The following is a 225,840-nucleotide window of genomic DNA, read 5'->3' as shown; positions in this document are numbered from 1 at the left end:
TTCGTGTCCTCGAGCGAGAACTCCCACGCCGGCACGGTCGCCATCCCCCGCGTGGTCGACACCCGCATCGTCGTCAGCCGTGCCCCCGTCACCGGGTGCCGCACACACTCCGGGCAGTCGTCGTCCACGGCCAGCAGGCGCAACGCCTCCCGCGCAGGCAGGAGTGGAAGCGACAGCCGCCGACCGCCGGACCACACCGCCTCACCCCGCCGGCGTGGTGTCGCGGGCAGCTCGCCGGCCGCCTCGAGCCGTCCCGCGCCGATCGCGGTCTTGAGATGCTCGTTCAGCGGCTCCAGCGCCCCGGAGACCGTGGTTTCCTGGCCCCACACCACGACCAGCTCCCTGTTCCCCACGGCCCTCTGGTAGTTCGCCAGCACCACCCCGGCCCGCTCCCGCAACCGTTGCCGTACGTCCGCCTGCGGTGTCTCCCCCGGCCCCACCGGCCCGGGCGCCGGCGCACCCGCACACCCGGCCAGCATCGCCACCGCCGCCACCCACCACAGTCGTCGTCCCACATCTCCCCCTCGCGCCGCCGCCCTCTGACGCCGCCACGATCCTTCCGGTTCCCGGCCCGACGCACCATCGCGCCTCCACGCCGGTCCCGGCGCTCAGGGACAGTCCCGTCGAAGCCGAGGTCGTAAGGTGCCGTCCATGGGTGTCGCTTACGGACACACGTCCGTCGGCCTGCCCCCACGTGATCGGCGAAGCGGAAGGAAACCCGGCATGAGCAGCCCTCGCGAAACGTTCCTCCGGCTGGTGAACGGCGTCTGCGACGGACCGTACGACGAGCTGGCCGACCTGTACGCCGAACAGACTCACGTCACGCATCCCTTCCACCCGCTCGCCCCACCGCCGTTGCTCAGCCGAAGCGAGCTGAACGAACACTTCACCGCGCCGCCGCCGGTCGCCCGGACGCTGAACCGTAAGCCGGTCGACGTGACGGTTCATGAAACGACCGACCCGGAGGTGATCGTCGCCGAGTTCGCCTATCAGGGAAGGGTCGAGGAGACAGGTGAGACGTTCAGGGTGCCCTGCGTCTTCGTGATGCGTATCCGCGACGGACTCATCATCGAGTCGCGGGACTACATCGACCACGTCGCCAGCGCGCGGGCCTGGGGTCAGCTCGACAGCCTGCTGAACGCCCTTCGACCGCAACCAGCCGATCAAGCTCCGAGGGAGCCCGGCTGATACCAGAGGTACGGGCGCTTCTCGATGTCGAGGCGCAGTGCCACCTGACGGAGACTCAGCCTCTCGAGAGCGCGGCGGGAACCAAGCTCGGCAGGCAGACATCGGAAGAGGTACGTCTCCAGCGGCCACGCCGTCGTCAGCCACGCGTCGACCGCTTCCGCCACCGCGTCGGTCAGCCCGGTGTCCTGCTGATCCTGACGAAGCCAGAAAGTGACCATGGCGCAGTTCACCGGGAATCTGGCCAGCGTCTTCCCATCGGCGCCGGCACGCTGGAGGAAGGCCCGGAGCGGGTTCAGATACAGACAGCCCAACGATGCGTCACGGTCGGGCGTCAACAGAGTGAAAGTGAACGCCCGGCGTGCCTCGTGGTCGGCCTGATGCCGGGCCACCTGCTCGCGGTCGTCCTCCAGCGTGAATCCGGCGACCGGCCACCGGCCGTCGCTGTGCACCCGGATCACATCCGGGCTCGCCATGTAGGCCGCGTAGTCCAGGGGTGCCGTGTCCACAGTCAGCGGTGTCGCCACGAACGTTTCATCAAGGAGCTCGGCGGGGATCGTCGCGTTCGGATCGAGCATCGATGCCTCCGGCCGGCTGCCATGTCATCAGAAACCACGCGGAGCGGTGTCGGTGGTGAGCGAGGCCGTCAGGCGCAGTTTCTCGGCGTTGTCGCCGATTTCGTCAGCGTAGTGGAGCACCAGCAGCAGACCGTCGACCGGCGAAGGCCGTCGGTGGTGACGCCATTCCCGGGCCTCACGATGGCCCGTGATCTGAGAGTCGGCTCAGCCGCGCCCGCACGTCGGTCGCGGTCCGGACGTCGATCGCGTCGAAGATGCGTAACGCCTCCTGCCAGGCACGTCGGGCGGCGGCCGGGTCGCCCGCGGCGACGTGGGTCTCGCCCAGCCGGATCAGCAGTTGCCCCTGGAGGTTGCGCTCGCCGTTCTCGTCGCACAGGGCGACCCCCTGCCGGTAGAGCTCGACGGCGATGGCGTGGTGGCCCAGATGCTGTTCGGCGTAGCCGAGGCTCTCCAAGGCGTGCGCTTCGCCGTGCCGATCGCCCGCCGCCCGGAACCGGCGCAGACCCTCGCGGCAGAACTCGATCGCGGCCCGGTGGTCGCCCAGCAAGGCGTGATACCACCCGACCGCGTTCGTCATGCTGGCCACTCGCCGGCCACCCAGCCGCCGACTGATCTCCAGGCCCCGTTCGACGTGCCGCAGCGCCTCGGCGTACCGGCCCTCGCGCTCCTCCATCCAGGCAAGATTGCCGTGGGTGCTCACCACCGAGGCCCGGTCGCCGGTCCGCTCGAACAGCGCCAGGGCCAGCCCGAGGTGCCGGCGGGCGACGTCGTACCGCCGGAGCCGGGTCGAGGCGTTGGCCAGGTCGCGATGGCACCAGGCCTCGGCGGAGCGGTCACCGAGCCGACGCGCCGCGGCCAGACCTCGCCGCTGGGTGCGGGCCCAGTCGTGCCAGTGACCGCTGCGGTTGAGGAACGTCGTCAGGGCCCAGGCCAGCTTCCAGGCGTGCTGATGTTCCCCCGCGCCGAAGGCCCGGTCGACGGCCTCGATCAGGACAGACCGTTCCGCGCGCATCCAGCTCGTGGCCGCGGCGGCGTCGGTGAAGCTCTCGGCGACCACGCCCGGGGCCGGCTCGTCCAAGGTGATCGCGTCGCGGGTGGGGTAGATGAGGCGTTCGGCGGCGTTGGCACTGTGCAGGTAGTAGTCCAACAACCTTCGCTCGGCGGCCCGGGCGTCGTCATCGTCGCCGGTGAGCTCGGCCGCGTAGGCCCGCAGCAGATCGTGGCTGGTGCAGTGCACACCGTCGGCGGTGAGCAGGGAGGCGTCGGCGAGCTCGGACAGCAGCCGCTCGGTCGCGGCCCGGCCGGCACCGATCAATGCGGCGACCGCACCGGTCGTCATCCGGTCGCCGATGCGCAGGTGGAGCAGCCGGAACACGCGCGCCGCCGGCGGGCTGAGCCGGCGGTAGGACACGGAGAGAACCGTCCGCAGGTCGCTGGCCCGGTCGGCGACCTCGGCGAACGCGTCGAGCGGGCGACCGTCCCGTTCCAGTTGGGCCGCGAGGTCGGCCAAGGCCGAGCCGGAGGAGCTGACCGCCGCGCGGGCAGCCGCGACGGCCAGGGCCAGCGGCAGACCGCTGCACCGACGGACGATCGCGGCGGCGGCGGCGGGCGCGGCGGCCAGCTGCGGCCTGCCGACGCGCACGGCGAGCATCTCGTGAGCGTCGTCGGCCGACATCAGCTCGACCGTCAGGTGCTCGGCGCTGCCGGTCACGGCCAGCCCGGTCAGCGGGGCACGGCTGGTGACGAGCACCAGGGAGCCGGCCGTGCCCGGCAGCAGCGGCCGGACCTGGTCGGCGTCGCGCGCGTCGTCCAGCACGATCAGCATCCGCCGCCCGGCCAGCAGGCTACGGAAGAGACCAGCCTGGGCCTGCACGCCGGTGGGCACCTTCTCGGGCGGCACCCGCAGCGCCTCGAGAAAGCCACGCAGCGCCGCCCCGGGCGTCAGGACCTGGCCCGACGGCGCGTAGCCCCGTAGTCCGACATGGAGTTGCCCGTCGGGAAAGCGCGCGGCCGCGAGGTGACCCCAGTGCACCGCCAAGGCCGACTTGCCGACACCGGCCGGACCGGTGATGACGACACAGGATGGTCCGGGACGGCCGCCCGCCCCGAAAGCGTCGAGAGCGCGCAGGTGATGGCGCCGGTCGACGAACGGGATGTCGGCCGGGAGCTGCGCCGGGACAAGCTCTCCCAGGTCAGGGCCCGGCTCCTCCTTGAGCAGCTCCTCGAGCGTGCCGGCCAGCTCGGCGCCGGGCTCGATGCCCAGGTCGGACACCAGCCGGGCCCGGACGCGGCGGTAGGCCTCGAGCGCGGCCGCCCGGTGTCCGGTGGCAGCCAGCGCGCGCATGTGCAGTGCGGCCAGCCGTTCCCGATACGGGTGGTCACGGGTCAGGACCGGCAGGTCGCGGGCGGCCGGCTCGACCCGGCCGGCGGCCAGCTCCCAGCCCAGGCAGGTCTCCCACGCCTGCAGCCGGGACTCCTCGAGCGCCTCGGCCGCGGCTCGCAGCGGACCGGTGTCGACACCGGACAGAGGCGGGCCGTGCCACAGTCCCAAAGCGGCCCGCAACACGTCGGCCGCCTCGGCGACGTCGTCGAGCTTCCGCGCCCGCTCGGCCTCGACACTGAAGAGCGCCAGATCGTATGGGACAGGGCCCGGCCGCAGCCGATAGCCGGGCGCTTGGCGCTCGATCAGGGCGGCGCCCAGCCCGGCCCGACGCAGCTGGGTCCGCAGAGTGGACACGCGGTTCTGCACCTGGATGCGGGCCCCGGCCGGCGGGTCGTCACCCCACACGGCGTCGACCAGCTGATCGACGCTCACGACGCGGTCCGCGTCGAGCAGAAGACAGGCCAGCAGATTGCGAGCGCGGGGACCCCCGAGCGCGATCGGACCGTCACCGTTCCGCACCTCGACCGGGCCCAGGATCCAGAAGCCGTGGCCTCGGTGGCCCCCGCCCCCGATCACGCTCGCGACTGTATCGGGTTCGCTCCAGACGTCGCAGCCCGCAGCCGTCCGCCGGGCCTGTGAAAAACCTGTGTCGATGTCTGCGACCTTGCTTTCCGGGGCCCGCGTCCCGTGGGTCGCCGACCGAGGGAGGAAGTCCATGAGTTCGCATCTGGCCCTGCGCCACCTACGGGCGAGGACCTGGTTCGTCGCTCTCGCCGCCTTGATCACCCTCATCCCCCTCGCCTGGGCGTCGCCCGCCTCGGCAGCGGTGTGTCACACACCGGGATGTGGCGGCACGGTCCGGGTGCAGAGCAGCGCGGGCAACAGCATCGCGATCACCAACTGCTGGAGCAGCGGCTCCTATTCGTACGGTGACAGCCACTCGTGCATGACGAACGGCTGGAACAACAACGCCTGGAACGCCGGTAAGTACCTGGCGCCCGGGCAGACCTCGCGCAGCTACAACCACTACTACGACGTGGACGGCTTCCGGGTGTTCCGCGGCTGCACGGTCAACGGCATGTGGGAAGGCGGCAGCGCCTTCACGTTCTACCGCAGCCCGTCGCAGTCGAGCATGTGGGTCCGCATCGTCGGCACCAACACGGCGGTCATCACGGCCGTCCGCTGCTGACCGTCTGTGCGGTGGACGGCACGGCCGATCAATGATTTGACAAAAGCCATTTATTCGGGGGAAAAATGTCTTTGACCAAGAAATCAATCAGCGTGGCCGTGGCCACTCTCCTCACCACATCATTGTCTCTTGTGGTGGCCGCGTCGCCCGCAGCCGCAACCACGACCGCCTGCCGTAGTCCCAAGTACGTCACCAGTTCTTGGAATGTGGACATCTGCGTCACCAACAGCGGATTGGACAGCACGGGAACCTATGAGACCGTAGCTGGATACGCAACGGTCACCAAACGCCCTAGCAGCTGTAAGACGTTCCGTATCGTTCTCGTCGACTCGAACAACGAGGCGCAATTCGCAACCGGTCCCCGATGGTGCAGCGAGACCAACCCCCCGCGCGTTGTGGTGTGGGACGGCGCATTCGGCGAGGGCACCGTGAAGGCCCGTTTCGTCGCCTACAGCAACGACGCCGCCACCGACGCCATGCTGACTCGTGACTCGCCGTACATCAACGCTCTCGACTGAGCGCAACGCCACGGGCCCGGATCGCTCGACACAGAGCGGTCCGGGCTCGAGTCAGCTCCGCCGGCCAGCGGTTCTCTCCGCGTCACGGGACAGGGCATCGGGGCGTGGTCGCCTTCACGACGCGGCGAGCGAGGCCAGCAGGCGCAGTTTTTCGGCGTTGTCGCCGGTCTCGTCAGCGTAGTAGAGCACCAGCAGCAGCCCGTCGACCGGCAGCTTGTCGCGGTGCAGGGTGAGCTCGCCGACCACCGGGTGCCGGACGGTGGTCGTGCCGCCCTGCAGCCGGCGCACGTCGTGGCGGGCCCACAGGGAGCGGAACCGGGCGCTGGCCAGCGACAGCTCACCGACCAGCTCGACGACCCGGGCGTCGTCGGGCGCGTCGCCGATGGTCTGGCGGAAGGCCGCGACGAAGGCGGCCGTCGAGCGTTCCCAGTCGACGTGGAACTCGCGTTCCTCGGGGTCGAGCAGCATCGAGCGCAGCCGGTTCTGGCCCGGGCGCAGCCGGGGCGACAGGGCCGTGGCCAGGGCGTTGGCCGCCAGGACGTCGAAGGCCCGGCCCTCGACGAAGGCCGGCACCCCCACCGCGGCCAGCAGGTGACGCAGCCGCTCGGGCACGTGTTCGGGCCGGCGGCGGGGGCGGGCGCGAGGCCGGGGCGCGGTGAGCTCGAGCAGGTAGCGGCTTTCGACGTCGTCCAGGTGCAGGACCCGGGCCAGCGCCTCGAGCACCTGCGGCGACGGGTTCTGGTCGCGGCCGCGTTCGAGCCGCAGGTAGTAGTCGGCGCTGATCCCGGCGAGCAGCGCCACCTCCTCGCGGCGCAGCCCCTTGACCTTGCGGCGGCTGCCGGGCTGGAGGCCGGCCTGCTCGGGCGTGACCAGCTCGCGCCGAGCGCGCAGATAGTCGCCCAGCCGGTTGGTGCCCTCGTCGCCGCTCATGAGGCCGAGGTTAGTACCGGCGTGGGCTCGGACAGGGGGTCCTGCCACTACCCGGATTCGCAAAGCACTTCCTGAGCCGTGACGATGCTGCGACCTTGGGTTTCATGGACATCACGAACCGCACGGTCTTCATCGCCGGAGCCACCTCCGGCATCGGCCTGGGCCTGGCCCGTCGCTTCGCCGCCGCCGGCGGCACCGTCGTCGTCGGCGGGCGCCGGGCCGCCTCCCTCGACGGGCTGAGCGTCGTCGAGCTCGACGTCACCGACGCCGGCTCGGTGCGGCGCGCCCGCGACCGCGTCCTGGAGAGCCACCCCGGCCTGGACGTCGTCATCACCATGTCCGGGGTGCAGCTGACCGAGGACCTGCGCGACCCCGGGCACTTCGCCACCGCCGAGACGACCGTCGAGACCAACCTGCTGGGCACCATCCGGGTCCTCGACGCGTTCACCCCGCACCTGCTCGCCCGGGGCGCCGGCACCTTCGTCACGGTCAGCTCGGGCATCGGCTTCCTGCCGTTCCCGCTGATGGCCACGTACGCCGCCACGAAGGCGGGCGTGCACGCGTACACCGAGGCGTTGCGAGCCCAGCTCGCCGGCACCGGCGTGGAGGTCACCGAGCTGGTGCCGCCGGCGGTGGCGACCACCCCGGAGCACAAGCGGCTGAACCCCCGCGCACAGGACCTCGACGACTACCTCGACGAGGTGCTGGGTCTGCTCGGCCAGAACCCCACCCCGGACGAGATCCTGGTACGCGGTGTGCTGCAACACCGCTGGGCCGAGCGCGACGGCACGTACGCCGATCTGGTGGCGCAACGCTCGCAGGCGCTCACGACCCTGCCGGGCCGCTGAGCGTCAGTTGCCGGTCAGCCGGATCACCTGCACCGCGCCGCCCAGGGTGAGCGGGCCGGCCGCGTGCGGGACGAGCAGGGTGTCGCCCCGGCGGATCGGCAGGTTGTCGGTCTCGCCGGTCAGCGTGCCCTCGCCGGCCACCGCGACCAGGACGCTGAAGCCGCGGGCCACGCTGTCACCCCCGTACAGCCGCTCGGCCCGGAAGAAGCCGTCGGCGGACTCGGGCAGCAGGCGGTGGGCGGCGCCGCGCAGGGTGTCGATCCGGGCCGGTGACCACGCGCTGCGGTCCACGCATCGCAGCGCCAGGTCGTAGCCCAGGCCGAGGTGGCCGTCGGACAGGCCGAAGTCCTCGTACTCGAGCAGGACCGAGAAGTCGGTGGGCTCCTGGACCTCGACCAGCAGGATGCCGTCGCCGATCGCGTGCGGCACACCGGCCGGGCAGAGGATCGCGTCGCCGGCCGCCACGGGAACGCGGTTGGTCGCGGCGAGCATGTCGCCGGTCTTCTGGTCAGCCACCCAGCCGGCCAGCTCTTCGGGCTCGACGTCGCGGGCGAAACCCAGATGCACGTACGCGTCGGGGCGTGCCGACACGATCACCCAGGCCTCGGTCTTTCCGTACGGGGACGCGAGGTGGGCGTCGGCGAACGTCCGGTCGGGGTGCACGTGCAGGGGCAGCCGCTGACCGGCGTCGAGCAGCTTCACCAGCACGCCGGTGTCGGCCCGGTCCGGCCCCAGCCAGTGGCGCGGCTCGGCGGCGATCGCCTCGGCCAGCACCCGGCCGTCGGGCAGCGTGGACAGCCCGGACGGGGCCAGGCCGAACCGCGTGGTCACCGAGCCGACCCAGTCCTCGGGGCGGTCGGGCAGCGCCGGCAGGGTGCGGAACTCGGCGATCCGGCCCGCCCCGCGATAGAACGTCTCGGGCTGATTCGCGGGGAGCGGGACGACGGCCATCGATGGTCCTCCGGTGACGAAACGGCGAGCGCGGTCAGGAAGCCGCCCCGGAAGTGTCCCCCAACCGCACCGGCCAAGCCCGATAAGGGCCTGTTACGGACCGGTTGCTGTATGCGGTCTCCCGGCGGTACGCGGGCTAGCCTCCCGGCATGACCCGGCGTGGCGACCTGCCGCCGGCCGGTCCGCGCCGTTCGCGCGACCCGGCCGGGGCGGTGCTGCGCGCCGTTCTCGACCACGGCCCGATCGCCCGCAGCACGGTGGCCCGGGCGACCCGGCTGTCCGCGGCCTCGGTCAGCGGTGTCGTCACCTCGCTGCTCGACCGGGGCCTGGTCCGGGAGGTGCCCGAGGCGGCCGGACCCCCGGGCCTGGGCCGGCCGCACGTGCCGCTGGACCTCGAGCCCGACCGGGTCGCGGTGCTCGGCGCGCACATCGCGGTCCAGCACACCACGGTGGCCCTGCTCGACCTGCGCGGCCGGATCCTGGCCCGGCACCGCGACCCGCACGACGGCCGCGACCCGGCGACGGTCCTCGCGGCGCTCACCGCACGCATCGCCGGGCTGGGCCGCACGCGCCGGCGGATCCTGGGGCTCGGCGTGGCCACCGGCGGCTGGGTCGACAGCGTCACCGGCACCGTCGTCGACCACCCCCTGCTGGGCTGGCGCGACGTACCGGTGGGCGACCTGCTCGGCCGGGCCGGCGGTTTGCCCGTACGGGTCGACAGCACCGCACGGGCGCTGCTGCGGGCCGAGCAGCTCGTCGGCGCCGCGGCCGGACGGGCCCGGGAGAGCGCGGTGCTGCTGTTCGTGGGCAACGTCGTCGAGGTCGCCTTCGCGGCCGGCGGCGGGATCCACCACGGCCCCCGGTCGGCCGCGGGCGCCGTCGCGCATCTGCCGGTCGAGGGGCACCCGGAGGTGTGCCCCTGCGGGCGTACGGGATGCCTGCAGGCCGCCGTGTCGGAGCACGCCCTGGTGCGCCGGGCGCTCGCCGACGGCCTGATCGACCGGCCCGAGCTGAGCGCCCTGGTCGACGCCGCGAGCAGCGGCCGGCCCGCGTCCGTGGCCCTGTTCACCGAGCGCGCCCGGCTCGTCGGGCGGGCCGCCGCCCTGCTGCTCGATCTCTTCGATCCCGAGGTGCTCGTCGTCGCCGAGGCCGGCGTCAACCGGCTGCCCGGCTGCCTGACGACGCTACGCGCCGAGGTCGCGCAGTGGTCGTCCGGGCGCGCCGACGTGGCGGCGACGGTCCGCGCGAGCAGCTTCGGCGGCGACGTGCTCGCCGTGGCCGGTGGCGCTGTCGCCCTCGATCACGTCTTCGCCGCGCCCCTGGGGACGACTTAATTCAGCACGACGCATAGTTGCCTTCTAATCCTAGCGGCATAGTATGAATTAAGACCGGCGGCGAAGAAGCCACCGGCCACCCCCACCAGCGCAGAGGCCCGGCTCGCACCGGGTCCGGCGCTGCCTGCCCGCAGCAGAAACCGCGGAGGAACCATCGATGAGAAAACCTCCCCTGCGCCTCGCCGGCGCCCTGGCCGTCGCCCTGTTCGGCCTGTCGGCCTGCGGCGGTGACGCCGGCGCCCGGCTGGAGCTGACGGCCGCCCTGCCCGACCGGGTCGCCGGCGGCACCGAGATCCGCATCGGCGACCCGGCGATCCAGGCCGTCGTGCGGGCGTCCGGCCTGGACAAGGAGTTGGCCGACGCCGGTGTCGAGGTCCGCTGGGCCAACATCAGCGGCGGCCCGCAGAGCATCCAGGCTTTCCGGGCCGACAAGCTCGACTGCAGCGCGGTGGCCGACATCCCCTCGCTCTTCGCCGCCTGGACCGGCACCTCCACCAAAATCGTCTTCCAGTCGGTCGTCGTCGACCCGGTCAACCACCCGATCTACCAACTGGGAGTGGCCCCGGGGGTGACCGTCGCCTCCCTGGCCGACCTGCGCGGCAAGAAGATCGCCTACAGCGCGGGGCAGGCCCAGGGCGCGCTCGTGCTCCGGGTGCTGCAGAAGGCCGGCCTGACCCGGGACGACGTGACCCTGGTCGAACTGACCAGCACGGGTGACTCGTACGTGACCGCCCTGGGCAGCAAGGCCGTGGACGTGGCGCCGATCGGGGCGGCCAACGTCAAGATCTACAAGGCGAAGTACCCCGGTGGCGGGGCCATCCTCACCGGCATCCGCGACGACGCGTCGACGCTCTACTGCCTCACCAGCTCGGTGCAGGACGCGGAGAAGGCAGCCGCGCTCAAGGTCTATGTCGGCGTGCGCGCCAAGGCGCTGCTCTGGCAGAATGCCAACCCCGACGGGTACGCCAAGGCCTACCTGCAGGAGACTCAGGGCCTCAGCGAGGCCGACGCCAAGGACGTGGTCGCCACCGAGGGCGCCAAGGGCATCCCGGCGACCTGGGACAACGCCCTGACCCGGCTGCAGCAGACGGCCGACCTGCTCGCCGAGCAGCAGAACCGCGACAAGCTCGACGTGACCACCCTGGTCGACCGGCGCTTCGAGCCGGTCGAGGCCGAGGCGGCCGGCGCCGACGTGGTCACCGGTGACGCCGCATGACCATCCTCGAGACCCGTCCGCGAGTCGCCCGGCCCGACGTCCGCGTCGTGCGGCGCCGGCTCGGACCGGGACACCGGATCCCGTACGCGTTCTGGATCGGCCCGATCCTGCTGCTGGCCGTGTGGTCGGCGGGCTCGGCGACCGGGCTGATCAGCCCGGCCATCCTCACCGCGCCGTGGGACGTCGTGGTGGCCTTCGGTGAGCAGTGGACCGACCACGACCTGCTCGGCAACATCCTCTCGTCGCTGCACCGGGCGGCGCTGGGCCTGGGCTTCGGGATCGCCGCCGGCGGCGTGCTGGCCGTCGTGTCGGGGCTGTCACGGCTCGGGGAGTCGCTGATCGACGGCCCGATCCAGATCAAGCGGTCGGTGCCCACGCTGGCGCTGATCCCGCTGTTCATCGCCTGGTTCGGCATCGGCCAGGAGATGAAGATCGTGACCATCGCGCTGATCAGCCTGGTCCCCATCTACATCCACACCCACAACGGGCTGCGCGGCATCGACGGCCGCTACGCCGAACTGGCCGAGACGATCGGCATCGGGCGCGGCGAGTTCGTACGGCACATCGTGCTGCCCGGAGCGCTGCCCGGCTTCTTGCTCGGCATGCGGTTCGCAGTCACCTCTTCGCTGCTCGGGCTGGTGGTCGTCGAGCAGTACAACGCGACCGCCGGCATCGGCCACATGATCACGCTCGCCGAGCAGTACGGCCAGACCGACGTCATCGTGGTCGGCCTCGTCATCTACGGAGTCTTCGGCTACTGCGCGGACAGCGCCGTACGCCTGGTCGGAAGGAAGGTGCTGGCATGGCGACGGACCCTGGAGGACTGATCACGCGGCCGGCCGTGCGCGTCCGCGACCTGCACCGCCGGTTCAGCGCGAACGGCGGGGTGCTCAACGGCCTCGACCTGGACATCGCGCCGGGCGAGTTCGTGGCGCTGATCGGGCGCTCCGGCACCGGCAAGAGCACGCTGCTGCGGGCCCTGGCCGGGCTGGACCGCGACATCGCGGGGCACGGCGAGATCGAGGTTCCCGAGGCCGTCTCGGTGGTCTTCCAGGACTCCCGGCTGCTGCCCTGGAAACGGATCCTCGACAACGTCGTCCTGGGGCTGCGCGAGCCGGACGCGGCCCAACGCGGCCGGACGGCGCTGGACGAGGTGGGTCTGGCCGGCCGCGAACGGTCCTGGCCGTTCCAGCTCTCCGGCGGTGAGCAACAGCGGGCCTCGCTCGCCCGCTCGCTCGTCCGGGAACCGCAGTTGCTCCTGGCCGACGAGCCGTTCGGAGCCCTGGACGCGCTGACCCGGATCCGGATGCACAAGCTGCTGCGCAAGCTGTGCGAGGCCCACCAGCCGGCCGTCCTGCTGGTCACCCATGACGTCGACGAGGCGATCGCGCTGGCCGACCGGGTGATCGTGCTCGACGCCGGGGTGGTGCGGGCCGACGTCCCGGTCGACCCGGCCGGCCGGTCCCGGACCGAGCTGCGCACGTTTCTGCTCGAGGAGCTCGGCGTCGAGAAGGAGAACCGATGAGCCGTCAGCTGCACTTCAACCTGTTCCTGCACGACACCGGCCACCACGAGGCGTCCTGGCGGCTGCCCACCTCGGACCCGCACTCCAACCTGTCGCTGGCCGCCCACCAGCACCTCGCCCGCGTCGCCGAGGAGGCCCGGTTCGATTCGGTGTTCCTGGCCGACAGCCCGGTGCTCTGGAGCGACCCGGGGCGGCGGCCGGCCGGCAAGCTGGAGCCGACGCTGCTGCTGGCCGCGCTGGCCACGAGCACGAGCCGGATCGGGCTCATCGCGACCGCGTCCACGTCGTACAACGAGCCCTTCAACCTGGCCCGCCGCTTCGCCTCGCTCGATCACCTCTCGGGCGGCCGGGCCGGCTGGAACATCGTGACCACCGCGGGCGACGCGGCGGCCCGCAACTTCGGCCTCCAGCACCAGCCCCTGCACCGTACGCGGTACGAGCGCGCCGACGAGTTCCTCGAGGTGTCCACGAAACTGTGGGACAGCTGGGCCGACGACGCGATCGTGGCCGACAGGGACGCCGGGGTGCACGCGCTGTCCGAGCGGGTGCACGCCATCGAGCACCACGGCGAGCACTTCCGGGTCGACGGCCCGCTCAACGTGCCGCGCTCCCCGCAGGCGTACCCGTTGCTCGTGCAGGCCGGATCGTCCGAGGACGGCAAGGACTTCGCGGCGAAGTGGGCCGAGGCCGTCTTCACCGCACAGCCGACGCTCGCCGAGAGCCAGGCCTTCTACGCCGACCTCAACCGCCGGGCGGCCGCGGCCGGGCGCGACCCCGGCCACGTCGTCGTCCTGCCCGGCATCGTGCCGGTCATCGGGGACACCGAGTCGCAGGCGCGCGAGCTCGAGGCCGAGCTCGACCGGCTCATCGCGCCGCAGTACGCGGTGGCCACGCTCGCGCACACCCTGCGGGTCCCGGCCGACCGGCTGCGACTGGACGAGCCGCTGCCCGACGACCTGCCCGGCGAGGACGAGATCGAGGGAGCCAAGAGCCGCCGCACCCTCATCGTCGACTGGGCCCGCCGCGACAACCTGACCGTCCGCCAGCTGATCGGCAGACTCGGCGGCGGTCGCGGCCACCGCACCTTCACCGGCACCCCGGTGCAGGTCGCCGACACGATCCAGCACTACTTCGAGAACGGCGCGGCCGACGGCTTCAACATCATGCCGGCGGTGCTGCCCTCGGGCATCGAGGCGTTCACCGGTCAGGTCGTGCCCATCCTGCAGGAACGCGGCCTCTTCCGTACGGAGTACACGGGCACGACCCTGCGCGAGCACTACGGCCTCCCCCGCCCGGCCAACCGCTTCGCCCTGCAGGGAGCGCTCCGATGAGCCCGACCCACCTCTGGTACATCCCCAACACGGTCGAGCCGGGCCACCGCGGCGACGACGCCGTCGCCGGCTACGGCACCCTCGAGCACAGCGTCGACCTGGCCCGCACGGCCGAGCGGCACGGCTGGGAGGGCGCGCTCATCGGCACCGGGTGGGGCCGCCCCGACACGTTCACCGTCGCCACCGCGATCGCCGCCCGGACCACCACCTTCCGGTCCCTGGCGGCGATCCGGCCGGGCTACTGGCAGCCGGCCCACTTCGCCTCGTCGGCGGCCACGCTCGACCACCTCAGCGGTGGCCGGCTGCTCGTCAACATCGTCAGCGGGAAGGACAACCTGGCTGCGTACGGCGACACCGAGGGCGAGCAGGCCCAGCGGTACGCCCGTACGAAGGAGTTCATGCGGATCGTCCGCCGGCTCTGGACCGAGGACGACGTCACCCACCACGGCGCGCACTTCGGCGTGACCGGCTCGACCCTGCCGCTGCGCCCGGCCCGGCCGCCGCGCCTGTACTTCGGCGGGGCCTCCGGGGCCGCGGAACGGGTCGCGGCCACCGAAGCCGACGTGCAGCTGTTCTGGGGCGAGCCGCTCGACGGCATCGCCGAACGGGTCGACCGGCTGCGCCGCCTCAGCGCCGACCTCGACCGTGATCTGGCGCCGCTGGAGTTCGGCCTGCGCGTCACCACGCTGATCCGGGACACCCGCGAGGAGGCCTGGCGCGACGCGGAGGCCCGGGTCGCCGACCTGGCGCGGCGATCGCTGAACCCGAACGAGCAGCTGCGCGGGCCCGCCGTCGGTCAGCAGCGGCTGCTCGACCTGGGCGCGCGCGGCGACGTGCTGGACAGCTGCCTCTACACCGCTCCCGGGCGGTACGGCGGCGGGGGCGCCGGGACGACGTGGCTGGTCGGATCGGCCGGCGACGTGGCTGCGGCGCTCCGGGCGTACGCCTCGCTGGGGATCAGCCATTTCGTGCTCTCGGACACCCCGTACAAGCACGAGACGGCGCGGGTCGGGGACGCGCTTCTCTCCACCGCCGCCGTCGCGGGCTGAGCACCGGGGTGGTGCTCAGCCCGTACGGTCCCGCGGGCCTCAGTTCACGAAGTCCTGGGTCACCCAGACCCGGCCGTCGCTGCCGCGGGTGACGGCCAGGCCGATCCGCTTGAAGCCCGGGTTGAGCAGGTTCCGGCGGTGGCCGTCGTTCGGCGGCACCTCGGCCAGCATCAGGTCGGTCAGCCCGTTGGCGGCGGCGACGATCGACGCCGTGTTGGCGGCGGCGTTGCCCTGCCCGATGTTCTCGCCGGCCGAGTTCCACGAGACGCCCGCCGCGGTGAACCGGTCACCCAGCCCCGCCTCGCCCGGGCACTGGTGCGACAGGCCACAGCCGCCCACCATGAGGGCGTTGTGGGCGGCCGCCGCCTTCGACAGGTTCGCGTTCAGGACGTACGGGGTGAGCCCGTTCGCGGTCCGCGCGGCGTTGATGTGGGCCAGCACCTGGTCGATGACGGTGTCGGCGGGCGGGGTCGTCACCGGGGCGCTCGTGGGCGGCGTCGCCGGCGGAACCGTGGTCGGCGCGGCCGTGGTGGGCGCCGCCGTGGTCGGCACGGCGGTCGTCGGCACGGCAGTCGTCGGCACAGCTGTCGTGGGCGCCGGGGCGGTCGTCGTCGGCGCGGCGGTGCTCGGCGCCGGCGCGGGCTTCGTGGCCGTCCGCGTGGTCGTGGGGCGGGGCCGGGGCCGCTGCGGCCGGCGCTCCCGGGCGGCGTCGCTCACCCGGGTCGCCGCCCCCAGCCGCGGGGCCGCGTCGGCGCGGGCGGTGGCGGACGGGCGGTGCCCGCCGGTCTGCGCCGAGGCGATGCCGGCAGCTCCGGCGCCCAGCACTCCCAGCACACAGGTGGCCAGCACGAGGGAACGGGTCCGGCGGGGCCGGCGGTGACGCGTACGCACAGAGATCCTCAATCGGTCGCCGAATGTCGGACCGACTCTGCGGCCCGGCGCCGCCGGACGCACGTCCGTTGAAGAAAACTTAAAGATCGATGCCCTTCCGTACCGCCGTCCGTCTTTCGGGAGATGATCCCAACCTCGCACCTCGACGCGTCCGCGCCGCTACGCTGACGGGGTGCACCTGATCGTCGAGGTGGGTAGCCGGCTTGATCCGGACGTCAGCTGGCCGGAAGGCGCTGCCCTCACCATGTTTGCCGGCGAGCCGGTGCAGCTGATGATTTTCCTCAGCCGCCCGCACGAGCTGGAAGTCCAGGCCGTCACGGCGGCGCCCACCCGATTCGCCTGGGTCGACAGCGAACACGCCGGCATCCTGGCGTACCGCCTCGGGCCGATCCTGTCGTGGTCGGAGGCGCCGTACAACCCGCACCTGTTCGGTCCCGAGGACGGCCTGCCCGGCGTCGACGCCGACGGCATCGTCCAGATCGTGCTGGTCGACCGTGACACCAACATCGTCAAGGCCCTGCACCGGGTCCAGTGGCCGGCCGACTTCGCCGCCGCCGTCCGCGCCTCGGTCACCCGGATGCGCGAGACGCCGTTCAGCCGCCCGGCCTACGAGCATGCCCTGGCCGCCCTGCACCGGCGTTGCCCCACGCCCGACGACCTGGTCATCGACCGGGCCGACGCCCTGTGCACGGCCACCCCGGTGCCCCGCGAAGACCATTGACACCCTGATCTGCGCTTTGCGTCGTTGTTCGGACAGGTTCCGGTCGTTCTCCTGACCGCGGCCTGCCCGCGCCGGCCGCACACTGCGTCGAAGGCCCGACGAGCCCTCGTCCTCTGCTTCCCGGACGCCGGTCGTGGCGGGGCCCGAGACGAGGGCGGCGGGGACGATGACGCGGAACGTGAACCAGGGCCGGGCGGGCTGGACCGAACTGCGCGTGCACGGGGTGTCCGGCACCCCGCCCGAGCAGATGTTGCAGCACTCGCAGGTGGAGACGGTCGCGGGCGACACCGACGCGGCGTTCTTCCGGCGGCGCTTCGAGTCGCCGGCCGCGTCGGCCGACACCGACCGGGCCCGCGTGGAGGCGTACTCCTGGGGGGCCATGACCGCCGGCGCCGGACAGCGGGCGCTCTGGCTCCTGCTCACGCCGTTCATGCTGGTCAACGTCGCTTACTTCACGTTGCCGGCGCCACCCTCCGAGGACGGGCTGCGACCGGCGCCGCCCCGGCGGACGAAGCCCGAACCGGGGTCGTCCGAGGCGACCGGGCCGACCCGAGCACAAGGACCCACCGCGGCGACCGGGGCGCAAGGGCCCACCGCGGCGACCGGCGAGACTGCCAAGCCGCTATCGCCGGTCGAGCGGCGGGCCGCCGTCACGCGGACGCTGGCCGAGGCCGTCATGCGTCTGTTCGCCCTGACCATCACGGTGACGTTCGTGCTGGTCGCCGTCCAGGTCGCGATGGACCTGATCGGCTGGCAGTGCGTGCGGCCGGACGGGCGGGACTGCACCGCGGACGCCACCTGGCTGCATTTCCTGACCTGGTCGTGGCTCGACGAGCCGGGACGGCGGCTGGCGGTCACCGCGCTCCTGCCGCTCGCCGCGGTCGCGCTGCTGGGCTGGCTCGGCCGGACCACCTGGCTACGCCTCGAACGTACCGGGATGCCGGAAGCCGATCCGGGAGTCGACCGGCAGACGCCGCTGGAGAACCGGCAGATGTGGAACGGTGAAGACCCGGTCCGCCGGCTCCGCGCCGTACATCTGACCGCCGCTCTGGCTGTTGTCGGGGTCTTCCTGTCGGCGCCGTTGAGCACCCCCGCCGCGACCGTCGTCCTCGTGCTCCTCGTGACCCTGCTCGGCCTGACAGTCGTCCTGGTGTGCCGGCCCCGCACCGTCGAGCGGCCGCCGCCGGCCGGCCCGCTACGGCCGCCGATCCGGCTCGACGCGTACGCCGTCCTGGAATGGGTCGCCGGCGCCCTGGTCGCCGCCGCGATCACCTTGGCCTTCCTCACCGGGGAGAACCGGCTCCGCCCGGGCCAGTCCCTGCCGGCGCTCCTGCCGATGATCCCGTGGCTGGTCACCGTGCAGCTGGCCCTGCTGCTGCTTCTGGCCGTGCTGCTCGTCCGGCTCAACCGGGCGGCCGGCGCTCGCCCGCAGGTGTGGCACGGCCTGACCGCCGCCGGCCTGATGACGCTCGCGTTCGTGCTGATCGGCGGTTTCGCGGCGGGCATCGGCATTCGGGTGGCCGACCTGCTCGGCACGCCGGCCGTCGAACCGGTCAGCCCGATCGCCTTCATCGTGCCCGACGGCTACTTCCTGGCCGCCGCGGCGACCCCGGTGCTGGCCGCCGTCCTCATCATCCTGGCTGTCATCGGCTGGCGCGTGCTCGACCGCGCGGCCGTGAAGGTCGCCCCGGAACTGGACGCCTACTACCCCGAACTCGCCGCAGAAGGAACCAGGCACCACCAGCGCCGCGACCGGATCGCCCGGATCTGGGCCCGGGCCGAGGTCGGCGACGTCGGGCAACGCCTGATCGGATGGTTCCTAGTGATCACCGCGGCCGCCCTCGTCACCGGACTGGTGCTGTCCTGGGTCAACGGGACGTGGCTGCTGGACCACGCCCGCTGGCTGGTCAACGTGGGCACGTTCCTGATCGGCGGTTTCGTGCTGGCGTTGCTGTTCGTCGGCCGGCAGGCGTACCGGAACCCCCGCTTCCGCCGTACGGTCGGCGTGCTCTGGGACATCGGCACGTTCTGGCCCCGGGCCGCCCATCCGCTGGCCCCGCCCTGCTACACCGAACGCGCCGTCCCCGACCTGATCACCCGCATCCGCCACCTCGGCGAGAAGGGCCGGGTCCTGCTGTCCTGCCATTCGCAGGGCGCCGTGATCGGCACGGCAGTGCTCATGCAACTGCGGTACGAGGAAAGCGCCTCGGTGGCGCTGCTGACCTACGGCAGCCCGGTGCACCGCCTGTACGGCCGCTTCTTCCCGGAGTACTTCGGCCCCACCGCCCTGCACCGAGCCGGCTCCTCCCTGCTCGGAACCACCGACGCCCCCCGCGAGACCTGGCCGTGGCGCAACCTCTACCGGCGCAGCGACCCCATCGGCGGCGAGATCTTCCAGCGCCACCCGGCCCAGGCGCTCGCCCCCGACGCGCCCCCCTCCGAGGTACGAGCCGGCGACACCAACGACGTCGACCGCGAACTGATCGACCCCGGCTTCACCCGCGTACCCGGCGACACCTGCGACCCGGCGTCGTGCGGCCACTCCAACTACTACGCGGACCCCGCCTTCGACGCCGCCGCCGAAAAGGTGAGGGACCTGCGAGGCGACGCCCCCGGCGACTCGAACCCGATCCCCGTCCAGCGCCCTTCCCGCCGCATCTCAAAGCGGGTCTGGCCCATACACAAAGGCGACGCGCTGACCTCAGCCGCCCGGCCGAAGCTCCGCTGACCCACCACCCAGCCGCGACGCGCTGACCTCAACCGCTCGGCCGAAGTTCCGCTGACCCACCACCCAGCCGCGACGTGCTGACCGCAACCGGCACGGTCCTGCTCCCGCAACCCACCACCCAGGCCCGCCCGCCCCAGCCGACGCGCCGTCCGGCGACCACAGCGCGGCAGCCAGACCACCTCGCCGCCAGGTGACCGCCGCCCCAGCCACGCACCCACCGCCCGGTGACCGATCCCCTCGCCGCCACGGGCCCCCCCGCATGGTGGGGGCCGCGGGTGACCAAGCTCAGACATAGATGCTTTACCGTCCGAGCTTGGTCACCCTCGGCCCCAACCGTCAACCGCAAGAAAGCCGCCGAGATCGCCGCCGATCACGCGGCCTCCGCGGTCACCCACACGGGTGGCCCGGACCTTCCGCCAATTCGTTGTCGACCACTCGGCGGCCTTCGCATGACGAGAAAGGATCCTGGGTGAGGCGGCCCGGTCTACAGCCATGGTCAACGCTGCAACCCCTGCCCAGCCAGGGCCACTGGCGGTCCACCGCGCCGACTTGCCAGGGCCCAAGAGGCGACGGATGACGCTCTGTCCGTACGGATCCGGGCGGCGCGAGGCGTTCATGCCGCCCGGAGGCTTGCTCCTCAGCCGCAAGTCGGTCTCCGTCCGGCCTGTTCAGCACTGTGCACTCAGCCGGCTGAGGTCATTTGGAGCCGGTCACTGCCTATGAGGGCCGGCCGTTGACCTGGTGGTACGAGGGGATCGAGGCCAGGGCTGCGAACGTGGCATCGGTCAGGGCGTCGAGATCGTCGCGTCCGTTGTCATTGACCCAGCTGTCGAAAGCAACCATCAGGCAGCCCAGCGCCGCCATGACGCGTGTGCGCAGGGCCAGCGGTGACACGGCGCCGTCGCCGGAACGTTCGGCCAGGCGGTCGGCCAGTGCGGGCCGCCAGCTCGCTTGCTTCTCATGGAGTCGCCCCCACAGCGCCGGCGTGGTCCACACCAGCCGCAGCAGCGTCAAACCATCGTCCGGCTCCCGGGTGAGCAGCGCAACGGCCGGGTCGACAGCCCGCCGCAGCGCCGTCCATTCATCTTCCGCGGCGGGGCGGGATGCCAGGGCCGCGGACATAGCGTCGCCCAGCGGGTCGAAAGCGAACAGGACGACATCCTCCTTGGTCCCGAAGTACCGCAGGAAGGTACTCCGAGAGACGCCGGCCGCGGTCGCCAAGTCGTCGAAGGTGACGTTGTCGAACCCCGCCTCGAAGAACCGGGGCAGAGCGATACTCGCCAGTTCGCCCCGTACCGCGGCGCGCCCGATGGCGCGAGTACTCAGACCTGTCATGCACCCAGGATACGGAGACGAAGCCCACTTGCAGGTATGAAGCTCAGAATCTAGCCTGACACTCAGTTTCACACATGCGAAGGAGCGTCACCATGACGTACGAACTACCCGGCCTCCACGTCGCCGTTGCTGATGGCGTCGCCACGGTGACCCTCGACAACCCGCCGCTGAACCTGTCCGACGGCACGTTGCTGCCGTCGCTGCGCCGCTTCGTCGCTCAGGTGCGCGACGATGCCGATGTGCGGGTGATCGTGTTCGACAGCGCCGACCCGGACTTCTTCATCACCCACGGCGACATGCGCTTCGTCACCGACCCGGATGTGCTGGCCGCCGCGGGCGCCGCCACCATGGCGGCCAACCCCGGCGCCGAGTTCCCGCCGCAGCTGAACCTCATGCAGGTGGTGCACGAGGAGGTGCGCTCACTTCCCCAGATCACGATCGGCAAGCTGACCGGTCTGGCCCGGGGTGGCGGCAACGAGTTCCTGATGGCCCTCGACATGCGCTTCGCCGCGATCGGCAAAGCGGGTCAGGCACAGCCCGAGGTGCTGCTGGGCATCATGGCCGGTGGTGGCGGCACCCAGTACATGACCTCGCTGATCGGACGCGCCCGAGCCCTGGAACTGCTTCTCGGCGCGCAGCTCGTCGACGCCGAGCTCGCCGAACGGTATGGATTGGTCAACCGCGCTCTGCCGACGGACGAGATCGGCGGCTTCGTCGACTCCCTGGCCCGACGTATCGGCGCGCTGCGCCCGGAGATCATCGCCGCGGTCAAAACCTCCGTCAACGCCGCGGCCACCCCGATCACCCGCGACGGGCTCGCCGTCGAGAACGCGATGCTCACCCCGCTCTTCAGCGCGGACGCCGCCGCGCTCGCACACAAGCTGCTCGCCGCCGGCATGCAGACCCGCGACGGCGAACGCAACCTCGAAGCCCTCCTCGCCCAATTCTGACCCGGCCGGGGTCGCGGCCCACCGCCGCGGCCCGATTCGCGTGATTTGCGCCCCCCGTCCTTGGCCGGGCCCAAGATCGTCGGCTATTCTGCGCGACGAGGGGAGTACCTCACAAAGAGCGTTGCGGTCATCACGGGCATCCCGGTATGCCTCCGTGCGTTCGCCCGTCCTGCGGCGGGTGAGGGAGACCTCGGACGATGGCGCACATCTCCGAGGAGGTTCCCCGATGGCGCATAGTCTCACCCTGGCCGCTCCGCTCGAATCGGTCGCTTCACCCCAGCTCTGGGTGATCAGCATCGTGGTTCTCGTCGGGCTTCTGGTGGCCGATTTCGTGGTCACCCGCAAGCCCCACGACGTGCCGATGCGCGAGGCGGTCGGCTGGTCGGTCTTCTACATGATGCTGCCGGCCGTGTTCGGGCTGGTGCTCTGGTGGGCGTACGGGAGCCGGCCGGCAATCGAGTTCTACACCGGTTTCGTGGTGGAGAAGTCCCTGTCGGTCGACAACCTGTTCGTCTTCATGCTGCTGCTCGGCGCCTTCGCGGTGCCGTCCGCGCTGGCCCAGCGGGTGCTGCTCTACGGCATCGCGGGCGCCCTGGTGCTCCGCGGCGTCTTCATCGCCGCGGGCGCGGCCGTGCTGCAGGCCGGCACGTGGGCGTTCCTGCTCTTCGGCGGCATCCTGCTGGTCACCGCGGTGAAGGTGCTGCGGGACGCGAGGCGCGGCGACAACCACACGGTCGACATCGATCAGATGCGCAGCGTCCGGCTCCTGCGCCGGTTCTTTCCGGTGACCAAGGAGTATCACGGCAGCAAGATGGTCATCCGCCAGGCCGGCCGGCGCGTGCTGACGCCGCTGGCCGTCGTGGTGGTCGCGGTGTTCATGACCGACATCGTGTTCGCCGTCGACTCGGTCCCGGCCGTGTACGGGGTGACCGAGGACCCGTACCTGGTGTTCGCGACCAACGCCTTCGCTCTGATGGGTCTGCGGGCGCTGTACTTCGTGCTGCGCAACGTCCTCGACAAGCTGCGCCACCTCGACTACGGCCTCGCCATCATCCTGGCCTTCATCGGGGTGAAGCTGGTGCTGCACTGGGCCCACGGCGTGTGGCCGTCGCTGCCCGAGGTGCCGACGCTGGCCTCGCTGGGCGTCATCGCCGCCACCCTGATCACCGTGACGATCACCAGCATGCTGGCCAACCGCCGCGACGCCGCCGCCGCGGCAGCCGAACGCGGCGCCGCACCGGCCGACCCGGTTACGGCCGGACGGGCCCCGACCGACCGATAGCCGGCGTCAGGGCCGCCACCACGGCCGGCGGCGGCGAACCCGCAGCAGGTCGCACACATCACGGACGCCGTCGACCGACCAGGCCCGGTCGACGGCGGCGGCCCGGGCCGAAGCGGACGGCACCCGGCCGTCGAGGATGGCGACGCCGCTCTGCACCCGCAGGTCGAGGTCGCCGCCGTCGACGGCCGGATCGTGCAACAGCGCCAGGGCGAGCCGGACGGCGACCGCCCGGTCGGTCTCGGCCCAGTGGTCGGTGATCGCCCGCCGCACCCGGGCCGCATCGGGCTGCTCCGGGGTGTCCGGGAACCAGGGCGACTCCCCCGGCATGTGGAACCAGAAGTACACGGTGGCCTCCAGGAGGGGTCCGGCCCTCCAGCCTCCGATCTGCACTTCGCAACCGCCCGGCGGTCACATGACGGTTCCATGACGGTCCCGGTCGTCAGCAGACGCACGCCTAATAGACGAACGGCCAGCCCGCCGCGTCGTAGCCGAGGAGGTTGATGCCGAGCCGGGAGGCGCCGTTGTCGGCGTAGTAGTGGTAGACGAGGACGTCGGCGTCGGTGTCGGCCAGGACGGCCTGGTGGCCCGGGCCGTGGATGCTGCCGTGGCCGGCCAGCACCTGGGTGCCGCCGCCGGCGGTCATGGCGACGCCGTTGCGGTCGGTGAACGGGCCGTTCGGGCTGGTCGAGCGGCCGACCATGATCCGGTACGTGCTGGCCGCGCCCTGGCAGCAGCGGTCGAACGACACCCACTGGTAGTAGTAGGCGCCGTGCTTGAACAGGAACGGCGCCTCGATCGCGCCGCCGTTGCGGCCGGCGATGCTCCGGACGGTGGCGCCGGAGCGCTTGCCCGTCGACGGGTCGAGGGCCACCTGCTTGATGCCGGACCAGAACGACCCGAAGCTCAGCCACCACCGGCCCGCGTCGTCGACGAGCAGGTTCGGGTCGATCGCGTTGAAGGTGTCCGACGTCCGTGACTCGATCACCAGACCCTGGTTCGCCCAGCTGCCGGACGCGCCGGTCGGGCTGGTGGCCAGGAAGATCGCCGAGCGGTTGGAGCCGAACGTCGAGGCCGAGTAGTACAGGTAGTAGCGGCCGTTGCGGTACGAGATGTCGGGCGCCCACAGGTTGCGGCTTCCGCCCGTGTACGCCGTGGTCCACGGGGCACCGCCGGGGAACACCGAGCCCGCGGCCCGGAACGCCGTGCGGTCGGCCGAGGTCGTCAGCGGGAGGTTGTCACCGGTCTGCGCGACGAGGTAGCCGCCCGACGGGGTCTTGACCATCGCCGGGTCGTGCGTGCCGGTCGCGCCCGTGACGACGCCGGGGCCGGGGTACGAGGGCGGCGGCACGGTCGGCGTGGCGAGCGCGACGGGCGACGTTGTCGTCGCTCCCTGAGCCTGGATCGTGGTGGCGCCGACCGCGATCAGGACGGTCACCGCCGCGCCGGCCAGAAAAGTGCTGGACATGGTGCTCCTTGGGGCCAGAGGTCTGCTGTCAGCCGGCTCCCCCACGCGTCGCCGCCATAGTTATATGTCGATGTTAACGTTCACGGCATCGCTGTCAACCGCTGCCGATCCGGCCCACGACCGCTAACGTCATCGGAATGTCGGTATCGATCACGCGTGAGGACTGGGGCTCGACGGCGGACGGCCCCGTCGACCGCTATGTGCTGGACAGCGGAAACGGGCGCGCCGCGATCCTCACCCACGGCGGCGTCCTGCAGAGCCTCGAAGTCCCCGACCGGAGCGGCGCCCGGGCCAACGTCGTGCTCGGCTTCGACCGGCTCCAGGGCTATCTCGACAACCCGGATCCCTACTTCGGAGCCGTGATCGGCCGCTACGCCAACCGGATCGCGCGCGGCAGCTTCCCGCTCGACGGCGCGACGTACCAGGCGCCGATCAACAACGGCCCCAACAGCATGCACGGCGGCAAGACCGGCTTCGACAAGCGACTGTGGTCGGCCACGCCGGTCGACGGGGCCCTCGAGCTGCGGCTGGTCAGCCCGGACGGCGATCAGGGCTACCCCGGCACGCTGAGCGTCACCGTGCGGTACACCTTCACGCCGGACAACGAGCTGCGGATCGACTACGAGGCCACCACCGACGCGCCGACCGTGGTCAACCTGACCAACCACAGCTACTTCAACCTGGCCGGCGAGGGCAGCGGCGACATCTACGGCCACCTCGTCCGCATCGACGCCACCCATTTCACCCCGGTCGACGTCGATCTGATCCCCACCGGCGACCTGAGCCCGGTGGCCGGCACGCCGATGGATTTCCGCGAGCCGGTCGCCGTGGGCGAGCGCATCCGCACCGGCGATCCCCAGCTGGGCTTCACGGGCGGCTACGACCACAACTGGATCCTCGACCGGGCCGGTGACGGACTCGCGCCGGCCGCTCAGGTGACCGAGCCGATCGGCGGGCGGACGCTGAGCGTGTCCACAACCGAGCCCGGGCTGCAGTTCTACTCGGGCAACTTCCTCGACGGCACGGTCACCGGCACCAGCGGGCGGCTGTATCGGCAGGGCGACGGGCTGGCGCTGGAGACCCAGCACTTCCCCGACTCCCCCAACCACGCCGCCTTCCCGTCGACCGTGCTGCGCCCCGGCGAGACGTACCGGTCCACCACGGTGTTCCGGTTCGGTGTCACGGACGAGGCTTGAGCAGCGTGATGCGGGACGCGCCCAGCTCGGTGACGTAGAGGTAGCCGGACGCGACATCCTGGGTGACGTCCAGCGGTTGGCTGAACCCGGTGAATCCGGCGATCCCGGTGGTCCGGTTGGAGAGCGTGCCGGACGGGGCGACGTCGAACGTCTCGATGTCCTGCCCGGCCGAGTATCGAACCACCAGCAGCTTGCCGTCGAGGACGCCGCCACGGAACTCGATCGCTCCGTTGGCCGAGGCGTGCAGGCCGGCGTCGTACGTCCCGGCCAGGTCGAAGTTCGGGTCCGGCGCGGTGCCGGCCGGGTAGGCGGGCACCTGGAAGGGATCGGCTCCGGCGGTCGGGTTGCCCCCGGCCAGCACCCATTCGCAGCGCACCGGGTTGGGATGGCCGTAGTACCGGCCGGCCCGCACGTCGAAGACGTAGTCGGTCTCCGCGGTGGGCACGTTGGTCAGGGCCGGCACCGCGGGCCCGGTGTAGCCGCGACGGGCGCAGGCCGGCGGCAGGGTCGCCGGGGTGGCCGGCGTGTTCCCGCCCGCCGCCGAGCCGTTGGTCGGCGCATAGAGATGACCGTTGCGGTGCCAGACCAGATCGAAGGCATTCCGTACGCCGGTGGCGTACAAGGTCAACGGCGCCCCGGCCGCGTACGGGTCGTAGGCGCCGCCCTCCTCGGTGCGCACGTCGAGCGGCCCGGTGGCCGGCAGCCGGGCCGGGTCGAGGCGCAGGACGGCCGCGCTGAGCAGCCGTTCCGGCCGGTTGCCCCAGGTCGAGTCGGCCGCGCCCATCGCGTTGTTGGCGCCCTGCGACACATAGACCGCGCCGTCCGGGCCGAAGGCCAGCGAGTTGGTCTCGTGGTCCTTCACCGACCGGGGCAGATTCACCACCACCGGGGTGTAGGTGCCGAGGTCGGCGCCGCTGAGCCGGCCGATCCGCCCGGACCAGTCGGGCACGTTGAGCGGGCCGACGTACTGGTAGTTGTCGGTCACCCAGAGCACCGGCGCGGTGGCCGTCGACGCCGGGTCGAACGCCATGCCGATGACGGTCCGGGCCGGCGCGCCGGGCAGCCCCCGGGCGGCGGCGTCGTCCCGTACGGTGGTGATGATCGTCGGGGCGCCGAGGGTGCCACCCGGGTTGATCGGGAAGCGGAAGACGCGCCCGTCGAGCGTGCCGGCGTAGAGGCGGCCGTCCGGGCCCTTCACGACCGTGGTGAACGAGGCCCCGGTGGCCACGCCGACGGTCTTGTCGAAGGCGATCGGACCCCCGGTGGTGGTGCCGCTGCCGGTCGTGAAGACGATCGAGTACGGCGCGAACGGCTTGCCGGTCACGTCGGTGACGGCGCTGGTGACGCTGAACCGGTACGTCGTCAGCGGGGCGAGCGGCGCGCTGGGCGAGAGGTTCACGACGTCGCCGCCGCCGCTGGTGATCGTGGTGGACGCGACCGGGGCGCCGTCGCCGAGCCGGGTCAGCGTCACCGACGAGCCGGTCAGCGAGGCGGCCTTCACCCCGCCGTTGGGCAGCACCAGATCCTCGACCACGCTGGTCGTCACCGGCACTCCGGTCGCGCCGTTGGCCGGGGTGCTCGTGCGGACGGCGGGAATCGTGGCGCCGCCGGGGACCTCGGCGATGTCGGCGTACGCGAACTTGGTGTTGACTCCCCCGGCCGGGCTGATCGTCAGCTTGCCGTCGGTGACCCGCACCGTCCGGGTGGCGGTCGCGAACCTGGTCGTGGCCGTCGCGGTGAAGGCGGCTATCGCGTTCTGGTCCTCGATGGCCACCCAGTGCGTGCTGTTGACAGCGGTCCCGGCGTCGCCGACCGCGACCGTCACCGTGTAGAGGCCGGACGGGACGGCGGCCTCCCAGGCGCCCGGGGTGGTCACGCCGGCCGACCCGGCCGGGAGCTGGGCGTGGACGAAGGTGGCGAGCCGGGCGTCGGGCTGCCCGGCGGCCGGGTTGCGGTTGCGTCCGTTGCCGGTGAGGTCGACCGGCGTCCGCTCGCCCAGGTCGACCCAGCCGTAACCGCGCGCGGCGGTGAAGGCGCCGCCCGAGTCCCGCATGTAGCCCGCGGCCGGGGCGGTCGCCGCGTCGGAGAAGTCAACCTTGAGGGGCGCGACGTCGGCGGTGACCCGGCTCAGGTCGACGTAGTTCAGCTTCGTGTTGGCGCCGCCGGCCGCGTCCACGGTGAGCCGGCCGTCGGTCACCGCCACGGTCACGGTCGCCGGCCGGTACTCGGCCGCGGCGGTGGACACGAATCCGTCGACGGCCACGACACCCTCGACGCGCACGGTGTGCCGGCTGTCGTACGAGGGCTGATCACCGGCGGACACCGTGACCTGATAGGTGCCGTCGGCCACCGCGTACTCCCAGGCGCCCTCGGTGAGCACCCCGCTGGTGCCGCCGACGTCGCCGTACTGCATGTGGATGACGGTGTCGAGCCGATCGTCGACGCCGGACCGGGTGCGGTCCCGGGTGTTGCGGGTCAGATCGAGCGGCTCACCGGTGCCGCGCCGGACCCAGCCGGACCCGCGCGTGGTGTCGAAGGCCGCACCGGTGTCGGCCCGGTACCCGGCGGGGACGGCGGACGCGGCGGGCTGGAAGTTCACCCGGGCGACCGGCGTGACGGCGGCGGCGGCCGGCGTGGCCGGAGCCACCGAACCGGCGAGGACGAGAGCGGCGACAACTGTCCAGCAACGACGGCCCATGAACGACAACGTCGCACATCGACGGACGGCCCGGAGAGTCGGAAATCCGCTGCCCAGCACGTTTCCGGGCCCGCGGGAATAGCGACAGCTCCCGCCTTAGCGCCTTTTCAGCGGCGGGGTCGGTGCAAAGAGCCGCGCCGCCCCGGGCACGTGTCCCGGGGCGGCGCCTGCGCTCAGGACGTCAGCGTCCCGCGCAACAGGCTGCGTCCCGAATGGGTCGCGTCGCCGTCGTGCGGCTCGTCGCTGACGTCGACCAGGCGGTAGCGGTTGAGGTCGGTGCCGGGCGGCACCGGCAACAGCACGTCCGGCTGGTCGGCCAGGTTGCCGAGGGCGACCATCTTGCTGAGGTCGTCCGGATCGATCAGCCACACCTCGTGGAAGCCGGTGGTCAGCGGCAGGTTGCGGACGTCGATCTGCATCCGGCCGCCGGAGAGCACCCGGACGCTGCCGCTCGCGTCGGCCGGCACCGTGGCCAGCGGGGTGAGCGTCGCGCGGGCCTCGACCTGCTCCACCGGGGCCCGGCCGGCGATCCGGTCGACCGCGACCGTGCCGGCCACCGCGACCACCGCCGCGGCCGCCGCCGCCAGCAGCGGGGTCAGCCAGCGGGGCCTCGGCCGCCGGGGCCGGGCCCGGTGCCCGGCGAGCTCGGTGACTCCGGCGGGCGCCGCGGCCCGCGCCACGTCGGGCGCGATCTCGGCCTCGATGGCCTGCCAGACGTGCTCCGGCGGCGTGGGCAGGCCCCGCAGGTCCTGTCCCTCGGCGCCCAGGTCGGCGACATCGCGCAGCGTCGCGAGGTCGCCGCGGCAGCCGGGGCAGTCGTCCAGGTGATCCGACTCGCTCGGCCCGGGCTCCTCAGAGAGCGCGAGTACGACCAGCCGATCGGGATCCAAATGTTGCACCGTCCACCTCCCAACGACGTCGCAGGTTGGCCATACCCCGGCGGATATGGCTTTTCACCGTGCCGAGCGGCAATCCGGTCACGGCGGCTATCTGGGGATGCGTGAGGTCGTCGAAGAACGCCAGCTCGAGGGTGCGCCGTTGCTCCTCGGGCAGCCGGTCCATCTCGTCGGCCACGACCAGCCGGTCGACGACCCGTTCCGGGGTCTCCCGCTCGTCGGGCGGCGCAAGCTGGGCTCGTACCGTCTCGGCCACCCGCTCGTCGCGCGCCGCCGTGCGCATCCGGTCGACGGCCTTACGCCGCGCTATCCCGAGCAGCCAGCCCAGCATCGTGCCCCGTTGCGGGTCATAGCTGTCCCGGCCGGTCCACGCGGCCACGAACGTCACCTGCGTGACGTCCTCGGCATCGGCCCGATTGCCCAGCAAGCGCTGAGCCAGGTAGAGAACGGCGGCGCCGTGCCGGTCATAGACCATGCGTAACGCCTTGTCGTCGCCGTCGCGCAAGCGTTCGGCGAGCTCGTCGTCGGAATTCATCGACCTCCCTCCCGCACACCTGTCCACCCGTTCCTTCGCTCGCCGGCGCCCCCGTGGATGCACCGGATTCTTTTCCGCCGGACCCGCATCCATCCGCCGCCGTGCCGGCGAAGGACAGGCGTAACGATCCATGACGCAGTCCTGTGAGGGAGTCCCGATGAGCATCATCCCCGTCCGGCGCGCGGCCACGGTAGGCGCGGTCGCCCTGATCGCGCTGGGCACCGCCGGCGCGTTCGCGTCCGGTCCCGCCTACGCCAAGGCGAACGCCAGCGTGACGGTCGTGCACGGCATTCCCGGTCAGCCGGTGGACGTCTACGTCAACGGCGAGAAGACCGTGCCCGGGTTCCAGCCCGGCAAGGTCGCCGGCCCGCTCAGCCTGCCGGCCGGGCAGTACGACATCGCGCTGACCAAGCCCGGTGACGCCATCGGCAGCGCCCTGCTGACCGTCAACGACGCCGAGGTGCCGGCCGACGCCAACATCAGCCTGGTCGCGCACCTGGACGCGGGAGGCAAGCCGGCCCTGACGCCGTTCGTCAACGACACCGCCAAGCTCGCGGCGGGCAAGACGCGGCTCATCGTGCGGCACGCCGCGGCGGCGCCCGCCGTCGACATCCGGGCCGGGGGCGAGCCCGTCTTCGAGGGTGTGACCAACGGCAAGGAGGGCAAGGCCGACCTCGACGCGGGCACCGTCTCGGCCGACGTCGTGCTGGCCGGCACCGACACCCGGGTGCTCGGCCCGGCCGATCTCGACCTGGCCGAGGGCGCCGCGACCATCGTGTACGCGGTCGGCTCGGCCGAGGACGAGACGCTCGACCTGGTCACGCAGAGCATCACCGGTCTGCACTCGGCGCCGGGCGGCGTGCCGTCGGGCAACGGCGGCCAGGCCGACCGTGGCCTGTCGCTGCCCTGGTACGGCGTGGGCGCGGCCGGCATCCTGCTGGCCCTGGCCGGTCTGACCCGCCTCGCCGTCGGACGCCGCCGGTGAGTCGCGGACCGGGGCGGGCCGTGCTGATGGTGGCGCTGGGCGTCAGCCTGGTCGCCGTCAGCGGAGTGGTCGCGTGCCAGTCCCAGCCGGCGGCGGACTTCGCCACGCCGGTGGCTGTCGCGCCGTCCTCGGCGCCCGCCCCGGTCCGGGTACCGGTCTCGGACGGTTCGCCGCCCACGACCGGCGCCGACGCCCCCGTCCGGCTGAGCATCCCGGCCCTGCGCCTGGACGCGAAGGTCGCGGCGGTCGGAATCGACGAGCGGACCGGTGACTTCGCCGTTCCCCCGAGCGTCGACCGGGTGGGCTGGTACCGGTTCGGTCCGGGCTTCTCGGCGCCGGCCGGGTCCATCGTCGTCGCCGGGCACGTGGACAGCGCGGCCGAGGGCAAGGGCGCGTTCTTCCGGCTCGGCTCGCTCGAGGCGGGCGACGTCGTGACGCTGACCGGGCCGGGCGGCAAGGACCGGGCGTTCGAGGTGACCGCGCGCGAGCGGTACCGCAAGACGGCGATCCCGCTGGAGAAGTACTTCGCCCGCGACGGCGAGGTACGGCTGACGCTCATCACGTGCGGCGGCCCGTTCGACGCCGCGACCAAGCACTATCGCGACAACGTGGTGGTCACCGCCGTCCCCCGGGCGTAGCCGGACGCGCACTACGGTGACAGTCATGAAGATCGTGGTGCTGGACGACTATCAGCGGGTGGCCCGCAAGTACGGGACGTTCGACACCCTGCCCGACACCCGGGTCGAGGTGCTGCACGAGCACGTCGCCGGCCAGGAGCTCATCGACGCCCTGGCCGGCGCCGAGGTCGTGGTGGCGATGCGCGAGCGGACCGCGTTCCCGGCCGAGCTGTTCGAACGGCTGCCGGCGCTGCGCCTGCTGGTCACCACCGGCATGTCCAACGCGGCCATCGACCTGACGGCGGCCGCGGCGCACGGCGTCACGGTCAGCGGAACGGTCATGTACGGCGCCACGAAGAGCTCGAACGCCGCGGAGCTCGCCTGGGCCCTCATCCTGGCCTGCCGGCGGCACGTCGTGGCCGAGGACCGGGCCCTGCGCGACGGCCGCTGGCAGACCACCATGGGCGCCGACCTGGCCGGCAGCACCCTGGGCGTGCTCGGGCTCGGCCGGCTGGGCACCCAGGTGGCGCGGATCGGCCAGGCCTTCGACATGCGGGTGATCGCCTGGAGCGAGCACCTCACCGCGGAGCGGGCCGCCGAGGCCGGCGCGACCCTGGTGTCCCGCGACGAGCTGTTCGCGGCCGCCGACGTGCTGACCATCCATCTCAAGCTCAGCGAGCGGACGACCGGTCTGATCGGCGCGGCCGAGCTCGCCGCCATGAAACCGTCCGCGGTCCTGATCAACACGTCCCGCGGCCCGATCGTCGACGAGGCCGCGCTGGTCGCCGCCCTGACCGCCGGCACGATCGCGGGCGCCGGCCTGGACGTCTACGACGTCGAGCCGCTCCCCCTCGGCAACCCGTTGCGCGGCGCGCCCCACACCGTGCTGCTGCCCCACCTGGGTTACGTCACCGAGAACAGCTACCGCGGCATGTACGAGCAGGCCGTCGAGGACATCACCGCCTGGCGGGCCGGCGAGCCGGTGCGGGTGCTCACGCCGTGAGTTCGCCAGGCCGCTGACCCTGGCTCGCCCGGCTCCCCCGAACGTACCGCCCACGACGACGAAAGTTCGAAGTTCTCCGATCGCCGCCACCTCGTCGCCGCACCCCCGTTATCCGGTGCACGGGTGTTCCGGCGGAAGGGGAGCAAGGGTGGACGACGAAGACCACGATCCATATCCCGTGCTGGCCTCCGTGCCGATCGCCGCGCCCGGGCCACGGGTCCGCCGCTGGTTCGCGCCGGTCGTTGCCGACGTGCCGGCGCCGCGGCCGGGGTCGTGCCTGGTCGCGCAGTCCGGCGGCGGCTACCGCAAGATCGAGTACGGGCTCCGGCGCGGCGACCCCGGTTTGCGGGACGCCATCGCGCTGCACGTCGTGTCGATCGCGCCGCGCATGGTCAGCGCGGCCACGTCGCTGCCGTCGTGCGAGCCGGGACTGGAGGTACGGATCGGCGCCCGGTTCCGGTGCCGGGTCGACGACCCGGTCCAGCTTCTCGCCGAGGGCGTCACCGACCTGGAACCGCTGCTCATCCACTACCTGCTGGCATATCCGCAGATCCGGATGACGTCGCTGGTGATGCCGCTGCGCCGGCCGGCCGAATGGTCCGCGTTCAAGCGCCGGATGATCGCGATGTTCACGGCCTACGCGGAGTTGCAACCTCTGATGATCTCCGGGATGGACGCCGCCCTGGTCGACGTCGAGGTCGGGGCCGCGACGACGGATGCAGTGCCGGCCGCGCCGGCTCCCGCCGGTGGCGAGAGTGAGAACTACTGGTGGCCCGAGCCGTGACCGAACAAGAACGCGGCGGGAAGGTCGCACTGCTGCTGCGCCGGGCGACCGGCGTGGACGAGGACATCCTCGACGGGATCGCCACCGAGCGCACGCGCTACACCGCGATGGGCGGCGTCGTGATCGGTACGGCGCTGATCGCCATGTTCTCCATGTCGGTCGCGCTCGCGTTCGTGTTCGACGGATTTCCTCCGTACGCGACGGTCTTCGTCCTGCTGTGGGGCGCCTTCGTCTTCAGCGTCGACCGGTGGCTGATGGCCTCGGCGGCCGGCGTACGGGCCGGTGAACGGATTGTCCGGTTGCTGCCCCGCCTGGTGCTGGCCGCCGCGGTCGGTGTGGTCGTCGCCGAACCGCTGGTCCTGGTCGCGTTCGACGCGACGGTGGTCGAACGCGCCGCCGAGGATCGCAAGAACGTCCTGCTGACGCTGGAAAGCGACCTGCTGGCCTGCAATCCGGTGCCGGGCACCGCGGCGACCCCGGCCGGACCGCGATGCGAAGGCCGGAGGCTGGCCGTGGCCGAGGCGTCGGCCGAGGGCAAGCAGGGCGAGATCGCCGGGTTGACAGCGCAGATCGCCTCGGTGAGGGCCACCGTGCAGCGCGACAGCAAAGCACTGGCCGATCTCGAGGCGGAGGCGGCCAAGGAGTGCAACGGCACCGACGGTCCGGGCCTGTCCGGCCGGTTCGGCGTCGGGCCGAGCTGCCGGCGACTGCGGGACACAGCCGAGCAGTACCGTACCGACCACCGCATCAAGGAGAACATCGACGAGCTGGCCGCTCTGGAGAGCCGGATCGGCGCGCTGACCGGCACGATCGGCAAGGACGCGGACACCTTTGTCGCCGCCCGCAAGACGATGATCGCGCGTGAAGTGGCCGAGGCCCGGGACCGTCAGCGTGACCTCGGCCTGCTCGAGCGGATGCGCACCCTCGGTCTCATCACTGCCGACAACGGGTACGCCCGGGCCGGCGAATGGGCTCTGCGCATCTTCCTCATCCTGATCGACTCCCTGCCGGTGCTGGTCAAGATGCTCGGCGGCGTCACCACGTACGACCAGATCGTCGCCGACCGGCTGAGCCGTCAGAAACGGAGCCAGTTCGAGGTGAACCAGGCGCTCGCCGAGCGCGACTCGTACGGTGCCAAGCTGTTGCACGAGAGCTACCTCATGCAGTTCCGCGCGGGCCGTGAGCGGGTCCGATGGGAAGCCATGCGCGAACGCCGGGCGATGGACACCGCGATGCACGACGAGGTCGAGCGCCGCACCCTGCAGATCATCGGGGAGGCGCCCACGCTGAGCATGCAGATCACCGCGCCGCCGGAGACCGTCGCCGAGCCACCGCCGGTGCCGCACCAGGCGCCTGCGGCCGAGGCCGAGCAGACCTGGCAGGACAGGCCCAGCACCGTCACCTGGGGCGACCGGTGAGGCTCGACGACGCCGCGGACACCCGGCGCACGGTCCTGCGCAAGTATCCGATCTATCTGCTGCTGGACGTCTCGGAGTCGATGCGGCGTCCCGACCGGCACGGCCGGAGCTCGCTCGACGCCTTCGGGCCGATGATCAATGAGTTGGTCCTCGGCCTGCAGGGCGCCGCCTGGGCCAAGCCGACCGTCTGGATCAAGGTGCTGGCGTTCAGCGAGCGGGTGCAGGTGCTGCGGGAGATGACACCGCTGAGCCTGGTGAAATCCTTCCCCGATCTGGAGCCGGGACACGACACCGACTACGCGGAGGCGCTGCGCTACCTCGCCGACACGCATCCCGAAGACTTCCAGCGCATCAACCTGAGCGCGAACCGCCTCGGCCACCAGGCTCAGATCCGGCCGCCGCTGGTCTTCATCATCACCGACGGCGCGCCCTACGTGGACGGCCGGAACCAGCCGCAGTCGTCCTGGCAACGCCAGCGGGAGCGGCTGGTCGACGGCCCGATGCAGGCCTGGATCGCCGCGATCAGCGTGCGGCCCGAGCATCAGGGCACCCTGTGGGAACTCGCCACCGGCGCCGCACACGGCGATCGCCGCAACGCCTTCCTGGCCAAGCCGGGAACGTCGGCCGCGGGCCTGGCGACCAGCATCCACCAGTGCATCACGGCGAGCATCAAGCGATCGGTACGCGCGGGTGATCGGCTCATGACCACACCGGACGGCATGGAGAGGGCGGCCCGCGATGCACCCCGCTGAGTTCAACCGTCTGCTCGCGTTGTTCATGCTGACCATGCTGTCGCTGCTGATAGCCGTCCTGATGGTGGCCGCGTTGATGTCGCGGAAACCCCGGCGGCCGCGTCAGCGCTGGTGGCAGCGGTGGCGCCCGCGGTTGACCTTCCGCCGCCCGGCCGAGCCGGCCGCGGCAGCCGTCACCGTCGCGCCCGGCCTCGCCGCGCCACCGACGACGATGCCGGTGGTGCAGCCGCCGCCCTTCCGACCGGCGTCCCCCGCACCGGCGCCACGGGTCCCGCCCGCCGCACGGGGAAAGGAACCGCCGCTGCCGCCGACAACGATCGTCGACTGCCGGTCGCATGCGGCCCTGTTCCACGGCTGGTGTGCGCCGCCGGGGTCGGACCACCGGATGCACGTCCGGGGGGCCGCCTGGCGCGGCGGAATGCACTGTGCGGACGGCAGCGACGGTCAGGACGCGGTCGGCGCCGCCTGGGACCCGGCGACCGGCGCGCTGTTCGTCGCCGTCGCCGACGGCCTCGGCTCGCTGCCCGCCTCGGGACCGCTGGCCCGCGAGGCTGTCCGGGCCTCGCTCAAGCTCTGTCTCAATCGGCCCGGAAGCCGGTCGTTCGCGCAACTGGGTCCGCAGTTGTTCACAGCGGTGGCCGACGGGCTGCTCCGTCACTTCGGCCCCGCGGTGTCCGTGGACGCCGGCACCACGCTGGTCGTCGCCGAGCTCGTCCCGGCCGGCGCCGGAGTCCGGCTCACCGTGCACGGCGTCGGCGATTCCGAGGGCTGGGTCCTGCACGACGGCCGATGGTCGGCCGTCCACGTCGAGCGGGGCGCGGCCGGGGACGGCCCGGTCAGTTCGGCCACCCGTGATCTGCCGACCGACCCCTCCCCCCGCACCGGGCAGCGCGACCTGGCCCGCGGCGACATGCTGCTGCTGGCGACCGACGGCTTCGCCGAGCCGATCGGCCGCCCCGGAGGGTGGACGGAGCGGATGGCCGCCGAGTTGCGCGCTGCGCCGGCGCCGCTGGAGTTCCTCCGGGTGGTCGCCCAGGACGAGGACGACGAGTCGGACGATCGGGGCGTCGTCGCCGTGTGGGTGGGCTGACCGTGGCGCCGGATGTCCGCCTCGACGAGCTGACCCCGGCCACCACGGCCGAGCCGCTCGATCTGGAAGAGGGTGGCACGGCGAAGGTCAGCCAGGTGACGTACGCCGGACGGCCGTACCTCTTCAAGCGGTACCACGACGAGCTGCGGGACGCGGTACGCCCGCAGCCGCTGCGGAAGATGCTCGACTGGCGTCGCGAACGCTCCGCCGACGAGCGGGCCTGGCTGCACAACGGGGCGGCCTGGGTGCGTCACCTGGTGTGGGAGGGCGACCGCCTGACCGGACTGCTGGTGCCGCAGGCGCCTCCCGACTTCATCGCCGGGCGGCAACCGCGCACGTTGGACACTCTGGCGCATGACCGGCCGACGCCGGTGAAGCTGAACGCGTTCGGCCATCTGATCGCCGCGGTGGCGTGGTTCCACCGGCGCGGGGTGGTGATCAACGACCTGCACGCCTACAACGTCCTGGTGCGGGCGACCGGCGCCGGCGTCTACCTGGTCGACTGCGACTCGATGACCGGCGAGCACTGGGAGCCCGTGCTGCCGGCCAACCTTGCTCCCGACCAGATGCGCGACGTGATCCCCGATGTCGACCGGCCGCGACCCGAGGTGGACTACGCCCGGCTGGCTCAGATCATCGTCACCACGACGCTCGACCTGGACGTCGCCGAGATCGCTACCCTCGACGAGGACGCCACCTTCGGTTCCCTGTGCCGTGAACTGACCGAGCCCGTGGCCCTGTTCCTCTGTGCGGCCCGCACCTGCGAGAGTGGCCCGGGAGCGGTCGAGGAGTGGGCCCGGCTGGGTGACCTGTGGCGGCAGCCGGCCCGCGCCTGGGTCCGCATGCCGGACCGTCGGCCGGCCTGCGAAGGCTGGAACCCCGTCGGGGGTCCGCTGCTGCCACGCACCGGGTTGCCCCGCCTCCCCCTGCCCGAGCCACCGCGCCTCGGCGGCCCGGACGTCGTGGCCGCGTCGCCGGTCCGGCGCTTCCCCGCCGCGGAGATCCGCTCCCGGTCGTGGACGCCGCCGGCCGGCTCCGCGCGGACGCGACAACTGGTGGCGGCGATCGGAGTGGCCGCGCTCTGTCTGATCACCCTGCTGGTCAGCGTGGTCGTCTGAGATGAGCGAACTGATCGTCGAGGCCGGCGAGTCCCGTCTCCGGCTGCGCGACGGACAGGTGGGGTACATCCAGACGGTCGCCGGCGGACTGGCCCTGAGCGGTGATCCACGGGGACCGGGCCGGGCCGGCTTCATCGTCCGGTTGATCGGTGGCTGGTATCTCTACACCGACGACCCGGCCACGACCGGCCTGGAGATCGACGGCGCCCGGGTCTGCGTCCAGGCGACGCCGCTGACCGGCCGCCACGTGCGGATGGCGAGCTCACCGCGGTCGCACCGCGCCCGCGACGACCGGATGACGCTGGCCCAGGCATTGCGCGAGAGCTGTCCGACCTACGGCGACCTCGAGCAGATGCTGGCCGCCCGATGCAGTGTCGAGCTGCGCGATCTGGGCGGCCCGCGGGCGATGGACAAGGTGGCCGCCCGAGTGGTCGCGTACGCCGAGCAGTTCTGCTGGTTGCCCGAGCTGGCGCAGGCGGTCGGATGGAACCGGCCGGAGGTCCCGGACGACGAAAGACCAGATCCCGCGCCGGTGCTCGACGAGAGCATCGTCGACCTCGCGGCCGGCTTCCAGGATCCCGACGACTTCGGGCGCAAGCTGCAAGAGAACAGCCGGCGGATCTGCCGGATCGAGGTGGACGCACCCCGGCGCAAGGTGCACGGCACCGGATTCCTGGTCGGCCCCGACCTGGTGCTGACCAACTATCACGTGCTGGCCGACGTGCTGACCGGGCAGTCGCCGCCCTCCGCCGTACGCTTCCGGTTCGGCTACCGGGTCGTCGGCGACCACGTGGATCGGGGACGCGAGGCCGGCCTGGCCCGCCGCTGGAACGTCGCGAGCAGCCCGCCCGACCGCCAGCAACACCGGAGGACGGGAGGCGAGCGGCTCGACTACGCCCTCGTGCGCCTGAACGCGCCGGTCGGCCGGGACCGGGACGACTCGGCGTCCGGCGGCGTCCGGGGCTGGCTACGGCTCTCACCCGGCACCGGTATCCGGCCCGCCCGGTCACAGCTGCTGATCCTGCAGCACCCGAACGGTGGTCCGCTCAAGATGGCGATGGCGCCCGACGGGCTGGTGGACGTGCGCGGCAACCGCCTGATCCACCGCGTCAACACGCTGGGCGGCTCCTCCGGCGCCCCCTGCCTCGATTTCGATTTCACCCTGCTCGGGCTGCACCGCTCGGGCTGCGACGACCGCCGCAACGAGGCGGTCCCGATCGAGGTGATCGCCCGCCACCTCCGCGCCCAGGGCCATGACCGACTGCTGAACACCTGACCCGGGAGACACCCCATGTCGTTCATCTGTGTTGACCGCATCCCCGGCCTGCTCGACCTCCCCGACCCCGGGACCGAGTTCGGCGAGGAGGCGTGCGGCGACGCCGCGTACTACTGGCCGACGGGCACGGCGCTCACCGTCCGGTTCCTGGACGGCCCCCCGGACCTGCGAGCCCGTGTGATGGCGGCCGCCGGGGCGTGGACCGAGCACGCCAACCTGAGTCTCACGGTGGTCGACACCGGCCCGGCGGACCTGCGGATCACCTTCCGCGGCGCCGGCAACTGGTCGGCGCTGGGCACGACCAGCCGCAACCCCCGGTCGTACCCCGCCGACCACCCCACCATGTGCCTCGCGGAGGCCGGCACAGCCGGACCGTCGCGGCTGGCCCGGATCGCCCGCCACGAGTTCGGCCACGCGATCGGCCTGGTGCACGAACACTCGTCGCCGGCCGCCGGCATCGCCTGGAACCGGCCGGTGGTGCTGAACACGCTGGCCGGTCCGCCCAACTTCTGGTCGATGGCCGACGTCGCCGTCAACGTCTTCGACCGCTACCACACCACGCGGACCCAGTACACGGCCTTCGATCCCCACTCGATCATGCTTTACGCTTTCCCTCCTGAGTGGACGCTGGACGGACGGACCTTCCCCGAGAATGTCGAACTTTCCGCCACCGATCGGGCTTTCGCCGCGCAGATCTATCCGTAGGTCCGTCCGGAACACGACGTCCGGAGGCTGTGCGGGGAACCGATGAGGCGGTGGGGGGGTCGAACGAGCATGGGACTGGGTCGCCGGACACTGATCGTCGCCGCCATGGGCGCTGTTCTCCCGGTGGGGGCCTGCGCGGCGCGGGAACACCGTGGGCCGGGCCGGGCGGGGTGGCGGGAGGTGCCCGGCGGGCCGCTCGGGCCGCGCGAGCAGACCCTGGCCCTGTGGACCGGCCGGGAGGTGCTGCTGGTCGGGGGGAGCGACGCGCCGCCGTGCCCGCCCAACGCCGACTGCCCGGACGACCCGACGCCGCTCGCCGACGGGGCCGCCCTCGAACCGGTCACCGGGCGCTGGCGGACGATCGCCGCCTCTCCGGTGCCGCTGAAGGGTGGACAGGGAGTGGTCCTCGGCTCGAAGGCGTACGTCCTGCCGCATCGGGCCGAGCGGGAGCTGCTCGTCCACGACGTCGAACGGGACAGCTGGTCCCGGCTCCGGGCGCCGTTCGACCCGCAGGCCGGCTACCAGCTCGTGGCGGCCGGGGAACGGCTGGTGGCCTACCGGGGCAGCGACGAGGACGGCGCGGCCCCGGACTTCCTTCTCGACCCGGCGACGGCACGCTGGTCCGCGCTGCCGGACGACCCGCTGGGCGCAGCCTTTGACCGGGCGATGGCCTGGACCGGGCGGGAATTGCTGCTCTTCGACCATGAGCTGATCCCGAACCCCGGCGTGGACGGGCCCCCGCTCGTCCGGGCCGCCACTCTGGACGTGGACAAAGGCTCGTGGCGGCGGCTGCCCGAACTCCCCATGCTGTCGACCGGGCCGTGGATCGTGGCCGGCGATTCGCTGGTCAACCCCGCGCTCGGCGGCGCCGACGGTGGGCGGGTGGGCAACTGGGGGCGGACCTATCCGTACGGGGGCCGGGTCGAGATCGCCACCGGCGCCTGGTCGCCGCTGCCGGATCCGCCGGCCGGCGAGGCCCTCGGCTCGGGCGCCCGGGCCGGCGGCACCGCCCTCTATCCGAGCCTGGCCGAATGGGTGCTCGACACCGGCAGCGGTACGTGGCAACGGGTTCCGCCGCCACCCGGCGACGACCTCAGCGGTTACGCCGTGGTCGCCGCCGGTGCGGACCTGGTGATCTTCGGTGGCGCGAGCCCGTCCGGAACGCTGGTCGGCGTCACCCGGGTCTGGACGCCTTAGATCAGCGCTCGGACTCGAGCTCGGCGGGCTTGCCGTTCGTGGCCGGAGTCGCGTTCGCGCCCAGCTTGCCGAGCAGAGCGGTCAGGTCGATGCCGGTCAGGTCGGTGCCCAGTTGCAGGCCCTGGGCGACGTTGTTGGCCACCGACTTGGTCAGCGACGACGCGCCGTCGGTCGAGATGACGGTCATCTTGTCGATCGAGCCCATCGGCGCGGCGGCCGCCTCGACGACCTGGGGCAGCACCCGGACCAGCAGGTCGAGCACGGCCGCCTCGCCGTACGCGGCGAACGCCTCGGCCTTGCGGGCCATCGCCTCGGCCTCCGCCCCACCCTTGGCCAGGATGGCCGCCGCCTCGGCGGTGCCCTCCCGCTCGATCGCCTCGGCGATCGCGGTGCGCCGGCGCTGCTCGGCCTCACCCTCCTTGGCGCCCTCGATGGCGTTGGCCTCGGCCAGCGCGGCCCGGCGGGCCCGCTCACCCTCACCGGTCAGGCGGGCCTGCTCGGCCGACGCCTGCGCGGCCGCGATGACGGCCTGGCGCTGCGCGTCCGCACCCAGCACGGCGGCGGCGCGGGCGGCCTCGGCCTCCTGCTCGACCTTGTAACGCTGGGCGTCGGCCGGCTTGCGCACCTCGGTGTCGAGCTGACGCTGCTTGAGCTCGGCGTTGCGCTCGGCCACCTTCTGCTGCTCGGCCAGGATGATCTGCTCGCGCTCGGCCTGAGCCAGCGGGCCCGCCGCGGCCGATTTCGCCTTGGCCGCGTCGATCTCGGCCTGGATGCCGGCCTGCTTGAGCGACAGGTTGCGCTGCGCCTCGGCGATCGCCTCCTCGGCCAGCAGGCGCTCCTGCTCGGCCTGCTGCCGGGCGCGGGCCTCGGCGATGGCCGCGTCCTTGAGCACGCGGGCCGCCTCGGGACGACCCAGATCCTGCAGGTACGACCCCTCGGCCACGATGTCCTGCAGCTGGAACGCGTCGAGCACCAGACCCTGGTTGGTCATCGAGTGCTCGGCCTCCTCGGCCACCGCGCTGGCGAACGCGGCCCGGTCGCGGATGATCTCCTCGATGGTGAGCCGGCCGACGATCGACCGCAGCGCGCCGGCCAGCACCTCGCGGGTGAACTCCTCTATCTCGGCCTGCTGGTGCAGGAAGCGCTGGGCGGCGGCGCGGATGGCGCCCTCGTTCCCCCCGACCTTGACGATGGCCACGCCGTGCAGCTCGGCCCGGATGCCCTGTTTGGACACCGCGCCGCGGATGCTGACATCGATGCGGCGGCTGGACAGGTCGAGCGACTGCAGTTTCTGGACGACCGGCAGGACGAACACCGAGGCGCCCATGACGACCTTCTGCCCGGACATGTCGGTGCTGCTGGTGCCGTCGGCCGACTGCGTCGTGCGGCCCTTGCGGCCGGTGATGATGAAAGCCTCGTTGGGCCCCGCCACCTTGATGCGGGAGAGCACGAACAGGATGAGCAGGATGACAAGGAGTACGGCACCGCCGACGGCGATGAGCAGAGGTGACATCTACGCTCCAGGGTGGAGGGTCTCATCGACCCGAAGGGTTTCCTCGACGACGACACTGGTGTCGGACGGCGCCTCGATGACGAAGACGTGGGCGCCGGCCGGGATGGGGTGGTGGGCGCGGGCGTACAGCTTGACCGGCTGCCCGCCGAGCCGGATGCGGACCTCGCCGTAACCTGTCCCGGCCGGCACGGCGGTGACGACCACCCCGAGCGAGCCGACCAGATCCTGGCGGCGGGGAGTGGCGTCGGTGTGCATGGTGCGGGCCGCCCACGACAGGCGCAGGGCCAGCCAGGCGGTCGGGGCCGCGGCGACCAGGCCGATGGCCGCCGACGCGGCGATCGGCCCCGGCGTGCCGGCGTTCAGCACCTCGGCCGCGATCGCCCCGGCGAAGCCGAACGCGCCCAGGAAACCGGCGACCACCTCGAGCGACACCGGCCCCTCACCGAAGTGCAGGACGCTGAGCAGCTCGCCGCCGAGCAGGGCCAGCGCGAGAGCCACCACACCGGCCCCGCCGAGCACCAGGAAAACCAAGGTCGCCGTCGCCATCGGCCCGCCCTCCCCCGCCCGAACGCCGAGGTCAGGGTAGTTCATCGACGCCAGCGCGGACCGGCCGGATGCGCCGCTGCGGCGGCCGGACTTTCTGGCTGGCGCGCGGACAACAGGCCTTCGGAGTCGCGGCAGGCCGGCCCGAGCGGCAGCAGGACGATCCGGTACTCCCGCTACGCCGCGGCCAGGGCGATCGCGGCGATATCATCGGCCGCATGCCCGAGCTGATCAGACCGACGACCCGGCTGCACGCCGGCTGGCTGGAGTGCCGGGACGACTTCGGCCGCGGCGTTCATCAGGACGGCGCCGGGTTGCGGCCCGCCGACGAGGTCGACTCCGGGCCCGGCTTCGCGGCCTGGGTCGACAAGCTGACCGGCGAGGAGGACCCGGCGGTGGTCCCCGCGGAGGGCTGGGTGCACTGCACCTATCGGTGGGTGGTCGAGGACGACCGGGTGCTCGGGTCGATCGCGCTACGGCACGAGCTGAACGCGCTGCTGCTGGACGCCGGTGGGCACATCGGCTACAGCGTCCGGCCGTCGGCCCGCCGGCGCGGGCTGGCCTCGTGGGCGCTCGGCGAGATGCTGAGCGAGGCGCGCCGGCTCGGGCTGGACCGGGTGCTGGTCACCTGCAAGGTGGGCAACGTGGCGTCGGCGCGCACGATCGAGCGCCGGGGCGGGGTGCTGGAGGACGTCCGCGACACCGAGCTGGGCACGATGAAGCGTTACTGGATCGCCCTTTCCCAGGGCCGCGACGGGTCAGACCGGCTCGGCGTAGACGACGACGTTGTGGCTGTAGACGCCGTTGTGGAACGTTCCGCCGCACGTGACCAGAGCTAGACGCGGCGCGGTGCCGGGCGCGAAGAGATCGGCGGGCAGTCGCTGCTTGGCGTAGCTGCGTCGCGCCACCGCCCGGTACGCGACGACGCGGTCGCCGGCCCGGACCTCGATCGTCGCCCCCAGCGGCAGCGTCTCCAGCCGGAACAGGGCGCCGGGGCCGTCCTCGGCGGTGTCCACGTGACCGGCGATCACGACCGTCCCGCGCGGCGAGCCGGGCGTCGCCGACCCGATCCACCAGCCCAGCCGGGAGGGGTCGTCGGGCACGGCGAGCGAGCGGTCGGGCCGCACCCCGACGGCCTGGACCGGGGCGTCGACCTTGAGCTTGCCGATCGTCACGCCGGCCGGGGCGGCCCATGCCGGAGCAGCCGGCACCGACGCCGCCGGGCTGCGCCGGGCGGCGGGCGCCGAGGACACCGGCGCCGGCGCGGGCGCGGCGCTGACGGCGGCCGCGGCGGGCACCGCGCCGGCGTCGTCGACCTGCCGTCCCGAGTGGACGGCCAGGGCCACGCCGGCGACCGACGCCGACAGGCCGGCGGCGAGAGCCGCCCAGCCCGCCGCGCGCCGGCCGCCGGCTACGGCGTGGGTCACGCCTGGACCGGGCGGCGCCGCCGGAGCAGCACCGCCGCGGCCACCATCAGCAGGACGCCCAGGGAGAGCAGCGCCACGACCGGAGTCGTGAAGGTGCGGTCCGCGGCCTGGCCGCCGGTCCCCGTGCCGATGCTGGCGGGCACGCCGAGCTCCCGCGCGGCGTTGTCGAGCAGCTCGTGGTGCGAAGCGATGACCGGGGCGGCATCCCGCGCGTTCTTCTTGGCCGCGGCGTCGTTGCCCCGGGCGATCTCCCTCTGGCCGTTGGCCATGGCCGCCATGTGGGCGTCCATCTGCGTCGACACGAACAGCGCGTCGAAGTCGTCGCCGGACGTGGCCTGGTAGCGCGCGGCCAGCGCCTGCTGCTTCTCGTTGGGGGCCGAGGGCAGGTCGACGTCGAGCTGGGAAGCCGTCTGCCGCACGGCGGCGTCCAGCTTGGTGTGGTCGGCGACGAACCGGGCGCCGAGGTCCTTGACCTCCTCGCTCGCGCCCTTCTGCTGAGCCAGCTTGCCACCGGCGATCTCGGCCAGGTTCGACTGGTGCGCCGCCCGCAGGTAGGCGGCGTCCTGGTCGGAGGGTGCCGCCTGGGCCGCGGTCGCGGGAACCAGGAACATCCCGGCCAGGCCGAGGGCCAGCGCGACTCGTTTGATCATCATTCGTCCGTTCCTCTCGTTGGGAGCGAGAGGCGGATACCCGGCGATCCGGGGAGCATGCGCCGACCGACGCAAAAATCGACGCAACTTCTGAGACGTGCTCTCACCAGCGTAAACGCTCGTCTCGGCGGGGTACGGACAGGCGAACGGCCCCGTCGCTGAGCGACGGGGCCGATCGTGAGGACTGGCCGACCAAGGATGCGAGGCTCCTTGACCCCCGTGGCCAGTGTCGCTCGTCGTTGAGCAGGCTCGGCACCGAGTCTCGGCGTCGCGACCCCGGCGCGGGCGAAGTCTGGACGAATTTGGACGGTGATCGATACAGGCCCTAGCCTCGGTCGTCCGAGCCGTCGATACCTGGAGTGAGCGATGCCGTCGCAGGAACCGGTACCGACCGCGGACACGTTCGCCACGCTGCCCGACCCGGACGGGGCGACCACGCTCGACGACCTGGTCGAGCGGCTGCGGCTGCTCAAGGTGTGGGCGGGCGACCCCTCGTACGAGATGATCAAGGACCGGGTGAACGCGGTCTGGACCGCGGCGGGACGACCGGAGAGCGAACTGACCCGCCGGTCGACCGTGGCGAGCATCTTCACGCCCGGCCGGCGACGCCTCAATCCCGATCTCGTCATCGCGGTGGTCGAGGCCCTGCACTCCGACGTGGGGTACGTGACCCAATGGCGCCAGGCCCTGCGGGTGATCGACGGGGAGACCGAGGCGGTGGCCCAGGTCCGCGTCCAGGACACCCTGCCGGGGGACCTCGACGGGTTCACCGGGCGGTCCGTCGAGCTCGACCGGCTGCGCCGGGCCCTGCGCGACGGCGGCGCGGTCGTGATCTCGGCGATCGAGGGGATGGCCGGCGTGGGCAAGACCCAGCTTGCCGTCCACGCCGGGCATCAGCTGATCCGCGACGGCGCGGTCGATCGGGTGCTGTTCGTCAACCTGCGGGGCTTCCACCCGGACAGCTCGCAGCCGCCGGCCGATCCGCACGCCGTGCTCGACGGGTTCCTCCGCCTGCTCGGCGTGCCCGGCCAGGAGATCCCGCACGACCCGCCGGCCCGGGTCGCCGCCTACCGCGAGCGGCTCACCGGCAGCCGGACGCTGGTGGTGCTCGACAACGCGTCCACCGCCGACCAGGTGCGCCCGCTGCTGCCGGGCGTCGCGGGCTGCCGCACGCTGGTCACCAGCCGGCGCAGCCTGGCCGAGCTCGAGCCGGCCACCCGGCTCACCGTCGACGCGTTCACCCCGGCCGAGGCGCTGGCCTTCCTCGCCGGCACGCTGCCGGGGGTTCCCGTCGGCACGGATCCGGAGGCACCGGCCCGGATCACCCGGCGAGCCGGTCACCTGCCGCTGGCGTTGAGCCTGATCGCCGGTCACATCCTCGGTACGCCGGGGTGGACGCTGACCGACCACGCCGACCGGCTCGACGAACGCCACCGCGACCGGCGCCTCGACAGCGGCGTCGAGCTGGCCCTGGACCTGTCGTACCAGGGTCTCCCGCACGACCAGCAGCGGCTCTTCCGGCTGGCCGCCCTGCACCCCGGTCAGGACTTCGACGTGTACGCGGCGGCGGCGCTCGCGGGCATCGAACTGCCGGCCGCACGGGCGGGCCTGGACAGCCTCGGCCGCGATCACCTGCTGCAGCCGGCCGGCCCGGGCCGGCACACGTTCCACGACCTCGTCCGCGCCTACGCCGGCACGCGTGCGCGCGACCAGGATGCTCCCCCGGTGCGCCGCGAGGCGATGACCCGGCTCTTCGACCACTACCTGGCCGGCGCCGCGGCCGCCATGAACACGCTGCACCCGGCCGAGGCCCACCGCCGGCCGGACATCACGCCGACCCGCACGCCGGCTCCCGATCTGTCCGCTCCGGACAAGGCTTCGGCCTGGCTCGACCTCGAACGTCCCACGCTGGTCGCCGTGGCCGCGCACACGGCCGCGCACGGCTGGCCCGGGCACACCACCCGGCTCGCCCGCACCCTCTACCGCTACCTGCAGGGCACCGACAACACCGACGCGCTCACCGTGCACGGCCACGCCCTCGACGCGAGCCGGGACAGCGACGACCTGGCCGGGCAGGGGCACGCCCTGACCGGCATCGCCATCGTGCACCTGCGGATGGGACAGACCGAGCACGGCGCCGACCTGCTGCGCTCCGCCCTCGAGGTGTTCCGGCAGGTCGGCGATCCGGTCGGCCAGGCCGTCGCCCGGCACAACCTGGGCATGCTGGCCGACCGGTCGGGCGACTACGGGACCGCCATCGAGCACTGGCAGGAGGCCCTGGCCCTGTTCCGCCGGACCGCCGACCAGGTGGGGGAAGCGCTGACGCTCAACGTCCTGGGCATGGCCATGGACCGGGCCGGGCGCATCCCCGAGGCGATCGGCTACTGCGAGGACGCCCTGACGCTGGCCCGGCAGAGCGGCGACCGGCACGGCGCCGCCTTCGTGCTCAACACGCTGGGCGCCGTGGAGCTCACCTCGGGGCGGTACGAGGCGGCGGGCGAGCACCTGCGCGAAGGGCTCGACCTGTTCCGCCAGGTGCGCAGCCGGGCCGGCGAAGCCACCGTGCTGGACAGTCTCGGCATGCTGCACACCCGGCTCGACCAGCCCGGCCAGGCCCTCGATCACCACCGGCAGGCGCTGGTCATCGTCCGGGAGCTGGGCGACCAGGACGGGGAGACCCACGTGCTCAACGGCCTCGGCGCGGCCGCGCTCGCGGCCGGACAACCCGGTGCCGCCCTGGTCCACCACACCGCCGCCCTCACGCTGGCCGACAAGCTCGGCGTACGCGCCCCGCAGGCGCAGGCCCACGCGGGGCTCGCCGAGGCTCACCGGACGCTGGGCTCCCCCGGCGAGGCCCGCGGGCACTACGAGCGGGCTCTGGCCACGTACGCCGAGTTCGACCCGGTGGAAGCCGACCGGATCCGGGCCCGGATCGCCGAGCTCGACTGACAGCATTCCCTCGGCGCGCACGGCCCGGCTGGTCGTCATTGTGCTGGGAGCGCTCCCATGTAACGATGACAGTCAATACCGGAGGTGCCCATGAAACTGCGCGCCGCGTTGGCCGCCCTCGTCCTCGGTCTGGTCTGGCTGGTTGCCCCGCCCAGCGCGGCCGCGGCACCCGCCTACAGCTACGGGGAGGCGCTGCAGAAGTCGTTGTTCTTCTACGAGGCGCAGGTCGCGGGCAAGAAGCCGGCGTGGAACCGGGTGTCCTGGCGGGGCGACTCGGCGATGCGCGACGGCTCCGACGTCGGGCTCGACCTGACCGGCGGCTGGTTCGACGCCGGCGACCACGTCAAGTTCGGGCTGCCGATGGCGTTCACCACCACGATGCTGGCCTGGGGCGCGGTCGAGAACAGGGATGCCTACGCGAGCTCCGGCCAGCTGACCCACCTGCTGAACAACCTCCGGGTGCCCAACGACTACTTCATCAAGGCCCACCCGTCGGCCAATGTGCTCTATGGACAGGTGGGCAAGGGCGACGACGACCACAAGTGGTGGGGTCCGGCCGAGGTGATGCCGATGGCCCGTCCGGCGTACAAGATCGACGCAAGCTGTGGCGGCACCGAGCTGGCGGCCGAGACGGCGGCCGCGATGGCCGCCAGCTCCCTGGTCTTCCGGCCCACCGACGCCGCGTACGCGGACACCCTGCTCACCCACGCGAAGCAGCTCTACACGTTCGCCGACACCGTCCGGAAGAGCTATCACGAGTGCATCACCGACGTGACCTCGTTCTACCGCTCGTGGAGCGGCTACGCCGACGAGCTCGTGTGGGGCGCGATCTGGCTGCACCGGGCCACCGGCGACGCGACGTACCTGGCCAAGGCCGAAGCCGGCTACGACGCGCAGGGCAACGAGAACCAGACGAGCACCAAGATGTACAAGTGGACGATCTCCTGGGACAACAAGCAGTACGGCAACTACGTGCTGCTCGCCCGGCTGACCGGCAAGCAGAAGTACGCGGACGACGCCAACCGCTGGCTGGACTGGTTCACCGTGGGCGTCAACGGGGAGAAGGTCCGCACCTCCCCCGGCGGCATGGTCGTCGTGGACACGTGGGGAGCGTTGCGCTACGCCGCCAACACCGCGTTCGTCGCGCTGGTGCACAGCGACTCGCTGAGCGACGCGGCCCGGAAACAGCGCTATCACGACTTCGCGGTCAAGCAGATCGACTACGCGCTGGGGGCCAACCCGCGCAACGCCAGCTACGTCATCGGGTTCGGCGCCGGCTCGCCCCGGAACCCCCACCACCGTACGGCGCACGGCTCCTGGTGGGACAGCCAGCAGGTGCCGGAACAGACGCGGCACGTCCTGTACGGAGCCCTGGTCGGCGGACCGTCGGCGCCGGACGACAAATACACCGACAGCCGCGGCGACTACGTGATGAACGAGGTGGCGACCGACTACAACGCCGGGTTCACCTCGGCGCTGGCCCGGCTCTACGGCGAGTACGGCGGCGCGCCCGCCGCGGGCTTCCCCGTCGCCGAGAGGCCGGACCTTCCCGAGCTGTCGGTCGAGACCACGATCACGCAGAACGAGACCCGGTCGACCGGGATCAAGGCGGTCGTCTACAACAAGTCGGCGTTCCCGGCCCGCGCCCTGACCGCCGGCAAGTTCCGCTACTACTTCACCCGCGACGGCGACGCGGCGCTGACGGTGTCGTCGCCGTACACCCAGGGCTGCCCCGGGCCGACCGGCGCCAAGCAGTACGCGGGCGACGTCTGGTACGTCGAGGTCGACTGCACGGGCCACACCATCGCGCCGGCCGGCCAGTCGGCCCACCGCATGGAGGTGCAGCTCAAGATCGGCGTCGTCGAGGGCGGAACGTGGGATCCCACCGACGACCCGTCCTACCAGGCGGCGGCCGGCGCCAACCCGGGCGTGACCCTGTACGACGGCGCGACCCGGGTGTGGGGCTCGGAGCCCGGCCCGGCCGGCCCGACCCCGACGCCGCCCCTGCCGTCCGACTCGCCGTCGCCGTCCCCCACCCCGACGCCGACCCCGACCCCCACCCCACCGGCGGGTTGCCGGGTGGCCTACTCGACGACCGACTGGAGCAACGGCTTCACCGCGACGGTCACGCTCACCAACGGCCCGGCCGCGGTCGGCGCGTGGGCTCTCACCTTCCCGTACGCGGCCGGGCAGCGCGTCGCCCAGGCCTGGTCGGCGACGGTGACCCAGTCGGGCACCCAGGTCACCGCGGCGAACACGACCTGGAACGGCAGCCTGGCCCCGGGCGCGACGGTGAGCTTCGGCTTCAACGGCACACACACCGGCAGCAACCCCCGGCCGGCGTCGTTCGCCCTCAACGGCACGGCGTGCACGTCGGCCTGAGGCACGCCTGCGAAGTAGCCGCCGGCCACGCCGCGGCCCTGCTCCGCCTCTCGAACACGCCGCTGTTCGAAGTCGGGGCCGGGCGTGGCTGCACCCGTCCAACCCGGCCGTCGGCCGCTGTCCGAAGTCGTGGCCGGGTCACGGGGTGGCTCCACCCGTCCAACCCGACCGTTTGTTGCTGCCCGGGCTGGGCCACGGCGTAGCTGCACCCGCCCTACCCTTCGGCCGCTGTTCGAAGTGGGGCCGGGGCATGGCGTGGCTGCACCCGTCCAACCCGGTGCTCAGCTGCCGCCAAAGTCGGAGTCAGGGCGTGGCTCCCGGCCACAAGGCGACTTGGGCTGGACTTGCCGGCCTACCGTGCCAGCCGGCCGCGACACGGTAGGCCGGTCACGGCCGGCTACGGCGGACCGGACAGACGCAACCGGCTTGACCGAGTGGGTTCTTATGCAGCTTGCCACTGCTTTTTGCGGCCTGACACTGTGCGCCTCGGGCGGACGTCTACGGGTTGAAATTGTCGAGGCCCAGCTTCGATCTCCACGATGGTGGGCCTGCGGCGGGCCGCGTCCAGTAACGCGCCCTGTCGCGGAGCACGGCGAACAAGACTTCACAGCGACGGCAAGCCCGGCAAATCAGAGCGGCTTCTGAAGTTTTGCCGGGACGCGACTGCCGTCGTGGCAAGCGCGGCTGACAGGGCGAGCGCGGCTGACAGGGCGAGCGCGGCTGACAGGGTGAGCGCGGCTGACAGGGTGAGCGCGGCTGACAGGGTTGGCCACGGCGGCAGACTCTGGCGCAGCGCCCGAGCAGTCCCCGGTCGGGTCGACCAGATACGCGACGGCCAAGTAGGGACGAGCCAGGCAGGCGGGCCGGGTCCTCGCCGGGCTGTCCGACGGGCGGCGGCGCTTCGGTCAATTTCCGGGCCTGCTTGGTTGTCTGGTCTTCACGGGACAACCAAGCAGTCGGGAGTTGAGCATGCGAACCAGAACCATCATCGGTCTCGCGGTCGCGGGTGGCGCCGCCGCTGTTGCGGTCGGCTTCGGCGGGACCGCCCTGGCCGCCGGGTCGGAAACGGGAACGCACCCGGCCGTCCAGGTCACCGTCGACAACGGCCGCGCCGTCACGCCGGGCAGTGACACCGGGGCGGGCTCGGCGACGCAGTGGGACTGCCCGGAGAAGGACGGCTCGGCGGGACCGGGCGGCGCGTCACCGGGTGCCCAGTCGCCGGACACCCAGCCGCCGGCCGCCTCGCTCTGATCAACAGCATCACGTGAGTGCAACTACGCACGCGGTCGCCTTGGTCTGATCCGCAGGATCAGTCGGGCGTGACCACGCACGCAGGTCGCCCGGGTGGGGTGAGCGTTCCGGACGCGTAGCGGCCGGCTCGCCCCGCCCGGGCCCTCGGCGTGAGCAGCGATCTGCACCACCCACCCCGCTACGACCTCGGTGTTGATCTGCCCTGGTTGAAGCCCTGCTGGACGTAGCTCCTGACGACCTCGGGGCCGATCTGGCTGCCTGAAGTCTCGCAGCACCTTGGCTCGGCGGCTTCAGGAGAGATCCGCCTGGTTCAGGCCTGCTTCACGTGGGTCTTGACGACCTCGGCCAGCTCGGGGGTCCACTCCATCGGCTGGTGGACGGCCTTCGTGTGCAGCTCGACGTGCTGCAGCAGCTCGTCCTCCTGCGGCGTCGTGAACTCGGCCGGGCAGTCGTTGTTGAAGTCCGCGCAACGGATGGTCACTGTCATGCTCTACCGGTACCCGATGCCCGGCCGATAAACGTTCCGGCCCGCCATTGATCTTGTCCGCGACGGGGCTGACCTGGGAGACGCCGCGTGGTCATCCGCTTGGCGCCCGCCGCGGCGCGGTGTGCGGCAGCTCTGCCGAGGGGACGGAGTAGCGGCGATTCTTCCGCCACCCGAGCCGGCTCGGCGGAGACGTCTCCCCTGAGGTCGAGTCGATGGGTTGGTCGGCGACAGTAGCGCTGGTTTCGGCCCCGACCCATTGGCATGGTTGCACCGAGTCATCCGCGGTCTTGACCGGCGAACCGCACCGCGAAGCACGAGTGGAGTCGCGGCCGGCCGCTGTGACGTCCTCGACGGCTACGACCACGCCGGCCGGATAGACGGGACGGTCGGCGTGATCTTGCTGGCGAGGACGGCGATCAGGACTTGTTCGGGTCGACGAGCCCGGCCACGGCTGCTTCCTCCCGGACCCTCGAGCTCCCGGACCCTCGAGCTTTCGTCGGTGGCTGGGCGCAGACAGTGCGCCTGATCCGATCGCGGCGGCTCAAGGGCTCTTGCCGACCCCGCCACCGGCTGGGACGACCGCGGTTCTGGACGACGGACGACCGGCAGTCTTCCTGGACTCCGTGACCGAACGGCCGACGGAGCCGCCCCTATCGGCAGCCGGAGTATCCGCACCGTCGATGCTTCCCCCACCGAGAACACCTTCGCAGGCATGATCCACCTTGGGCGATGGCGATCGGGCCGCCCTGCGCCGGAAAGATCATCATGCTCGACTGCCTTTGCCTGCCGGCGGTCCACTCGGGACAAACACGCACCAGCAGTGGCAGGATCATGACGAACGCTGCCGGTTCCACCCGATCGGGGGACGTTTCGGGAACGTGATCCGCGGTACTCGTGGACCTGCGCAAGCGCCATGGGGAGTGGACGTGCGCAAGCGCCATGGGGAGAGGTGTGATGCTGCTATGGAGTACGTCGCCGCCGGCAGTCCGGGTGAGGTGGTGGCTGCCCTGGCCGACGGGGACACCGCGGTTCTCGCGGGTGGACAGAGCCTGGTCCTGGATGTCACCACCGGGGACGCGCGTCCGCGGCGGGTGGTCGACATCAACCGGGTGACGGAGTTCGACCTGCTGGCTCAGAACGACGGCATGCTGCGGGTGGCCCCTCTCGTACGGCATCGGACCTTCGAGTCGGAGGCCGTCCCCGGGGCGCTCGGCGACATGCTGCGCACGATCGTCGGATACATCGGGCACCCGCCGATCCGGGCCCGGGGCACGATGATCGGCAGTCTCGCGTACGCGCATCCGGCGGCCGAGTGGCCGGTCGTGGCCACGATCCTCGGCGCCGAGCTCGACCTCGTCGGTGCGGCCGGGCGCCGGACCGTGGCCGCCGAGCAGTTCTTCACCGCCCCGTACCGGACCGTCCGGCGCCCCGAGGAGCTGCTGGCCGAGGTTCGCCTGCCTGTCCTGCCGCCGGGCACCGGCGCCGGGTTCGCCGAGCACCGCCCGCCCCTGGCCAAGTACGCCGAGGTGGCCGCCATGGCCGCGGTGACCGTGACCGACGGGGTGATCAGCGCGGCCGCGGTCGGTCTGGTGAACGCCGGCCCCTGCCCGATCCGGGCCCGCGCGGCCGAGAAGGCCCTGCTCGGAGCCACCTTCTGCGATGCCGCGATCACCGCCGCGGCCGACGCGGCGGCTCAGGTCGACGCCCACGTCACGGGGCAGCGCCGGCAGGCCGTCAAGGTGCTGACCCGCCGAGCCCTGACCCGGGCCCGGGAAAAGGTGTGACCGTGCCCCGCGTGGAAATGGTCGTCAACGGCACCCGCCGCGACTTCGACTCCCACCTGCCCGAGACCCTGGCCGACGCCCTGCGCCGAAGCCCCGGCCTCGCCGTCGATCTCGGGTGCGCGGACGGCACCTGCGGCGCGTGCACGGTCTTGCTCGACGGCGAAGCCACCCGCTCGTGCCTGGTCTTCGCCGTTCAGTGCGCCGGCGCCGACGTACGGGTGGGTTAGAGCGCCTCGAGCAGGTCGCGGGACGCGGGTTCGGTCAGGAAGGACAGGACCTCGGCGTGGAACTGCTCCGGGGCCAGGCTGTGCACCCGGTGACCGACCGGGATGGTGGCGAGGCGGGCGTCCGGGAGGGCGGCGGTCACGTCGGCCAGGCGCCGCGGCGGGATGCAGCTCGACGGGCCGCCGGAGAGGACCAGCGTGGGCTGCCGCACGTCGGCCAGCCGGGCCCACCAGGCCGGGTCGGGACGCAGCAGCTGGAGCACGATCGCTCCGATGACGCCCCACTGCTGGTCGCGACGGGCGGTGAGCAGACCGCCGGCCGTCACGGCCAGGCGGAGCAGGCCGTTGTGCAGGGGCGGGATCAGCCGGGGCGGCGCCGCCAGGTCCTCCAGCACCAGGCGGGCGACGGCGTCCGGGGCGTGCTGGGCGGCGGCCAGGGCGGCGTAGGCGCCGACCGAGTGCCCGACCAGGACGGCGTCGCGCAGCTCGAGCGTCCCGAGGAGACCGAGGACGTCGTCACGGAGGGCGTCCAGCGAGTAGTTCCCCGTCCGGGCGCTGGTGGCGTGCCCCCGCAGGTCGACGGCGATCACCCGGTGGCCGGTGGCGGCCAGTCGAGGCGCGAAACGGTCCCAGGTGCTCGCGCTGCTGCCGGTGCCGTGCAGCAGCAGCGCGGGGACGCCGGCCGGGTCGCCGGACTCCCGGTAGCCGAGGCGGATGCCGTTCACCACGACGGTGCCGACCGTCGACCACGGGAAAACCATCCCTGTTGTTTACCAGATGTTCGATCGGCGACGGATCGAAAGCCATGCCACCGTAAGGGCGAGACCGGTGATGTTCGCCTCCGTCGGTGCGGCTCCGGATGCCGCCGTCGGGCCGGGCGTCGAACGCGCCTCGCACAGCGCGCCTGCCTCCCGGCGGTCCCGCCTTCGTCCGAAAGGTGCGACCGCGGCATCCGGAGCTGATAGAAGAATCGCTGATCGCCGGACATTCCGGTCGACGTCAAACGTCCCGATCTTGAACGCCGAAGGACCGTCGACGCCGATACCGCCGTTCCAAAAGGTCCGACGATTCGGACGGAATCCGGCCGTTGCCCGGCGCGCCTCCAACCGATCTGCTATCCGCCGGGGCACGTCTGGTGGATCACGTGGGTGCGAGTCGGGCCGGGGCGACGATGCCGCGACACGCTCACGGAACGCGATGGACGGCCAGCACGCCGGCCAGGCCGGTCACTTCCTCGGTCAGCGCGGGCAGATAGGCCGGGTTGGCCAGCTCGACATCGAAGTAGTACGGCAGCGCGGCCACGGCGTCCCCGGGAATCGGGCCGCCGTCGCAATAGGTCTCGCGGAACCCGGCCGAACCCGGTTGCCAGATCAGCTCGCCCAGGCTGCCCGACCGGCTGCGGAAGATCGCCGCGTCGATCAGGGCCCGCTCCTGCTCGGTGGCGCTGTTGTCGACGAAGATCTTGACGTGCCTGCTCGTACGGGTCTCGGCCGCGGGCGCCTCGGCCGGCAGCCCGGCCGGGCGGCATTCGGGGCCGCTGACGCCGGGCTGCCGCAGCACGCTGGGCACCGCGAAGGCGAGCACGGCCAGCAGCACGACCGCGGCCGCCGTCTTCGGCCGGCGCCGGAGGTGACGGCCCAGAAGCCCGAACGTGGCCCGGACGGGCCCCACCTGGGCCAGCGCGAACAGCACGATCCCGCCGGCGATCCACGCGGACAGCAACGCCGGTCCGCGGCCCAGGTGATAGAAGCCGCCCCACCACGGGCTGTCCCCTGGCAGCTCCTCCCCCGGCGTCATCAGGCTCGGCAGCAGGAAGACGACCGCGACGACGGCCGCGCCGGCCACGATCGGGCGTGCTCGCGGGCCGGCCCGGCGGCTGACCCACCAGGTGAGCAGCAGGGCCACCAGGCCCCCGGCGGCGGCGCCGGCCCAGCTGAGCCCCGTGATCCACGGGGGCGGCGAGCGCCACAGGTCGAAGGCGGCCGCGCCGGGTGAGTCGTACGACGGCCGCCCCGTCCAGTAGTGGTCGGAGAAGCTCAGGATCAGCCCCGACTTGGTCGCCCAGAACGTCGCCTTGTACTCCGCGCCCCCGTCGACCAGCGGCTCGGCAGCGGGGGTCGCGAAGTCGTGGATCCGCCAGCCGTCGGCGGCCAGCCTGTCCCGCACGCCGGCGGTGTAGGTCGTGACGTCCCGGGTTGCCTCGGTGTGCTTGACCCAGTATCCGACCGACCCGTACTTGACGCCCTCGCCGTCGCCGAAGGGCTCGATCGTCTCGGCCTCGCCGCCGCCGAAGACCCTCAGGCCCGGGAACGCGGTGGCGGTCAGGCTCTCCCTCTCGGCCGCGGACGGCAGGGGCGGCGCGTACTCCAGACCCACCCGGCCGGCGGCGAAGGCCCCGACGTACGCGGCGGCGAGCGCGACGAACACGGCGAGGATCAGGCCGCGAACCTTGACCACCGGACACCTCCATCGGGGTACATCGCGCGACAGCGTACGAATCCTGCGCCAGTGCCGTCACGCCGAGGATCCGAAGACGCGGTCAACCGGCCTGCAGCGAGTCGAAGAAGGCGGACTTCCGCCGCTCGTACTCCGCCGGATCGTCGCGGTGCCGGAGCTTGAGCTCGTTGTAGGCGGCGACCAGGGCGGGGTCCGCGGCGAGGCGCTGCCAGGTGCGGGTGAAGCGTACGTCGTGCTCGGAACCGGCCGGGGTGACCGCGACACCGGTGGGCCGGGTGGCCTCGACCGCGAACGTGGCCAGGGTCGGCTGCCAGATCTCCGGATGGACCACCTGATAGACCCCGCGCAAGGTGTCGACGACCCACGGGAAGTCCTCGGCCGGCACCCGCAGGTGCAGGTCGACGTCGCCCTTGGTGAGCGCCTCGGGCCGGGAGCTGCCACCGACCAGGACGAGCTCGTGCGGGCCGGGCAGCAGGGCGGCCAGCCGTGCCCGCTCGGCCTCGAGGATCGCCCGCGCGACGTCGAGGAAGTCGGCGCCCGGCCGAAGCTCGGGGGCCACGTCAGGGGCCGGGAAGCGTCGGGGCGGGGTCGGCGCCGTCGATCCAGCCGCGCCGGGCGGCCAGCACGCCGGCCTGGAAACGGCTGCGCGCGTCCAGGCGTTCCATCAGCTCGGCCGACTTGCGTTTGATGGTCCGCGGGGAGACGCCCATCTTGCGGGCGGCCATCTCGTCGGTGCAGCCGGCGGCCAGCAGCCGGGTCAGTTCGCGCAGCTGCGGATCGAGGCCGGCGCCGTCGCGTTCCGGGGTGCGGCCCATCGGTGTCGCCGTGGCCCAGACCTGGGCGAAGAGCCCGTAGACGGCGGTGACGATGCCCAGGGCGTGCACCTCCTGCGCGCCCTTTGTGCTGTCGGCCGGGTCGATCGGCAGCATGGCGATGCGGCGGTCGAAGACGACCAGCAACATCGGCAGCGTCGGCGCCGTCCGGATCTCGGCGCCCAGGCCCGACATCCAGGTGGCGTAGTCCTGCAAAGCGGGGTTGTTCCGGTGGCTGTCCTGGTAGATCGCGCGGATGGCCACGCCGCGCTCCAGCAGGCGCCGGTTCTGCGGCTGGCTGGCCAGCTTGGCGTCGGGCGTCTGGGCGACATTCGGGTTGATCGACACGCACTCGACCGTGGTCGACGCGGCGAGCTCCTCGAGCCGGCCGCGGACCGCGTCGACGCCGGTCCACTTCGTGACCTGCTCGCGGTCGCGGGTCTGCTCGTGGGCGGCGGCCAGCGACATCACGGCGGTGCGGGTCGCTTCGAGCTGCCGCTGCTTCTCGGCCACCTCGGCCTCGGCCCGGGCGATCAGTGAGGCCAGGCCGACGGTGGGTCCGACCGTCCGCAGCCCGGTGCCGTCACCGCCGCCCTGGGCGACCAGCGAGAGGTCGACGAGCTCGTCGAGGGCGGCCCGCATCGCCACATCGGGCAGGGACAGCTGGGCGGCGAGCCGGGGCACGTCCAGGTGGGGCGAGGCCAGCATGGCCAGGTAGACCGCCTCCGCGTCGGCCGACAGACCGATGTCACGCAACACGAGTTGCCCTCCCCCGAACGCAGGCGTCGCGGGCTCGATTATCCGGATCTCCGGCTCCCGAGGGCAAGACCGTGACCGATGCGTGTCCCGAAGGTGCCAGGCACTTTGGTGCCCTGGGGAAACCGTTGAACACGCCCGGCCCGGGCCGCATTGTTGTCCCCAGCACCACGAAAGCCGAAACAACAACGGGGGAAAAGCAATGACTGACAAAACAATGAACGCGGTAAACCTTTTCGCCGGCGGGGCCGAATGGGGATGAGCGAGCCCGCCACGGCGTGGATGCGGCTCTGCGCCTATCGGGTCGCCGGACCTGATCGTGGCCATAAGCAGGCAGAACTCGCCGACGGCCTGTGGCGCCAGTCCACCGAGGAGGACAGGGTGCAGCACATCCGGGTCCGGCCCGCCCCTTCCCCGTACGACGAAACGGCCGAGTGCCGGCTGGACATAGGAATTCTCTTGATGGCCGACAGCGACGAAAAAGCGTCCGCGGTCGGCGCCCGGATCTGCACCGGGGCACTGGCGGCCGATCCCGACACCGCCGACTGGACTTTCCGACCACTTCTCCTGAGGGGTACCCCATGATGAAGACCTTTGCCAGGACCGGCCGCAAGCTGGCGGTCACCGCACTCGCCACGCTGACCGCGGTCGGCCTGGTGCAGACTCCCGCCCTGGCCGCCGCCACCCCGCAGGGGATCGTCGACGTGGCGGCCGGGCAACTCGGCGGCAAGAGTTGCAACCCGGGATACTTCGGCAGCTGCGGCAAACAGTGGTGTGCGGAGTTCGCCCGGTGGGTCTGGGACCGCGCCGGCGTGGCCGACACCGGGGGCCTGGACGCCTGGGCCCAGTCCTTCAAGTCGTACGGGACGAGCCGGGGGCTCTACCATTCCCGCTCCAGCGGTTACACGCCGCAGCCCGGCGACGCGGTCGTCTTCGACTGGGAACGCAGCTCCGGCGACGACCACCCGATCGACCACGTCGCCATCGTGACCAGCACCGGTGGCGGCCGGGTCTACACCATCGGCGGGAACCAGGGCGGCGGCGGCCACCTCAACAGCAAGGTCACCCGGTCCAGCTATCAGCGTTCCGATGTGGACATCGACGGCTACGTCACGGCCGCCGGGGTGAGCGGCGGGGGCGTCGTCGACGAGCCCAACCTCGGTTACAGCGTCACCGGTGACTCGTTCGCGGACCTGATCGCCACCAAGGCCGACGGCACGATGCTGATGTACTCCAACAACATCATCCGCGACGAGGGTGTGCCCTACAGCGTCTCCCGTCAGGTCGGCCGCGGCTGGGGCAGCGACTTCAACCAGGTCGTCATGGCCGACGCGACCGGTGACGGCTACACCGATCTGGTCGCCCGCAAGACCGACGGCACCCTCTGGCTCTACGCCAACAACATCGAGCGGGACAACGGCGACCCGTACAGCGTGGGCCGGCAGATCGGCCACGGCTGGAACGGCTTCGACAAGCTGGTCGGCGCCGACGTCACCGGGGACGGCTTCACCGATCTGGTCGCCCGCAAGCCCGACGGCACGCTGTGGCTGTACCCGAACAACATCGTCCGCGACAACGGCATGCCGTACAGCGGTGGTTCGAAGCAGATCGGCTTCAGCGGCTGGAACGCCTTCGACACGCTGATCGGCGCCGACGTCACCGGGGACGGCTTCGTCGACCTGGTGGGCCGCAAGGCCGACGGCACCCTGACGCTCTACCCGAACAACATCGTCCGGGACAACGGCCTGCCGTACAGCGGCGGCTCGCGGGAGATCGGCAGCGGCTGGAACGAGTTCACCGCGGTCGTCGGCGCCGACGTGACCGGCGACGGCTTCACCGACATGGTGGTCCGCAAGACCGACGGCACGCTGTGGCTGTACCCGAACAACATCGGCCGCGACAACGGGGTCCCCTACTCCAGCGCGACGGCCGAGCAGATCGGCTTCGGCGGCTGGAACGCCTTCGACCGGCTCCTCTGACCTGACGACGAACGGTTGCCGGGAACCTCGATCGAGGTTCCCGGCAACCGCCGTTCGTCAGTCGGCGCCGAGGTCGCTGTGCTTGTCGAAACCGATGTAGAGCCGGGCCGCCGCGTTGGAGCCGAGCGCGTTGAGCGTCTCGAGCTCCCGCAGGCGCAGCAGGGCGGGGTGCTCCGCGTAGGCCTCGGCCGCCGCGGCCAGCCGGCGCAGCGCGTCCACCTCGGCATCGGCCCGGATGCGCTTGGCCTCGGCGTCGGCCTCGGCCGCCACCCGCTTGGCGCTGGCCTGGGAGCCGGCCTCCAGGGTCTCGCGCTCGGCCCGGGTGCGGGCCTCGACCATCTGGGCCTCGGCCATGCGCTGGGCGGTGAGCACCCGGTTCATGATCTCCTGCAGGTTGCCCGGGAAGACCAGGTCCTTCACGTCGGCCCGGATGATCCGGACGCCGTAACCGGCCGAGACGCCCTCCACGTCCCGCAGGATGTCCTCGCTGAGCTGGTTGCGGTTGGTCAGGATGGCCTCGAGCGTCATCGACGCGAGCGAGCGGCGGGCGGCCAGCTGGACATCGCTGTAGATCCGGTCGTGGTAGTCGGCGACCTCCTCGACCGCCGCCTTCGGGTCCACGACCCGGAAGTGCGTGACGATGTTGACCCGGACCGCGACCTTGTCGGCCGTCAGGATCTCCTGGCCCTTGATGTTGAGCTCGCGCTCGCGGACGTCGATCGGCACGATCGTGACACTCTCCACCCGCCGTCCCAGGAGACGCCGCTGGGGCAGCTCGTAGCGACCGGGCTCGAGCACCTCGTCGAAACGGCCGTCGCGATAACGCAGGCCGCGGAATCCGCTGTGGACGATCACCTCGTGGGTGCTGGACATGATTTCACCTCTGCACCGGAGCTTTCGGCCCCGGAAGAACGATTAGGGTGGCCCCGTAGCGGATCCCATGAGAAGGATCGGTCGCCGGGAGAGCAGCGGATCAGCGTGGTTTGATCGCCAACGCATCCGCTGCGTGAGCGCCTACTTCTGAAGCCGCCGGGGCCTTGATCAGAGTGACAGAGCCCGGCCGGGAGCCACAACGCATTAACCGGCGGGTGACAGTGGGAGGGACAGCCGGAAGCAGGCGCCCGCCCCGACGGCCGTCTCCAGTTCGACGTCGCCGCCGTGCGCCCGGGCGAGTGAGCGGGCGATGGAGAGCCCGAGCCCGGCGTTCGCGCCGCCGGCCCGGGTACGCGATCGATCCGTACGGTAGAAGCGGTCGAAGACCAGCCCGGCCTGATCAGCCGTCATCCCCGGGCCGCTGTCGGCCACCTCCAGCACGGCGCGGCCGTCCAGGGTGCCGACGCCGATGCGCACGCCCGTGCCGGCCGGCGTGTGCGCGACCGCGTTGCCGACGAGGTTGGCGACCACCTGCCGCAGCCGGGCCTCGTCCGCGTCGACCGGGGCCGGGCCGGGCGGGCCGTCGCCACCCGGGCCGGTCAGCTCCACCGTCCGGGACGGGTCGAGGGCGCGCAGGTCGTGCCGGGCGTCGGTGGCCAGCGTTCGCAGGTCCATCGGGGCCCGGTCGAGCTGCCCCTCGGGCGCGTCGTCGAGCTGCGCGAGCAGCAACAGGTCCTCGGTGAGGGCGGTCAGCCGGGTCGCTTCGCGCTCGATCCGGCGCATCGCCTCGTCGACGTCGGCCGGTGCGGCCAGGGCGCCCATCCGGTGCAGGTCGGTCGAGCCCTTGATGACGAACAGCGGGGTCCGCAGCTCGTGGCTCACGTCCGAGACGAACGTCCGCATCCGCGACTCCGAGGCGGCCCGGTCGGCGAAGGCCCGCTCGAGCTGGCCCAGCATGGTGTTGAGCGAGCCGGCCAGGTGCCCGATCTCGGTCGTCGGCGCCGCGATGCCGGGCACCCGCCGGGTCAGGTCACCGGCGGCGACCGCGGCCACCGTGTGCTCGACGCGGCGCAGCGGCCGCAGGCCCCGGCCGAGCGCGAGCCAGCCCAGCGCGGTCAGCACGACCAGCAGCACGGCCCCGCCGGCCAGGCTGGTCGTGCGCAGCTGGGCCACGGTGGCGTCGGCCTCGGCCATCGGCACGGCGGCGATGACCGTCCCGTTCCACACCGTGGTCGGCCGGGCGATCGCCCGCCAGCGATCCGTGCCGTCGGCCCCGGGCAGAAACACCCCGGACCCGTCGGTGGGAATGGTCCGCAGCTCGGCGACCGTCGGCAGGCTCGCCCGGTCGAGCCGCGTGGAGAGCACGCCTTCGGCCACGGTGCCGTTCGCGTCCAGATACACCACGTACGGCGCGCCGACCAGATCGAGGGCGGAGTCGAGCACCTCGGAGCCGGCGGCCGGGGTCACCGGGCGCGGCCCGGCCCCCGTCATCCGGGCGATCAGCGACGTCAGCGACGTGAGCTGCGTGTCGAGCCGGTCCTGCTGATAGTGCTCGAGCCGGTCGGAGACGACGGTGCCGATCAGCCCCAGCCCGGCCAGCAGCAGCGCCGTGGTGATCAGCAGCAGCCGGACCCGCAGGCTCATCGCCGGGGCTCGCGCATCACGTAGCCCACACCGTGCACGGTCTGGATCAGCTTGGGCTCCTCGACGTCGACCTTGCGCCGCAGGTACGAGATGTAGGTGTCCACGATGCTGGCGTCGCCTCCGAAGTCGTAGTGCCACACCTGCTCGAGGATCTGCGCCTTGGTCACCACCCGGCCGGCGTTCTCCATCAGGCAGCGCAGCAGCCGGAACTCGGTCGGCGACACGCGCACCGGCCGGCCGTGCCGGGTCACCTGATGGCCCTCGGCGTCGAGCGCCAGGCCGCCCACGGTCAGCAGACCGGCGGGCGAACCGGAGGTGCGCCGCAGGATCGCGTTGATCCGCGCGATCAGCTCCTCGAGGTCGAACGGCTTGGTCACGTAGTCGTCAGCGCCCAGCGACAAGCCGGTCACCTTGTCGGCCTGCCGGTCGCGCGCGGTCAGGAAGAGCACCGGCACCGTACGGCGCTGCTCCCGCAGCCGCCGGACCACCTCGAAGCCGTCCATGTCGGGCAGCATGACGTCGAGCAGGACCAGATCGGGCGGCTCCTCGGTGGCCGCGGCGATGGCCTGGGCGGCCGTCGCGGCCGAGGCCACCCGGAAACCGGCGAACCGCAGGGTCGCGGACAGCAGTTCCCGTACGGTGGCCTCGTCATCGACCACGAGCAGGCGTTCATCCCGGGACGTCATCGCCGAGCCGGACTTCTCCATGCCCGCCAGCCTACGAAGGCGTCGACGAGAAGGCTGCCCATCAGGCCGGACACCGCCCCGGCGCCGAGCCCGGTCAGCAGCGCGAGCCACGGGTCGGCCGCCAGCCGCAGGTCGAGCAGCGGCACCGAGAGGATGAAGGCCTGCGCGCCCAGCCCGACCGACACTCGCGACAGCACCGCCAGGACGGCCAGCACGACGCCGGCCGCCGGGGCCAGCCACAGCGCGAGGCCGACCGCCCGGCGCAGCGGGCCCCCGACCCGGAAGCGGCCGGTGCCGGCGGCCACGGCGAGGCCGCTGACGAGCACGACGGCAACGGTCAGCAGCACCGACGGGCCACCGGTGGGCAGCGCCCGTCCGCCGTCCACCGCGCAGGACACGACACCCTCGACATGCATCGTCCAGGGCGATCCGACCAGCAGAGGCAGCGCGAGCACGACGCCGCCCGCCGCCGCCGGCCCGCCGACCGCCCACGCCGCCCCCGCACCGGCGATGGCCGACCCGGCCACCGGCCACCGCAACGCCCGCAGTCCGGCCCCGACCGCCGGGAACCGGACGATCGTCCAGCACACCGTGACCACCCCGAGGACGAGAGCGGCCGCACCGGCGACGGCCGGCAGCACCGCGACCGCGAACCCGCCCTGGAGCGCGTCCGACGACCCGCCCGGCAGTCCCCCACCGGACGGGCAGCCGCGCGCCTCGACGGCCGCCGAGGCCCCGCCGGCCGGAAGCGTGAACGATCCACGCGCGGCCCACGCGAGCACGCCGAGGCCACCGGGGAGGACGACCACCGCCGCGGCGCCGCGGGCGAGCAGGCCGTCACGACCTCCGCGCAGCATCAGCACGCCCAGCACCACCGCGCCCACCAGCGTGACGCCGAGCGGCATCACGTCGAGCCGGCCGTGCACCGAGACGGGCTTGCCGGGCAGCGTCGCGGCCAGTTGAGCCGGGGCGCCCGCCGCCATCGCGACGACCGCCGCGGTCAGCCGGTCGACCCGGCCCACCGCTGCGGCCCCGAGCAGCAGGAGCCCGGCCGCCCCGGCGCCGGCCATCGCCAGCACCGCGGCGGCCGCCGCGCCCGCACCCTCGTACGCGTGCCGCACAGCCGCCGCCGGACGGCGCGCGACCTCCGGTCCCGGCGTCATCAAAGGTTCCGGCGTCATCAGACGTCGCGGCGTCATCAGACGTCGCGGCGCCGGAAGACGACGAACGCGGCCACCAGCACGCCGGCCACGCCCAGGCACATGCCGCCCAGATTGACCCACGGGTGCGGGTAGTCCGGGTTGGGCACGGTGGCCAGCGCAGCCGACCCGCCGATGGTCGGCCAGAAGTCCAACAGGCCGGCGAGAAACGACGGGAAGAGGCCGGCCAGGGCGGGCACCAGCAGGATGATGCCGACCAGGGTGGCCAGCGCGCCCGCGGTGGCCCGCATGAGGACACCGAGACCGACGGCCAGCAAGGCGATGGCGGCCAGATAGAGGCCCCCGGCGACCACGGCCGACAGCACTCCCGGATCGCCCAGGCTGGCGCTGGGCACGCCCTGCCGGGCCATCAGCGGCTGTCCGATGAGGAACGACGCGAACATCAGGACCTCGCCGGCCACCACGGCGATGGCGGTGGCCATCAGCACCTTGGCCGCGAGCACCCGGCCCCGGCGCGGCATGGCGGTCAGCGTCGTCCCCATCAGACCGGTCGCGTACTCGGACGTGACCACCAGGATGCCGAGCACCCCGACGATGAGCTGGGCGACGATGTACGCGGTGAGGCTGCGGCCGGTCGGGTCCCACGCCAGCCGGTCCGCCTCGGTCGCGGTGTCCCACGAGTCGCCGGCGGCGTTCGAGGCCAGCGCGGTGATGCCCAGCGCCACCACGAACAGGCACGTCAGCGTGTACCAGGTCGATCGCAGACTCCGCAGTTTGATCCACTCGGCTCGCAGCGCGTGCGTCATGCCGCCACCCCCTGGTATTCGACGCTGTCCCGGGTCAGTTCCATGAACGCGTCCTCGAGCGTCACCCGCTGCGGGGTGAGCTCGACCAGCGCGACGCCGTGGTAGGCGGCCAGCTTGCCGATGTCGGCCGCACCCATCCCGGACACCACCAGCGACGACTCGAGGCCGTCGCGGACGGTGGCCCCCGCGGCGACCAGCCGCTGCGCGAAGGCCCCCGGATCGGTCACCCGGACGAGGACGGTTCCTTCGCTCGTACGGGTCAGCTCGCTCACGGCCGTGTCGGCGATGAGCCGGCCGCGGCCGATGACGATCAGGTGGTCGGCCGTCTGCGCCATCTCGCCCATCAGGTGGCTGGACACCAGCACCGCCCGGCCCTCGGCGGCGAGCGACCGCATGAGGTCCCGGACCCACCGGATGCCCTCCGGGTCGAGCCCGTTCACCGGTTCGTCGAAGATCAGAATCCGCGGATCGCCCAGCAGTGTCGCCGCGATCCCGAGCCGCTGCCGCATGCCCAGCGAGAAACCACCGGCCCGCTTCCGGGCGACCCCTTCGAGCCCGGTACGGGCCAGCACCTCGCCGACCCGCCGCCGGGGCAGCCCGTTGCTCACGGCCAGCGCGAGCAGATGGTCGTACGCCGTCCGCCCACCGTGCACCGCCCCGGCGTCCAGCAACGCGCCGACCTCGACCAGCGGCACCGGCAGGTCGGCGTAGCGCCGACCTGCCACGGTGACCGACCCCTGGTCCGGCCGCGCCAGCCCGATGATCATCCGCATGGTGGTGGACTTGCCGGCCCCGTTGGGCCCCAGGAAGCCGGTCACCTGCCCGGCCTCGACGGTGAACGACAGGTCGTCCACCACGGTCTCGGGTCCGTACCGCTTGGTCAGTCCCCGTACGTCAATCATGCTCATGCCGCAGATCGTGGCCGCCCTGCCTGGCCACCTTCGCAGAGCTTCTGGGAGAACTCTGAGAACTTCCCCCGCCCAGGACTTCACGGGCGTGACGCCGGCGGAGTCATCCGGCAAGGATGATGCCGGGCTCGCGGCCAGGTGCCGGGCGCGGCCTTTCACGAAGTGGTCGCCCTGGTCGGGAACGATCACGTCTGGGTCGCGGCCCGGCAGCAGAGTCGCTGCGCGCAGCAGACCGCAGCGCCGGTCGCCCCGGAACGCGACACCGCGACGTTGATCGCCCAGTTGAAGGAGCTCGGACACCTCCGCGACGTCGGTGTGCTGAGCGCGGCAGAGTTCGACGTGCAGAAGGCCCACGTTCTGCACCGCTGACGCCCACCCGGCCGCCTCCGCAGAGCTTTCCGAGAGAACTCCCAGAACGTCGGTCGCTCAGCAGCTTTATCCTCTTGGTTCAATGACGACAAGGTCTTCCACACCACGCGCCGCGATGTCGCCGTCGCTGAGCACCCGGCGTCTGAAGCTGAACGCCTTCACCGCCGACGACGCCGTCGAGCTGCACGCCCTCTTCGCCGATCCGGAGACGCACACCATCGGATCCGGACCCTTCACCGCGTTCGAGCAGACCGAGCGCTGGATCGCCGCTCGCGTGACAGCGCAACACGACCATGGCCTGTGCTGGTATGCGCTGCGCTGCTCGGAGACGGGGTTGCTGGTCGGCAACTGCGGGATGCTCAAAGGCCGGACCAGCTTCGAGGAGCCCGAGATCGGCTATCTGATCCGGGCTTCGCACCGGAGCCGCGGGTACGCCACCGAAGCCGCCACGGCGGTGCTGGAGCAATGCCAGGCTGCGGGTATACGTCGCGTGTGGGCCAGCATCCGCCCGCACAACACCGCATCACGCCACATCGCCACTCGACTGGGCATGCACGTAGACCACACGGACAACGACGGACTGCTCTTCTACGTCATCGACTTGCACCCCACTGACCTGGCCGATCAACAGGTCCGGAGAGCCTCTCAGATCGTCGGACTCAAGGTCACGGTGCGGGATCCGGGTGTGAAGTCGCCGAAGGACTGTTGCCAGGACTCACCGGGCCAGTAGTACGTCACGTGGCCGTCGACGGGCCGGTAGCGGGCTGTGTAAAGCGTTCTCGACCCCTCCTCGTCGACGGATCGGTAGAGCGGTGGCTTCAGCATCGCCGCCACGTCGTCCACACCCGCGGCGCGAATCGCGCGCAGCCGCTCCTGCGTCCGCAGGGCACGCTCCTGCTCGTCAGTCACCGGCAGGTGCTGGTGGTTGGCAGCGCAGGCATCCGGCGCAGGCGTCGGTGACATGTCCGGCCCCACGAACACCGTCACCGCCTTGGTGGGATCGACAAGGGTGAGGTTCTGGGGGACGGCGACGGGAAGAGACCGCAGCCTGCCGACCGCCTCGTCGACGGTGTCGCACGTCTCCAGCAGGTAGCGCACCAGGAGGAGAATGGAAAAGCCGCGTCCGTAGGCGGAACGTCCGCCCCAGGTGAGCGAGACCGCGAGACCGGCGTCGTTCATCCCGTCCAGCAAGCCCCACAGCATGTCCTGCATCCCGATCACGGGGCGCAGGAAATGGGAGGAGACGATGGTCCCCTCGCACAGATCGGGCCGTAGGTCATAGTTGCGCAGCAGAGTGCCGTTCCGGCCGATCTGGGTGCAGGACTGGGTGAACGGCCGCAGTGCCGCGTGGGTGAGGAAGGCTTCCGCCTCGGGCCGGTCGAGTTGGCCGGTCAGGCGGTCCAGAACCGGGACCAGTTCCGGCAGGTGCGCTCGGAACAGCGCCCCAACACGGTCCGCGCCCTGCGGAGTCCGGCCCTCCTCGGTCAGCAGGCCCTCCATCTCCGGCCACAGGGTCCGGGCGTAGGCGGCCCACCGCCCGTCACCGCCGTCGCCGACCTCGATCGACCGGAAAGTCTTGTGCTCTTGCCGCACGGCTGCCCCTCCCCCAGTGAGAATCGGTCCACTGAGGGCAACCTAGCCACTTGCCGGGTGCACGACCAGGTGGCCGCCATCGGCGACGGCCAGGCGCTTCTGCTTCCGGTTTCTGTGTCGGTGAGCTCCGGACCGGCCCTCGATGGTGGGCCGGCCGGGTTCGTTGAGCGACAAGTTGGTCGACGGCAGGGCATGATGCCACGATGTCCATCGTCGAAGTTGAGGGTCTGCGCAAGACCTACGGTGCCGTAACCGCGGTCGACGACGTCAGCTTCACCGTGGCGGAGGGCGAGGTCTTCGGCATTCTGGGCCCGAATGGCGCCGGGAAGACCACCGCGGTGGAGTGCGTGGAGGGTCTGCGGGTCCCGGACGCCGGCAGGATCCGGGTGGCCGGGTTCGACCCGATCCGCGAGCACGACGAGCTGACAAAGATCCTCGGGGTGCAGCTGCAGGCCAGCGAGCTGCAGGCCAAGCTGACGGTGCGGGAGGCGCTGGAGATGTACAGCGCTTTCTATGCCGACCCCGCCGACTGGCGACCGCTTGTGGAACGCCTGGGCCTCGAGGCGCAGCTGGGGCAGCGGTTCGGCAAGCTGTCCGGTGGGCAGAAGCAGCGGCTGTTCATCGCGGTCAGCCTGCTCGGCAATCCCAGGGTTGCTGTGTTCGACGAGCTGACCGCCGCGCTGGATCCTCGTGCGCGCCGCGAGACCTGGCAGCTGGTCCGCGACATCAACGCCTCGGGTGTCACGATCCTCCTGGTCACGCACTTCATGGAGGAGGCCCAGTACCTGTGCGACCGGGTCGCGGTCTTCGACCGGGGCAGGGTCGTGGCGCTCGACACCCCTGACGCGCTGATCAAGAATTCGGACAGCTCGGTCGTGATCTCGTTCCGGCCGTCGACGCCGCTGCCGGACGCCGGGTTGCAGTCTCTGCCTGGCGCGGTGTCGGTCACGCGAGACGGAGCGAAGGTGGTCATCAAGGGCAATGACGACACGGTCCAGGCCGTGACGTCGATGATTGTCCGCGAGCGCATTACGGCGCGGCAGTTGCGCATCGTGGACGCCACCCTGGACGACGCGTTCCTGAGCATCACCGCCGGGGCCGGGTCCGACCACTCCGCCACCGTGCAGGGGGACTTCTGACATGTCCGCGTCGACCGCAGTGTTGAAGGCCGAGACCAAGCTGTTCGCCCGGGAGCCCGGCTCGCTGTTCTGGGTGCTCGCCTTCCCCTCGCTGCTGCTGCTCGGGTTCGGTCTCATCCCGAAGTACCGGCAGATCGATCCGGGTCTGGGCGGTAACCGGATCATCGATTTCTACGTGCCGAGCGTTGTGCTCGTCGCCCTGATAACGGCGAGCCTGCTGTCCATGCCGGGCGCCCTGACCACGTACCGGGAGCGCGGCATCCTGCGTCGGATGCGCACCACTCCGGCCCGGCCGTCGCATCTGCTGGTCGCGCAGATGGTCCTGCACGCGGCGGCTGCGGTGCTCGGCGCCGTGCTCGCCATCGCCCTCGGCCGCCTTGTCTGGGGTGTCGCGTTGCCGGAGCAGATGCTCGCGTACGGGGTGAGTCTGCTGCTCGCGACGCTGGCGGGACTGGCAATGGGTGCGGTGATCACGGCTCTCGCCCGGACCGCGAAGGCCGCCCAGGCGATCGGGCTGGCGGTATTCTTTCCCTCGATGTTTGCGGCCGGCATCTACGTGCCGACCCAGGTGCTGCCGGATACCGTGCGGCAGGTCATCGAGCTGATTCCCTTCGGCGCGGCCGCGCAGGCCCTGAACCAGGCCGCGAACGGCAGTTGGCCGACGTGGACCCATCTGACCGTGCTCGCGCTGTGGACCGTCGGCCTCATGGCCATCGCCGCCCGTTGGTTCCGCTGGGAGTGATCCGCCAGGGTGCCTCGGATGCCCCCGCGCCGCGGAGCGACCGACGGCCCGGTGAAGTGCCAGGTGAGCCGCCGCACGGCCCGGGCGGCAGGCGTGGCCGCAGCCGCGCAAGCCGATGCCGCCGCGGGCGTCGACCGCCTCACCTTCGGCGGCAACATCATCGCCCGCCTCGTCTTCGGATCTTCCGGCGGATTGCGGAGCGATCAGCCGGGCTGATCACTGCTCCCGGCGGCGAAGGGCTCGATCACGGCGAGGACGGTGCCGACCGGAGCCGTCGTTCCGGCCGGGATGCTGATCTCGCGCAGGTCGCCGGAAGCGCCGGCGGGAATCTCGATGTCGGCCTTGCCGACGGAGACTGTCACGAGCGGCTCGCCGGCCTGGACTCGATCTCCGCGCTGTTTGAGCCAGCGCGTCACGGTCCCCTCGCTGATGTCGTCGCCGAACGCCGGCATGGGCACGCTGTGCGCCGTGATGAGGACAGCTGAGTCAGCGGGCGCCGGCCGAGCCAGAACCGGTTCCGATGGTTCAGCATCTCGCCGGCCGTAGCGCTTCCACAGGAGGATGGCCCCGGCCACGGCAAGAAGCACCGCCGCGGCACCCTTCCACTGCCGTTCGAATACCGGCCGCTGATCGCCGAGCGCTGCTTCGCCGGCGAGTTTCAACCAGATGAGTACGGCGATCACGACACCGGCGCGTGACAACCGGTGCGAGCTTCCGCGAGAACGAAACGCCGCTACCATGTGCTTCCTCAGCTTTCGCGGACGGCCAGGGCGATCATCAGGGACGTGACCCATTCCGGGTCGCGCAGGCGGTCGCCGTACAGCTCTCGCAGCCGGGTCATGCGGTAGCGGACGGTCTGCGGGTGGATGAACAGCTCGGCGGCCACGTCCTCGCGCCGGCCCTGGTGGCGCAGCCAGCTGCGCAGCGTCTCGGCCAGCTTGGCCGCCGACTCCTCGGGGGCGCCGGACAGCGGCTCGAGCACCCGGGCCCGCAGGTCGGCCAGTGCCTGCGGGTCGGCCGTCAGCACCAGGGCGGTCAGGTGGTCCTCGGTGTCGACGACGCCCTTGGCGGGGGCGCCGGGCGTCCGCAACGTGCGCACGGCCCGCTCGTACGAGGCCTTGACCCGCAGCCACGGCCGGGCCGGGCCGACCACCGCGTTCTGACCGCGCAGCACGCCCAGGATCGCCGCCCGCGCGCTGCCCTCGGCGTCGGGGACCAGCAGCACCGAGAAGTCCTGGGCGCCGGGGCCGGCCTCGCTCAGCTGCAGCGTGCGCCGGTCGAGCAGGTCGATCACCGTACGGGCGGCGTGCTCGGGCACCAGGACGGCGGTCAGCGTCCGCGGCGGGGACCAGTCGGCGCGCCGCGCGGCCACGTCGACCGTGTGCTCGGGCTCGCCGGCCAGCAGCGCCTGGGCCAGCTGCTCCAGGTGGCGGATCCGGGCCCGGCCGGAGGAGGCCAGCTCGTCGGCGTGCCCGGCCACGCTGGCCGCGGAGAGCTCGTCGATGTAGGCGAAGACCAGCTCGGCGAAATGGGCGACGGTCGCGGCGGGCTGCCCGGTGCTGAGGCTGATCGCGGCCAGCTCGTGCCAGGAGACGCGGGCGCCGACCCGGTACGCCGCCAGCAGCGCGTCCAGGCTGCGGCCGTTGCGGGCCTCGCCGCGGCCGAGCGCGTACGCCGCCTCGAGCGCCGGGGCCAGCGGGGATCGCGGGTCGGGGCTGTACGCTCGCGACACCAGCTCGAGGAACGTGCCGAGCGCGGCCCGGACGGCGCGCTCGATCTTCGACCCCAGCGCCCCGGCGAAGGCATCGGCGTAGGCAGGCACTTCGGCCGTGATCGCGTCGATGGTCTGCAACGCGACGTGCGGCAGCCGGTCCCGCAAGGGGGCGACCACCTCGGGGGCGAGGCGAAACGTTCTGACATCTGGCAAGGGCTCAGTCACGTCGCTTTCTCCTGTTTATCCTCCGAGACTTGTCCCCCGCGAACAAAACCCAAGGTTAGATTCACTTCGTGTGGTCAGGAATCTACCCCGGCGACGAGTGACGCTTGTTACGTGGCTGTTATACACAAAGTGCGGGCCGGAGCCTGGCGCGTCGTCGAGCTGATCACCACGCCGGTGGTGCCGGCGGACTACCTCGACGTGATCGCTCCGCTGCGCAACGCCCAGGTGCTCCGGGCCAAGATCGACGCGGTCCGTCCGGAGACCGAGAACAGCGTCTCCCTCCTGCTGCGGCCCGGTCGTGGCTGGGTGCGGCACGAGCCCGGGCAGTACGTCCGCGTCGGCGTGGACGTCGACGGTGTCCGCCTGTGGCGCTCCTACTCGATCACCAGCGCACCCGAGCGCCGCGACGGCCGGTTCACCATCACGGTCAACGCCGTCCCCGACGGCGTGGTCAGCACGCACCTCGTCCGTAACGCCCGCCGCGGCATGATCGTGCACCTCGACGCGCCCACCGGCGAGTTCCTGCTCTGCGAGCCGCGCCCGGCCAAGGCGGTCTTCATCACCGCGGGCAGCGGCATCACCCCGGTCATGGGCATGCTCCGCAGCCGGCTGCACGAGCTGACCGACGTCGTCGTCGTGCACTCGGCCGGCACCCGGGAGGCCGTCGTCTTCGGCGCCGAGCTGCGCGCCCTGGCCGCCGACGGCCGGATCCGGCTGATCGAGCGGCACACCCGTACCGACGGGCGGCTCAAGCCGGCCGACCTGGACGAGCTGGTACCCGACCTGTTCGAGCGGCGCGCGTGGGCCTGCGGACCCAACGAGATGCTCGACGACCTCGAGACGCACTGGGCCGACGGCGACGCCGGCCACCTGCTGAGCACCGAGCGCTTCCGACCGACCCTGATCAGCAGCGGGGGCGGCGGCACGGTCACGTTCACGCAATCCGGCACTGTCGTCGAGACCGACGGCTCCGAGCCGCTGCTCGACTCCGGCGAGGCGGCCGGCGTCCTCATGCCGTCCGGCTGCCGGATGGGCATCTGCTTCAGCTGCGTCCTGCCGCTGCGCGAGGGCGCCGTGCGCGACCTGCGCGACGGGCAGCTCACCGTCGCCGAGCCGGGCGACAGCATCCCCATCCAGACCTGTGTCTCCGCCGCCGCCGGCCCCTGCAAGATCGACCTTTAAGAGGAACCCCGTATGACCACCATTCAGCGCAAGGACTCCAACCCGATCGCCCACCTGACTCCCGAGCAGATCGAGCAGATCGGCGTCGAGCTCGATGCCATCCGCGACGAGGTCATGGGCAGCCGGGGAGAGAAGGACGCCGCCTACATCCGGCGGGTGATCGCGTGGCAGCGCGGGCTCGAGCTCGGCAGCCGCGGGGTGCTGCTGTTCTCGCTCTTCCCGCCGGCGTGGCTGGTCGGCACGGCCGGTCTGACGGTGGCCAAGATCCTCGAGAACATGGAGATCGGCCACAACATCATGCACGGCCAGTGGGACTGGATGCGTGACCCCAAGATCCACTCGACCAAGTGGGAGTGGGACCACGCCTCCCCGGCCGAGCAGTGGAAGCACTCGCACAACGAGTTGCACCACACGTACACGAACGTGATCGGCCGCGACAACGACCTCGGCTACGGCATCATGCGCGTCGACGAGGACCAGAAGTGGCACCCCATGCACCTGGGCCAGCCGCTCTACAACTTCGTCAACGCCTGCCTCTTCGAGTACGGGATCGCCGCGTACGACCTGGAGCTGGGCAAGAACCTGGCCACCAAGGAACGCCGCCGGGACCCGAAGTTCCGCGCCGGCCTCCGCAAGGTCCGCAACAAGATCGGCAAGCAGGTGCTCAAGGACTACGTCGTCCACCCGGCCCTGTCCGGCCCGTCGTTCCTGCACACGATCGCGGCCAATGCCACGGCCAACGTGATCCGCAACCTGTGGAGCCACTCGGTCATCATGTGCGGCCACTTCCCGAACGGTGTCGAGACGTTCGAGAAGACGTCCATCGAGGGCGAGACGCGCGGCGAGTGGTACCTGCGCCAGATGCTCGGCTCGGCCAACATCAGCGGCAGCCGGGCCATGCACCTGATGACCGGCAACCTGTCGCACCAGATCGAGCACCACCTGTTCCCGGACATGCCGAGCAACCGCTACAAGGAGATCGCCCCCAAGATCCAGGACCTCTTCCAGCGGTACGGGCTCTCGTACACCAGCGGCCCGCTGCCCAAGCAGGTCGCGTCGGCCTGGTACAAGGTCATCCGGCTGTCGCTGCCCAACCGGGGCGCGGCCGCCGTCCGCCGCCCGGTCGAGAAGAAGGCCCCCGCTGTCTCGACGCGCTGGCGCCGCGCCCAGCCCGTGACCGCGACGCCGGCGACCGAGCTGGCCGGCACCGCGACACCCTGATCCCGGGAACGCTCCGACGCCGGCGCCGGAGAGCTCAGGCGTCGGCGCAGCGCCGGCGTCTGAGAACTCAGGCGTCGGCCCAGCGCTGGTCGGCGAGCCGCGGCGAGCCCACCCCGGCCGCCCGGAGCGCCGACCAGGCCCGGCTCACCTCGGCCGGCACGTCCACGTGGGCGATGAAGCCGCGACCCGACGGCCCGTAACCCTCCGGGCCGTCGGTCAGCCGCGGGATCTCGCCCATCAGCAGCGAGAGGTACCGGTCGGGAGGCCACATGCCGGCGGGCGGCGACAGGTAGCCGAGCTCGCCGTCGACCAGCTCCAGGTGCGTCCGGTGCGCGGCGAAGTTGACGACCTCGACCTCGGGCGCCAGCAACCGGAACCCGGCATCCATCCGGCGCTGCATCGAGCCGTCCTGGATGATCAGAACCCGCTCGTGCGGGAAGCCCGCGGCGGCCAGCACGGCCAGGGAGTTGCGCACGTTGCTGCCGCAGTTGGTGGACTCGTGCTCCAGCCGGTCGACGCTCAGGTCGTACCGCTGGAGCAGGTAACGCTCGAAGAGCGCGGCCTCGCTCAGCTCACCGGCGTCGTCCCAGCCCAGGCTGCGCCGCGCGGCCTCCCGCAGCACATCGCTGGAGTGTCCCTGCCCGCCGACGATCATCGACCGCCGCGCCCGTCCGCTCGCGACGACCCGGGCGAAGACGTCCCCTCCGGCGAGAATGCTGCCGCCGAAGAGGATGGCGACGTCCACTTCCCGCGTCAGCGCGTCGGCGTCCCGCAGCGCGCAGAAGTCGACAAGCGTGTTGATGTGTTCCACGACCCCGCTCTCGATCACCCCGAGAGCTTAGTGCGACCTGACTTTCGTCAGGGGTGGGTGTGGAGGATCGGCAGATCCGTTCGCGGGCGATTGTTCCTAGCGTCTCCGGCATGAAACGTCCGCTCGTCGCCTGCGTGACCACCCTGTTGACCCTGGCCCTCGTCGCCGCCCCGGTCGGCCCGGCCCGAGCTGTGTCGACGAACGACATCGACGCCTACCTGACCGAAGCCATGGCCGCGACGGGTCTGCCGGGGATGTCCGCGGTCGTGACCCACCGGGGGGAAGTGCTCCACACGGCCGGGCTCGGGCACGACTCGACGGGAGCGCCGATCACGCCGGACACCCCGATGCGGGTCGCCTCGGTCAGCAAGTCGTTCACCGCCATGGCCGTCATGACGCTGGTCGACGCCGGCCGGATCGCCCTGGACGAGCCGGTTTCCCGGCAGCTTCCCGAGTTCGCGCCGGCCGACGCGCGGGCGGACCGCATCACGGTGCGGCACCTGCTCAACCAGACCTCCGGCCTGTCCGACCGGACCGTCGACATCGGCGCGGCGGAGTCGGCGCCGACCCTGGCCGGCTATGTGGCCTCCCTGCGCACCGGCCGGCTGGCCGCGGAACCGGGCACGCGGTGGTTCTACTGCAACGCGAACTACGAGGTGGCCGCCCGGCTGGTCGAAGTGGCCGGCGGGATGGGCTTCGGCGACTACCTGCGGCAGCGTGTCCTCGGGCCGCTCGGCATGACCGGCAGCGCCGCCGGCGACCGGGAGGTCCGGCCCGCCCGGGGGTACAACTCGCTGTTCGGGGCCTGGGTGCCGCGGCGGGAACGGCATATGGCCGCCGGTGGCGCCGGCGGAGCCGGTGGGGTGGTGAGCACCGCGGCCGACCTGGGCCGGTGGCTGATCAGCCAGACCGGCCACGGCCCGCAGCTCGTCACCTCGCGCAGCCTCACGACCATGCACAGCCCCTCGGCGGTCGGCGACTACGGCATGGGCTGGGGGCCGGACACCGTGAGCGGCGCCGAACTGCTGGTCCACTCGGGCAACCTGTTCACCTACAACGCCGTGGAAGCGATCGATCCGGCGAGCGGATACGGGTTCGCCGTCCTGACCAACGGCGCGGGCCTCTACGACGAGACGTACGAGATCCTGACCGGCCTGGTCGCGCTGACCCGGGGGCAGACCCCGGCGGCGCCGGGGAGCCGGCGGCAGCTGATCGAAATCGCGTTGGCCGTGGTCGCGCTGGTCGCGGTGGGCCTGGGGGTGCTCGGTGTGCTGCGGTCGCGCCGCTGGGCGGGTCGGCGGGCCGGGCGGCCGGCGTGGCGGATCGGATTGCGCCTGGCGCCGGTGCTGCTGCCGGTGGCGCTGTTCGCGGTGTACCCGCAGCTGATCTCGTTCCTCACGAACGGCCGGACGGTCACGTGGGCCCAGCTGACCTACTTCGCCGCGCCGCTCACGGTCGCCTTCGCCGCGGTGGCCGTGGCCGCCCTGGCCACCGCGGGAATGCGGCTGATCAGGCTGCGGTCGAACATCGTGGCCCCGGCCGGAACGCCGTGAGGGCCGACGGCCGTCGAGCATGGACATCCGCCCCGCGCGGAAGGGGCTTGCCGGCCCTTCCTACCGTGTCAGCGTGACGGGGGATCTGTTCGACGCGACATCGATGTACGACGAGGACTACCTGCACTTCTTCGCCGGCGGGAGCGGCGGCGGGGACGGTGGCGGCGCGCCGACGCACGGGCCGGTGGTGGGCACGGCCTACCCCGGGGTGGACGCCGCGGCCGACCTGGTGTGGCGGCTGCTCGGGCTGGAGCCGGGGATGGCGGTGCTCGATCTGGCCTGCGGGCACGGGGCTCTGGCCACCACCCTGGCGGCCCGCGGGTGTGCGGTCACCGGGCTCGATTCGTCGGCGGTCTTCCTCGACCGGGCCCGCGCCGACGCGGCGGCGGCCGGGGTGGCCGTCGACTACGTGGCCGGGGACATGCGCGAGCTGCCCGCGTGGACGGGACGGTTCGATCGGGTAATCAACTGGACGACGGCGTTCGGGTACTTCGACGACGACGTCAACCGGGGTGTGCTGGCCGGGATCGGGCGCGTGCTGCGGCCGGGCGGGCGGATGGCCATGGATCTCGACAACCAGGTCAAGTTCCTCAGCGGGTACACGCCGTCGCGCGTCACCGCGGCTCGCGACAACGGCGACATGCTCGTCGACCGGCACCGCCTCGACCCGCTGACCGGGCGCTTCGAGGTCGAACGGACGGTGGTCCGCGACGGGCGGGCCCGGCGGCTCACCTTCCTCAAGCGGCTGTTCGGCTTCCCGGAGCTGCGTGACTGGTGCGCCGCGGCGGGCTTCACCGCCGTTTCCGCGTACGGCGAGGACGGGCGACCGCTGAGCGCGGTTCATCACCGCATGGTTGTCGTCGCGCAGCGCTGACGTGGCGAGGCGGAGCTCGGGGAAGCCGTTCCGCGGCATTGAGACATAGGAATTCAACTATGCGATAGATCACAGCGGGCTTCCGACGCGTTCCGGGACACCGTGATCTCTCCGCCCGTGATACCTACTCATTCACGGCTCTGGATCGGAGCCGGCGAATGTGAACGGGGAGATCCATGAACCTTCCGCGGGCCCGACGACGGGCAGCGACGATCCTGGCGGCCATGGTCGCCGTCACGGCGACAGCCGGTGCCGCGCACGCGGTCAACGGCCCGGCGGTCACCGACCCCGCCCTCGCCTTCTCGGTGCAGCTCAAGCTGGGCGACTCGGTCAAGGGGTGCTCCGGCGTCCTGGTCAACCGCTGGTGGGTCGCCACCGCGAAGTCCTGCTTCGGCGCGACGGTGACCGCGGGCGCTCCCCCACTGGCCACCACGGCCACCATCGGGCGCCTCGACCTGAACAGCAGCGGCGGGCACGTGCGTACGGTCGACAAGATCGTGCCGCACCCCGAGCGCGACGTCGTGCTGGCCCGCCTGGCCGAACCCGCCCTGGGCGCCACCGCCGTGAAGATCGGCACCACCCCGCCCGCCACGGGCGACGCGCTGGTCGCCGCCGGTTACGGCCGCACCGCCGACAGGTGGGTGCCCGACGCGTTGCACGCCGGCGACTTCACGGTCACCGCGGTCGGCGCGGCCACCCTCGACCTCACCGCCGTGGGCGACGCCACCATCTGCAAGGGCGACGCCGGCGGCCCGGTGCTGCGGCGCACCTCGGCCGGCTACGAGCTGGTCGGCCTGCACCACACCTCGTACCAGGGCGGCTGCCTGAGCGTGACCGAGACCCGCCGCGACGCGGTCGAGACCCGCGTCGACGACCTGGCCGCCTGGTTCACGGCGAACACCCCGATTCCGAACTCGCTTCAGGTGTCGGTAACCGACACCCGCATCGGCGTGCTGCGCGGCGACTACGGCACCCAGTTCAAGGAGGGCGGCCTCAGCGCGAAGTGGAACCCGCTGCTGGCCGACGCCAAGGACATCGTGGTCGCGGCCGACCGCATCGGTGTGCTCACCCAGGACGGCGCCGCCTGGGTCAAGGAGGGCCCGACCACCGCGACCTTCGTGCGCGTGCAGGTCAACGTCAAGCAGCTCGCCCTCAGCGGCAACCGCATCGGCGTGGTGACCAACGACGGCGTCGCCTCGGTCAAGGAAGGTGGCCTGTCCGCCAACTGGATCCCCGAACACACCGGCGTGCAGCAGGTCGCCGTCACCGACACCCGCGTCGGGGTGCTCACCACCGCCGGCGTGGCGAAGGTCAAGGAGGGCGGGCTCAGCGCCCAGTGGATCCCCGAGCAGAGCGGGGTCAAGCAGATCGCCCTCTCCGGCAACCGGATCGGCGTGGTGCTGACCAACGGCGCCGCGGACGTCAAGGAGGGCGGGCTCAGCGCCGGCTGGTCGCCCCAGGCCACCGCGGGCGTCGCGTCGCTGGTCCTCAACGACGACCGGGTCGGCCTGCTCACCACGGCCAAGGTGGCGCAGGTCCGCGAGGGCAAGCTGGACAGTCCTCTCATCAACGAGCAGTGGAACGTGCGGCACCTGTCGGTCAGCGGCAGCCGCGTCGGTGTGGTGCTGGTCGACGGCTCGGCCGAGGTCAAGCAGGGCGGCCTGAGCGCGCCGTGGACCCCGGTCTGGTGAAGCAACGGGCGCCTCGGGTGTGAAGCACGGGTAGGCGGGGCCGCGCCGCGGCCCCGCCCTCGGCCTCACGCTGAGGCGTCGAGGACCACTTCGTACTGAAAGACCTTGCCGTCGGAGTCGGTCCGGCGGAAACCGGCGTGCTCGAGGGTCCGTTGTGAGGCGATGTTGCCGGCGGTCGTGTCGGCGAACACCCGGGACACACCGTGCTCGGCCGCCAGGCGCAGCAGGGCGATGAGCGCCTCGGCCGCGTAGCCGTGACCACGGGCCGACGGGACCAGGCCGTAACCGACCTCGACACCGCCATCGGCCGGCTGCCCCTTGAAGCCGATGCCGCCGATCGCCTTCCCGTCGGCGGCCCGGGTGATCCGGTAGTGCCCGAAGGGTCGCTGGTCGCCGTGCACCGCCGTGGTCGTGAGGAACGCCGAGACGCCGAGGATGTCGCCGTCGAAGGGGAAGTCCTCGGCCCACTCGTCCCCGGCGGCGGCCCGCCGCCCGGCGATGCGTTCGCCCTCGGCCGGGTCGATCGGGTGCAGGCACAGCCGTGGCGTTCGCAGGTCGGTCACGGGCACCAGCGAAGCAGCCCCCGAAACTCCGTGCAACCTGTTTCGCCGAGCCCGGAGTCCGAAATACTTCGGCCGGGGGGAACCGATCGGCGTGCTCGATCCGATGATGGGGTGTGACCGAGAAGGCCGAGGAGGCTCCCACCGACGGCGCGCTGCTGGCCGCCGCGGCCGAGCAGGACCGTGGCGCCTTCGCGGAGCTGTACGAGCGGTACGCCCCGTGGCTCGTGGCCAAGCTGCGTTATCGCAGCCAGGACCAGGCGCTGATCGATGACGTGGTACAGGAGACGTTCCTGTCGGTGTGGCGGGGCAAGGCCCGTTACAGCGAGCGCGCGGACGGCGACGTCGCCGGCTGGCTGTGGCGGGTCGCGTCGCGTCGGCTGGTCGACGCGATCCGCGGGGAGTCGTCGCTGCACCGGCTGCGGACCAAGCTGAGCCGGGCGCTGACCGGTGACGAGTCGTCCGCCGAGGACCAGGTTCTGCTGGACGTCGGGCACGGCCGGCTGGGCCATGCCCTCGAACAGCTGTCGCCCGAGTTACGCGCGGTCATGCAGGCCACCGTCCTCGACGGACTGAGCGTCCGGGAGGCCGCGACCGTGCTCGGCATACCGGCCGGAACGGTGAAGACGCGAGCGATGCGGGCCCGCAAACAGTTGCGCCGGGACCTGGCCTGGCCGTGACCACAACGCTGAGACGGGAGGTCGGATGAGCACCGAATGGCACGCCACGCAGGACGAGATTCTCCGGTACGTACGGCAGGAGCTGCCGTTTCCGCAGGTGTGGTCCGTGGACGCCCATCTGGGATCGTGCGCCCGGTGCCGGGCCGTGCTGGCCGGCGCGACGGATGCGGCGCCGGCCCGGCGGGGGTGGGAGCGGCTGGAGGACGAGCTCCACGCCCCGCAGCCGGGCCGGGTCGAGCGGGCGCTGGGCCGGGCCGGGATGAGCGAGCACACGGCTCGGCTGCTCATGGCCACCCGTACGCTGTCCCGGCCCTGGCTCCTGAGCGCGGCGGTCATGCTGTTGCTGACCGTGCTGGTCGCGCAGGCGTCCGAGTCGTCGTCCATGCCGCTGCTGTTCCTGGCCGTCGCGCCGCTGCTTCCCCTGCTCGGCGTAGCGTTCTCCTTCGGCCCGGGCGTCGATCCGACGTACGAGCTCACGCTGGTCGCCCCGATCAGCACCTTCCGGCTGCTCCTGCTGCGGACGGCGGCCGTCACGGCGACGACGACCGCCCTCAGCCTGGTGGCCACTGTCGCGGTGCCGGGCGCGGGTCTGGTGGCGATCGGCTGGTTGCTGCCGTCCCTGGCCCTGATCACGCTCAGCCTCGTGCTCATGTCGCGCCTGGACTCGGTCGTGGCGGCGGCCGTGCCGGCCCTGCTGTGGGTCGGCGTGCTGGTCTTCTCGGCCGCGCTGCCCGGAGACGCCCCGGTGCCGTTCACGACCATCGGCCAGATCGTCACCGCGGCCGCCGCGGTGGCCGCCGGCCTGTCGCTCTCCCTGATTCGCGGGCGGTTCGAGTCTCACCGCCCCTCGTCGTTCACACCCCACGTCACGACCCGGAGGCTCTCATGACCGAACCGACTGTCGTCGCCACACATCTGACGCTGAACTACCGGAAGACCCCGGCTCTCGCCGATGTGTCGTTCGCCGTGGGCCGGGGCATCGTCGGGCTGCTCGGACCGAACGGCGCCGGCAAGAGCACCCTGCTCCGGATCATCGCCACGGCGACCTCCTCGTACGGTGGAGACCTGCGCATGCTGGGCCGTGACCCGCGCAACGCGCAGGACCGGCTGGAGATTCGCCGCCGCCTCGGCTATCTGCCGCAGGAGCCCGGCTTCCACCCGCGGTTCACCGCGTTCGAGTTCATCGACTACGTGGCCATCCTCAAGGAGATGACCGACCGGGTCCGGCGGCACGCCGAGGTACGCCGGGTCCTCACCGCGGTCGGGCTGGCCGACCAGCAGGGCAAGCGGATCAAGGCGCTGTCCGGCGGCATGCGCCAGCGGGTCGCTCTGGCGGCGTCGTTGCTGGGCGATCCGGAGATCCTGATCCTGGACGAGCCCACCGTCGGTCTCGATCCGGAGCAGCGACTGCGCTTCCGGGAGCTGATCGCCGACCTGGGCGAGAACCGCACGGTGGTGCTGTCCACCCACCAGACCGAGGACGTCGCGATGCTCTGCCAGAGCGTTGTGGTGCTGCACCAGGGCCAGATCCACTTCGAGGGATCGTCGCCGCAGCTCGCGGCGCTGGCCGACGGCCGGGTGTGGAGCGACTCGGTCAAGGATCCGCGGGCGGTGGCCGCGTGGCGCAGCGCCGACGGGTCCTACCGCAACCTGGGCATGCCACCGGACGGCGCGCCGACGCTTCCGCCCACCATCGAGGACGGCTACCTGATGCTCGTGCAACCCACGGCCGGCGCGGCGGTGGCGGCATGACCACGGTGCTCGGCGAACGGGCTCCGGCGTCCCCGCCGAACGCCCGGCCCTCCGGACCGGTGACCGCGATCCTGGCCCTGGCCAAGGTGGAGGGGGGCCGGCTGCTGCGGCACCCGGCCGTCCTGGTGGCTTTCGCGCTCTCCGTGAGCTGGGCGGTGTACGGCCTTCGCGGGACCGGTCATCCGGTCCTTCAGCACACGGTCCGCGACACCCAGCTGGGCATGCTCGCCGTCGCCGCCGGCGCGATCCTGGCCGCTCATCTGGCCGCTTCCCGGCCCTACCGGGACGGTACCGACGAGTTGTTCGACGTGCTGCTCATGCCGGCCTGGCAGCGCACCGTGGCGTTGCTGGCCGCCACCGTGCCGCTCGCCCTGGTCAGCGCCGTCCTGGTGGCGGCCCACGTCGCCGTCTACGCCGGCCGGTCGGCGGCGGTGGGAGTGATCGACGTCGGCGACGTCCTCACCGGGCCGGTGGTCGTGCTGTTCGGCGCGGTCGCCGGTGTCCTGCTGGGCCGTTGCACCCGCGCGGTCGTGGCCGGCCCGCTCCTGCTGGTCGGTCTGGCCGCGCTGACCCTGTACGCGTCGTTCTCGAACTCGCCGCTGCGGTGGCTGGCCCCGGTGGTGCTGCGGGACGAGCAGTACCCGCTGCCGGGTGACCTGATCGGCCGCCCGGCCGGGTGGCACCTGCTCTATCTGATCCTGCTGACGGCCGCCCTGGCGGCCGGGGCCCTGGCCGTACGCCGAACCGGGCGCGACGGGGTGCGGCCCGCGCTGGTCGCCGGGGTGGCCATGGTCGGCGCCCTGGCCCTGCTCATCCCCCAGGCCGCCGCACCCGGCGAGCGGGTCGAGCAGCGACGGCAGGAGGCCATGGAGCGCCCGGCCGCGTCGCAGGAGTGCCGGTCGCTCGACGCCGTCACGTACTGCGCCTTCCCCGACTTCACCGGCCTCGTCCCGGGCTGGGCCGAGCTGCTCGAGGCCGTCCGGGAGCCGGTGCCCGGTCCCGCGCGCTCGCAGATCACGGCGGTACGGCAACGCGTCAACACGAATGCGACGGACCTCGGGGGTCTGATCGGCTCGGCCGGGGCCGATCCGGTGCCGGCCGAGTCCTGGAAGGCCGACGACACCCGCGCCGGGACTCCCGACACCGTGCCGGTCGGCACCGGCTGGGGCGACGGTCAGGCCGAGCTCGACTTCGCGGCGGCGGTGGCCTACCGGATCGTGACCGGCGGCCAGGTGACCGCGGCGCCGCCGGAACCGCTGTGCGGCGGCCGGGCCGTCGTCATCCTCTGGCTCGCGGCCCAGGCCACCGCGCAGACCAGGGACGGGTTCGACTACCGGCTGGCCCACAGCACCGGCGGCCTCCTGTCCACTCCCGTCCCCGGTTTCGACGCGCAGATGTTCGTCGAGTACCGCGAGACGTCCGTCGTCCGGGAGTTGCTGGCCCAGCCGGTCGCGGCGACCCGGCAGCGGGTCACCCAGGCGTGGACGCAGCTGATCGACCCGGGCACCACCACCGAGCAGGCCGCGCGGACGCTCGGCGTGCCGGCCGGACGGGCCGACGAGCAGGGGCAGTGCCGATGAGGGCGCGGATTCCCTGGCGAGCGATGCCGGGCCCGACCGCCCGCGCGTTGCCGTGGGGTCCGCTGACGGCCTGCCTCGTGGCCGGTCTGCTGATCATGATGGTCCCGGCCGCGGCGACCGCCGGGCTGGGTGTCGACAACATCGTGAACCTGGCCCGGATCGTGATGCTCGCGGGTGCCCTCGGGGTGGCCTTCCTGCTGGACGATCCGGCCGCGTCCACCACCGCTGTGCTGCCGGTCCCGCGCCTCGCCCGCATCGCGGTGCGCGGGCTCCTGGCCGTGCCGGTGCTGGCCGGGTGGTGGGCGCTGACGCTGGCCGCGGCCCACCTGGCCGTCGCCGCGGAGGTCCGGCCGGCCGTACCCGCTCTCACGCTGACGGTCGAGGCGGCCGCTCTGGTCTGTGTGGCGTTCGCGCTGGCCGGCATCCGCCGGGGCGGGGCCGCCGGCACGGTCGGCGGCATCGTGGCCGCACCCCTGACACTCGTGCTGGTCCTGCTGCTGCAGTTCCTTCCGGACGGCTGGTCGCTCTTCGTCGGCGCCGGCGACCCGCGCTGGCGGGAAGCCCACGTGATCTGGAGTGTGCTGGCCGGGTCGGCCCTGCTGGCCAGTGGTCTCCTGGCCCACGAGCCCACCTCCCGCCGGGCCACGACGAGGCCGGCACCACAACCGGTGGGCGCCGGCGTTCGCCGGTAGACCCGACGAAGACGAGCCAGGTCCCCGGCGGCTGCCGGGGACCTGGCTCGTGAGGACTGCCGGTCAGCAGGACTGCAGACCGTCGAAACGGCCCGGGTAGTTCCAGCTGTAGTTGCGGGCCCCGCCGGACGCGATCGTGTAGCACGAGAAATCGGTCGCGTTGGCCAGAACTACCTTGACCCGCTGGCTCGAGCCGCAGCCGTTGCGGACGGTCAGGTAATCCCTCGTGCCGCTGTCGTTGAGGCTGGTGGTGACGCAGCTCGGGACGGCGGCCTGTGCGGACGTGGCCGTGGCGATCCCTACTCCGGCGGTCACCATCACGGAGGCGCCCAGGACGGCGGCGACACGCTTGATCGTCATGTTGTTTCCCTTCGGCAAATGAATGTGCTTGTAGTCTCCCGACCGCCGGACCAGGCGTCATTGGTCGTCTGCGCCATCGTCTACGAATTGAGCGACGTAAATATTTTCAGGACCATGAAAAAAACAGGCCCCGGATCCCGTGGGGTTCGGGATCCGGGGCCTGGCTCGTCTTCCTCGGGCGGGCGACTGTCAGCAGGCGTCCAAGCGGTCGAATCGGCCCGGATAGCCCCAATAGAGGATGACCGTGGTGCGGGCCGGAATGGTGCGGCAGGCGAGGTCGGTCGCGTAGTCGAGGACGACCTTGACCCGTTGTGGAGTGCTGCAGTTGTTGATGATCCGCAGGTAGTCCACGGTGCCGGAGGCGTCCAGGGTGGTGGTGACGCAGCTCGGCGGCGGGGCGGCCAGCGCCGGCGCGGCGGTGGCGACCCCCAGACCGGCGGTCACCATCGCGGTCGCCCCGACTGCGGCGGCGATACGGCGAGTTCTCATTTGACTCTCCCTCCGTCAATGACTGATAAACGGAGTATTCACCGCCGCGGCCGGGGCGTCATCAGCCTTTAGCGCCACCGTATTGGAGATTCGCGACCGTGCCGGGAACAAACCCTGTCCCCGGTTCACCGCCGGCACCCATCCGTTCGCGGTATTGCTGGGGACTCATGTGGTACGCCGACCGGAAAACCTTGCTGAAATAGGCGGCGTCGCGAAATCCCCACCGCGCCGCAGTGGCATAGATCGGTCGGTTCCGCAGCGCCGGATCGGCCAGGTCGCGGCCGCAGCGCTCGAGCCGCTGGACGCGGATCCAGGCCGCGACACTCACGCCCTGAGTCCGGAACAACCGGTGCAGCGACCGGACGGACATGCTGTGGGCCGAGGCGATCGTGTCCGGCGACAGGTCCGGATCGGTCAGATGCCGCTGCACGAAGCCCTGGACGCGGAGGAAGACCGCGGCGGCCTCGTCCGAGCCGGCCGCGTCGACGGTCGACTCGATCGCGTTGGAGACGACCGCATTGATCAGATCCAGAAGCATCCTCTCGAGCCGCGCACTGTCGAGCGGAGTGAGACTCGACCCCTCCTCCACCATCCGCTGGGCCGTTTGCACCAGTACCGAGCCGAGCCCCCGGTCGCCCGCGATGCGGCGCACCATGAGCCGCTGGACCAATTCCGGCGGAGTGGTCAGCTTGCGGCGCGGGAATCGGACCACGAGATAGGCACACCCGCGCCCGGACCGGTGACCGACGCTGTCGAGATACCGGAAGTCGCCGACCCGGAACGGCGCGGCGCCGTCACACAGGGCCAGGTCTCCCTGACCGACAAGCGTCGAGCGGTCACCCTGACGAAGGAGCAGACGGCCGTCGACGGCACAGGTCAGCAGATAGCCAGGATTGTCCGGGCGCCCGCCGGCCGCCGGCCGCTCGTCCTCGCAGAGACCTCCGCTTCCCCGCAGAACTGTCACCGACCCGAGCGTCGCCCATCGCGTCGGCCTGAACTCCTCGGCGGCGTGCGGCCACCCCGTCACCCCATGGGCTCCCTGGATGAAATCCCTTTCGTAACGTCCGAGATTCTTGTCGGCCTGGCCGTCCATGCTCCCCCGTTGTGCGGGCACAGCAGCGTCGGCGCACACCTCGCCTGAGGTCGGTCCCCCGTGCGGAACGTGGCCGGAGCCCGGTCGTGCCCACGTCGTCGTCGAACGACACCCGCTGGTCACATCGATCGAAATCATCCACATGAGCCGATGGGTGCCGCTCCTGCAGTCTATGCGGACGCTCGCCGCCATTCTGTCCTGCATCATCGCCCGGGGACCGGGGCCCGCCCCGTCGCCGGCGCCGGTCCCGAGCTCATCGGGTCAGCAGGAGGCCAGACCGTCGAAGCGCCCCGGGTAGTTCCAGCTGTACGTGCGGTACCCCCCGGACGGGATGGTGTAGCAGGCGAAGTCGGTCAGGTTGGCCAGGAGCACCTTGACCCGCTGGCTGCTGCCGCAACGGTTGTTGACGGTCAGACGATCGGTGTAGCCGCTGTCGTTCAGCGTTGTGGTGACGCAGGTCGGCACCGCGGCCTGCGCGGCCGTGCCGGTGGCGATGCCGAGGCCCGCGGTCACCATCACACTGGCGCCCACGACTGCTGCTACGCGTCGAGTGTTCACAAGCTATCCCTCCGTAGTGGACACCTAGCAGTCTCGGCGCGACATAGGTGAACGTCGTTGGAGGTTCGCGCCAGCGCGTGCGAATACAGCGCCATCTCGGTGGGAGCGCGACCAGCAGCGGAAGACAGCGCCAACACGTTTGGTAATCAGAGAGCCGCAGAACCGCGGTCGCCGATCGCTCATGCAGACATTACTGAAAGTCACAATCCACGGCCGCGCCGGATCGTCGACCACCTGCATCAAAAGCCCGCATTGTGCCGACTTTCGACGTCTTACTCCCTGAGTGAGATGTCTGAGTTAGTCCATTTGGTCATAGTGTCACGGGCGATCCGGTCAGCAGCCTTGTATCACGCTCCGTAGCTTCGTATTGTCCTAATACGTCCGGCACCGCGGTTCCCGCCTGACGGTGGACATCACGCAAGGTGACAAGGTGGAGGTGGCTGATGTTCGGAGCACACGGCGGGTTGATCCTCGTCGCCGGCTACGCGCTTCTGCTGTCCTGGCCGCTGTCGACGGTCGCGCTGGTGACCATCGCCGTCCGCTACGTGGCGTCGCGCCGGCACGAGCTGGTCGCCAAGGCGCTGGCCAACGGCGACGGCACCCCCGAGCACTTCTGGATCATCGTGCCGGCGCTCAACGAGGAGGTCGTGGTCGGCAACACCGTCCGGGCCGCGCTCGCGCTGAGCGGACCGGGCCACACGCTGGCCCGGGTCCTGGTCGTCGACGACGGCTCGGACGACGGCACCCCGGACGTGCTGGCCGCGATCGACCACCCCCGGCTGCACGTGATGCGCCGGGAGCTGCCCGAGGCGCGCCAGGGCAAGGGCGAGGCGCTCAACGCGGCGTACCGCTACATCGCCGAGCAGACCGCGCTGGCCGGCGTCAGCCCGGACAAGGTCGTCCTGGGCATCATCGACGGCGACGGCCAGGGCAGCCACAACATCCTGCTCGAGGTGTCGCGGATGCTGCGCGACACGGCGATCGGGGCGGTGCAGGTGCAGGTCCGCATCCGCAACCGCGACAAGCTGCTCGGCGCGGTGCAGGACCTGGAGTTCGCCACCATCGTCAACGCCTGCCAGAGCCTGCGCGACCGGCTCGACACCGTCGGTCTCGGCGGCAACGGCCAGTTCACCCGGCTCTCGGCCCTGCTCGTCCTCGGCGACGCGCCGTGGTCGGCCTGCCTGGTCGAGGACCTCGAGCTGGGCCTGCGCATGCACCTGTCCGGCGTCGGCATCCGCTACACCGCCCGGGCCTCGGTGACCCAGCAGGCCGTGGTCGACGTCCGCCGGCTGACCCGGCAGCGCACCCGCTGGGCCCAGGGCAACCTGCAGTGCGCCCGCTACCTGCGGTCGCTGGTCACCTCGAAGCGGATCGGCCGCACGTCGCTCGCCGAGGTGCTGCACTACCTGTTCTCGCCGTGGATCAACGCGCTGGTCACGGTCTTCCTGGCCGGCCTGGTGGCGGTGTCCACGATCGGCCTGATCGCCGGGCACCCGATCTCGGTCTTCTCGAGCTGGTCGGAGCTGGCCGACAGCGCCGCCGTCTGGCTCGGCGTCACCTGGTTCCCCGGCTTCGTCTGGGCGCTGGTGCACCGCTACCGGCTCCGCGACGAGACGCTCCCCCGGCTCCTGCTCGCCGCCCTCGCGTACCCGGCGTTCCTGCTCCTCGGGCTGGTCGCCACCTACCGGGCCATCGGCCGCCAGGCCACCGGCCGGCAGGCCTGGGCCAAGACCGAACGCCTGGCCGAAGCACCGCTCCCCACGTCCGCTCTCGCGCTCGCCGCCTAGCCCCACCTCCCCCAGGAGATCCCGATGTCGCTCCCCGAAGTCCACCTGATCGGCGGCACCCGCCCCGAAGCGGTCAAGCTCGCCCCCGTCGTCACCGCCATGCGGGAGCAGGGCCTGATGGAGCCGGTGCTGCTGGCCAGCGGTCAGCACCCGCAGATGGTCGCCCAGGCGCTGGCCGCCTTCGACCTCACCCCGGACGTGACGCTGACCGTCGAGCGCACCACCGGCAGCCAGGCCGAGCTGCTCACCGAGCTGGTCCGCAAGCTCGACGCGCTGTGGGAGGTCCGCCCGCCGGCCGCGGTGATCGTGCAGGGCGACACGACGACGAGCCTGGCCGGCGCGCTGGCCGCGTTCTGGCGCCGGATCCCCGTCGTGCACCTCGAGGCCGGGCTGCGCTCGGGCGACCTCGACTCGCCGTTCCCCGAGGAGGCCAACCGCAAGCTGGTCGCCCAGGTCGCCTCGCTGCACCTGGCGCCGACGCCGCTGGCGGCGATGAACCTGCTCGACGAGAACGTCGCCGCCACCGACGTGGTCGTGACCGGCAACACCGTGGTCGACGCGACGCTGGCCGTGGCCGGGCGCAAGCTCCCGTACGAGAACCCCAGGGTCGCGGCGGCCCGGGCCGGCAGCGGCAACCGCCTCGTGCTGGTCACCGCCCACCGCCGCGAGTCGTGGGGCCACCCGCTCGACCGCATCCTGACCGCGGTGCGCGAGCTGGTCGCGAAGTACCCGGACATCGACGTGATCCTGCCGAGCCACCCCAACCCCGCCGTCCGGGCGCAGGTCGAAGCCGGCCTGGCCGGGCTCGACCGGGTCACGGTGACCGACCCCCTGCCGTACGCGGACCTGTCCCGTCTGCTCTCCGAGGCTTACCTCGTGCTCACCGACTCCGGGGGCATCCAGGAGGAGGCGCCGTCGTTCGGTGTGCCGGCGCTGGTGCTGCGCGACGTCACCGAGCGGGTCGAGTCGCTGAACGCCGGCTGCGCCAAGCTCGTCGGCTCGGACACTGCCCTGATCGTCGGCGAGGCGTCCGCGCTGCTCGACGACCGCGCCCGCCGCGACGCGATGACGGTCAACGGCAACCCGTACGGCGACGGTCTCGCCGCCCGGCGCACGGCCGAGGCCACCGCCGCCCTGCTCGGCCTCACCACCTCTCCCGAAGCCCTGGTTGGAGCGTCCCGCTGATGCGTATCCCGAAGCCTCTGCTCTCTGTCGGTGTCGCCGCCGTCGTCCTGGGCGCCTTCGCCCTGAGCTCGGTCGACGCCGAGGCCGCGGTCACGCCGGCCGCCGTCGTGACCACGCTGCCCGCCGCCAAGTCCGGCAAGGCCGCTCCCGGCGGCGGCACCGCCAAGACCCTGGTCCTGTACGACACCACGGGCGACTACGGCTGGATGGGCGAGGTCTACGCGACCCAGACCGCCAACCTGAGCTCGCACTTCGGCTCGTGGACGGCCGCGCCGGTCGGCGGGTACAGGGCCGGCGACCTGAACGCCTACTCCGCGGTGATCTACATCGGCTCCACCTACGACGAGCCCGTCCCGGCCGCCTTCCTCACCGACGTGGCGGCCACCAGCAAGCCCGTCACCTGGCTCTACGACAACATCTGGCAGCTCACCTCGGCCGGCACGTTCGCGGCCGACCACGGCTTCACCAGCGGCGGCTTCGACTTCGCGGACGTCGCCGAGGTCGACTACAAGAAGCAGAAGCTCACCCGCAACACCGTCAACAAGTCCGGGATCATGAACCTGTCGATCACCGACGCGTCCAAGGTGACGACCCTGGCCACGGCCGTCCGGCCGGACGGCACGACGTTCCCGTGGGCGGTCCGCTCGGGCAACTTCACCTACGTCGGCGAGATCCCCTTCGCGTACGTCACCCACGACGACCGCTACCTGGCGTTCGCCGACCTGCTGTTCGACTCGCTCGGCGCCACGTCGGTGGAGCGGCACCGCGGCCTGGTCCGCATCGAGGACGTCGGCCCCGACTCCGACCCGGCCGAGCTGAAGGCCGTGGCCGACTACCTGTCCTCGGAGAAGGTGCCCTTCACGGTGGCCGTGTACCCCCGGTACCGCGACCCGAAGGGCGTCAACAACGGCGGCAAGGCCCAGGACTACACGCTGCTGAACAAGCCGAAGGTGGTGGCCGCTCTGAAGTACATGCAGAGCAAGGGCGGCACGCTGCTGATGCACGGCTACACCCACCAGTACGGCAACGTCGCGAACCCGTACGACGGCGTCAGCGCCAACGACTTCGAGTTCTACGCCGCTCACGTGGACGCCAAGGACAGCGTCATCTACGACGGCCCGGTGGCCGGCGACTCGGCCGCCTGGGCGACCAGCCGCATGGTCGCCTCCGGCCTGGTCTTCGCGGCGGCCGGCCTCGGCACCCCGACGATCTTCGAGTTCCCGCACTACGCCGCGAGCGCCGTCGACTACCAGGCGGTCAACACCGTCTTCGGCAAGCGCTACGACCGCGGCCTGTACTTCCCCGGCGTGCTCACCGGGGCCAAGCCGGACTACAGCCGCCAGTTCGGCCAGTTCTTCCCGTACGCCGTCCGCGACGTCTACGGCTCGGTCGTCGTACCGGAGAACATCGGCAACGTCGAGCCCGACGCGTTCAACAACCACCCGGCCCGGCTGCCGGCCGACCTCATCGGCGCGGCCGAGCACAACCTGGTCGTCCGGGACGGCGTGGCGAGCTTCTTCTACCACCCGTATCTGGGCACCGAATACCTCAAGCAGGTCGTCACCGGCGTCAAGGCCGAGGGCTACACGTTCGTCAGCGCGAACTCGATGATCGCCAACTGAGGATCCCACCGAGAGTGCCGCCGGTCACCACCGGCGGCACTTCGCCGTTCCGGCCACGAGGGTCGTGTAACAGAAAGAGGGTGCTGTGCGCTGTACCCGTATGACGACACTGCACGTGCGAGGTGAGGTCGACCTGACGAACCGGGAAGCTTTCGAGATGACGATCGAGCGCATGGTCGACACCCGCGACGACCTCTCCATCGACCTCAGCAAGCTGACCTTCATCGACGGCGCCGGCCTGCGCACCCTGGCCCGGGCGGCCTACCGCCTGGACCGGCAGGGCCGGCTGTTGCGGCTGGACAAGCCGTCGCCCCACCTGCGCCGGCTCTTCGCCCTGGTCGGGCTGGAACGCTTCGCCGGATAGACACCTGCCGTCGCGGCTGATCACGGCTGCGGAGAGCTGGTCGGCTCCTCAGCGTTGTCGCGCTCCATGGCGTCGTGAAGCCGTCGCATGCGTCGCTCGTGCTCGTCGATCTGCTGCTCGACGGCGGCGAAGACCTCTTCGAGGGAGAGCTCCGAGCGGACGTGGAGCAGGACCGCGTACGCCAGCTCCTCCACGTCCTCGGGGTTGAGCGCAAGGTCCCACCGACGTACGAACGGCAGGAGTGCGGTGACGCCGCGGAGCACTTCGTCGGCCGTGGGTTCGCTCATGAGGTTCCTTCCCGGCGCTCGCGCCTCAGCCCTGACCGGCACAGCAGGTCGCGGTCAGCGCCGCCACCCGGGGCCGCGGGCCAGTCGGACCGGCCCGATCGCGGTCGTCACGTCGACATCGGCGCCACCCTGGCGGACGGCGATGGTGCCGTCCCGCGCCAGCTCGGCGGCCACGTCTCGGGCCGTGTCCATCAGGTCACGCCAGGATGCGCCGCCGGCGACGCGGGCCGCGTCGCTCGGGCAGATGGTGGACTCGGGGCGGCGGTGCCGCAACAGAGCCAGCATCGCCGCGGCCAGCCGCTCCCGCCGCCCGTCAGCCGTCGGTTCCCCCCACGGCCCGCCTCGTTGCCCGAGCGCCACCTCGGCATCCCGGGCCCTCGCACCGGCCGCCTCAGGGTCCTCCGAGGCGAGCTGCCGAGCCGCCGTCAGCTCGCTCACCAGCTCCCGCCGCAGCGGCTCCGGGACCGCGGGGTCGGCCGGCTGCCGCCCGTCCGCGCTCTCGGTGTTCTCCTCGCCCGCTTCCATCAAGCCATTGTCCCCGGCACGGCCATGGCGTTCGGTCAGCGGGGCATCCGGGCGATCACGTCGTCCCAGATGCCCTCGGGCAGGTCGTGGCCCACGCCGGGGTAGAGCACGAACTCCGCGCCGGGGATCTGGGCGGCCAGATCACGACCGCCGCTCGGCTTGATCAGTTGATCGTCGGCGCCCGAGACGACCAGGGTCGGGGCGGTGATGCCGGAGAGCGGCGGCAGCTTCACCGCCCGGCCGGCGGCGAGGTGCCGCTGCGTCGTGCGCGGGTCGCGGGGCGAGCGGTTGTGGCTGAGCGTCGCCGCCTCGCGGACCCACTCGTCGGGAAACGGGTATCCGGGCGACGACTGGGCGCGGTAGATGGCGATCAGGTTGTCGATCTCCTGTTCCGGCGTGGTCGCCTTCGGCAGCTTGCGGAACTCGCGGAAGATGCCGAACTTGAGGTAGCGCAGGAGGCGCAGCGGTGGCGCGGTGGCCGGAAAGCTCATGCAGAACGTGAGGCCGCGGACCCGCTCGGGGTGCAGCAGCGCCAGAGCCTGGGCGATGGCCGACGCACCCCCGAGGACATGGGCGTCGGCCCAGCCCAGCGCGTCCATCACCGCGAGCCCGTCATCGACCATGTCGGTCATCGTGTAGAGCGGGCGGGTGCCGCCGAGCAGCGCGCGCCACGGGCTGCCCTCGTCGGTCGCCGGGTAGTGCGTGGACAGGCCGGTGTCCCGGTTGTCGTAGCGGGCCACCTGGAAACCGGCCTCGACGAGGCGCTCGCAGAACGCGTCGGGCCACCAGACCATCTGATAGTCGATCCCCAGGACGAGCAGCAGCGGCTCACCGCTCGTACCGAAGGTCTCGTAGGCGATTTTCGCGTCCCCGTTGACGGCGTGCTCGATACCCATGCCGGCCTCCCCGTTTTTTCATGCGATCGCATGGTATCCACCGGGCAGCGGTGTTGGCAATGCGTTCGCATGAGATAGATTCGGGGCGTGCCCAAGCAGGTCGACCACGAGCAGCGCCGCCGGCTCCTGTCCGAGGCGGTCTTCGCCGTCATCGGCACGCAGGGGTTCGAGGCGGTGAGCCTGCGCGACGTCGCCGTCCAGGCCGGCGTCTCGATGGGCACCGTGCAGCACTACTTCCCGACCAAACAGCAGATGCTGTCGTTCGCGCTTTCGCACATGCGCGAACGCGTGATGGCCCGCCTGCAGACGACACTGGTTACCCTGCGCGAGCCCACCCGCCGCGACCTGATCCGGGCGGCGACCGCGACCATGCTCCCGGTCGACCCGGCCGGCCGCGAGGAGGCGTGCGTCAACATCGCGTTCTTCTCGGCCGCGACCGTCACCCCGGCGTACGCCGAGCAGCTGCGCGACGGCTACGGGCGCATCCTGACGGTGTCGACCGCCACCTTCCGCGAGGCGTCCCGCCTGGGCGAACTACGCGACGGCATCGATCCCGACGTGGAGGCGCCGGCGCTGTACTTCCTCACCCAGGGCCTGATCGGGCCGATCCTCGTCGGCCTCTACCGCCCGGACGAGGCCCTGGCCCTGGTCGACGCCCAGCTCGACCGGGTGTTCCGCCCGGCCTGAGTTGCCTTGCATCAGGCCAGGTCGAGCAGCCATTCGGCGTTGAGGGCCACGTCGTCCCAGCGGTCGCGGGTGGCGCAGTAGCCGATCGAGCCCAGGCCGATGTGGAGCCGATACGCGCGCAACGCCGCCGGATCCGGGTTCCAGCGGCGCCCGATCGCCGCCTCGAGGTCGACCGAGGACCACTGTGGATACCAGCCCCAGCAGTAGAGCAGCCAGGCGGCGTCGTAGAGCGGATCACCGAAGCAGGCGCTCCCCCAATCGAGGACGCCGGAGATGCGATCGCCCTGGACCAGGACGTTGCGGGCGAGCAGGTCGTCGTGGACCATGCGGCGCTCGTCCGGCAGGCCCGGCGCGAGCCGGCGCAGCGTGGCCAGGCCCCGTTCGAACGGCTCGAGCCCGACGTCGGACGCGGCCAGGGCGGCCCGCCAGCCCGGCACCCGGGGCGTCTCGTGTTCGGCGGCGAGCAGGTATTCCGGCCACGAGCGGTAGGGCGCCGTCCGCGACGGGTCCCAGATGCCGTAGCCGTGCCCGCCGACCTCGATCCGGCTGATGGCGTCCATGACATCGAACAGGTCGGGCAGGACAGCGGCGACGCCGTTCGCGTCGAGGTCGTCGAGCGCCGTGCCGGTCAAGCGCTCCGACAACGCGTACGCCCATCCGGCCGTCTCGCCGCGAGCGGTGATCGCCGGCACCGGCAGCACGCCACCCGCGACCGCGCCGACCGCCTCGTCCTTGGCGAAGTCACCGCCGTACCGGCTGACGCGCAGCACCATGTCGCGCCCGTCGACGGTCAGCGCGTACGCCGTCGACCAGGCCCCGGCGGCCAGCGGCTCCGAAGTGGCCGACTCACCCAGCACCGTCCGGACGACGTGGCCGGCCACCTGATCGGGATGATCCATCGGGCCACGGTAGCCACCGGCGGTCGAATGCGCCGCTGAATACTTCGCGGCGACCCGGCGCCGAGCCCCAGGGCGAGTCAGTCGTCGGTGAGGTCGAGCCGCATCACGACGCGGCGGGTGGTCGGGTGGGCGACCTCCCGGAACCCGGCTGCGAGGAACGTGCCGCGGGATCCCACGTTCATCTCGCCCCAGGACACGTTCTGCCCGTCCCGGGGCACCATCGGGTAGCCCTCGACGGCCTTGGCGCCGTGAGCGCGCGCGTACTCGGCGGCGGCCCGCGCCAGCGGCCGGGTGAGTCCCTGCCGCCGATGACCGGGACGGATGGCGAAGCAGACGACCGCCCACACGTCCGGGTCGTCGGGGTCCTCGTCGCGGCCGGCCCACGGCACCGACGAGCCCCGCAACCGCCGGTATCCGGCCCGCGGCTCGACCGCGACCCAGCCGACCGGCTCGCCGTCCCGATAGGCCACCAGGCCGCTGGTGCCCTCGGCCTCCGGGTGACCGCAGTCGGTCTCCTCCCGCAGCCGGTGCGCGCGCTCCTCAACCGCCATCGCGAACCAGTCCCGGTCGCCCAGCTTGATCCGCTGGCACTGGCACGTCGCCGCTCCCCCGCGCCCGAACACCGTCTGCAGATCGTCCCAGCTCGCCTCGTTCGCGGGAACCACCGAAACAGAGTCATAGTCATCGTTCACGATCAGGCAGCCTAGGCCCCGTTCCGGACGTTCCCCGTCCGGAAAAGCTAGCGCACGTCTGGTGGAACACGTGGGAGCGAGGCCTGGTCACCAGACGTGCCCTAGCCTTCGTCCATGGGCTCCCGGCCGCGCCTCGAAGCCGTCGTCTTCGATCTGCTCTACACGCTCGTCCATCCCGGTACGTATCCCGGCGGAACAGGCCGGGCCGGGTGGCTGGCCGGCATTCTCGGCGTGGACGCGGCAGCGCTGGCTGCTCGCTGGGCCGCGTTCGAACCGATTCTGGAGTCCGGCCGGGCCGACGGGCCCGACCCGGAACTCGCGTGGGTGACGACCGCAGCCGCCGAGCTGGGGTCCACGGTCACCGCCGCGGACCGGGCTCGCATCGAGGCCGGCTGGGACCTGACCCGGCGCGAGGCCCTGCTCCACCCGCCCGAGCCGGCGATCGCCACGCTCGTGGCGCTGCGTGCGCGCGGCCTCAAGCTCGGCATCCTGAGCAACACGCACGCCTTGGAGCTACGGGCCTGGAAGCAGTCGCCGCTCGCTCCGCTCGTCGACGTCGTCGCCTTGTCGCATGAGATCGGTTACTGCAAACCTGACCGGGCGGCCTACGCGTACGTGCTGGATCGTCTTGCGGTGGCGGCCGGCTCGGCCGCGTACGTGGGAGACGGCGGCAGCGACGAGTTGCCGGGCGCCCGGGCGGCCGGGTTCGGCCTGGTCGTCCTGGCCGAGCAGACAGCGGCCGAGGCCGCCCCGGCCGATCTTCCCCGCCTTCGCGCCCAGGCCGACGTGTCGGTGCCTTCCCTCCTCGACGTCATCTGTCTGGCGTAGTCGACGAGGGCCCTCCTCGCCCGGGGGACCCGGCCGCGGCGCCGTCGGACAGGTCGTTCACCAGGCCACGACGCCGTCGCGGCTGAGGAAGACACCGGTGGGGCCGTCGTCGTCGAGCGTGGCGAGGTGCACGATCGCGTCGCTGCCCTCGGTCACCGTCTGGGTGCCCTGGCCGCCGTTCAGGTCGGTCGCGGTGTATCCGGGGTCGGCCGCGTTGACGAGGATCCCCGGCAGGGCGCGGGAGTACTTGAGCGTGAGCATCGTCAGCGCGGTCTTGGAGATGGCGTAGACGGGCGGCACGATCTGCCAGTCGAACATGTCGTACTCGAGGGTGGCCGCGAAGGAGCCCACGCGGGAGGACACGTTGACGATCCGGGGGTGCCGGGAGGCGCGCAGCAGCGGGACGAACGCGTTGGTGACGCGCAGTGCGCCCAGCAGGTTGGCGTCGAGCTCGGCGGCAACGTCGTCGGCGGTGGTCTGCTCCAGCGGTGCGATCACGCTGTTGACCGCGGCGTTGTTGACGAGGACGTCCAGCCGCCCGTGCTCGGCGCGCACCCGCGCGGCCGCGTCGTCGACGCTGGTCTGATCGGTGATGTCCAGGTGCAGCCAGCCGACGCCCAGCTCGGCGGCGGCCGCCCGGCCCCGGCCGGGATCGCGGGCGCCGATGAGCACCGTGTGCCCGGCCTCCTGGAGCCGCCGGGCGGTCTCGCGTCCGATGCCCTTGTTGCCGCCGGTGATGAGGGTGATCGTTTCCATGTCGCCAGCCTGCGTCCGGGGGGTGGGCGGGCGGAAGGCGACGGGTGTCGGTGGGACTGCGAGTACCACCCACGGCGTCGGGCCGTCCGGCGCCCGCGGCCCGATACGATGACCGGGTGGTGGACCGCAGGACCAGGCCGGTACGAGCGCCGGGCCTGGGCACGCTGTTGCGCGAGTTCCGGGACAGCTGCGACTTCGCGCTCACCGGCCCGGCAGTCACCGCCCGGCGGGCTCCGGGCCTGCGCCGGGAAGAGCTGGCCATGCTGGCCGGCGTCTCCGTGGACTACCTCGTCCAGCTCGAGCAGGGGCGCGCCGCCCGGCCCTCGGCGCCCGTGGTCGCCGCGCTGTCGCGGGCATTGCGTCTCGACGCGGACGATTCCGCCCTGCTGCACCGGGCCGCCGGTCTCGCCCCGGCGACCGGGTCCGTGACCCGGGTGGTCCCTGACAGCGTCGAACGGATGGTCACCCGGCTGCGGGAGTGGCCGGTCGCGGTGTACTCGGCCGACTGGTGGCTGCTGCGCTGGAATGACGCCTGGACGGCGTTGCTGGGCGATTCGACGGCGCTGACGGGGCGGGCGCGCAACGTCGTCTGGTTCGAGATGACACAGCCCAGCTCGCGCGTGTGGATCGACCCCGGCGAGGACGACACCTACCGCGACGCCATCGTGGGCGATCTGCGGGTGGCCTACCTCGAGCACCCCGACGACGCCGAGCTGGCCGATCTCGTCACCGCCCTGCACGAGACCAGCCCCGAGTTCGCCGAACGCTGGACGGCGGCCCGTCCCGCCCGCTACCGGGGGATGCGCAAGCACGTCGACCACCCGGATGTCGGCTTGATCGTCCTGGACGGCGACGTCCTCCAGGTCCCCGGCTGTGACATGCGGATCGTCGTCTACTCCCCCGCGCCGGGCACGCCGGACGCCGGCCGCCTCGCCCGGCTGACGACGGCGGCCCGGCCGGCGAGTGACCGGAAGAACTGACGACGACACGGGCGGCCCGGGCGGTTCGAGGGTAGATAAGAATGCAATGATGCCCGAACTCAGTCCTCGCCGGCGTGCGCTCGTGCTGGCCATCTGCTGCCTGAGCCTGCTGATCGTCGGCTTGGACAACACCATCGTCAACATCGCGCTGCCGTCGCTGCGTACCGACCTGGACACGTCGGTGTCGGGGCTGCAGTGGGTCATCGACGCGTACACGCTGGTGCTGGCCAGCCTGCTGATCCTGGCCGGCAGCACGGCCGACCGGGTGGGCCGCCGCCGCACGTTCCAGACCGGGCTGGTGCTTTTCACCGTCGGGTCGCTGTTGTGCAGCGTGGCGCCGGGGCTGGGCTGGCTGATCGTCTTCCGGATGATCCAGGCGGTCGGCGGGTCGATGCTCAACCCGGTGGCCATGTCGATCATCACGAACACGTTCACCGAGCCGCGCGAGCGGGCCCGGGCCATCGGCGTGTGGGGCGGCGTGGTCGGCCTCAGCATGGCGCTCGGGCCGGTGCTGGGCGGGGTCCTGGTCGAGACGCTGGGCTGGCGGTCCATCTTCTGGATCAACGTCCCGGTGGGGGTGGCGGCGGTCGTGCTGACCGCCCTGTACGTCCCCGAGTCGCGCGCGCCGCGGCCGCGCCGCATCGACCCCGTCGGTCAGGTGCTCGTTCTCCTGGTGCTGGCCTCGGTGACGTACGGGATCATCGAGGGCCCGGGCACGGGCTGGGGGTCGGCCGAGATCGTCGGGTGTTTCGTGCTCGGCGCGGCCGCGCTGGCCTTCCTGCTGCGGTACGAGGCCCGGCGCGACGAGCCGCTTCTGGACCTGCGTTTCTTCCGCAGCATCCCGTTCAGCGGAGCCACGGTCATCGCCGTGTCGGCGTTCGGGGCGCTGGCCGGGTTCCTGTTCCTCAACACCCTCTATCTGCAGGACGCCCGGGGACTGTCAGCCCTGCACGCCGGCCTCTACACGCTGCCCATGGCCGCCATGACCGCGGTGTTCGCGCCGTTGTCGGGCCGGCTGGTCGCCGCACGCGGGGCCCGGCTGCCGTTGATCCTGGCCGGGAGCGCGATGACGCTGGCGATGCTGCCGCTCACCCGCCTCACCGCGACCACCCCGGACGCGCTGCTGATCGGCTGCTATCTGCTCTTCGGCATCGGGTTCGGGCTGGTCAACGCCCCGATCACGAACACCGCGGTCGCCGGCATGCCGCGGGCCCAGGCCGGCGTCGCGGCGGCCATCGCGTCGACCTCGCGGCAGGTGGGAGGCTCGCTCGGCGTCGCGGTGATCGGGGCGGCGGTCGTGTCCGGCGTGTCCGGCCCGTCGGCGGCCGGCTTCGCCGCGGCCAGCCACGCCGGCTGGTGGATCGTCGTCGGGTGCGGCCTGTCCGTGCTCACCCTCGGCGTGGTCACCACGGGACGCCGGGCCCGGGCCACGGCCGAGCGCACGGCGGCCGACCTGATCGACGAGGCCGACGCGGTCCCGGCCCGGGCCTGACGATCCGGACGCCGGTCCGGCCGGGGCCACGATCAGCCGTCAAGCCGTACGGGAAATCGACCGTCGGCGTGGGACTTCAGCGTCGCCCATGACGGCCGGCGGAACCGGAGCCGTCCGGGTGCATCCATGACCGGCGTCCCGGACGAAGGACGGGGTGGTGGGGGCAGTGGAGCCGTCACCCGTACCGGAAGGACGCACAACATGAGGATCACCCGACTCGGCCAGCGGGCCGCCGCCGTGGCGACCGCCGCCCTGGTCACCTCCGCCCTCGGCGCGGCCCCGGCCAGTGCCCACGGCAAGACCAAGCCGCTGGGCACCAAGTCGCTCGCCGCCGTGCTCACGGCCGACAAGAGCGGCTTCGACCGTAACGGCCATGACTACGACGTCCTGACCGCGGCCGTGCTGGCCGTGCTCAAGGCCAAGCCGTCCAGCAAGGTCGGCGTGCTGACCGACGGCAAGACGGCGCTCACCGCCTTCGTCCCGAACGACCGCGCCTTCCAGGTGCTGGTCGCCGACATCCAGCACACCAAGCGCCTGCCCAGCGAGAAGAAGGCCTTCACGGCCGTGGCCGGGCTCGGCATCAACACCGTCGAGTCGATCCTGCTCTACCACGTCGTGCCCGGCGCCACGATCAACCGCAAGGCGGCGCTGAAGTCCGACGGAGCCAAGCTCAAGACCGCGGCCGGCTCCTCGGTCAAGGTCGACGTCTACGGCCACTGGCACAAGCGCGTCAAGCTGATCGACGCCGACCGCAGCGACCGCGACCCGCGGATCGTCCGGTTCGACATCAACAAGGGCAACCGTCAGATCGCGCACGGCATCGACCGGGTCCTGCGCCCGATCAACCTCCCCTGACCGGCACCGGGCGGGCGCGAGCGCCTGATTCGGGGTGAGGGTCGAGCCGCGGTGCGGTCCAGGTGTCGTCTGGGTGTGCGCCGGGATCGCCCGGATACCGGTGTTGTATCTGGGTGATCCCGGCGTGCGGCCAGGCGGCGGCTGGGCCACGCCGCGGCCCGGCTCACACCCCGAATCAGGCGCTCGCCTTCACGCGTCCGCCCGGCCTCGCCGTGCTCCGCCAGCGCTGGCGGACCGGCGCAGGATGCTGTCGACCCGGCCCAGCAGCTCGGCGCTGGTGAACGGCTTCTCGACCATGACGACACCGTCGGGCAGGGTCCCATTGTCGGTCAGCACCGGTTCGGCGTATCCGGACATGTACAGCACGGGCACGCCGGGCCGGAGAGCCGAGAACCGCGCGGCCACCTCGTTCCCGACCATCTTCGGCATGATCACGTCGGTCAGCAGCAGGTCGATCCGGCCGGGATGGGTCTGGGCGAGCTGGAGGGCCTGGGCCCCGCCGTCGGCAGCCAGCACCTGATAGCCGGCCCGGGTGAGGATCCGGGACGTGCTGTGGCGCAGGGCGGCCTCGTCCTCGACCATGAGGATCGTCTCGTTGGCCGCCGCCCGCGGTGCCGGCTGGGCCTCCGCCCGCCGGTCGCCCCCGGAGGCGACGGGCTGATCGGTGGCCGGCAGCAGCATCGTGACGGTGGTGCCGATGCCGACCTCGGAGTACAGATGCACGTCACCCCCGGCGGCGGTGGCGATGCCGTAGACGGTGGCCAGCCCCAGCCCGGTCCCCGCGCCCCGGGGCTTGGTGGTGTAGAAGGGTTCGAAGGCGCGTTCGATCACGTCGGGCGGCATGCCGGCGCCGGTGTCGCTGACCCGTAGTCGTACGTACCGGCCCGGACGCAAGTGGTAGTTGGCGACGTCGTCGGGGCCGAGGTCGGCGTGGCTGGTGTCGATCGACAGGGTGCCGCCGCCGGGCATCGCGTCCCGCGCGTTGACCGCCAGGTTGACCAGGATCTGCTCGAGCTGCCCGGGGTCCGCGTGCACGGTCGGCAACTCGCGGTCCAGGTGGGTGATCAGGTGGATGTGCTCGCCGAGCGTCCGGCGCAGCATCTGCTCGACGTCGCCGATCACGTGGTTGAGATCGAGCACCTGGGCCTGGGTGACGTCGCGGCGGCCGAAGGCCAGCAGTTGCTTGGTCAGCCCGGTGGCCCGCTCGGCGGCGTGGCCGATCTGGCGCAGGTCGTCGCGGGCGGCGGCGGTGTCGGCGACCGAGGGCTGGTCGCCGTCCAGGGTGTCGAGCACCAGCTCGGTGTAGTTGCGGATGATGGCCAGGATGTTGTTGAAGTCGTGCGCGACACCGCCGGCCAGCTGACCCAGGCTCTCCAGCCGGCGGGTGTGCTGCAGCCGCCGTTCCGACGCGTCCCGTTCGGCCTGGGCGATCAGCCGCTCGCGTTCGGCCTGGGCGATCACGCGGTCGGTGACGTCGCGGATGGCGGCCGACACGATCAGGCCCTGGTCGGTCTCCAGCGCCGAGAGGCTGATCTCGGCGGGGAACTCGGAGCCGTCCTTGCGGACCGCGGCGAGCGAGTTGCCGCCGCCCAGTTGCCGGGTCCGGGGGTCGGCGAAATAGTGGGCGCGCTGCCGGGGATGGGCGGCGCGGAACCGCTCGGGGACCAGGATGTCGACGTTGCGCCCGATCAGCTCGTCGCGCCGATATCCGAAGACTCGCTCCGTCTGGGCGTTGATCAGGGTGATGGTGCCGTCCCGGGTCACGCCGACCATGGCGTCCGGCGCCGCTTCCAGCAGCCGGTGGAACATGAGCTCGGCCCGCCGGCGTTCGCTGATGTCGCGGGAGATGCCGGCGACCCCGGTGACCTGCCCGGCCGGGTCGGTGATCGGTGACAGGGTCAGCTCGACGGTGACGGTCCGGCCGTCCTTGTGGCGCCGCCGGACGTGGTCCTGTTCGACGCGCTCACCGGCGGCGACCCGCCGGACCAGCTCCTGCTCCGCCTGCTCCTGTCCGGGCAGGAAGATCACGGCGACGTCGCGGCCCAGGACCTCGGCCGCCGCATATCCGTACAGGGCCTCGGCGCCGGCGTTCCAGCTGGTGACCACCCCGTCCAGGGTCCGGCCGACGATGGCGTCGGGCGAGGAGTCCACGATCACGGCCAGCCGTTCCCGCTCGGTCAGCAGCGTCGCGCGGCGGGCCAGGGCGGCCGCCTGGTCGGCCAGCTCGGTCAGCAACGCGATGTCGTCGTCGGCGAAGAGGGTGCGGTAGCGGTTGAGCATGACCAGCGCGCCCCGGCCGTCCGGCGTGGCGATCGGGGTCGCGGTGACATACCGCGTGTTGCTGGCCCGGGCCAGCTCAACGGCGACGGCCGGCGGGTCCGTCCACCCGGCCAGCGCGTCGAACGTGCCGGGATCGGCGAGGAGGCGGTCGACGTCCTGGTCGGTGACCTCGTGCGGGAGGAGCGGACGGTCGGTCTGGGCGAGGACCTGAAGGTGGCCGGGTGTGGCGGGCAGGAACACCGCGGTCAGGTCGGCCCCCAGCACCTGACCGGCGCCGTAGCAGTAGCGCCGCCACGTCTCGGCCGCCGGCGCGTCCGGCGGCAGCGTCAGCAACTGCTGGCTCGTGGCGTACGCGGTCCGCATCGACCAGGCCCGCCGGAGCCGGCGCGGCGGCACGAAGGCCAGCAGGTAGAGCAGTCCCGCGATCAGGGCCAGAACCCGGGAGTGCACCGCCGTCGACCGGCCGACGGCGGAGACGAGCAACGCCACGCCGAACAGGGCGGTGGCGGAGGCGGCCAGCCCGAGCCGGACCCGGGCGGCGCCGCCGCGGCGGCGGGCCTGGGCGGCGAGCAGCCAGGCGGCCAGGGCTTCCAGGCAGAAGAAGACCCCGGCAGCCGGCCAGACCGTCGGACGGGGCAGCACCGCCGTCGACGACAGCACCACCGGCAGCGCGCTGATCGCCCACGCGCCGGTCGCCGCGGGCAGCACCCAGGCCCGGACCGGCCGCAACCGGGCGACCAGCCGGAGCGTGAACACGGGTTTGGCCAGCAGCAGGGCCACGAACACACCCATCACGACGCCCGGCGGGGACCCGCCGAACACGCGGATCACGCCGAGGACGAACAGCATCGCCACGCACGCGAACATCCACATCACGTCGCGCAGCAACGGGTCGGCCCGCCGCAGATAGCGGTATCCCATCCACGCGAAGATCACCACGTACGCCGACGTGACCACAGCAAGCGTCATCGAAGCCCCCGCCCGTCGGCTGACGTGTCAATGGGACCGGGGGGCGGTCCGTTCCATCCTAGGGAAGACACGGTCGGGCAGCCCGGAAAACCCGCTTTCCGGGCTGCCCCGTGCCGCTCAGCCGAGCCGGGCGAAGACCCGGGCCGCCACCGCGTCACCCGTGGACAACCCGGCGTCGGCATCCCACTGGTAGTGCACGCCCAGATAGACGCGGCTCCGGGCGTTCTCGACGGCCGCGGCGGAGAACGAGGTGTAAGTGCGGTACTGCTGCTCGTTGGGGTCGACGCTGTCGACCCGGAAGGTGACATTGTCGGTACCGAAGTAGCGCTTCATGACTCCGGCCCAGGCCCCGGCGAAGGTGGCGTGCCCCGAGGTGTAGGCCGGGAACGGCGGGGAGAACCGGACGCCGTTCCGGTTCACCGACAGCGGCTGCCAGCCCGGGTCGGCCACGGTGGCCGGGTTGCCGTCCGAGCCGGCCAGCCTGATCGCCGACTCCGGCCGCCACAGGTCGATGGGCGTCCGGAACTTGGCGTCCCAGGCGGCGATGGCGGCGTCGGCCATCGCCAGGCTGACCATCGTGTAGAGCCGGGCCGCCTGGTAGGACTCCAGGTTGTTGTCGAGGGCGAGGATCGACGTGTGGCGCAGCAACTGCCCCGGCGGCTTGTAGGTGCCGGCCACGTCGTTGGCCCAGAAGAAGGCGATCCGCGTCTGCTCGGCGGTGCGCGTGGTGGAGTCGACCGCGCCGAGCGACTTCACCTCGTCGACCTGGGCCGCGTACTCCGGACTGGCCAGCAGGGCGGGCAGCGAGCTGAACCCGCCGGGCGGCGGCGGCCGCAGCGGGGACACCGAGGTCAGCACGAACGGCGTGACCCCTCCCCAGTTGGGCGTCGCGGCCGGGCCGGAGCCGGTCTGGCGCCACTGCCCGGGCTCGGTGCCGTCGGCGTACGGAGTGTCGTCGTCCGAGCCGTCACCGTCCCGGGCGGCCAGGATCCGCCGGGCCGCAGCGACCCCCACCGACGTGCTGAAGCCCTCCGGCCCGGGGTTCCCGATCGGCTTGTACTTGGCCGCCTCGTTGTAGAAGGCGGTGAAGTCCACAGTCGGGAAGATCCGGGGCAGGACGACGCGGGCTGCGGCGTCGATGTTGGACACGACGTCGTAGGTGTAGTTCGGCTCTCTCGGAATCCGGCCGAGGTACGGCGTGAAGTTGCCCTGCAACGAGACGACCGTGTCGTAGATGGCGGCGTTCAGGATGGCCGCTTTGCGGGTGAGCGGCCCCGGAGCGAGATCGGTGCGGCTGAAGGCGAGCCGCAGAGCCTCGTTCCACAGGATGACGTGATCGGTGCCGGCCGGTACGGCCGAGGCCGCCCGCGGGGCCGCCGCCACCGCGGCGGCGCCTCCGGTGGCGGTGGCGAGGCCGAGCGCCAGAGAACCGCGCAGCATGGATCGTCTTTTCACCAGGATCCCCCGATTACTGGTTGGACAGTGCCTTGATTCTTCGCAGACATCTCGATCGGCGTCAATGAGCAGGCACCGCCCGACCGCGGCCGCTGGACCGTTCCGGCGGGGAGTGGTGGCCGTGTGACCGGTTCCGCACCGACGGTGAGCGATCTAGGTTGCTGGATATTCACCGACAACGCTGGAAAGGATGGACACATCGTGGTGTCTCGATCTTTACGAAGACGTCTGGGCGGCGCGGCCGCCGCGGCGGTTCTGCTCGGCGGTTTCGTCGCGGCCGGTCCCGCGCAGGCCTCCGGCAACGGCGGGGCCAAGGATCCGGCCAAGGCCGTCACGCTCGCCGGGGTGCTGCGGCACCTGGTCGCCTTCCAGGCGATCGCGTCCCTGAACGGTGACACGCGGGCCTCCGGGACGCCGGGCTACAAGCGCAGCGCCGACTACGTCGCCACCCTGATGCGCGCGGCCGGCTACAAGGTGACCCGTCAGCCGTTCACGTTCAATTTCTGTACGGAGAACGGGTCGTCCTTCGCGCAGACGGCGCCCACCCCGGCCACGTACGTCGACCAGGAGGACTACGACGTGCTCGACTGCTCGGGCAGCGGCACGGCGACCGGCCTCGTGGTCCCCGTCGACCTGCAGCTGAGCACGCCGAACACCAGCACGTCGGGGTGCGAGGCGACCGACTTCACCGGGGTGGCCGGCAACATCGCCCTCGTACAGCGGGGCAGCTGCCCGTTCGGGCAGAAGGCGGCCAACGCCGCGGCGGCCGGGGCAACCGGCGTCATCGTCATGAACCAGGGCGATACGACCGGGCCGGACCGTCAGGACCTCTTCGCCGGCACGCTGGGCGAGCCGGTCGGCATTCCCGCGATCGGGGTCTCGTACCCGCAGGGCGTCGCGTTCGCGGGCACCGCGGGCCTGACGGTGACGATCACGACCGACACCGTTTCCGAGGTGCGCCAGACCGAGAACGTCATCGCCGAGTCGCGCCACGGCAACCCGGACGAGGTCGTCATGTCCGGCGCCCACCTGGACTCCGTGCCCGAGGGACCGGGCATCAACGACAACGGCACCGGCAGCGCCGGCATCCTCGAGGTCGCGCTGCAGATGCGGCACCAGAAGACCAAGAACAAGCTCAGGTTCGCCTGGTGGGGCGCCGAGGAGGCCAACCTGGTCGGCTCGACGTTCTACGTGAACAACCTGAGCGAGGCCGACGCGGCCAAGATCGCCCTCTACCTGAACTTCGACATGATCGGCTCCCCCAACTACACCTTCGGCGTGTACGACGGTGACGACTCGGACGCGACCGGCGCGGGGCCCGGACCGGCCGGTTCGGCGCAGATCGAGGCGGTCTTCCAGCGGTTCTTCGCCCAGCGCGGGCAGGCCACCGCGCCGTCGGACTTCACCGGCCGGTCCGACTACGGGCCGTTCATCGCGACCGGCATCCCGGCCGGCGGGCTGTTCACCGGCGCCGAGGTCGTCAAGACCGCGGAGGATGTGGCCAAGTGGGGCGGGGTCGCGGGCCAGCAGTACGACCCGTGCTACCACCAGGCGTGCGACAGCCTGATGCCTGAGCGCGACGGCGCCGACGCGGCCGTGTACGCCCAGCTCCGGCGGGCCTACAAGCTCGTCGGCAACGTCAACACGTTCGCGCTGGACACCAACGCGGACGCGGTCGCGACGGCCGTCGCCACCTTCGCCCGGGACACGTCGTCGATTCCGCCGCGTCCCGCCCCGGTGGCTGCGGCCACCCGGTCGGCGGCAGGATCGGCACAGAACACCCACGGCGACTGGTTCAGCTAGCGGTCCGCGGTTGTGCCCGGCTCCGCCGGGGCCGGGCACAACGGTCTCCACACCTTGACGAGATGAGCGAGAATAGGCGGATGATCGCGAGGCGCATCGCCACGGTGGTGGCCACCCTGCTCGCCGCCGGGCTGGGCGCCTGCGGCAGCCCGGCCGTCGCCGAGCGGCGGTCGACCGAGCCGGCCGCCGTCGTCCCGGCCGCCGGCACGCGCGTCGCCCAGCGGGACGTCCAGGCCGCTGCCCGGGCCGAGACCACCGTACGGAATGTGCCTTCCGCGTTCCGTCTGCCGCCCGGCAGCCACCTGACCACCCTGACCGACGCCGAGTCGGGCGCGTCGTTCACGCTGGCCGCGCCCGGGCCTGAGGCGGTGCTGTCGTTCTATCGCCGAGAGCTGTCCCGCGGCGCGTTCACGATCGTCGCCGACCGCGTCGAGCCGGGCGCCACCAGCCTCTCCTTCCGTGACGCGGACGGCTGGGCCGGCACCATCTACGCCACCACGCACCGCGTCGCGGTCGCCGTGAAACGCTCCTGACGCACTCCTCCCCGACCGCCCCGGTCCTCACGGCCGGGTTGCGCACCCATCGAGCTGAATCGATGATGGTGCGGTCGGATGCCGGAGGAGGCACGTGATGGCTCAAGCACCGGACGGACCCGCGGCCGCCGATCTCGAGCAGTTCGGCTACCGGCAGGAGCTCAGCCGTTCGCTGAGCTTCACCGACCTGCTGATCTACGGGCTCATCTTCATGGTGCCGATCGCCCCGTTCGGGATCTTCGGCAGCGTCTACAGCGGCTCCGGCGGCATGGTCGCGCTCGCGTACGTGATCGGCATGGTCGCCATGATGTTCACCGCGCTGTCGTACGCGCAGATGGTGCGGGCCTTCCCGATGGCGGGGTCGGTCTACAGCTACGCCGGGCGCGGCATCGCCCCGCCGGTCGGGTTCCTGGCCGGCTGGGTGATCCTGCTCGACTACGTCCTCGTCCCGGGCCTGCTCTATCTGGTGGCCAGTGTGGCCATGCACTCGCTGGTGCCGGCCGTGCCGGTCTGGCTGTGGCTGGTCGCCTTCGTCCTGCTCAACACGGCGGTCAACTACCTCGGCATCCGGATGACCGCGCGGGTCAACCGGATCATGCTGGTCGCCGAGGCCGTCATTCTGGCGATTTTCCTGGTCGTCGGCGTCGTGGCGCTGGCCGGCGGCAAGGGCGAGGGCTTCTCGTGGAGCCCGCTGTACAACGCGGACACCTTCTCCTGGTCGGTGGTCTTCGGCGCGGTGTCCATCGCCGTGCTGTCGTTCCTCGGCTTCGACGGCATCTCGATGCTGGCCGAGGAGAGCCGCGAGGAGGCCCGCCAGATCGGGCGGGCCATGGTCGGCGCGCTGCTGCTGGCCGGCTCGCTGTTCGTGGTCCAGACCTGGGTGGCCGCGCTGCTGGTGCCGGACGCGCCCGGGCTGCTGGCCGAGGGCGACCCGGAGGGCACGGCGTTCTACGACGCGGCCCGGGCGGCCGGCGGTGGATGGCTGGCCAGTCTGACCGCGCTGGCCACGGCCATCGCCTGGGGCTTCGCCAATTCGCTGGTCGCCCAGGCGGCCACCAGCCGGCTGCTCTACGCGATGGCCCGCGACCGGCAGATGCCGCGGTTCCTGAGCCGCGTCAACGAGCGGCACCGGGTGCCGGCCAACGCGACCCTGCTGGTCGCGGCCGTCTCGCTGGTGCTGGGGCTGTACATGGCGAGCCGGGACGACGGCATCTCGCTGCTCTCGACCCTGGTCAACTTCGGCGCGATGACCGCTTTCCTGGCGTTGCACGTCGCCGTGGTGGTCCACTACGTCGTACGGGGACGCAGCCGGGACTGGTGGCGGCACCTCGTCGTACCGGTGATCGGCTTTGCGATCCTGTTGTATGTGGTCATCAACGCGGACATCGCCGCGCAGACGCTCGGCTTCGCCTGGCTCGGCGTCGGCGTGATCGTGCTCGTCGCCTTCTATGTCACGGGACGGCGCCCGTCGCTCGCGGGCCTGTCGGAGCAGGAGAACTCATGACCGAGGTCGTCAGCTACCGCCCCTCGCCGGAGGAGCTGTCCTACACCTTCGGCGGGCGGGAGCCGGTACGCCGGGTCGAGCCGGGCACGATCCTCGAACTCTACACCGAGGACTGCTTCGGCGGCCGCGTCCGCGACGTCGGCGACCTGCCCTCGGTGGTGTGCGAGTTCCCCTATCTCAACCCGGTCACCGGGCCCGTGCACGTCGAGGGGGCCGAGCCCGGCGACACCCTGGCGGTGCACTTCGTCGAGATCGTGCCGGCCCGCGACTGGGCCGTCTCGTCGACGTTCCCGCACTTCGGCGCGCTGACCGGCACCCACACCACGGCCATGTTGCACGCACCCCTCGACGAGCTGGTGTGGCGGTACGACGTGGACGTCGCCGCCGGAGTCGTGCGCTACCACGCCCGGCGCTCCGACTTCAGCGTCGAGCTCCCCCTCGATCCCATGCACGGTACGGCGGGAGTCGCCCCGGCCGCCTTCGAGAGCCGCATGACCATCGTGCCGGACGCGCACGGCGGCAACCTGGACACGCCGGAGCTGCGGGCGGGCGTGACGGCGTACTTCGGCGTGAACGTGCCGGGCGCGCTGTTCGCGCTGGGCGACGGGCACTGCCGCCAGGGCGACGGCGAGGTCTGCGGTACGGGCGTCGAGGCGGCCATGAACACGGTGGTCATCCTCGACGTGATCAAGGGAGTCCCGACGCCGACGCCGCGCTTCGAGACCGACACCGCCCTGATGTCGGCCGGCTCGGCCCGCCCGCTCGAGGACGCGTACCGGATGAGCCAGCACGACCTGGTCACCTGGGCCGCCGGCCTCACCGGGCTCGACCTGCTCGACGCGTACCAGCTGATCAGCCAGGCCGGCGAGGCCCCCGTCGGCAACGTCTGCGACCCGAACTACACGATGCTGGCCAAGGTGGCCAAGAGGTTCCTCAACGGCGCCGACGCCTACGAGGGCCGCCACGGCCGGCTCCGCGCCGCGGCCCAGGACTACCTGTCCACCAGGTGATCGGCCGGCGGTCCCTGTTGAACGACGGCGTCCAGGCCCGCGAGCCCCGCTTCGGCGCACTCGTCGTCGTGCTGAGGCGGTCCACCACTGACCGCGACGGCACCGAGGACCGCCCCTGCCCGCCGAATCAGCATCGAGCCGGCACCGATGAGTATCGGTCTCCTCGAGCTGCGTTCGATCTGGCCGAAGAAGGCCGGCCACCCCTCCTGCATCCGGCGCAGTTCTGCCCCCTCACGACGGAACAGAGCCACGCCGGCCGCTTTGTGCTCGGCGATCTCGGTCGACAACGGCGGCGCGCCGTCCATCCGGCCGAGTGCCTGCAAGTGGCCGCCCTCGTCTACGACCGCGACGGAGACCTGTGCACCAAGCTCCTTCGCCCGGCGATGGGCTCGGCCGATCAACGCTTGCGCTTCCTCATGGGTGACGGGCACAGATCTCCTTAAGGTGGTCAGCTGTCCATGTATGGACAACCGTAGGCCCAAGCTCCTCTGAGGGCAATGCGGAGACGCTGGGAGAATGCGAACCATGGACAGCGCCCCACGGACAAAACCCGCCGGCCCACGCCGCCCGAACGCCCGCGGGCAGGGTGACCAACTGCAAGCAGAGATCGTCTCTGCGGCCGTTCGCATGCTGGACGAGTCGGGCGCCGACGAGACGCTGTCGTTGCGCGCGGTCGCGCGCGCCCTGTCCATCTCGCCGACCTCGATCTATCTCTATTTTCCGGATCGCGAAGCCCTCGTGCTGGCTGTCATGCAACGCTGCCACGACGACATGCTCGCGGCCGTTCACCAGGCAGAGGCAAAGCACGACGGTGAGGCCACCCGGCTGCTCGCACGCATGCTCGCGCAGGCGACGTGGGCTCAGCACCATCCCGGCCTTTTCAAGGTGATGCACGAAAGCAAGGTGAACCGGCACCCCGGCATGCCGTTCAAAGAGGCGATGCTGCGCCGGACTGCCGACGCCGTTCAAGCCGCCATGGACGCTGGGGCCGCACCGGCCGGCGATGCGGTCGCGGTCGCCCTCGACCTTCGTGCCGCCATCACCGGCATGCTGTCACTACGTATCAATGAGCCTGATCTACCGTGGCCGTCCCTGATCGAGCAGACCAGCCGGCTTCTCAACAAGATCGTCGGGTTCGTGCCGCCCGTCGCTGTGTGACCACGCAGTAGGAACAGGGATGGCAACGCGCAACGGCGGTCGTTCGTGAGGGCTCACCCAGGGTACGCGGAACTGCGATGACATCGGCGGATGACCGTCGCGGTACGGTGCGGTGGTGGGTGATCGCGTCAAGAGCAGGCAGCACCCCCCGAAGAAGAGCGGTCACCGGTTCCACGGAGACCCGGATCGTTTCCCCTTACTGGCCGAGTTCATCGGCGAGCGCTTCGGCAACTCGGTCGAGTACGTCGCCGACGTGGCCGGCGGTCAGGGGATGCTGGCGCGGGAGCTGCGCAAGCGTTTCAACTACCAGGTCGAGGTCGTCGATCCGCGGGGATGGACGCTGAAGGGTGTCGAGTCACGCGCCGTCCCCTACCTGGCCGAGGACGCCACCTACTACGATCTCGTCGTCGGACTTCACCCCGACCAGGCGTTGCGCGAGGTCGTGCACTCAGCGCTGGGCCGGGCAACCGTCCTCGTCCCCTGCTGCAACTTCTGGCGGGACGAACGACTGGGGCGGGATGCCCTGGCCGAGTCGATCGCGGAGTGGTTCCAGCAGCACCACGTTCGCTTCGAGAGAGTCGAGTTCCCTTTCCGAGGGCCGCAGAATCTCGGCTTCGTGACAGCACCCCCAAATGCCGTTTGAGCAGTCCCGCACCTCACACGGTCGGGACCGTGCCGCCGTCGATGACGTACTCGGCGCCCACGATGGCCGAGGCGCGGTCCGACACCAGGAACCCGACCAGGTCGGCGATCTCATCGGGCTGGGCGAACCGCCCCAGGGGAACCCCGCCGAGGGAGTCGTGGATCGTCTGCTTGGCGGCCTCGCGGGTGAGCCCGTTGCCCTCGGCGATCCGGTCCACGAACCGCTCGTAGGCCTCGGTCTCGATGCCGCCGGGGCTGATCGCGTTGACCCGCACGCCGCGCGGTGCGAGCTCGTTGGCCAGGCCCTTGCTGTACGTGCGCAGCGCCGCCTTCGCCGCCGCGTACGCCAGCGACGCGTCGTACTGCGGTAGTTCCCGCTGGATCGAGGTGAAGTGCAGCACCACACCCGACCCGGCCCCGGCCATCGCCGCCAGGAGGGCCCGGTCGAGCCGCACCGCACCCAGGAAGTTCAGGTTCAGTTCGGTCAGCCACTGCTCTTCGGTGATGACCGCGAACCCACCGGACGGCGTCGAGGCGCCCCCGACGACGTGTACGAGGATGTCGAGCGCGCCGACAGCCTGGGCGATGCGGTCGGCCACGAGCTGGGCGCCCTCGACGGTCGACGTGTCTGCCTCGATGAACCGGTCGGGGCGGTCGTACCCGGCGGGCATCGTCCGGGCCGTGGTCCACACGTCGGCGCCCATCTCCCGCAGGCGGGTGACGACGGCCTTGCCCGAACCCTTCGACCCGCCCGTGACGAGCGCGTGGCGGCCGTCGAGGCGGTCACGTTCCTTGCTGGACATTCTTCCTCTTCCTTCTGACGGTTCGGTGGTGTACTCGAACTCGGCGCCGGCGTCGCGCAGGAACGCGTGCACCTCATCGCGGCGCCGGTGGGTGTCATGTCGTCACCGTGCGGCCTCGCGGGGCCGGAGGGTCAAGCGCTGGACCCTCCCCCTGGGGGAGCCTGCACCCTGAGGAGGTGCTGACGATCGGGGAGTTCTCGCGTTTGACCCACCTGAGCGTGCGGACCCTGCGCCGCTACCACGAGGGGGAGCTGCTCGAGCCGGCCGTCGTGGACGGGACGACCGGCTACCGCTACTACTCCGTCGAGCAGATTCCGACTGCGCAGGTCATCAACCGGCTCCGCGAGCTCGACGTCCCCTTGAGCGACGTGCAGCAGATCCTGCGGACGCCGGACCCCGGCGTCCGGTCGACGCTGGTCGCGGGTCACCTGCGGCGCTTGGAGGCCGAGCTGGATCGCACCCGGGCCGCGGTCACCGCGCTGCGCCGCCTCCTGCAGCCCGATCCTGCGCCGATCGAGGTCGAGCTGCGCGCCGAGCCCGCCCGCGAGGTCGCGGCGGTCGAGGCCGTGATCGGCCACGCCGACGTCGAGGCGTGGTTCGCCGGCGCGATGGCCGAGCTGGAAGCGGCCGTGGGCGCAGGGGTGACCGGCCCGCCGGGAGGTACCTACGAGAACGCCCTGTTCGAGGAGGGCCGCGGTCGGGTGCTGGTCTACCTGCCGACCTCAGCTCCGCCCCGCACCGGACGGGTGCACGCTGTGACTCTGCCCGCCGCGGAACTGGCGGTGACCACCCACTCCGGCGAGCACGAGGGCGCGGACGTCACCTACGGCAAGCTCGGTGCGTGGGTCGTGGACAACGCGATGTCGGTGGCTGGGCCCGTGCGGGAGGTCTACCGCGTGGGGCCCCGGGATGTGAGCGACCCGGGCGCCTGGCGCACCGAGATCGGGTGGCCGGTGTTCCGCGTGGCATGAAGTCTTGCGGGCGGTGGACCGCTCTCCTGGCCGACGTCGTGCTCGAGGTCGGCTGGTTGCCGGCGGCGGGGTCTCGCGGTGCTGCTGGTCTCCGCTGGGCCGTGCGGGAGCTGGTTCGGGGAGTCGACGAGCGCGTCGGAAGGGCTGGGCGCAGTGTCAGGAGTTCTTATCGGGTGGTGGCAGCGGCCTCGATGGCACACTTTCCGCATGGACGCACCGGAGTCGCAGGAGGCACTTCGCTGGCTCGCTGAGCGGGGCGTCATACCTGTGGAGACCGGCCGGTGGCGACAAGGCGACGTGGAGCAGACCACCAGCGAGCTGGCTCACGAGTGGGCGGCCGAGGCCCTGACCGACGACCGGCTGACCCCGGAAGAAAGGCTCCGAATCGGCTTCGGCCTTCTTGATTTACTGGACGAATATTGGGTCACCCGCGAGCTGGGCTGGTTCGTCGCCGAACACGATGATCCGGCACTGGTCGAAGCATTCTGGGCGGCGTGCCGGCAGCGGTTGGAGGCCGTCGACCCGTGTGAGCCGTTGTCGTACTCATTGTGGGTGGATTGGTTCGAAGACCGAGGTACGGCGGAATCTGCCTTCTCAGCGGTATTGGGCCACGACATTCGCGCGCTGAGGGCGGGCTCGGACCTGAGCGCTCTGACCGCCGGCCGGATACACCGTCGAAGCGTCCGCATCTTGGAGTGCTCGGGTCCGGTTCCCTGGGCCTCCAAGAGCGACGTCTACGAAGTCGTCGCGGCTGTGCCCGAGTTGTGGCCTGCCTTGTTCAAGGGGCTGCTGTCCAGCTACCACGACCTTTATGGCGATCTCGAACCGACGGCAGCTCTCGCGTTGCTGGATCGCCTGCAGCTGCCGCCCGATACCGAGCATCTGGCGACGCTGCGCGCGGTTCTGCAGACCGGCGCGCGTAACCACTATCACGACCCCGCCGTGTGGAAGGCTCTGTCCAACTCGTAGACATCGCCCGGCGCACTACTTCCCGTCCTTTCCCACCGGAAGGGGAAGGAACGCCGCCACGAGGAGCAGGGCTCCACCAACAATTCGGAGCGCCATTTCCGCTCCGCCGCGGTTCTCCGGGTGAATCAAAGGGAACAGGACGACAATACTGAGACAAACGAAACAGATAGTGGTGTAAATCCTGATTCTCGCCGTGGGATCGGCCCCGTTCCCACCGGTCACCATTCAGTAAGACCTTCCCAGCAGCATTGTGGAGACGACGGTAAAAGCGACGCCCAAGCACACTGACCTTGAGGACAGCCCTTCACCCGATCCCCTTTCCTCGTCGAGAGGACTGATCGATCAAGGGCTGCCCTCATGGTCAGCCGAGGATTCACGGCCGCCGGTTGAGACCCGGTTCAGGCGCCGATCGAGGGCAGCAGCCTCTCCAGGCCCGTCCAGATGCGGGTCGAGTTGTGGGAGTGCCAGGCCGCGCCGGACCAGTAGGTGTGGTTGCGGCCCTGCAGGGCGTTGAGCCGGCGGTAGAAGCCGCCCGCGATGTCGCGCGGGCCGACGTGCAGCTCGAACGGGGTGTGACTCTTGTAGACGGCGAAGCCCTCGAAGCGGACGGGATAGGTGCCGGACCGGGCGACCCGCTCGATGCCCGCCCTGATCTCGCGGCGCACGACCGCGTCGGGCAGCGGGGACGGGCTGCCGTACTTGACGTTGTAGAGCCCCGGCACGGCGGTCGGCGCCACCGAATAGATGCCCGGCAGCGGCGGCAGCTGGTAGGGCGTCCCGGCCGCCACGTTGTCGAGGCCGACGCCGGCCGGCAGCCCGGAGAGCCGCACGACCGAGGTGTAGTAGGCGCCGCTCACGAACGTGCCGAACACCGACCGCTCGGTGCTGTCGAGGTCGACGGCGCCCAGGGTGCGGACCAGCGGCGGGATCGTCACCAGCAGCTTCTTCGCCTCGATGACCTGGGGGCCGCCGGGGCCGGTGACCCAGACCCGTACGCCGGAGCGGGAGCGCTCGATCCGCAGCGCGCGCGTGCTCAGCAGCACGTCCTCGCCCAGCTTGGCGGTCGCGCGCTCGTAGATCAGGCTGTTGTCGCGGGCCGCCGTGGTCAGGAAGCTGCCGTTCAGGATGTTGCGGGTCACGCCGAGGCCGAACGTGTTGATCGCGTAGAGCGCGGGCAGGCCGAGCACGTCGCCGATCCCCTGGCCGTAGTTGAAGACCAGCGGGGCGACCGAGCCGAAGTCGTGCTTGGCCACGAAGTCGGCGAACGGGGCGACCAGCTCGGCCGGCACCGGGTCGGGCAGGTCGAAGAAGGTGTCGATCGGCCCGAAGCGGCTGATCTCCTGGAAGTACGCGGGCAGCGCGACCGGTGGCGCCGGGGTGTAGTCGACCGGGCGGCCGGTACGGAAGTCCACGTACGCCGTCGTGCCGCCGCCACCCCCGCCGTCGGCGATCCGAGCCAGGCCGACATCGAACCGGCCGAAGTAGTCGCGGACCACCGGCTCGTCCTCGAACACGACGACGCCGATGTCGATGGTGCTGCCGGTGGCCGGATCGTGGTAGGTCTCGGTGTGCCCGCCCAGCCGGTCGAGCGCCTCGACCACGACCACGCTCCGGCCGAGGTCGCCGAGGCGGACAGCCGCGTACGTCCCGGCCGAGCCGCCGCCAAGGACGCACACATCACGCCGGATCACCCGGGGCTTGCTCGCACCGGACAGCAGTGGAGCGGCCGCCGCGGCACCCATTACCGAAAGCATCTGCTTACGTGTCAGGCCCATGACCGGCACCATATGCGATTTGATCAATTGATGGGGGGCCTGCGCAGGACTACGGCCCGATGATCCGCAGAGCTAGGACCATCGGGCCGTGATCGGTATCGGTCGGTCAGCGGCCGCGGCGCTCCGTGGCGTCCGCGCCGTCGAACTCGATCTGCTCCTTGCGGACCTCGCCGCTGACGGTCTCCTCGTCGGTGACGGTCTCCTTGTCGAGCCGCACCCGCTCGACCGGCACAGCCTCGGTCTCGACGACCGGCCGCTCGGCGTGCAGGGTGACCTCGTGCTCCTCCTCGGAGATCTCCGGCCCGTCCAGCGCCTGACCGACGTTGGCGTCGGTGATGGGCTCGCGCCGCAGGGTCGCCTCCTCGCGGGTGACGGGCACGCTGACCTGCTGCTGCTCGGTGACGACGTACTTGCGGAGCCGGGCCTTGCCGGCCTGCTCGGTGCGGGTGCCGGCGACGAGCCGCTCCTCCGACCGGGTCATCGCGTCGTCGGTGTTCGGTCCGGACGTGTCGCCCCGGTCGTCGTCGCGGAAGGTGCCGCGGCCGGACGTGTCGCCCCGGTCCCCGTCACGGACGGTGCCGCCAGAGGTGCGGCTGACGTCGATGCCGTCGGCGGTGTCGCGGATCGTCTGACGGCCGGAGCTGTCGCCGGACGTCACCTTGCCGCCGGTGGAGGACAGGCCGTAGTAGGTGTAGAGCTCGTCCTCCTGGGCCGGGCTCAGGTCGCCGTCCACGTCGATCCGCGGCGCGTCCTTGACCTGCGCCTTGCTGTACTGCACCTCGACGCGGTCACCGTTGAGGGCGGCGTCCTGCAGCGGTACGAACGACTCCTTCGTACCGAACAGACCGGTCTTGACCGAGACCCACTCCGGGTCGCCGCTCTCATTGTCCAGATAGACCTGACCGACGGATCCGATCTTGTCGCCACCGGTGGTGTAGACGTCGGTGCCGAAGACCCGCTGAATGTCGTTCTGGGAAATCATGGTGATCCTTTCGTGGGGAGTCCGCCCGGCGCGATGCCGGGCCGAGGAGATGAGGTGAATGGGCGCGTCCGGAATGGATCAGTGGCCGAGGCCGGCCTTGTCGACCTTGCGATGGAAACGCATTCCGGCCAGGCCACCGAGAATGGCGCCGATCAGAGCGGCAACCACAGCGATGACGAGCGCGATGATCGCGCCGGTGGTCACGTCGCCGCCGCCGACCGGGAGCCGGGGAAACCCGCCGACCCGGTCCAGGACGTCGAACTTGTCACCGGCCACGGCGACGGCCCCGGCGACCAGGGCCGCGATGACGATGGCCCACACCCACACGGCAATGCCCTGCTTGACGCCGTCGAAACGAGCCATCCGGCCCGCGACGTAACCGCCGCAGTAATAGGCGACGAGCAGCACGACGAGCAGGAGGATGCCGCCGAGCACAGTCATCGTGCCGGCCTCGGAACCGGCCCGCTCGCGCACCTCGGTGAGGCCGGTGCCGGTCGAGACGCCGACCGCGGCGCCGCCGGCCACCAGCAGGGAGGTCAGGATCACCGCGGTGCCGGTCGCGGTGAGCCAGCCGAAGAAGGCCGACCCCCATTTGATGCCGCCGTAGCGGCTCTTCTCCCGCGCGACCACGGATTGGCGATCGGGGGTCCCGACGGCGCGGGAGCCCGCACCGTCGTGATCATTCTGACGGTTCTCAGTGGTCGGTGTGTCGTTTCCGGGACGCCAGACGTGGGCGCCTGTGGAGGACGACGATTCGGGAGGCGACGTCATGGATACTCCGATAAAGATCGGGCCACCGGCCGCCACCGGAACACTTTTCCGGCGGCCACGCGACGCGGCTACGACCTCACTGGTGCCCGACCGTTTACGTGGTAAACACGAGCCCGGTAAATATCCCTGGGCACCCCGATCGGCTTACCGGAGATCGACCGCCCGGGGCGGCGGCAGCAGCAACGTCACCCGGTCGAGCAGCGCCTCGAGGGCCTCCTCGAAATCCTGCGCCGCGCCATCGCGGGCCAGGTGGGGCTCCATCCGGCGAAGGATGGGGTAGGCGCTCAGATCACCGGTCGGGACCGCGTCGAGCCCGGCCTCGACGCCGCGCGCCGACACTTCGAGGAGCAGATGCCCCAGCAGGAAGCTGCTGAACGCCCGGTATGCCGCGGCGGCGGCCTCGTCGCTGAATCCGGCCGACGTCATGACCGTGAGCATCGACTCGATCCAGCGGAGGCTGCGCAGCGGCGGCCGGATCCACGGCGCGGCCGGTGGGCGGGTCGCCACCAGCGGGAAGACCTCCGGATGGGCCAGGGCGATGCGGCGCAGCCCGTGAGCCAGGCGCCGCAGATAGTCGGCCCAGCCGGCGCGGGCCTCCAGGTGCACGTCCGGGTCGCCGAAAAGCTCGTCGACGACGGTCTCCACCACCCCGTCGAGGAGCGCCTCCCGGCCGGGCACGTATCGGTACAGGGCCATGCCCTCGACGTCGAGATAGGCGCCGAGGCGGCGCATCGTCAGCTCGCGCAGCCCGTTCTCGTCGATGAACCGCACCGCCGCGCCGAGGATGCGCGGCTGGTCGAGCCCCGTGCGACCCGGACCGGGCCCGGCGACCGGGGTGACGGCTGTCGTGCCGCCGGCGCCCGGGGTGTCGTGGTCCTTCATCGCCGCTCCGGTCCCGCCGTCGGTCCACCGTGGATACTCACGATTCTGGCACGGTCGACCGTCGAGCCGCGAAGACAGGTGCGTCACAGAAGAGGCTGCCGCCCGACGAGGCCGCCGACCTCGGTGCGGGACGAGACGCCGAGCTTGCGCAGGATGTTGGAGACGTGGACGGCGGCGGTCTTCGGCGAGATGTAGAGCCGCCGGGCCAGTTCCGTGTTGGTCAGGCCGTCGCTGATCAGGACGGCCACCTCCCGTTCGCGAGGAGTGAGCGAGGCCGGTCCGCTGACCGCCTCCCCCGCACCGGCCGCGGTCAGACCGAGCTGGTCGCTGACCTGGCCGAGCTGGGTCACCCGCCACCCACGCCAGCGGGCCAGCAGCGTCGCCGCCGCCTCGACGTGGGTGGCCGCCTCCGTACGGTTGTCGGCCGAAAGCAGGCAGCGGGCGGCGCCGACGCGTACGGTGCCCCGGGTCGCCGGGCCCAGCACGTGGGCCTCGACGATGGACGCGTAACCGGCCAGGGCCTCGGCCGGGTGACCGCGCGCCTCCGCGAGCTGGGCCTCGACGAGCGTCCGATAGGCGTGCCAGACGTCGCCGTCGAGCAGCACGGCGGCCAGCCGCTCGAGCCGGGGCCCGGGCAGGCCGAGCTCCAGCGCGGCCGAGATCAGGTCGTGGGCCTGTTCGCCGCTGCGCCACGGCTCGCCGGCCAGGGCGGGCAGGAGCGCGTCCAGCGCCTCCTCGGCGCGGGGCAGATCGCGACGGCGGCAGGCCAGATGGAACGAGAGGCCGGGAATCGCGGTCGGCAGGTTGTCGGGCAGCACGGCCAGGTCGGCGATGATCTGCTCGACCCGGTCGAGCTCGCCGGCCTCCAGACAGAGCCCGGCCAGGAACACCCCGTGGTAGTCGGCCCAGCGGCCCCGGCGCCGATAGCCGCGGTCCTGCTCGCGGCCCTGCTCGAGCGCGCCGATGGCGGCGTCGAGGTCGCCGGCCCGCAGCAGGAGCCGGGCCCGGCCCTGGAAGTAGGTGGCCACCGCCAGCGACTCGAAGCCGGCTCGCTCGGCGTCGATCCGCATCCGCTCGAGGGTCTCGGCGTGCTCGGCCGGCGAGGTGGGCGGCTCGTCGAGCACCAGGATGTTGAGGGCGCGGGCGGCGAGCACCCACTCCCCCGCCTTCTCGGCCTCGTCGACCAGGCCGGACAGGATCGCCCGGCCCTCCGCGGCGGTCTGCCGGCGCTCGGTGAGCACCGAGCCCTTCTCCATCAGCGCGGCCAGGCGCACGGCGGGCAGGTCGAACTCGGCGGCCGCCGCGAGCGCGCGCTCGGACCACACCAGCGCGGCGTCGTAGTCGTCCTGCAGGTTGGCCGACTGGGCGATGGCCGTCATCGCGCGGGCCTGACCGTCGCCCGGCGGGAGCTGGGCGACCAGGGTCTCGATGTCGTGCGTCAGGGCCCGCATGCTCGCGAACTCGCGCGACTCCCAGGCCAGCCGGACCAGCAGGTAGAGCGACTCGGCGCGGTCGGTCGGGGCGACGGCGAGCTCCCGCCAGTGCCGGGCGTACCGCAGCGCGTCGTCCAGCAGGCCAGCCAGCCACGCCGCCCGGGCCGCCGCCCCCAGCAGCTCGACGTCGTCGGAGACCTCGTCGAGACCCATCTCGGCCAGCTGCAGGGCCTGGTAGGCCGAGCCGATGGAGAGATACAGCGCCGCCCCGCCGCGGGCCGCGGCGACCAGATCGTCGTAGCGGCCGGCGCCCCGGGCGTGATGGGCCACCATGGCCGGGTCGGACGCGCCGCCGCCGAGCAGCACGTCCAGCGCCGCCTCGTGCAGCCGCCGGCGCTGGCGGCCGAGCATCTGACCGGCGATCGCCTCGCGGACCAGCGCGTGCCGGAAGGCGAACTCGTCCTCCCCCGACTCGACCAGCACCCCCCGGGTGACCAGGTCGCGCAGCACGGCGATGAGCTCGTCCTCGCCTGCGCCGGCCACACCGGCCAGCAGATCGAACGGGATGCGGTGGCCGAGCACGGAGGCCGCCTCGACGATCCGGTGGCTGACCGGGTCGAGGTCGTCGACCTGGCGGCGCAGGACGTCGGCCAGGCTCCACGGCAGCGGCTGGTCGACCAGCGCCTCGAGATCGTGGCCGGGCAGCGCGCGCAGCAGCTCCTCGAGGAAGAACGGGTTGCCGCCGGTGCGGTGGTGCAGGGCCGTCGCGGCCCGCAGCGGCGCCGGGGTGCCGGTCACCGAGGCCAGGAACGCGGCGGTCTGCGACGGGGTGAAGCGGTCCAGGCGGACGTGGGTGACGGCGTGCCGGCGCTCCAGCCGGGCCAGCAGGGCGGCCGCCGGCTGCCGGTGGGTCACCTCGTCCGGCCGGTATGTGCCGATGAGCAGCCGCGGGCCACGCTGGTCGGCGATCCGCTCGAACAGCGCCGCGCTCTCCGAGTCGGCCCAGTGCAGGTCCTCGAAGACGAGGATCGCGGGCGCGTCGCCGATCAGTCCGGCCAGCACGGCCAGACCCGAGTGCAGGCGCTCGACCGGGCTGCGACTCGCGTCGGCCAGGGCCGCCAGCTGTTCCTCGTCGACCCCGGGCCGGCCGTCGACGGCGTCCAGGAGCACCTCGTACGGCCGGGACAGCGAGCCGGGCTCGGCCTGGCCGACCAGGACCACGGTCTCGGCCGGCACGGTGGCCAGCAGCTCGCGCACCAGCCGGGTCTTGCCGATGCCGGGCTCCCCCGCGATGATCGCGACCGCCGGTTCCCGCGCCGAAGCGAGCCGCGCCAACCGGCGCAGCTCGCTCTCGCGGCCGATCATCACCGGGCCGGCACCGCCACGGATCGTTCGCACGACGCCAGGTTACCGGTGGGCTCCTTCGCTTTGAGCGCTCGGCGGGCCCGGCGGGCCACCCGGGCGCCGGCGAGCAGGTGGGCCCGCTCCGACTCGGCCACCAGCTCGCGGTGCCGGTCGTTGGCCAGGCTCAGCATCAGGTCGGGGTGCATCAACATGACTTGCTCCTTCGTCAGCCGGTGATAGATCCATCCTCGGCCGGTCAGGCAGCTGCCACATCGGAAGCACTGACCTATCTTCGCAGGTCAGGACGGTTTAGACGGTACGTGCGGGCGGTCTAGGTATACCTAGGACACCACGGCCGTCCAGGCTGCGGTGGCCGGCCTGAGCGCTCAGCGCCAGAGGAAGTCGGCCATCACCTCGGTGGTGGCGATGTCCCGGTTGGTCGGCCCGGCCAGCCGGGGCCCGGGGTGCGGCCCCGGGATGGTGTGGCCGCCGCCGCGCAGGGTGTAGAGCCGGACCGGCGCGTGCCCGTCCTCGCGGTAGTCGGTGCGGCTGACCGAGGCGGACACCTCGGCCGTCGTGGGCGGCGCGGTGATGCCGTTGCGCTCCGCGAAATAGGCGGCGGTGCCGGGGGCGGAGAGCATGTCGCCGCCGACCTGGAAGACGAAGCGGGCCCAGGCCGCCATCTCGCCACCCTCGTACGGAACGATCCGGTCGCTCGTGCCGTGCAGGAGCAGCACCGGCCGGGGCACGACCGGGCGCCCGGGCACGAGGAGGTTCGAGGGCGCGGGTTGCTGGGCCGCGATGATCGTCGCCCCGGCCACGAGATCGGGGCGCTCGTGCAGCAGCCGGACCACCAGGCCACCGCCGTTGGAGTAGCCGGCCGCATAGACCGGACGCCCGCCCGCGTGCCGCCCGGCCACCGCCTCGGCGAAGGCCACGTCGTCGACGCCCGCCCGGCGGGCCGGGAAGCGGCTGGCCGTGCGCGCGTCGTTCCAGTTGCCCCGGTAGCCGTCGAGGTAGGCGACCGCCGTGCCGGGGATCGCATCGAACGCGCCGCCGGTGACGGCCCGGAACTTGGCCCCGTTCTGCTTGGAGCCGTGGAAGACCAGCAGCAGGCGGTCGTGCCCGCCGTCGGGCTCGATCAGGGTGTAGGTGCGGGTCCGCCCCGCCGCGTCGATCTCCATGCCGAATCCTCCCCGGATAACGTATCCACTTCAGCCTAGCAGCAGGCGGATGGGTTATCCGGTTATGCTGGTCACCGTGACCCGCAGAGACGCCGCCCGCAACTGGCAGCACATCGTCGACACCGGCCGCGCTTTTCTGGCGGCGGACCGTCCGCTGCGGCTCAACGAGGTCGCCCGGGAGGCGTCGATCGGCGTCGCCACGGTCTACCGCCACTTCCCCACCCCCGAGGCGCTGCTCGAGACGCTGGCCCGGCCGAGCCTGGAGGACCTGACCGTACGGGCCGAGGCCGCTCTCCACGACGATGACGCCTGGGCCGCGTTCACCGGTTTCCTGACCGCCGGCATCGACGCCCAACTGGCCGACGCGGCCGTTCAGCCGGTCTTCGCCGCCGCCACGCACGAGCTCCCGGAGACCGGCGAGCTGGTGACCCGCCTGGACGCCCTGGCCGCCGGACTGCTCGACCGGGTACGGACGGCGGGCCTGATCCGTCCGGGCCTCGAGCAGGCCGACGTGGTGCGCCTGATGTGTGGCGTGGTCTTCGCGGCCACGGTGCACGCCACACCGGCCGAACGCCCGGCCCTCACCCGCCGCTACCTGGACGTCATGCTCGACGGACTGCGCAAGTCCTAAAGGTGTTAGGCTTAATCCTAACAACCTTAGGAGGGGCCATGACCCGGGTGGGACTGACCGCCGAACGCCTGACCCTGGCCGGCGCCGAGCTGGCCGACGAGCTGGGCTTCGAGCACGTGACGCCCTCGGCCGTCGCGCGGCGCTTCGGGGTCCAGGTGGCCAGCCTCTACTCGCACGTCCGCAACGCCGACGACCTGCGCACCCGGGTCGCCCTGCTGGCCCTGGAAGAGATGGCCGACCGGGGCGCCGCCGCCCTGGCCGGCCGGGCGGGCCGGGACGCGCTGGTCGCGCTGGGCACCACCTACCGCGACTACGCCCGGGAGCATCCGGGCCGCTACACCGCCGCGCAGATGCGGTTCGATCACGAGACGGCCCTGGCCGGCGCCGGGCCCCGGCACGCGGCCATGATGCGGGCCATCCTGCGCGGCTACCAGCTGACCGAGCCCGACCAGACCCATGCGGTACGGCTGATCGGCAGCGTCTTCCACGGCTACATCACCCAGGAGCTCGGCGGCAGCTTCGACCACAGCCGACCCGGCCCGCAGCAGTCCTGGGAGCGCATCCTCGACGCGCTCGACGCCCTGCTGCGCCACTGGCCCCACGAAGGACAAAAATGATCACCACGCCCATCACCGCCGACCTGATCCGCGGCGCCGTCGAGCTCGAGCCGACCGCCCACGGGCTGCTGCCGCACCGCCTGCCGGCGTGGGCCCGCGCCCAGTGCCCCGACCCGCAGCTGCTGACGGTCGAGGCCCAGCCGTCCGGCGTACGGGTGGTGTTCCGCACCCGGGCCTCGGTCGTCGAACTCGTCACCGTGCCGACCAAGCTCGTCTACCGCGGCGCCCCGCCCCGGCCGCAGGGCGTCTACGACCTGTACGCCGACGGTGTCCTGGCCGGTCAGCAGAGCGTGACCGGCGGCACCACCGTCACCATCGACCTCGCCACCGGAGCGACCGAGGCCCGCCCCGGAGAGCCCGGCCGCGCGCGCTTCGCCGGGCTCTCGGGCGACCTCAAGACCGTCGAGATCTGGTTGCCCCACAACGAGAAGACCGAACTGGTCGAGCTGCGGACGGACGAGCCGGTCGAGCCCGCGCCGGCCCCCGGCAGGCCGCTGTGGCTGCACCACGGCAGCTCCATCAGCCACGGCTCGGACGCGGCGAGCCCGAGCACGACCTGGCCCGCCGTCGCGGCGGCGCGCGGCCGGGTCGAGCTGACCAACCTCGGCCTGGGCGGCAGCGCCCTGCTCGACCCGTTCACCGCGCGGACCATGCGGGACCTCCCGGCCGACCTGATCAGCGTCAAGATCGGCATCAACGTGGTCAACGCCGACCTGATGCGGCTGCGCGCCTTCGGCCCGGCCGTGCACGGCTTCCTCGACACCCTGCGCGAGGGCCACCCGGAGACGCCGCTGCTGGTCGTCTCGCCGATCCTCTGCCCGATCCACGAGGACACCCCCGGCCCCGGCGCCTTCGACCTGGCCGCCCTGCGCGAGGGCCGGGTCAGCTTCGTCGCCACCGGCGATCCGGCCGAGCGGGCCGCGGGCAAGCTGACGCTCACCGTCATCCGCGACGAGCTGGCCCGCATAGTCGCCCAGCGCGCGAAGACCGACCCGCACCTGTCCTATCTCGACGGACGAGAGTTGTACGGTGAGGCCGACTTCGCGACGCTGCCGCTGCCGGATCAGCTGCATCCGGACGCCGCCACGCACCGGATGATGGGCGAACGCTTCGCCGAGCGGGTGTTCGGTCAGCTCGGGAGCGTGACCAGCTGAGGAGCCCGGCGCTGGGTCGTGGTGCCGTCGCCCAGCTGCGCGTTGTCGTTGTTGCCCCAGCACCACAGGCCGCCGTCCGTACGGAGACCGCAGTTGTGGTAGCCGGCCGCGGTGTCGGCCGTCCACGTGGTCGCCGTGCCGATCCGGGTCGGGGTCCAGCGGTGGGTGGTGGTGCCGTCGGCCAGCTGACCGGAGGCGTTGTTGCCCCAGCACCACAGGCTGCCGTCGGTCCGGGTCGCGCAGGCCGTGTCGAAGCTCGCGCTGACGCCCGTCCACGAGCTGACACTGCCGACCTGGACCGGCGCGGCCTGGTAAATGCCGCTGACGCCCAGTTGCCCGTAGCCGTTCTCGCCCCAGCACCACAGGGTGCCGTCGGTGCGGGTGGCACAGGTGAACAGATAGCCGGCCGTCACGTCGGACCAGGTTGTCGCGGCGCCGACCTGGGTCGGGGTGGTCTTGTAGCCGAGGGCGCCGGTGCCGAGCTGACCGGTCGAGCTGTCGCCCCAGCACCACAGGGTGCCGTCGGTGCGCGAGGCGCAGGTGTGCGCGAAGCCGGCCGTGACGCTCGCCCAGGTGGTCGCCGTGCCGACCTGGATCGGGCTGGTCGCGGTGTAGACGGCGGCGCCGTCGCCCAGCTGCCCGAAGCGGTTGAAGCCCCAGCACCACAGGGTTCCCTCGGTACGGACGGCGCACGTGTGGCTGTCCCCGGCGCTCACACTGGCCCACGTGGTCGCGCTGCCGACCTGCACCGGGGCGGTGCGCCGGGCGGTGCTGCCGTCGCCGAGCTGGCCGCGGGTGTTGCTGCCCCAGCACCACAGCGTTCCGTCCGTACGGACGCCGCAGTTGTAGCTCGTGCCGCCGTCGACCCGGGCCCAGGACGTGGCCTCGCCGACGCGGACCGGGGCGGTGCGGCTGGTCGTGGTGCCGTCGCCGAGCTGGCCGCTCGCGTTGCCACCCCAGCACCACAGGGCGCCTCCGGTACGGACGGCACAGGTGTGCGAGTAACCGGTGGCCACGGCGGCGGGGGCCGGAGCGGCGGACGCGGGCGCGGCGAGGGCGCCGACGGCGGCTATCACCGCGCCGATCATGATCAGTACGGCTCGGAACTGCTTCATGTGCTGACTCCTCCTAGGACGAACATCCATGCCTGACACTTCAGCCGCGACCGCACTGCTCACCGCCACCGCCGTCCATCTCGGCTTCCAGGCGACCGTGACCGCGCTCGTCTATCCGGCGCTGGCCCGCGTGCCCGCGGAGCAGTGGACGGCCGCCCACCGCGCCCATTCCCGGGCCATCACGCCGGTGGTCGCCGTCGTCTACGGATCCCTGCTGGTGGCCTGCGGGTGGGCGCTGTGGTCGGATCCGAGCGTCTGGACGTGGGTGGCGGTGGCCGCGACCGCCGTGGCGATGGCGGTGACGGCGTTCGCGGCCGCTCCCGCGCACGGCCGGCTCGGGCACGGCCACGACGCCGACCGCATCCGCCGGCTGCTGCGAGCCGACCGCGTACGCGCGCTCGCGGCGGCGGTCGCGCTGGTCGCCGCGCTCATCCGGTAGCGCACCTTCATTCCGTAGCGCACCTTCATTCCGTGGCGCGCCCTCACTCCGTAGCGCGCCTTCATTCCGTAGCGCGCCTTCATTCCGTGGCGCACCTTCATTCCGTGGCGCACCTTCATTCCGTGGCGCGCCTTCATTCCGTGGCGCACGCGGAGCCGTTGAGGCTGAACGACCCGGGCCGGGGGTTGGCGCCGGGGTGCGAGCCGTTGAAGCCGAAGCTGACCGTCGCGCCCGGCGCCAGCGAGGAGCTCCAGGCCTCGCCGGTGGCGGTGACCACCGAGCCGCTCTGGCTGACCCGCGCCGACCACGCCTGGGTGACCGCCTGACCACCGCCGAACGTCCAGGTCAGGGCCCAGGACGGGATCGCCGCCGGGCCGGTGTTGGTCAGCGCGACCGTGCCGGTGAAGCCCGAACCCCAGTCGCTGGTGGTGTACCGCACCCGGCACGACGCGGCCGACGGAGTCGGAGTCGGCGTGGGCGACGGGGTCGGAGTCGGCGTGGGCGCCGGGGTCGGCGTCGGCGTGGGCGCCGGGGTCGGCGTGGGCGCCGGCGGGTCGGCATAGGTCAGCCCGAAGCCGTACGGGAAGAGGGGTGTCTTGCCGTCGCCGTCGTTGATCGGTTGCTGCGCGGCCGACTGCATCCAGGTCACCGGCAGCTTCCCGGTCGGCGCGTGGTCGCCGAACAGCACGTCGGCCACCCCGGCGCCCTCACTGCCGGGCAGCCAGGCCGCGATCAGGGCGTTCCAGCCGTCGATCTCCGTGGCGATGTCGAGCGGCCGGCCGGACACCAGCACCACGATGACGGGCACGCCGGTCGCCCGCAGCCGGGACAGCGTGGCCCGGTCCGTCGCGTCCAGGGCGAGCGAGCCGGTCCGGTCGCCCTGCCCTTCGGCGTACGGTGTCTCGCCGACCACGGCGATCGCCGCGCGGTAGGTGTTGTCGATGCCGGTGCCGTCGCGGTTGTAGGTCACGGTGGCGCCGCTGCCGACGGCGGCGCGGATCCCGGTCAGGACCGACGTGCCGGGCACCGTGTTGCCGCTCGCGCCCTGCCAGCTCAGCGTCCACCCGCCGCTCTGGTTGCCGATGTCGTCGGCGCTCTTGCCGGCCACGAAAATCTTGCCGCCGCTCTTGGCCAGCGGCAGGATCCCCTTCTTGAGCAGCACCTGCGACTGGCGGACGGCCTGCCGGGCGAGCGCGCGATGCTCGGCGCCGCCGATGGTCGAAGCCGAGCCGCGGTCCGCGTACGGCTGCTCGAACAGGCCCAGCTCGAACTTCTTGGTCAGGATGCGGCGGTTGGCGTCGTCGACCCGGGCCATCGGGATCTGCCCGGCCTGCACGGCGGCGCGCAGGTAGCCCACGAACGTCTTCCAGTCGGCCGGCACCATCACCATGTCGAGCCCGGCGTTGACGGCGGTGACCACCTCGGCCTGGGTGAAGCCGCGCTGCCCGTCCAACTGGTCGACGGCGGCCCAGTCCGAGACCACGAAACCGGTGAAGCCCAGCTCGCCCTTGAGCAGATCGGTGATCAGGTAGCGGTGGCCGTGCAGCTTGGCCCCGTTGAAGCTGCTGTACGAGACCATCACCGAGCCGACGCCGCGCTCGATCGCCGCGGCGAACGGCGGCAGGTGCACGGCCCGCAGCTCGGCCTCGCTGATCGCGGTGTCGCCCTGGTCGACGCCGCCGGTGGTGCCGCCGTCCCCCACGTAGTGCTTCGCCGTCGCCAGCACCCCGTTGTCCTGCAGACCGTCCACGATGGTGGTCATGGCCGTCGCAAGCTCCGGCTTCTCCCCGTACGACTCGTAGGTGCGCCCCCACCGGTCATTGCGCGCCACGCACAGGCAGGGCGCGAACGTCCAGTCCAGCCCGGCCCCGGCGACCTCCTCGGCGGTGGCCCGGCCGATCCGCTCGATCAGCGCGGGATCGCGGGTGGCGCCCAGGCCGATGTTGTGCGGGAAGATCGTCGAGCCCGGCACGTTGTTGTTGCCGTGCACGGCGTCGACGCCGTAGAGGATCGGGATCCGCAGCGGAGTCGCGAGCGCGCCGCGCTGGTAGGTGTCGTACATGTCGGCCCACCCGGCCGGGGTGTTGGGCGACGGCGCCGAGCCGCCACCCGAGAGCACCGAGCCCACCCGGTACCCGGTGACGTCGGCGGCCGTGGTGGTCCCCCGCTCGGACTGCGTCATCTGGCCGACCTTGTCGTCGAGGCTCATCCGCCCGAGCAGGTCGGAGACGCGCGTGGCGATCGGCAGCGACGGGTCCTGATAGGGCAGCACAGCCGCGGCCGTCGCGGGCCCGACGGGCACCGTGACAGCTCCGAGGAGCACGGCCGCAGCCAGGCACCGAGACGTTTTCGACAAGCGCACAGCCGGACCCCCACGCCGTTCAGACATTGACCGTCATCGTCACATGGGAGCGCTCCCATTACAACACCGTGTCCACCGTGTGAACGTCGCCGCCGGGAGCTCTCCGAGCCGCGGATGCGGGGGTCACCGCTAGGGTTCTCGTGATCACATCTTTCCGGGGGGAGCTTGCTGATGTTTCGTATCCCCGGACGGCTCCGCGGTCGCCTGCGTCGCGAACTGCTCGAGGGCGGCCCGCCGACCGCCGCCTTCCTGCGGCCGGTCGGCCCCGAGATGCCGTCCGACGCCGAGGTCGTCCAGGTCGTCGACCTGTGCATGGGCGTCGGCGAGGTGCTGCTGTCCAGCGGCGAACCGGCCGGCGACACGGCCGAGACGATGACCCGGCTCGCCGCGGCGTGCGGGCTGCCCACCGTGGACGTCGACATCACCTTCAACTCGATCGCCATGTGCTGCCATCGCGGGATGGTGGCCGCGCCGGTCAACTCGATGCGGATCGTGAACTACCGCACGACCGACCTCACCCGGCTGGCGTCGGTCACCGACCTCGTCGAGCAGGTGACGAGCGGGCGGATGACGACGGAGGCGGCCACGACCGCGCTCACCCGGGCCACGGCGGCCCGGCACCCGTACCCCCGCTGGGTCGCCACCGTCGGCTGGGGCGGCCTGGCCGCCGCGGTCGCCCTGCTGCTCGGCGGCTCGGTGCTCATCGGCCTGACCGCGTTCGTCGTCACCGCCCTCATCGACCGCATCGGCCGCCTGCTCAACCGGTCGGGCGTCCCGTCGTTCTTCCTGCAGGTCACCGGCGGCCTGGTGGCCACCGTGGCCACGGTGGCGGTGTTCGCGACCGGCGTCCTGCCGCCGGGCACCCAACCGTCGCTGGTCATCGCCGGGTGCGTCACGGCCCTGCTCTCCGGCCTGTCGGTGATGAGCGCGACGCGCGACGCGATCTCGGGCTACTACGTCACCGCGGCCGGCCGCTCCGCCGAGATCGCGCTGCTGTCGGCCGGGCTGCTCGCCGGTGTCATCCTCGGCCTCAAACTCGGCCTGCGCTTCGGCGTCACCCTCGACCCGGCCGAACCGGTCGGCGCCGACGTCGCCCAGTTCGGGCTCTCGACGTTCGCCGCGGCCACCGCGGCGGGAATGTTCGCGCTGGCGTCCTACGCGCCGCTGCGCTCGCTGCCCGCGGCCGCGCTGACCGGTGGCATGGCCTGGGCCGTCTGCGGCTCGCTCACGCTCTTCGCCGGTTCGGGCGCGGTGACGGCCACCGGCGTCGCTGCGGTCGCCGTCGGCCTGGCGACCGGCCTGACCCGTCGCTGGGGGCGGGTGCACTCCCAGGTCATCGTGCTGTCGGGGATCATTCCGCTGCTGCCGGGGCTCACCGCGTACCGCGGCTTCTATCAGCTGGCCACCCAGCAGGTGGTCGACGGTCTGGTCACCATCACGCTGGCGCTGGCCATCGGGCTCGCCCTGGCCGCCGGCGTGGCCCTGGGCGATTTCGTCGCCCGGCCCGGTGCCCGGGCCCGCAGCCGCGCCCGGGCCCGCCGGACCTGACCCGGCCCCCCCTCAGCCCGTCCGCCGGGCCTGAGGCCCTTCAGCTCGCCCGCTGGTCGGGGGTCACGCCGTAGACCAGGCGCAGGATCGCGTCGGTCAGGGTGTCGAGCAGCTCGTCGTCGGGATAGGCGTCCGGGTCGGCGTAGGCGTCGGCGAACGTCACGCTGCGCAGGTTGACCGCCATCCGGGCCAGCAATTGAGGCTGACCCATGACGGCGAGCCCGGCCCGCACGTCGCGTTCGATGCGCCGGCTGAACGCCGAGCAGCCCGCGGCGACCAGCCGGTCGCGGATCTGCTGCACGTCGGGGCCGGGGTCCGGGTTGATGAACGCCTCGCGCAGCCAGCGACCGTCGGCCTTCCACCGGCTCAGCGCCCGGCCCAGCCCCAGCCGCAGCGCGACCCGGTCGAGCCCGTCGGAGGCCAGCCACTCGGCCATCTCCAGATCGTTCTCGCCGATCACCTGGTCGACCAGCGCGGCCAGCAGCGCCTGCTTGGACTCGAAGTAGAAGTAGAAGCCCGAGCGCGCGATGCCGGCCGCGCCGGCCAGCTCGTCGATGGTGACCTGACTGATCGGCTTCTCCCGGAAGACGACCCGGGCGGCGTCGAGCAGGGCGCGCTCGCGCTGATCGCCCTTGGTGGGTCGGCGACGGCTCCCGATGGCTGGCACGCGCCGATCGTACAACCTCGTCGTCGAGGGCAACCGTCGTCACATCTCTTATTTTCGACACGGTGTTGAGAAACGTCGGCTGCGCGTCTAGGTTCGGCTCATGCCGTCCCCCTCGCCGTCCCGGCTCGCGCTGCCGGTCGCGTGCTACGTCGTCCTGCTCGTGTCCGCCCTGCAGACCCTGGTCGTGCCGGTCATCGCCGACATCCGGGCCGACCTCGACGTCTCGGCCACCTCGGCCAGCTGGGTGGTGACCGCCAACCTGCTCGCCGCCGCGGTGCTCACCCCCGTCCTCGGCCGGCTCGGCGACCTGCACGGGCGCCGCCCGGTGATGCTCGGCATCCTGATCGTCGTGCTGGCCGGGTCGGTGCTCGCGGCCACCACCACCGACCTGTCCCTGCTGCTCGTCGCCCGGGTCGCCCAGGCGGCCAGCTTCGGCCTGTTCCCGCTGGCCATCGGCGTGCTGCGCGAGGAGCTGCCACCGGCCCGCCTGACCGGCGCGATGGCGCTGGTCAGCGGCATGCTGGCGGTCGGGGCCGGAGCCGGCCTGACGGTCACCGGCCTGCTAATGCGCGACGGTGGCGACTACCACCAGCTGTTCTGGCTGGCCACCGCGCTCAGCGTGGTCGGCGTCGCCGGCGTGGTCGCCCTCCCTCGCCGGCCGGCCGCGGCCACCGGCCGGCTCGACCTGATCGGCGCCGGCCTGCTCGGGCTCGGCCTGGTGCTGCTCCTGCTGCCGCTCGAGGAGGGCAACGGCTGGGGCTGGGGCTCGGCGCGGGTGATCGGCCTGCTCGTGGCCGCGGCCGTGGTCCTGACCGTGTTCGTCGTGGTCGAGCGGCGGATCACCCAGCCGCTGGTCAGCACCCGCATGCTGACCCACCGCCCGATCGTGGTCGCGAACGTCGCCGGCTCGTTCCTCGGCTTCGCGATGTTCGCCGTCTTCCTCGCGGTCTCCGCCCTGGTGCAGACCCCGCCCGCGGTGGCCGGGTACGGCTTCGGCTCCACCGTGCTGGCGGCGAGCCTGGTCTATCTGCTCCCCGGCAACGCGAGCGGGATCGTCACGGCGCCGCTCGGCGGTCGCCTGGTGTCCCGCCTCGGCGCCCAGGCCACGCTGACCATCGCCGCTCTGATCTCGGGCGCCGGCTTCGCGATGCTCACGTTCCTGCACGGCGCCACGTGGCAGGTGATCGTCGGCGCCCTGGCCGTCAACACCGGAGTCACCATCGGGTACGCGGCCCTGCCGGCCCTGCTGATCGACAACGTGCCGCCGGCGGAGACCGGCATCGCCAACAGCGTGAACTCGATCGCCCGCACGGTCGGCATGTCCCTGGGCACCGCGTTCGTGGTCACGATGGTGACCCGCAACCTGGTGCCGGGCGCGCCGTTCCCGCACGAGGCCCAGTTCGTGGTCATCTTCGCCACCGGCACGGCACTCGCCCTGGCCGCGGCGGCCCTGGTCGCCTTCGCCCTGCCCCGCCACCGCCCGGAGGCCGTGTCCACCTGGGAGGTCGAGGAGGAGGCTGTCCTGGGCGCGGCCGGGCTGGCCGTGGACAAGTCCCGATAGGGCGGCGAATGCGCGCGCCTACCGGCTAGTCATCCTCCACGGCGCACTTCTTCTGCTTCCACGCATCGGGTGCCGGTGGGCTCACTCCCGCCGGCAGCCGGGTGGCGGCATCGACCTTCGCGCAGGCGAGCTGAGCGGTGGTCAGGCCCTTCGTCCGGGGACCGGTGAGATCCGCGCCGGTGAGGTCCGCACCGGTGAGGACGGCTTCGCTGAAATCCACGTTCCGCAGGTTCGCGCCCGGCAGAATCGCCCCTCGCAGCTTCGTCCCGTACAGGTAGGCATCCTCCAGGTTGGCCCCACGGAGTTCGGCGCCGTCCAGGTAGGAGTATCGGAAAGACGCCTCACGCAGGTCCGCGCGGGGCAGCACCGCGTCGGAGAAATCCCCGATCGACAGGTCCGCTCCCCGGAAGCTGGCGTCCGGAACGGTGAGGCGGTCCAGCCCCAGCATGGTGTTGGTGAAGTCCAGGGCGAGGTGCGCGTCCGGATCCGGCCGCCGTCCCAGCACGGTCACAGCGGAACGGACGTCCTGAGTGGCGTCACCGATGCCCCCACCCTTCTTGTAAGGCGCATGCGAGCGGACGAACGCGCACAGCACCTCGATCACCACGTTCTCGTCGGCCCGGAACTCGTTCATCAGCGCTTCGAGCGCATAGATCCCACCCAGCCGTACGCCCAGCTTGTCCTCGCCCTCCTGGCCGAGCTGATCCACGGCCTGCACGAACCGGTCGGCCCGCTGCCCCTTGAGCGCCAGGTCCTGCTGCTCCTGGGCGGTCCTCTGCTGCAGCTTCAGCTGGTCCCGGTTGAAGTCGTTGGTGAGGACCAGACCGATCCCGACGAGCAGGACGGAGAGAATGCCGGCGATGGCGGTGCCGCTCTGCCAGCGGTCGAATCGTGAATCCATGGAGTCGAGACGGCGGGTCCGGGAGGTGCGCGACAGCCTCAGCTGCTTACGGATCCTTTCCATTCATCCCATTGAATACAACGCTCGCCACGTCCGGTAGCCGGCCAGTCGCACCGCCCGGGAGTCCCGTTCAGAACGCGCCCTCGTCGTCCGCGAGCGACGCGAACTCGGTCAGCAGCGGGTCGCGCCGCTCGCTCATCCAGGCCAGCGCGACCCGGTTGTCGGGGATGTCGGCGATCCGGCACCAGACGACGTCGGGCCGGGTGTAGTAGGTGGCCGTCGACAGCGGCAGCACCACGATGCCCCGCCCAGCCGCGACGTTCTCGAGCTTCTCCTCCACGGCGGCCGCCGGCACCGGTTCGGCCGGCCCGCTGGCCACGTCCCGCCATTCCGGTACGGCATCCGGGTCCTGCAGCAGCCGCTCGGCCGCCAGGTCGGCGATCAGGACCGACTCCTTGCCGGCCATCCGGTGCCCGGCCGGGAGCACCACGACCCGCGGTTCGGTGGTCAGCGGCCGCACGGCCAGCCCGCGCCGATCGACCGGCAGGCGCACGAAACTCACGTCGGCCCGGCCGTCGCGCAGCACCTCGGCCTGGTCGTTCCAGCTCGTGCGGACCACGGCGACGTCCAGCTCCGGGTGGCGCTGACGCAGCCGCCGCACGGCGGCGGTGACGATCAAGCCGGGCATGAAGGCGACCACGAACCGGTCGGCTCCACGCCCCGCCTCGGCCACCCGGCGCCGCAACGCCTCGGCCGCGGCCAGCAGGGGCTCGGCCTCGGTGAGCAACCGGCGGCCGGCCTCGGTGAGCTCGGTCGACCGCTTGTCCCGCCGGAACAGCTGAGCCTTCAGCTCGGACTCCAGCGCCCGGATCTGGCGGGACAGCACCGGCTGGGCGATGTGCAGCTCGGCCGCCGCCCGCCCGAAGTGCAGATGCCGGGCGGCCGCCACGAAGTAGCGCACTTTGCGCAGGTCCACGTCGATGCCCCCAGGGTATTACAGAGAGCGGAACAGGTCTTGGACGCGACCGCCGCCGGCGGCGCAGCGTAGAGGCATGAACATGACGAAACAACGGGTGGTCGTCCTCGGCGGCACGTCGGGCATCGGGTACGCCACCGCGGAGGCGGCCGTCGAGCGCGGCGCCGAGGTGGTCGTCGTCTCCCGCGACGAGCAACGCGTCCGCGACGCCGCCGGGCGTCTCGGCGCCACCGGCCTGGCCGCCGACCTCGGGGCCCCGCCGGCCGGGCTCTTCGACGAGATCGGCCCGTTCGACCACCTCGTCTACACCGCCGGGGAGCAGCTCTCGCTCACCCCGGTCGCGACCATGGACGTCGAGCGGGCCCGGGCGTTCTTCGAACTGCGCTACTTCGGCGCGCTGGCCGCGGTGCGAGCCGCGCTGCCGCAGCTGCGGGCCGGCGGTTCGATCACCCTGACCACGGGCACCGCGTCGGACCGTCCGACGCCGGGCTGGGCGGTCGCGTCGAGCATCTGCGGGGCGATCGAGTCGCTGACCCGGGCGCTCGCCGTCGAGCTGGCGCCGATCCGCGTCAACGCTGTGCAGCCCGGTGTCACCCGGTCACCGATGTGGGGCACCGGCGAGGACGTCGAGCAGCTGTACGCGGAGACCGCCGCCGCGGTGCCGCTGGGCCGGGTCGGCACGGTGGCCGACGTCGCCGACGCGTACCTGTATCTGCTGAGCCAGCCCTTCACGACCGGCACGGTGCTCACGGTCGACGGGGGCGCACTACTCGCCTGAGGTCGACGACCGGCGCCGGCAGCTGCCCCGGCGCCGGCATCCCCTCGTACCGGCCGAAGGCGGCGACCACCGTGTCCAGGTAGTCCCGGCGGATGCGGGCGGTACCGGCCGCGATGCCCCGCCGGGCCCGCTCGGCGCTGTGCGGGCGGGCGACGTACGTCCAGGCCCGCCCGAACCCGTCGACGTCCACGACGATCCGCCGGTAGTTGCCCTCGCGCGCGTCGAGGGCGGGCAGCCCCTCGTCGGGCAGCTCGATGAGGACCCCCTCGACCGTGGCCGGCCCGGCGTCGCGGTCGCCCGGCTCGATCGTCAGGAACAGCACCTGGATCGGCGGCCGGGTGCCGTCGGCCTGCTCGTACACCACCGGGCCGTCCGCGGTGTTGTCGGTGCACACGTTCCAGCTGCGCGACCACCCGGTCAGGCGCGCGCGGCCGCGGTCGCGGCCCAGGGCGGCGATGGTGGACGGTGCGACCAGAGACCCGTACGCGAAGACAGCAGCCACCAGGGCAGCCTTGCGCCGGCCCGCCCGGATGGCAATACTTAGCCTCGTGGCAAAGTATTCACCCGAGGTGGACGACGTGTTCCTCGCCCTGGCCGACCCGACCCGGCGCGGCGTCGTCCGGCAGCTCGGCCGGGGCCCGGCCAGCGTGGGCGATCTGGCCGGGGCCTTCCCGATGACCCTGCCGTCGTTCCTCAAGCACGTGCGCGCGCTCGAGTCGGCCGGACTGATCCACACCACCAAGGCGGGCCGGGTGCGCACCTGCGTGCTCAACCGTGAGCGCCTCGCCGTCGTGCAGGACTGGCTCGCCGAGCAGCACAGCATCTGGCAGCAACGCACCGACCGTCTCGAACAATTCGTCACCGATGAGGAGCACCCGTCGTGAATCCCGACCTCGACCTGACCCTGCAACGCGTCATCCGGGCCCCGCGCGCGGCCGTGTGGCGGGCCTGGACCGACCCCTCCCGGTTCGCCCGGTGGTTCATCCCGCAGCCGGCCGTGTGCCGCGTCGACCGCCTGGAGGTCCGGCCCGGCGGCGCGCTCGTGACCAGCCTGAGCGAGGACGGGCAGGCGTTCCTGCCGCACCTGGACGCGACCTTCCTGGTCGTCGACGACCAGGAACGGATCGTGTTCACCAACGCGCTCGACAGCGACTGGCGGCCGGTCCACCCCGAGCCGGTCGCGATGACCGCCGAGATCACCCTGGGCGAGCACCCCGACGGCACCGACTACCGGATCGTCGTCCGGCACGGGGATCCGGCCGCCCGGGCCCGCCACGAGAAGCTCGGCTTCCTCGACGGCTGGGGCACGGTCACCGCGCAGCTGGCCGGTGCCGTGGAGGCTCAGACCGTCCGCTGACCAATCAGCGCCACGGTCCGGTGATCACACAGGTGACCCCCGGGTACTGGACGTTGATGAACAGGTGCCGGCCGTCGGCGGTGAACGACGCGCCGGCCAGCTCGCTCGCCCCGGTCGGCCCGGGCTCCGGGAAGTCCTCGGGACTCCAGTAGTGCAGATCGAGCGGCTCGATCACCTGGGCCAGGTTCACCACGCCCCCGTACGGGGTGAGCACGCGCAGCCAGTTGTCGCCGCCGTCCTCGTCCTCGCCGTCGCCGTCCTCGGCCAGCAGCAGGGTCCCGTCGGGGGCGACCCCCACGGTGTCCGGCTGGTTGAGCGTCCTCGGGTTGGGCGACTCGAACAGCAGCCGCAGCGTGCCGGTGTCGTGGCCGGTCGGCACGTACCGCCAGACCTGGCCGTTCTCGCCGTCGCCGGCCTCGCTGGCGACGAACGTGACGCCGCCGTCGGTCCAGGCCGACCCCTCGAGGCCCAGGAAGCGGCACCCGCCGCGGGCCCGGCCCTGCGAGTACACCGAGCCCGGGTTGTCCTCGGCGTCCGACGGGTCGGGCTCGTCGATGTCGACCCAGTGGGTCGGCAGCACCTGGCCGACGCGCTGGCCGGTCGCCGTGTCGTACTCCTTCTCACCGGTGACCGCGAGCATCTGCAACCGGCCGCCGGCGACGAGCCGCCCGGGGCGGTGCGGCACGAACCGGTAGAAGCCGTCGCCGGGCTCGCCGTTGTCCTCGGTCTGATAGACGATCCCGGTGCGCGGGTCGACCGGCGCCGTCTCGTGCGTGAACCGGCCCATCGCCTTCAGCGGCACCGGCTCGACCGGCCCCCGCGCGCCCGACGGCACCTCGAAGACGTAGCCGTGCGGCTTCTCGTACCCGGCCTTGACGCCGTCGGTGGTCTCCTCACAGGACAGCCACGAACCCCACGGAGTCGCCGCGCCGCTGCAGTTGGACAGCGTGCCGTTGAGCGCGAGGAAGCTCTCCAGCAGCCGCCCGCCGGACAGGTCATACAGCGACGAGGTGGCGCCGGCCGGGGCGGCACGGTCGTAGGCCCTCCGGGGCCCGAGCGCCCGCTGCCCGACGCCGGGGATGTCCAGGTCGAGCTCGTGGTTGCGGATCAGCCGGACCCGGCCCCGCCCGGCCGCGAACACCGCCTGGCCGTCGTGGCAGCCGGGAGTGGGCAGGCCGTCGCTCATCCGGCCGCCGGCCGCGCCGAAGGTGCGGTACGAGAACCCCGCCGGCAGCGCCAGCTCCTTGCCCGCCGGTGCGAGCGGCCCCCACCCGTCCACCGGCCGGCGCCCACCCGCCTCGGCCGCGTCGCCGCCCATCCCGGCCGGCACCACCAGCCCGCCGACCAGCCCCAGACCCGTGGCCGCCAGCACGTCGCGCCTCTTCATCGTCATGGCGTCACGGTGAACCCCGCTCATGAACGCAGAGCCACCACCGCATGATCAATCACTACCCGATCGGGCAGGCGGCGGGACCGCGGGCCGCAGACCGAGCCACTGCTCGGCGCCCCAGGCCTGGAACCGCTCCACCTCGGTGAACCCCAGCTTGGCGGCGAGGCCCATCGAGCCGGTGTTGGCGCTCTGAGTGGTCAGCACCACGGGCTCACCCGGCAGGACGGCAGCCAACCAGCCGAGGGCGGCCGCGCACGCCTCGGTGGCATACCCGGCTCCCCACGCCCGGGGCAGGAGCAGATAGCCGAGATCGACCTTCCCCACGGCGACCGGGCGATGCCTTTCCGGTCGCCGCAGCAGGACCTGGCCGATCATCGCGCCGTCGAGCTCCACGACGAAGCTGCCGGGCCAGTCCTCGGGCACCTCGGGCACCTCGCGCTCGAGGTCGGCTCGCGGGCGAGCGCCGCCGAGGTAGGTGTGCACCTCCGGTGAGGCGAGCAGGTCGATGAAGGGTGCGCGGTCCCGGGCCTGCGACGCACGGAGAACGAGGCGCTCGGTCCTGATCGGCTCGGGCGGCCACGCCACCGGCCCCAGATCTGACATGCGCGGAGGCTAACAGCCCTCCGCGGGGCCCGGCGGTCCTCCTGATCCCGGGCGCGGTCAGGACGACCGGTCGGTGGCCGCCTCGGCCAGGGCGTGCAGGACGGATCGGCCCGGCTCGTCCAGGTCGGCTCGGTCGAGCGCGGCCAGCGACTGCTCCAGCAGCTCGCCGATCATCACCTCGACCCGGGTCAGCGCGCCGGTGTCGACGATGATCTCGCGCAGGGCGCCGACCCCCGCGCTGTCGAGCGCGCGATCTCCGAGGAGCGAGGTCAAGATCCCCTCCTGTACGGCGGTGGCCTGCTCGAAGGCGAGCGCGACCAGCACCGTGCGCTTGCCCTCGCGCAAGTCGTCCCCGGCCGGCTTACCGGTCCGGCCGGAGTCGCCGAACACCCCGAGGACGTCGTCGCGCAGCTGGAAGGCCTCGCCCAGCGACAACCCGAAGGCCGAGTAGGACGCGAGCAGGTCGTCGTCCGCGCCGGCGAGCCGCCCGCCGAGCAGCAACGGGTGCTCCACCGTGTATTTGGCGCTCTTGTAGTGCATGACCCGGCGGGCCCGGTCGAGAGCCCCCGGCTGCCGGCGGCCGGCGCTCGCCTGGTCCAGCAGGTCCAGATACTGCCCACCCATGAGCTGGGTGCGCATGCGGTTGAAGATCGCGCGGCCCCGGCCGAGGGCGACCGGTGGCAGTCCGCTGCCCGCGTACAGCTCGTCGCTCCAGAGCAGGCACAGATCACCGGCGAGCACGGCCGCCGAGATCCCGAAGTGGTCGGCGTCGCCGGCCCAGCGGCTGCCCCGGTGCAGCGTCCCGAAGCGCCGGTGCATCGCCGGGGCGCCCCGGCGCAGGTCCGAGCCGTCCATGACGTCGTCGTGGATGAGCGCGGCGGCCTGGAGGAACTCGAGCGCCGCGGCCACGGTCACGGCGGCCGGCTCGTCGGCCGCACCGGCCGCCCGCCGGCCCCAGTAGCAGAACGCCGCCCGGAGCCGCTTGCCGCCGCTCATGAGGTCGGCCACGTAGCCCACGAGCGGAGCACAGTCGTCGTCGACGTCGGCCAGCACCCGCGCCTGCTCGGACAGGAAGGCCCCGATCGCCCCGTCGACCCGGCCGCGGAGGCCCTCGGCCTCCAGCGGTGACCTTCCCCGGGCCCGCGGGCGGTCGACCGGCAGCAGCGAGCCACCGGCCGTCAGATCACGCGATCGTGGTTGCATGGAGGGTGCGGCGCCTTCCGGCCACTGTCTCGGTCGTCATGAATCTTGTTATACAAGTAGCTAGATGTTCTTGCTACCCGAAAGCCGTATGATTTCCCCGTGAGCAGGCAGCAGCAGGGACGCAGTGAGGTGGCTCTGGCGATCCGGGAGATGCTGCAGGCCAACGGCGAGGCGACGCACAGCCTCGCCGACCGGCTCGGCGTCGGCATCACGGACGCCCTGGCCCTGGACCATCTGATGACCAGCTCGACCGGGCTCGGACCGACCGAGCTGGGGCACCGCCTCGGCATCCGGTCCGCCTCGGCGACCGCGCTGGTCGACCGGCTGCACGCCGCCGGCCACGCCCGGCGGGTGCCGCACCCCTCGGATCGGCGCCGGCAGACCGTGGTCGCGACCGAGCAGGCGTACGAGGAGGTGCTCGGCGCCCTGACGCCGCTGTTGGACCGGATCGAGGAGGCGGCCGGCCGGCTCACCCCCGAGCAGGCAACCGCCACCGTCACGTTCCTGCGGGAGGTCGCGGCGGCGATGCGCGACTACGCCGCCGAGCACGACCTCCCGGGCTGAGTCGGCTGCCACAAGAGTTGAGTCGGCTGCCACAAGAGTTGAGTCGGCTGCCATAACAGGAAAGTAGGGCAGGACGGCCCGCCGACCGCGGGGGAACAGCGTCCTCTGTCCGAAGGTGCAAGGTCCCGTGGTTCTTCCGGGCCTCGCCGCCGACCTGCGGGCGATACGCGGGCGACTTGCTCCTACCGTCGGAATGCGACAGCCGGGCGGCCACAGCGGCCGCGTGGTTGATCGTCATTCGATCGCTTCGTTCCGCGAAGCTCGGCGGTTCCCGCCCGGTACCGGCTCAGAGGTGGCCGCCGTCGCCGTAGTGGGCCGGAAGCCCGGCGGCGGCTGCGGACTCCTGGAGCAGGCGGACCGCGTCGGGTTCGGGGACCGGGCGGGAGAAGAAGTAGCCCTGGGCCCGCTCGCAGCCCAGCTCGCGCAGCAACGCCAGCTGGTCGGCCGTCTCGACGCCCTCGGCGATGGTGCTCAGGTGCAGCCCGGCGGCCAGGTCGATGATCGCCTTGACCACGGTGCGCACGGCCGGGTCGACCGGGCCGGGCGCGGGCATGAAGGAACGGTCGATCTTGATGTTGTCGATCGGGAGGTCGCGCAGGTAGGCCAGCGACGAGTAGCCGGTGCCGAAGTCGTCCACCGCCACCCGGACGCCGTGCGAGCGCAACATGCTGAGGTGGCTGATCGCCTGCTCGGTGACCGTCCCGGAGTCGACCAGCACGCCCTCGGTGATCTCGAGGATCAGGGCCTCCGGGGGCAGGGTCGACGTGCGCAACGCGTCCAGCACCATCATGCCGAAATCCGGTTCGCGCAACTGCCGGGGGGACACGTTGACCGAGACCACCGTCCCGTACCGGCGATGCCAGCCGGCCACCACCCGGCAGGACTCGCGCAGCACCCAGGCCCCGATCGGCACGATCAGCCCGCTGTCCTCGGCCACGCCGATGAAGCGGTCCGGCGGCACCATCCGCTCCCCCGCCGGCTGCCATCGGATCAGCGCCTCCACCCCGGTGACGCGCTCGTCGGCGATCCGGACCAGAGGCTGGAAGTGAACCAGGAACTCGTCGCGGGTGAGCGCCGCCCGCAGCCGCTCGACCGTCCGTGACGCCGCCAGCCGCTTCTCGCGCAGCTGCTCGTCGAAGAGCACGAACTGGTTGCGCCCGGCCTCCTTGGCCGCGTGCAGCGCGACGTAGGCGTCCCGCACCACGTCGGCCGCCGGCAGGGCCTCGTCGAGCTCGCGCAGGCCGATGCTGACCGTCGCGAACAGCTCGTGGTCGTGCACGGCCAACGGGCGCCGCATCGCCGTGAGCACCCGCTCGGTGGTGGACCAGGCGTCGGTGAGCGTGGCCCCCTCGAGCAGCACGGCGAACTCGTCACTGTGCATCCGGGCCACCAGGCTGCGACCGAGCAGGGTCCCCAGCCGCGCGGAGACCTCCCTGAGCAGGTCGTCGCCGACGGTGTGCCCGAACCGGTCGTTGACGTCCTTGAACTCGTCGAGGTCGAGCAGCAGCAGGGCGCCCGGGTGACCCGACCCCAGGGCCACGGCGAGCCGGTCGTGCAGCACGGACCGCCGGGGCAGGCCGGTCAGGCCGTCGTGCTGGGAGCGGAAGACCAGCTCGCGCTGCAGCTCGGCCTCGCTCTCGAGGGCCTTCTCGAGGTCGGCGGCGCGCTGGGCGGCGATCCGGTTGAGCTGGCGCATGCGCTGGACGACCAGGGCCGACGTGATGGCGACGGCGATCATCGGCACGACGACGTCGAGGCTGCCCAGGGTGCCGGTGAGGCCCTCGTGGAGCAGGAAGACGCCGGTGAGCACCGGTGTGGCCACCACGGTGCCGACGTAGAGCCGGGTCGCGCCGTGTCCACTCAGAGCCGCCTGGTTGACCGGCAGGTCGACGGTGCGCTTCATCGACGGGTGCAGGGCGGCCACCGCGAGCAGTCCGTTGCAGACCACCCAGCCGACGGTGCTCACCCGGGTCGGGAAGCCGGCGCTGCTGCCGACGGTCAGATAGGCGGTGTCGGCCACCAGGCGGGCCACGCAGGACGCGGCGACCAGCCAGTAGGACACCGACCGGGAGTCGCTGAGCAGCAGCAGGCGTACGCCGAAGCCGAACAGGACCAGGTCGAGGAACGGTTCCACCAGCAGGTAGGCCTGGGTGTGGATGCCCCCGGTGTCGATCAGGGCCGGATCGACGAAGACCATCCACCAGATCACGGCCGCGCCGCACGCGATGATGGCGCTCTCGGTCAGGCCCAGCGTCGCCGCGCCGGGCCGCCGATGGTTGGGCAGCAGGGCGACACCGGCGCAGAGGATCGGGTACGTGATCCCGTAGACGATGTTGATGGCGACCGGGCTGCCGGACATCGAGGTCGGCAGGGCCACCGTGACGATGACATTGCCGGCCAGGGCCAGCCCGACCGCGATGAAGATCAGCCACCAGGCCCGCGGGAACGGTGGCCGGTGCAGCCGCACCCCGGCCGTGATCGCGGCCAGGACGAGGGCCGCGCTGCCCAGCATGAGCGTGGCCAGCCCGCCGAGCGTGGACACCGCGAAGGCGAACGGCACCAGGAGGGCGGCGGCGGCCACCACCACCCACAGGAAGACCGCCGCCCGGTTGGCGGATGGCCGCGCCAACTCGTGCCCCACACTTCTACGGTTACACGATCGAACCCGCCGCGTGTCCGGAACCGGCGTGGATCTGCGGGGTCAGCGCTGGAAACGCTCCCGGCGGACGGTGGGCCGGCGGCCGCGGATGGTGCTGCGCGACAGCGCCTGGATGACCCGCTCGGCGGCCGGGTCGGGCACCTCGACCAGCGAGAAACGGTCGGTGATCTGGATGGCGCCGATCTCCTTGGCGGGCAGCCCGGACTCCCCCACGATGGCGCCGACGAGATCCTGCGGGCGCAGGCCGGCCCGCCGCCCGATGCCGACGAACAACCGGGCCACCCCGGCGTCGGACGAGCGCGGGCGCCGGTCACCCCGCGGCTCGCGCGGCTCCCGTTCGGCGCGCGCCGGCGCCGGGGACGGGATCTCCTGCTCGTCCACGTCGCCGCCGGCCGCCTCGTGCAGCAACTTGACCGCGGCCAGGGCGATGTTCTCCAGGTCGACCTCGTCGGTCAGCGAGTCGATCACCACCCGGAAGCGTTGCAGGTCGTCGTCGCCGAGGGCCGCCTGCAGCGAGGCCCGGGTCAGCTCGAGCCGCCGGGCCCGCAGGTCGGTCACCGTGGGCAGCCGCTCGAGCGGGATGCGCCGGCCGGTCAGCCGCTCGATCGCCTTGAGCATGCGCTGCTCACGCGGCTCGACCAGGGTGATCGCCACCCCCTCGCGCCCGGCCCGGCCGACCCGGCCGATCCGGTGCACGTACGCCTCCGGCGCGGCCGGCACGTTGAAGTTGATCACGTGGGTGAGCTGCTCGACGTCGAGCCCGCGGGCGGCGACGTCGGTGGCCACGAGCAGCTCGGTGCTGCCGCCGCGGAGCCGGCCCATGACCCGGTCGCGCTGGTCCTGGCTCATCCCGCCATGCAGCGCCTCGGCCCGGTAGCCGCGCCCGTTCAAAGCCTCGGTGACCTGGTCGACCTCTTCGCGGGTGCGGCAGAACACGATCGCCGCGGTGGGCGCCTCGACGTCCAGGATCCGGCCTAGCGCGGCCGCCTTGTGCGCGCGGGCCACGACGTACGCGCTCTGGCGGACCAGCGGCATCTCGCCCGGAGAGGCGACCTCGCGGCCCATCTGGATGCGCACGGGCTCGCGCAGGTGGCGGCGGGCGATGGCGTCGATCCGGGGCGGCATCGTCGCGGAGAACAGCACGGTCTGCCGCTCGGCCGGGGTCTCGGCCAGGATCGCCTCGATGTCGTCGGCGAAGCCCATGTCGAGCATCTCGTCGGCCTCGTCGAGCACCACCGTCCGCACCTCGCCCAGGTGCAGGGTGCCCCGGCTGATGTGGTCGAGGACGCGCCCGGGGGTGCCGACCACGACCTGCACGCCCCGTTGCAACGCCTGCAACTGGCGCCCGATCGGCTGTCCGCCGTAGACCGGGAGCACCCGCACGCCCAGATCGCGCCCGTAGCGGTGAACCGCCTGGGACACCTGCTCGGCCAGCTCGCGGGTCGGCACGAGGGCCAGCGCCTGCGGCCCGCCGTCCCGGTCGCTGGTCAGCGACTGCAGGATGGGCAGCGCGAAGGCCGCCGTCTTGCCCGTGCCGGTCGCCGCCTGGCCGACCAGGTCATGGCCGGCCAGCAGCGGCGGGATCGACTCGCGTTGGATGGGGGTGGGCTCTTCATAGCCGAGGCTGACCAGCGCGTGCAGCAGCTCAGGTCGAAGCCCCAGTCCCGCGAAGCCTGCCTCGGACTCGACCAGGTCTTCGTCCATGGCCATGAGGATACGAGGCTCGTGTCGGGCGGTCTCGCCCGGCCTCAGCCGACGCGCGTGCCGAAGGCGGCCAGCGCCACCGGCTGCCACTCGCGCCACGTCCGCAGCCGCTCCTCGTAGATGGCCTCGATCTCGGCGAACACGTCGCCCAGGATGAGCCGGCGCGGCGGTTCGACCGCGTCGACCAGCGCGAGGATCGCCGGCACCGTCGCGGCCGGATCGCCGATCCGGAAGGCGGGCGCCGTGGTCTCGTGGGCCGACTCGTAGTCGGGCAGCACGGCGCTGGTCCGCAGACCGCGCGAGACGAAGTCGGTCGCGTACGGTCCGGGCTCGACCGCCGTGAGATGGACGCCGAAGCCCTCGACCTCCTGCGCGAGAGCCTCGGTGAGGCCCTCGACCGCCCACTTCGAGGCGTGGTAGGCGCCGAAGGCCGGATAGCCGCGGACGCCGCCCTCGCTGGTCACCTGGAGTACGTGCCCGGCGCCCTGACGGCGCAGGACCGGCAGGACGGCCTGGGTCACCCAGACCGCACCGAAGAAATTCGTCTCCATCTGCTCCCGGAGCTCGCGCTCGGTCAGCTCCTCGACCATGCCGGCGTGGCCGTAGCCGGCGTTGTTCACGACGATGTCGATGCGCCCGAAGCGCTGCACCGCCCGGTCGACGGCCGCGAAGACGCCCTCCCGGTCGGTGACGTCCAGCTCCAGCGGCAGGACAGTCTGCGGGAAGCGCTCGACCAGGTCGTCCAGCGTCTTGGTCGAGCGCGCGGTGGCGACGACCCGGTCGCCGCGCTCCAGCGCGGCCTCGGCCCAGAGCCGGCCGAAGCCGCTCGACGTACCGGTGATGAACCAGATTTTGCTCATGCGTCGAGTCTGCGCCGGCCCGAGGCATGCCACCAGCGAATGATCGTCAGATCCGGTATTCCACCCTGGCATACTGGCGCCATGAGCCTGGACGTCTCGCCGCACCTGCTGCGGGCGCTGCGGACGGTCATCGAGACCGGTTCGCTCACCGCGGCGTCCGAACGCCTCGGCTTCACCCAGTCGGCGCTGTCCAAGCAGATCGCCTCGCTGGAGGCGGCGGCCGGCCGGCAGCTGGTGCGCCGCGGTCCCCGCGGGGTCGAGCCCACCGAGGCCGGCAACCGCCTGGCCGTACGGGCGGCGGCCGTCCTCGACCAGCTCGAAGCCGCGCAGCGCGAGCTCGCCGAGGAGGCGGCACCGCTCGACGGCCGGGTCGCGCTCGGCGGCTTCCCGACCACGGCCATGCGACTCGTGCCCCGCACGATCGCCCGCGTCCGGGCCGAGCATCCGTCCGTCGCCGTCGACTTCCTCGAGTCCTCGACGCCCGTGCAGATCCGGCGGCTGCGGGCCGGGCGCCTCGACCTCGCGCTGTTGTCGTCCGGGGCCGGCCTGCCCGGCTGGGAGCTGACCGGCATCGAGGTCGAGCCGGTGCCGTCCGGTTCACTTCTGCTCGCGGTCGGCCGGCAGCATCGGCTGGCCGGCGCCGAGCGGGTCGACGTCGCCGACCTGGCCGACGAGGACTGGATAGCCGGCCGCGGCGCGCGGGGCGAGCCGCAGTTCGGCGCCTGGCCGACCCTGCCGCACCCGCGGGTGACGGCCGAGCTCGCCGACTGGTCGACCCGGCTCGGCTTCGTCGCCGCCGGGCTCGGGGTCACGACCATCCCCAGCCTGGCCCTGGGCGCGCTGCCCGACGGGGTCGTATGTGTCGAGGTGGACGATCCGGAGTGGACCGGACGCCGGCTGCTGCTGGCGCGGGTTGGCGTTCTCACCGGGCCGGCCCGGGTCGTACGCGCGGCCTTGCTGAGCGAGGCCCGGCGGCTCGGTTGACCCGGCTCAGCCGGCGGCGGTCTCCTTGATCGCGACGCCGCAGAACTGGTTGACGTCGACGTCTCCGGTCTCGCCGTCCGGACGCCAGCGGTTGCAGGGCACGACGCCGGGCTCCAGCAGGCGCAATCCGGTGAAGAACCGGCCGATCTGCTCGGCGCTGCGATACTTGATCTTCGGGGTGCCGCGTTCGTTCCAGAAGTCGACGATCCGGCCGGCCTCGGCGGTGTTGATGTCGTCGCAGCCGTGCGCGATCACCAGACAGCTCCCGGCCGGCACCGCGTCGACGAGCGTGCGGACGGCGTTCAGCGCCGCCTCGTCGTCCCGCAGGAAGTGCAGGATGCCGAGCAATGTGACCGCGACCGGCCGGGTGAAGTCGAGAATGCCGGCGGCCGCGCGCAGGATGGAGCCGGGGTCCGCGAGGTCGGCCTGGACATACTCGGTCCGGCCCTCGGGAGCCCCGTCCAGCAGCGCGCGGGCGTGCACGAGCACGAGCGGGTCGTTGTCGACGTAGACGACCTTGCTCTCCGGGGCGACGGCCTGCGCCACCTCGTGGGTGTTGGCCGCGGTGGGCAGGCCGGCGCCGATGTCGAGGATCTGCCGGATGCCGAGGTCGCCGACCAGATGCCGGACGGAACGCCGCAGGAACTTCCGGTCCTCCCGGGCCAGCGTGACGATCGACGGCAAGATCCCGGCGATCACGTCACCGGCTTCCCGGTCCGCCGCGAAATTGTCCGTGCCGCCGAGCCAGTAGTTCCACAGCCTCGCCGAGTGCGGCGTGCCCGTGTCCAACTCCGACGTCGACTCCATCACGATGTCCCCCGCGGTCGCTCAAGTGATTTGCGTCGATGCTATCGGCATCGGCCGGTTGATTCGGGCGTGCCGCGAACCTAGATTCCAGGTATGCCTGGGCAGGGTTTCCGGCTCGACGCGGCGATCGCCGACGTGTACGGCGATCTGCGGCTGGCGCCCGTGCTGCGCCGGCTGCTGCGGCACAGCGGACGGCTCACCGGCTCGGCCGCGGGCAGCATCTCCCTGGTCGACGCCGCCCACGGGCACTATGTGAAAGCTGCCGAGGTCGGTGCGCGCTGCCGACTGGGACAGCGGTTCCCGCTCGACGAGGGCGCCACCGGCCGGGCGTTCGGCCGGCGCCGCCCGGTGGTCATCCCCGACTACGGGCGGCTGCGCGCCGGGCACCTGGCCGGCACCGACCCGGCCAGCCGGGGCGCGGCCGTCGCCGTGCCGGTCTGGTGGCGCGGCGAGGTGATCGCCGTGAACGTCGTCTTCGCCCCGACCGCCGACGACCTCACCCCGGGCGCGGTGGACGACCTGGAGGCGCTGACCCAGACCGCGGCGGCCGCGATCGTCCTGTCCGGACGGGGCGACCCGTCGCTCGGGGCGTTGATCGCCCGGCGGGTCCCGGCCCCGGAGGAAGGCGCCCTCCGTCCCGGGCCGCCCTTCTCCCCGCGCGAGGCCGAGGTGCTGGCGCTGCTGCGCGAGGGGCTCACCGACCGGGAGATCGCCGCGCGCCTGGTGGTGTCGCCCAAGACGGTCGAGAAGCACGTCGCCGCGGTGCTGCGCAAGACCGGCACGACGCGGCGGACGGCGGCCGTCGTGGTGGCGCTGGACAACGGGTGGATTCCCCCATATCGGTGATCGGCTCCACCGGCTTGACTGAGCTTCGTGCCCATCGTCGCCCTGAAGGACATCCTCGATCGCGCGCTGGCCGACCGGTACGGGGTCGCCGCCATCAACATCATCAACGACCTCACCATCGAGGCCGTCGTCGCGGCCGCCGCCGAGGAACGGGCGCCGGTGATCCTGCAGACCTCGGTCAAGACCGTGCGGCAGTACGGCCGGGCCCGGCTGCACGGCATCGTCGAGGCGCTGGTCCGCGAGGCCGACGTGCCGGTCACCCTGCATCTCGACCACTGCCCCGACCGTACGGTGATCAGCGACTGCCTGGCCGGCGGCTGGAACTCGGTGCTGTTCGACGCGCACGAGCTCGACCTCGCCGAGAACCTGAGGCAGACCACCGACGTGGTGGCCGAGGCGCGCCGGACCGGCGCCCACGTGGAGGGTGAGATCGAGGGCATCCAGGGCGTCGAGGACGATCTCGGCTCCGACGAGGCGCCCCGGGTGCACAGCCTGGAGGTGGCTGTCGACTTCATCGAACGGACCGGCGTCGACTGTTTCGCGCCGGCCATCGGCAACGCGCACGGCCGGTACAAGCAGGCGCCGGTGCTGGACGCCCGGCGGATCAGCGATCTGGTCGCCGCCACCGGCATCCCGATGGCCCTGCACGGCGGCACCGGCTTGTCCGACGAACAGTTCACCGACCTGATCGCCCGGGGCTGCGCCAAGGTCAACATCTCGACCGCGCTGAAGGAGACGTTCATGAAGTCCGGACTGGACTTCCTGCGCGCGACGACCGAGCGGGACAAGTGGGACCCGCCGTCGCTGTTCCGGCATCAACGGACCGCGGTGCTCGAGATGGCCCGGCGGCACATCCGGCTGTTCGGTGGATCGGGGCGGGCCTGGTGACCGCGCTGGTCTTCGACTGCGACGGCGTGCTGGCCGACACCGAACGGTACGGCCACCTGCCCGCGTTCAACGCCACCTTCGAGAAGTTCGGCCTGCCGGTGCGGTGGACCGAGGACGAGTACGCGGCCAAGCTGAGGATCGGCGGGGGCAAGGAGCGGATGGCCGCCCTGTTCGACGACCCGGCCTTCGCCGCGGCGGCGGGCCCCGGCGACCGTACAGAAAAGCTCCTGACCTGGCACAAGGCCAAGACCGCGGCGTTCCGGGAGCTCGTCGCGGCGGGGAAGATCCCGACCCGGCCGGGTGTCTCCCGGATCATCCGGGACGCGCTGGCCGCCGGCTGGACCGTCGCGGTCGCGTCGACCTCGGCCGAGGAGTCCGTCCGCGCCGTGCTCGCGAACGCGGCCGGCGACGCGGCCGCCGCCATTCCGGTCTTCGCCGGCGACGTCGTGCCGGCCAAGAAGCCCGACCCGGCGATCTACCGGCTGACCGTGGCCGAGCTGGGGCTCGACCCGGCCGGCACGCTCGTCGTCGAGGACTCGCGCAACGGGCTGCTGGCGGCCACCCGGGCCGGCCTGACGTGCCTGGTGACGGTGAACGGCTACACCCGCGACGAGGACTTCACCGAGGCCGCCCTGGTGGTGTCCGAGCTGGGCGACGAGGACCGCCCGCCGATCGAGGTGCTGGCCAACCGGGGCCGGGCCCGTCCCGGGGCGTATCTCACGCTCGACGACCTGCGCGCCTGTCTGGGAGGGCCGGCATGAGCCTGCGGCACACCGAGTTCGTCGTCCGGACCATCGCCGAGACGGCCATCGAGAACGAGAAGTACTTCGGCGACCTGGACTCCGTGGTCGGCGACGGCGACTTCGGATACTCGCTGGCCCGCGGCTTCGAGAAGCTCCTCGAGGGCTGGGACGACCTGGACCGTACGGAACCGGGCGCGTTCCTCAAGAGAAGCGGCATGGTGATCGCCTCCCGCATCGGCGGCACGTCGGGTCCGCTCTGGGGCACGGCGTTCCTGCGGGCCGGCGCCGCCGCCGGTCACACGACCGAGCTGGACGGCGAACACGTGGTCGCCATGCTGCGGGCCGCGATCGAGGGCATCAAGGCGCGGGGGCAGTCCGACGTCGGCGACAAGACGCTGCTCGACGCGTTGGTGCCGCTGACCGATCAGTTGTCGGCCTCGCTGGACGACGGCGCCGAGGGGGCCTTGCGGGCGGCGGCGACGGCGGCCCGGGAAGCGGCCGACGCGACGGCTGGGCTGGTCGCCCGGCGCGGCCGGGCGGCCTACACCGGCGAGCGCAGCCGCGGCTCGGTCGACGCCGGCGCCACCGCGGTCGCGGTGATCGCCGAACGGATCAGCGAAACGTGGCCGAGACAAGGAGCGACATCGTGAAGAAGTTCGTCAACGACCCCAAGAACTACGTGTCGGAGATGCTGGAGGGCGTCGCCCTGGCCAATCCCGGGAAGCTGCGCTACATACCGGCGTACAACCTCATCATGCGGTCGGACGCGCCGGACGAGAACAAGGTGTCGATCGTGCAGGGTTCCGGCTCGGGGCACGAGCCGGCCCACGTCATGGTCGTGGGCCGCGGTCTGCTGGACGCGGCCTGCCCGGGCGACGTGTTCGCCGCCCCGCCGATGGACTACGTCTACGAGACGGCCAAGCTGCTGGCCTCGCCCAAGGGAGTGCTGCTGCTGGTGAACAACTACACCGGCGACCGGATGGCGTTCGACATGGGCAAGGAGATGGCCGAGGCCGACGGCGTCCGGGCCGAGATCCTGACGATCAACGACGACGTGGCCGTGCAGGACTCCACGTACACCGTCGGCCGGCGCGGCGTGGCCGGCAACTTCTTCGTCATCAAGGCCGTGGGCGCCGCCTCCGAGCAGGGGGCCGACCTCGACGAGGTGATCCGGATCGGGAAGAAGGTCAACGACGTCACCCGGACCATGGGGGTGGCGCTGACCGCCTGCACTCCCCCGGCGAAAGGCTCCCCGCTGTTCGAGCTGGGCGCCGACGAGATGGAGTTCGGCGTCGGCATCCACGGCGAACCCGGACGCGAGCGCCGCAAGCTCACCAACGCCGACGCGATCGTCGACGACCTGCTCGAGGCCGTGGTCGGCGACCTCCCGTACGCCTCCGGCGACCGCGTCGCCCTGATGATCAACGGCCTGGGCGGCACCCCGGTCAGCGAGCTCTACATCCTCTTCCGCCACGCCCACCGCCGCCTGGCCGACCGCGGCATCACCGTCGGCCGCAGCTACGTCAACGAGTACTGCACGTCGCTCGACATGGCCGGCGCGTCGCTGACCCTGGTGCGCCTGGACGACGAGATCGAGGGCCTGCTCGCGGCGCCCGCCGAGGCCGCCGTCCGGATCTTCTGAGCGGCGCGGCCGACGGCCCGGCCGCGGCCGGGCGATAGGGTCGCGTCCATGTCTGTGCCGCAGGAACCGGGCCCGCCGCCCGAGCCGGCCGGGGCCGGTGACGTCGACGAGCTGGTCGAGCGGCTGCGGCAGCTGAAGATCTGGGCGGGCGACCCGTCGTACGAGAAGATCAAGAGCCGGGTGAACGACGCCTGGACCGCCGAGGGCCGGCCCGCCGCCGAGCTGACGATCAGGTCGACCGTGGCCAACTGCTTCCAGCCCGGCCGGCGGCGGCTGAACACCGAGCTGATCCTGGCCGTGGTGCGGGCGCTGGACCCCGACTCCGGGTACGTGTCCCGGTGGCGCCAGGCCCTGCGGGTGGTCGCCGGTGGCACCAAGGCGGTCTCGCAGGCGCGGGTGCTCGACCAGTTGCCGCCCGATCTGGCCGGCTTCGTCGGCCGCGACGATCAGCTCGACCGGCTCGGCGACGTGCTCGGGCCGGCCGCGAGAGCCGGCGAGGCCGTCGTGATCTCGGCGATCGAGGGCATGGCCGGCGTCGGCAAGACCCGGCTGGCCGTCCACGCCGGACACCGGCTGCTCCGGGACAACGCCTTCGACCGGGTGCTGTTCGTCGATCTGCGCGGCTTCCACCCCGACCCGGCCCAGCCCCCGGCCGACCCGGCCGCCGTCCTCGACGGCTTCCTGCGGCTGCTCGGCGTGCCCGGCCATCAGGTCCCGCACGGGGTGACGGCCCGCGCCACGGCCTATCGCGAGCGGCTGGCCGGCGTCCGCGCGCTGGTGGTCCTCGACAACGCGGCCACCGCCGGGCAGGTCGGCCCGCTGCTGGCGAGCGTGCCCGGCTGCCTCACGCTGATCACCAGCCGGCGCAGCCTCACCGACCTGCCCTCGGCCGGCCGGCTGGCGGTCGACGTGTTCACCCCGGGCGAGGCGGTCGCCTTCCTGACCGGCGCTCTGCCCGGCGTGGCGGTCGGCGCCGATCCGGGCGCGGCCGGCCGGATAGCCCGCCGCTGCGGCCACCTGCCGCTGGCCCTGAGCCTGATCGCCGGGCACATCCGGGCCACCCCGGGCTGGACGCTCACCGACCACGCCGACCGGCTCGACGAACGCCACCACGAACGCCGGCTGGACACCGGCGTCGAGCTCGCCCTCACACTGTCCTACCGGCACCTGCCGGCCGACCGGCAGCTTCTCCTGCGCCGCGCCGCCGCGCACCCCGGGCAGGACTTCGACGCGTACGCCGCGGCCGCCCTGACCGGCGCCGACCTGCCCGCCGCGACGGCGGCCCTGGAGCACCTCGGCCGGGACCACCTGCTGCAGCCCACGGCGCCGGGCCGGTACACCTTCCACGACCTGGTCCGCGCGTACGCGAGCGCCCGGGCCGACGACCAGGACCCGCCGGCCGCCCGCCGGGAGGCCCTCACCCGGCTCTTCGACCACTACCTGGCCACCGCCGCGGCCGCCATCAACGCCCTGCACCCGTCGGAGGCCCACCTGCACCCCGCGATCGGCCCGGCCGGCACCCCGGCCCCCGACCTGACCGGCCCCGGCGCCGCCGTGGCCTGGCTCGACGCCGAACGGCACACCCTGGTGGCCATGGCCGAGCACACCGCGACCGAGGGCTGGCCCGGCCACACGACCCGGCTCTCCGGCGTCCTGTTCCGCTATCTCATCGGCGGCGGGCACCACAGCGAGGCGCTGACCGTCTACACGAACGCGCACCGCGCCGCCCTCGGCCGCGCCGACCTGGCGGGCCAGGGCACCGCGCTGACCAATCTGGGCATCTCCTACCTCTACGCCGAACAGTACGAGCTTGCGGCCGACCACCTCCGGCGCGCGCTGGACGTGTGGCGCCGGATCGGCGACTCCGCCCGCAACCAGGGCCGCGTGCTGTTCAGCCTCGCGGCCATCGACGAGCGGGCGGGCCGGTACGCCGAGGCGGTCGACCATCTGCGACAGTCCCTGGCCCATTACCGGGAGGCCGGCGACGAGACCAACGTGACCACCACTCTGGGCAGCCTCGCGACCGCGCTGGACCGCCTGGGCCACTCCGCGGAAGCGCTCGACGTCGGCCTGCAGGCGCTGACCCAGGCCCGCAAGGTCGGCCACGAGCACGGCGAGGGCTACGCGCTCGACGTGCTGGCCAACATCGAGATGCGGGCCGGGAAATACGAGCCGGCCGGCGACCACCTGCGGCAGTGCCTGAGGCTGCGCCGCCGGTTGCGCAGCCGCATAGGCGAGGGCAGCGCCCTGGACAGCCTCGGCATGCTGCACACCCACCGGGGCGAGTTCGACGAGGCCACCGGCTACTTCGACCGCGCCCTGGCCCTCTTCCGCGAGATCGGCAGCCGGGAAGGCGAGGCCTTCTCGCTCAACGGCCTCGGCGAGGTGGCGTACCGGGCCGGGCGCCCGGCCGAGGCCCTGACCCACCACGCGGGCGCCCGCACCGTCGCCGGCGAGATCGAGAACCGCTACCAGCAGGCCCGCGCGGCCACCGGCCTGGGTCACGCCTACCACGCCCTGGGCCACGACCTGCTGGCCCGGGAGCACTACCGCGAGGCCCTGACGCTCTACACCGAACTGGGCGTCCCGGAGGCCGAGCAGGTCCGCACCCACCTCGCCGCCGTCACCGACCGGGATCCGGCCCGCTCGGGCTGACCGTGCCCCTCAGCGTTCGCGGACGCGCTCGGCGATCGCGTGGCCGAACTCGGCCGTGGTGCCCTTGCCGCCCAGGTCGGGGGTCAGGGGCGCCTCGGCCGGGCCGTGGGCCAGGACGTCCTCGATCGCGCCGAGCAGGTGGGCGGCCGCGTCGGGATGACCCAGGTGGTCGAGCATCATCGAGCCGCACCAGATCTGGCCGACCGGGTTGGCGATGCCCTGGCCGGCGATGTCGGGGGCGGAGCCGTGCACGGGCTCGAACAGGCTGGGGTGGTCGCGCTCGGGGTTGATGTTGGCGCTGGGGGCGATGCCGAGCGTGCCGGTGCAGGCCGGGCCGAGGTCGGAGAGGATGTCGCCGAACAGGTTGCTGGCCACCACCACGTCGAACCGGTCGGGGTGCAGCACGAACAAGGCGACCAGCGCATCGATGTGGAACTTGTCCACCCGTACGCCGGGGAACTGGTCCTTCATCGCGGCGACGCGCTCGTCCCAGTAGGGCATCGTGATCGAGATGCCGTTGCTCTTGGTCGCCGAGGTGAGGTGCCCGGCCGGGCGGCGGCTCGCCTGCTCGAAGGCGTAGCGGAGCACCCGGTCGACGCCGATCCGGGTCATGACCGTCTCCTGCAGCACCGTCTCGCGCTCGGTGCCCTCGAAGATCCGGCCGCCGATGCTGGAGTATTCGCCCTCGGTGTTCTCGCGGACGACCACGAAGTCGATGTCGCCGGGCTCGCGGCCGGCCAGCGGGCCGCGGACGCCGGGCATGAGCCGGCACGGGCGCAGGTTGATGTACTGGTCGAAGGTGCGGCGGAACTGCAGCAGGCTGCCCCAGAGCGAGACGTGGTCGGGGACGACCTCGGGCCAGCCGACCGCGCCGAAGAAGATCGCGTCGTACGGGCGCAGCGTCTGCTCCCAGTCGGGCGGCAGCATGGCGCCGTGCCGCTGCCAGTAGTCGGCGCTGGCGAAGTCGAAATCGTCGAAGGTGAAGTCGATGCCGAACCGGCCGGCGGTCGCCTCCAAGGCCTCGAGCCCGGCCGGTACGACTTCCCGGCCGATGCCGTCGCCCGGGATGACGGCGATGCGATGGGTGGTCACGGTGCCTCCCTCAGTGCGGCGAGCCCGCCCTGGGCATCGGAGAGAGCGATCTGCTCGGCGGCTGCCGAGTCGCCCGCGCGCAGGGCGCGGACCAGGGCGCGATGGCTGGTGTATCTCTCCAAGCCGAACGTATCGTCCTCGGCCACCCGGCGCAGCACGAGCTCGCGGCGGCGCGGGCGGCTGAACACGCGACTCTGCTCGAGCATGCGGATGAGCACCGGGTTGTGCGCACAGGCGTTCACGGTGTCGTTGAACTCCTGCATCGTGTCGAGCAGCTCGGCCAGGTGCCGCTCGGTCGGCTGCTCCCGCCGGCGCCGGTCCTTGACGAGGATCAGCAGGTCGTCGGCCCGGTCGAGGACGGCGTCGAGCGCGTCCAGCTGATCGGCGGTGGCGTGCCGCGCGGCGAACCGGGCGACGAGACCGCGCAGGCCGACCTCGACCTCGGCCAGGTCGTCGATCGCGGCGTCACGGATCGCGGCGACCAGCACCGTACGGGGTCCGATCCGCTCGATCAGCCCGTCCAGCTCCAGACGCCGCAGCGCCTCGCGGACCGGGGTGGGGCTGATCGCCAGCCGCTCGGCCATGCCGCGCTCGGTCACCTTGTCGCCCGGGGCCAGCTCCCCGGTGGCGATGGCCGTGCGGACCTGCCGGTACGCCTGGTCGGCCAGCGTCTCGGCCGCGTTCATGACCGCCCTGCTCCCGCGAAAGACATGACGGCACTCTAGCCCATGCCATGGCTAACTTCGTTTGCAACTGTTGACGCTTTTGCTACAGCAAATTAACGTGACGGCGGACGCAGGGAGGCGACATGGCCGAGATGACGACCCGCGACGGCGCGGCATCACCGTCCCACCGCAGGATCACGCTCTACATCGCTCTCACCCTGTTCGCCCAGGAGTCGACCTGGAACTTCTACGACAACCAGGTGCCTGTCCTGCTGCGGGAGCACGTCGCCAGCGCGGCCCTGGTCGGCGCGCTGATGGGCATGGACAACCTGCTGGGCATCTTCATCCAGCCCTGGATCGGCAACCGCTCCGACAACACCCGTACGCGGTGGGGACGCCGCGTGCCGTACCTGGCCGTGGGCATGCCGCTGGCCGCGGTGCTGTTCGTCTTCCTGCCCTGGACCACGTCGGCCACGATGCTGATCGCCGTAATGGTCGGCTACGCGCTGGTCGCCAACACGATGCGACCCCTGGCCGAGTCGCTGGTGCCCGACTTCATCCCGCCCGCCCGGCGCAGCCGGGCCAACGCCATCGTCAAGATCGCGGCGGCGCTGACCATCATCGTCGCGTCGCTGATCAGCCTCCTCGTCGTCGACGATCACCCGAGGGCGGCGTTCGCCATCCCGTCGGCGATCCTGCTGATCGTCACCGCCGTGGTGATCACCAAGGTGCGCGACAACCGATCGGCGGCCTACCGCGAGGCGGTGGCCGAGGACGCGGCCGGTCCCGGCGAGACACGGGTGGCGTTCCGGCAGGTGATCACCGAGCTCGTCACCGACCACGACCGGCGGCGCCTGCTCCTGCTGCTCACCGTCCTGCTCTTCGGCGGGGCCTGGTTCGCGTCCCGGTCGCTGATCACCCCGTACGGGATGGAGGCGCTCGGCCTCACCCGGGGCGAGGCGGGCGGGCTGACCCTGCCCAGCGGCATCGCCTACGTGATCGCCGCCTACCCGGTGGCGCTGCTGGCCGAGCGCTTCGGCCGGTTGAAGACCATGGGCGTCGGGATGGCCGTCTTCGCCGCGGCGATGGCGGCCGGCGCGGCGGTGCAGACCGCCACGGCGACGGTCGTCGTGTTCTGCGTCGCGGCCGTCGGCGCCGCCGCGTTCCTGATCAACGCCGCCGTCGTGCTGTGGAACCTCGCGCCGTCGAGCCGCGTGCTCGGCACCTACACCGGGCTGTACGCGGTCACCTGGTATCTCGGTGGCTTCGGCGGCCCGGCCCTGGTCGGCGGGCTGGTCGACCTGACCGGCTGGGACGGGATGCTGCTCGACATCGCGGTGCTGGCCGTCCTGGCCATCCTCGTCGTCGTCCGTCTGGGCCGGCTCCAGAGCCGCGCCGGCACCCCGATCCTGAAGTGATTGCGGCCGTTCGTGACAGTGACCCCGAGCCCGAAGTGAAGAGGCCCATGCCGACCATTCTGATCACCACCGACTACCTGAGCCCGGGTGACGCGGTGGACACCTACCTCACCGGCCTGGGCTTCACCACCCGGCACGATCCGTTGCGGGGCAAGCGCTCGGCCACGGATCTCGTCGCCGCGCTGGACGGGGCCGAGGGGGCGCTGATCGCGAACGAGCCGATGACGGCGGCGGTGTTCACGCAGGCGCCGGCGCTGCGGGCTGTCGTGCGTACGGGCGTGGGTTTCGACTCCGTCGACGTGGCCGCCGCCGACGAGCGGGGCATCAGTGTGAGCAATCTGCCGGGCATCAACGCCAACGCGGTCGCCGAGTACACGATCGGCCTCCTCCTCGTCCAGGCCCGGAACCTCGCCAGGATGGCCGCCGGCGTCGAAGCGGGCGGCTGGCCCCGGCGCGACGGCTTCGAGCTGCGCGGCCGGACGCTGGGCCTCATCGGCCGCGGCGCGGTGGCTCAGCGGGTGCGGCCGCTGGCCGAGGCCTTCGGTATGACAGTCCTCCAGGGCACCCTCGACGAGGTGCTCCGGGAGTCCGACTTCGTGTCGATCCACACGGCCCTGACCGAGAAGACCCGCCACCTGATCGACGCCGCGGCGCTGGCCCGGATGAAGCCGACGGCCCACCTGATCAACACCGCCCGCGGGCCGATCGTCGACGAGCGAGCCCTCGCCGAGGCCGTCCGAACCGGACAGATCGCCGGGGCCGCCCTCGACGTGGTGGAGGTCGAGCCGCTGCCCGCCGACAGCGTGCTGCGCGGGATCGAGGGCATCACCGTCTATTCGCACATGGCCGGGCAGACCGCCGAGGCGCGCCGGGACGCCGGGCTGCGGGGCGCGGAGGAACTGGTCGCCGCCCTGGCCGGAAGGCCGAACCATCCCGTGGGAGCGGGCTCCTCGGCGTCGCCCCACCTCGGGGAGGACTCGTGAACGCCGACGTCATCGTCGTCGGGGCCGGGCTGGCCGGGCTCGTCGCCACCGCCGAACTCGCCGCCGCGGGCCGCTCGGTCGTCCTGGTCGAGCAGGAACCCGAGCAGAGCCTGGGCGGCCAGGCGTTCTGGTCGTTCGGCGGGCTGTTCCTGGTCGACTCGCCCGAACAGCGGCGGATGGGCATCCGCGACTCGGCCGGCCTGGCCTGGCAGGACTGGCTGGGCAACGCCGGCTTCGACCGGCCCGAGGACGCGTGGCCCCGGCGCTGGGCCGAGGCCTACGTCGGGTGGGCGGCCGGCGGGAAGCGGGCGTGGCTGCGCGAGCACGGCATCAAGCTGTTCCCCATCGTGGGCTGGGCCGAGCGCGCCAACAACTCGGTGCCGCGCTTCCACCTCACCTGGGGCACCGGGCCGGGCGTGCTGGCGCCGTTCATCGCCGCCGCCCTGGCCAGTGACCGCGTCACGATCCTGCACCGCCACCGGGTCGACACGCTGACCACCACCGGCGGGGTGGTCACCGGAGTGGCCGGTCGGGTGCTCGAACCCAGCGACGTCGCCCGTGGACAGGCCAGCTCCCGGCACGAGACCGGCGACTTCGCGCTCACGGCCCAGGCCGTCCTGGTGACCTCCGGCGGGCTCGGGGGCGACCACGATCTCGTACGCCGGAACTGGCCGGCTCGTCTCGGCACGCCGCCCGGGCACCTGATCAGCGGCGTGCCGGCCCATGTGGACGGCCGGATGCTCGGCATCGCCACCGAGGCCGGCGGCGCGATCATCAACCCGGACCGCATGTGGCACTACGTCGAGGGCATCCAGAACTGGGACCCGATCTGGGCCCGGCACGGCATCCGCATCCTGCCCGGGCCGTCGTCGCTGTGGCTCGACGCCCGGGGACGCCGGCTGCCCGCGCCGCTCTATCCCGGGTTCGACACCCTGGGCACGCTCGCCCACCTGCGGACCACCGGGTACGACCACAGCTGGTTCGTGCTCACCCAGCGCATCATCGAGAAGGAGTTCGCGCTCTCCGGCTCGGAGCAGAATCCCGACCTGACCGGCCGCAGCGTGCGCCAGGTGCTCGGCCGGGTCCGGGCCGGTGCTCCCGCGCCCGTGGAGGCGTTCAAGCGCAACGGCGCCGACTTCGTCGTCGCGGACGACCTGGACGAGCTGGTGCGGGGCATGAACGCGCTGACCGCCGAGCCGCTGCTCGATGCGGCGGAGATCCGGCGCACCGTCGAGGCCCGCGACCTTGAGCTGGACAACGGTTTCGGCAAGGACCAACAGATCGCGGCGGTCCGCAACGCCCGCAACTACCGCGGTGACCGCCTGATGCGGACCGTCCCGCCGCACCGGCTGCTCGACCGGTCGGCCGGGCCGTTGATCGCCGTCCGCCTGCACGTGCTGACCCGCAAGTCGCTCGGCGGCCTGCACACCGACCTCGACGGGCGCGTGCTCTCCCCCGTGGGCCGGCCCGTTCCCGGGCTGTACGCCGCCGGGGAGGCCGCCGGATTCGGCGGCGGCGGCATGCACGGCTACCGCGCCCTCGAAGGCACCTTCCTGGGCGGCTGCCTGTTCTCCGGCCGGCAGGCCGGTCGCGCCCTCGGCGAGCTGACGAAATGAGGACCATGACCGACGTACGCATTCTCGCCCCCACCGGCATGCTGGGAGCCGGCTTCCCGCCCGAGACCCTGACCCGCGGCCTCGAACTCGGCGCCGACGTCATCGCCGTGGACGGCGGCTCGACCGACTCCGGGCCCTACTACCTGGGCTCGGGCACGGCCAAGACGGCGGCCGCGGCCGTCGCCCGGGACCTGCGCCTGCTGCTGCGCGCGGCCGCCTCGGCCGGCATCCCACTGATCATCGGCTCGTGCGGCACGAGCGGCACCGACTCGGGGGTCGACTGGGTCGCCGGCATCGCCCGCGAGATCCTCGCGTCCGAGGGCCTGGACCTGCGGATCGCCACCATCTACAGCGAGCAGCAGGCCGCCTCCCTGGGCGGCGACCTCGACCGGATCCACCCGCTGCCGCCCGCCGGCGAGCTGGACACGGCCACGCTGGCGAGCTGCACGCACATCGTCGGCATGATGGGACACGAGCCGATCGTCGCGGCTCTGGAAGGCGGCGCCGACGTGGTGCTGGCCGGGCGGGCCACCGACACGGCCCTCGCGGCGGCCTATCCCCTGATGAAGGGTCTGCCGGCCGGTCCGGTGTGGCACGCGGCCAAGATCGTCGAGTGCGGCGGGCAGTGCACCACCGACCCGCGTGCCGGTGGCGTGCTGGCGACGGTCGACGCGACCGGGTTCACCATCGAGCCGCTCGACCCGGGCAACGCGTGCACCCCCACCTCGGTCGCGGCCCACATGCTCTACGAGACGGTGAACCCGTTCTCGATGCGCGAGCCGGCCGGCACGATCGTGGTGTCCGACGCGACCTACCAGGCGCTGGACGACCGGCGCGTACGGGTCGAGGGGTCCCGCTTCGAGCCGGCCGAGCAGCACACCATCAAGCTCGAGGGCGCCCGGATCACCGGGTACGAGACGATGTCGTTCACCGCGATCCGTGACCCGCACATCCTCGGCCAGATCGACACCTGGGCCGCGCTGCTGCGCAAGATGATCGGCGAGTGGGTCACCCGCACGCTCGGCCTGGCCGACGGCGACTACGCGATCGACCTGCGCCTCTACGGCTACGACGCGATCCTCGACGAGATCGAGCCCGACCGGCGGCCACCCAAGGAGGTCGGCGTGATGCTGCTGGTCCGGGCGGCCGAGCAGGCGACCGCGACGGCGGTGGCCAAGGTCGTCAACCCGCTGATGCTGCACCTTCCCACGCCGGACATGAGCTATCTGCCCAGCCTGGCCTTCGCCACCTCGCCGGCCGAGACCGAGCGCGGCGCGGTCTACGAGTTCGTGCTCAACCACGTCGTCGACGTGGACTCCCCGACCAGCCTGTTCCGCGTCCACCTCCCGGAGGCCGGCGATGCCTGAGACCCGTACGATCGCCGACCTCGCGCTGGAGGTCCGGTCCAAGAACGCCGGTCCGTTCTGGGTGACGATGGAACTGTTCATGCGGGACGCCGCGGGATACGCGCTCGTCGCCGATCCCGGATTTCTCAACGGGCCGGTAGTCGCCCGGCTCTACGGGGTCGACGCCGGCGCCGTCCAGATCTTCCGCCTGCCCGCGCTGAACGTCGTCAAGATCTCGTTCCCGCGCCCGGTCTCCCAGGGCAGCCTGCGGGACCGGGACATCCACGCCGGCCAGCACCACGTGCCGCTGGCCCAGCTGGCCGTGCTCACCGGCTCCGGAGGCCGTTGACGATCAGTTCCAGGAGGTGGTGGGCCCGCTCGGCCGCGTCGTCGCGCGACAGGAACCGGAGGAGAATGATCACGTCCTCGGAACCGACGTCGGGCCGGATCGACTTCTCGCGCCGGCCGGCCTCGAGCAGGAGGTCGACGGCCTTGCCGATCGTCGCGGTGTGCCCGGCGGCGAGCTCGTGGCCGGGTCCGGGATCGAGCGCGGCCAGAACCCCACGCTTGACCCGGGCGTAGTCGGCGACGTTGTCGAGCCAGAGACGGAAGGCCGTGGCCGCGTCGTGCTCCTCGAGCAGCCGGGGGGCCGAGGCGACGAGCTGGTCGACGTCGGCGCGGTAGACCTCGGCCAGCAGCGCCTCGCGGGTCGGGAAGTTGCGGTAGAGGGTGCCCTGCCCGACGCCGGCCGCCTTGGCCACCGCGTTCATCGGCAGCTCGGCGGTCGTGCTCAGCAGGTCACGGGCGACCTGCACGATGCGCGCCCGGTTGCTGACCGCGTCCGCCCTCGCCATGTGACCGACTCCTCTTGTAAGTGGACACGTGTCCGGTTACCGTGAACAGCGATAACCGGACACGTGTCAACTTACTCGATCGGGAGTACGGATGCCTACCCACCCAGACCTCATCACCGGCAAGACCGTCGTCGTCACCGGCGCCAGCAGCGGCATCGGCCAGGAGACGGCCACCATGCTCGCCGGGCGCGGGGCGTCGGTGGTGCTCGCCGCGCGCCGCGGCGAGCGCATCGACGCCCTGGCCGCGTCCCTCCGCGAGGCGGGCGGCCGGGCGATCGCCGTACCGACCGACGTCACCGTCCTCGACGACGTGCACCGCCTAGTCCGGAGCGCGGTCGACGAGTTCGGCCGGCTCGACGTGCTCGTCAACAACGCCGGCGTGGCCCGGCTCGGCCGCCTCGACCAGGCCGACGTGGACGACTGGTCGGCGATGATCGACGTCAACGTCCGTGGCGTATTGCACGGCATCGCCGCGGCCCTGCCGATCTTCCGCCGCCAGGGACGGGGCCACGTGGTGACCACGGTGTCGACCGCCGGCCTCAGGACGACCCCGACGATGGCGGTCTACGCGGCCACGAAGAACGCGGCCCGCACGATCATGGAGGGCCTACGCGCCGAATCGACCGACGGCGTCCTGCGGACCACCGAGATCTCCCCCGGTTTCGTCCGGACCGAGCTGGCCGACGGCATGGAGGCGTCCGCCCGCGACCGGATCCGGACCGGGATGCGCGAGTTCGGGCTCGACCCGGTGGCCGTGGCCCGTGCCGTGTGCTTCGCCGTCGAACAGCCCGACGACGTCGAGATCGGCTCGCTCACCATCCGCCCTACGGTGCAGGACTGACACTCAACGCCTGCAGCGCCCGCAGGAAGGCGCGGCGGTCGGCGTCCGGCAGCGGATCGAGCAGGCTCGACTCGACGGCCCGGATCGCCGCCCGCACGTCGCCGTGCAGCCGGCGGCCGGCCGAGGTCAGGCGTAACAGGTGCACGCGCCGGTCGGCCGGATCGGGCTGCCGCTCGATGAGCTCACGCTGCTGCAACTGGTCGAGGACGGCGATGAGGCGGGTCTTGTCGGCGCCGATCGACCGGGCCAGGGCCGACTGGGTGCGCATCGGCTCGGCCCGCAGCGCGGTCAGAACCGCATAACCCCACAGGGAGATGTCGTGCGCCGCCAGGATCGGCTGCTCCTCGGCGAGCACCCGCCGGCCGAGCCACATCAGCATCGCGCCCAGGTCAGGGCGATCGTCCGCTGCTCCGGCCACAGCCACAAATTACACCGCTTGACAGACGGTAAGCACGCGCGGATGGTAAGCACATGCTTATTGATGTGCCGGACGTCCGGATGGCGGATGCGGTCGCGGTTCTCGCCACCGTCGCGCTCGTCGAGGAGGTCGACGCCGCGGACCTCGACCGGCCGACCCCCTGCGCCGGGTGGCATCTGCGCGACCTGCTCGCCCATATGACCGCACAGCACCACGGGTTCGCCGCGGCCGCGGCCGGTCGCGGCTCCGACCCAGAAGTGTGGCGGACCCCGGCCCTCACCGAGGACCCTGTGCGGGCCTACACCGCCGCGGCCCGGGAAGTCCTGGCCGCCTTCGCGCCCGACGACGTGCTCGACCGGGAGTTCACGCTGCCCGGCGGCGGCGCCGTCCACACCGTGCCGGGCCGGCTGGCCGTCGGCTTCCATCTCGTCGACTACGTGGCGCACGGCTGGGATGTCGCCCGCGCCCGAGGCGTGGCGTGGGAGCTGCCGGCGATCGTGCTGGGCGCCGCGTTGCCGATCGCCGAGGCGGTGCCCGACGACGCGACCCGGTCGGCGCCCGGTGCGCCGTTCGCGCCCCGGCGGCCGGCCACCGGGGACGACCCGCTCGACCGGATCGTCGCGCTTCTCGGCCGTAGGCCGGACTGGCGATCACCCGGCTGAACAGATCACCCGAGCTCAGGCCGCGGGCGGCCCGGAAACGGTGAGCAGCCGGCTGAACGCCGCCGACAACAGGGCGCCGGAGTGTCCCACCGCCGAGAACGACCGCTCGGCGCCATCCGCGAGCTGGAGCGACACGGTCACCTGGCCGGCCTCGGCGGTGCTCCGGGCGTCGCTCACCGACGACGTGGCGATCATCTCGCCGGGGTGGCGCCGGTCGCGCCGGTCCACCAGGAACCACCAGACCGCGCCGCCGGCGGCGGCCAGCACGGCCACTCCCACGGCCACCCAGAGAGCCAGGTCCAAGCCGGTGATGCCGCGGTCCCCGGCGTTGACCGCGACCGCGGCCAGCCCGAAGCCGAGCAGCAGACCCCCGGCGCAGGCCCGGACCGCACGCTGCCGGGCCTCGGACACCGGGCGCACCTCGACCCGGTCGTCGTCGAAGCGCAGCTTGACGGAGCGCCCGGCCTCGGTCGTCACGTGGGGAACCATCACCAGGCCCACGGTAGACCGCGGCACCGGCGCCTTCTCCACCGCGATCGGGGCGACCCGCCGGAATTCGATGTAACCGGAACCCGCCGTGCGGTGTGTTCTCTAGTGTGCGGAGCGCCGACGAGAAGACGGGGACCATGACAGGCAACGACAGTGCCGAGTTCGACGCCTTCTACACAGCCACCGTCCGGCGCGTCGTGCTCTACCTCTACGCTGCCGGCGGCGACCGGGCCGAGGCCCAGGACCTCGCCCAGGAGGCGTTCGCCCGGGCCTGGCAGCACTGGCCCCGGGTCGCCCGGTACGACGATCCCGAGGCCTGGGTCCGTACGGTCGCCTGGCGCCTGATGGCCAACCGGTGGCGCGGCCTGCGGCGCCGGGTCGCCGCCCTCACCCGGCTGGGACCACCGCCCGAGGCGGCCGTCGGCCCCTCCCCCGACCGCGTGGCTGTCATCGAGGCGCTGCAACGGCTGCCGAAACCGCAGCGGCAGGTCGTCGCGCTGCATTACCTGCTCGACATGTCGGTCAACGACATCGCCGCGACGACCGGCGCGCCGGCCGGGACGGTCAAGGCACAGCTCTCGCGGGCCCGGGCCACGCTCGCCGGCCTGCTGAACGACAACGACCAGGAGGTCACCGATGCCCCTTCCCCTTTCTGACCGCCTCCGGCAGCTCGAGGCCGACGTTCAGGACCTGCGCGTCCTGCCGGCCGCGGCCGTCCGCGCCCGGGGCCGGCGCCGGAAGGTCACCACCACGGTCGGAGCGGTCGCCGCGGTGGCGACCGCGGCCGGAGTCACGGCCACCCTCGCCTGGCCGCAGCCCGATCCGGCGTCGCGGCCGGGCCCGGCCGCGAACAGTCCCACCGTGGCCTGTGTGCTGACCCTGCCGAACGGCCCGGGCGAGGTGCGCCTCCGCCTGTTCGACGGCGGCGCCCCGGGCGGCCTCACCGACGCGACGGCCGCCCAGCTGCGCGCGCGCAGCTTCACCGTGCTGACCCTGGCCGCCGGTCCGACCGAACCGCCGATCACCGGCCCGGCCACGGTGCGTTTCGGTCCCGCCGCGGTCGGCGCCGCGTCCCTGATCCGGGCCCACCTGCACGGCGACGCGGACCTGGTGTTCGAACCCGGGCGACCGGACGCCACCGTCGACGTGACGCTGGGTGCGAGCTTCGGCCGGCTGGCCACCACCACCGAGGTCAACCAGGCCCTCGTCGCCGCGGGCCGACCCTCGCCGCCGCCGGAGTGCTCGGCCACGCCGGGCCGCTGACCGCCGGATTGCTCGGCCACGCCGGGCCGCTGACCGCCGGAGTGCTCGGCCACGCCGCGCCGCTGACCGCCGGTCGTGAGAAAGGCTCGGCTCGAGTTGCGACGGTGACGAACCCCACTGAGACTGATCAAGCCCGCGCTTCGTCACGAGCGGGCCACCAGCCGCAACCGGGGGTCGAGATGAGCCAGGACAAACCGGGGCGCAGGTGTCGGCCCGCGGGAACGACGACCGGCTCACCGGCTCGATCATCGTGGTCGCGCTCGTCTCGGCCATCTCCGGTCTGCTGTACGGCTATGACACCGGCATCATCTCCGGCGCGCTGCTCCAGATCGGCGAGGACTTCGGCATCGGGCACGTCTGGGAACAGGTGATCGCGGCCTCGATCCTCGTGGGCGCCGTGATCGGCGCGCTGACCTGCAGCCGGCTGTCCGAGCGGCGGGGCCGGCACGGCACCCTGCTGCTGATCGGCGTCGTCTTCGTCGTCGGGTCGATCGCCGCCTCGCTGTCGCCCGACCCGATCACCCTGTCGCTCAGCCGCCTCGTGCTCGGCTTCGCCGTCGGCGGGGCGACGCAGACCGCACCGGTCTACGTCGCCGAGCTGGCCCCGACCGCCTACCGCGGGCGGCTGGTGCTCTTCTTCCAGATCGCGATCGGGGTCGGCATCGTCATCGCCACCATCGTGGGCGCGACCGAGGTCATCGACTGGCGGGTCGCGATCGGCATGGCCGCCCTGCCCGCCGCGATCATGTTCGCCCTGATGCTGCGGCTCCCGGAGAGCCCGCGGTGGCTCGCCCGCGAGGGACACACCGACCGGGCCCGGGAGGCGCTGGCCAAGGTGCGGCACCCCGGCAGCGACCTCTCCGCGGAGATGAGCGAGATCGACGACAACGTCCGGGCCGAGAAGAAGGCCAGCACCCGCGGCTGGGCCGGGCTCCGGGCGGCCTGGGTGCGCCCGGCGCTGGTCGTCGGCTGCGGCCTGGCGATCTTCACCCAGCTGTCCGGCATCGAGATGATCGTCTATTACACGCCGACGATCCTCACCGACAACGGCTTCTCGGACTCGACCGCGCTGCGCGTCTCGGTCGCCCTGGGCTTGACCTACCTGATCGCGCAGCTCATCGGCCTGGCCATCATCGACCGGGTCGGCCGGCGCCGGCTCACCCTGATCACGCTGCCCTTCGCCGCGCTCTCCCTGATCGTGCTGGGCTCGTTCTTCGTCACCGGCAACGACGGCAAGTCGATGATCCCGTGGATCGTCGGCACGCTGATCGCCTTCATGGCCTTCACCGCGGGCGGCATCCAGCTCATGGGCTGGCTCACCGGCTCCGAGATCTACCCGCTGGCCACCCGCGCGGCCGGGGCCGCGGCCCAGTCGGCCTCCCTGTGGGGTACGAACGTGCTCATCACCCTGACCCTGCTCAGCACGATGAAGGCGATCGGCACCGGCCAAACCTTCTGGATGTACGCGGCGTTCAACATCATCGCGTTCGTGTTCCTCTACCGGAAGATGCCGGAGCTCACCGGCCGCAGCCTCGAACAGATCGAGGACAACCTGTCGGAGGGCAAGTTCAAGCCGTCCGACTTCGCGACCCCGAATCGGTAACGACAAGGTCTCGACGGCCCTGCTCCGCGGCGCGGTGGGGTGAATGAATCCGGGAGACGGTTAGCCGATCAGCCGGGTGGGGCAGGCAAGGGGCAGAGCCGCGGCACCTCCCCGGGCCGCGGCCGCCCGAGACCGAGGAGCGCCATGAGCATCGAGAAGACCGGCAGCCGCACGGACGAGCTGCACACCCGCGCCGACCTTCCCGGCACCGACCTCGCCGGCACCGGGACACCGGGTGACGAGCGGTCGCCCGAGAAGCCCAGGCCCCGCTTCCGCCAGGCGATCACCACGGGCGCGGCCCGGGTACGCGAGGCCGCCCCGGCCCGGGCGCGCCAGGCCGGCGGGGCTGTCCGGCAGCGCAAGGCACCCACGGCCGGCATCCTGGCCCTGGCCGGCGGCGTCATCGCCGCGCTGGTCCTGCGCCGGCGCGCGGCCCAGGCCAAGGCGGCCCCGGCCCGCCGCTGGGTGCCGGCCCGCTTCCAGCGCTGACCCGTGCTGTCCCCATGGGCGTTGCCGCGCCCATGGGGACACACACTTCCCGCGGCACACAATTCCCGCGGCACACACTCCCCCGGCACCTGCACACGGCACGCACCTGCACACGGCACGCACCTGCACACGGCATGCACCTCCGCACGGCACGCACCTCGGGATGCCGCTGGGCGCGATCCGGGAGGTGTGCGCGCCTCCGCACGGCACGCACCCCCACGCGGTAGCCGGCTTCGCACGGCAGGCGTCTACCTTGCGGCGGGCGTCTCCGCCGCGGCGGCGGCGAGCCCTGCGAGCAGGTCGCGCATCCGCTGCAGGATCTGATCGGAGTCGAGGTCGTAGCGCCCGGCGAGAGCGGTGGGATCGTCGTAGCCGATGCGGGTCCGGCCGTCCTGCGACCACACCAGGAGCCGCAGCGGCAGCGCGATGCCGACCCGCGGATCCTGCTGCATCAGCGGCGTACCGGTCGCCGGGCTTCCGAAGATCAGAACGACCTCGTCCGCGAGGTCCAGCCCGGCCTCGCGGGCACCCGCCGCATGATCGATCGTCGCGAACAGCGTGATCCCGCGCTCGGCCAGGAGCGAGGTGACGCGGCGGACAACCGTGGCGACGTCCTGGCGAGCTTCAGTGGCGATGAGCGGTGAAGTCATGGTCCGAGATTCTCCCCCCGACAGCGCTTGTCTCGTAGTGGGTCGCGTCGAAGGGCGGTCCACGTGGCACGTAGGTGAGTGCCGGAATCCTGGGTATACCGGTGTTTATCGGGATTCCGGCGTGCGGCCGGGCGGCGGCTGGGCCACGCCGCGGTCCTGGTCCCCCTACGAAGCAGGCACGCTGGGCCGCCCCGCGAACGGCGTTCCGGCGACGGCGACGGCGACGGCGACGGCGACGGCGACGGCGACGAAGTGTGATGGCGACGGGGACGGCGACGAAGTGTGATGGCGACGGGGAAGTGTCACGGCGCGGTCGCGGTGTCCGGGCGGCGTGAGCGTGCCAGGCGCACCAGGACGACGGCCGCGACCAGCCACCAGCCACCGGCGGTCAGCAGTCCGAGCCGGGTGCTGTCGGCGCCGTCGAACAGCTGGCTCGCGAAGCCACCGCCGACCGCGTTGTTCGTGGCGTGCAGCAGCATGGCGATGAACACGCTGTCGCGGGCCGAGTGGAACACGGCCGCGATCACCACGCCGGCGGCCACGATCGTCAGGACGTCGGTCCACAGGATCTGCCCGGCCAGGAACAGCGGCCCGTGCCAGATGACCCACAGGACCCCGAGGATCAGCGGTCCCGCGGCCGCACCGAACCGCTGCTCCAACCGGCCGAGGGCGAAGCCGCGAAAGCCGGGCTCCTCCCAGGCTCCGCCCAGACCGGGCACCAGCAGGATCGCCAGCATCGACACGGGAATCCCGGTCCACAGCGCCCAGTCGGCAGCCTGCGGGCGGGCGGCGCCCAGAGCGAGGTCGGCGATGATCGCGACGCCGCTGATGAGGAGGGGAAGGCCGATCGCGGCGGCGTAGGAGCGCGCCGGGACCCGCCAGCGGACCATCGAGCGCAGCAACCCGGTCACCGCCGGCCGGCCCCCGGTCGCCGCGAGCACGACCACGGCGGCCAGGAAGGGGCCGAAGCCCGCGATGGGCATCGGTGACCAGCCGGCCAGGTAGAGCAGACCGGGCCACCACGAGAGGATCGCGGCCAGCACGAAGAAGCTGGTCAGGGGCGACCGGCCGATGGCCCCGCGCAAACCTGAGCGGAGGCGGTCGTCGGGCGGGGTGGCCGGGGTGTTCGTCAGCGAGGGCACGGCTTTTCTCCTGCGGTCGGTGGGTGCGGCTCACGCCGTGCTTCCACGCTGTCGTGTCGCCGACGGCGGGGCGTCGGCCCCGGGTCTCGAACGCGCCGCGCCGGCCGGTACCTGCGACCGACCCACACCCCACCACAGGCCCGGTACTCCGGACCCGGTACTCCGGACCCGGTACTGCAGACCGATGTGCGGACGACCGGCCCGGCTTAGGGTTGACCGGCAGGCCGACGTCATCGGACGTGGCCCGACCGGACGGGATGCGATGACCCCACCCGTACGAGCATCGTCACCACCTCACCGCGCGGGCTGGGATCTGCTGGTGGCTGCCGTCACCGTGACCGTGGCCCTGGGGGTGCACCTCGCGGGTCTCGACGGCGTCCCGGAGAATCGCGTCCCCGACGCCTTCTCGGTGCTGCTGACCGTCGCGGCCACCGCACCGCTGGCCGTGCGCAACCGGTATCCGCTGGCTGTCCTCACCGCCTGCCTCGCCGGTGCGCTGGGGCTGGTGGCCCTCCGGTATGCCGCGGGCGCGGCCCCGGTGGGGACCATCGTCGCCTTCTACACGGTTGCTGCGGTGGGCTCCCGCCGTACGGGCCGTCACGGGGTCGTTGTGCTCCTCGTGGGTCTGGTCCTTTTGGCAGTGTTGCGCCCGATCGACCTCAGCGCCGAAGGCGCCGTGGTGAACTGCGCCCTGCTCGTCGGCGGCTGGGTCCTCGGCACCGGCACCCGCGAGCGCCGCGCGCTTCACGAGGCCCAGGTGCTGGAGGCCGAGCGGCGCGTCGAGCTGGAGCGCGAGCGCGCCTCCCGGGCAGCGGTCGAGGAGCGGCTGCGGCTCACCCGCGAACTGCACGACGTCCTCGGGCATGCGATGAGCGTGATGGTGGTGCAGGCCGGGGTGGCCGAGCATCTGCTGGACGCGCAACCGTCGCAGGCGCGAGAGGCGATCGCCCGGGTCGGTCGCACGGGCCGGTCGTCACTGCAGGAGATGCGTCAGCTGCTGCGCACGACCCGCGACACCGCCGATGCCTCCGGTCTGTCGCCACAACCCGGACTGGCGGACCTGCCGGCGCTGGTCGCGCGGGTGGAGACGGCCGGGTTGCCGGTCGAGTTGCGCTCGGCCGGCGACCCGGGCGACGCCTCGCCGGGGATCGAGCTGGCTGTCTACCGCCTCGTCCAGGAGGCCTTGACCAACACGCTCAAACACGCCGGGCCGGCCCGGGCACGGGTCCATCTGAGTCACCCGGCCGGTGCCGTCGAGATCGAGGTGGTGGACGATGGCCGCGGCCGGAGCCCTGACGAGGTCCGTGGCGCCGAGGGCCACGGGCTGATCGGGATGCGGGAGCGGGTCGCCGTGTACGCGGGCCAGCTGATCACCGGCAACGCCCCGGACGGCGGCTTCCGGGTGTGGGCCCGGTTCCCGCTGCCCGGCGGCACACCCGGCCGGAACGCGGCGGGCACCTCATGATTCGGGTCGTGGTGGCCGACGACCAGGCCCTGGTGCGCAGCGGCTTCTCGCTGATCCTCTCCTCCGACCCGCTGATCGAGGTCGTGGCCGAGGCCGGCACCGGGGTCGAGGCGCTGGCCGCGGTCCGCGAGACCCGTCCCGACGTGGTGCTGATGGACATCCGGATGCCCGAGATGGACGGCATCGAGGCGACCCGGCATCTGACCGGCGGAGCGGCCCCCGGCACGACCCGGGTGCTGGTCCTGACCACCTTCGACGCCGACGAGTACGTCTTCCAGGCGCTGCAGGCGGGCGCCAGCGGCTTCCTGCTCAAGGACACGCTGCCGGCCGAGCTGATCACCGCGGTCCGTACGGTGGCCCGGGGCGACGCGTTGCTGTCGCCGGCGATCACCCGCCGGCTGATCGAGAGCTACCTGCAAGCCGGGACGCCGCCGGAGCCGGCCCGGCCGCCCGTCCCGGCGACGGCGCTGCCTCCGCTCACACCGCGCGAGCACGACGTCCTCGCCGCAGTGGCGCGCGGCCAGTCGAATCACGAGATCGCCGAGGACCTCTACCTCAGCTACTCGACGGTGAAAACCCACGTCAGCCACCTCTTCGCCAAGCTCGGCGTACGAGATCGGGCCCAGCTGGTGATCCGCGCGTACCAGGCGGGCGTCGTGACCGGCCCCGGCTGAGGTCCCGTGGCGACACCCCGGGTCCTCGCCGATCAGCCCCGCAGCTCGAAGAGTTCGTTCGCCGTGTCGTAGTACCGCGTCGTCCGGCCGAGGTGCGTCATGCCGAGCCGCCGGCACACGGCCTGGGAGGCGTGGTTGTCCGGGTGCGTGACCGCGAAGACCCACGCCAGACCCCGGCTGAACGCGTCGTCCAGGACCGCTGCCGCCGCTTCGGTGGCGTAGCCGCGCCCCCACGCGTCCGGGTGCAGATGCCAGCCGATCTCGACCTCGGCCGGGCCGTCGACCGGGGCTCCGGACGACCGGGGAATCGGCTTGAGCAGGACGTTTCCCACCAGTCCGCCGTCCGGCGCCGTGGTGATGGCCCAGATTCCGTGGATCGGATGGTCGATGGCCCGCCGGCGGGCGATCGAGGCGAGAGCATCCACCCGGTTGCTCATGGTCGTGGGCCGCGCGCCCAGGAATCGTACGACCTCCCAGCGCGACTCCAGATCGAGGAGGAAGTCGGCGTCCTCGTCGCGCCACGGTCGCAGCCGGAGACGGTTGCTCGCGATGGTGCGCATGCCGCCGATCTTGTCAGCCCCGATCGATCTCCGGTGAGGTAAGCGTGCGGCGGTCGTCTGGCGTAATAGCGGTGTGGAACATCGACGGGCGGACTTCGCCGCCTTCTACGAGAGCGCCAGGGACGACTGCCTGCGGGCGGTGACGGCGTCCTTGGGCAGCCGGCAGGCGGCCGAGGAGGTCGTGGCGGAGGCCTTCGCCCGGGCATGGGCGCGCTGGCCCCGGGTGGCCGACCATCCCTCGCCCCGCGCGTGGGTCGTCCGCACCGCTCTCAACATGCACATCTCCTGGTGGCGACGGTGGCGCGGAGAAGTGCTGACACCCGACCGGTACGACCAGCCGGATCAGGACGACCCGGACGCGGCGACGCTCGATCCCCGGATGATGGCGGCCCTCCGGTCGCTGCCGTTGCGTCAGCGGCAGGTCGTCGCGTTGCGCATCTTCCTCGACCTCGACAGCAAGACCACCGCCCGCACGCTGGGGATCGCCGCCGGAACGGTCACCGCCCACCTGGCCCGAGCGACCAGCGCCCTGCGGGCACACCTGACGTCCGTCACCGAAGAGGAGTGAATGCCGTGTCCGACGACGATGACCTGTACGCCGTGGTCCGCACAGAATTCGAGCCGGTGCGGCTGCGAGCAGACCTGGACGACATCACCGCCCGGGGCCGGACGTTGCGCCGGCGACGCAACGCGGGGGTGGCGGCGAGCCTGGCCGTGGTGGCCGCCGTCGCCAGCGTTGCGGTGACCGTGTCCACCGGCGCGAAGACCGACCGGCCCGCGCCGATGAACCTGGCCGCCTGGTCGGTCGAGCCGTCGCCGGACGGATCCGTCGTGCTGACCATCCGGCAGTTGACCGACGCCGGCCGGTTGAATGCCGCGCTGAGGGCCGTCGGCGTGCCCGCCCTCGTGGAGTTCGAGCGGGTCCCCGCGGACGCGAAGCTGGTCGGATGCGCCGAGAACGACCAGCCGGCGTTGCCGGAGCTGAACAGCGTCATGCCGATCGGGGCCGCCCAATACCGCGGAGGCGAGCACGTCTTCCCCATCCGGCGCGACCGGATGCCGGCCGGCACTACCCTGCATTTCGTGCTCTTCGAGGAGCGGTCGGACCGAGGCGTCCCGACAATCAGTGTCCGAACCGGCCTGGTGAAGGGAACTCCGCTGCCCTGCGAGCCGTTGTGGAGAAGCGGAAAGTAGCAGGGCCCGGCACGGTTTTCCGGGTCGGTGAGCGACCCCGACCGGAGCCGCCGGCCTCAGAGGGTGATCACCGTCTTCCCGATCGTCCGCCGGCTCTCGGCCAGTTCGTGGGCTGCCCTCATCGTGCCGGCGTTCAGGCCGTCGAGCACCGTCGTGGCGATGGGGCGCAGCCGGCCCGCGACGACGTCCGAGGCCAGCTCGGTGAGGACTTTGCCCTGGGCGGCGAGGTCGCCACCGGCCAGGAACCGGCTGAAGACGGTCTCGGTGTGCAGCGAGGCGGACTTGGCGATGAGCGGTCCGAGATCGACGGGGCCGCTCAGGTCGACGGCGGCCAGGTGACCGAAGGGACGCAGCGTCTCAGCGATCCAGCCGACGTTGCCGGCGGTCCCCGACGTGGACACCACCAGGTCGATCCGGTCGACACCGGCCGCACGCAGCTGACCGGGCACGTCTCCGGTGTGGTCGACGACCACATCCGCCCCCATCCTCGTGGACCACTCGCGTGATTCGGGACGCGAGGCCGTGCTCACCACCAGGGCCGAGGTCCGGCTCTTCAGCAGCTGGGTCGCCAGCGTCCCCACGCTGCCGGCGCCGCCGACGATCAGCACCCGGTCGATCCCCGCGGTCAGGCCCTCCTGATCGCGGAACAACGCCTCCCAGGCCGTGAGACCGCCGATGGGCAGGGACGCGGCGTCGGCGAAGGACAACTCGTCGGGAATCCTGGCCACCACACGATGGTCGACCGCGAGCCGCTCCGCCCACGCCCCGTCCCGGGCCATGTCTCCCGTGCCCATGACGCGATCGCCGACGGCGAAGCCCGTGGCTTCCGGTCCTACGGCCTGCACGACTCCGGCGAACTCCCATCCCAGGATGACCCGTCCGCCCGGCTCGGCGGTACGCATCTGCCGGATCATCGCTTCACCGGGGTTGATCCCCACGGCGCGGATCCCGACGAGCAGATCCGCATCGCGCAGTCGTGGTTCCGCGGTGTCGACGAGTTCGACGGCGAACGCGTCGAGCGAGTGGGCCTTCTCGTACGCGAGGGCTTTCACGTGCTGCTCCTGCCGTGCTGGGCCATGACCTTCTCCGTTCAGTCCTGTTCGAGAGCAGTAATGATGATGACTCCCATCATTACTGTCAAGCTTTGATGTCGGCTATCATCAGAGCGAGCGAAACGCCGGCTCCGCCGCGGTGCCGTGTCGTCGAGGAGGTGTCCGAGGTGCCACGCATCACCCAGGAGCAGAAGAAGCTCAACCGCGAAAAGATCGTCCGGGCCGCGAGCGAGGGCTTCAAGCTGCACGGCATCGACGGAATCGGCCTCGAGGACCTGATGAAGGCCGCCGGGATGACGCACGGCGGTTTCTACAACCACTTCTCCTCGAAGGAAGACCTCGCCCTGGAGGTCTACCGCCAGGGCTTCGCCGACTCACTCGGCGCGCTGGCGGCCATCCGCAAGGCCCATCCCCGCTCCGCCCGGGCCGCTGTGAACGACATGGTCGACGCCTACGTAACGGCCACCCACCGCGATCACCCGGAGAGCGGCTGCCCGTCGGCCGCCCTGGCCGCCGACGCCGGACGGCACGGCCCCCCGGCACAGGCCGAGTATCGGCAGGGGCTGGACGGATACCTCAGCGCCATCACCGAGATGGTGCTCGACCGCGCACGCCAAGCCGGCACCGAACCGACCGCGGCCGAAGCCCGCGAACAGGCAGTGGCGCTGTTCACCCAGATGGTCGGCGCGCTGGTGATCTCCCGCGCGGTGGCCGAGGCCGACCCCACACTGTCCGACGAGGTCCTGACAGCCAACCGCCGACAGCTCAAGCAGAAGTAGCGCTGAGCCGAACCGGGCGCACGACGCGCCCGGTCAGCCCTCTCGACACCGTGTGCGGAAGTCGTCCAGCTACCCCCGAACCCGCTGATCGGTGTGCACGAAGCAATCCCGTAGGCCCGACGTCAGATCGACCCCGTGCAGCAGGCCGAGTGCCCACCAGACAACCTCGTCGTCGCCTGCCCCGGCCTGGGGTTCACGTGCCACTGGGCTGCTCACTCATCAGCCGCGGCTCGCGTTCGCGCGCCGGACAGGACGGCAAGGAACCGCTGCTCTACTGCTTCACGCGTAGGGCCACCGGTCCGCTGGTCACGAACTCACTGTGCCCGAAGCCCCCACACCGGCGCACTCATTCAGCAACTCGGCCGGCGGGGTCTGCGGGTCGTAGACCAGTCGAGGATGCGCGGGTACTCAGATATCAATGGCAATGAGGGATCCGGTCGGCGTTGTCGTGAGAGCGGGTCCGCGCCCAGGCAGAGTCCCGGCACAGGCCAGGACGGCAGACCGGGCCGGGACCGAACATGGCACGCGTCGTACCCGTCGCCGCAGCAAATTCGCGTTAATGTGCATTAACATGAAAGCATCGCGTGGTTACACCCAGTCGGCTCGTGCCGAGTCCGCAGCCGCCACCCGGCAGCGCATCCTTGAGGCGACGGTGGCGGCGTTCGGTCAGCTACCGGAGGTGACCCTCGCCGGCGTCGCGGCCCTCGCCGGCGTCAGCGTGCAGACGGTGCTGCGCCACTTCGGCAACCGTGACGCGTTGATTGCGCAGGCGGCATCGATGCTCGCCGACGAGCGGGCGGCACCGGCCGGCGATCCCGCGCACGCCATCCAGGTGCTCTACAACCAGTACGAAAGTCGCGGCGATGCCAACATCCGGCTGCTCGGCAAGGAGGACACCACCCCGCACGTCAAGCACCTGATGGACCGCGGCCGAGCCATGCACCGCGACTGGGTCGAGCAGGTGTTCGCGCCCAACATCAGCGGTCTGGCCCCGGTCGCCCGCGAGGCGCTGATCGACCTGCTGATCGTCGCCACCGACGTCTACACCTGGAAGGTGCTGCGCCGCGACCGGCGGCTCAGCCGGCGCTCGGCGGAGTCCCGCGTGCAACAACTCGTCGAGAGGATCCTGCAGTGAGCAACGTCCTGGTCGTCACGTGGGACGCCGGCGGCACCGTCGCCCCGGCCGTGGGGATAGCCGCCGAACTCCAGTCCCGCGGTCACCGCGTGCGGGTACTCGGCCACGCCCCGATGCGTCGGACGGTGGAGTCCGAGGGTCTTGCCTTTCACGAGTACCAGCAGGCCCGCGACTGGCAACCACGTGCCCGGCTGAGTACCCGCCGGGCCGAATTGGCCTATCTCGGCGCATGCGTCGACCGAGGCACCGGCCGGGACGTCGCAGCCCTGCTGCGTGAGCACCCATGCGACGTGGCTGTTGTCGACTGCATGCTGCTGGGCGCGCTGGCGGCGGTCCGGCGGGCCGGTGTACGACACGTGTCGCTGGTACATACCCTCTACGGGTACTTACGGCAGGAATTTGGCACCGGAGCGCTCAACGCGATCGCAACGGTGAAAGGCATGCGGCCACGTCGCCTCTGGGACGGTGCCGACCGGACGCTGGTCACCACCATGGCGTCACTGGAGCCCACGTCCCCATTGCCGGCCAACGCGCGAGTCGTCGGCCCGATCGTGCCAACCGCCGCCCCGGCCAGGTCTGCGGGAAAGCTGTTGGTGAGCCTGAGTTCGCTGTACTACCCCGGCCAAGCCGACACCCTGCAGGCCATCGTGGACGCGGTCGCGGACCTGCCGCTGCCGGTCGTGCTCACCACGGGCAACGCCGTGCGGCCCGAGGAGCTTCGACGGCCCTCCACCATGGAGGTGCTCGGATACGTGCCGCATGCCAAGATCATGCCGGACGTGTCACTGGTCGTCGGCCACGGCGGTCACGGTACGACGATGCAGGCCCTCGCGCACGACCTGCCGATGGTGATCGTGCCGATGTTCGACCGCAGCGATCAGCTCCTGGTCGGCTCCCTCGTCCAGCGCGCCGGCGCCGGCGAGGTCGTGTCACGGCGGGCAGATCCGGCAACCATCCGTGCCGCCGTCGACCGCATGCTCGCCCCCGGCCCGCACCGGGCCGCCGCCGCCCGCCTCGGCGCGGAGATCCGGTCCTCACCCGGCGCTCCCAACGCCGCCGACGAGATCGAGGCCCTGCTGTGACACTGAACGCTACGGCGGCTACTCGTCGAACCACGCTCAACAGGCAGGTCGTGCATCAACGTGCGCTCCTTCACCCCGATATTCCGCACCCGAAATGTGGATAACGAAGTTCAAGCCGCCGATTGCCCCTCCGATCGAGAATGTCCTGCGCTACTCCCGCTGGTCATGCATTCGATCACCGCTCCCCATGTGGCCGGTCAAGGTCGCATGCGCTGTCATGCCGCCGAGCGGGCGCGCCGGGCCGGGCCGGCACGAACTGACCACCCGCGCCCTCAGCCCCGACTGCGCTAGCTGACCACCGTTGCGATCGGGTAGCCGATCGCGACTACTTCCGTGCGGACCGCGGCGAGGCTCGACTCCCGGTTCAGCGCGCGGACCACGTCGTCGGTGAGCGGCCGCAGCGCCGCGACATGCCCCACCGCGTCCCGGTCGATTTCGGCTTCGTAGTAGTCACCGGCGAAGTCAACGTACTCGTCGGCGATGTCGTCGCACAGGATGCTGAGCCGGTCAGCGCCGTCCGGGTTGATGTCGTGGCGTCCGCGGGGCGGCGGGAACGTGATGCCGACGCCGGCGTGCCAGCGCTCGTCGGTGGTCCGCCGCCACAGCACCGCTGTCGCGACCAGGTCGTCGCCGTCGCAGAACGCCGGCTCGGTGACATGTCCGGCGAACTCCGGCGGCAACCCGTCGAGCAGCCCCGGCCAGAGCGCCATTTTGTCACTGGCGGCATAGGGCGACATCGCGGACTCGTGGTCGAACAGCCGGATGAACGCGCCCGCCTCGCTGAAGACGATGGTGTACTCGTCGCCGCTGCCGTTGCTCATCAGCGCTGCTTGGTCGTCCCCCCAGGCGGTGTAGCTGTAGTACTCGTACCCGGTGCCCTGGATCAACTCCAGAACGGCCAGGGCCCGGCACCGGTCGCGCAGCACCGGAATCGAGGGCAGTCGGCCGACGATGTCGTAGACGTTCACCCGATGACCTTACGAGCCACGCCCCGAGCCGGCCGGCAGCACCCGCCGCCGGACGCCCCGCGCAAGCCCGGCCACCAACAACCGCATCGTTCCCGCCGTGGCAGGGGCAGCCACGGTAGGCGACGGGCGGCCTGCGACGGCTCCCGGTGGCTGCGATCTCGGCCAGCATCCGTTCACGCTGGGCGGCTTCATTCCTCCTGCGGCGTCGTGAAGGTGAAGGCCAGGTCGGCTCGCGCGGTCCGGTACTGCGCCCAGGGCCGCACGGCGGGGCCGCAGCTCGCTGAGCCGAGCCCGGTCACGCCGGCGGCCAGGTGCACCCAGAGAACGTCCCCGGGCACCAGCTCGTCGGCGTGGCGGGCCTGTTCCAGCCGGGTGGTCGACCAGGGTCGCACGGCCACCTCGAACGGATCGTCGCCGTCGATCCGCAGGGCGGCGCCGGACGTGGACAGCGTCACCCGGCTCACCTCGGAACGGTTGCCGTTCTCCTGCGGTACGACGTACGGGGTCTGGGCCTCGAGCACGGTCAGGCTGTGCCGGCCGGGCCAGGCGGCGGCGCGCGAGTCGGGGTAGCTCTCCCCCGGCCCGAGGCCGAGCCACTCGAACCGTACGGCGCCCGGGTCGGGGGCACGCAGGGCTAGCGCGATCCCGAGCCGGGGCAGTGGCAGGCGCCACTCGCCGAGGCGCTCGATGCCGACCTCGAGCCGGGTCGCCTCGCCGTGGGCCGACCAGCTGTATTCGACCTCGAACCCGCTGTCCAGGCCGGCCGGCAGGTAGCGGGCCCGGCGTCGCCAGGCCACCCCGTTGTCGTCCTCCTCGACGATCCTCTCGACGAGGCGGTCGAGCCCGGCCGCGCGCCACTGCTTCTCCATCGACACCTTGCCGTCCCAGCCCGGGAAGCGGTCGTTCTCGGTGGGCGCGCGCCAGGCGTCGAGCGTGAGCGAGCTGATCGGGAACGGGCCGAGCTGCCGGGGGCGGACGGGACGGCCGGTGGTGCGGGCCGGGGGCGGCGCCGGGCGTCCGGGGCGCCGCTGGGCGCGGGACAGCACGCGGCCGTCCAGGGTGGCCGTGACGGTCGTGGCGGGCGCGGGCAGCCGGACCGTGGAGAGCGGGCCGGCCACCGGCACGTCGACGACCCCGCCGGGCGAGGTGAAGACCACGTCCTCGGTGGTGGTGAAGCTCCATCTGTTCTCCACGACCAGCTCGTCGCCTTCGAACCGCAGCCGTACCGGGGTGATGATCGCGGCGAGCTCGGTCAGCCCGGGCGACGGCGTGCGGTCGGGGAACACCAGACCGTCGATGACGAACGAGCCGTCGTGGACGGTCTCGCCGAAGTCGCCGCCGTAGCGGTAGCCGCCGTCGCGCAGCAGGCCGTGGTCGGCCCACTCCCAGATGAAACCGCCGGCCAGCCGGGGGTACGCGTCGATGACGGCCTCGTAGTCGGCCAGGCCGCCGGGGCCGTTGCCCATCGCGTGCCCGTACTCGCACATGATCATCGGCAGGCCGCGGCGGCGGCGGTCGCGGTCCGGGTCGGCCAGCGCCGGCTCGGCGCCCCGGCCGATGGCCTCGAGCTGGTCGTAGCCGGGGTACATGCGGCTGTAGACGTCGACGCTCTCGCACTCCTCGTCGGCCTCGTAGTGGATCGGCCGGGTCGGGTCGCGCCGGGCGGCCCAGGCGGCATTCGCGGCCAGGTTGGCGCCCCAGCCGGCCTCGTTGCCGAGCGACCACAGCACGACGCTGGGCGCGTTCTTGTCCCGCTCGACCATGCGCCGCATCCGGTCCAGGTAGACGTCGGCCCAGGCCGGGTCGCCGGACGGGTTGCCCCGCCAGCCGACCTGCGAGAAGCCGTGCGTCTCGAGGTCGCACTCCTCGATCACATAGAGGCCGTGGCGGTCGCACAGCTCGAGGAGGTACGGGTCGGGCGGGTAATGGCTCGTCCGGACGGCGTTGATGTTGTGCTGCTTCATGAGCGCGACGTCGTGCTCCATCCGCGCGCGCGAGACCGCCCGGCCCGTGCGGGCGTCGATGTCGTGCCGGTTGACGCCGCGGAACACCAGCGGCGCGTCGTTCAGCAGCAGCCGGTCACCCTCCACCCGTACGGTCCGGAAGCCCACGTCCAGGCTGACGGTCTCGGTGTCGGTGCTGACCAGCAGCCGGTACAGATGCGGTTGCTCGGCCGACCAGGGCCGCACGTCGTCCAGGCTCGCGCCGTCGAGCTCCCACCGCACCGGCACGGGCGCCGTGACCCGCAGCGTGCCGTCCCCGCCGGCGACCACCCACAGGTCGTCGATGCCGCCGTCCGGGCGGTGCAGCAGGGCGACCGACCGGAAGATGCCGGACAGCCACCACTGGTCCTGGTCCTCGACGTAGCTGGCGAAGCTCCACTGGTGCACCCGGACCGCCAGCACGTCGTCCCCGCCGCTCAGGTGCTCGGTGACGTCGAACTCGACGGTCAGCCGGCTGCCCGACGACCGCCCCACCGGCACCCCGTTCAGCCACACCTGGAACCACGAGTCGACGCCGTCGAAGCGCAGCAGCACCCGCCCGCCGGACCAGTCGGGCGGCCGGCGGACGATCCGCCGGTACTCGCCGGTCGGGTTGGCCGACGGGACGTACGGAGGGTCGATCGGGAAGGGGTAGCGGACGTTGGTGTACGCCGGTTCGCCGTAGCCGTGCAGCTGCCAGTGCCCGGGGACCGGCAGCTGATCCCAGGACGTCCCCGGATCGGCCGGGTCCCGGCCGGTCTCCGCCGTGGGCGACCAGGCGAAGCGCCACAGGCCGTCGAGCGGGAGGACGCCCGCGGTGGTCCGCAACCGGGCCCGGGGCGCGAGCGCGCCGACGGGCGGTTCGATGATCTCGTAGTGCGCCGTCACAGCCGCTCCTCCCGGGTGTACCGCCCGGCGGGCAGCAACCTGAGCATGCCGGAGCAGCGGCGCCCGGGCATCCCGGCGACCCCAGAGGCCTCAGACGGCCTGCATGCGGCTGCTGAGCCCGCGCAGCTCGCCCCCGCCGGCCTGACGCCGCGAGCGTTCGAGCAGCGTCCGCACCGTCTCGGCGACGCCGGCCGAGCGGTGCACGTGCTGCGGCGCGATGCGCTCGGCGTTGAGCAGCAGGCGGATCGCCTCCCGGTCCCGGTCGCGCAGCGCCGCGAGGGCCCGGGCCGTGTCGGCGTAGTAGTAGACCTGACGGATGCCGACCGGCAGCGCCGCGGGCGTGGTCCGCCGGGCGATCTCCACCGCCCGGCCGGGGTCACCCTGCCCGACCTCGATGCTGATCCGCCACAGGTCGACGTTCGTCGGACCGAAGAACAGGCCTTTCGTGCTGGTCTCGCCGGTGCGCCGGGCCAGCACGGCCGCCTCGTCCGACCACGCGCGGCTCTCGTCCAGGCGCCGGCCGCACTGACTGGCCAGCGCACACACCAGCTGGAGGCAACCGAGCACCTCGGCCGCGCCCGGCTTGGCCAGATGCCGCTGCAACTCGTCGGCCGCTCGTTCGGCCAGCGTGAGACCCCGCTGGTAGGAGCCGGCCACGGTGGCCGCGCTGGCCCGGGTGTACGCCGCGTACCCCTGCAGGACGGGATCGCCGCAGCTGTCGGCGGCCTCCCGGCATCGCTCCCCGGCCAGCCAGGCATCGGCGAGCAGGCCGAGGTTGCGGAGCACGGACGAGGCGGTGGACGTGGCCCCGCACAGCAGGCGCAACGCCCGGCCCGCATCAGGCCCGGCCGTCTCGACGTGCAGATCGCGCAGCAGGCCGGGCAGCAACCTGGTCACGGCGGCGTAGTCGCACGCGTGCAGCAGCGACTCGGCGAGGTCGGCGGTGCGTTCCAGGTCGTCGAGCGGCGGCGCGACCCCCTCGGCGGGCTCACTGAGGTCGATGTCGATCAGAGCCCGGCGTACGGCGTCCGCGCCGGCCACCGCGGCCAGAACCTCCCGGTCGGCCGCGGGCACGGGCGCGTTGGCCAGGTCGCCCGGCGAGCACTCGAGCGCCTCGGCGATGCCCGCGAGCGTGAACCGGTTGTCCGCCGCCTGAAGCCCCCGTTCGATCCGGCTCCAGGTGGCGTGCGAGATCCCGGCCCGGCTCGCCGCGAACCGGATGCTCCAGCCCCGCGTGAGGCGGCGCGCCCGGATCCGGCCGCCGATCGCGGGGTCCGCGCTGGGTCGTGGCGTCATGGGCCGACCGTAGCCCGGGCCGCCGACCGTGCGGTACATGGTTGTACCACCGGTCCGCCGATGAGTACCGGCACTCACGCGGACGGGTCGGTCCGGGCCGCACCATGGGCGCCATGGACATCGACATCGCAGCCGCACCCAAAGTCACCGCCGCGTTCTACATCCAGGCCGCCGCCTCGTTCGTCGTCGCTCTGCTCGCGCTCGCCGTCGGGATCTTCTATCTGCCCGTGGGCGGCTGGATCCGCGCGTTCCTGGGGCTCGGGCTGGCCTATGTCGTCACGTCGGCCTTCACCCTCGCGAAGACCATCCGGGACGCTCAGGAGGTCGGCACGGTGGTGCGCCGGGTCGATCAGGCCCGCATCGACAACTTCATCAGCCAGCACGACCCGTTCAAAACGACGGCGACCAACTGAGAATCTTTCTCTCCCACTTCAAGGTATAGCGAAGTGCCCGTCTTGCCGCAAGACCCCCGGTTCGGCGCACAATCTCCCCGGTCGTCGCCGTCTACGGGGAAGAGGAATCGTGCCGCACCACGTCCTGGATCTGACGGACATCACACCGACACAGGTCGCGCTCGCCGGTGGCAAGGCGATCCACCTGGGCGAGCTGACGCGGATCGACGGCGTCCGGGTGCCTCCCGGATTCTGCGTGACCACGGACGCCTTCCATCGCGCCGTCACGGACACGCCGGCGATCGGTGACCTGCTCGATCGGCTGTCCCGGCTGCGGCCCGGGGACGGCGAGGCGATCCGCACGCTCGGCGCGGAGCTCCGCCGGACGCTCGAATCCGTCGTCGTCCCGGACGAGCTGGCCGCGGCCGTCACCGGCCGGCTCGATCAGGCCGCGTACGCCGTCCGGTCCAGCGCCACGGCCGAGGACCTGCCGGGCGCCTCCTTCGCCGGTCAGCACGACACCTACCTCAACGTGCCCGGACCGGCGGTCCTCGAGCACCTGGGCCGGTGCTGGGCCTCGCTGTTCACCGAGCGGGCGATCAGCTACCGCCTGCACAGCGGGGTCGACCACCGGCAGGTCCGGATGGCCGTCGTCGTCCAGCGGATGGTCTTCCCCCGCGCGGCCGGCATCCTGTTCACAGCCGACCCGGTCACCTCGAACCGCACGGTCGCCACCGTGGACGCCGGCTTCGGTCTCGGTGAGGCGCTGGTCTCCGGCCTGGTCGACCCGGACGTCTACCGGGTGCGCGACGGCGGCATCGTGGCCCGGACGATCGGGGTCAAGCGCATCGCCCTGGAGCCGGCGCCCGGTGGCGGCACGGAGGAACGGGCGATCGAGCCGGAACGGCGGGAGCAGCCGGCGCTGACCGACGACGAGGTGCTGCGGCTGGTGCGGCTGGGCCGGCGGATCGAGGCGCACTTCGGCCGCCCCCAGGACATCGAGTGGTGCCTGGCCGGCGACGAGTTCACGATCGTCCAGAGCCGGCCGATCACCACCGTGTTCCCGGTGCCCGAGACCGGTGACGACCAGACCCACGTGTACGTGTCGGTCGGGCATCAGCAGATGATGACCGACCCGATGAAGTCCCTCGGGCTCTCGTTCTGGCAGCTGACCACCCCACGGCCGATGGCCGAGGCCGGCGGCCGGTTGTTCGTCGACGTCACCGGGCAACTGGCCGCCCCGGCCAGCCGGGACACCCTGATCGAGGCCCTGGGCCGGTCGGATCCGCTGCTCGGGGACGCGTTGCGGACCGTCGTCGAGCGGGTGGACCTGCCGCCCGCGCCCGCTGACGCCCCGGCCTGGGTGCCACCGGGCGGTGGCGCCGCTTCCCTCGAGGCCGATCCGGCCCTGGTCACCGAGCTGATCCAGGGCTATCAGGACGCGCTGGCGGAGGCGAAGCGGGGCATCCACGGGCTGTCCGGGGCGGCGCTGCTCGACTTCATCCGGGCCGACCTCCAGGAACTCAAGCGGGTGCAGTTCCACCCCCGGAGCATGCCGGTGATCGTGTCGGGGATGGAGGCCGCCCAGTGGCTGAACGACCACCTGTGGGAGTGGCTGGGCGAGCGGAACGCGGCTGACACGCTGGCCCGGTCCGTCCCGGACAACATCACCTCGCAGATGGGGCTGGCCCTGCTGGACGTCGCGGACGTGATCCGCCCGCGCCCGGCCGTGGTGCGGTTCCTGGAGCAGGTGACCGACGACGACTTCCTGTCCGGGCTTCCCGCCGTCGAGGGCGGGCGGGAGGCCCGGGACGCCATTGTGGCCTTTCTCGATCAGTACGGCATGCGGTGCGCCGGCGAGATCGACATCACCCGGCCGCGGTGGAGCGAGCGGCCCGGCACGCTGCTGCCGCTGATCCTCGGCAACGTCCGGAACTTCGAGCCCGGCGCCCACCGGCGGCTGTTCGAGGAGGGCCGGCGGCAGGCCGAGGCGAAGGAGAGGGACCTGCTGGCCCGTCTGAAGCCGGAGGACGCGGCCGAGACCCGGCGGGCGATCGACCGCCTCCGCACGTTCAGCGGGTACCGGGAGTACCCGAAGTACCACATGATCTGCCGCTACTTCGTCTACAAGCAGGCTCTGCTGGCGGAAGCCGATCGGCTGGTCGCGGCCGGCGTGCTGGCCGACCGGGAGGACCTCTTCCACCTGCGGTTCGACGAGCTCGCGGACCCCGCTCGGGCCACGGCGCTGATCGCCGGGCGCAAGGAGGCGTACGAGTCGTATCGGGCTCTGACCCCGCCCCGGGTGCTCACCTCGGACGGCGAGGTCATCACCGGCGCCTACCACCGCGACGGCCTGCCGTCCGGGGCGCTGGTGGGGCTGGCCGTGTCGGCCGGAACCGTCGAGGGACGGGCCCGGGTCGTGCGCACGCTGGCCGAGGCCGAGCTCGAGCCGGGCGACATCCTGGTCACCGCCTACACCGATCCGAGCTGGACGCCCGCGTTCGTCACCGTCGCCGGGCTGGTGACCGAGGTGGGCGGGCTGATGACCCACGGGGCGGTGATCGCCCGCGAGTACGGTCTGCCCGCGGTCGTGGGCGTGGAGCGGGCGACCGGACTGATCCGGGACGGTCAGCGGATCCGCGTGCACGGCACCGAGGGGTACGTCGAGATACTCGGTCCCTGAGGGCAACGCGAGGGTTTTCCCCATTACGCAGATAGACCGTCATATATAGCGTCACTTGTGTTTCCACGGCGCGGGCCATCCCGCCGCGCCGGAGGCCGAGCCCGCCCCCAACCCCCGTGGGCGGGAAAGGAGTACACACATGGCGCGAACCCCTCTGGTCATCGCATTGGCCGCCGGCACTGTCGCGGCCTCGGCGCTGGTCGCGGTGACCGGTCCGGCGGCCGCGAAGCCGCCCACCCCGTCGGTGGACGCGGTCGCGGCCGCCGACGCCGCGGTCGAGGCACGGCCGTCCGTTCTGCGGGCCAGTACGCATGACACCTTCCACCGGCGCCAGGTCTACAAGTCGCACGGCCTGACGTACGCGTCCTACGACCGCACCTACAAGGGCCTCCCGGTCAAGGGCGGCGACTTCGTGGTGGTCACCGACAACGCCGGAAAGACCCGGTACACGTCGGTCGCGCAGAGCAGCGCCCTCGGGGAGCTGTCGACCGTGGCCACGATCCCGGAGAGCGCCGCCATCGCGACCGCGAAAAGCCGCCTGAAGACCGTGACCGGCGTCGAGGCGACCCGGCTGGTGGTCGTCGCGGCTGAGGGCGCCGCGGCCAGGCTGGCCTACGAGACCACGGTCAACGGCACCGGCGCCAAGGGCGTCAGCCGCCTCACCGTCGATGTGGACGCCACCAGCGGCGCGGTGCTGGCCACCGAGGAGCACGTCACCGAGGCCACCGGCACGGGCACCGGCTGGATCAACGGCACCGTCTCGCTGAACACCACGCAGTCCGGCTCGACGTACTCGCTCAAGGACCCGTCGACCACGAACCTGAGCTGTCAGGACGCGTCCACCCGGGCGACGTTCAGCGGCCCCGACAACGTGTGGGGCAACGGCAACGGCACCAGCAAGGAGACCGGCTGCGTCGACGCGCTCTACGTGGCCCAGAAGCAGAAGGCGATGCTGTCGGCGTGGCTCGGCCGCAACGGCCAGAACGGCTCGGGCGGCGCCTGGCCGATCCGGGTCGGGCTGAACCAGCAGAACGCGTACTACGACGGCACTCAGATCCAGATCGGCAAGAACACCGCCGGCCGGTGGATCTCGTCGCTCGACGTGGTCGGCCACGAGCTGGGCCACGGGATCGACGACCGGACCCCCGGCGGCATCTCGAAGGGCGGCACCCAGGAGTTCGTCGCCGACACCATCGGCGCGGCCACCGAGGCGTACGCCGCGAACGCCAACGACCCGTTCGACTACCAGGTCGGCGAGGAGGTCAACCTGGTCGGCAGCGGCCCCATCCGGTACATGTACAACCCGTCGCTCGCCGGTGACGCCAACTGCTACTCGAGCAGCACGCCCGGCTCCGAGGTGCACTCGGCCGCCGGGCCCGGCAACCACTGGTTCTACCTGCTGGCCCAGGGCAGCGGCGGCAACGGCCAGCCGGCCAGCTCGACCTGCAACGGCACCACGGTGACCGGCGTCGGCATCCAGAACGCGATGAAGATCATGTACAACGCGATGCTGCTCAAGACGTCCAGCTCGTCCTACGCGAAGTACCGGGTGTGGACGCTGCAGGCCGCCAAGAACGTGACCCCGGGCAGCTGCACCCAGTTCAACGCGGTCAAGGCCGCCTGGAACGCGGTCAGCCTGCCGGCCCAGTCCGGCGAGCCCACCTGCTGATCCACCCGCACGCTGATCCACGTGCACGACCGGCCCCGGCCCGGCGAGTCCCCCGACGCGCCGGGCCCGGGCTCGTTCAGCCGGCGGTTCCGGTGACGAGCAGGTGGCAGCTCGCGGCGGCCAGGTCCCGTTCCGAGCTGTAGAGCCGGGCCAGCCGCAGGGCGGCATCGAAGATCGCGTCCGCGGCGGGACCGTGCACGGCCGCCTCGGCCGCTGACCAGGCGGGTCCCTCGACGCCGTGCAGAACCACGCCGCCCAGGCCGGCCTCGGCGCACTCGGCCAGCAGCTCGGGCACCCGGTGGAAGTACGCGTGGGTGAAGCCGCCGCCGACGATGTTCTCGCCCTCGGTGATCAGCCGGCGCGATTCGGCCAGCATCCGGTCGTCGAACCGGGCCGTGGCGGCGAAGTCGATCGGCCCCGCGAACCGGGAGATCGCGGCGACGGCCACCGGACCGCCGGGGCGGGTCACCCGGATCGCCTCCCGGATGGCGCGCACCCGGTCGGCCCGGTCCTGCAGGTGATAGACCGGTCCCAGCAGCAGGGTCGCGTCCCAGGCCGCGTCCGGCTCAGGCAACCCGCGGGCGTCACCGACGACCGCCTCGACCGTGGGCGTGCCGGCCCGCGCCTGAGCGACGTGCGCCGGCACCAGGTCGATCAGCCGCACCTGGTGGCCGTCGGTCACCAGCTCACGGGCGTAGGCGCCGGGGCCGCCGCCCACGTCGAGCACCCGGGCCGGCGTGGCCGGGAGCAGATCGCGGATCAGCTCCAGGGTGCGGATCCGCTCCAGCCGGGCCTGCGGCCGCCGGTCCAGCCGCTCCGCTTCGGAATACCGGTCCTCGTAGAAGTTCACGATCTCGGTCGTCGGCTCACTCATCCCGGCATCCTCCGGCGCTTCGGCCGGGTCGGCCAGCGGATTTCGGACTTGGGCACGCCTCCCACCCGCGCGATCCACCAGACGTGCCCTAGCTAGGTACAGCAGGCTGTACCCGTGATCGGGGTGCTGACCGGATCGATCGCGGCCGCTGCCGGAAATAGCGTTCTAGGCATGACGACGACGAAGAACCACCGCAAGCTGACGATCGGGCTCACCACTGCCGCCATCCTCGCCGCGGGTGTGGGAGTCGCCAACGCCGACGTCAGCGAGACCCTCACCGGCGGGACGAGCGCCCTCGCGGCGGCGCAGCCGTCCGGCTGGGACGGCATCACCCGGGAGCGCGTCCGGATCGACTTCGGGAAGGGCTGGGTCACCGACGCCGAGCTCACCTATCCGAGCGGCGCCCGGGGCCGCCTGCCGGTGGTCGTCTTCCTGCACGGCAGCGGGCACAACGACATGAACCAGACGCTCCCCGAGGGCAAGGGCGCGACGTTCGTCCCGCTGGCCCAGGCGGCGAGCCGCGAAGGCTTCGCCACGCTGCGCTTCAACAAGCGCGGGGTGACCGGCATCGGGCCGGTGGAGAGCACCGACCCGGCCCAGCTGAACCCCGAGAACCCGTACCGCCAGATCCAGCTGGACGCCGCCTCGGTGGTGCGGTTCGCCGGGCAGTCGTCCCGGGTCGACCCGTCGAAGATCTTCCTGCTGGGTCACAGCGAGGGCACCAACGTGGCCGCCAACCTGGCCGCGGACCCGAAGCGGTTCGGCATCCCCAAGCCGGCCGGCGTGGTCCAGATGGGCGTGGTCGGCCTGCCGATCAGGGAGCTGCTGACCCTGCAGATCTTCGGCCGGTTGCTGCTGCAGATGCACGACGAGTTCGACGTCGACGGGGACGGCCGGCTGACCGCCGCCGAAGCGACCAACGGCCTGGTCGGCCAGCCGAAGGAGGTCGCCGATCAGTTCCGGTCGGTCCTGCTCGACGGCCGCAAGGTCAAGGCCGCGACGGACAGGAACCGGGACGGCCGGATCGCGATCGACGCCGAGGCCGGGCCCGTGCTGCGCGAGGTCACCCACATCGACGACTACCCGAACCTGCCCGACCTGGACCAGCCGACGATCGACTACGCGACCGACTTCGCCCGCTTCCCGACCGTGTCCCAGGCGTTGCCCAAGTTCGGCGGCCCGACGCTGATGCTCAACGGCGAGAACGACATCCAGACCCCGGCCCGCGCCGCCCTCGTGGCCGACGCCGCCGTGGCCGCGGCCGGCAACAAGGACCACAAGATCGTCATCTACCCGGGCATGGCGCACACCATGAACATCACCCCGAAGTTCCGGCCCGAGTTCGGCGACCCCGACAAGCAGGTCGTCACCGAGATCCAGGGCTGGCTCAAGGCTCACCGCTGACCCCGGCACCACGAAGCGGCCGCCGATCCGGCGGCCGCTTCGCTCGTCACTGCGCTGTACAGGCGTCGCCGCCCGGGCCGGCGTCGCCGCCCGGGCCGGCGTCGCTGCTCGGGTTACAGCGGCAGCCAGAGGGCGGCGACGTTCGGCGGCTCCCAGGTCACCAGCGACGTGTGGGCGATCCGGCATTCGTAGCGCGCCCCCTGGTAGGTGACGACCTGCCCGCGGGCGTAGGCCACGCCCGGCGCCCACGTCGTCGTCCCGGGAGCCGGAGTGGTCGGCCTGGTCGTGGGCGGTGTGGTGGCGGGCGGCGTGGTCGCCGGCGGCCGCGGGGTCGTGGCGGTCGGCTGCGGGGTGATGACCGTGCAGTCCCCGGCCGTGGTCACCGTGTCGGTGTGGGCCGTGCCGGCCGACCGGTACGACGCCACCGCCGCGCCCGCCTGCGCCGGGGTGAGGGTCTGGTTCTTGGCGTGGAAGACGTAGTCGACCGACTGCTGCCAGACCGCGGTCGACCCGGCGGCACGACCGGCCAGGTCGATGAACCACTGGTTGAAGTCGATCGACATGTTCTGGCGGGGGTAGACCTTGCCCGAGTGGTCGCCGACCAGCGCGCCGTCGATGTAGTACCGGATGTGGCCGTCGCCCACGGTGGCCATCACGTCGTGCCAGCCGGCGATGCTGCGGACCTGCTGACTGTGCTGGTTGTCGGCGTACCAGGGATCGGGGACGTAGGTGTACCAGCTGGTCTGGTAGTTGATCGGCCCGGCCTCACCCCACCCGCCGTTCGGCAGGTACTCCGAGAAGTCGAGCTCGGAGTAGCTGGGATCGCGCGGGGCGGCGAGCGGCGAGATCGTGTAGAACGTCTGGTTGACGTGGTCGCCGTCCGGGCCGCTGACCGGCGTGTCGGCGAACTTGATGCGGGCCAGGTAGGTGCCGGCCAGGAAGCGCCGCTGGCTCAGCGAGAACTCGGCGTGCGAGGTGCCGGCCGCGGTGCCGTCGGTCCGCGCGGTCAGCTGGGCCACCCGCTGACCGTCCACGGTGGGGAAGGCGACGTTGTCGGCGCGCCAGCCGGCGCCGGGCACGCCCGGTCCGCCGGTCGCCGTCCGGATGCTCCAGCCGCGCTGGCTCAGCGCGGGGTCCGTACGGGAGGAGTAGCTGAAGTCGTCGAAGAGGGAGCCGCAGGCGGTGGCCGCGTTGCTCGGGGCGGCCGCGGCGATGCCGAAGGCGGCGGTCGCGGCGGTGACACCGGCGACGGTGGTGCCGAGGACGAGGGTGCGTTTCCGGCCCATGGGGGGAGGGCCTCCTTGTCGGGGGTCGAAGATGTTTACCACTGGTAAAGAAACTCCCGTCAACGATCCACGTCAATGGCCTTGCCCGGATGACACGCGTGGCGCGAGTGACTTTGCCCGGTAGCACCCGGCACACTGCACACGATGAGGCGAGGTGAGGTACGCGAGCGCCTGCGCGAACTGGTCGGCACGGTGACCCCCGGCGACGCCCTCCCGTCCGAGCGCGACCTGAGCGTCCGGCTCGGCACGTCCCGCCCGACGGTGCGGGTCGCCCTCGACGAACTGACCCGCGAGGGGCTTCTCGTACGCCGCCACGGCCGCGGGACCTTCCGCGCCCTCCGCAAGATCTCGCAGGAGGTGCCGTCCACCGCCGAGCTGCCCCCGGCCGAGGGCGAGTGGCTGAGCGAACTGCTCGAGTACGACGTGACGCCGGCCGCCGGCGAGCTCGGCCGCCTGCTGCAGGTCTCCCCCGGCCACGAGGTGATCCGGGCGCTGCGGCTGCGCGTCGTCGACGGGGCGCCCATGGCCCTCGAGGAGATCCACGTCCCGCGGGCCGTCGCTCCCCGGCTGGCCGCGGCCGACTTCACGGGCGGCAGCCTCTACCGGCGGCTGCGGGACCACCACGGAGTCGTCCCGGCCGAGGCGGTGCAGACGACCGAGCCCACGCTGACCACCCCCGCGCAGTCCCGGCTGCTGGCGGTGCCGGCGCACTCCCCGGCCCTGCTCTTCGAGCGCGTCACCCGCGACGGGGAGGGCCGGGTCATCGAGCACGCCCGATCGGTCTACCGGGGCGATCGCTACCGCATCACTCAGCATCTCCGCTTCGGCCCCGGCTCGGGCTGATCACCGATCAGTCCGAGATCCGCCGACCGGGACGGGCGGCGGCTACTCGGGCCACACCTCGGCGGACTTGGCCTCGCTGCGGCGGCCGTCGCGGTAGATCGCGACGATGGAGGCGGTGTACTGCTTGGCCGGGTCGAGGCCCGGGAAGTCCTTGGACGTGGTCCACCCGTCCTCCACCACGACGGTGGGGCCGTCCGGCCCGATCGTCACCTCGTAACCTTGGATGACGTCGGGGTCGGTGCCCGGCCAGCCCCAGTAGACCAGCACGTCGGCGCCCGACCAGAACGCGTACATGTAGGGGATCGGGGCCGCGGGCGGCGCCTCCGCGACCGTCCAGGTGAAGGTGACCGACGAGGCCGAACCGTCCCAGTCGGTGGCCGTGGCGGTGACCTCGAACGTGCCTTCCTTCGAGGGCGAGCCGGTGATGGCGCCGTAGTCGGTGAGGGACAGCCCGTCCGGCAGGCCGGTGACCGACCAGGTGACGTAGTCGGCATCCGTGGCCCGCAGGCGCAGCTCCACGCGGTCGCTGACCCGGTGCCGCTGCGGTCCCGGGTCCTCGATGACGGGCGGGGCCTGGACGTCCCACGTGAAGACGGTCGAATCCCGGAGTCCGCCCGGGTCGGTCACGTCGACGACCGAGACCCACTTCCTGTCCTCGGCCGGCGTTCCGGTGATGAGGCCGTCCTCGCTGATGGTCAGGCCCTCGGGCAGGCCCTCGGCGGTGAAGCGCAGGCGCTCGCCCTCGGTGTCGGTGGCCTCGACCTGCAGGCGCACCGCCTCCGCGACCCGGCTGATCTGGTCGTCGAGCTCCACGATGACCGGGAACCGCGGGACCGGAGGCTTCGACTCGACCTGCACGGCGGTCCAGGCGGCGGCCACGGCCGCGTACTCGGCGCCGGTCTTGCCGTACAGGTCCGCGGCGCTGCTCAGGGTCGCGTCGCGGGCCTCCGCGAAGTCGGTCGTGGACACCATGTAGCGGGTGAGCGCGTGGTACCAGATCGCCCCGGCCTTCTCGCGCCCGATGCCGGTCACCGGCGCCGCGTCGCCGCACGGGGTGGCCTCGCCCCAGGCCGACTTCGCGCTGCCCTCGGCCAGCATGTAGAAGAACTTGTTGGGCACGCCGGAGAGGTAGTGCACGTCGTCCGAGCGGCCGTCCCAGCACCCGACGGAATCGCCGTCGCGCGCCGGGTCGTCCATGTAGCGCAGCGGCAGGCCGTCGCCACCGAAGTCGGCCAGCTCCCCGACCAGGTAGTCGGGCTCATCGGCCGGGTTGGCCGCGGCGAACTCGACCAGGGTGCCGAAGATGTCGCTCGTCGACTCGTTGAGCGCACCCGACTGGCCCCAGTACTCGAGGTCGGCGGTCGCGCCGGTGACGCCGTGCGACCACTCGTGGGCGACGATGTCCTGCGAGGTCAGCGCCCGGCTCCAGGAGTCGCCGGCGCCGAACCGCATGCAGAAGCACGCGTCGCTCCAGCTGGCGTTCCCGTCGGCCGAGCGGTCGTGCACGACGGCGAGCGCGCCCCGGCCGTCGTCGGCGATGCCGTTGCGCCCGTGCGCGCGCTCGAAGTAGTCCCAGGTCTGCTGCGCACCGTGCTGAACGTCGACGGCGAGCGTGGCCGGATCGGCGAGGGTGCCGTCCCCCCAGGCGTTGTCCGCGTCGGTGAAGGCGGTCGTCTGCTCGCGCGAGGGACGGACGAGGTCGGAGCCGTTGCGCGTCTCGGAGCCGCCCCGGTCCGGGTCGACGAGCTCGTAGCTGCCGTCGTCACGCCGGGTGGTGTTGAGGGTGACCTCGCCGGCGAGCTCACCATGGCCGGCGCCCTCGTGCCCGGCCGTCCGGACCGTGTCCACGGTCCGCCGCGGGGCGCCGGTCCGGGCGTCCACGATGTGCTCGACGCCGTTCACCAGCACCCGCCAGGCCAGCACCGGACGGCCGGCCGCGGCGTCGACGACCAGGGTGGCGGCCGGCTTCCCGGCGCCCCGGAACTTGGCGGCCGCCTTGCCGGCGGAGACCGCGGGCTTCGTCGGCACGTCGATGACCTTGTCCTGGGCGACCGTGGTGGCCCGGAGACCGCCGTCGGCCTTCGCGTGCACGACGAAGTCGCCACCGAGCACGGGCAGGCCGCGATAGGTCCGGTCGAGGCGGACGTGCCGGGTGCCGTCAGCGTCCACCAGCACGTCACGCACCGAGTACTTCTCGTCCGGGCCACCCAGCGCCAGGGCGCGGTCGCGCTGCACAGCCGCTTTCGCGTCGGCCGCGACCCGCTGCGGGTCCGGCTTCGCGGTCGGCCGGGGCGACGGCGCCGGCGCGGCCCCGGCCGGCCCGGCGGTCGTCGTCACCACGGCACCGGCGGCGACCACCGCGATGATGCTCGCCACGCCCGCGAGCGCGCCTCGTCCAGCCACTTCGTGTCCCCGTCCCCGTTGTCGATCGACGGGCAACATAGCGGATTTCTTCGATGTGCGTGGTCCCCGCGGGCGGAGCTGTGGAAGGGGTCACCCGGGCGAAATAGGTGGCGCGACCGCCGGCTGCCGTGCGACGGTGGTCGGCGTCTTGTCAGGCGACCACGAGGAGTGACCAATGCGAGCAGCTTCCACGCTCCGGACCCCTGTACGTCCTACCGTGGAGACCTGCTTTGTCATTGTTGAACCTCGGAATCGTCGCCCATGTTGACGCCGGCAAGACCAGCCTGACCGAGCGCCTCCTGTACGAGGCCGGGGCAGTGACCCGGCCCGGCAGCGTCGACGCCGGGACGACCCGCACCGACTCGATGGAGCTCGAACGCCGGCGGGGCATCACCATCCGGGCCGCCGTCACGTCGATCCGCCTCGGCGACCTGACCGTGAACCTGCTGGACACCCCGGGCCACCCCGACTTCATCGCCGAGGTCGAGCGGTCGCTGGCCGTGCTCGACGCCGCCGTGCTGGTGGTGTCGAGCGTGGAGGGCGTCCAGCCGCAGACCGTGGCCATCTGGCGGGCGCTGCGCCGCATCGGCGTGCCGACGCTGTTCTTCCTCAACAAGGTGGACCGCCGCGGCGCGGACGTGGACCGGGTGGTCACCCAGCTGCGGGAGCGGCTCGGGGTGCGCCCGGTGGTGCTCACCCGGGTCACCGGTCCGGGCACCCGCGACGCCCGGGTGCGACCCGTCGCCCTCGACGCCGAGCCCGTGGTGGAAGCCGTGGCCGAGGTGGACGACGCGGTGGCGGCGCGCTGGCTGACCGGCGAACCGCCGCGGATCCGTGACCTCCGGCGGGCGATCCGGCGAGCGGTGCGCCGCGTCGAGCTGACCCCGGTGGCCTGCGGTTCGGCGATCACCGGGGCCGGCGTGCCCCAGTTGCGTCATCTGCTGGCCGACCTGCTGCCCCGCTGCGACGAGCGGGACGGCCCGCCCGCGGGCACGGTCTTCGCCGTCGACCGCGACGACCGGGGACGGCGGGCCTGGCTGCGTCTGTGGTCCGGGCGGCTCCGCGTACGGGACCGGGTGCAGCTCGCCGAGGGTCGGCCGCGGACGATCACCGAGATCGCGGTCAGCGAGCCCGACGGCGTGCTGGTGCGCCCGTCGGCCTCGGCCGGCCAGATCGTGGCCATCCGGGGCGTGCCGGCGCGGATCGGCCAGCACGTCGGGGACCCGCCGCGGCGCGACCTCTACCGGTTCCCGCCGGCGACCAGGCAGGCGCTGGTCGAGCCGGTGGAGCCGGGTCAGCGCCTGGCCCTGTTCGCCGGCCTGGCCCAGCTGGCCGACGAGGACCCGCTGGTCGACCTGCGGCTCGACGAGCAGCAGGGCGAGGCGGTGATCCGGCTGCACGGCGAGGTGCAGAAGGAGGTGATCGCCGCCCTCCTCGAGGACCGGTACGGCGTACCGGTGCGCTTCTCGGGCACGCTCACCGCGTGCATCGAACGGGTGGTCGGCGCCGGGGCGGCCGAGGAGCGGATCAAGGAGCGCGGTAACCCGTACCTTGCCGGGATCGGGCTGCGCGTCGAGGCCGCCCCGGTCGGGCACGGCGTCGAGTTCCGTCCCGGCGTCGAGCCCGGCCGGCTGCCACCGGCGTTCGTCGCCGCCACCGAGGAGGGCGTGCGGGCGGCCCTGCGGCACGGGCGGCACGGCTGGCCGGTCACCGACTGCCTGGTCACCATGACGTCGTCGCAGTACTGGCCGCGGCAGAGCCGGCCGCACCAGAAGTTCGACAAGTCGGTCTCGAGCGTGGCCGCGGACTTCCGCAACCTCGCCCCGGTCGTGGTCACCGCGGCGCTGCGCCGCGCCGGCACCCGGGTGTGCCAGCCGGTCGAACGGTTCGACGTCAACCTTCCGCGGGAGACGCTCGACGCGGTGACGGCCCTGCTCGGCCGGGCCGGGGCGGTCGTCCGCGACACCACCGCGACCGGCGGGTACCTCGAGGTGAGCGGCACGCTCCCGTCGTCCCGGGTGCCGCAGGTCGTCGACGCCCTGCCCGACCTCACCGGCGGCGAAGCCGTCCTGAGCACCCACTTCGACCACTACGCGCCGGTCACCGGCGAATCGCCGGCGATGCGGCGGCGCGGTCCCGACCCGGGCGACCGGGAGGAGTGGTTCCGGGCCGTGCCCCGGTAGTCGTCATGGCGACAGATCCGCTGTCGCCTTGCCGGATGCGGCGAGGATGTCGGCATGACCGCCCACATCCGGCAGTCCGCGGTGGCCGAGCGGTCGGGCGACGGCCCGCTGGACCACCTGCGGACGATGGTCCAGGCGCTTCCGGTGCCCACCGCGCCGCTGACCTTTCCCAGCCGGGAGGCGGCGCTCGGGCTGGCCCTGATGGACCAGTCCTTCCGGCTCGACCACCTGCCGCGGCTCTCCGAGCATCTGACGCTGGTGGACCGCGGGCACATGAGCCGCACGCTGAGCGTGGACGTCGACCTCGACCTCATCTCCGGACGCCTGCGCGACACTCTGCTGGTGCCGGGCGAGGCGGCCCCGGGAGGCCGGGCGTCGCTGTGGGTGCCGGTGTCCCGGTACAGCCGCCGGGACCTGGCGCCCGTGGTCATCCGGGACTCGAACGGCGAGGTCGTGCCCCGGCTGTCGCACCGCGACGCCAACCGGGTCACCGCGGCCGCCTTCGTCAAGCTGCTGTTCATGCTGATCAACGCCCACGACGACGTCTCGGCCCCGGCCAGCCCGATCCACCGGCTGCGGCACACCCACCAGCGGTCGCGCTGGCTGATCGAGGCGGCGATCACCGAGCTGATCATGACCGGGGCGCCGGCCGGGCAGCGGCTGCGCACGCCTCTCGACTACGCCGCGCGGATCGACGGCGCCCACCCCGTACGCGAGCTGGCCCAGACCGCCCTCGACGAGCTCTTCCCGGTGGCCGGCGGCGATCAGCTGCTGATCCCCTTCGCGCGGCTGCTGCAGCTGGCCATCCGGCAGTACATCCTGGTCGCCCAGCTCGGCCTGGACCGGCCCCGCCGGTTCCTGACCTGGGAGGCGCCGCTGCTGCCGGCCCAGCACCGACCGGCGCCGCTGCGGACGCTGACCCAGAACATGCTGCCGGTGAACCGCGAGTTCGTCGTGGAGTACGAGACCGAGATCCCGCGGTCGGTCAAGGCGTACCACCTGACCCTCGAGGTCCGGCAGGAGATCAGCGTCCGGCGGTTCCTGATGTCCAGCGACATCGACGACGAGTTCGTCGAGGCGCTGGCCCAGGATCTGGAGTCGGTGGCCCGGCGGGTGGATCGCCTGGGCAGCCACCACAAGCTGCTCGAGCTCGAGATGCAGGGCATCGCCTCGCGGCTGGCCGAGCTCGGCCGCCGCCGCCTGGTCGACCTGGCGAGCTACGAGGCTTATCTGGCCCGCCTGCCGATCCCGGTCGGCGCCGGCTCGACGTCCCCGGCCCGCCGGCTGACCGCGGACGAGGTGCTCGCGGCCCTGTCCGCGGGTGACTGCTCGCTCGGGGTGCTGGCCGCGTTCTGCGCCCACTACGCGGCCGACGGCCTGCAGCACCTCGCCCGCAGCGCGCTCGCCGGGCCGGCCCTGCTCAACATCGCCGCCGGGTTGCGCGCGGTGCAGGTCGGCCGGGACGTCACCACCGACAACGACCCGCGCGAGCACGGCGCCCACGCGCACTGGCGGCGCCCGTCGGTCGAGCTGAGCCCGCAGTCGACCGAGCCGGTCCGCGTCTTCGCCTTCATGGCCCTGGCCGACGAGGCGCCGGCCCTGATCGAGAGCATCACCCGGATGGTGGCCGGGCTGGCCCTGGTCGTGCTGGGCATCGGCACCCTGCTGTCCGGCGGGATCGCCTGGCTGTACTCGTCGCGGGTGTCCGAGAACTTCGCGCCCGATCAGGCCGACGCCGTCGTCGCGGTCCTCCTGCTCGTGCCCGGCCTGCTGCTGGCCCGGCTCGACCTGCCCAGCACCAAGTCGGTGCTGGGCCAGCTGCACAAGTTCCAGCGGATGCTGGCCGCCGCCTCGGTCGTGGTGACCACCGCGCTGGCCATCGTGGTCGGCACGGTCCACTCGGACCGGGAGATGACCAGGCTGTTCCAGCTGGCGCTGGCCGCCCTGATCGTCATCCTGGTCTGCTGCCTGTGCGAGTTCGCCGCCCGGCGGACGCATCGCAGCAGCGCGGTGCCCCGGTCGACCAAGGTGCCGCGCTGGCTCCGCGACGTGCGCGGGACCACCCGGCGTACGGTCGAACCGGACGACCTCTTCGACGCCCGCGGTGAAGGAGGCATGCGGTGACGTCACCCGGCGATGCGACTCCGGCCAATTCGACCAAGTCGTCGGAGCTGGCCCGGATAGCGGCGGAGGCGGCCGGCACCCACTACTCCTCGGTGGAGTTCACGCTGACCCACGGATCGTCGAACGGCCACAGCATGCCGCTGCCGTCCGATCCCGACAAGGAGGATCCGACCGGCTGGCCGACCGACTTCTGCCACTTCTCGGCGGCCGGGCTGTCGGTGTCGACCTCCACCTGGCCGTCGGCGATGTCGGCGTTCAGCGGGCGGGTGCAGATCGACCGGGTGGACGACGCCGGTCAGCAGGACACGTATTCGTACTCCGGGCATGCCGTGCCCAACCCCGGCTTCCTCAACCAGTCGACCCGCAAGGTCGAGGTGTTCATCACGCTGGGCACCACGCACTGGTCCCCCACCTACCGCGAGACGCTCATGCAGGCGCTGGTCATCGAGAAGCTGACCGGGCTGGCGGCCGAGCGCGACGCGCCGGTGCTGCACCTGCACACCCCGGTCGCCCCGGTCCCGCAGACCTACAAGGCCGAGCGCGGCGACGGGTCCAACGAGCGGCTGCGCGACGCGGTCGGGCCCTGCCTGCGTTTCTCGGTCGGGGTGGACCCCTCGCGATCCGGCACCCGGCTGGATTTCGAGACCGAGCTGGCCGCGCTGGCCGAGGAGTACGGCTTCGGGCTCAAGCTCAGCGACCAGCGGCTCAACCGGGTCCGCGGGGAGTGGTTCACGATCCGCGGCTTCGACCGGGAGCGCTACCGCCAGGCCCGCGCCCGGCTGTTCCCCGACGCTCCGGTCCTGACACCCAAGCGGGCGGTCGTCGCGAGCGTCGTCGGCCCTTCCCGGACCGGTACGACAGCGACGGCGGTGGCGGCGCTGCGAGCCCGGGGCATCGGCGTGCTGGCCGCGTCCATCTCCAGCATGCGCAAGACGACGTTCATCAACCTGGTGCTGCCGGTCGCCGCCGACGTCGGAGAGACCCCGCCGCAGTGGTCGGGCGGCTGGCTCGACGCGCTGCCCAGGCTGAGCTCCTGCGCAGGCCCGCTGCCCTCCGTCGCCGACCGGCCCGACGAGAGCCTGATCGCCGACTGGAAGGTGGCGGTGAGCCCGGCGATGCGCTGCTCCTACCCGCCGTCGGGCCGGCAGACCGGCGCCACCTTCACCGGCCGGGTCCCCTACCCGCTCTGGCTGTGGTGGCAGGTCCCGCACCGTACGGTCGACACGCCCGCGCTGCTGGCCGAGGCCCAGGCCGCGCTGGCGCCGCACACCCGGCGGTGCGAGGTCGCGTACGCCCAGTCGCGGCTGTGCCGGGGCGACGTCGTCCGCGGCCGGGCCAAGCTGATCGTGATGCTGTCGCAGGAGCACCGTGACCACGCAGCCGTCCAGAGGGTGCTGACCGACGCCACCGAGGCGGCCCAGGCGCGCATCCGCGACCGGCTGCCCGCCCTGGGCCGGGTCGACCCCAGCCGGGTGCGGCTCCGGTTGTCGCCCCGGGAGCGCTGGCTGACGTACGCCGACATCTCCGCCTGACCCGCGGCCGCGCGGTCCGGCGATCGGCGCGCCGCCGGGAGTGGTGTCCGCCCAGGCCGAGGCGTACCGTCCGGATAGCTCGCCGAGGGGAAGGACACGTTGACCGCGATCTTTGGGACGGCGCCGGGATCACTCGCCGACTTCGAGATGATCTCGCAGCTCGGCCGCGGCGCCGAGACGGTCGTCTACCGTGTCCGTCGCCACGGCGACGAGTACACGCTCAAGGTGCTGTCCTCATCGGAGCGTGACACCCTGACCGCGGTACGCCGCGAGGCCGCCCTGCTCGGCAGCGTCGGTCACCCGCTGCTGCCGCGTGTCTTCGAGGTCGGCGAGTCGGTGGCCGGGCCCTACCTGGTTCTCGAGTACGTCGAAGGCGTCCCGCTGTCCCAGGTGCTGCGCGGGGGGCCGCTGGACGAGGGCACCGCCGTACGGCTGGCCGTCGACCTCCTCGGGCCGCTCGCCGCCGCGCACCGAGCGGGCCTGGTGCACCGCGACATCAAGCCGGACAACGTGATCATCGAACCGTCCGGCGCCGGCCGCCTGATCGACTTCGGCATGGCCGCGCGGGGCGGGGCGCACGACGGCGGGGTGGTGGGAACGCTCTCGTACAGCGCCCCGGAGCAGACCGGCATGCTCAAGCGGCCGGTCGACGGCCGCTCCGACCTGTACGCCCTCGGTGTGCTCCTGTACGAGAGCCTCACCGGCGAGCTCCCGTACCAGGCGCGTGACGCCGGCGAGCTGATCCGGTCGCACGCCATCGCGCCCATCCCCGACGTCCGCGCCCATCGCCCCGGCCTCTCCCCCACCCTGGCGGCGGTCGTCGCCACGCTGATGGCCAAGGACCCCGACGACCGCTATCAGAGCGGCGACAGCCTGCTCAGCGATCTGCACCGGCTGGCCGGCGACCCGGCCGCGACGTTCCCGGTGGCGGCCGACCGCGGAAGCCGGCCGGCCGGCCCTGCCCTTCTCGTCGGCCGCGACGAGGAAGTGATCACCCTGGCCAACCGCTGGCTGCGGGCCCGGTCCGGGACGGGCGGGGCGGTCATCGTGGAGGGGCCGGCCGGCGCGGGCAAGACCCGCCTGGTCCGCGAGCTGACCAACGCGGTCGCGATCGACGGTGACCTGGTCCTGTACGGCAAGTGCGTGCCCGACGACCCGGTGCCGTTGGCGCCGCTGCGGTCCGCCGTGGAGCGGCATCTGCGCGCGGTCGAGCGGCTGCCGGCGGCCGAGCGCGCGCACGCCGTGGAACGGCTGCGCCGGGCCGCCGGGCGTGGCGGCCCCCTGCTGCGCACCCTGTCCCCCCTGTTGGCCGACCTGGTGCAGATGCCGGCGATCGACGAGCAGAACCGGCATGAGCAGTTCGTCCACGCCGTGGCCGCCTTCCTGATCGGGCTGGCCGACGAGTTCCAGGGCGCCGTGCTGCACATCGACGACGTGCAGTGGCTGGACGGCCCGACCCGGCGGGTGCTGCAGCAGCTGACGAGCCGGCTGACCACCACTCCCCTGCTGGTGATCGCGACCGGCCGCGACGACGCCGGCGACGCGCCCGCGCTCGACCGGTTCGGCGCCGACCTCGACACCGCCCTCGACACCCGGGTCCCGCTCGGGCCGCTCGACCCGGGCGCGGTGGCCCGCCTGGTCGACGAGCACCTGGGCGCTGTCCGGCTGCCCGCCGAGCAGGTCCGGGAGCTGGCCGCCCGGGCCGGGGGCAACCCGTTCACGATCGGCGAGTACGTCCGGGCGGTGCTCGACGCCGGCCTGATCTCCCCGTCCTGGGGCGAGTGGCGCCTGGACCAGGCCGGGCTCGACCGCATCGACGTGACCGGCGACGCCGCCGACCTGGTGCTGCAGCGCATCGACGGCCTCGGCGAGGAGAGCCGCCACCTGCTGATCGCCGGGGCGGCGGCCGGGCGGTGGTTCCCGGCCGACCTGGTCGCGGCGGTCTGCGGCAGCGAGCCGCGCCGGGCCCGCGGCCTGCTCGCCGAGGCCGAGTCCCGGCGGCTGGTGACCGCCTCCGGGCCCGACGGCTACCGCTTCCTGCACGACCGCATCCGCGAGGCCCTGCTCGACGGCCTCGACGAGCCCACCCGGCGCCGGCTGCACCAGCGCCTGGCCGAGGTGCTCGACGGCGCGGCCCTGCACGATCCCCGCTTCGTCTACGCCACCGCCCGGCACTACGCGCGGGGCGAGCCCGGCCGCAAACCCGAGCGGGTCTACCTCAGCAGTTTCGCGGCCGGCCGGCTGGCGCTGGCCGAGCACGCGCCGGCCGAGGCCCGCCAGTTCCTCGAGGTCGCCGCGCGGGCGGCCGAGGCCGCCGGCCTGACCCCGCAGCCGGGCTTCTTCGTCGCGCTGGGCGCGGGCTGCGCCCGCACCGGGCGTTTCGCCGAGGCCCTGCGCCACCTCGACCAGGCGCTGAGCGGCGAGCCCGACAAGGTGCGCCGGGCCGAGATCCGGGCCCAGGTGGCCCTGGTGCACAACAGCGCGTGGAACCCCGACCGGGCGTTCGACGCGGTCCGCCGCGGCCTGGCCGAGCTCGGTTCGCCGCTGCCCCGCGGACGGCTGGCGCTCGCCCTGACCACGCTCGGCTCGGTGCTGCTGGGGCTCGTCGTCGGCAGCACCCGGCTGGGGTTCGGCACGGCCGACGGACGGCGCCGGGAACAGTTCCGGCTGCAGGCGGTCCTCTACGACATCGGCACCTTCTCGCTCTCGATGCGGATGCGCCGGATCATGCGCGCGTTGATGAGCCTGCGAGCGCTGTACCCGATCAACCGGCTCGGCCCCGGACGCGAGTACGCCCAGCACATGGCCGGTCTCGGGGTGATCGCCGATGTGGCCGGCCGGCCACGGTTCGCCGATCGGCTCTACGACCGGGCGGCCACGGTGGCGGCCGACGTGGGTGACCCGGAACTGGTCGGCTACGTCGGGTGGAAGCGCGGGGTCGGCAACCATCTGGGCGGCCGCGACGAGGACGGGCAGATCTGGGGCCGGGCGCTGATCGAGCACGAGCGGTGGCTGGCGCTGGGCGACTACCTGACCGGCGTGGGCGGCGTCTCCATGCAGTTCTACAAGCGGGGCCGCACAGCCGACGCCGAGGCCTGGCTGCGGCGGGGCAGCGCCCGGCTCGGTCCGGGCGCCGAGGCCGAGGGCGCGGCGATCCGGGCGGTGGCCGCGATCCTGGCCGCGCAGCGCGACCGGCCCGGGGAGGCGAGCCGGCACATCGACGTGCTGCGCCGCTTCGTCCGCGACTACCCCGACAACCCGCTGCAAATGATCAACCTGTACGGCGCCCGGATGGTCGCCCTGTACGAGACCGACCAGCTCGGCGAGCCGTTCGACCAGCTCACCGCCGAGTTCGCCGCGCTCGGCATGAAGCCCGGCTCCATGGTGCCCGAGCAGCGGGTCTACTACGTCTTCGAGGCGCTGGGCCGGCTCGCCCGGTGGCGCCGCTCCGGAGCGCCGGCGTCATCGGCTTCCCTTCGCGAGGCGGCGCGCGGGGCGGTCGGCCGGCTGGGTGAGAAGGCGACCGACAAGGCGCTGCGCGGATTCCACCGGGTGGCCCGCGCGGAGCTCGAACTGCTCGACGGCCGGCCGCTCGAGGCCGTGCGCCTGCTGGCCGGCGTCGAGGTCGAGCTGCTGCCGCTGGACGCGCCGCTCATCGCGTACGAGGCCGCCCGCGTACGGGCCCGGGCGCTCACGGCGCTGGACCAGCCCGCCTCGGCCGCGTTGCAGGCGACGACCGCCCTCACGATCGCGGCCGACCAGCGCTGGCCCCACCGGGTGCGCTGGGTCGAGGACGAGTTCCTCGTCAAGCGGCCGGACCCGGTCGCCCCCACCCCGGTGGCCCCCGACACCAGCTCGCTCTTCCGCCGCCGCCTCGAAGCGTTGCAGCAGGTCAGCCTGGCCTCGGCGACCGTGCTCGAGCCGGGCCGGCTCGCCCGCGTCGCCCTCGACGAGACGCTGCGGATCCTGGGCGCCGAACGCGCCTTCCTCTTCCTGCTCAACCACGACCTGCTCGTGCCGCTGGTCGGCCGGGACGGCGACGGCAACGACGTCCGCGAGCTCACCGGCTACAGCGCCACCCTGGTCGAGCGGGTACGGCACACCGGCGAACCGATCGTGGTCACCGGCAGCGAGGAGGGCGCGGCGCTCGGCTCGCACAGCATGCGGGCGCACGGCCTGCGCAGCATCCTGATCGCCCCGCTGCAGTTCGACGGTCACCTGCGCGGCGTCGTCTACCTGGACAGCCGCGTCGCCAAGGGCGTGTTCACGGCCGACGACGTCGCCATCCTCAAGGCCATCACCAACCACATCGCGGTGTCGCTGGAGACGGCCCGGGCGGCCCAGCTCGAGGTCGCCGTGCAGGCCGCCCGCCGGCAACGCGACGTGGCCGAGACCCTGCGCGCGGCGATGGCCGACCAGAGCTCGACGCTGGATCCCGACGAGGTCATGCGGCGCCTGCTGAGCAGCCTGACGAGCAGCCTGCGGGCCGACGCCGCCGTGCTGCTGACCGCGTCGCCCGACGGCCGGATGCTGGTCTCGGCCGCCCACGGCGCCGCCGCCCCGATCGGGCACAGCGTCCCGGCCGTACCCGCCGAGCTGCTCGACCTGACCGGCCCCCGCACCGGACCGGCCGCACCCGCCTTCGACGACCTGCTCGGCGCGCCGCAGAGCTGGTGGGCGATCCCGGTCAGCCGGCACGACGAGCAGTTCGGCGTCCTGCTGGTCGGTTGCGGCCGCGAGGACGGCATCACCGAGGCGCAGGCGGAGGTCGCCGCGGCCATCGCCGGCCAGGGCATGACCGCGTACGAGAACGCCCGGTTGTTCAGCCAGGTGCGCCGGATGGCCACGGTGGACGGGCTCACCGGCCTGACCAACCGCAACCACTTCTTCGCCCAGGCGGAGGCCCAGCTGCTCGTCAGCCGCCGGCGCCACGAGCCGGTGACCGCCATCATGATCGACATCGACCACTTCAAGAACATCAACGACACGTACGGGCATCCCGTCGGCGACGAGGTGATCCGGGCGGTCGCCGACCGGCTGCGCGGCGCCGTCCGCGACGGTGACCTGCTCGGCCGTTACGGTGGCGAGGAGTTCGCCGTCCTGACCCCGCAGGCGGCGACCACCGCGACCGGCCTGGCGGCCCGGCTGCACCGGGTCGTGTCCGGCGAACCGGTGCCGACGGCCGCGGGCCCGCTGCCGGTCACCATCAGCGTCGGCGTGGCCGGCTCGGGCGGCGACGACCCGGACCTGCGACAGCTGCTCACCCACGCCGACCGGGCCCTGTACGAGGCGAAGCAGACCGGCCGTGACCGGGTGGTCGCGTACGCCGATTAGCGCGCGGGCCGCCGCAACCGGTCGCGGGTCGTGTACGTCGTACAGTGGGTTGATGGCCAGAAAAAGCGACGTGACCCGGCCCCGGTTGAGCCGTGAGGCGATCGTCGCCGGCGCCGTCGCCTTGGCCGACGCGGAAGGGCTCGACGCGGTCACGATCCGGCGCCTCGCGCAGGAGCACGGCGTCACCCCGATGGCCATGTACTGGCACTTCAGCGACAAGGACAGCCTGCTCGACGGTCTGGCCGAGCATCTGATCGAGGCGGTGAAGCTGCCGGCGCCGACCGACGCGCCCTGGGACGCCCAGCTGCGCGAAGTGCTGGCCGCGTTCCTGGTGGCGGTCCGGCCGCATCCCGCGCTGGCCAACCTGACGTTGCGGCGCATTCTCGCCGCCGAGCCCGGCCTCGAGATCGCCGAACGGGTGCTGGAGCTGCTCCAGCGGGCCGGTTTCACGCCGGCCCGCGGGGCGGAGGTCGGCACCTTTCTGGTCTGCTCGATCATCACGCTCGTGGCCGCCGACCCGTCGCCGGCGCCGCCGCGTCCCGAGGTCGACGAGGATCAGGCGCGCCGCGACAAGCTGGCGAGGCTGGCGTCCTTGCCACCCGAGCGTTACCCCCGGGTCATCGCCGCCGGTCCGGCCCTGGTCGCCTGCCGCGACGGGGACGACTATTTCGACCTGAACATCGACCTGCTGGTCGAAGGCGTGCGCGGCGTCCGGCGTCGCTGACGCGCGTTCTTCGTCACACCACCTGATCACCCCTTCGCTTGACGCCCCGGCAGGCGTTCCATATACGGTGTACATGTACGCCGCACAGGGCAGCGTGGTGATGAGGTGGACCGGTGCAACGCAACCCGTGGTCGACGCTGGCAGTGCTGGCGTTCGCCCAGTTCATGGTGGTGCTCGACGTGACGATCGTGAACGTCGCGCTCCCCGACATCCAGGGCGATCTGAGCTTCTCCGCGTCCGGCCTGCAGTGGGTGATCAGCGCGTACACGCTGCTGTTCGGCGGCTTCCTCCTGCTCGGTGGTCGTGCCGCCGATCTGCTCGGGCGGCGCCGGCTGTTCATCGCCGGCCTGGCCCTGTTCGCCGTCACGTCGCTGATCGCCGGGCTCGCGCAGAACCCGGAGCAGCTCGTCGTGATGCGCGCGCTGCAGGGCCTCGGCGCAGCGCTGATGTCGCCGGCTGCCTTCGCGATCCTCACCGTGACGTACCACGGCCGGGATCGCAACATCGCGATGGGCGTCTGGGGCGGCCTGGCCGGGCTGGGCGGCACGCTGGGCGTCATCGCCGGCGGCCTGCTCGTCGACTCGCTGAGCTGGCGATGGGTGTTCCTGGTCAACGTGCCCATCGCGGTGGCGCTGGCGGCGATGATCCCGTTGTTCGTCCGCGAGTCCCGGGTGGCGATCAGCGGCCCGCGTACCTTCGACCTCGCCGGCGCCCTGCTCAGCACGGCCGGCCTGCTGGCCATCGTGCTGGGGGTCATCCGCGCCGAGCCGCTGGGCTGGTCGTCGCCGGAGGTGCTGGCCCTGCTGATCGGCGGCCTGGTGCTGCTGGCCGCGTTCGTCCGGGTGGAGGCCCGGTCGGCGGCGCCGCTGGTGCCGCTCAGCCTGTTCCGGTCGCGCGGCCTGTCCACCTCGATCCTGGCGCTCGCCCTGAACGGCGCCGCGTTCCTGGCGATGTTCTTCCTCACCGCGATCTTCTTGCAGCAGGTCCGCGGCCTGACCGCGCTGGAGACCGGCCTGCAGTTCCTGCCGATGGGCATCGCGGCGATCGCCAGCGCGGTGGTGGCCTCGCAACTGGTCACCCGATACGGCACCAAGCCGGTCCAGGTGGGCGGTGCGGTGCTCAGCGTGGCCGGGCTGCTCCTGCTGTCTCAGGCCGACGCCACGGGCTCGTACGCCTTGACGATCCTGCCCGGCCTGGTGCTCTTCGGGGTGGGCATCATCGCGGTCGGCACCCCGGCCTCGATCGCCGCCGTCGCGGAAGTCTCGCACGATCAGGCCGGCGCGGCGTCGGGCGTGGTGAACGCGGGCTATCAGGTCGGCGGCGCGCTGGGCCTGGCCGTGATCACCACGCTGGCGACCACCCACGTCGAGGGCCTTCTCGCCGGAGGCGCCGGTCAGCAGGAAGCCCTGGTGGGCGGATTCGAACGCGGCCTGCTGATCGCGGCGGTCTTCGCGGCGGCCAACATCGTGACCGCGCTGGGTGCGCCCCGGCTGCGCCCGACCAGTGAGCAGATGGCCGAAGCGGCGGTCGCCGCCTGACGTCCCGGCCGACTGCCGCCGCAGCCGGGTAGACATGGGCGGGGCCGCGCTGAACACGGCCCCGCCTCTGTGGCCGGGCTCAGCAGCCGTTGCGGGTGGCGCTCACGGCCACGTCGTCGTACCAGAGGGTGTCGGCTCCTTCGCCGTAGCTCTCCCAGCCCAGGCGCAGGTCGGTCAGGGCCGGGCGCCAGGCGCGGTTGAGCCACTGGCTGTCGATGTCGTGGGTGGGGACGCCGTCCTCGAGCAGACCGGGCACCGAGGCGCCGTTCAGCCAGGTCTCGATCGTTCCGTCCCGGCCGTCGACCTTGTATTCGACGCAGTTCCAGGTGTTCACCGGGAGCGGGGCGGACAGGGCGACCCCGGCCGGGCTCTGTTCGGGCAGCGTGGCGTCGTCGGAGGCGCGGTTGAACTGCAGGGCGCCGTTCTGGCCGCCGAAGCGCAGGTCACGTTGGCCGTCGGCGGAGTCGCGCATGGCCACGGCGGTGACGTGCGCGGTGGCCAGGGCGGTGGTGTGCCGGACGTAGAAGCGGACGTACCAGGCCGTACTCGTGGCGCCGAGAATCTGGCTGTTGCGGACGAAGACGTGGTTGCAGTAGCCGGCCGCGCCGTTGATGCGGAGCGACACCGAGCCGCTGTGGGCGACCGTGCGGTCGATGGCGGCGGTGCCGGCGCCGGAGCAGTCGGGGTAGGTGACGGCCCAGTTGCCCGCCGGAGCGCTGCCCGACTGATTCTCGAAGCCGTCGCAGAGCGCGGCCGGCCCGCATCCCTGCGGTGGGTCGGTGGGGGTCGGCGTGGGCGTCGGAGGACTCGTGGACGGGGTGGGAGTGGGGGTGGGCGCGTCGCCACTGCACGAGACGCCGTTGAAGGTGAAGGCGGCGGGCGCCGCATTGGTGCCGGAGTAGGTGCCCTGGAAGCCGAAGCGGGTGGACGCCCCACTGGCCAGGGCGCCGTTCCAGCCGAGGCTCGCGGCGGTCACGACGCTCCCCGACTGGGTGACGGCGGCGTTCCAGCCGCTGGTGACCCGCTGGTCGCCGGCGAACGTCCAGGACAGCGTCCACGACGTGACCGCCGCGCCGCCGTTGGTAACCTGGACGTCGGCGGTGAACCCGGTGGCCCATTGATTGGCGGTCCAGCCGACCGTGCAGGCCGGCGCGGCCGACGCGCCCGGCACCCCCACCACCGCCGATCCCGCCGCCACCACCACCGCCGTCGCCATGACAGCGAAGAGCCGACCTCGCACGACAACCACCTCCAGTCTTGGGAGCGCTCCCATATATCGATGACTGTAGTTGGATGGGCCGTCGGTGGAAAGGGAGACGGCTACCAGCGCGACAGCGGCGCCGCCTCGTAGGTGTCGCTCAGCAGGCGCGCCACCCGCTCGACCAGCTCGGCCGCGTCGAACGGCTTGGCCAGGTAGTCGCTCGCACCCATCGCCCGCCCGTGACTCTCGTCCAGGTCGCGCGATCGTGCGCTCAGGATGAGCACGGGAAGGCTGGACGTCCGGGCCAGGCTCCGGATCTGCTGGCACACCGTCAGACCGTCGAGGCCCGGCATGTCGATGTCGAGCACGATGAGGTCGGGATGTTCGAGACTCGCCGCCGTCAACGCCGCGTTTCCGTTGGTGACGGTGACCGTCTTGTAGCCGGCCGCCGCGAGCCTGAGGGCTACGAGGTCGCGGACGTCGTCGTCGTCCTCGGCGATCAGCACGGTTGCGCTCATGGGTTGCTCCTGGAGGAAGGGTTGCCCACAGGATCGGACGGGGTCACCGGCGGTTGAGGTTCCGCGACGACCGATCGGGTGCGGTCCCGGTGCGGCCCGGTGGGCTACGAGACGCGCGCCGGCCGGGCCCGCCGTTGTTTCTCGGCGTACAGGGCGGCGTCGGCGGCGTCCAGCGCACCGGGAACGCCCTCGTCGGGGCCGGCCGCCGCCCAGCCGAGGGAGGCGGCGACCTCGGCGGCGGCCAGTTCGGCGTTGATGCGGTTCACGACGGTCTCGGCGTCGGGCCGGGTGCAGTGGGTGAGGACGAGGCCGAACTCGTCGCCGCCGATGCGGGCGATGAAGTCGGTGTCGCGGATGGCGCGGCGGGCCGCGGTGGCCGCGGCCATGATGTGGGCGTCACCGGACACACGTCCCCGGGTCTCGTTGATCTCCTTCAGGCCGTCCAGATCGAGGACGGCCACGACGGTGGGGTCGGCGAGTCGTTCGAACCGGGCCTGGGCACGGTCGAGAATGCGCCGCCAGGCCCGCCTGTCCGGAAGGCCGGTGAGGGTGTCCAGGTCGGCGCCGAGATGTTCGCGCAGCAGCGCGTTGGTGGCCAGATCCTGCACCCGGTCGGTGGCCAGGGCGGCGGTGAGCAGGCGGCCCAGCAGCGCCAGCAGAGGTTCGGCCCGGGCCAGGCGCGAGTCCCCGGTACGGACCTGCGGGTCGAGGCCGCAGATCGCGCCGAACAGGGAGCCGTCGGGTTCGGTGATGACCGCGCCGGCGTACGTCCCGATGTCGATCAGTTGGTTGACGCCGGCCTTCGCGTACGCGGGGACCGCCTGAGCGTCGAGCGCCACGGTGGGGGCGTTCCCGGCGGCCATGTGGACGCAGAAGCTGTCCTCCCACGGGTGGCTCTCGCCCCGGCGCAGGCCGTAGCCGTTGTCGGAGTCGAGGTAGAGGTAGGTCTGCCGGCCGTTCTGGACCCGGGTGACGGCCCAGAACGCCAGCGGCATCTGCTCGTGCAGGTAGTCGAGCACCAGATGGGCGGCGTGCTCGAAGCCGGCCGCGGGGAACAGGCCGAAGTCGTCCGGGTCGGAGTGGACGACGGCCGGCGGGCCGGCCGGCCGGGCGCTCGGGGCGGGAGCCTCCTCGGGCGGCGGGGCGCTGCCGGCGTCGGCGGGCAGGGTGAAACTGAACCGGGAGCCGTGGCCGTCGGGGCCGGCCGCGGCGCCGATGCTGCCACCGTGGCGTTCGACGATGCGTTTGCAGATGCCCAGGCCCAGCCCGGTGCCGCTGTAACCGGCCGAGCGGTGGGCCCGGTGGAAGCTCTCGAAGATGCTGTTCTGCTGCCCGTCGGGGATGCCGATGCCGTTGTCGTCGATCGTCACGGTGACCTGGTGATCGGTGCGGTCGGTGCGGATGCGCAGCCGCGGGGTGACACCCGCGCCGGTGTACTTGATGGCATTGCTGATCAGGTTCTCCAGCAGCTGCCGGACGAGGACCGGGTCGGCGTAGACGCTGAGCAGCTCGCCGATGTCGAAGGCGGGCACCGGGGTGCCCGCGCTCTGCGCCTGGTCGATACGCGCGATCGCGATGTCGTTGACCAGTTCGCTGAGGTCGACCAGGGTCGGGCTGAGGGCGGCGTCGCGGGCGGTGGTGTAGGCCAGCAGGTCGTCGATCATGCCCCGCATGCGCCGGCCGGCCCGGCTGATCCTGATCAGCCCGTCGCGCGTCTCGGCGTCGTCCCGCGGGCCCGGCTCGTCGAGCGCGTCGGTGAGCCAGGCGGTCCAGCCCTCGACCGTGGTCAGCGGGTTGAGCAGGTCATGGGCGACGACGCCGGCGAAGGCGGCCAGCTCGTCGCGGTGCCGGCGTTCGGCCGTGACGTCGTGGAACACGGTGACGGCGCAGCGAGCCCCGTTCAGCGTGCCCGGCAGGACAGCGGAACTGGCGCTCAGCAGGCGGCCCTGGGGCACCCCGGGATTGCGGACCAGCATGTCGAGGCCGCGCACCTCCGTGCCCGCGAGAGCCCGGCGGTACGGCATCTCCTCGGGCCCCATCGGCGTTCCGTCCGGGTGGAGGAGCCCGTAGTAGTCGGGCTTGCCGATCTGGTCGGAACCGCTGACGACACCCCCGAGGAGCCCGCGTACGGCCGGATTGCGCAGCAGCAGCCGGCCCTGCTCGTCGACGACCGTGAGCCCCTCGGCCATCGAGTTGACGATGGCCGTCGTCAGGTTGGCCTGGTCGGCCGCGGCGGCACGTTCGGTGCGCAGCTGCGTGACCAGGGCGGCACGTTCGTCCCGGCCGAGGGCCAGGGCCAGGCCGACCGCGGCGATCGTGCCGACGAACGCCTGGGCCACCAGCGCCCGGGCGGTGTACGAGCCGATGAAGGCGAACGTGCCGGTGCCGTGCAGCGTGAACAACACCGCCACCGTGCCGAACGCGAGGTCGTGGGCCACCACGAAGGCGGTGTGCAGGCGCGAACCGGCCCAGACCGTCATGCCGATCAGGGTGAACGCCAGGGGAAGCCCGTGGTTGATGCCGAAGACGGCGCAGTAGGCCGCGGCGGACAGCACGACGACGGTGGCGTACTCGAGCTTGCGCCGCACCGGGGTCCGCGCCCAGCGGGTCACGACCGAATCCCGCCAGGTGCCCGGACCAGTTTGCCAGGCGTAGCCCCAGATCAGCCAGATCGAGCTGATCAGCAGGATGCTGACGGTGTTGCGGGTCATCCAGACCGCCGTGGCCGGCCAGGAGTACGTGCCGTTGACCACCCAGACACCGGTGGGGCCGAGCAGCGCGCCGCCGCCGGTGGCCACCACCGCAGCCGCCGTCAGGCGCCACATCTCGTACGTGCGGGTCAGCTGATCCTGACCGGTCGCAGCCCACAGGTTGGCCAGCCACCGGCGCACCAGAAAGGCGAACAGCCCGGCCTGCACCAGGTTGGCCAGCACGAACCACAGCGACAGGACGAGGGACGCGCCGGTGGCCGTGTTCACCGAGACCGTGATCAGGGACAGAGCGGCGGCGTCGAGGGACCGCCACCGGGAGCGGTACTGGGTCAGGAACCACACCGCCGACACGCCGGCCGCGGGCCAGACCAGGCTCAGGTTGGTCTCGTCGAGCACCGTCAGCCGCCCGGCGTAGGTGGCGGCCAGAAAGACGGCCGAGAAGCACAGGGTGCGCATCACTGACGAGCGCAGGCTCATCGGTCCCCCGTCCGGCGACGACCACGGCAGTGCGACCGCGGTGTCGCCGCGCCGGGCCCGGTTGCAACGGGCCGCCGAAAGCGCACACCACAGCGGTCTCACCAGCCTGTTCGGCCACGGCGGCGATCTGCTGAGCGGCACGGCCGCGCTGTCGGTGGCGGAGGGCCGGGACGCTAGGTTGCTCGGATGAGTCTTCTTGAGGACGTGGGCGAACGGGACGGCTGGCGGTGCTGGGTGTGCGACGAGCCGGTCGACGCCGGCATGTCGGTCAACGACCCGCGCGGTCCCAGCGTCGACAGTCGCACCGCCGACCGGAAGGCGAAGATCGCCGAGCGGCTGGCCCACCGGGCCTGCAACACCCGCAAGGGCGCCGTCAAGGTCGTCATCGCCTGGCCGGACCGTCTGCACGTCATCGAGCCGGCCCCGCTGATCACCGTGGCCGAGCGTCTCGACCGCAAGGGTGGCCGCGAGCTGGTCGCCCGGTGCCCGAGCCGGCGCGACGCCCAGGAGGCGGCCGACTGGCTGACCGACCGGTTCTCCCGGCTGGCGCCCGGGCTGCCGGTGACCGCGAGCGTCGACGCCGGCGGCGGCCAGTTCCTCGTCACCCTGGCCGCGGGCCGGCGCTGACCGGCCGCGTCAGTTCCGGCGCAGCGCCGTCGTCATCCTCGAACGGAACTCGGCGAGCGTGAGGACGGCGGCGCTGCGATCCTCGACCGGGAAGATCGCGATGTCGGCGTCGTCCTCCTCGAGCTGGGGCAGCCACTCGTTCAGGAACTCGTCCACCGGGACCCGGATGGCGTGCTCCCCGTCGACCTCGCCCTCGTTCTCGAGCCGGGCCGGGGTCGCGTGGGGCCAGATCGGCAACAGGGTCCGGCGCTCCGCGTCCTCGGTGAACAGGGTCTCGTCCTCGTCGCCCCAGACCCACAGAGCGCCCCGGTCGGCCAGGATCTCGAACGTCCGGGCCGCCCGGGCCGCGTCGTCGAGCCCGCGAAGCCGCTCGGCCTGGGCGGGCGAGATGTCATCCGGTGCCACGGGACCTCCGACTCATCCGATCGTCTGCGTTCCGCGGCGATGCTACCGGTGGTCATCGGCGCAGCGACGTGGCGGTGGTCCCGTCGCGGTGGTGGGCGAAGCACAGCACCCGGCGAGAGTCCGGCCAGTCGAACTCGTCCGGCGGGGCCGGGAAGAGCACCTGCCGGGCGGGATCGGCCGGGCGGCCGGAGTAGGCCGGGAAGCGCTTCTCACAGCCGGCGTCGGCCTTCTGCCGCATCGGCTCGGCGCCCGGCCACGGACCGCCGGGCAGGTCGTAGACGGCGAACACCTCCGTGTCGTGCGGGGTGGAACACGGCACCACATCGACCCGGGCACCCGACTGCTCGTCCACGTCGGCGATGCAGTCGCCGGCCCGCAGGTCGTCGAGCCGGAGGGAGCGCTCGCCCCGCACCACACCGGCGGCGTCCCGGTCGGGGCCGTCGGCGACCTCGCGCACCACGGCCACCGTGACGAACGCGGCGAACGCGGTCAGGACCAGACCGGAGATGATCAGACCGGCGATCGCGTAGACCTTGCCGCGCCGATCGCCGTTGCGGATCGACCGGCGCAACCCGATGATGCCGAACACGACGCTGAGCAGACCGACGCAGCCGAACAGCGACAGGGCCAGCGACGCGATCGAGAAGCCGTTGGTCTTGCCGTTCCACGGCGGCCGAGCCGACTGTGGTGGCACGGGGAACGGCGGCGGCGCGACCGGAAGCTGGTGATTCACGGACGGCAACCTACCGGCACGGCTCAGAGCAGCAGCGCGGCGACGTCCGGTTGTTCGACGAGCAGGCCGCCGGTGCGGGCCAGGGTCGAGGAGGGATCGGTCAGGCGGCGGTGACCGCCGTCCGGGTGGTCCGGCGGGACGCCAGCAGCGCGGCCAGGTCGGCGCCCGGCATCGGCCGGGCGAAGTAGTAGCCCTGGCCGAAGCCGCAGCCCATGTCGATCAGGCAGCGCGCCTGCCCGGCGCTCTCGATGCCCTCGGCCACCACGTGCAGCCGGTACGCCTGGGCCAGCCGCACCAGGGCCTCGGCCACGGCGTACGCGTCCGGGTCGGTGTCGATGCCGGTGACGAACGACCGGTCGATCTTCAGAACGGACACCGGCAGCGCGCGCAGGTAGCTCAGCGCCGCGTAGCCGGTGCCGAAGTCGTCCACCGAGATGCCGATGCCCATCTCGCGCAGCGCGGTCAGGCGGGCCACGGTCTGCTCGTCGGGCTGCAGGATCACGCTCTCGGTCAGCTCCAGCACCAGGCGGTCGGCCGGGAACCCGGTCTCGGCCAGGATGCCGCGGATCGTGTCGACCAGCCCGGCCTGCATGACCTGCCGCGGGGAGAGGTTGACGCTCAGCCGCACGCCCTCGGCGCCGGGGTTCCCGGCCCGCCAGCCGGCGGCCTGCCGGCACGCGTCGCGCAACACCCACTCCCCGATCGGGATGACCGCGCCGGTCTCCTCGGCCAGATCGATGAAGGCGCCGGGCATCAGCAGGCCGCGGGTCGGGTGGTTCCAGCGTACGAGGGCCTCGACCGCCATCGGACCGCCGTCGGCCAGGTCGACGACCGGCTGGAAGTGCACCACCAGCTCGTCCTTCTCCACCGCGCGCCGCAGTTCGGCGTCGCGGGCGTTGGTGTCCAGCTCGGGCGTGTAGACGCGGTAGCGGCCGCGGCCGGTTCGCTTCACCGCGTACATGGCCGCGTCGGCGTGGGCGATCAGCTGCTCGATGTCGGTGGTGGTCTCGTCCCGGAAGGCGACGCCGATGCTCGCCTCGACCCCGAGCACCAGATCGCCGAAGATCACCGGGGTACGCAGCGCGTCGACCAGCCGCTGGGCGATGCTCTCGGCGGCCTCCCGGCTGGGCAGGGCCGGCAGCACGACGGCGAACTCGTCGCCGCCCAGCCGGCCCGCGGTGTCGCCGGAGCGGATGACGGCCCGCAGCGCCGTCGCCACGGCCTTGAGCACGGCGTCCCCGGCCTCGTGCCCGTACGCGTCGTTGATCGGCTTGAAGCGGTCGAGGTCGATCAGCAGGACGGCGCCGTGCCGGTCGTCGCGCAGCGGCTGCCGGGTCAGCTCGGCCAGGCGCTCGCCGATGAGGGCCCGGTTGGACAGGCCGGTGAGCGGGTCGGTGACGGCCAGGCGGCGGTTCTCGCGCTGGGCGAACATCTGCCGGGCGATGACCAGGGCGGTGAGCACGATCGCCCCGAAGACCATGCCCCCCAGCGGGTACACCGCCTGCTGGCGGGCGACGAAGGCGAGCAGGCCGCAGGCGAGCACGACCGCCCCGTACGGCAGCCAGCCCAGCCGGCCGCGGCCCTGACGCTCGCCCTGGGTCAGGCTGTCCTGGCGCAGCCGGCGATGGACGGCCAGGAGCATGAGGAAGGCGCTCGCCGCCCACAGCACGAAGGGCCAGTCGCCCGGCCGGAAGGCGACCCCGAACTGCACGTACGCGATGGTGTACGTGCTGTCGGCCACCACCTTGAGCGCCACCGCGCCGCTCAGCAGGCCCACCGCGGCGCCGGCCTGCGGGCGCTGGAGCAGAAGCGTGATGAGCGCGAAGACCAGCAGCAGGTCCAGAACCGGCACCGCGGTCGAGAACACGATGAGCATCGGGTCGGCGCCCGGCGTCTGCATGAGCGGGCCGATCTCCAGGTACCACAGCGCCATGCACGCGCCGGCCACGACGATCAGCGAGTCGATCAGGAGCTTGAGGTGCTCCACGCCGCTGCGGCGGGCGACCGGCAGCATCAGCACGCCCGCGAAGACGAACGGGATCGCCGCCGTGTACAGGTAGTCGGAGACGCTCGGATAGGGCGGCAGACCGGGCAGGAAGTGCTGGGTCAGGGCGACCGCGTGGGCCACGACCTGGCAGACGAACGACACCTCGAGCAGCATCCAGGCCCGGCGCTCCCGGCGGTCCAGGCCGTCCTTGAGGATCATCCGCAGACCCAGCGCCGCGGTCAGCAGGGTGACCGGGAGGTAGGCCAGGTCGTTGATCATCCCGGCCTGGAGCTGGGTGCCCCAGCCGGTGACGAACTGGATCAGGATGACCCCGAGCAGAGCGCCCGATCCCCACACGCTCGCCGTCAGCAGCCGGGCGGGGCGCGCTCGCAGTTGTGCCATGGCCATCCGATCGGCTGCCGCCGGGCCGAACTGCGCGGCTGCCGGTTGCGAGCCGGGAGCAAACGCCGCGTTCGGCCGGTCGGCGGACGGGGAGGCCGGACCGGGCAGTGCGACAATCCGATCAGCCGCGTCGCCGCGGTGACCGGCCGGTAGAGTGCTTTTGGCGAAACACTTCACGACCGGGCGAAACGAGGCGGGCACGTGGCGGGGGGCGACCGGGTCACCATCTACGAGGTGGCCGAGCGTGCCCGGGTCAGCATCTCGACGGTCTCCAATGTCCTGAACAAACCCGATCGGGTCAGCGCCGCGACCCGCAAACGGGTGCTGGCCGCCGCCGACGAGCTCGGCTTCGTTCCCAAGGTGCAGGCGGTCAGCCTGGCCCGGCGCGGCACCGGCCGGATCGGGGTGATGGCGCCCTTCACGTCGTACGGGTCGTATCTGCGCCGCCTGTCCGGCCTGCTCACCGCCGCGGCCGAGCTCGAGCTGGACGTCGTCGTCTTCGATCACGAGTCGGCCGCCCTGGCGTCGTCCCCGGTGCTGGCCAGCATGCCGATCCACGGTCGCCTGGACGGGCTGATCGTGATGGGCCTGCCGATCGAGGACGCGATCGCGGAGCGGCTCCAGGAGCGCAGCCTGCCCACGGTGGCGGTCGACGCCGACAGCTCACGGTTCAGCCGGGTCGTGATCGACGACCACGCCGGCGGCCGGCTGGCCGCCGAGCACCTGCGCGACCGCGGTCATCGCCGCGTGGGTTACCTGCTCGAGCGTCAGGTCTCCGACTACGAGTCCCAGGCGATCAAGCGGTTGTCCGGCTTCGAGCAGGTCATCGTGGCCGCCGGAGGCGAGGTCGTCGTGGCGACCAGCGACAACTCGGTCGCCGCGGCCCGGCGGGCGGCGGCGGCCCTGCTCGATGCGAACGACCGGCCCAGCGCCGTGATGGCACACCACGACGCGCTGGCCGTCGGCGTGCTCCTGGCCGCCCGGGACAGGGGGATGCGGGTGCCGCAGGACGTGGCCGTCATGGGCTTCGACGACGGCGAGGCAGCCACGGCGGCCGACCTGACGACCGTACGGCAGCCCTTCGAGGAGTCCGGGAATGCCGCGCTCAGCGTGCTTCTGGGCCATATCGACGGCTCCGATCTGCGGTCCACGACCGTGCTCGACGTCCGGCTGGCCGAGCGTTCCACCACCTGACACCGATCGCCGTCATCAGGCGTGTGAGCTGCTGGGGCGCACAATAAAAGTGCTTTAATGGAAACACTTGACACGCTCATCGCGATGAGGTTTCGTGCTTGTAACGCGAAGCGGGAGGCGACCATGGAGCTGGACGAGGCGGTGCGGACGTTCCTGTCCACCAAGCCGGACTCCGGCGATCCGGACGCGCCGATCGCCGAGCGGCGCGCGATCATCCAGGCCGGCGTCGACGCCCTGTTCGCGAAGTTCGGACAGCGGGTCGATGCGGCCCCCCGCGAAGAGGACATCCGGATCCCGGTCGGCGGCGGCCGGATCCGCCTGCGGGTGTACCGCCCGGGCGACGGGACCGGCCGGCCGATCCACGTGTTCCTGCACGGCGGGGGCTTCTGGCTGGGCTCCGTCGACGAGGAGGTCAACCAGGCGACCTGTCGCAGCCGCTGCGCCGGCGCCGGGTGCGTGGTCGTCGCGGTGGACTACCGGCTGGCCCCCGAACATCCTTTCCCGGCCCCGCTCGAGGACTGCTACGCGGGGCTGCGGTGGGCCGTCGACCATGCGGCCGACCTCGGTGGTGATCCGGCCAACGTGTCGATCGGCGGGGTGTCCGCGGGGGCGACCCTGGCCGCGGCGGTCGCACTGCTGGCCCGGGAGCGCCGCGGGCCGGATCTCCGGCTCCAACTGCTCGAGGTGCCGCCGCTCGACCTGAGCCTCGACGGCATGCGAGCCTCCGGGGTGGGCGACGGCTTCGGCATCACGATCGACGAGATGGCGCTGTGCCGCGACCTCTACCTCGCCGCGCCCGGTGACGCCCGCGACCCGCTCGTGTCACCGCTGCATGCGGACAGCCTGGCCGGGCTGCCGGCCGCCGCCATCATGACGGCGGAGTTCGACCCGCTGCGCCACGACGGCGAGCGGTACGCGGACCGGCTCCGGGCAGCCGGCGTACCCGTCTCGTACCACTGCTACGCCGGGGCCGTCCACGGCTCACCGGCCCTCACCGGCACCTGGCCCACCGCCCGCGTCTGGCAGGACGACCTCCTGCGGCGCCTGCGCGAGGCGCACTTCCCGTCCCGCATCTGAACAGGCCCCTCCCCCAGCCGACGGTGATCCGCACCGCCGGACAGTTTCGCGATCCTGGAGACCCGACATGGCTCACGGACCCACCCGCCGACCACGAATCGTCGCCCTCACCCTGGCCGCCCTGGTGGCCACCGCCGCCTGCAGCGCCCCCGGTGGCGACGCCGGCAACGACGGCGCCGACGCGAGCGCGGCCCCGGTCACCGACGCCACCTGCGGCACCGCGCCGGTCACCCTGAAGGGCTACTTCGAGACCGGGTTCCCCTTGCCCAAGAACCTCTCCGACGAGTTCACCAAGCAGTTTCCCAACGTCACGTGGGACATCCGTGAGGACCAGTTCGCCGTGATCACCCAGAACGCCCCCCGGGTGCTGTCCGACGACCCGCCGGACCTCATGCGGCTCCCCCAGGTGTCCGAGCTGGTCAAGGACGGCCTGCTGAAGAACCTGGACGGCTACGCCTCGGCCTTCGGCTGGGACAAGTGGCCGGCCTCGCAACTCGAGCAGATGCGGGTGTCGGGCACGGGCGAGCGCGGCGACGGTCCGCTCTACGCGATGGGCCTCAACTTCAGCATGACCGGCATCTTCTACAACAAGAAGCTCGCCGCCCAGGTCGGCATGACGCAGCCGCCGGCCACCCTGGCCGAGCTGGACACGGTTCTGCAGAAGGCCAAGGACGCCGGCCTGGTCCCGATCAACCAGTTCAACGGCGGCGCCACCGGCGGGCTCGCCTTCCCGTTGCAGAACCTCATGGCGGCGTACGGCGACCCGGCTGCCATCAACCAGTGGATCTATCAGAAGTCGGGCGCCACCATCGACACCCCGGCCAACCTGCGGGCCGCCGAGCACCTGCAGAAGTGGCTCAAGGCCGGCTACTTCGCCCCGGACATCAACTCGCAGGACTACGCGGCGATGATGAGCCGCTTCATCGGGGGCAAGAACCTGTTCATCTTCGACGGCGACTGGGAGTCGGGCAACCTCGACAAGCAGATGGCCGGCAACGTCGGGTTCTTCCTGATGCCCCCGGCGCAGGCCGGCGGCAAGCGGGCGGCCATGTCGGCCCCGCTGACCTACGGCATCAGCACGAAGGCCAAGAACGCCGACTGCGCCGCGTTCTTCCTCAACTGGGTCGCCACCAACCAGCAGGCCCGCGACATCGCGGTCAAGGTCGGCGGCTCGCACCCGATGGGTCCGGCCGACGCCTACATGCCCGCCGTGGCCGGCAACACCGTCACCGCGAGCACGCTGGCCGCCGGCGCGACCATCGGGACGGACAACGGCGCGATGGACTTCATCGCCAACGCCACCGGCGCCATCTACGCCAAGGGCTGGACGCCGCAACTGCAGAAGATGGCGGCCGGACAGCAGACCCCGGACGGCTTGCTGAAGTCCGTCCAGAAGGATTACCAGAGCCAGGTCAAGGACTGATGCCGGCACCACGGACGGGGCGGCGCGCGGCACGTGCGCGCCGCCCCGGGGCGGCCTGGCTCGGCTGGCTGTTCGCGTTGCCGGCCGTCCTCATGTACGCGACGTTCGTGCTGCGCCCGTTGCTGCTCACCGTGCAGTACTCGCTGTACGACTGGAACGGCATCGGAGCCTCGACCTGGGTCGGCCTCGACAACTACCGCCGGCTGCTGACCGATCCCGAGCTGTCCGCCACGATCCTGCACGCGTTCGAGCTGATCCTGTTCTTCAGCCTGATCCCGGTGCTGCTCGGCCTCTTCGTCGCGGCCACCATCCGGGGCATCGCGGAGAGCCGCCTGGCCACGGTGGCCCGTACGGTGCTGTTCCTGCCGCAGATCATCCCGCTGGTCGCGGCCGGGATCATGTGGAGCTGGCTGCTGTCCTCGACCGGCCTGGCCAACGAGCTGCTCTCGGCGGTCGGGCTGGACAGCCTGACCCGGGCCTGGCTCGGCGACTTCGGCACGGCTCTGCCGGCGGTGGGCATCATCGGCGCCTGGGTCCTGGTCGGTTTGTGCACGCTGCTGCTCCTGGCCGGGATGAGCAAGATCGATCCGGCACTGTACGAGGCGGCGCGACTCGACGGCGCCGGGCCCGTCCGCGAGTTCCGCTCGATCACCCTGCCCAGCCTCCGTCAGGAGATCGGCGTCTGCGTCACGGTCACCGTGATCGCCGCGCTGGCCAGCTTCGACATCGTCTACATCGCCACCCAGGGCGGCCCCGGCAACGCCACCATGGTCCCCGGGCTGGAGATCTACTACCTCGCCTTCTCCGAACGCGAGGTCGGCATGGCGTCGGCCCTGGCCGTGGCGCTGGTCGTCCTGGTGCTCGTCTGCGTCCTCCCGATCCAGCGCCTCACCCGGGAGAGCCGATGATCGTCAAACGCCGCGAGGCCCTGATCGGGCGGCTCCTGCTCGTCCTGCTGATGGCGGTCACCGTGATCCCCTTCATCAGCCTCTTCGTCACCGCCCTGCATCCCGCGGGCACGTACCCCTCCGGTCTCTCCTGGCCGGAGAACCCGCAGTGGGGCAACTTCGCGGACGCGTTCCGGGTCGCGAACATGGAGAAGCTGCTGTGGTCCAGCTTCCTCATCGTGCTCGGCGTCGTCCCGGTCTCCCTGCTGTTCGGCACCATGGCGGGTTTCGCCTTCGGTCACCTGCGGATCCCCGGGCACCGGGCCGGCTTCGTGATCTTCCTGCTCGGCCTGACCCTGCCCTTCGAAGGCATCATCACGCCGCTGTACTACCAGATCCGCGACCTGGGCCTGCTCAACACCCGCTGGGCCATCATCCTGCCGTTGATCGGCCTGTTCATGCCGTTCTCGGTGGTGTGGATGAGGGCCCACTTCGTCACCATGCCCGACGACCTGTCGGAGGCCGCGCGGATCGACGGGGCGAACACCTGGCAGCTGTTTCGGCGCGTCCACGTGCCACTGGCCATGCCCGCCCTGTCGTCGCTGGCGATCCTGCTCTTCCTCTGGACCTGGAACCAGTTCCTGCTGGCCATCGTGCTCGTCGACGACCCGGCCAAGCGGACCATGGCCGGGGCGCTGGGCGCGTTCCAGGGGCAGTGGGGAACGGACATCCCGCTGCTGTGCGCCGGGGCGCTGCTCATCCTCGTGCCGACACTGGCCATCTTCCTCGCCTTCCAGCGCCGCTTCGTGGCGGCGCTGCTGCAGGGTTCGATCAAGGGCTGACACATGAACCACGCTGCCGCGGATCCTCGTCCGGTGGCCGGCCCGACCGGGGCCGCCGGCCACCTCGACGACGAGCGCCGCCACTTCCTGCGCTACACCCGTACGACGGCCTGGCCGATGCTGCAGCGCCACCCGGTGAGCGACCGGCTGCACGCCGAACTGCTGGCCCAGATGCTGGTCAGCACGGCGGAGGAGATCGGTACGCTGCTCCGCTCGCTCGAGGGCGAGGCCCGCTCGACGGCCGTCCGGCTGCTGGCCGACGACGCCTACCGGACCGCGGTCACCACCCTGCCGTTCCAGCCGGACGAGCGGATCGTCGGCGTCGGGGACTCGATCACCGCGGACCGCCTCGGCTGGTTCGACCTGCTCACGGCCTCCGTCGGCCTGACCGCCGCCGCCGCCGGGCCGGCGCTGGTCAACCTCGGGCTCAGCGGCAACACCACCGCGGACGTCCTCGAGCGGTTCGATCTGCTCGAAGCGGCCCGGCCGAGCCGGGTGCTGCTGATGCTCGGCACCAACGACGCCCGGGCCCACGGTCGCACCGGCGGCCACCGGATGACGACGCCGCCCGAGACCCGGCGGAACGTGCGGGCGCTGGTCGACCTGGTCACGCGCGAGCTGAACGCCTCCGTCACGGTCATCACGCCGCCGGCGGTCGATCAGCGGCGCATCGACGGTTTCTTCCGGGACGCCGCCGTGCACTGGCAGGCCGCCGCGGTGGCCGAGGTCGCCGAGGCGGTCCGCGAGGCCGCGCCCGGAGCCGTCGACCTGCACACCGCCACGGCGCACACGAGCGACGACCTCCTGGAGGCGGACGGTGTCCACCCGAACCGGGCCGGGCAGCGGTTCATCCTGACCCGGATCCTGCGCCACCTCCACACCGCGAGGTGACGGCGGTCGCTACCGGGCCGGGCACGGCGGCGCCACGAAGCCCCGGTGCGTCCCGCGGGTGAAGCGGCAGCCGAAGGCCGGGCCGGCCACCGCCCGGCGGTCGAGGACGGCGTCGCCGGCCGGGCGGTGGCCGGTGCGCAGCCAGGTCGTCAGGTCGTCGAAGCCCTCGGCCAGCTCGGCGGTGGTGAAGTCGCAGTGGCCGACGCCGCGAATCGCCCGCGACACGAACAGGCCGGCCCGGCCGTTGCGGGCGGCCCGGGCCGCGTACGCCTGCTCCATCGAGAACGGCACGAACAGGTCCCCGATGTCGTGCAGCGACAGGACCGGGACCGGCGGCCGGCCGTCGACGCGGGGCACGCCGGACAGCCCCGGGTCGGCGGTCGCGGTGCGGCGCACGCGCAGCACGTCCCGGTTGAGGCGCCACTCCTCGACCGTCGGCCACTTCCGGTCGGTGCTGCGGTAGAACGTCTGCCGGTTCCCCGCGACGTTGCCGGGGGCGATGCGGGCGGTGCCGCCCTGCAGGCCCGGGTAGAGGCCGAACAGGAACGGCAGGTCGGCCAGCGGCGGCAGGGAGGGCGCGGAGTTCCAGTACGTGAAGGCGCTGTCGAAGCCGGGGCGGTCCCCGCCGCTGCGCCGTTCGACGACCGCGGACCAGGTGCGACCGGCCGGCGTCGACCCGGACGGCAGACCGAGCGCCGGCGCGATCCGGCCGACCTGCTCACGCCAGCGCTGCTGGTAGCCGGCGTCCGGCTCGAGGGGGAACTCGATGTCCACACCGGTGAGCGCGGCCGCCGTGACGTTCGCGTCGAGGAAGTAGTCGTACAGCGCGGTGTCGCCGAGCACCCCGCAGTACGGCATCGCGGCGGCGAAGGACCGCGGGTGCTCCTCGATCGCCACCGCGGTGACGTGCCCGCCCATCGACGCCCCCGACATGATCACCGACCGGGCGCGCACCCCGGCGACCCGGCGGAACACGTCGATCAGGGCGACCGAGTCCCGGACGCCCTGACCGACGTCGTAGCCGTTGGTGGCGTAGCTGGACGCCGCCCACGCGTACCCGCGGGCCACGTAGTGCGCCCGCAGGGTCGGATCGTCGACGTAGACCGTCGTGCCGGTGCCGCGATAGCCGTGGGCGTAGACGACGAGACTGCCGTTCCACGCGTCCGGCACCTCGATCCGGTACGCCGCGCCGGCGGTGATGCCGGTGTGGACCCGCGCGCCCGGCAGGGCGATGAACGGCGTGCCGTCGAGATTGCAGTCCGGATCGGCGACCAAGTATCCGGGCTGAGTGGTGCTCGGCGCCGGTGCGGCACAGACCGGCGCGGGCGCCGCCACAGCGGGCGCCGGTGGCCCGGCGAAGGGGATGAGCAGACTCAGGGCGACCGCGGCGCGACTCCACAGCATGGCGTTACCTCCGGGTAACATCCCACGCCAGACATCGACACCTGTCAAGAAGTCAGCCGTTGTTGACCTGATCGCGCCAGGCGATCCAGGCCCGGAGTTCGCTGAGGTCGTAGTCGGGACCGTCGGCGCTCACGGTGAACAGCGAGACGCCCAGGTCGCGCATGACCGGACCGCTCTCGGCCGGGACCCCGCCGGAGGCGGCGGAGATCTCGATCTCGGCCGGGTCGCGTCCGACGTCGGCACAGTGCTGCTTCAGGATGCCGATCTTGCGCTCGACCGTCGCGGCGTCGCCGAAGCTGTGCCAGATGTCGGCGTGCCGGGCGACCAGGCGCAGCGTCTTCTTCTCGCCGCCGCCGCCGATCAGCACCGGGATCTTGCGGGTCGGCGGCGGGTTCAGCTTGGCGAAGCGGGACTCGATGCGCGGCAGCGCCTCGGCCAGGGCGTCGAGGCGGCCGCCGGCCGTGCCGAACTCGTAGCCGTACTCCTGGTAGTCGCGCTCGAACCAGCCGGAACCGATGCCGAGGATGAGCCGGCCGTCGCTGATGTGGTCGACCGTGCGCGCCATGTCGGCCAGCAGCTCGGGGTTGCGATAGCTGTTGCAGCTGACCAGGGCGCCGATCTCCACCCGGGTGGTCTGCTCG

General features: G+C 72.2%; 210 protein-coding genes (2 of these 210 running past the window's edge). 121 read left to right on the top strand and 89 right to left on the bottom strand.

Annotation, left to right across the window (positions count from 1 at the left end):
- A protein-coding gene (locus HJC40_RS06705) for a hypothetical protein (protein ID WP_249999136.1) crosses the window boundary here: on the bottom strand, positions 1 to 515 show its 5' portion. Its footprint begins 394 nt before the window's first position; 515 of the gene's 909 nt are visible here — the first part of the coding sequence; its start codon is at positions 513 to 515; its stop codon lies beyond the left edge, outside the window.
- Positions 516 to 723: 208 nt separating this feature from the next.
- Here HJC40_RS06705 and HJC40_RS06700 point away from each other — a divergent pair, with 208 nt between their 5' ends.
- Positions 724 to 1,188 (top strand): nuclear transport factor 2 family protein, encoded by a 465-nt coding sequence (locus HJC40_RS06700; protein WP_249999135.1) that lies wholly within the window; start codon positions 724 to 726, stop codon positions 1,186 to 1,188.
- On the opposite strand, the gene HJC40_RS06695 is transcribed toward HJC40_RS06700, so the two are convergent.
- Together HJC40_RS06695 and HJC40_RS06690 are read right to left on the bottom strand one after the other, a co-directional pair.
- The gene (locus tag HJC40_RS06695) at positions 1,164 to 1,763 is read right to left on the bottom strand and encodes a GNAT family N-acetyltransferase (RefSeq protein WP_249999132.1); all 600 of its coding nucleotides are present in this window, start codon (positions 1,761 to 1,763) and stop codon (positions 1,164 to 1,166) included. The genes HJC40_RS06700 and HJC40_RS06695 overlap by 25 nt on opposite strands.
- A gap of 175 nt (positions 1,764 to 1,938) precedes the next feature.
- Positions 1,939 to 4,722 (bottom strand): BTAD domain-containing putative transcriptional regulator, encoded by a 2,784-nt coding sequence (locus HJC40_RS06690; protein WP_249999130.1) that lies wholly within the window; start codon positions 4,720 to 4,722, stop codon positions 1,939 to 1,941.
- A gap of 139 nt (positions 4,723 to 4,861) precedes the next feature.
- On the opposite strand from HJC40_RS06690, the gene HJC40_RS06685 reads away from it, so the two are divergent.
- Together HJC40_RS06685 and HJC40_RS06680 are read left to right on the top strand one after the other, a co-directional pair.
- A complete protein-coding gene (locus HJC40_RS06685) occupies positions 4,862 to 5,335 on the top strand; it encodes a hypothetical protein (protein ID WP_249999128.1) in 474 nt (157 codons plus the stop codon).
- Positions 5,336 to 5,400: 65 nt separating this feature from the next.
- Positions 5,401 to 5,853, top strand: a complete 453-nt coding sequence (locus HJC40_RS06680) for a hypothetical protein (RefSeq protein WP_249999127.1) — start codon at positions 5,401 to 5,403, stop codon at positions 5,851 to 5,853.
- A 114-nt stretch (positions 5,854 to 5,967) separates the two neighbouring features.
- On the opposite strand, the gene HJC40_RS06675 is transcribed toward HJC40_RS06680, so the two are convergent.
- Positions 5,968 to 6,783, bottom strand: coding sequence for a helix-turn-helix domain-containing protein (locus HJC40_RS06675; protein WP_249999124.1), 816 nt, complete (start codon positions 6,781 to 6,783; stop codon positions 5,968 to 5,970).
- 104 nt (positions 6,784 to 6,887) lie between these two features.
- On the opposite strand from HJC40_RS06675, the gene HJC40_RS06670 reads away from it, so the two are divergent.
- Entirely contained in the window at positions 6,888 to 7,631 is a 744-nt protein-coding gene (locus HJC40_RS06670) for an SDR family oxidoreductase (protein WP_249999122.1), read from the top strand.
- Positions 7,632 to 7,634: 3 nt separating this feature from the next.
- Here the strand turns inward: HJC40_RS06670 and HJC40_RS06665 are convergent, their stop codons facing one another.
- The gene (locus HJC40_RS06665; RefSeq protein ID WP_249999119.1) at positions 7,635 to 8,582 is read right to left on the bottom strand and encodes a class I mannose-6-phosphate isomerase; all 948 of its coding nucleotides are present in this window, start codon (positions 8,580 to 8,582) and stop codon (positions 7,635 to 7,637) included.
- Between the two features lie 149 nt (positions 8,583 to 8,731).
- On the opposite strand from HJC40_RS06665, the gene HJC40_RS06660 reads away from it, so the two are divergent.
- From HJC40_RS06660 to HJC40_RS06635, 6 genes are all read left to right on the top strand, one after another.
- Positions 8,732 to 9,916: an ROK family transcriptional regulator gene (locus tag HJC40_RS06660; protein ID WP_249999116.1), complete on the top strand. Its 1,185-nt coding sequence runs from the start codon at positions 8,732 to 8,734 to the stop codon at positions 9,914 to 9,916.
- Between the two features lie 157 nt (positions 9,917 to 10,073).
- Positions 10,074 to 11,132 carry an ABC transporter substrate-binding protein gene (locus HJC40_RS06655; protein ID WP_249999113.1) on the top strand — a complete coding sequence of 353 codons (1,059 nt, stop codon included), beginning with the start codon at positions 10,074 to 10,076 and terminating at the stop codon, positions 11,130 to 11,132.
- The gene (locus HJC40_RS06650) at positions 11,129 to 11,959 is read left to right on the top strand and encodes an ABC transporter permease (protein ID WP_249999111.1); all 831 of its coding nucleotides are present in this window, start codon (positions 11,129 to 11,131) and stop codon (positions 11,957 to 11,959) included. The genes HJC40_RS06655 and HJC40_RS06650 overlap by 4 nt, the downstream gene beginning before the upstream one ends.
- The gene (locus HJC40_RS06645; RefSeq protein WP_249999109.1) at positions 11,935 to 12,657 is read left to right on the top strand and encodes an ABC transporter ATP-binding protein; all 723 of its coding nucleotides are present in this window, start codon (positions 11,935 to 11,937) and stop codon (positions 12,655 to 12,657) included. The genes HJC40_RS06650 and HJC40_RS06645 overlap by 25 nt, the downstream gene beginning before the upstream one ends.
- Positions 12,654 to 13,988 carry an LLM class flavin-dependent oxidoreductase gene (locus tag HJC40_RS06640; RefSeq protein ID WP_249999106.1) on the top strand — a complete coding sequence of 445 codons (1,335 nt, stop codon included), beginning with the start codon at positions 12,654 to 12,656 and terminating at the stop codon, positions 13,986 to 13,988. The genes HJC40_RS06645 and HJC40_RS06640 overlap by 4 nt, the downstream gene beginning before the upstream one ends.
- Complete coding sequence (locus tag HJC40_RS06635) at positions 13,985 to 15,037, top strand: LLM class flavin-dependent oxidoreductase (RefSeq protein WP_249999104.1); 1,053 nt, start codon at positions 13,985 to 13,987, stop codon at positions 15,035 to 15,037. Before HJC40_RS06640 ends, HJC40_RS06635 begins: the two co-directional genes overlap by 4 nt.
- A 39-nt stretch (positions 15,038 to 15,076) precedes the next feature.
- Here the strand turns inward: HJC40_RS06635 and HJC40_RS06630 are convergent, their stop codons facing one another.
- Positions 15,077 to 15,514, bottom strand: a complete 438-nt coding sequence (locus HJC40_RS06630; protein WP_249999101.1) for a CAP domain-containing protein — start codon at positions 15,512 to 15,514, stop codon at positions 15,077 to 15,079.
- On the opposite strand from HJC40_RS06630, the gene HJC40_RS06625 reads away from it, so the two are divergent.
- From HJC40_RS06625 to HJC40_RS06615, 3 genes are all read left to right on the top strand, one after another.
- Complete coding sequence (locus tag HJC40_RS06625) at positions 15,486 to 15,917, top strand: hypothetical protein (protein ID WP_249999099.1); 432 nt, start codon at positions 15,486 to 15,488, stop codon at positions 15,915 to 15,917. The two genes, HJC40_RS06630 and HJC40_RS06625, sit on opposite strands and share 29 nt — an antisense overlap.
- A 183-nt stretch (positions 15,918 to 16,100) precedes the next feature.
- Positions 16,101 to 16,649, top strand: coding sequence for a hypothetical protein (locus HJC40_RS06620; RefSeq protein ID WP_249999097.1), 549 nt, complete (start codon positions 16,101 to 16,103; stop codon positions 16,647 to 16,649).
- Between the two features lie 166 nt (positions 16,650 to 16,815).
- Positions 16,816 to 19,377, top strand: coding sequence for a hypothetical protein (locus tag HJC40_RS06615; protein ID WP_249999095.1), 2,562 nt, complete (start codon positions 16,816 to 16,818; stop codon positions 19,375 to 19,377).
- Between the two features lie 717 nt (positions 19,378 to 20,094).
- On the opposite strand, the gene HJC40_RS06610 is transcribed toward HJC40_RS06615, so the two are convergent.
- Positions 20,095 to 20,712 carry a TetR family transcriptional regulator gene (locus HJC40_RS06610; RefSeq protein ID WP_249999093.1) on the bottom strand — a complete coding sequence of 206 codons (618 nt, stop codon included), beginning with the start codon at positions 20,710 to 20,712 and terminating at the stop codon, positions 20,095 to 20,097.
- A 92-nt stretch (positions 20,713 to 20,804) separates the two neighbouring features.
- On the opposite strand from HJC40_RS06610, the gene HJC40_RS06605 reads away from it, so the two are divergent.
- Both HJC40_RS06605 and HJC40_RS06600 read left to right on the top strand, forming a co-directional pair.
- A complete protein-coding gene (locus tag HJC40_RS06605; RefSeq protein ID WP_249999091.1) occupies positions 20,805 to 21,662 on the top strand; it encodes an enoyl-CoA hydratase/isomerase family protein in 858 nt (285 codons plus the stop codon).
- A gap of 226 nt (positions 21,663 to 21,888) precedes the next feature.
- Positions 21,889 to 22,944: a TerC/Alx family metal homeostasis membrane protein gene (locus tag HJC40_RS06600; RefSeq protein ID WP_249999088.1), complete on the top strand. Its 1,056-nt coding sequence runs from the start codon at positions 21,889 to 21,891 to the stop codon at positions 22,942 to 22,944.
- Between the two features lie 6 nt (positions 22,945 to 22,950).
- Here the strand turns inward: HJC40_RS06600 and HJC40_RS06595 are convergent, their stop codons facing one another.
- Together HJC40_RS06595 and HJC40_RS06590 are read right to left on the bottom strand one after the other, a co-directional pair.
- Entirely contained in the window at positions 22,951 to 23,289 is a 339-nt protein-coding gene (locus tag HJC40_RS06595; RefSeq protein WP_249999085.1) for a BON domain-containing protein, read from the bottom strand.
- 109 nt (positions 23,290 to 23,398) lie between these two features.
- Positions 23,399 to 24,409 (bottom strand): arabinan endo-1,5-alpha-L-arabinosidase, encoded by a 1,011-nt coding sequence (locus HJC40_RS06590; protein ID WP_249999082.1) that lies wholly within the window; start codon positions 24,407 to 24,409, stop codon positions 23,399 to 23,401.
- A 137-nt stretch (positions 24,410 to 24,546) separates the two neighbouring features.
- On the opposite strand from HJC40_RS06590, the gene HJC40_RS06585 reads away from it, so the two are divergent.
- The gene (locus HJC40_RS06585; RefSeq protein ID WP_249999080.1) at positions 24,547 to 25,605 is read left to right on the top strand and encodes an aldose epimerase family protein; all 1,059 of its coding nucleotides are present in this window, start codon (positions 24,547 to 24,549) and stop codon (positions 25,603 to 25,605) included.
- On the opposite strand, the gene HJC40_RS06580 is transcribed toward HJC40_RS06585, so the two are convergent.
- The 3 genes from HJC40_RS06580 to HJC40_RS06570 all read right to left on the bottom strand — a co-directional run bounded on the left by HJC40_RS06580 (position 25,589) and on the right by HJC40_RS06570 (position 29,734).
- Complete coding sequence (locus HJC40_RS06580) at positions 25,589 to 28,303, bottom strand: Ig-like domain-containing protein (RefSeq protein WP_249999078.1); 2,715 nt, start codon at positions 28,301 to 28,303, stop codon at positions 25,589 to 25,591. The genes HJC40_RS06585 and HJC40_RS06580 overlap by 17 nt on opposite strands.
- A gap of 173 nt (positions 28,304 to 28,476) precedes the next feature.
- Positions 28,477 to 29,202, bottom strand: a complete 726-nt coding sequence (locus tag HJC40_RS06575; RefSeq protein ID WP_249999076.1) for an anti-sigma factor — start codon at positions 29,200 to 29,202, stop codon at positions 28,477 to 28,479.
- Positions 29,156 to 29,734, bottom strand: coding sequence for an RNA polymerase sigma factor (locus HJC40_RS06570; protein WP_249999074.1), 579 nt, complete (start codon positions 29,732 to 29,734; stop codon positions 29,156 to 29,158). Before HJC40_RS06570 ends, HJC40_RS06575 begins: the two co-directional genes overlap by 47 nt.
- Positions 29,735 to 29,891: 157 nt before the next feature.
- On the opposite strand from HJC40_RS06570, the gene HJC40_RS06565 reads away from it, so the two are divergent.
- From HJC40_RS06565 to HJC40_RS06515, 11 genes are all read left to right on the top strand, one after another.
- The gene (locus HJC40_RS06565; RefSeq protein ID WP_249999072.1) at positions 29,892 to 30,719 is read left to right on the top strand and encodes a DUF4397 domain-containing protein; all 828 of its coding nucleotides are present in this window, start codon (positions 29,892 to 29,894) and stop codon (positions 30,717 to 30,719) included.
- Positions 30,720 to 30,745: 26 nt separating this feature from the next.
- Complete coding sequence (locus HJC40_RS06560; RefSeq protein WP_249999436.1) at positions 30,746 to 31,357, top strand: class F sortase; 612 nt, start codon at positions 30,746 to 30,748, stop codon at positions 31,355 to 31,357.
- A gap of 25 nt (positions 31,358 to 31,382) precedes the next feature.
- A complete protein-coding gene (locus HJC40_RS06555; RefSeq protein WP_249999070.1) occupies positions 31,383 to 32,339 on the top strand; it encodes a D-2-hydroxyacid dehydrogenase family protein in 957 nt (318 codons plus the stop codon).
- A 148-nt stretch (positions 32,340 to 32,487) separates the two neighbouring features.
- Positions 32,488 to 33,123 (top strand): hypothetical protein, encoded by a 636-nt coding sequence (locus HJC40_RS06550; protein ID WP_249999068.1) that lies wholly within the window; start codon positions 32,488 to 32,490, stop codon positions 33,121 to 33,123.
- The gene (locus HJC40_RS06545; protein ID WP_249999066.1) at positions 33,120 to 34,541 is read left to right on the top strand and encodes a DUF4407 domain-containing protein; all 1,422 of its coding nucleotides are present in this window, start codon (positions 33,120 to 33,122) and stop codon (positions 34,539 to 34,541) included. Before HJC40_RS06550 ends, HJC40_RS06545 begins: the two co-directional genes overlap by 4 nt.
- Positions 34,538 to 35,293 carry a VWA domain-containing protein gene (locus HJC40_RS06540; RefSeq protein WP_249999064.1) on the top strand — a complete coding sequence of 252 codons (756 nt, stop codon included), beginning with the start codon at positions 34,538 to 34,540 and terminating at the stop codon, positions 35,291 to 35,293. The genes HJC40_RS06545 and HJC40_RS06540 overlap by 4 nt, the downstream gene beginning before the upstream one ends.
- Positions 35,280 to 36,383, top strand: a complete 1,104-nt coding sequence (locus tag HJC40_RS06535) for a protein phosphatase 2C domain-containing protein (protein ID WP_249999061.1) — start codon at positions 35,280 to 35,282, stop codon at positions 36,381 to 36,383. Before HJC40_RS06540 ends, HJC40_RS06535 begins: the two co-directional genes overlap by 14 nt.
- Before the next feature lie 2 nt (positions 36,384 to 36,385).
- Positions 36,386 to 37,501: a hypothetical protein gene (locus tag HJC40_RS06530; RefSeq protein WP_249999059.1), complete on the top strand. Its 1,116-nt coding sequence runs from the start codon at positions 36,386 to 36,388 to the stop codon at positions 37,499 to 37,501.
- Position 37,502: 1 nt separating this feature from the next.
- Positions 37,503 to 38,777: a serine protease gene (locus HJC40_RS06525; protein ID WP_249999057.1), complete on the top strand. Its 1,275-nt coding sequence runs from the start codon at positions 37,503 to 37,505 to the stop codon at positions 38,775 to 38,777.
- Positions 38,778 to 38,792: 15 nt separating this feature from the next.
- Positions 38,793 to 39,482, top strand: coding sequence for a Tolloid-like protein 1 (locus HJC40_RS06520; protein ID WP_249999055.1), 690 nt, complete (start codon positions 38,793 to 38,795; stop codon positions 39,480 to 39,482).
- Positions 39,483 to 39,587: 105 nt separating this feature from the next.
- Complete coding sequence (locus HJC40_RS06515) at positions 39,588 to 40,679, top strand: hypothetical protein (RefSeq protein WP_249999053.1); 1,092 nt, start codon at positions 39,588 to 39,590, stop codon at positions 40,677 to 40,679.
- Position 40,680: 1 nt separating this feature from the next.
- On the opposite strand, the gene HJC40_RS06510 is transcribed toward HJC40_RS06515, so the two are convergent.
- Entirely contained in the window at positions 40,681 to 42,192 is a 1,512-nt protein-coding gene (locus HJC40_RS06510) for a flotillin family protein (RefSeq protein WP_249999051.1), read from the bottom strand.
- Positions 42,193 to 42,738 (bottom strand): NfeD family protein, encoded by a 546-nt coding sequence (locus tag HJC40_RS06505; RefSeq protein WP_249999049.1) that lies wholly within the window; start codon positions 42,736 to 42,738, stop codon positions 42,193 to 42,195.
- Positions 42,739 to 42,953: 215 nt separating this feature from the next.
- On the opposite strand from HJC40_RS06505, the gene HJC40_RS06500 reads away from it, so the two are divergent.
- Positions 42,954 to 43,574 carry a GNAT family N-acetyltransferase gene (locus tag HJC40_RS06500; RefSeq protein WP_249999047.1) on the top strand — a complete coding sequence of 207 codons (621 nt, stop codon included), beginning with the start codon at positions 42,954 to 42,956 and terminating at the stop codon, positions 43,572 to 43,574.
- On the opposite strand, the gene HJC40_RS06495 is transcribed toward HJC40_RS06500, so the two are convergent.
- Both HJC40_RS06495 and HJC40_RS06490 read right to left on the bottom strand, forming a co-directional pair.
- Entirely contained in the window at positions 43,494 to 44,162 is a 669-nt protein-coding gene (locus tag HJC40_RS06495) for a class F sortase (protein ID WP_249999045.1), read from the bottom strand. The genes HJC40_RS06500 and HJC40_RS06495 overlap by 81 nt on opposite strands.
- Positions 44,159 to 44,815 carry a DUF4142 domain-containing protein gene (locus HJC40_RS06490; RefSeq protein ID WP_249999043.1) on the bottom strand — a complete coding sequence of 219 codons (657 nt, stop codon included), beginning with the start codon at positions 44,813 to 44,815 and terminating at the stop codon, positions 44,159 to 44,161. Before HJC40_RS06490 ends, HJC40_RS06495 begins: the two co-directional genes overlap by 4 nt.
- A gap of 363 nt (positions 44,816 to 45,178) precedes the next feature.
- On the opposite strand from HJC40_RS06490, the gene HJC40_RS06485 reads away from it, so the two are divergent.
- From HJC40_RS06485 to HJC40_RS06475, 3 genes are all read left to right on the top strand, one after another.
- Entirely contained in the window at positions 45,179 to 47,761 is a 2,583-nt protein-coding gene (locus HJC40_RS06485) for a tetratricopeptide repeat protein (protein WP_249999041.1), read from the top strand.
- Positions 47,762 to 47,851: 90 nt separating this feature from the next.
- Entirely contained in the window at positions 47,852 to 50,143 is a 2,292-nt protein-coding gene (locus tag HJC40_RS06480; RefSeq protein ID WP_249999038.1) for a glycoside hydrolase family 9 protein, read from the top strand.
- 969 nt (positions 50,144 to 51,112) lie between these two features.
- Positions 51,113 to 51,394 carry a hypothetical protein gene (locus HJC40_RS06475; protein ID WP_249999036.1) on the top strand — a complete coding sequence of 94 codons (282 nt, stop codon included), beginning with the start codon at positions 51,113 to 51,115 and terminating at the stop codon, positions 51,392 to 51,394.
- Between the two features lie 310 nt (positions 51,395 to 51,704).
- On the opposite strand, the gene HJC40_RS06470 is transcribed toward HJC40_RS06475, so the two are convergent.
- Positions 51,705 to 51,881, bottom strand: a complete 177-nt coding sequence (locus tag HJC40_RS06470) for a DUF1059 domain-containing protein (protein ID WP_249999033.1) — start codon at positions 51,879 to 51,881, stop codon at positions 51,705 to 51,707.
- Positions 51,882 to 52,843: 962 nt separating this feature from the next.
- Here HJC40_RS06470 and HJC40_RS06465 point away from each other — a divergent pair.
- Together HJC40_RS06465 and HJC40_RS06460 are read left to right on the top strand one after the other, a co-directional pair.
- Entirely contained in the window at positions 52,844 to 53,665 is an 822-nt protein-coding gene (locus HJC40_RS06465; protein WP_249999031.1) for a xanthine dehydrogenase family protein subunit M, read from the top strand.
- Positions 53,666 to 53,667: 2 nt separating this feature from the next.
- The gene (locus tag HJC40_RS06460) at positions 53,668 to 53,892 is read left to right on the top strand and encodes a 2Fe-2S iron-sulfur cluster-binding protein (RefSeq protein WP_249999028.1); all 225 of its coding nucleotides are present in this window, start codon (positions 53,668 to 53,670) and stop codon (positions 53,890 to 53,892) included.
- On the opposite strand, the gene HJC40_RS06455 is transcribed toward HJC40_RS06460, so the two are convergent.
- The 4 genes from HJC40_RS06455 to HJC40_RS06440 form a co-directional block, all read right to left on the bottom strand.
- Positions 53,889 to 54,650, bottom strand: a complete 762-nt coding sequence (locus HJC40_RS06455; protein ID WP_249999026.1) for an alpha/beta fold hydrolase — start codon at positions 54,648 to 54,650, stop codon at positions 53,889 to 53,891. The two genes, HJC40_RS06460 and HJC40_RS06455, sit on opposite strands and share 4 nt — an antisense overlap.
- 424 nt (positions 54,651 to 55,074) lie before the next feature.
- Positions 55,075 to 56,346, bottom strand: coding sequence for a hypothetical protein (locus HJC40_RS06450; protein ID WP_249999024.1), 1,272 nt, complete (start codon positions 56,344 to 56,346; stop codon positions 55,075 to 55,077).
- A gap of 82 nt (positions 56,347 to 56,428) precedes the next feature.
- Entirely contained in the window at positions 56,429 to 56,905 is a 477-nt protein-coding gene (locus HJC40_RS06445) for a GrpB family protein (protein ID WP_249999022.1), read from the bottom strand.
- Between the two features lies 1 nt (position 56,906).
- Positions 56,907 to 57,917, bottom strand: a complete 1,011-nt coding sequence (locus HJC40_RS06440) for a LuxR C-terminal-related transcriptional regulator (RefSeq protein ID WP_249999020.1) — start codon at positions 57,915 to 57,917, stop codon at positions 56,907 to 56,909.
- Between the two features lie 255 nt (positions 57,918 to 58,172).
- Between HJC40_RS06440 and HJC40_RS06435 the strand changes: the two genes are divergently transcribed.
- Both HJC40_RS06435 and HJC40_RS06430 read left to right on the top strand, forming a co-directional pair.
- Complete coding sequence (locus HJC40_RS06435; protein ID WP_249999018.1) at positions 58,173 to 58,499, top strand: hypothetical protein; 327 nt, start codon at positions 58,173 to 58,175, stop codon at positions 58,497 to 58,499.
- A complete protein-coding gene (locus HJC40_RS06430) occupies positions 58,496 to 59,893 on the top strand; it encodes a CHAP domain-containing protein (protein ID WP_249999015.1) in 1,398 nt (465 codons plus the stop codon). Before HJC40_RS06435 ends, HJC40_RS06430 begins: the two co-directional genes overlap by 4 nt.
- 57 nt (positions 59,894 to 59,950) lie before the next feature.
- On the opposite strand, the gene HJC40_RS06425 is transcribed toward HJC40_RS06430, so the two are convergent.
- From HJC40_RS06425 to HJC40_RS06400, 6 genes are all read right to left on the bottom strand, one after another.
- Positions 59,951 to 60,766, bottom strand: coding sequence for a slipin family protein (locus HJC40_RS06425; protein WP_249999013.1), 816 nt, complete (start codon positions 60,764 to 60,766; stop codon positions 59,951 to 59,953).
- 204 nt (positions 60,767 to 60,970) lie between these two features.
- Positions 60,971 to 62,410: a HAMP domain-containing sensor histidine kinase gene (locus HJC40_RS06420; RefSeq protein ID WP_249999011.1), complete on the bottom strand. Its 1,440-nt coding sequence runs from the start codon at positions 62,408 to 62,410 to the stop codon at positions 60,971 to 60,973.
- The gene (locus HJC40_RS06415; RefSeq protein WP_249999009.1) at positions 62,407 to 63,117 is read right to left on the bottom strand and encodes a response regulator transcription factor; all 711 of its coding nucleotides are present in this window, start codon (positions 63,115 to 63,117) and stop codon (positions 62,407 to 62,409) included. The genes HJC40_RS06420 and HJC40_RS06415 overlap by 4 nt, the downstream gene beginning before the upstream one ends.
- Positions 63,093 to 64,259, bottom strand: a complete 1,167-nt coding sequence (locus tag HJC40_RS06410) for a hypothetical protein (protein WP_249999007.1) — start codon at positions 64,257 to 64,259, stop codon at positions 63,093 to 63,095. Before HJC40_RS06410 ends, HJC40_RS06415 begins: the two co-directional genes overlap by 25 nt.
- A 35-nt stretch (positions 64,260 to 64,294) precedes the next feature.
- On the bottom strand, positions 64,295 to 65,062 hold the full coding sequence (locus tag HJC40_RS06405) for an ABC transporter permease (protein WP_249999005.1): 768 nt from the start codon (positions 65,060 to 65,062) through the stop codon (positions 64,295 to 64,297).
- Positions 65,059 to 65,964: an ABC transporter ATP-binding protein gene (locus HJC40_RS06400; protein WP_249999434.1), complete on the bottom strand. Its 906-nt coding sequence runs from the start codon at positions 65,962 to 65,964 to the stop codon at positions 65,059 to 65,061. Before HJC40_RS06400 ends, HJC40_RS06405 begins: the two co-directional genes overlap by 4 nt.
- A 168-nt stretch (positions 65,965 to 66,132) precedes the next feature.
- On the opposite strand from HJC40_RS06400, the gene HJC40_RS06395 reads away from it, so the two are divergent.
- Both HJC40_RS06395 and HJC40_RS06390 read left to right on the top strand, forming a co-directional pair.
- A complete protein-coding gene (locus HJC40_RS06395) occupies positions 66,133 to 66,339 on the top strand; it encodes a hypothetical protein (RefSeq protein ID WP_249999003.1) in 207 nt (68 codons plus the stop codon).
- 115 nt (positions 66,340 to 66,454) lie between these two features.
- Positions 66,455 to 67,069: a GNAT family N-acetyltransferase gene (locus HJC40_RS06390; protein WP_249999001.1), complete on the top strand. Its 615-nt coding sequence runs from the start codon at positions 66,455 to 66,457 to the stop codon at positions 67,067 to 67,069.
- On the opposite strand, the gene HJC40_RS06385 is transcribed toward HJC40_RS06390, so the two are convergent.
- A complete protein-coding gene (locus HJC40_RS06385) occupies positions 66,985 to 67,932 on the bottom strand; it encodes a C45 family peptidase (protein WP_249998999.1) in 948 nt (315 codons plus the stop codon). The two genes, HJC40_RS06390 and HJC40_RS06385, sit on opposite strands and share 85 nt — an antisense overlap.
- Before the next feature lie 203 nt (positions 67,933 to 68,135).
- Here HJC40_RS06385 and HJC40_RS06380 point away from each other — a divergent pair, with 203 nt between their 5' ends.
- The 3 genes from HJC40_RS06380 to HJC40_RS06370 are packed head-to-tail and all read left to right on the top strand — an operon-like array spanning position 68,136 to position 70,029.
- Entirely contained in the window at positions 68,136 to 69,071 is a 936-nt protein-coding gene (locus tag HJC40_RS06380; protein WP_249998997.1) for an ABC transporter ATP-binding protein, read from the top strand.
- A 1-nt stretch (position 69,072) separates the two neighbouring features.
- Positions 69,073 to 69,813: an ABC transporter permease gene (locus HJC40_RS06375; protein WP_249998995.1), complete on the top strand. Its 741-nt coding sequence runs from the start codon at positions 69,073 to 69,075 to the stop codon at positions 69,811 to 69,813.
- An 18-nt stretch (positions 69,814 to 69,831) separates the two neighbouring features.
- Entirely contained in the window at positions 69,832 to 70,029 is a 198-nt protein-coding gene (locus HJC40_RS06370; protein ID WP_249998993.1) for a hypothetical protein, read from the top strand.
- Here HJC40_RS06370 and HJC40_RS46065 read toward each other — a convergent pair.
- Together HJC40_RS46065 and HJC40_RS06360 are read right to left on the bottom strand one after the other, a co-directional pair.
- On the bottom strand, positions 70,017 to 70,496 hold the full coding sequence (locus HJC40_RS46065) for a lipoyl domain-containing protein (protein WP_249998991.1): 480 nt from the start codon (positions 70,494 to 70,496) through the stop codon (positions 70,017 to 70,019). The two genes, HJC40_RS06370 and HJC40_RS46065, sit on opposite strands and share 13 nt — an antisense overlap.
- 65 nt (positions 70,497 to 70,561) lie before the next feature.
- Positions 70,562 to 71,752 carry a PucR family transcriptional regulator gene (locus HJC40_RS06360; protein WP_249998988.1) on the bottom strand — a complete coding sequence of 397 codons (1,191 nt, stop codon included), beginning with the start codon at positions 71,750 to 71,752 and terminating at the stop codon, positions 70,562 to 70,564.
- A 120-nt stretch (positions 71,753 to 71,872) separates the two neighbouring features.
- Here HJC40_RS06360 and HJC40_RS06355 point away from each other — a divergent pair, with 120 nt between their 5' ends.
- On the top strand, positions 71,873 to 72,934 hold the full coding sequence (locus HJC40_RS06355) for a ferredoxin reductase (RefSeq protein WP_374271225.1): 1,062 nt from the start codon (positions 71,873 to 71,875) through the stop codon (positions 72,932 to 72,934).
- A gap of 12 nt (positions 72,935 to 72,946) precedes the next feature.
- Positions 72,947 to 74,155 carry an acyl-CoA desaturase gene (locus HJC40_RS06350; RefSeq protein WP_249998982.1) on the top strand — a complete coding sequence of 403 codons (1,209 nt, stop codon included), beginning with the start codon at positions 72,947 to 72,949 and terminating at the stop codon, positions 74,153 to 74,155.
- 67 nt (positions 74,156 to 74,222) lie between these two features.
- Here HJC40_RS06350 and HJC40_RS06345 read toward each other — a convergent pair whose 3' ends face one another.
- Complete coding sequence (locus tag HJC40_RS06345; protein WP_249998980.1) at positions 74,223 to 74,984, bottom strand: YdcF family protein; 762 nt, start codon at positions 74,982 to 74,984, stop codon at positions 74,223 to 74,225.
- Positions 74,985 to 75,076: 92 nt separating this feature from the next.
- Between HJC40_RS06345 and HJC40_RS06340 the strand changes: the two genes are divergently transcribed.
- The 3 genes from HJC40_RS06340 to HJC40_RS06330 all read left to right on the top strand — a co-directional run bounded on the left by HJC40_RS06340 (position 75,077) and on the right by HJC40_RS06330 (position 79,084).
- Positions 75,077 to 76,519, top strand: coding sequence for a serine hydrolase (locus HJC40_RS06340; protein ID WP_249998978.1), 1,443 nt, complete (start codon positions 75,077 to 75,079; stop codon positions 76,517 to 76,519).
- A gap of 73 nt (positions 76,520 to 76,592) precedes the next feature.
- The gene (locus HJC40_RS06335) at positions 76,593 to 77,393 is read left to right on the top strand and encodes a class I SAM-dependent methyltransferase (protein ID WP_249998976.1); all 801 of its coding nucleotides are present in this window, start codon (positions 76,593 to 76,595) and stop codon (positions 77,391 to 77,393) included.
- 224 nt (positions 77,394 to 77,617) lie between these two features.
- Entirely contained in the window at positions 77,618 to 79,084 is a 1,467-nt protein-coding gene (locus HJC40_RS06330; protein WP_249998973.1) for a trypsin-like serine protease, read from the top strand.
- A 65-nt stretch (positions 79,085 to 79,149) separates the two neighbouring features.
- Here the strand turns inward: HJC40_RS06330 and HJC40_RS06325 are convergent, their stop codons facing one another.
- Positions 79,150 to 79,647: a GNAT family N-acetyltransferase gene (locus tag HJC40_RS06325; protein WP_249998970.1), complete on the bottom strand. Its 498-nt coding sequence runs from the start codon at positions 79,645 to 79,647 to the stop codon at positions 79,150 to 79,152.
- Positions 79,648 to 79,760: 113 nt separating this feature from the next.
- Here HJC40_RS06325 and HJC40_RS06320 point away from each other — a divergent pair, with 113 nt between their 5' ends.
- The 5 genes from HJC40_RS06320 to HJC40_RS06300 are packed head-to-tail and all read left to right on the top strand — an operon-like array spanning position 79,761 to position 84,348.
- Complete coding sequence (locus tag HJC40_RS06320) at positions 79,761 to 80,324, top strand: RNA polymerase sigma factor (protein ID WP_374271147.1); 564 nt, start codon at positions 79,761 to 79,763, stop codon at positions 80,322 to 80,324.
- Positions 80,325 to 80,349: 25 nt separating this feature from the next.
- Positions 80,350 to 81,213 (top strand): hypothetical protein, encoded by an 864-nt coding sequence (locus HJC40_RS06315; RefSeq protein ID WP_249998968.1) that lies wholly within the window; start codon positions 80,350 to 80,352, stop codon positions 81,211 to 81,213.
- Positions 81,210 to 82,076, top strand: a complete 867-nt coding sequence (locus HJC40_RS06310; RefSeq protein ID WP_249998966.1) for an ABC transporter ATP-binding protein — start codon at positions 81,210 to 81,212, stop codon at positions 82,074 to 82,076. Before HJC40_RS06315 ends, HJC40_RS06310 begins: the two co-directional genes overlap by 4 nt.
- Entirely contained in the window at positions 82,073 to 83,656 is a 1,584-nt protein-coding gene (locus HJC40_RS06305; protein WP_249998963.1) for a hypothetical protein, read from the top strand. Before HJC40_RS06310 ends, HJC40_RS06305 begins: the two co-directional genes overlap by 4 nt.
- 23 nt (positions 83,657 to 83,679) lie before the next feature.
- Positions 83,680 to 84,348, top strand: a complete 669-nt coding sequence (locus HJC40_RS06300) for a hypothetical protein (RefSeq protein WP_249998961.1) — start codon at positions 83,680 to 83,682, stop codon at positions 84,346 to 84,348.
- Positions 84,349 to 84,411: 63 nt separating this feature from the next.
- Here the strand turns inward: HJC40_RS06300 and HJC40_RS06295 are convergent, their stop codons facing one another.
- The 4 genes from HJC40_RS06295 to HJC40_RS06280 form a co-directional block, all read right to left on the bottom strand.
- Entirely contained in the window at positions 84,412 to 84,708 is a 297-nt protein-coding gene (locus HJC40_RS06295; RefSeq protein WP_249998958.1) for a hypothetical protein, read from the bottom strand.
- Positions 84,709 to 84,897: 189 nt separating this feature from the next.
- Positions 84,898 to 85,197 carry a hypothetical protein gene (locus tag HJC40_RS06290; RefSeq protein WP_249998956.1) on the bottom strand — a complete coding sequence of 100 codons (300 nt, stop codon included), beginning with the start codon at positions 85,195 to 85,197 and terminating at the stop codon, positions 84,898 to 84,900.
- A 61-nt stretch (positions 85,198 to 85,258) separates the two neighbouring features.
- Complete coding sequence (locus HJC40_RS06285; protein WP_249998954.1) at positions 85,259 to 86,290, bottom strand: helix-turn-helix domain-containing protein; 1,032 nt, start codon at positions 86,288 to 86,290, stop codon at positions 85,259 to 85,261.
- A 261-nt stretch (positions 86,291 to 86,551) separates the two neighbouring features.
- The gene (locus tag HJC40_RS06280; RefSeq protein WP_249998952.1) at positions 86,552 to 86,821 is read right to left on the bottom strand and encodes a hypothetical protein; all 270 of its coding nucleotides are present in this window, start codon (positions 86,819 to 86,821) and stop codon (positions 86,552 to 86,554) included.
- A gap of 470 nt (positions 86,822 to 87,291) precedes the next feature.
- Here HJC40_RS06280 and HJC40_RS06275 point away from each other — a divergent pair, with 470 nt between their 5' ends.
- From HJC40_RS06275 to HJC40_RS06260, 4 genes are all read left to right on the top strand, one after another.
- Positions 87,292 to 88,635 (top strand): glycosyltransferase, encoded by a 1,344-nt coding sequence (locus HJC40_RS06275; protein WP_249998950.1) that lies wholly within the window; start codon positions 87,292 to 87,294, stop codon positions 88,633 to 88,635.
- Between the two features lie 24 nt (positions 88,636 to 88,659).
- Positions 88,660 to 89,820: a non-hydrolyzing UDP-N-acetylglucosamine 2-epimerase gene (gene wecB, locus HJC40_RS06270; protein WP_249998947.1), complete on the top strand. Its 1,161-nt coding sequence runs from the start codon at positions 88,660 to 88,662 to the stop codon at positions 89,818 to 89,820.
- Positions 89,820 to 91,442: a DUF2334 domain-containing protein gene (locus HJC40_RS06265; protein WP_249998945.1), complete on the top strand. Its 1,623-nt coding sequence runs from the start codon at positions 89,820 to 89,822 to the stop codon at positions 91,440 to 91,442. Before wecB ends, HJC40_RS06265 begins: the two co-directional genes overlap by 1 nt.
- A 100-nt stretch (positions 91,443 to 91,542) precedes the next feature.
- Positions 91,543 to 91,806: an STAS domain-containing protein gene (locus HJC40_RS06260; RefSeq protein ID WP_249998942.1), complete on the top strand. Its 264-nt coding sequence runs from the start codon at positions 91,543 to 91,545 to the stop codon at positions 91,804 to 91,806.
- Between the two features lie 20 nt (positions 91,807 to 91,826).
- Here HJC40_RS06260 and HJC40_RS06255 read toward each other — a convergent pair whose 3' ends face one another.
- From HJC40_RS06255 to HJC40_RS06245, 3 genes are read right to left on the bottom strand one after another with little or no spacing between them, the layout of a single operon-like run.
- Entirely contained in the window at positions 91,827 to 92,093 is a 267-nt protein-coding gene (locus HJC40_RS06255) for a hypothetical protein (protein WP_249998940.1), read from the bottom strand.
- 54 nt (positions 92,094 to 92,147) lie between these two features.
- Positions 92,148 to 92,618 (bottom strand): DUF3253 domain-containing protein, encoded by a 471-nt coding sequence (locus tag HJC40_RS06250; protein WP_249998937.1) that lies wholly within the window; start codon positions 92,616 to 92,618, stop codon positions 92,148 to 92,150.
- Positions 92,619 to 92,653: 35 nt separating this feature from the next.
- Positions 92,654 to 93,514 carry an alpha/beta fold hydrolase gene (locus HJC40_RS06245; RefSeq protein ID WP_249998934.1) on the bottom strand — a complete coding sequence of 287 codons (861 nt, stop codon included), beginning with the start codon at positions 93,512 to 93,514 and terminating at the stop codon, positions 92,654 to 92,656.
- Between the two features lie 87 nt (positions 93,515 to 93,601).
- Here HJC40_RS06245 and HJC40_RS06240 point away from each other — a divergent pair, with 87 nt between their 5' ends.
- Entirely contained in the window at positions 93,602 to 94,201 is a 600-nt protein-coding gene (locus HJC40_RS06240; protein WP_249998932.1) for a TetR/AcrR family transcriptional regulator, read from the top strand.
- A gap of 11 nt (positions 94,202 to 94,212) precedes the next feature.
- On the opposite strand, the gene HJC40_RS06235 is transcribed toward HJC40_RS06240, so the two are convergent.
- Together HJC40_RS06235 and HJC40_RS06230 are read right to left on the bottom strand one after the other, a co-directional pair.
- Complete coding sequence (locus HJC40_RS06235; RefSeq protein ID WP_249998929.1) at positions 94,213 to 95,100, bottom strand: phosphotransferase family protein; 888 nt, start codon at positions 95,098 to 95,100, stop codon at positions 94,213 to 94,215.
- Positions 95,101 to 95,177: 77 nt separating this feature from the next.
- Positions 95,178 to 95,792, bottom strand: coding sequence for a GNAT family N-acetyltransferase (locus HJC40_RS06230; RefSeq protein ID WP_249998926.1), 615 nt, complete (start codon positions 95,790 to 95,792; stop codon positions 95,178 to 95,180).
- Between the two features lie 114 nt (positions 95,793 to 95,906).
- On the opposite strand from HJC40_RS06230, the gene HJC40_RS06225 reads away from it, so the two are divergent.
- Positions 95,907 to 96,620, top strand: coding sequence for an HAD family hydrolase (locus HJC40_RS06225; RefSeq protein WP_249998923.1), 714 nt, complete (start codon positions 95,907 to 95,909; stop codon positions 96,618 to 96,620).
- Between the two features lie 57 nt (positions 96,621 to 96,677).
- Here HJC40_RS06225 and HJC40_RS06220 read toward each other — a convergent pair whose 3' ends face one another.
- Complete coding sequence (locus tag HJC40_RS06220; RefSeq protein ID WP_249998921.1) at positions 96,678 to 97,376, bottom strand: SDR family NAD(P)-dependent oxidoreductase; 699 nt, start codon at positions 97,374 to 97,376, stop codon at positions 96,678 to 96,680.
- A gap of 116 nt (positions 97,377 to 97,492) precedes the next feature.
- Between HJC40_RS06220 and HJC40_RS06215 the strand changes: the two genes are divergently transcribed.
- The 3 genes from HJC40_RS06215 (at position 97,493) to HJC40_RS06205 (ending at position 100,703) form a co-directional block, all read left to right on the top strand.
- Complete coding sequence (locus HJC40_RS06215) at positions 97,493 to 98,356, top strand: helix-turn-helix transcriptional regulator (protein ID WP_249998918.1); 864 nt, start codon at positions 97,493 to 97,495, stop codon at positions 98,354 to 98,356.
- A 49-nt stretch (positions 98,357 to 98,405) separates the two neighbouring features.
- On the top strand, positions 98,406 to 99,848 hold the full coding sequence (locus tag HJC40_RS06210; RefSeq protein ID WP_249998916.1) for an MFS transporter: 1,443 nt from the start codon (positions 98,406 to 98,408) through the stop codon (positions 99,846 to 99,848).
- Between the two features lie 201 nt (positions 99,849 to 100,049).
- Positions 100,050 to 100,703, top strand: a complete 654-nt coding sequence (locus tag HJC40_RS06205) for a fasciclin domain-containing protein (RefSeq protein WP_249998914.1) — start codon at positions 100,050 to 100,052, stop codon at positions 100,701 to 100,703.
- Between the two features lie 189 nt (positions 100,704 to 100,892).
- On the opposite strand, the gene HJC40_RS06200 is transcribed toward HJC40_RS06205, so the two are convergent.
- Together HJC40_RS06200 and HJC40_RS06195 are read right to left on the bottom strand one after the other, a co-directional pair.
- Entirely contained in the window at positions 100,893 to 103,952 is a 3,060-nt protein-coding gene (locus tag HJC40_RS06200) for a PAS domain-containing hybrid sensor histidine kinase/response regulator (protein WP_249998912.1), read from the bottom strand.
- A gap of 117 nt (positions 103,953 to 104,069) precedes the next feature.
- Positions 104,070 to 105,392: a vanadium-dependent haloperoxidase gene (locus HJC40_RS06195; protein WP_249998909.1), complete on the bottom strand. Its 1,323-nt coding sequence runs from the start codon at positions 105,390 to 105,392 to the stop codon at positions 104,070 to 104,072.
- A 216-nt stretch (positions 105,393 to 105,608) separates the two neighbouring features.
- On the opposite strand from HJC40_RS06195, the gene HJC40_RS46560 reads away from it, so the two are divergent.
- The 4 genes from HJC40_RS46560 (at position 105,609) to HJC40_RS06170 (ending at position 110,257) form a co-directional block, all read left to right on the top strand.
- The gene (locus HJC40_RS46560; protein WP_374271137.1) at positions 105,609 to 107,210 is read left to right on the top strand and encodes a M28 family peptidase; all 1,602 of its coding nucleotides are present in this window, start codon (positions 105,609 to 105,611) and stop codon (positions 107,208 to 107,210) included.
- 80 nt (positions 107,211 to 107,290) lie between these two features.
- On the top strand, positions 107,291 to 107,743 hold the full coding sequence (locus HJC40_RS06180; protein WP_249998907.1) for a hypothetical protein: 453 nt from the start codon (positions 107,291 to 107,293) through the stop codon (positions 107,741 to 107,743).
- A gap of 97 nt (positions 107,744 to 107,840) precedes the next feature.
- Positions 107,841 to 109,247, top strand: a complete 1,407-nt coding sequence (locus HJC40_RS06175) for an APC family permease (RefSeq protein ID WP_249998905.1) — start codon at positions 107,841 to 107,843, stop codon at positions 109,245 to 109,247.
- On the top strand, positions 109,244 to 110,257 hold the full coding sequence (locus HJC40_RS06170; protein WP_249998903.1) for an acetamidase/formamidase family protein: 1,014 nt from the start codon (positions 109,244 to 109,246) through the stop codon (positions 110,255 to 110,257). The genes HJC40_RS06175 and HJC40_RS06170 overlap by 4 nt, the downstream gene beginning before the upstream one ends.
- Here the strand turns inward: HJC40_RS06170 and HJC40_RS06165 are convergent.
- The gene (locus HJC40_RS06165) at positions 110,239 to 110,688 is read right to left on the bottom strand and encodes a heme-binding protein (RefSeq protein ID WP_249998900.1); all 450 of its coding nucleotides are present in this window, start codon (positions 110,686 to 110,688) and stop codon (positions 110,239 to 110,241) included. The genes HJC40_RS06170 and HJC40_RS06165 overlap by 19 nt on opposite strands.
- 94 nt (positions 110,689 to 110,782) lie before the next feature.
- Here HJC40_RS06165 and HJC40_RS06160 point away from each other — a divergent pair, with 94 nt between their 5' ends.
- Together HJC40_RS06160 and HJC40_RS06155 are read left to right on the top strand one after the other, a co-directional pair.
- Positions 110,783 to 111,415, top strand: a complete 633-nt coding sequence (locus tag HJC40_RS06160; protein ID WP_249998898.1) for a TetR/AcrR family transcriptional regulator — start codon at positions 110,783 to 110,785, stop codon at positions 111,413 to 111,415.
- A 115-nt stretch (positions 111,416 to 111,530) separates the two neighbouring features.
- Complete coding sequence (locus HJC40_RS06155; protein ID WP_249998896.1) at positions 111,531 to 112,058, top strand: hypothetical protein; 528 nt, start codon at positions 111,531 to 111,533, stop codon at positions 112,056 to 112,058.
- A gap of 13 nt (positions 112,059 to 112,071) precedes the next feature.
- Here HJC40_RS06155 and HJC40_RS06150 read toward each other — a convergent pair whose 3' ends face one another.
- Positions 112,072 to 112,860, bottom strand: a complete 789-nt coding sequence (locus HJC40_RS06150; protein WP_249998893.1) for an SDR family oxidoreductase — start codon at positions 112,858 to 112,860, stop codon at positions 112,072 to 112,074.
- A gap of 176 nt (positions 112,861 to 113,036) precedes the next feature.
- Between HJC40_RS06150 and HJC40_RS06145 the strand changes: the two genes are divergently transcribed.
- Positions 113,037 to 113,831: a MerR family transcriptional regulator gene (locus tag HJC40_RS06145; RefSeq protein WP_249998891.1), complete on the top strand. Its 795-nt coding sequence runs from the start codon at positions 113,037 to 113,039 to the stop codon at positions 113,829 to 113,831.
- 207 nt (positions 113,832 to 114,038) lie between these two features.
- Positions 114,039 to 114,800, top strand: a complete 762-nt coding sequence (locus tag HJC40_RS06140) for a hypothetical protein (protein WP_249998889.1) — start codon at positions 114,039 to 114,041, stop codon at positions 114,798 to 114,800.
- 398 nt (positions 114,801 to 115,198) lie between these two features.
- Here the strand turns inward: HJC40_RS06140 and HJC40_RS06135 are convergent, their stop codons facing one another.
- From HJC40_RS06135 to HJC40_RS06095, 7 genes are all read right to left on the bottom strand, one after another.
- Complete coding sequence (locus tag HJC40_RS06135) at positions 115,199 to 116,575, bottom strand: FAD-dependent oxidoreductase (RefSeq protein WP_249998887.1); 1,377 nt, start codon at positions 116,573 to 116,575, stop codon at positions 115,199 to 115,201.
- 106 nt (positions 116,576 to 116,681) lie between these two features.
- Complete coding sequence (locus tag HJC40_RS06130; RefSeq protein WP_249998885.1) at positions 116,682 to 117,557, bottom strand: PRC and DUF2382 domain-containing protein; 876 nt, start codon at positions 117,555 to 117,557, stop codon at positions 116,682 to 116,684.
- Between the two features lie 78 nt (positions 117,558 to 117,635).
- Positions 117,636 to 118,187 carry a hypothetical protein gene (locus tag HJC40_RS06125; protein WP_249998883.1) on the bottom strand — a complete coding sequence of 184 codons (552 nt, stop codon included), beginning with the start codon at positions 118,185 to 118,187 and terminating at the stop codon, positions 117,636 to 117,638.
- Positions 118,188 to 118,472: 285 nt separating this feature from the next.
- Positions 118,473 to 119,210 (bottom strand): TetR/AcrR family transcriptional regulator C-terminal domain-containing protein, encoded by a 738-nt coding sequence (locus HJC40_RS45135; protein WP_284042713.1) that lies wholly within the window; start codon positions 119,208 to 119,210, stop codon positions 118,473 to 118,475.
- Positions 119,211 to 119,293: 83 nt separating this feature from the next.
- Positions 119,294 to 122,041: a LuxR family transcriptional regulator gene (locus HJC40_RS06105; protein WP_249998881.1), complete on the bottom strand. Its 2,748-nt coding sequence runs from the start codon at positions 122,039 to 122,041 to the stop codon at positions 119,294 to 119,296.
- Entirely contained in the window at positions 122,008 to 122,199 is a 192-nt protein-coding gene (locus tag HJC40_RS06100; RefSeq protein ID WP_249998878.1) for a hypothetical protein, read from the bottom strand. Before HJC40_RS06100 ends, HJC40_RS06105 begins: the two co-directional genes overlap by 34 nt.
- Positions 122,200 to 122,373: 174 nt before the next feature.
- Positions 122,374 to 123,171, bottom strand: a complete 798-nt coding sequence (locus tag HJC40_RS06095) for a PHB depolymerase family esterase (RefSeq protein WP_249998876.1) — start codon at positions 123,169 to 123,171, stop codon at positions 122,374 to 122,376.
- Positions 123,172 to 123,247: 76 nt separating this feature from the next.
- On the opposite strand from HJC40_RS06095, the gene HJC40_RS06090 reads away from it, so the two are divergent.
- From HJC40_RS06090 to HJC40_RS06080, 3 genes are read left to right on the top strand one after another with little or no spacing between them, the layout of a single operon-like run.
- Positions 123,248 to 123,802 (top strand): TetR family transcriptional regulator, encoded by a 555-nt coding sequence (locus HJC40_RS06090; protein ID WP_249998874.1) that lies wholly within the window; start codon positions 123,248 to 123,250, stop codon positions 123,800 to 123,802.
- A gap of 38 nt (positions 123,803 to 123,840) precedes the next feature.
- Positions 123,841 to 124,419 (top strand): TetR/AcrR family transcriptional regulator, encoded by a 579-nt coding sequence (locus HJC40_RS06085; RefSeq protein WP_249998872.1) that lies wholly within the window; start codon positions 123,841 to 123,843, stop codon positions 124,417 to 124,419.
- Positions 124,416 to 125,573, top strand: a complete 1,158-nt coding sequence (locus HJC40_RS06080; protein ID WP_249998870.1) for a GDSL-type esterase/lipase family protein — start codon at positions 124,416 to 124,418, stop codon at positions 125,571 to 125,573. The genes HJC40_RS06085 and HJC40_RS06080 overlap by 4 nt, the downstream gene beginning before the upstream one ends.
- Here the strand turns inward: HJC40_RS06080 and HJC40_RS06075 are convergent.
- Positions 125,549 to 126,688, bottom strand: coding sequence for an RCC1 domain-containing protein (locus tag HJC40_RS06075; RefSeq protein WP_374271128.1), 1,140 nt, complete (start codon positions 126,686 to 126,688; stop codon positions 125,549 to 125,551). The two genes, HJC40_RS06080 and HJC40_RS06075, sit on opposite strands and share 25 nt — an antisense overlap.
- 28 nt (positions 126,689 to 126,716) lie before the next feature.
- On the opposite strand from HJC40_RS06075, the gene HJC40_RS06070 reads away from it, so the two are divergent.
- Positions 126,717 to 127,127 carry a hypothetical protein gene (locus HJC40_RS06070; RefSeq protein WP_249998868.1) on the top strand — a complete coding sequence of 137 codons (411 nt, stop codon included), beginning with the start codon at positions 126,717 to 126,719 and terminating at the stop codon, positions 127,125 to 127,127.
- A 133-nt stretch (positions 127,128 to 127,260) separates the two neighbouring features.
- On the opposite strand, the gene HJC40_RS06065 is transcribed toward HJC40_RS06070, so the two are convergent.
- On the bottom strand, positions 127,261 to 129,429 hold the full coding sequence (locus tag HJC40_RS06065) for a glycoside hydrolase family 3 N-terminal domain-containing protein (protein ID WP_249998865.1): 2,169 nt from the start codon (positions 129,427 to 129,429) through the stop codon (positions 127,261 to 127,263).
- 231 nt (positions 129,430 to 129,660) lie between these two features.
- Between HJC40_RS06065 and HJC40_RS06060 the strand changes: the two genes are divergently transcribed.
- Positions 129,661 to 131,037, top strand: a complete 1,377-nt coding sequence (locus HJC40_RS06060; protein ID WP_249998863.1) for a threonine/serine exporter ThrE family protein — start codon at positions 129,661 to 129,663, stop codon at positions 131,035 to 131,037.
- 40 nt (positions 131,038 to 131,077) lie between these two features.
- Here the strand turns inward: HJC40_RS06060 and HJC40_RS06055 are convergent, their stop codons facing one another.
- Entirely contained in the window at positions 131,078 to 131,704 is a 627-nt protein-coding gene (locus HJC40_RS06055; protein WP_249998861.1) for a TetR/AcrR family transcriptional regulator, read from the bottom strand.
- Positions 131,705 to 131,804: 100 nt separating this feature from the next.
- Between HJC40_RS06055 and HJC40_RS06050 the strand changes: the two genes are divergently transcribed.
- Positions 131,805 to 133,265, top strand: a complete 1,461-nt coding sequence (locus HJC40_RS06050; protein ID WP_249998858.1) for an MFS transporter — start codon at positions 131,805 to 131,807, stop codon at positions 133,263 to 133,265.
- Positions 133,266 to 133,290: 25 nt separating this feature from the next.
- Here HJC40_RS06050 and HJC40_RS06045 read toward each other — a convergent pair whose 3' ends face one another.
- Together HJC40_RS06045 and HJC40_RS06040 are read right to left on the bottom strand one after the other, a co-directional pair.
- Positions 133,291 to 134,229 carry a pentapeptide repeat-containing protein gene (locus HJC40_RS06045; protein ID WP_249998856.1) on the bottom strand — a complete coding sequence of 313 codons (939 nt, stop codon included), beginning with the start codon at positions 134,227 to 134,229 and terminating at the stop codon, positions 133,291 to 133,293.
- Positions 134,230 to 134,296: 67 nt separating this feature from the next.
- Complete coding sequence (locus HJC40_RS06040) at positions 134,297 to 135,142, bottom strand: LysR family transcriptional regulator (protein WP_249998855.1); 846 nt, start codon at positions 135,140 to 135,142, stop codon at positions 134,297 to 134,299.
- 76 nt (positions 135,143 to 135,218) lie between these two features.
- On the opposite strand from HJC40_RS06040, the gene HJC40_RS06035 reads away from it, so the two are divergent.
- Positions 135,219 to 135,920, top strand: a complete 702-nt coding sequence (locus tag HJC40_RS06035) for an SDR family oxidoreductase (RefSeq protein ID WP_249998853.1) — start codon at positions 135,219 to 135,221, stop codon at positions 135,918 to 135,920.
- On the opposite strand, the gene HJC40_RS06030 is transcribed toward HJC40_RS06035, so the two are convergent.
- A complete protein-coding gene (locus HJC40_RS06030) occupies positions 135,889 to 136,422 on the bottom strand; it encodes a gamma-glutamylcyclotransferase family protein (RefSeq protein WP_249998850.1) in 534 nt (177 codons plus the stop codon). The genes HJC40_RS06035 and HJC40_RS06030 overlap by 32 nt on opposite strands.
- A 46-nt stretch (positions 136,423 to 136,468) precedes the next feature.
- Here HJC40_RS06030 and HJC40_RS06025 point away from each other — a divergent pair, with 46 nt between their 5' ends.
- Together HJC40_RS06025 and HJC40_RS06020 are read left to right on the top strand one after the other, a co-directional pair.
- Complete coding sequence (locus tag HJC40_RS06025) at positions 136,469 to 136,804, top strand: metalloregulator ArsR/SmtB family transcription factor (protein WP_249998847.1); 336 nt, start codon at positions 136,469 to 136,471, stop codon at positions 136,802 to 136,804.
- On the top strand, positions 136,801 to 137,277 hold the full coding sequence (locus HJC40_RS06020; RefSeq protein WP_249998843.1) for an SRPBCC domain-containing protein: 477 nt from the start codon (positions 136,801 to 136,803) through the stop codon (positions 137,275 to 137,277). Before HJC40_RS06025 ends, HJC40_RS06020 begins: the two co-directional genes overlap by 4 nt.
- A 4-nt stretch (positions 137,278 to 137,281) precedes the next feature.
- Here the strand turns inward: HJC40_RS06020 and HJC40_RS06015 are convergent, their stop codons facing one another.
- The 3 genes from HJC40_RS06015 to HJC40_RS06005 are packed head-to-tail and all read right to left on the bottom strand — an operon-like array spanning position 137,282 to position 140,392.
- Positions 137,282 to 138,670 carry an alkaline phosphatase PhoX gene (locus HJC40_RS06015; RefSeq protein WP_249998840.1) on the bottom strand — a complete coding sequence of 463 codons (1,389 nt, stop codon included), beginning with the start codon at positions 138,668 to 138,670 and terminating at the stop codon, positions 137,282 to 137,284.
- A gap of 48 nt (positions 138,671 to 138,718) precedes the next feature.
- Complete coding sequence (locus HJC40_RS06010; RefSeq protein ID WP_249998838.1) at positions 138,719 to 139,270, bottom strand: GNAT family N-acetyltransferase; 552 nt, start codon at positions 139,268 to 139,270, stop codon at positions 138,719 to 138,721.
- Positions 139,271 to 139,327: 57 nt separating this feature from the next.
- Positions 139,328 to 140,392, bottom strand: coding sequence for a polyprenyl synthetase family protein (locus tag HJC40_RS06005; RefSeq protein WP_249999425.1), 1,065 nt, complete (start codon positions 140,390 to 140,392; stop codon positions 139,328 to 139,330).
- Between the two features lie 231 nt (positions 140,393 to 140,623).
- Between HJC40_RS06005 and HJC40_RS06000 the strand changes: the two genes are divergently transcribed.
- Complete coding sequence (locus HJC40_RS06000; RefSeq protein WP_249999423.1) at positions 140,624 to 141,037, top strand: MarR family winged helix-turn-helix transcriptional regulator; 414 nt, start codon at positions 140,624 to 140,626, stop codon at positions 141,035 to 141,037.
- A gap of 286 nt (positions 141,038 to 141,323) precedes the next feature.
- Here HJC40_RS06000 and HJC40_RS46060 read toward each other — a convergent pair whose 3' ends face one another.
- Genes HJC40_RS46060 through HJC40_RS05985 form a run of 3 tightly spaced genes read right to left on the bottom strand, consistent with a single transcriptional unit; the run spans position 141,324 to position 146,260 of the window.
- Positions 141,324 to 143,678: a GGDEF domain-containing phosphodiesterase gene (locus HJC40_RS46060; protein ID WP_249998835.1), complete on the bottom strand. Its 2,355-nt coding sequence runs from the start codon at positions 143,676 to 143,678 to the stop codon at positions 141,324 to 141,326.
- A 60-nt stretch (positions 143,679 to 143,738) separates the two neighbouring features.
- Positions 143,739 to 145,400 (bottom strand): DEAD/DEAH box helicase, encoded by a 1,662-nt coding sequence (locus HJC40_RS05990; protein WP_249998833.1) that lies wholly within the window; start codon positions 145,398 to 145,400, stop codon positions 143,739 to 143,741.
- Positions 145,401 to 145,444: 44 nt separating this feature from the next.
- Complete coding sequence (locus tag HJC40_RS05985) at positions 145,445 to 146,260, bottom strand: SDR family NAD(P)-dependent oxidoreductase (RefSeq protein WP_249998830.1); 816 nt, start codon at positions 146,258 to 146,260, stop codon at positions 145,445 to 145,447.
- An 81-nt stretch (positions 146,261 to 146,341) separates the two neighbouring features.
- Here HJC40_RS05985 and HJC40_RS05980 point away from each other — a divergent pair, with 81 nt between their 5' ends.
- On the top strand, positions 146,342 to 147,244 hold the full coding sequence (locus tag HJC40_RS05980; protein ID WP_249998828.1) for a LysR family transcriptional regulator: 903 nt from the start codon (positions 146,342 to 146,344) through the stop codon (positions 147,242 to 147,244).
- A gap of 6 nt (positions 147,245 to 147,250) precedes the next feature.
- On the opposite strand, the gene HJC40_RS05975 is transcribed toward HJC40_RS05980, so the two are convergent.
- Complete coding sequence (locus HJC40_RS05975; RefSeq protein WP_249998825.1) at positions 147,251 to 148,051, bottom strand: SAM-dependent methyltransferase; 801 nt, start codon at positions 148,049 to 148,051, stop codon at positions 147,251 to 147,253.
- Between the two features lie 93 nt (positions 148,052 to 148,144).
- On the opposite strand from HJC40_RS05975, the gene HJC40_RS05970 reads away from it, so the two are divergent.
- From HJC40_RS05970 to HJC40_RS05945, 6 genes are read left to right on the top strand one after another with little or no spacing between them, the layout of a single operon-like run.
- A complete protein-coding gene (locus HJC40_RS05970) occupies positions 148,145 to 148,897 on the top strand; it encodes a LuxR C-terminal-related transcriptional regulator (RefSeq protein ID WP_249998822.1) in 753 nt (250 codons plus the stop codon).
- A gap of 27 nt (positions 148,898 to 148,924) precedes the next feature.
- Positions 148,925 to 149,785 (top strand): class II fructose-bisphosphate aldolase, encoded by an 861-nt coding sequence (locus HJC40_RS05965; protein WP_249998819.1) that lies wholly within the window; start codon positions 148,925 to 148,927, stop codon positions 149,783 to 149,785.
- Positions 149,782 to 150,546, top strand: coding sequence for an HAD-IA family hydrolase (locus HJC40_RS05960; protein WP_249998816.1), 765 nt, complete (start codon positions 149,782 to 149,784; stop codon positions 150,544 to 150,546). The genes HJC40_RS05965 and HJC40_RS05960 overlap by 4 nt, the downstream gene beginning before the upstream one ends.
- A complete protein-coding gene (gene dhaL, locus HJC40_RS05955; protein WP_249998813.1) occupies positions 150,543 to 151,178 on the top strand; it encodes a dihydroxyacetone kinase subunit DhaL in 636 nt (211 codons plus the stop codon). Before HJC40_RS05960 ends, dhaL begins: the two co-directional genes overlap by 4 nt.
- The gene (gene dhaK, locus HJC40_RS05950) at positions 151,175 to 152,170 is read left to right on the top strand and encodes a dihydroxyacetone kinase subunit DhaK (RefSeq protein WP_249998811.1); all 996 of its coding nucleotides are present in this window, start codon (positions 151,175 to 151,177) and stop codon (positions 152,168 to 152,170) included. Before dhaL ends, dhaK begins: the two co-directional genes overlap by 4 nt.
- 48 nt (positions 152,171 to 152,218) lie before the next feature.
- Positions 152,219 to 154,825 carry a tetratricopeptide repeat protein gene (locus HJC40_RS05945; RefSeq protein ID WP_249998808.1) on the top strand — a complete coding sequence of 869 codons (2,607 nt, stop codon included), beginning with the start codon at positions 152,219 to 152,221 and terminating at the stop codon, positions 154,823 to 154,825.
- A 9-nt stretch (positions 154,826 to 154,834) separates the two neighbouring features.
- Here HJC40_RS05945 and HJC40_RS05940 read toward each other — a convergent pair whose 3' ends face one another.
- Positions 154,835 to 155,917 carry a tartrate dehydrogenase gene (locus tag HJC40_RS05940; protein WP_249998806.1) on the bottom strand — a complete coding sequence of 361 codons (1,083 nt, stop codon included), beginning with the start codon at positions 155,915 to 155,917 and terminating at the stop codon, positions 154,835 to 154,837.
- Positions 155,914 to 156,603, bottom strand: a complete 690-nt coding sequence (locus HJC40_RS05935; RefSeq protein ID WP_249998804.1) for a GntR family transcriptional regulator — start codon at positions 156,601 to 156,603, stop codon at positions 155,914 to 155,916. The genes HJC40_RS05940 and HJC40_RS05935 overlap by 4 nt, the downstream gene beginning before the upstream one ends.
- A 122-nt stretch (positions 156,604 to 156,725) precedes the next feature.
- Between HJC40_RS05935 and HJC40_RS05930 the strand changes: the two genes are divergently transcribed.
- The 5 genes from HJC40_RS05930 to HJC40_RS05910 are packed head-to-tail and all read left to right on the top strand — an operon-like array spanning position 156,726 to position 162,294.
- Positions 156,726 to 158,000 (top strand): MFS transporter, encoded by a 1,275-nt coding sequence (locus HJC40_RS05930; RefSeq protein WP_249998802.1) that lies wholly within the window; start codon positions 156,726 to 156,728, stop codon positions 157,998 to 158,000.
- 47 nt (positions 158,001 to 158,047) lie between these two features.
- Positions 158,048 to 158,983 carry an NAD(P)-dependent oxidoreductase gene (locus HJC40_RS05925; RefSeq protein WP_249998800.1) on the top strand — a complete coding sequence of 312 codons (936 nt, stop codon included), beginning with the start codon at positions 158,048 to 158,050 and terminating at the stop codon, positions 158,981 to 158,983.
- The gene (locus tag HJC40_RS05920; RefSeq protein ID WP_249998798.1) at positions 158,980 to 160,599 is read left to right on the top strand and encodes an FAD-binding dehydrogenase; all 1,620 of its coding nucleotides are present in this window, start codon (positions 158,980 to 158,982) and stop codon (positions 160,597 to 160,599) included. Before HJC40_RS05925 ends, HJC40_RS05920 begins: the two co-directional genes overlap by 4 nt.
- Before the next feature lie 5 nt (positions 160,600 to 160,604).
- The gene (locus tag HJC40_RS05915) at positions 160,605 to 161,966 is read left to right on the top strand and encodes an acyclic terpene utilization AtuA family protein (RefSeq protein WP_249998795.1); all 1,362 of its coding nucleotides are present in this window, start codon (positions 160,605 to 160,607) and stop codon (positions 161,964 to 161,966) included.
- Positions 161,959 to 162,294, top strand: a complete 336-nt coding sequence (locus HJC40_RS05910; protein ID WP_249998793.1) for a DUF4387 domain-containing protein — start codon at positions 161,959 to 161,961, stop codon at positions 162,292 to 162,294. Before HJC40_RS05915 ends, HJC40_RS05910 begins: the two co-directional genes overlap by 8 nt.
- Here HJC40_RS05910 and HJC40_RS05905 read toward each other — a convergent pair.
- Positions 162,272 to 162,799: a TetR/AcrR family transcriptional regulator gene (locus HJC40_RS05905; protein ID WP_249998791.1), complete on the bottom strand. Its 528-nt coding sequence runs from the start codon at positions 162,797 to 162,799 to the stop codon at positions 162,272 to 162,274. The two genes, HJC40_RS05910 and HJC40_RS05905, sit on opposite strands and share 23 nt — an antisense overlap.
- A gap of 91 nt (positions 162,800 to 162,890) precedes the next feature.
- Between HJC40_RS05905 and HJC40_RS05900 the strand changes: the two genes are divergently transcribed.
- Positions 162,891 to 163,640 carry an SDR family oxidoreductase gene (locus HJC40_RS05900; RefSeq protein ID WP_249998788.1) on the top strand — a complete coding sequence of 250 codons (750 nt, stop codon included), beginning with the start codon at positions 162,891 to 162,893 and terminating at the stop codon, positions 163,638 to 163,640.
- Here the strand turns inward: HJC40_RS05900 and HJC40_RS05895 are convergent.
- A complete protein-coding gene (locus tag HJC40_RS05895) occupies positions 163,624 to 164,058 on the bottom strand; it encodes a MarR family transcriptional regulator (protein WP_249998785.1) in 435 nt (144 codons plus the stop codon). The genes HJC40_RS05900 and HJC40_RS05895 overlap by 17 nt on opposite strands.
- Before the next feature lie 53 nt (positions 164,059 to 164,111).
- On the opposite strand from HJC40_RS05895, the gene HJC40_RS05890 reads away from it, so the two are divergent.
- Positions 164,112 to 164,720, top strand: coding sequence for a TIGR03086 family metal-binding protein (locus HJC40_RS05890; RefSeq protein ID WP_249998783.1), 609 nt, complete (start codon positions 164,112 to 164,114; stop codon positions 164,718 to 164,720).
- Positions 164,721 to 164,735: 15 nt separating this feature from the next.
- Here the strand turns inward: HJC40_RS05890 and HJC40_RS05885 are convergent, their stop codons facing one another.
- Complete coding sequence (locus HJC40_RS05885) at positions 164,736 to 165,212, bottom strand: hypothetical protein (protein ID WP_249998780.1); 477 nt, start codon at positions 165,210 to 165,212, stop codon at positions 164,736 to 164,738.
- A 134-nt stretch (positions 165,213 to 165,346) separates the two neighbouring features.
- Between HJC40_RS05885 and HJC40_RS05880 the strand changes: the two genes are divergently transcribed.
- From HJC40_RS05880 to HJC40_RS05865, 4 genes are all read left to right on the top strand, one after another.
- Positions 165,347 to 165,865 carry a SigE family RNA polymerase sigma factor gene (locus HJC40_RS05880; RefSeq protein WP_249998778.1) on the top strand — a complete coding sequence of 173 codons (519 nt, stop codon included), beginning with the start codon at positions 165,347 to 165,349 and terminating at the stop codon, positions 165,863 to 165,865.
- Complete coding sequence (locus HJC40_RS05875) at positions 165,846 to 166,472, top strand: LytR C-terminal domain-containing protein (RefSeq protein WP_249998776.1); 627 nt, start codon at positions 165,846 to 165,848, stop codon at positions 166,470 to 166,472. The genes HJC40_RS05880 and HJC40_RS05875 overlap by 20 nt, the downstream gene beginning before the upstream one ends.
- A 205-nt stretch (positions 166,473 to 166,677) precedes the next feature.
- Positions 166,678 to 168,075, top strand: coding sequence for a sugar porter family MFS transporter (locus HJC40_RS05870; protein ID WP_249998773.1), 1,398 nt, complete (start codon positions 166,678 to 166,680; stop codon positions 168,073 to 168,075).
- Between the two features lie 144 nt (positions 168,076 to 168,219).
- Complete coding sequence (locus HJC40_RS05865; RefSeq protein ID WP_249998770.1) at positions 168,220 to 168,564, top strand: hypothetical protein; 345 nt, start codon at positions 168,220 to 168,222, stop codon at positions 168,562 to 168,564.
- 248 nt (positions 168,565 to 168,812) lie between these two features.
- Here the strand turns inward: HJC40_RS05865 and HJC40_RS05860 are convergent, their stop codons facing one another.
- Both HJC40_RS05860 and HJC40_RS05855 read right to left on the bottom strand, forming a co-directional pair.
- A complete protein-coding gene (locus tag HJC40_RS05860) occupies positions 168,813 to 169,214 on the bottom strand; it encodes a DUF302 domain-containing protein (protein ID WP_249998768.1) in 402 nt (133 codons plus the stop codon).
- A 302-nt stretch (positions 169,215 to 169,516) separates the two neighbouring features.
- Positions 169,517 to 170,356, bottom strand: a complete 840-nt coding sequence (locus tag HJC40_RS05855) for a CPBP family intramembrane glutamic endopeptidase (protein WP_249998765.1) — start codon at positions 170,354 to 170,356, stop codon at positions 169,517 to 169,519.
- Between the two features lie 319 nt (positions 170,357 to 170,675).
- Between HJC40_RS05855 and HJC40_RS05850 the strand changes: the two genes are divergently transcribed.
- Positions 170,676 to 171,821, top strand: a complete 1,146-nt coding sequence (locus HJC40_RS05850; protein WP_249998763.1) for a sensor histidine kinase — start codon at positions 170,676 to 170,678, stop codon at positions 171,819 to 171,821.
- Positions 171,822 to 171,829: 8 nt separating this feature from the next.
- Positions 171,830 to 172,495, top strand: a complete 666-nt coding sequence (locus tag HJC40_RS05845) for a response regulator (RefSeq protein WP_374271111.1) — start codon at positions 171,830 to 171,832, stop codon at positions 172,493 to 172,495.
- Positions 172,496 to 172,527: 32 nt separating this feature from the next.
- On the opposite strand, the gene HJC40_RS05840 is transcribed toward HJC40_RS05845, so the two are convergent.
- Positions 172,528 to 173,055 (bottom strand): GNAT family N-acetyltransferase, encoded by a 528-nt coding sequence (locus tag HJC40_RS05840; RefSeq protein ID WP_249998758.1) that lies wholly within the window; start codon positions 173,053 to 173,055, stop codon positions 172,528 to 172,530.
- A 73-nt stretch (positions 173,056 to 173,128) separates the two neighbouring features.
- Here HJC40_RS05840 and HJC40_RS05835 point away from each other — a divergent pair, with 73 nt between their 5' ends.
- Together HJC40_RS05835 and HJC40_RS05830 are read left to right on the top strand one after the other, a co-directional pair.
- Entirely contained in the window at positions 173,129 to 173,623 is a 495-nt protein-coding gene (locus HJC40_RS05835; RefSeq protein WP_249998756.1) for a sigma-70 family RNA polymerase sigma factor, read from the top strand.
- 5 nt (positions 173,624 to 173,628) lie between these two features.
- Positions 173,629 to 174,249: a hypothetical protein gene (locus HJC40_RS05830; protein WP_249998754.1), complete on the top strand. Its 621-nt coding sequence runs from the start codon at positions 173,629 to 173,631 to the stop codon at positions 174,247 to 174,249.
- A 56-nt stretch (positions 174,250 to 174,305) separates the two neighbouring features.
- On the opposite strand, the gene HJC40_RS05825 is transcribed toward HJC40_RS05830, so the two are convergent.
- Entirely contained in the window at positions 174,306 to 175,301 is a 996-nt protein-coding gene (locus tag HJC40_RS05825) for an alcohol dehydrogenase catalytic domain-containing protein (RefSeq protein WP_249998751.1), read from the bottom strand.
- A 14-nt stretch (positions 175,302 to 175,315) separates the two neighbouring features.
- Here HJC40_RS05825 and HJC40_RS05820 point away from each other — a divergent pair, with 14 nt between their 5' ends.
- From HJC40_RS05820 to HJC40_RS46055, 3 genes are all read left to right on the top strand, one after another.
- The gene (locus HJC40_RS05820) at positions 175,316 to 176,080 is read left to right on the top strand and encodes a TetR/AcrR family transcriptional regulator (protein WP_249998748.1); all 765 of its coding nucleotides are present in this window, start codon (positions 175,316 to 175,318) and stop codon (positions 176,078 to 176,080) included.
- A 571-nt stretch (positions 176,081 to 176,651) separates the two neighbouring features.
- Entirely contained in the window at positions 176,652 to 177,215 is a 564-nt protein-coding gene (locus tag HJC40_RS05815) for a TetR/AcrR family transcriptional regulator (protein ID WP_249998745.1), read from the top strand.
- On the top strand, positions 177,212 to 178,297 hold the full coding sequence (locus HJC40_RS46055; protein ID WP_249998742.1) for a glycosyltransferase: 1,086 nt from the start codon (positions 177,212 to 177,214) through the stop codon (positions 178,295 to 178,297). Before HJC40_RS05815 ends, HJC40_RS46055 begins: the two co-directional genes overlap by 4 nt.
- A gap of 287 nt (positions 178,298 to 178,584) precedes the next feature.
- Here the strand turns inward: HJC40_RS46055 and HJC40_RS05805 are convergent, their stop codons facing one another.
- The 3 genes from HJC40_RS05805 to HJC40_RS05795 all read right to left on the bottom strand — a co-directional run bounded on the left by HJC40_RS05805 (position 178,585) and on the right by HJC40_RS05795 (position 183,431).
- Complete coding sequence (locus HJC40_RS05805; RefSeq protein WP_249998740.1) at positions 178,585 to 179,265, bottom strand: hypothetical protein; 681 nt, start codon at positions 179,263 to 179,265, stop codon at positions 178,585 to 178,587.
- A 188-nt stretch (positions 179,266 to 179,453) separates the two neighbouring features.
- Positions 179,454 to 182,135, bottom strand: coding sequence for a glycoside hydrolase family 2 TIM barrel-domain containing protein (locus HJC40_RS05800; RefSeq protein ID WP_249998738.1), 2,682 nt, complete (start codon positions 182,133 to 182,135; stop codon positions 179,454 to 179,456).
- A 90-nt stretch (positions 182,136 to 182,225) separates the two neighbouring features.
- On the bottom strand, positions 182,226 to 183,431 hold the full coding sequence (locus HJC40_RS05795; RefSeq protein WP_249998736.1) for a helix-turn-helix domain-containing protein: 1,206 nt from the start codon (positions 183,429 to 183,431) through the stop codon (positions 182,226 to 182,228).
- A 113-nt stretch (positions 183,432 to 183,544) separates the two neighbouring features.
- On the opposite strand from HJC40_RS05795, the gene HJC40_RS05790 reads away from it, so the two are divergent.
- The 3 genes from HJC40_RS05790 (at position 183,545) to HJC40_RS05780 (ending at position 188,175) form a co-directional block, all read left to right on the top strand.
- Positions 183,545 to 183,844: a YiaA/YiaB family inner membrane protein gene (locus HJC40_RS05790; protein ID WP_249998733.1), complete on the top strand. Its 300-nt coding sequence runs from the start codon at positions 183,545 to 183,547 to the stop codon at positions 183,842 to 183,844.
- 106 nt (positions 183,845 to 183,950) lie between these two features.
- Positions 183,951 to 186,506 carry a rifamycin-inactivating phosphotransferase gene (rph, locus tag HJC40_RS05785; RefSeq protein WP_249999421.1) on the top strand — a complete coding sequence of 852 codons (2,556 nt, stop codon included), beginning with the start codon at positions 183,951 to 183,953 and terminating at the stop codon, positions 186,504 to 186,506.
- Between the two features lie 139 nt (positions 186,507 to 186,645).
- Complete coding sequence (locus tag HJC40_RS05780; RefSeq protein WP_249998731.1) at positions 186,646 to 188,175, top strand: M4 family metallopeptidase; 1,530 nt, start codon at positions 186,646 to 186,648, stop codon at positions 188,173 to 188,175.
- A 76-nt stretch (positions 188,176 to 188,251) separates the two neighbouring features.
- Here the strand turns inward: HJC40_RS05780 and HJC40_RS05775 are convergent, their stop codons facing one another.
- On the bottom strand, positions 188,252 to 189,049 hold the full coding sequence (locus HJC40_RS05775; RefSeq protein ID WP_249998729.1) for a class I SAM-dependent methyltransferase: 798 nt from the start codon (positions 189,047 to 189,049) through the stop codon (positions 188,252 to 188,254).
- 171 nt (positions 189,050 to 189,220) lie between these two features.
- On the opposite strand from HJC40_RS05775, the gene HJC40_RS05770 reads away from it, so the two are divergent.
- A complete protein-coding gene (locus tag HJC40_RS05770) occupies positions 189,221 to 190,453 on the top strand; it encodes an alpha/beta fold hydrolase (RefSeq protein WP_249998727.1) in 1,233 nt (410 codons plus the stop codon).
- A 113-nt stretch (positions 190,454 to 190,566) separates the two neighbouring features.
- On the opposite strand, the gene HJC40_RS05765 is transcribed toward HJC40_RS05770, so the two are convergent.
- Positions 190,567 to 191,739 (bottom strand): carbohydrate-binding protein, encoded by a 1,173-nt coding sequence (locus tag HJC40_RS05765; RefSeq protein WP_249998724.1) that lies wholly within the window; start codon positions 191,737 to 191,739, stop codon positions 190,567 to 190,569.
- 144 nt (positions 191,740 to 191,883) lie between these two features.
- Between HJC40_RS05765 and HJC40_RS05760 the strand changes: the two genes are divergently transcribed.
- Entirely contained in the window at positions 191,884 to 192,582 is a 699-nt protein-coding gene (locus tag HJC40_RS05760) for a GntR family transcriptional regulator (protein WP_249998722.1), read from the top strand.
- A 42-nt stretch (positions 192,583 to 192,624) separates the two neighbouring features.
- On the opposite strand, the gene HJC40_RS05755 is transcribed toward HJC40_RS05760, so the two are convergent.
- Complete coding sequence (locus HJC40_RS05755) at positions 192,625 to 194,985, bottom strand: M4 family metallopeptidase (RefSeq protein WP_249998719.1); 2,361 nt, start codon at positions 194,983 to 194,985, stop codon at positions 192,625 to 192,627.
- 239 nt (positions 194,986 to 195,224) lie between these two features.
- Between HJC40_RS05755 and HJC40_RS05750 the strand changes: the two genes are divergently transcribed.
- The 6 genes from HJC40_RS05750 (at position 195,225) to HJC40_RS05725 (ending at position 208,420) form a co-directional block, all read left to right on the top strand.
- The gene (locus HJC40_RS05750; protein WP_249998717.1) at positions 195,225 to 197,168 is read left to right on the top strand and encodes a translation factor GTPase family protein; all 1,944 of its coding nucleotides are present in this window, start codon (positions 195,225 to 195,227) and stop codon (positions 197,166 to 197,168) included.
- Between the two features lie 54 nt (positions 197,169 to 197,222).
- Complete coding sequence (locus tag HJC40_RS05745) at positions 197,223 to 199,292, top strand: hypothetical protein (protein ID WP_249998715.1); 2,070 nt, start codon at positions 197,223 to 197,225, stop codon at positions 199,290 to 199,292.
- Positions 199,289 to 200,824, top strand: a complete 1,536-nt coding sequence (locus HJC40_RS05740; RefSeq protein ID WP_249998713.1) for a hypothetical protein — start codon at positions 199,289 to 199,291, stop codon at positions 200,822 to 200,824. Before HJC40_RS05745 ends, HJC40_RS05740 begins: the two co-directional genes overlap by 4 nt.
- A 99-nt stretch (positions 200,825 to 200,923) precedes the next feature.
- Positions 200,924 to 206,158 carry a diguanylate cyclase gene (locus HJC40_RS05735; protein ID WP_249998711.1) on the top strand — a complete coding sequence of 1,745 codons (5,235 nt, stop codon included), beginning with the start codon at positions 200,924 to 200,926 and terminating at the stop codon, positions 206,156 to 206,158.
- 52 nt (positions 206,159 to 206,210) lie between these two features.
- A complete protein-coding gene (locus tag HJC40_RS05730) occupies positions 206,211 to 206,882 on the top strand; it encodes a TetR/AcrR family transcriptional regulator (protein WP_249998709.1) in 672 nt (223 codons plus the stop codon).
- Between the two features lie 113 nt (positions 206,883 to 206,995).
- Positions 206,996 to 208,420 (top strand): DHA2 family efflux MFS transporter permease subunit, encoded by a 1,425-nt coding sequence (locus HJC40_RS05725; RefSeq protein WP_249998706.1) that lies wholly within the window; start codon positions 206,996 to 206,998, stop codon positions 208,418 to 208,420.
- A gap of 79 nt (positions 208,421 to 208,499) precedes the next feature.
- Here HJC40_RS05725 and HJC40_RS05720 read toward each other — a convergent pair whose 3' ends face one another.
- From HJC40_RS05720 to HJC40_RS05710, 3 genes are all read right to left on the bottom strand, one after another.
- Complete coding sequence (locus tag HJC40_RS05720) at positions 208,500 to 209,660, bottom strand: cellulose-binding domain-containing protein (protein WP_249998704.1); 1,161 nt, start codon at positions 209,658 to 209,660, stop codon at positions 208,500 to 208,502.
- 80 nt (positions 209,661 to 209,740) lie between these two features.
- Entirely contained in the window at positions 209,741 to 210,139 is a 399-nt protein-coding gene (locus HJC40_RS05715) for a response regulator transcription factor (RefSeq protein WP_249998702.1), read from the bottom strand.
- Positions 210,140 to 210,243: 104 nt separating this feature from the next.
- Positions 210,244 to 213,306 carry an ATP-binding protein gene (locus HJC40_RS05710; RefSeq protein WP_249998699.1) on the bottom strand — a complete coding sequence of 1,021 codons (3,063 nt, stop codon included), beginning with the start codon at positions 213,304 to 213,306 and terminating at the stop codon, positions 210,244 to 210,246.
- Here HJC40_RS05710 and HJC40_RS05705 point away from each other — a divergent pair.
- On the top strand, positions 213,299 to 213,517 hold the full coding sequence (locus tag HJC40_RS05705) for a hypothetical protein (RefSeq protein WP_249998697.1): 219 nt from the start codon (positions 213,299 to 213,301) through the stop codon (positions 213,515 to 213,517). The two genes, HJC40_RS05710 and HJC40_RS05705, sit on opposite strands and share 8 nt — an antisense overlap.
- Positions 213,514 to 213,954, top strand: a complete 441-nt coding sequence (locus HJC40_RS05700; RefSeq protein WP_249998695.1) for a hypothetical protein — start codon at positions 213,514 to 213,516, stop codon at positions 213,952 to 213,954. Before HJC40_RS05705 ends, HJC40_RS05700 begins: the two co-directional genes overlap by 4 nt.
- Positions 213,955 to 213,963: 9 nt before the next feature.
- Here the strand turns inward: HJC40_RS05700 and HJC40_RS05695 are convergent, their stop codons facing one another.
- From HJC40_RS05695 to HJC40_RS05685, 3 genes are all read right to left on the bottom strand, one after another.
- Positions 213,964 to 214,359, bottom strand: coding sequence for a DUF2750 domain-containing protein (locus HJC40_RS05695; protein WP_249998693.1), 396 nt, complete (start codon positions 214,357 to 214,359; stop codon positions 213,964 to 213,966).
- Between the two features lie 52 nt (positions 214,360 to 214,411).
- Positions 214,412 to 215,092 carry a DUF4190 domain-containing protein gene (locus tag HJC40_RS05690; RefSeq protein WP_249998691.1) on the bottom strand — a complete coding sequence of 227 codons (681 nt, stop codon included), beginning with the start codon at positions 215,090 to 215,092 and terminating at the stop codon, positions 214,412 to 214,414.
- Positions 215,093 to 215,192: 100 nt separating this feature from the next.
- Positions 215,193 to 217,481: a bifunctional diguanylate cyclase/phosphodiesterase gene (locus HJC40_RS05685; RefSeq protein ID WP_249998689.1), complete on the bottom strand. Its 2,289-nt coding sequence runs from the start codon at positions 217,479 to 217,481 to the stop codon at positions 215,193 to 215,195.
- A 201-nt stretch (positions 217,482 to 217,682) separates the two neighbouring features.
- Between HJC40_RS05685 and HJC40_RS05680 the strand changes: the two genes are divergently transcribed.
- From HJC40_RS05680 to HJC40_RS05655, 6 genes are all read left to right on the top strand, one after another.
- Positions 217,683 to 218,675, top strand: a complete 993-nt coding sequence (locus HJC40_RS05680; protein ID WP_249998686.1) for a LacI family DNA-binding transcriptional regulator — start codon at positions 217,683 to 217,685, stop codon at positions 218,673 to 218,675.
- Positions 218,676 to 218,798: 123 nt separating this feature from the next.
- A complete protein-coding gene (locus HJC40_RS05675) occupies positions 218,799 to 219,752 on the top strand; it encodes an alpha/beta hydrolase (protein WP_249998683.1) in 954 nt (317 codons plus the stop codon).
- 67 nt (positions 219,753 to 219,819) lie between these two features.
- The gene (locus HJC40_RS05670; RefSeq protein ID WP_249998680.1) at positions 219,820 to 221,175 is read left to right on the top strand and encodes an ABC transporter substrate-binding protein; all 1,356 of its coding nucleotides are present in this window, start codon (positions 219,820 to 219,822) and stop codon (positions 221,173 to 221,175) included.
- Entirely contained in the window at positions 221,175 to 222,083 is a 909-nt protein-coding gene (locus HJC40_RS05665; RefSeq protein ID WP_249998678.1) for a carbohydrate ABC transporter permease, read from the top strand. The genes HJC40_RS05670 and HJC40_RS05665 overlap by 1 nt, the downstream gene beginning before the upstream one ends.
- Complete coding sequence (locus tag HJC40_RS05660; protein WP_249998674.1) at positions 222,080 to 222,904, top strand: carbohydrate ABC transporter permease; 825 nt, start codon at positions 222,080 to 222,082, stop codon at positions 222,902 to 222,904. Before HJC40_RS05665 ends, HJC40_RS05660 begins: the two co-directional genes overlap by 4 nt.
- Positions 222,905 to 222,937: 33 nt before the next feature.
- Positions 222,938 to 223,795: an SGNH/GDSL hydrolase family protein gene (locus HJC40_RS05655; RefSeq protein ID WP_249998671.1), complete on the top strand. Its 858-nt coding sequence runs from the start codon at positions 222,938 to 222,940 to the stop codon at positions 223,793 to 223,795.
- 9 nt (positions 223,796 to 223,804) lie between these two features.
- Here HJC40_RS05655 and HJC40_RS05650 read toward each other — a convergent pair whose 3' ends face one another.
- On the bottom strand, positions 223,805 to 225,199 hold the full coding sequence (locus HJC40_RS05650; RefSeq protein ID WP_249998668.1) for a S9 family peptidase: 1,395 nt from the start codon (positions 225,197 to 225,199) through the stop codon (positions 223,805 to 223,807).
- Positions 225,200 to 225,251: 52 nt separating this feature from the next.
- Positions 225,252 to 225,840 carry the 3' portion of an LLM class F420-dependent oxidoreductase gene (locus tag HJC40_RS05645; RefSeq protein ID WP_249998665.1) on the bottom strand. It continues 194 nt past the right edge of the window, so 589 of the gene's 783 nt are visible here — the last part of the coding sequence; its start codon lies off the right edge, out of view; its stop codon occupies positions 225,252 to 225,254.

The organism is Actinoplanes sp. M2I2 (assembly GCF_023544445.1).
Lineage (GTDB): Bacteria > Actinomycetota > Actinomycetes > Mycobacteriales > Micromonosporaceae > Actinoplanes.
This window is presented reverse-complemented; position numbering and strand designations above follow the sequence as displayed.

Excerpts from the sequence above, each read along its gene's own strand:
- HJC40_RS06260 (WP_249998942.1), top strand. The coding sequence starts at position 91,543 with ATGACGACACTGCACGTGCGAGGTGAGGTCGACCTGACGAACCGGGAA.
- HJC40_RS05985 (WP_249998830.1), bottom strand. The coding sequence starts at position 146,260 with ATGAGCAAAATCTGGTTCATCACCGGTACGTCGAGCGGCTTCGGCCGG.
- HJC40_RS06225 (WP_249998923.1), top strand. The coding sequence starts at position 95,907 with ATGGGCTCCCGGCCGCGCCTCGAAGCCGTCGTCTTCGATCTGCTCTAC.
- HJC40_RS05650 (WP_249998668.1), bottom strand. The coding sequence starts at position 225,199 with ATGCTGTGGAGTCGCGCCGCGGTCGCCCTGAGTCTGCTCATCCCCTTC.
- HJC40_RS05700 (WP_249998695.1), top strand. The coding sequence starts at position 213,514 with ATGAGTCTTCTTGAGGACGTGGGCGAACGGGACGGCTGGCGGTGCTGG.
- HJC40_RS05660 (WP_249998674.1), top strand. The coding sequence starts at position 222,080 with ATGATCGTCAAACGCCGCGAGGCCCTGATCGGGCGGCTCCTGCTCGTC.
- HJC40_RS06285 (WP_249998954.1), bottom strand. The coding sequence starts at position 86,290 with ATGGACGGCCAGGCCGACAAGAATCTCGGACGTTACGAAAGGGATTTC.
- HJC40_RS06435 (WP_249999018.1), top strand. The coding sequence starts at position 58,173 with ATGAGCGAGCCCGCCACGGCGTGGATGCGGCTCTGCGCCTATCGGGTC.
- HJC40_RS06425 (WP_249999013.1), bottom strand. The coding sequence starts at position 60,766 with ATGTCCAGCACCCACGAGGTGATCGTCCACAGCGGATTCCGCGGCCTG.
- HJC40_RS06220 (WP_249998921.1), bottom strand. The coding sequence starts at position 97,376 with ATGGAAACGATCACCCTCATCACCGGCGGCAACAAGGGCATCGGACGC.
- HJC40_RS06085 (WP_249998872.1), top strand. The coding sequence starts at position 123,841 with ATGACCCGGGTGGGACTGACCGCCGAACGCCTGACCCTGGCCGGCGCC.
- HJC40_RS06650 (WP_249999111.1), top strand. The coding sequence starts at position 11,129 with ATGACCATCCTCGAGACCCGTCCGCGAGTCGCCCGGCCCGACGTCCGC.
- HJC40_RS06535 (WP_249999061.1), top strand. The coding sequence starts at position 35,280 with ATGCACCCCGCTGAGTTCAACCGTCTGCTCGCGTTGTTCATGCTGACC.
- HJC40_RS06410 (WP_249999007.1), bottom strand. The coding sequence starts at position 64,259 with ATGACGCCGGGACCGGAGGTCGCGCGCCGTCCGGCGGCGGCTGTGCGG.
- HJC40_RS06160 (WP_249998898.1), top strand. The coding sequence starts at position 110,783 with ATGGACAGCGCCCCACGGACAAAACCCGCCGGCCCACGCCGCCCGAAC.
- HJC40_RS06680 (WP_249999127.1), top strand. The coding sequence starts at position 5,401 with ATGTCTTTGACCAAGAAATCAATCAGCGTGGCCGTGGCCACTCTCCTC.
- HJC40_RS06615 (WP_249999095.1), top strand. The coding sequence starts at position 16,816 with ATGACGCGGAACGTGAACCAGGGCCGGGCGGGCTGGACCGAACTGCGC.
- HJC40_RS06490 (WP_249999043.1), bottom strand. The coding sequence starts at position 44,815 with ATGATGATCAAACGAGTCGCGCTGGCCCTCGGCCTGGCCGGGATGTTC.
- HJC40_RS06485 (WP_249999041.1), top strand. The coding sequence starts at position 45,179 with ATGCCGTCGCAGGAACCGGTACCGACCGCGGACACGTTCGCCACGCTG.
- HJC40_RS06390 (WP_249999001.1), top strand. The coding sequence starts at position 66,455 with ATGTCGCCGTCGCTGAGCACCCGGCGTCTGAAGCTGAACGCCTTCACC.
- HJC40_RS06400 (WP_249999434.1), bottom strand. The coding sequence starts at position 65,964 with ATGATTGACGTACGGGGACTGACCAAGCGGTACGGACCCGAGACCGTG.
- HJC40_RS06430 (WP_249999015.1), top strand. The coding sequence starts at position 58,496 with ATGATGAAGACCTTTGCCAGGACCGGCCGCAAGCTGGCGGTCACCGCA.
- HJC40_RS05710 (WP_249998699.1), bottom strand. The coding sequence starts at position 213,306 with ATGCGCACCCTGTGCTTCTCGGCCGTCTTTCTGGCCGCCACCTACGCC.
- HJC40_RS06625 (WP_249999099.1), top strand. The coding sequence starts at position 15,486 with ATGACGGTGTCGGCGGGCGGGGTCGTCACCGGGGCGCTCGTGGGCGGC.
- HJC40_RS06660 (WP_249999116.1), top strand. The coding sequence starts at position 8,732 with ATGACCCGGCGTGGCGACCTGCCGCCGGCCGGTCCGCGCCGTTCGCGC.
- HJC40_RS06685 (WP_249999128.1), top strand. The coding sequence starts at position 4,862 with ATGAGTTCGCATCTGGCCCTGCGCCACCTACGGGCGAGGACCTGGTTC.
- HJC40_RS06060 (WP_249998863.1), top strand. The coding sequence starts at position 129,661 with ATGTTTCGTATCCCCGGACGGCTCCGCGGTCGCCTGCGTCGCGAACTG.
- HJC40_RS06035 (WP_249998853.1), top strand. The coding sequence starts at position 135,219 with ATGAACATGACGAAACAACGGGTGGTCGTCCTCGGCGGCACGTCGGGC.
- HJC40_RS06515 (WP_249999053.1), top strand. The coding sequence starts at position 39,588 with ATGGGCGCTGTTCTCCCGGTGGGGGCCTGCGCGGCGCGGGAACACCGT.
- HJC40_RS05675 (WP_249998683.1), top strand. The coding sequence starts at position 218,799 with ATGGAGCTGGACGAGGCGGTGCGGACGTTCCTGTCCACCAAGCCGGAC.
- HJC40_RS05910 (WP_249998793.1), top strand. The coding sequence starts at position 161,959 with ATGCCTGAGACCCGTACGATCGCCGACCTCGCGCTGGAGGTCCGGTCC.
- HJC40_RS06130 (WP_249998885.1), bottom strand. The coding sequence starts at position 117,557 with ATGATTTCCCAGAACGACATTCAGCGGGTCTTCGGCACCGACGTCTAC.
- HJC40_RS05670 (WP_249998680.1), top strand. The coding sequence starts at position 219,820 with ATGGCTCACGGACCCACCCGCCGACCACGAATCGTCGCCCTCACCCTG.
- HJC40_RS06585 (WP_249999080.1), top strand. The coding sequence starts at position 24,547 with ATGTCGGTATCGATCACGCGTGAGGACTGGGGCTCGACGGCGGACGGC.
- HJC40_RS06700 (WP_249999135.1), top strand. The coding sequence starts at position 724 with ATGAGCAGCCCTCGCGAAACGTTCCTCCGGCTGGTGAACGGCGTCTGC.
- HJC40_RS06170 (WP_249998903.1), top strand. The coding sequence starts at position 109,244 with ATGACCGAGGTCGTCAGCTACCGCCCCTCGCCGGAGGAGCTGTCCTAC.
- HJC40_RS06520 (WP_249999055.1), top strand. The coding sequence starts at position 38,793 with ATGTCGTTCATCTGTGTTGACCGCATCCCCGGCCTGCTCGACCTCCCC.
- HJC40_RS06525 (WP_249999057.1), top strand. The coding sequence starts at position 37,503 with ATGAGCGAACTGATCGTCGAGGCCGGCGAGTCCCGTCTCCGGCTGCGC.
- HJC40_RS05665 (WP_249998678.1), top strand. The coding sequence starts at position 221,175 with ATGCCGGCACCACGGACGGGGCGGCGCGCGGCACGTGCGCGCCGCCCC.
- HJC40_RS05970 (WP_249998822.1), top strand. The coding sequence starts at position 148,145 with ATGCCTGGGCAGGGTTTCCGGCTCGACGCGGCGATCGCCGACGTGTAC.
- HJC40_RS06000 (WP_249999423.1), top strand. The coding sequence starts at position 140,624 with ATGCTGCAGGCCAACGGCGAGGCGACGCACAGCCTCGCCGACCGGCTC.
- HJC40_RS06380 (WP_249998997.1), top strand. The coding sequence starts at position 68,136 with ATGTCCATCGTCGAAGTTGAGGGTCTGCGCAAGACCTACGGTGCCGTA.
- HJC40_RS05945 (WP_249998808.1), top strand. The coding sequence starts at position 152,219 with ATGTCTGTGCCGCAGGAACCGGGCCCGCCGCCCGAGCCGGCCGGGGCC.
- HJC40_RS05715 (WP_249998702.1), bottom strand. The coding sequence starts at position 210,139 with ATGAGCGCAACCGTGCTGATCGCCGAGGACGACGACGACGTCCGCGAC.
- HJC40_RS05685 (WP_249998689.1), bottom strand. The coding sequence starts at position 217,481 with ATGGCACAACTGCGAGCGCGCCCCGCCCGGCTGCTGACGGCGAGCGTG.
- HJC40_RS06150 (WP_249998893.1), bottom strand. The coding sequence starts at position 112,860 with ATGTCCAGCAAGGAACGTGACCGCCTCGACGGCCGCCACGCGCTCGTC.
- HJC40_RS06175 (WP_249998905.1), top strand. The coding sequence starts at position 107,841 with ATGGCTCAAGCACCGGACGGACCCGCGGCCGCCGATCTCGAGCAGTTC.
- HJC40_RS05840 (WP_249998758.1), bottom strand. The coding sequence starts at position 173,055 with ATGCGCACCATCGCGAGCAACCGTCTCCGGCTGCGACCGTGGCGCGAC.
- HJC40_RS06590 (WP_249999082.1), bottom strand. The coding sequence starts at position 24,409 with ATGTCCAGCACTTTTCTGGCCGGCGCGGCGGTGACCGTCCTGATCGCG.
- HJC40_RS05975 (WP_249998825.1), bottom strand. The coding sequence starts at position 148,051 with ATGGAGTCGACGTCGGAGTTGGACACGGGCACGCCGCACTCGGCGAGG.
- HJC40_RS06075 (WP_374271128.1), bottom strand. The coding sequence starts at position 126,688 with ATGAAGCAGTTCCGAGCCGTACTGATCATGATCGGCGCGGTGATAGCC.
- HJC40_RS06475 (WP_249999036.1), top strand. The coding sequence starts at position 51,113 with ATGCGAACCAGAACCATCATCGGTCTCGCGGTCGCGGGTGGCGCCGCC.
- HJC40_RS06670 (WP_249999122.1), top strand. The coding sequence starts at position 6,888 with ATGGACATCACGAACCGCACGGTCTTCATCGCCGGAGCCACCTCCGGC.
- HJC40_RS05935 (WP_249998804.1), bottom strand. The coding sequence starts at position 156,603 with ATGAACGCGGCCGAGACGCTGGCCGACCAGGCGTACCGGCAGGTCCGC.
- HJC40_RS06405 (WP_249999005.1), bottom strand. The coding sequence starts at position 65,062 with ATGACGCACGCGCTGCGAGCCGAGTGGATCAAACTGCGGAGTCTGCGA.
- HJC40_RS06340 (WP_249998978.1), top strand. The coding sequence starts at position 75,077 with ATGAAACGTCCGCTCGTCGCCTGCGTGACCACCCTGTTGACCCTGGCC.
- HJC40_RS05915 (WP_249998795.1), top strand. The coding sequence starts at position 160,605 with ATGACCGACGTACGCATTCTCGCCCCCACCGGCATGCTGGGAGCCGGC.
- HJC40_RS06455 (WP_249999026.1), bottom strand. The coding sequence starts at position 54,650 with ATGGTTTTCCCGTGGTCGACGGTCGGCACCGTCGTGGTGAACGGCATC.
- HJC40_RS05990 (WP_249998833.1), bottom strand. The coding sequence starts at position 145,400 with ATGGACGAAGACCTGGTCGAGTCCGAGGCAGGCTTCGCGGGACTGGGG.
- HJC40_RS06210 (WP_249998916.1), top strand. The coding sequence starts at position 98,406 with ATGCCCGAACTCAGTCCTCGCCGGCGTGCGCTCGTGCTGGCCATCTGC.
- HJC40_RS06510 (WP_249999051.1), bottom strand. The coding sequence starts at position 42,192 with ATGTCACCTCTGCTCATCGCCGTCGGCGGTGCCGTACTCCTTGTCATC.
- HJC40_RS05925 (WP_249998800.1), top strand. The coding sequence starts at position 158,048 with ATGCCGACCATTCTGATCACCACCGACTACCTGAGCCCGGGTGACGCG.
- HJC40_RS06610 (WP_249999093.1), bottom strand. The coding sequence starts at position 20,712 with ATGACAGGTCTGAGTACTCGCGCCATCGGGCGCGCCGCGGTACGGGGC.
- HJC40_RS06580 (WP_249999078.1), bottom strand. The coding sequence starts at position 28,303 with ATGGGCCGTCGTTGCTGGACAGTTGTCGCCGCTCTCGTCCTCGCCGGT.
- HJC40_RS05790 (WP_249998733.1), top strand. The coding sequence starts at position 183,545 with ATGGACATCGACATCGCAGCCGCACCCAAAGTCACCGCCGCGTTCTAC.
- HJC40_RS06135 (WP_249998887.1), bottom strand. The coding sequence starts at position 116,575 with ATGGGCCTGACACGTAAGCAGATGCTTTCGGTAATGGGTGCCGCGGCG.
- HJC40_RS06695 (WP_249999132.1), bottom strand. The coding sequence starts at position 1,763 with ATGCTCGATCCGAACGCGACGATCCCCGCCGAGCTCCTTGATGAAACG.
- wecB (WP_249998947.1), top strand. The coding sequence starts at position 88,660 with ATGTCGCTCCCCGAAGTCCACCTGATCGGCGGCACCCGCCCCGAAGCG.
- HJC40_RS05880 (WP_249998778.1), top strand. The coding sequence starts at position 165,347 with ATGACAGGCAACGACAGTGCCGAGTTCGACGCCTTCTACACAGCCACC.
- HJC40_RS06675 (WP_249999124.1), bottom strand. The coding sequence starts at position 6,783 with ATGAGCGGCGACGAGGGCACCAACCGGCTGGGCGACTATCTGCGCGCT.
- HJC40_RS06010 (WP_249998838.1), bottom strand. The coding sequence starts at position 139,270 with ATGTCAGATCTGGGGCCGGTGGCGTGGCCGCCCGAGCCGATCAGGACC.
- HJC40_RS05905 (WP_249998791.1), bottom strand. The coding sequence starts at position 162,799 with ATGGCGAGGGCGGACGCGGTCAGCAACCGGGCGCGCATCGTGCAGGTC.
- HJC40_RS05780 (WP_249998731.1), top strand. The coding sequence starts at position 186,646 with ATGGCGCGAACCCCTCTGGTCATCGCATTGGCCGCCGGCACTGTCGCG.
- HJC40_RS05815 (WP_249998745.1), top strand. The coding sequence starts at position 176,652 with ATGAAAGCATCGCGTGGTTACACCCAGTCGGCTCGTGCCGAGTCCGCA.
- HJC40_RS05875 (WP_249998776.1), top strand. The coding sequence starts at position 165,846 with ATGCCCCTTCCCCTTTCTGACCGCCTCCGGCAGCTCGAGGCCGACGTT.
- HJC40_RS05770 (WP_249998727.1), top strand. The coding sequence starts at position 189,221 with ATGACGACGACGAAGAACCACCGCAAGCTGACGATCGGGCTCACCACT.
- HJC40_RS45135 (WP_284042713.1), bottom strand. The coding sequence starts at position 119,210 with ATGAAGGACCACGACACCCCGGGCGCCGGCGGCACGACAGCCGTCACC.
- HJC40_RS05890 (WP_249998783.1), top strand. The coding sequence starts at position 164,112 with ATGCTTATTGATGTGCCGGACGTCCGGATGGCGGATGCGGTCGCGGTT.
- HJC40_RS06635 (WP_249999104.1), top strand. The coding sequence starts at position 13,985 with ATGAGCCCGACCCACCTCTGGTACATCCCCAACACGGTCGAGCCGGGC.
- HJC40_RS06330 (WP_249998973.1), top strand. The coding sequence starts at position 77,618 with ATGGTCGCCGTCACGGCGACAGCCGGTGCCGCGCACGCGGTCAACGGC.
- HJC40_RS06640 (WP_249999106.1), top strand. The coding sequence starts at position 12,654 with ATGAGCCGTCAGCTGCACTTCAACCTGTTCCTGCACGACACCGGCCAC.
- HJC40_RS06415 (WP_249999009.1), bottom strand. The coding sequence starts at position 63,117 with ATGGAGAAGTCCGGCTCGGCGATGACGTCCCGGGATGAACGCCTGCTC.
- HJC40_RS06310 (WP_249998966.1), top strand. The coding sequence starts at position 81,210 with ATGACCGAACCGACTGTCGTCGCCACACATCTGACGCTGAACTACCGG.
- HJC40_RS06480 (WP_249999038.1), top strand. The coding sequence starts at position 47,852 with ATGAAACTGCGCGCCGCGTTGGCCGCCCTCGTCCTCGGTCTGGTCTGG.
- HJC40_RS06200 (WP_249998912.1), bottom strand. The coding sequence starts at position 103,952 with ATGACGCTTGCTGTGGTCACGTCGGCGTACGTGGTGATCTTCGCGTGG.
- HJC40_RS06565 (WP_249999072.1), top strand. The coding sequence starts at position 29,892 with ATGAGCATCATCCCCGTCCGGCGCGCGGCCACGGTAGGCGCGGTCGCC.
- HJC40_RS06315 (WP_249998968.1), top strand. The coding sequence starts at position 80,350 with ATGAGCACCGAATGGCACGCCACGCAGGACGAGATTCTCCGGTACGTA.
- HJC40_RS06555 (WP_249999070.1), top strand. The coding sequence starts at position 31,383 with ATGAAGATCGTGGTGCTGGACGACTATCAGCGGGTGGCCCGCAAGTAC.
- HJC40_RS06250 (WP_249998937.1), bottom strand. The coding sequence starts at position 92,618 with ATGGAAGCGGGCGAGGAGAACACCGAGAGCGCGGACGGGCGGCAGCCG.
- HJC40_RS05980 (WP_249998828.1), top strand. The coding sequence starts at position 146,342 with ATGAGCCTGGACGTCTCGCCGCACCTGCTGCGGGCGCTGCGGACGGTC.
- HJC40_RS06195 (WP_249998909.1), bottom strand. The coding sequence starts at position 105,392 with ATGCTGCGCGGTTCTCTGGCGCTCGGCCTCGCCACCGCCACCGGAGGC.
- HJC40_RS06245 (WP_249998934.1), bottom strand. The coding sequence starts at position 93,514 with ATGGGTATCGAGCACGCCGTCAACGGGGACGCGAAAATCGCCTACGAG.
- HJC40_RS05760 (WP_249998722.1), top strand. The coding sequence starts at position 191,884 with ATGAGGCGAGGTGAGGTACGCGAGCGCCTGCGCGAACTGGTCGGCACG.
- HJC40_RS06300 (WP_249998961.1), top strand. The coding sequence starts at position 83,680 with ATGCCGGGCCCGACCGCCCGCGCGTTGCCGTGGGGTCCGCTGACGGCC.
- HJC40_RS06645 (WP_249999109.1), top strand. The coding sequence starts at position 11,935 with ATGGCGACGGACCCTGGAGGACTGATCACGCGGCCGGCCGTGCGCGTC.
- HJC40_RS06180 (WP_249998907.1), top strand. The coding sequence starts at position 107,291 with ATGATCGCGAGGCGCATCGCCACGGTGGTGGCCACCCTGCTCGCCGCC.
- HJC40_RS06470 (WP_249999033.1), bottom strand. The coding sequence starts at position 51,881 with ATGACAGTGACCATCCGTTGCGCGGACTTCAACAACGACTGCCCGGCC.
- HJC40_RS06500 (WP_249999047.1), top strand. The coding sequence starts at position 42,954 with ATGCCCGAGCTGATCAGACCGACGACCCGGCTGCACGCCGGCTGGCTG.
- HJC40_RS06015 (WP_249998840.1), bottom strand. The coding sequence starts at position 138,670 with ATGACGATGAAGAGGCGCGACGTGCTGGCGGCCACGGGTCTGGGGCTG.
- HJC40_RS06505 (WP_249999049.1), bottom strand. The coding sequence starts at position 42,738 with ATGGCGACGGCGACCTTGGTTTTCCTGGTGCTCGGCGGGGCCGGTGTG.
- HJC40_RS06045 (WP_249998856.1), bottom strand. The coding sequence starts at position 134,229 with ATGGAAAGGATCCGTAAGCAGCTGAGGCTGTCGCGCACCTCCCGGACC.
- HJC40_RS06070 (WP_249998868.1), top strand. The coding sequence starts at position 126,717 with ATGCCTGACACTTCAGCCGCGACCGCACTGCTCACCGCCACCGCCGTC.
- HJC40_RS06265 (WP_249998945.1), top strand. The coding sequence starts at position 89,820 with ATGCGTATCCCGAAGCCTCTGCTCTCTGTCGGTGTCGCCGCCGTCGTC.
- HJC40_RS06600 (WP_249999088.1), top strand. The coding sequence starts at position 21,889 with ATGGCGCATAGTCTCACCCTGGCCGCTCCGCTCGAATCGGTCGCTTCA.
- HJC40_RS06295 (WP_249998958.1), bottom strand. The coding sequence starts at position 84,708 with ATGACGATCAAGCGTGTCGCCGCCGTCCTGGGCGCCTCCGTGATGGTG.
- HJC40_RS06420 (WP_249999011.1), bottom strand. The coding sequence starts at position 62,410 with ATGAGCCTGCGGGTCCGGCTGCTGCTGATCACCACGGCGCTGCTGCTG.
- HJC40_RS06350 (WP_249998982.1), top strand. The coding sequence starts at position 72,947 with ATGACCACCATTCAGCGCAAGGACTCCAACCCGATCGCCCACCTGACT.
- HJC40_RS06100 (WP_249998878.1), bottom strand. The coding sequence starts at position 122,199 with ATGTTGATGCACCCCGACCTGATGCTGAGCCTGGCCAACGACCGGCAC.
- HJC40_RS05900 (WP_249998788.1), top strand. The coding sequence starts at position 162,891 with ATGCCTACCCACCCAGACCTCATCACCGGCAAGACCGTCGTCGTCACC.
- HJC40_RS06605 (WP_249999091.1), top strand. The coding sequence starts at position 20,805 with ATGACGTACGAACTACCCGGCCTCCACGTCGCCGTTGCTGATGGCGTC.
- HJC40_RS06465 (WP_249999031.1), top strand. The coding sequence starts at position 52,844 with ATGGAGTACGTCGCCGCCGGCAGTCCGGGTGAGGTGGTGGCTGCCCTG.
- HJC40_RS05745 (WP_249998715.1), top strand. The coding sequence starts at position 197,223 with ATGACCGCCCACATCCGGCAGTCCGCGGTGGCCGAGCGGTCGGGCGAC.
- HJC40_RS06665 (WP_249999119.1), bottom strand. The coding sequence starts at position 8,582 with ATGGCCGTCGTCCCGCTCCCCGCGAATCAGCCCGAGACGTTCTATCGC.
- HJC40_RS06570 (WP_249999074.1), bottom strand. The coding sequence starts at position 29,734 with ATGAATTCCGACGACGAGCTCGCCGAACGCTTGCGCGACGGCGACGAC.
- HJC40_RS06205 (WP_249998914.1), top strand. The coding sequence starts at position 100,050 with ATGAGGATCACCCGACTCGGCCAGCGGGCCGCCGCCGTGGCGACCGCC.
- HJC40_RS05795 (WP_249998736.1), bottom strand. The coding sequence starts at position 183,431 with ATGACGCCACGACCCAGCGCGGACCCCGCGATCGGCGGCCGGATCCGG.
- HJC40_RS06305 (WP_249998963.1), top strand. The coding sequence starts at position 82,073 with ATGACCACGGTGCTCGGCGAACGGGCTCCGGCGTCCCCGCCGAACGCC.
- HJC40_RS05775 (WP_249998729.1), bottom strand. The coding sequence starts at position 189,049 with ATGAGTGAGCCGACGACCGAGATCGTGAACTTCTACGAGGACCGGTAT.
- HJC40_RS06095 (WP_249998876.1), bottom strand. The coding sequence starts at position 123,171 with ATGGAGATCGACGCGGCGGGGCGGACCCGCACCTACACCCTGATCGAG.
- HJC40_RS06655 (WP_249999113.1), top strand. The coding sequence starts at position 10,074 with ATGAGAAAACCTCCCCTGCGCCTCGCCGGCGCCCTGGCCGTCGCCCTG.
- HJC40_RS06560 (WP_249999436.1), top strand. The coding sequence starts at position 30,746 with ATGGTGGCGCTGGGCGTCAGCCTGGTCGCCGTCAGCGGAGTGGTCGCG.
- HJC40_RS06370 (WP_249998993.1), top strand. The coding sequence starts at position 69,832 with ATGCCCCCGCGCCGCGGAGCGACCGACGGCCCGGTGAAGTGCCAGGTG.
- HJC40_RS05765 (WP_249998724.1), bottom strand. The coding sequence starts at position 191,739 with ATGGGCCGGAAACGCACCCTCGTCCTCGGCACCACCGTCGCCGGTGTC.
- HJC40_RS06235 (WP_249998929.1), bottom strand. The coding sequence starts at position 95,100 with ATGGATCATCCCGATCAGGTGGCCGGCCACGTCGTCCGGACGGTGCTG.
- HJC40_RS06255 (WP_249998940.1), bottom strand. The coding sequence starts at position 92,093 with ATGAGCGAACCCACGGCCGACGAAGTGCTCCGCGGCGTCACCGCACTC.
- HJC40_RS05930 (WP_249998802.1), top strand. The coding sequence starts at position 156,726 with ATGGCCGAGATGACGACCCGCGACGGCGCGGCATCACCGTCCCACCGC.
- HJC40_RS05860 (WP_249998768.1), bottom strand. The coding sequence starts at position 169,214 with ATGACTTCACCGCTCATCGCCACTGAAGCTCGCCAGGACGTCGCCACG.
- HJC40_RS05730 (WP_249998709.1), top strand. The coding sequence starts at position 206,211 with ATGGCCAGAAAAAGCGACGTGACCCGGCCCCGGTTGAGCCGTGAGGCG.
- HJC40_RS06375 (WP_249998995.1), top strand. The coding sequence starts at position 69,073 with ATGTCCGCGTCGACCGCAGTGTTGAAGGCCGAGACCAAGCTGTTCGCC.
- HJC40_RS06050 (WP_249998858.1), top strand. The coding sequence starts at position 131,805 with ATGCCGTCCCCCTCGCCGTCCCGGCTCGCGCTGCCGGTCGCGTGCTAC.
- HJC40_RS05865 (WP_249998770.1), top strand. The coding sequence starts at position 168,220 with ATGAGCATCGAGAAGACCGGCAGCCGCACGGACGAGCTGCACACCCGC.
- HJC40_RS06275 (WP_249998950.1), top strand. The coding sequence starts at position 87,292 with ATGTTCGGAGCACACGGCGGGTTGATCCTCGTCGCCGGCTACGCGCTT.
- HJC40_RS06080 (WP_249998870.1), top strand. The coding sequence starts at position 124,416 with ATGATCACCACGCCCATCACCGCCGACCTGATCCGCGGCGCCGTCGAG.
- dhaL (WP_249998813.1), top strand. The coding sequence starts at position 150,543 with ATGAGCCTGCGGCACACCGAGTTCGTCGTCCGGACCATCGCCGAGACG.
- HJC40_RS06290 (WP_249998956.1), bottom strand. The coding sequence starts at position 85,197 with ATGAGAACTCGCCGTATCGCCGCCGCAGTCGGGGCGACCGCGATGGTG.
- HJC40_RS06140 (WP_249998889.1), top strand. The coding sequence starts at position 114,039 with ATGGACGCACCGGAGTCGCAGGAGGCACTTCGCTGGCTCGCTGAGCGG.